Origin of the sequence: Streptomyces sp. NRRL B-3229 (genome assembly GCF_000719505.1) — a bacterium.
GTDB lineage: Bacteria > Actinomycetota > Actinomycetes > Streptomycetales > Streptomycetaceae > Streptomyces > Streptomyces griseorubiginosus.
This window is the reverse complement of sequence record NZ_JOGP01000020.1, coordinates 1-229,327: the sequence shown is the minus strand read 5'-3', so window position 1 is coordinate 229,327 and position 229,327 is coordinate 1. Positions and strand designations below refer to the sequence as shown.

Below are 229,327 nucleotides of genomic sequence, written 5' to 3'. Positions count from 1 at the left end.
CAGCGGCTCCGTCCGCTGCCGCTGCCGCTTCCCCGCTCCGCTACCTGGATCATGCCCTCCTCCCGAGCAGTAGCGGAGGTAGCCGAAGCAGCAGACCTGACAGGCAGGAAGGGGGCCACTGCCCCCGGAACCCGCCCACGACAAAGTCAGGGGGTTGGACGCCTGGGATCGATCGGATCGTCGGGGACCACGGTGTCGGGATCCCGGACACCGAGCTGGCGACGTGCTGCCACGAACAATCGGTGCATTGCGTCTCTCAGCCTCTCCTCCGCCGAACGGCCACCGTAGTGGTCGCTGAGTTCGTCCGGACGGCCCTCGTGCACGGCGCGCACCCACCAGGCGTGGTGCTCCACCTCCCGGGCAGCCTGCTGGAGCTCAGCCGTGCCCAGGATGCGCAGCTGCTGCACCACGGAGCGGAGCCGAGCGTGCTCACTGTCGATCCTGTTGCGCTGGTCCTCCGGGTCCGGGACTCGGTCAAGGCGGCGGACCAGATGAACGAACTGCCGCGCCGAGGCGGCACACTCCTTGCACAGGTCGTAGAGCGGCGCGTCCCAACGGACCGCCAGAGCGTGCCGTTCCTTTCTCCTCTCCATCAGATATGTGGGGATGAGACCTGCGCCGGCACCGACTATCACCAGCAATACGCTCGTTGCTGTCGCGGAAGCATTCATGCCGGTCATCCAACTGGGTGCGAGGCCTACAGCCACCAACACGGCGTATCTGTCCAGGCACAGCCTTAGTGGATCCTGGGCCTGCTCGGGTCTTGATCGACAACCATTGGCCCCGTGCTTGGCCCCCTGGGCACGACAGAGGCCCATGTGCGATCACGCACATGGGCCTTTGACCTGTGTCGGGGTGGCGGGATTTGAACCCACGACCTCTTCGTCCCGAATGAGGGTCGGGTGTGATCGACACCGGCTGGTTTGCTGTTTTGCCTGGTCAGGGTATTGGGGTGGGGTGGTCTCGGGCGGTCTGGAAGGGGCTTGGGGAGCGGGTTGGCTCCCAGATGGCTCCCAGCGGGTAACCGTCAGCGCGTCTATGCGCCGTCTCGCGCGCGGTTCGGCGGCGACGGCTGTCGGTGCGGCCCGGGAGCACACGGCGGCATCGCCGACGTCGCCACTTATTGTTCGTGCGTCTCGGCCCGGAGGCCGAGTTGACCGAGGCCCTCCTCGACGACCAAGTCAATGACATGCGGGGGAATCGGCTTCGAGGATCGAACGGAAACGTTCAGTTCCACGCGTACCTCGGCGCCCTGCGCGGCGAAAGGCAGAACCGCCACTTTTACGACATCGCGAACTTTGTCGGCCGGGACATCCGCAATGTGCAGTCGCAGACCAGTGGGGCCTGCCGAGGGCGGCCTTGGCGCTGGTACCTCTGAGGTCGTCGGCTCTCTGGTCCCGTGGGCGACAGACGTCCCTGTCCGCGGGCTACTCGTGTCAGAAGGATGCGCAGGAGGTGCCTCAGGGCCGCGCAGGGCCTGGGCGCGTGCGGCCCGTACCAGCCACGTGCCGGGCTGGAAGTCGATCTCATCTGGAGAGATCTCCTCCCCGATGCGGATCACTGCGTCGGCTGCCTGCCAGGTGGCTCCCGAAACGAGGCCGAAGACTCCACGCCTGACCCCCTCCGCGAGACAGTCGCGCAGCACCTCGACAGAGGCGAGCTTCGGCAACCGGGGGAAGCGCCGGAACGCCTTGAGTAGGTCCTCTATCTCGACCGCTTCCACGTCTGCCGGAAGCAGGTCGAAGCGGTCCGACAACAATGCGGCCGGAGCGAGCCTATCCAGCAGTCCGTCACCTGACCGCAGGCGTTCCGTGACCCGGGAGGTGACGGTCTCGCTGGCGCGGGGGAGCCCGAGGTCGAGGTGCTGTGTGGTGGGCGGGGATCCGCCCGTGCCGTTGGCCAGCAAGAACACATGTCGGTAGGCCGTGGTGAGCAGTCCGGGGAGTCGGTCCTCGGCGCGTACGACCCTTTCACGAAGGTCGGCCTGCTGTTCCTGATTGAACCGCTTCAGCCGGTGTACGTCGTCTCGCAGTTCCCGCATCGCTGCCAAGGTTCGTGCCAGTGCGCGGGCACGGCCGAGGGCGCCGGTGTCGGGAGCGACCAGGACCAGCGTGTTCTTGTTGGTACGGCCGGACTGGTCGTATTCGCTCAGGATGCGGTGGGCTGCGTCCCTGACGGCGCCTGGGTCAGAAGGCTCGACCCGGTGCTCGGGATCGAGCAGAGCGAGTGTCAGGCGAGGTTCGTCGCGGACGTCCGCAGAGCTTAGGACGTCTGTCTGGGTGCGCCAGGGGGACGCGGCCGGAACCACACTCTTGGTGGCCTTTTCCAGTAGCTCGGCGATCGCGTCCTCGGGTACGGCGCTCTCGCGTTCGACGATGACCTTGTTCAGGTTGGGTTCGGTGGTGAAACGGTAGCGGCCACCCTCGTAGCGCATGTACCAGGCGACATTCTTGACGGTGTCCCGGACATCTTCGAGAGCGCCGCGAGACAGCCCTGGTCGGCCCACACCGACGGTCATCTGGGCGTCGGATGCCCCCGGGACCTTATCGGAGCCGAAGGAGTTGACGAAGGCTGTCGTGGCGAGCTTGGTCGCCAGCCTCAGCTTCTCGACCTCGCCGCCACGGCGCTGGTCCTCGATGCGGGCTCGCGAGTCCTCGCGAATGATGTCGGCGTTCAGAGCCGCCAGGTAGGAACCACCGGTGATCTTCAATATCTCAGCCCGCACGCCGGGGTCATGGAGAGGGATGTCCCCCGGGTGGATAAGGGGGGAGATGCGCCCTTCCGCATGGAGAGCCTTGATGCTGTGCGCGAGGGTGCGCAGGGCACCGCGTGTGCGCTGGAAGCCGGACAGCGAGCCCCAGCGATGGGTGAGCAGGTCGATCAGCTCGGGATGGAAGGGGTAAGCGGCCTCGATGCGATCGCGGTAGACCGGATCACGGTATACAGCTGGCAAAGCGTCGCCGAACTGCTCGGCGTAGTAGTCGCCGTAAGCGTCCGCGACGGTACGGCGCTGGGCTGGAGTACCGGTGCTCTGGAACAGCCGGGTATGCAGGACAGGAAAGATGTCATCGCCTTCGACGGGCGTGATGACGTTCTCGGTCCGGCCGAATATCTTTGCCAAGCGCTCCAGCAGATCCTCGTGGTTGATACCCGTGAAATCTTCGAGGTGGGAAGCGGTGAGGGTCGCGACCAGACAGGCGCCGGGGGTGTTGGCGACCGCCGTGGTCAACTCCTTGATGAAGACGAGAGTGTTGGTGGTGAGAGCGCCTTGGTCGCCATCGGCGGTGATGGTCTTCGCCAGGTATTCGAGGGTCTCATCCATCAGGATGAGGCAAGGCGTGTAGCGCTTGAGCAGGGCCACCAGATGAGCGGTGGAGGTCGCTTGGCGGGCCTCGTCCTCCGCGCGAACACCCTCGTACGCTTCTTGCCCGCCAAGTTGAAAGGCGAGATGACCGAGCAGGGTGCGTGCCGGGGAGCGGTTCTCCTTGGTGCGATCCGGGGTCAGAGCGGAGCCGTCGAGGACTACGACGGTGGCTTGCGGAAGGCGGCCATCCTTGATGGAGGATGAGAGCTGGCGGGCAAGTCGGGTGCGTGACAGTGCACGGGCGTTGCCAAAGAGATGGTACGCGGACAGCAGGGTGTGGGTCTTTCCGCCACCGAATTCCGTCTGCATTCTGTGTACTGCTTTGGCGGCGGGATTGCCGGCCAGTCGATTCCCGATCTCTACAAGAGCGGTGCGCAGATTTGCTGTCAAATATGTCTTCTCAACAAAGAGTTGGGCATCGAGGTAGTCCTGTGGGCCCTCTCCTTTGCTGACCAAGCCCAGGTCTGCGGCGAACAGCGCCTCATCGAACGAGCCGTTGACGATGTCGAGGTGCGGAGGGGCTATCTCGTTCCAACTCTTGAGGCCGGCCACGGGACGGACGTTCCTTTCGCTATGTGGGTGGTACTGGAGCGGTATCAGGGCTGCGTGCCGAACAGAGTGAGCTCCTCGAAGTCCGGGGAGTACTTGGCAGCCCGTTCCGCCAGGTCGTCGCGGTTGCCGCCGAGACCGAGCAGGAGCGTGCGTTCCCGAGAGCCTTCGGGCAGGAGCTGCGTGACTGCGGTGACCAGCGCCCAAAAAGCAGGTTCGGTTCCCGCACCACTTGCGCCGAGCAGCGCGTCAAGTTCCTGGCGGCGGCCTTCGTCATAGAGCAGGCAGGCGGAGTGCATCACGTCCACCCAGGAGGGACGCTGGCCGAGCGTGATAGTGCGGCGCTCATGTGGTCCGAGCAGCTTGTAGTCGGAGCCGGACTTGCGTATCAGTCCTCCCCGTACGGTCAGGGAGTCCAGATGAAGATCGAACGCGCGGCACAGCATGTATGCCTCGTCTGCGGGAATCGCCAGACCGTCGTATGCCCAGCGCCAGGTGAGATAGAAGAGGGCACGACTGTCCAGGCGCTCCAGGGATTCGCCTCCAGTGAGCGACCTGGTGGCGTGTCGGGCCACAGCTTGACGAGCCAGCACCATCAGCTCGTCAACCCCCACCTCGTCTCCCGACAGGCGCAGGACACGGGAGTAGCGGGCGAAGACCTCGAAAGCAGGGCCGATGGCTGAGACGAAGTAGTCGGCGCCGGACAGTTTCATGTCATCGAAGACAGCGAGGCGTTCGGCGATGCGGGCATCCAAGTCGCGGACTACGTCGTCGTAGAAGCCGTCGGTGGCATCGCCCACCTTGCGGCAGACCAGTACCACTGAGGAGGCCAGCACTGAGCCGACGTTGTCGGTGGTGCGTCCTGTCCTTTCTGACTGCATCGGCCAAGACGTCGTGACCTTCAGGCCGGCCCGACGCAGGGCACGCAGTAGGTGTTCCCAGGCGGCGTTGTCGGTGTGGGCGAAGACCAACGAAACGATGCCGTCGTCTGCGACGACCCGGGTAACCTCGTCCAGAGCGCGCTGTAGGCGTGCCTCGAATTCGTCGCGGGATATGTACTCGGCGGAGTCGCGCCGGGCCCGATTCTGGATTACCTCGGCACGCTTGGGAGTCAGTGCGGTGGCGAAGAGCTCGGGGTACAGGTGTCCGATGGACCTCTTGAGCCAGACGTAGAAGAAGTCCGAGAGGTCGCCATACTGAAAGGCGTCGTAGTAGGGCGGGTCGATGATGACCGCATCGAATTCACCGTCTGCAAAGGGGAGATGCTGAGCGTTGGCGCGCTGGACTCGGGACGGATTGCCTTCGGTGGCGACAGCACAGTGGCGCAGGGACTGAGTGATCCAACTGAGGGCGCTTGACCAGCCGCTCGGGCCATCGCCGAACGGGTCGATCTCTGTGAAATCCCAGGCCATGCGGATGGCTTGCTGAGGGAAGGTGCTTCGCGGCGCTTCGACGGTGGGCCGCCAAGTGACGAAGGATGAGTTGTAGTCGACCACCCGGTCGACTGCGAGTCCCAGATAGGTCGCCAGTGCCTGGGCTCGTTCCGGCTCCATGCCGCTCTCCAGCATTGCCGCGTGGGCGGACCGTACGCTCTGGGCCAGTATGGCGAGGACCAACCGCTGGCGGGGGGTGAACATGCCCGCCCAGGTGTCGATGCCGTACGTGAGATTCGGGTAGCGCCGGTACTGGGAACGCGTCACCAGCTCGTCCGGGATGGCGCTGGTCCCATCCGGATAGTCCTCCAGGCTCTCCGCCATGATTTCGGCCCGCTCAACCGCGGCATGGTCGGCAGCCGTGGGCTCTCGGTAAGTGCGTATCCCGTCGGGATCGATGTCGAGGACCGCATAGAGGTAGTGACCAAAGCCGTGCTCACGTGCGTAGCCGCGTAGTTCCCGGTCTGGACGGGCGGTTCCGCAGACCGGGCAAGTAACGGTCACCTGGGAGCCACGGCTCGTCTTGGTGCCGAGTTTCCAGTCGCTGCCGTCGGTAGGCGGGCCTTCTGCGAGGCGCAGTTCGATCCGGTCCCGTCGTATGTCGTAGTCGAGACGTATCCGGTGCCGGGTGGAATCGGCGAGCTTGCGCGAAGAGATCAGCGGAACCGTCCGGCCACAGTGAGGATCCGCACACGGCATGGTGCGGGCCCAGAAGTACACCGCGGGCCTGGTGCCGTCCTCACAGCGTGGAAGGACCTCGGCAAGCCGGGCGTCCGCAGTCTCACGCACACGCTGACCCCATTGGGCCAACTCGTCGATGAAAGGCCGCCCGCCATCCTCGCCGACACCGCCGAAGCGAGCGGGGTACTCCAGGACGCAGCGCTGGATGAGATGGGCGACGGGGTTGATGTCGACAGCGGTGGTGTCGCACCCGAGGCGCGCGGCTTCCAGAGGGATCGCACCCCCTCCTGCGAAGCAGTCAAGGACCTTGGGACGACGCTCGGGCCAAGCGGCGGCGAGAGCGGTGCGCAGCGGGGCCAGATAGGCGGGCCGGGATGAAGCCTCGAAAGGGGCGGCCTGGCTAATGTCGGTGAGCAGTCTTTCGCGGGCGGGTGGGCTGTTCGTTCCTGGGTCGGGGACCAGGCTGGCGAGCACCACGCTTCGGGCCATAGCGAGGGGTCTGCGAGCCCACCACAGGTGCATGGTGGAGATGTGGCCGTGTCGCAGATGCTTCTCCCGCGCGGAAGCGGCATTGACGGGGGCCAGCGGGAGCTTCTCCTCGATGAGCGCACGTCTCACTGTGTGTCTCCTCCTACGGCCTGCGCTGCTTCGATGACGGGTCCGGGGGCGACGCTGTAGCGCACCTCATGCGTGGGCCGGAATTTCCCGGCAAGGGCGACGGCCGGGTCCTGGATGCGGTAGAGCCGAGGGTGATCGGTAGCGCAGTCGAGCACCACGTAGAGCCAGTAGGCAGGACCGAACTTGCCGGCAGCGATGTACTCGGACCAGGTGAGCTCGACGGACCCCACCCCGGCGCGTCCCTTCACTTCGATGTAGCGAGTGGTCTCAGCCCGTTGGGAGACAAGGTCGAAGCCCAGGTTGTCGGCTTCGACGGACCTGAGGTCTTCGGAGCCATGTGCGTATTCGTGGTCCATGCTGATTTGGACGGCTATCCGTTCGATCTCTGGATCGCTGAGTCCGCGCCCGTTCGCTGCGTGCTCGGCCCAGACATCGACAGGACTGGACGATGCGGGCGGAGGAAGGAGCACTGCCTGCGCGAGAACGGTGACAGGACCGCGGTCCACTTGCCGTGTGCGAGCCGTGTCCGCGATCCGCCTGTCACGGCGTTCGAGCACTGTGCGCCGAATGAGTTCCGTCTTGCGATGACGGCCCTCGGCGCCGGCTCTTCCTTCCTCCAACTCTTCGTCAAGATCGAGCAGTTCGGCGTCGTAGCGAGCCAGCAGAGTACGGAACGAGGTGGTCAGGAACTCCTCTTGAATGTCGGCCGTGCGTGCACGGCGCTCTCGGACCTCGCGCAGTCGAGCCTCGTAGACATTGGCTCGTGCCCACGTGATGAGCTGGGATTCCGGACGGGCGGGCGCCAACCCTTCTCCAGTCGGCTGTGCGGGTCGCCCAGGCAGCAGGTCGTACAGTGCGCCGCTCGTGGGGAGGAACTCGCCGGCGGCCTCGATGACGGAAGCCATGCTGCGGTGGACTGTCGAGCGATGTCCGTCGGTGACTTCGCCTTCCAGGATGTGCAGCAGTGCGGGAGCGCTGAGTCCGGGATCATGAAAGACGGCGCCGCGCTGCAGTGAGCTCGCTGTCTGCTCGATGACCAGGTCCAGGATCGCCTCGAACAAAGGGTGCCCGGGACCGCAGAGTTCCGCTCTGGGCGCCCCTGACTCCGCGTCCTGCGCCAGCCGTTGCACGGCGACACTCTTGTCGAAGGTGACTCGCTCGTAGGTGGGTTGCAGCTGGCGGAGCGTACCCAGATCACGGTCCCGTGCGATCAGGATGTCCGGAGTCCGGGTGACCCTGATACTCGCGTGGTCCAGCCGCTCGCGCGCCTGGCCGTGCAGATGGTCGACGGCGTCGAGGAAGAAGCGTTTGAGGTGTTCCGGCGGCAGCCGACGTTCCTCCGCCCGGGTCGTCTCCTGGCGCTGTATCCGCCAGTCGATGTGGCCCGTGACCAGAGCCTTCTCCGAGAGTTCACGCATGCGCGCGATGAGCTGCTCGTCGAACTCCCCGTCGTCTGCGCCGAATTGGGCTGCTGCGTCCTCAGATGTCCGCTCACCTGATACGACGGCTTCGAGTAGTTCGGGGAGACGATAGCCGGACAGTATTTCGCCGATGACGTCGAAGACCTGGTCCCCCAGAGCTTCGTTCTGGCGCATGGTCTCGATCTTTCCGAGCACCGTGGCCAGTACGTGCCCCTCCTTGGTGTTGGCCGCGACAAGATTGAAAATGTGAACGTTCTCGGTCTGACCGATGCGGTGTACTCGTCCCATGCGCTGTTCAAGGCGGTTGGGGTTCCATGGGATGTCGTAGTTGACCATGAGGTGGCAGAACTGAAGGTTGATTCCTTCGCCCGCCGCCTCGGTGGCGATCATGATCTGCGCATGTTCCCGGAAGTCACGCTCGGCCTGTACCCGTTCCGCGGGACGCAGGCCACCGTGGATGACAGCCACGTCGAAGTGCGGGGACAGCTCGCGGACCAGGAAGTCCAGGGTGTCCTTGTGCTCGGTGAAAACCAGGAGCTTCTTCGAGGCGTCGTCGCCGACCCCGTACTGATCCAGGATCTTCCATAACTCCTGCAGCTTGATCTCCCCGCCCAGAAGCGCCGTCTCCTCAGCTTGCGCCAGCAGCGGGCGGAGAAGACCAAGTTCGGCCTCGATCTCCTCCGGGTCTCTGAAGAGGGAGAGCTGATCGAGAGCCTGCTCCTCGAGCGCCCAGCGCTCGTCCTCGGGACGGTCACCGTTGGTGTTCTTGTCCAGCAGGGTCGAGCCGACGTCCGTGGCTGTCGCTGTCGGCTGCTCCAGTTCCCGCTCCAGGCGCTCCACGCGGCGCTGCAAGGTCCGGCAGATGGCCCGTACGGAAGAAGCCAGCCGACGCTGCATGGTCGTCAGGGCGAAACCGGACACGGATGCACGGCCGCCGTCGGTGCGCTCGCGACGGATCTCGGCGAGACCCTGGGTGATGAACTGGGACACCCGGTTGTACAGGTCGAGCTCGGCACCATCGAGGGTGTATGCGACCGTGTGCGCGACGCGTGGCCGGAAGAGGGGACGGCCGCGCAGGTCCACCATCTGTTCCTTGGTGGTCCTGGAGTAGTGGTGCGGCATGATCTCTACGCGGTCGGGGCACCGGTCGCCGTATGCGTCGCGATCCAGCAGCCGCATCAGCCCCCACAGGGACTCCTCGCGGCCGGAGTGCGGAGTGGCCGTGAGGAGCAGCAGTCGTTCAGCGTGGCGTGCCACGCGCTCGGCGGCCTTGTACCGGCCGGTGCGGTTGTCGATCGCCCCGCGCTTGTTGACCTTCAGGGTGTAGCCGTGGGCCTCGTCGAGGACCGCCAAGTCCCAAGGGCGTTGTGCGGCGGCGAAGGACGCGAGGACTGTCTCCGTCTTCAGCAGATCGCGGGAGACGATGAAGACGCCGTCGGACTCCCAGGGGTTGGCCATGGGGTCCGCGTCCAGGGTGTCCCTGGTGATGCGGCGGGCCGCGATCCGGAAGCGCTCGTCGAGTTCACGCTGCCACTGGAAGCCGAGGTTGGCAGGGGCGACGATCAGCACTCGGTCGGCCGCACCGCGGAGTTGGAGCTCCTTGATGTAGAGCCCGGTCATGATCGTCTTGCCGGCCCCTGGGTCATCAGCCAGCAGGAAACGCAGCCGAGGTTCCTCCAGGAACCTGCCGTACACCGCTTCGAGTTGGTGCGGCAGCGGCTCGATGCTGGAGACAGAAAGAGCCCCCATGTCGTTCTGGAAGCGTGTGCGTATCCTGCGCGCTTCCACACCGAGCCGGAAGACTCGCGCGTCCGAGTCGTACCGCCGCTCGCCACCGACGTCGACCACCTCGATGCCGGGCAGCTCATCCTCGGGCAGACTGACACTCCGGTAGTCCCCGGCGTCGCCTTTGACGAGGAACTCCCAGTAGGCGCCTGGTTGGACCTGGATCACGGTGACAGGCTCAGTGTGTCCCGGCAGCCGTAATCGTGCGCCCGCGATCAGCCTCTGCGGATCGAAAAGTGACATCTACGTCCCTCCCCCGACAAGCCGCTGCGCCTGAGCTGCGCCTCGACCGTTCGTAGATTCGGAGAGCGTACACACCGTCGACAGGGCGTCACCCTGCAGGGTACGTCGCAACGGGCGGCACATCGCAGAGTTGAGGTTCCTGTTGCGCCTTTCGGGCGTAACCTGCGCAGGTGACGGTGAGGATCCCCAGACTTGCTCAGTTGCTCGGCGCGGACTTCGACGGCCTGGATCGAAGCCATCTGGTCGAGCTTTGCGACCAGCGTGCAGCCGAAGACGTGGACTTGGACTTCAAACAGGACAACGCGTACACCAAGGACGCCGATGGACTGGACGAATTCGCCAAGGACGTGTCAGCCATGGCCAACGCGCGAGGTGGCCTGATCGTCGTCGGCGTCGCCGAGAACGACCAGGGCAACGCGGAGCGTCTGAACCCCATCACGATCAGCGACAAACTGCACAACCAGCTTGTCCAGGGCCTACGCAGTCGTGTCTTCCCCTTCCTGCCCCCGGACTTCCGCATACGCATGATCGCTGACAGTCCCACCACTCCGGAGTGCGGCTACATCCTGATCGGGGTTCCGCGTAGTCCGGTCGCCCCGCACGCCGTTCGCCCCACCGGAGGTAAGGGGCAGCAGCGGTACGGGTACGCGCGTCGGCTGGGCCGGACCACTGCCTGGCTGGACGAATCAGAGATAGCGGCCCTCTATCGCGACCGCTTCAAGCTGGCAGAAGACCACTCCCATCGGGTCACCGCGCAGTTTGAGGACGACTGCGCGTGGTTGGCGTCTCCCGCTGATGGCAGCATCAGACTGGACATTTCTCTGGTTCCTACGGGACGAGCAGAGCGCCGCATCGACCGCACTTTCCTCCAGGATGTGCGAGGGTTCCTCGGTGCACTAGCGCGTCCCGGGGGCGCACCGTCGGCCGCTTTGTCCCGCGACCTGCTGGGCCACGCTCCGGTGATCCGCCGGGGCCGCATGCGGATCTCCGGACCTGGCGTCCACGCCGTCTGGCACTCCGACGGCAGCGCTCACCTGCAGGTCGATCTGGCTTCGGAACCTGCGCCCACGGCAGAGGATGCAGCCGACCCCGTGCTGAACCTCACCCGTCTGGAAGCCAGCGTGCTCTACGGTCTTCATCTCGCGTGCGCCTATGCGGAGTGGGCCGGAGCCTATGGAGATGCCGATGTGCTCGCTGGCACTTCGTCTCCTGCACAGGTGCTCCTGGACCGCACGCCGCTCAATGGAACCGCCCGCTTCGTGCCGGGGGTGCCGGTGTCGAGTGATACGGGAAGCCCGTGCCATCGCATCGGGTATCTGGAAGCCCTGTGCAATGGAAGCATGCAGCTGTGCACGATGGCCCATGCCATTTCGTCCGATCTGCTCGCCGACTACGGTGTCTACGAACCGACTCTGCTGAGGCCAGACGCCACCGTGCGGTCGCAGCGCCTCGCACAGCGTGAGCGGGCTGAGATGGAAGCGTGGCTCGTGTCCACGTCGGACTCGAACTGAAACGATCCCGGATCGTTCGTTTCAGCGGGCATGGTCGGCCTTGTCGGTGAACCGCCCGATCCAGTCCACCAACCCGCTGGAACGACTCAACCGCGAGATCAAGCGCCGCACCGACGTCGTCCAGATCTTCCCCAACCCTGACGCCCTCGAACGACTCACCACCGCCGTGCTCGTCGAAATGCACGACGAATGGATCGCATTCCCCCGCCGCTACCTCCCCAAAGGCAGCATGGACAAGATCTACCCGCAGAACACAGACCAACTCGGCCCGGCTACACCACCGCAGGGGACATGACCGGTTCGTCTGGGGGGCGAGGTGGGACAGGGCCGTTCCGGCTTGCGACGGAGCGGGTGCTGGAGGGGCGCGGGTCGAGTCACACCTTCTTGACGACGATGGTGTTCGGGACCAGCTTCTCCAGGTCGTCGACGTCCGAGGTGAAGACGGTGACCTGTCCCTTTTGCTGTCGCGCAATGACGGCGAGCACGGCGTCGATCGCGTACTTGTGGCCGTGCAACTTGGCGTCCGCCAGGAGTCGGCGTGCCTGGCGGGCCTCGTCCTTGCCGATGTCGGCGACCTGGAGTCGGGACAGTACCCAGTCCCAGCGTTGTTCGGTGGTTCTGCCGTCGTACGCCTCGACCAGGGTCATCGGCGACGTCACCACTTCGGCCTCCCCGCGTGCCGCGAGGTCGAGCCAGGCGATCATCTTCCGATCGCCGCGTACCGCGAGGGACAGGGCTTCACAGTCCAATACAAAGACACGGAGCGGCCGTGGTCGGTGCTCACCGGCGCGCTTCTTCACGCAGCCTCTCCGGCGTTGTGCTTTCCGGAGGCGCGGCGCCGCTCGTGTTCGGCGTCGAGTTCCTCCAGCTCGTCGAGCGCAACCGCATTCTCGTCGTCAGTAACGGGTCCGTGTTCTTCCTGCAGCCAGTCGGCCAGTTCCCGGAGTCGGTCCCGGTCGCGCTTGAAGCGCAGTGCCTCGGCGACGTATGCCGACAGGCCCCGCTCTGCTGCGTCCGCGCGGATCTCGTCCAGGAGATCCTCGGGGATCGTCACGGTTACCTTCTTCGTCGCCATACAAGAGACCATACTCTCGGTGTCGTACTTCTTACCAGTGGGGCGGTGATCGACGCTCAGAGATCAGGCGGCTGGGGCGGGGCGTGGACTGCCGTGGAAGACCTGGCTGGTGTGCCAAGAACGGTGGATCGTCGCGACGGGGTGGGCGCCCGGTTGAGGTCCCGTGAGCGGGCGGCCCGCCAGTGCTATGACGTGCTCGCGAGCGGCGTGGCTGTGGCCGACGAAGCGCTGCGAGACCAGGATGCGGTGGCCCTCGCCGACACCGAGGACACCCATGTCGAAGAGCTTGTGGTGCAGCGAGCACAGGCACAGTCCGTTGTCGACGTCGTCCGGTCCGTCGAACGCCCACCAGCGCACGTGCGCGGCCTCCAGCCCGACCGGCACCGCGCCGATCCTGCCGTCGTAGCCGCAGAACGCGCACTGATACTCGTAGGCCGTCAGGACCTGTTCCCGCATCCGCGGATCCCGCCGCCTCCGCACGGCGGCCGAGAACTGTCCAGCCTCCGCCGGCTTCAGCTTCAGGCCGACGGCTTCGCACAGGTCGCCGTGGAGCGAAGGCGGGAAGTGCAGGTCGAGCAGGACTCGTGCCATCCGGCCGAGCAGCGACGGCTCGCGCCGCAGAGCTGCCCGCAGTTCCGGCGCCAGCCGCCCCGCGGCCCCCGCGGCCCGTAACTCCCGCACCCCGCTGCCGGGGCTGCCCGGTCCGCGATCGGTGCGCACCTCCCACACGCCGTCGCTCACCAGGTGGTGGAACGGGTAGGCCGGAGTCGTCCTGTTCGGCGGACCGTACTCGGTCAGCAGCCGCTGCAGATCGTCCTCCACCGCGCTGTACCGCAGTTCGCCAGCGGCATCCTGCTGGAACCGACCAAGGGCGTACAGCAACAGCAACGGCTTGTGTGGGGCGCGGGTCCCGCTTCTGGTCCACTGCCTCAGTTTCGCGGTGCGCTCCAGCCAGTCCATTACCAGAGATGGTAATAGTCCACGGTCAACAGCACCCTTTGGCCTTTTACGTATTTGCCCAGTTGGTCGCGGCCGGCGGCGGGTGGGGTCAGCCCGTACTGTCGCTGCGCCCGGTCGTGAGCCCGAGTGTTGCGAACGGCTGGGTCTCCTCAGCCTGCCAGTGGTCATGATCCACACAGTTCACCTTGCTGCACAGCTGGGACGAAGAACGCCCATGAATGATCCGCGAAGTCGATCACCGGCCCTCGGGGAAGCTTCGAGTCGCGAATCGGGGCTGTGTGCGGCGGGGCGGGGGCGAGCGAGATCCTCCGGACACCCTGGCCCCCGGGCTGAGGCCAAAGGCCACCGGTCCATGGGCTGGCTGAAAGCAATGGTGGATCCCAGCGCTGACCGTCGCAGATTAAGGTGCGGGATGTGCAGCGCCTCTTCGTTCTCTTCGACCTCGACAACACCCTCGTGGACCGGCGGGGAACGCTCGCGGACTGGGCCGCCGAGTTCACCGCCCGGCACCGTCTGGCGGACGAGGAGCAGACGTACGTCCTGAGCATGGTGGCAGAGCGGGCCTATCCGCGCACGTTTGACGCGATTCGCATTCGGTACCGGCTGCCCACGTCGACTGCGGAGCTGTGGCGCGCGTACTGCACCGACATCGCGGCCTTGGTCTCGTGCCCGACCGAGGTCCTCGACGGCTTGGACGAGCTGCGTGCGGCCGGCTGGCGAGTGGGGGTGGCGACCAACGGCGCGGTGGACATCCAGCGCGCCAAGCTGCGGGCTGCCGGTATCGCCGAGCGTGTGGACGGTGTCTTCGTCTCCGGGGAGGCCGATGCGCGCAAGCCGCAGACCCGGCACTTCGCCCTGGCTGCGGCCCGCTGCGGCACCGAGCTGGGCGACGGTGGCTGGATGGTCGGCGACAACCCCGTCAACGACATCGGCGGCGGACGCACCGCGGGGCTGAGCACTATCTGGATCGGCCACGACCGCTCCTGGCCGCCGAACGATCCCGGGCCGGATCACACGGTGCCGCATGCGCGCGCCGCCATCGACCTGCTGCTTCTGCACTCCGCCGGCCACACGAGGACCACGACATGACGTACACCATCGGGCTGCTGCACCCCGGCAGCATGGGCTCCGCCTTCGGCACCCAGCTGCGCGCCCGCGGCCACATCGTGCTGTGGTGCCCCGACGGACGCAGCGACACAACTCGCCGCCGGGCCGAGCACGCGGGCCTCGAAGCCGAGGCACTGCCTGAGCTCGTTTCCCGCTCCGACGTGCTGCTCTCCCTGTGCCCTCCCGCCGCAGCGGAGGAGACCGCCGCCCAGGTTGCCGAGCTGTGTATGGCCGGCGCGGGCACGATCTACGTTGAAGCGAACGCCGTCTCGCCATCGCGCGTGCAGCGCATCGCCGACCGCCTGGCCCCGTTGGCATTCGTCGACGCCGCCGTGGTCGGATCGCCTCCGGTGGGCGGCAAGTACCCGACGCTCTATCTGTCCGGCCCAGGCAAGCAAGCCGACCGGATCGCCGAACTCTTCGCCGGCTCCGATGTGCGGCCTCACGTCCTGGGCGACAGCATTGGGAAAGCCTCCGCACTCAAGCTCGCATACTCCAGCTACCAGAAGGTCTCCCGTGTGCTGGCCGCCGTCGCGTACGGGGCGGCGGACTCGTACGGTGTCGCGGACGAGCTACTGGAGATCGCGGCCAAGCGCACCCGCAGCTACCTTGTGGAGACCGACTACATCTCCAAGACCGCTGCCCGAGCGTGGCGTTGGGGTCCGGAGCTTGAGGATGCGGCGGCACTGCTCGCTGATGTTGGGTTGCCCGACGAACTCATACGTGCCGCTGCCGTGACCCTCGCCCGGTGGGACGGCAACAGAGACGAGCGGTTGGATATCGCCGAGGCTTTGGAAGCCCTGCGCGTCGAGAGGGACCTGGACAACCCGAGTTGAGCGGGTGGCATCCGGCTGGGTCGCTGACGTCTTGGCCGTCAGGGGCGAGGTGACGTGGTGCGGACTATGGCGTCGATCCCCTCTGCGGCTTCACCTGGTGCCATCGCATCCGTGTCCACGCGCAGTTCCCACTGAGCCCGCGGGTGATCCGCAAGGTCGGCCCGAGTGGCATCCCAAGCGGCCAGCCGCGCCGCCGTGTCCGAGTCCCCCCGCTGCGGTGAGCGTCGGGCGGTGGTCCCCTTGGAGCACCACAACAGAACGCGCACCCAATGCGCCGGGAAAAGGGCGGTCACCTGCTCCATCCCCGCCATCTGGCCGAGGTGAACGACGGGAGTCCTGCCGCCCTCCATGGCCTTGTCGAGACCGGGGCGGTCGACGACGTAGACGTTGCCGTACCGGTCGTTGCGGTAGATGACGTCGCCGCGTGCTTCCAGGTCGGCCAGCTGCTCCGGTGTACCCATTCGGTAGCCCTGGGTCTTCCCGGTCCCGATCTTCAGACGAGTGAACGGCACGTACCGCTCGTCGAGTTCGGCGAGTGCCTCCGTGATCGTGTCCTTGCCTGCCGCCGGCGGCCCGTACAGCAGGATGCCCTGCCTCACTGGAACACCGTGCCGAAGACCTGGCGCACCTGGTCCGTGAGCGATATCGCGGCGCCGAGCCGGTTGTCGACGACCAAGTGCGGTACGACGGGTCGCAGTTCGGGGTCGACTCCGGCGGCGTACGCGTCCCAGTTCTGGAGTTTCCAGCTGTCCCGGGCGGCGGACCGGAAGGTGATGTACTCGTGCATCGTGTCCAGGTCGCACTGAATCCAGACGACGGCCACGGTGACGCCGCGCGCCTCGCAGCGATTGATCAGGCGGCCCATCCACCGAGGGTCGGTGCTCTCGGTGATGAACGGCGCACTCAGGACCGTGCTGATTGCGCAGTCGACGTTCGCGTACGCGGTCTCCAGCAGGCACTGATACTCCAGCGGGCGAACCTTCTCCCGGTAGAGGTCGGTGTGCCGGTCGTTGGGGTCACTGCCCATCTCTATGAGAAGGCGCTCGACGAGTGGACGCGTGATCGGATCCTTGTCGAGGACAGGCCACCCAGTGAGCTGGGATATGAAGCGGGCGAACTCTGATTTCCCGCTGCCTGCGTAGCCGCCGACCATCAGCAGTGTCGGCTTGTTCGGGTCGCCGCCGGTGTGACGGCGTTTCCAGGCGTCGAGGATTCGCTGTTGTACGCCCCGCCCGTCGGCTTCCTCCGTACCCGGCGAGAGCTGGAGCAACGCGCGCTCCACGGCCAGCACGTGGGCCCCGTTGTGCGGCTCGTTCGGCGCGGTGAACTTTAGCTTTCTGACCTCGTCGGGCAGCGCATTGCGGAAGCCGAGTTCGGGCTCGGTCGCGCGATACAACAGGCAGTACGCGCGACGGTAGTGCGGCCCGGGATAGATCTCACCCTGCTCGTGCTGCCACAGCGTCTGGAAGTTGGCGGCTGGCACCGCGAGACCGGCGGCCCGCGCCACCTCACGCAGCTGCTCGCCCGCGCCCTCCAACGTCAGGCCGTGGGCTTCGCGTTGCTGCCTCAATCTGTCCGGGCGCCAGCCCGGCCGACTCTTCCCCACCGCGCCTACCGCCTGCCCATCTCTGGTCATGATCCGGAGCCTAGGTCAGCCTCTCATGAGCGCGTGTGTAAGCGGACGTTGAAAAGTCAGACCAACAAACCATGAGCCGATGATGAGCAGCTCCGGCAACGGCTCGTGATACTCCGAGCGCGTCCGGACCGCTGTCATGGTCACACCGACGCGGTCGTCGAATACCCGCCTCGGTCTCCAGTATCCGTACGAGATCGAAGAGGGCTCCGCGATGGCTGTCGAAGTTGCTGTCCTGCTAATCCTCGGCATCGTGATCGTCTTCTCATGCCGTGGCGGTGGGCTCAAAGCGGGTCACGCCGTGGTGTGTACGGTCTTCGGCCTCTACCTCGCCGGCACCCACAGCGTCGGACCGTTCGTGCAGGACGTCACGGCGTCCCTCGCGAAGTTCCTGTCGGGGCTGAGGCTGTGAGCACGCTGCCTGTGTCCATGAGGGCAGTGGCACAGGACGGGATCATCGGAATCGTGGCGGCCAAGCCGCCCTACCTCGTCGATCCGGACATGAAGTCGTCGCAGCCTCGCGAGTCGGTGTAGCCACAGGAACCCCAAGTCGTCATCCCCTGAGGAACAGCTCCGGAGGAGCCGGGGCGGCAGGCAGAGAATTCCCAGCCGTTGAGCTCGGGCCAGTTACGCATCACGCAATTCAGCCCCTACTGGTGTGCGCCCAAAAGCGGCCACAGCATCCATCTAATTCGACCAGCAGGAAGGTGTTTCCGTGATACCCATGCATCATCTCATCGTGGTCGGTTTCGATGAGATCGTCGCCAACAAGTACCTGCCGTGCATTCGCGATGCCATCAAGTCCGGCCACATCGACTCCTATTCCATCATCGACTTGGAGTCGCAGCGGACGGAAATCGACAGGCGCATACAGGCGGCGAGTGTGAAGCCGCGCGGAGTCGTTTACCTGCCGGATTCCGGCGACCGTGTACGGGAGACACCGCAAGAGCTCATTGCGGCCGCCGTCCAACGCCTGCGAGTACCCGGCGTGCCGACGAAGGTGTACATCGCCACGGAGGTACGGGCTCACGAGGCATACCTCCGGTTCTGCGTGGAGAACCACATCAGTTCGCTGGTCGAGAAGCCCGTACTGGCTCCGGTTGTCGACGGCCGGTTCAAGCCGTCGTACATCACGAAGACCATGGAGGAGCTCATCGGTGTTGCTGCCGACTCCCCCGCGGAGCACTCGGTGATGACGCTGAGCCGGTACCACCAGATCTACAACGAGAAGGTCGTTGCGTCGCTCAGGGAGCGGATGGAGCGGTGGGAAGCGCCCCTGACTTCCTTCCATCTCCGGGCCGCCGGCGGTGTGTGGAACCTCCAGCGGGAGTTCGAGAGCCGCGATGATCACCCGTACAAGTACGGCTACGGGATGATGATGCACGGCGCGTACCACTACGTGGATCTCGCGACCCAGATCCTGTCGCTCAACGCGGAAGTGTTCCCCGAACGCCAACTCAAGCTGGAAGTCAGCTCCTTCGGCGCCTTTCCGATCGACCAATACCAGCGCATCTCGCAGCCGATCGCCAGCGGGTTCCAGGACGGCGGTGCGCGGTGGTCTTCGGACTCGGATGAGGGCTTCCGTTTCGGCGAGACCGATGTGACCTCCGCGTTCCGCCTCGTGGATGCGGCGACGGGGAGGACCATCTCGCTCGGGACCTTGTCCTTCGAGCAGACCACCCCCTCCATCCGGAGCTGGGGCGAACTCCCGGACGGCCTCTACAACGTCAACGGCCGCACGTCGAGCGTCGATCTGGAGGCCCAGCTGTCGACGCTGTTCTCCACTCACGTCCACTGCTACGACATCCCGCGCGGCGTCAGCGCGGACGGGATCGACGCCTTCGCCCGCGTCACCACACGCGCCAACGCCGCGCTTCTCCCCGAGGAGCAGTACGTGTCGGAAGAGTCGTTCGACGGGCTGTTCCACAGTGACAGCAACCGCCAGCTGATGGAGCACTGGCTGCGCGGCTCCGAGCAGCGCAGTTCCCTCGCGAGCCATCTGCGGCCCATGCAGGTCACCGAGGCCCTCGCCTCGTCGGTGCTCACCCCGGGGCGCCTGGTCGCGGTGCCCTTCTAGGCACCGGCTGCTCCAAACCAACCAGGTCACAGAGGAGTTACCCATGAATCAGCCAGTTTCGAGGGCATCCGTGCATGCCTTCTACGCGGACGCGATCCTGCGCGGCCGGAACACCGCGGAGAACCTCCAGGCCGCCACCTCGGAGCGGTTCAACACGCTCCTGGAATCCATCGGAGACGGGACCCCACGTACCGCGCTGGATCTGGGGTACGGGGCTGGCACCTACACCATCGCCTTAGCGCGCGCAGGATTCCGAGTCGTAGCCGTCGATCAGATCCCCAGCAACCCGCTTCTTCAGCGGATCGACTACGGAAGTGATTGGGCCCACCGGATCGAAGCACGGGAATGCCTCGCCGAACACTTCGCCTTCGATGAGGACTTCGGAGTCGTCGTCGCCAAGGACGTCCTGCATTACCTCGCGAGACGCGACGTCGAGTCCCTCCTCGCCAGCGCGATCGCTCACGCGCGCGGGGCGAACTACCACTACCTCGAAGTCTTCACGGGGATCACCCGCAGGTCCGCGGACGGCCGACTGCTGCGTATCGAAGGGGAGGCCGACTACTCACCGGACGCCTTCCGACAGGTCATCGAGCGGATCTACGACGGCTGGGATCTCACGGTGCTGTGGTCCGAGCACGCCGAACAGGACAGCCGGACCGGACGCAACTGCTTCGAGGCGACCCGGGCCACCGTCATCGCCGCCAACCGGACAGCCTGATCGTGGACAGGGAGAATGCCGTGAAGTCGTGCATGCCCGAGGGGATCAGCTTCGTCATCCCCTGCTTCAACTCCGGGGGCTACCTCCTGGAGGCCGTCGAGTCTTTGATCCAGCAGCCCCACACGTTCCCGTACGAAGTCGTGATCGTTGATGACGGCTCCGACGACCAGCCCACGCTTCGTGCCGTCGCGCAGTGCGCTGAGCGCGCCGGGGTCCGTATCGTCCGCCAGGAGCACAGCGGGCACCATGCCGCCAGGAACGCCGGCATCAACGCCGCGTCCTTCGCGTACGTGATGCAGCTCGACGCCGACGACCGGCTCGCCACTGAACCCGAGCTGCTGAAGGCCGGCAGCTACCCGGACCGAGCCGTCAAGCTCCTCAAGACGCACCAGCACGTCGCCTTCGTCCACACCATGTCGCGGATGATCGGCGACTTCGACGGGCTCACCATCTCCTCCTACCCGTGCCGCGAAGAACTGGTCCTGCGCAAGCACCACGTGCCCACGTCGATCGTCTACCGCCGCGATGACGCCGTTCACGGCGGTCTCTACGACCCGGACGTACGGAAGTGGGGGGACTGGGCGTTCGCCGTGAACCTCCTGGCCGGGCGGTTCCGCAGAGGAGAGGCCAACCACATCGTGTGCATCGCCGGCCCGCTGCACGAATACCGGGTCCACTCGCGCACACGACGGGTCTCCAACGCCGAGATCTCCGAGTTCGACATGACCCTGCTGGTGGTGGAGAAGAACCTCGACCTGTTCCGGCACCACTTCAACCGCGATGACACGGCTGAGGACATCACGCGCCTCGTCCTCGCGTCGAAGCCTTCCCGGCTCGTCGACCTGATCCGGATGGCCGAGTTCGACCTCGAACAGGCCCTGAAGGTCGCCTGCCAGCGGCAGTTCTCGCTGTCGAGCCCCTTCGAGGGCTTGGGAATTCCGTAGCAGTGCCCAACGTATGAAGGAAGCCCCGGACGATCGTCCGGGGCTTCCTTCACTGCTCTGGCTACTACGCCGGCGGCAGGTTGCTGATCTGGTTCTGCAGCCGGACGATGTCGCCTTCGGCCTTCGCGAGACGGGTACGGATCTTCTCGACCACGTTGTCCGGCGCCTTCGCCAAGAACGCCTCGTTGCCGAGCTTGGCCTCTGCCTGGGCCTTCTCCTTCTCGGCCGCGGCAAGATCCTTGGCCAGCCGCTTACGCTCGGCCGCGACGTCGATCGTGCCGGAAAGGTCGAGCGCGACTGTGGCGCCGGCGACCGGGAGGGTCGCCGTGGCACTGAAGCCGTCACCCTCCGGCTGGAGCCGGAGCAGCTGACGGATGGCGGCCTCGTGGGCGGCGAGCTGCGTACCCGACAGGTCCAGACGCGCTGGAACCTTCTGACCGGGCTGCAGCCCCTGGTCGGAGCGGAAGCGCCGAACCTCGGTGATCACCTGCTGGAGGCTCTCGATCTCCGCCTCGGCCGCGGCATCGCGGAACCCGCTGTCCGTCGGCCAGTCGGCGATCACGACGGACTCACGGCCGGTGAGCGTGGTCCACAGCGTCTCCGTCACGAACGGGACGATCGGGTGCAGCAAGCGCAGCGTCACGTCCAGGACCTCGCCCAGGACGCGTGCCGAGACCTTGGCCGCGTCGCCGCCGGCCATGAACGTCGTCTTGGACAGCTCGACGTACCAGTCGAAGACCTCGTCCCACGCGAAGTGGTACAGGGCATCAGCGAGCTTCGCGAACTGGTAGTCGTCGTAGTACGCGTCCGCCTCGGCCACGACGGTGTTCAGCCGGGACAGGATCCAGCGGTCCGTCGCCGAGAGCTGCTCGGCCGGAGGCAGCTCGCCCTCGACCGTGGCGCCGTTCATCAGCGCGAACCGGGTCGCGTTCCAGATCTTGTTGGCGAAGTTCCGGGACGCCTGGACCCAGTCCTCGCCGATCGGCACGTCGGTACCGGGGTTGGCGCCCCGCGCGAGCGTGAACCGCAGGGCGTCGGAGCCGTACTTGTCCATCCAGTCCAGCGGATTGACCGTGTTGCCGAACGACTTCGACATCTTCTTGCCGTGCTCGTCACGGACCATGCCGTGGAAGGCGATGGTGTGGAAGGGAATCTCGCCGTCCATCGCGTACAGGCCGAACATCATCATCCGGGCGACCCAGAAGAACATCAGGTCGTAGCCGGTGACCATGGCCGAGTTCGGATAGAACTTGGCCAGGTCCGCGGTCTTCTCGGGCCAGCCCAGCGTGGAGAAGGGCCACAGACCGGACGAGAACCAGGTGTCGAGGACGTCGGTGTCCTGCTCCCAGCCCTCGCCGCTCGGCGGCTGCTCGTCGGGGCCGACACACACCGTCTCGCCGTTCGGGCCGTGCCAGACCGGGATCCGGTGGCCCCACCACAACTGCCGTGAGATGCACCAGTCGTTGAGGTTGTCGACCCAGTCGAAGTACCGCTGCGACAGGTCGGCGGGGTGGATGTCCACCCGGCCGTCGCGGACCGCGTCACCGGCGGCCTTGGCGAGCGTCTCGACCTTCACCCACCACTGCAGAGACAGTCGCGGCTCAAGCGTTGTCTTGCAGCGCGAGCAGTGGCCCACCGAGTGGACGTACGGCCGCTTCTCGGCGACGATCCGGCCGTCGGCGCGCAGCGCGGCGACGATCGCGGAACGTGCCTCGAAGCGGTCAAGTCCCTCGAAGGGGCCGTGGACGGTGATGACGCCGCGCTCGTCCATGACGGTCAACGACTCCAGGCCGTGCCTCTGGCCGATGGCGAAGTCGTTGGGGTCATGGGCGGGCGTGACCTTGACGGCACCGGTACCGAACTCCGGGTCGACGTGCGTGTCGGCGACGACGGGGATGGTGCGGCCCGTCAGCGGCAGCGCGATGCGCCTACCGCCGAGGTGCTTGTAGCGCTCGTCGTCGGGGTGAACGGCGACGGCGGTGTCACCGAGCATGGTCTCCGCACGCGTGGTGGCGACGACGACCGTGTCGTCCCCCTCGCCGTACTTGATGGAGACAAGCTCGCCGTCGTCGTCCTGGTAGTCGACCTCGATGTCCGAGATCGCCGTCAGGCAACGCGGGCACCAGTTGATGATGCGCTCGGCGCGGTAGATCAGGCCGTCGTCGAACATCCTCTTGAAGACGGTCTGGACGGCACGGGACAGGCCCTCGTCCATGGTGAAGCGGTCACGGCTCCACGCGACGCCGTTACCCAGGCGCCGCATCTGCCCGGCGATCTGCCCGCCGGACTCCGCCTTCCACTGCCAGACCCGCTCGACGAACGCCTCACGTCCCAGGTCGTGGCGGGACTTGCCTTCCTTGGCGAGCTCCCGCTCGACGACGTTCTGCGTCGCGATTCCGGCGTGGTCCATGCCGGGCTGCCACAGCGTCTCGTAGCCCTGCATGCGCTTGCGGCGGGTGAGGGCGTCGATCAGCGTGTGCTCGAAGGCGTGGCCGAGGTGGAGGGAACCGGTGACGTTCGGCGGCGGGATGACGATCGTGTAGGCGGGCTTGTCGCTCTTCGCGTCAGCCTCGAAGTAACCGCGCTCTACCCAGCGCTCGTACAGCGTCCCCTCTACCTCGGCCGGCGTGTACTGGGTCGGCAGTTCGGGGGCGCTGTTCGGCCCGCTGTTGGGGCGCTGAGTGTTGTCGGTCACGACGGCCATTCTATGGGCCCGGCGTCCCTACGCTTGCCTGGCTTTTCGCCTCAAGATCGACAGGGGGCAGGGCATGCAAAAGGCCGCACGGATGCGATTCAAGTGTGACCAAGAACACTCCCGTACGGCCACTCTCAGCTTACCGCCTTCGGAGCCAGCCTTCTGCAGGTGGTGGCGAATTGCCTAGTTGGAGGGGCTCGTCGCTGGCTCGGCTGCGGCTGCGTACTGCGATCCGGAGCACTGCCGGGGATGGTCGTATAGGTCGCGGCCGTCGGGCGCCCCGCCGATACGGCTTGCCGGACTAACTCGGTGCCCAGGAACCCGGACCCACCCATGATTCAGCGGCGTCATGAGGCGACACCCCGGACCGGTCAGGGCCCGGTGATGGCGAGAAAGTGGGCGGAGGCGTCGGTGAGGGCCGCGTGCGGTTCCGCGATGCGCGCCGCGGCGAGGGCCGCTTCGTATATGTCCGTGCCCATGAGGTTGGCGCTGGTGTACTTCTCGATGGCCTTGACCGCCACCCAGCCGGGTCCTTCGATTCCGTAGAGGATGGGATCGGTAAGACCGGCCTCCGCGACCTCCGCGCGCAGCTCGGAGGAGGTCTGGAAGTAGGCGACAGTGAAGCCACGCTGTCCGGCGTAGCGGCCCTCGGCCAGGGTGGCACGGACCCCGTCCTGGATCGCGGACTCGGTGATACCGGTGGTCGCGATGTAGTCGAGGAGGGGTGAATAGCGGGAGATCGCCGCTGCGGCGATGAGTCCGCCAGGCCGGGCCACGCGGGCCGCCTCCGTCAGCGCGGAGATCCGGTCGGTCTTGTCGTGGAGGTGGTAGAGCGGGCCGAGAAGCAGAACGACGTCGTACGTCCGGTCCGCGGCGGTGAGGCGGCGGGCGTCGCCCACCTCGGCCGTCACGCCGTCGATGGAGGCTGCCTGGGTGACGTGCTTGGGGACGGGGTCCACGACATGCACCGTGTAGCCGTCGCCGGCCAACCACCGGGCGTGCGTTCCGGGACCACCGCCGACATCGAGCACGCGGGCCGGTGCCGGCGGGAGGTGACGGCGCAGTAATTCGCGGGTGCGCACGAACTCCAGGGTGCCTGCGGCGGTGGTCTGCAGTCGTGCGGCTTCGTCGGACCGGGTGTAGAAGTCGATGATCTCAGGGCGCACGGTGGGGTTGCTCGTCATCGGGGCGTCCTCGTAAGCAGGGGCTGTCGGTGTCCGGCAGAGTAGGGGGGACAAGGAAGTGATCACTTTGATTTTCGGAGCCCTGCGACGGTCTGGCCCCACCGCCGCTGCCGCAGTGCCCGGCCCAGCCTGACCAGGGCAGGGCCACGCATTCAGTCCTGGACCAGTTGTCCGTTGCCAGCGAAGTTAGTCGCTGTGTCAGTTAACGCAGTCGCCTCACCCGTCCGGGCCGCCAGCTCACGCGTCATGAAGGGGTTCGGGCCGAATGAAGTCCTCCGGATCTTGACTAACTCGCATCTCGCTTGTCCGTCTGGGGGGCAACTCCACCCCGACCAGAGGCGTGTCGTCCGGATGGTGGAAGACCGCGGATCGCGCGCCGAACGCGAATCGCTGATTGAAGTCCTGGGCTAGTGCCGCAGTCGGCGACCCCGTGCGATCCGAAGCTCCGGGAGCCGACATCAGCAGCACCACCTGCCTGTCGAGGGGAATCGCGACACCAGCGGCTGTTGCCAGGCCCACGCCCATCCAGCGCGGTGTCCGAGGGTCACGTATGAGAGTCACGGGGTGGTCGGATGTGATCAACTTTTTGCGCTTGAAGCGGTACAGCACCCAACCGCGCTGCATAAGGACTTCAGCTGCCGCCGGGATGCCCCTGGCCATGCTCGCCAGGTGGTGCACGACCGGGGGCTTCACGGCGTAGCTGGAGAAGTCGGTCTTCTCAGCCCACTTCCGTTCGACCTCTTCGTCAGAGACCGGTCCGTCAGACTCCGCTTCGAGCCGTTCGCGTAGCCCCTTCTTTCCCTCGATCGCCAACGTGGTCTTCGTCAGGTGGTCGAACACCTCGTTGGCGGCCTGCCTCCTGGCCGGGACCCGCAAGAACTGTGCAGCGACCCAGATCGTCATCGTCTTTCGTTCGGCTGCGGGCAGCGGCCAGCAGTGGTCATCGACCACCATTCGGAGCACGTGGGCGGCTTCCCCCTCCATCTTGGAGAGTGCGACCTCGACAGAGTCATCCAGCTGTCCGGAGTCGTCGGGGAACGAGTAGAAGTCGTTGCGTACGGCAACGTCCTTGATGCCGCATGGGCGGGGAGTTTGCTCGATGTCGATGGGGACACGCATGATCCGCTCATCCACGTCGGCGAACCGCTTCAAATAGAACCGGGGCACAGTGTGTTGCCGTCGGCTCGACGGTCGCTGCCTGTCTGGCTCTCCCATAGTCCGACGGTACGTCTCTCCTGCTAGGCATGCATCACATGCCTAGCAGGCTTGCACGGCCGCCCTCAGCAAGATCACTTGACAAGCCTGGACAGCGATCGCAGGTGCGGCTGACGTCCCGCTGAACTACGACTGGGTTGACTGACACAACGACTAACTTCGCTGATGTAGGTTCTCACTTTCGATGTCAGGCGCCGACGCTATGACCTGGACGTTCCCCTCCAGTCTCACGACGTGTCGGCAGGCGGCTGTCTCAGATCGATGTCATTTCCTCAGACTGCCCAGTCGGCTGCGCCGGACCTCATGAGCCTGCATCGGCGGCCGTCCGTTCCATCCACTTCCGCACCTTCACTGCTTGCTCGATGCGGTTGACGATGTCCTTCTTGGATGCCGTGTCCAAGGTCTCCGGAATCTTGTCGAAGGTGTCGGGAAGTACGTCGAGGAGACCCCAGATCTGCTCGCCGGTGCTGACGGTCAGCAGTTGCTGGCACCTCCACTGCAGCGGCACCTCGGGACGGTGCGTGAGCCGCTGCACGAGTGTCGGGAACAGGTAGTGCGTCGCTTCTGCGGCGAGGTGCTCTCGTAGCCAAGTGACCGGGAGCCGCTGGCTGAAGCCATGCATGGCGGCCTCCTGGGCCAGGTCCAGGAGCTCAGCGGTGTCGACGGCTCGGACGGTGCGGGGAAGGGTCGGGGTCATGTCGCGATGATGCCAAGAAGCCAGTGCGGCGCCGAGAGGTCAGCTGGGCCGGGATGCGATCTGCTGACGAGCAGGGCCCCAGACGTCCTCGAACTCCTCGAAGGTGAGTTGTTCGGAGTCGTGGCCTTTCCATTCCGAGACGGGCAACTCGGCGGTGATCCCCAATCTGCTGTCGTAATCACCGAGGCGGCCTGCGTCGCGGGCCCGCTGCCACTCGGCGAGGGAAGCAGCTGCGATCGGGATCAGCTCTGGCCCTTCGAGTTCGACCTGCCGGATCACCCAGCCCTCGGCGTCGACCTCGAAGTAAAACCAGGTGTCTTCCTCGTCCCAGTAGCAGCGCATCCATGTGGTCACCAGGCCATGATGCCGGGCCAGATGCGCCGCCCTACTCCGCTCTGTCTCATGACTGGGCGATGAATCCTGCGGATCGGTCGAGCTGGAAAGGAGAACCGACCCGGGTTGGATCCCAGCCTTGATCCCGTGCCTCTCGAATGCTGGCAGCAACGTGAGCCGGACGAATGGGCTCCGTCTCGACGCCCAGCCAGTTGCTGGGATGGGCCTGACCGCTGGTGACGATCAAGGTCGTGCCCGGCTGGCTGCCGCTGGCCGCTTCAACCGCATAGGTCAGCGGTGTCCAGCAGAGGTGCATGTAGGAGGGCTTCCTGCGGATCCGCCAGCGGTACTCGATCCCGTCAACGGTTATGCGCCGGGAACCCTTCTTGTTCAGCGCCATCTTCGCCTCCTCCGCTGTGGGACTCTGCTGTGTCGCCGCGGTCGCGAAAAGCAGGTTGCACGCGAACGTACCGAACGTTGTCGCCGACAAGCGCCTTCGGGACTACGGATGGGTTGATCAGCCCATAATTGGAGTCAGTGCCGAGCGACCCGGCGCATCGCACCCGCCTCGGGTGCGCTCACCGCGATCGGAGAGCATCGTGAAGAACAGCCCGTTGTGGCGAGTGGTTGACAACGAGAGTGGTAGCCAGTCCATCGTCAGCACGCCTTCCGAGGCGGTCGCGTTCGTCAACAGCCGGTTCGACACCGATGACGACGACGAGCCGTTCAGCATCACCGAGGTCGGTCCTCTCCTTCCGAAGCCGCTCGGGGTCATCACCGTATGGGCCGCCGAGAAGGACGGTGAGCGAACCGACGGGCGTACTGCCCCGATCACCATCAGGCCGGTTGTGACGGACAACGCCGGCGAGTGCGATGACGTGGTGCTCTGGCGCGACGTGTACGTCTCCTGGGACCACGACATGTACACCGTCGAGGAGCCGGACAGCTCCGAGTACAGCGAGGCTTACAGCGCTGCCGAGTTGAGCGCGATCCTCGACGAGTACGCCGACGACTACGAGTACGCGCCTGAAGGGCCCGACAGCCACAGGTGGCCGAAACCGGAAGAGTTGATCACCTACGGCGCCCAGGAGTGCGCCAAGCGGTTCGGGCACCTCGACGACGACGCCCTGCTGTGGTTCGCTGCTACCCGCATCACGCTCGCGGTGTGGCGCAACACACCCGTCGAGAACTGGCATGCCGGGAAGAGTCCGCTCCACGACGGCACAATGATGCGGATCAACACGGCAACCACCCGACTCGTGCGCTCGATGCTGTCGTTCGACCATGTCGACTGGATCGGTCTCGGTCTCGCGATCGTCAACCCGTCCCGGATTCTACCGACCGGGCAGTCTGTTCTCGAGCTCGGGCTGGCCTGCCACAACCCTGACGACCCAGCGCACGAGGCTGATCCGCGCGAAGAACTCGCGGAGATGGCACAGGACGCGATCGCTTGGGGGCGAGCGTACTGCCTTCGCGAGAAGAAGTTCGGCCTGCGAACCCTGATCGAATTCTTCTGCGCGTCCGACAACGGCTGGTTCGGAACACCGAGTTGGGGGCGCATCGTCGATCGGTTCACTACGGCTGTCGACGACCGGGAGAATGCGCACTGGCACGTGCACCGAGACAAGCCTTGGTTCGACGAGTGGTTCACCAACCGCCCGGCCGACATTGCGGACACCACGGAACTTCGTCGGCTGCTCCATGCCGGGCCCGACCTGCTGTCCGAGGAGGCCGCCGAATGGTGCGTGGATGGTGCCATCGGCTACGTCTGCCGGGACGACCACGCGAACGGCTGCCTGCAGTGCGACATCCCGCTGGCAACGGGGTCCCCCAACGAGTGAACGTGGGCACCAGCGTAGAAAAGCAGCAACCCACTGACCGCGCTCTCTCTTGCCTACTGCGACCTGCGAATCTCAGCATGGTGTCGGATCCGACTTCCATCCGACACCGACCGTGAGATTCCGACACGGAATTTGAGATCCCACAGCTGACAACGGACCCCAGTTCGCCGGGGGCAGACAGGAAAGATCCCGAAAGGACTGGTGCGGCACGGCACGGCATGTCAACGTACAACGCCTGCCGGAAGAACTGACGTCCGAGCCTACGGAGGCGCCCCTGCACCCGCACCACCCCAGTGACCCTTCTCGTTCCGATATGCCAGACCCGATGTACTGGGTCACTCCGTGCCACCTTGCCGGTGACGACGGAGCGCTTGCCGAGCGGATCGGCGACACCCTGACCGGCCTCGGCTGGCGTATGTGGCCCACCTCCCGTCACACGCTGCTGTGTGTGAACCCGGACGGGCTGAGCGGCGCCGAGTGGATTCTCGCGGCCTACCCGTTCGAGCTGGGCGGACTGCCCGTTGCTTGGCAGCTGAGCGCCCGCCCGCATGCTGCCTCCGCGATGACGGAGTGGAACGCGTACTTCACCTCCGGCGTCCCGTACGAGGCGCTCGCCGATCTCATTGTCGCGCTCGACGCCCGTGAGGTGCCGGACGCTGGCTTCGAAGGGCCCGAGACGGTCCTCAACGCACTCGGTGCCCAAGGCTGGATCCGTGACGTGGACTGTCCCCTCACCACCGCCATGGACCCCGGGTTCTCCGCCACCGTCTCCCTGGGACTGCAGCCGCCGCTTGTCCAGGACGTGGATCCGCACCCTGACTTGATGGGGTGGCAGGCGTGGGCGGAACCCGTTCTCGGCGCCCCATATCTGTGGTGTGCCAGCTTCAGCGCGAGTGTCCCGCATGACCTGGTCGCGGCATTCGCCTCCTCGCTCGCCTCACCGGTCCCGGTGCCCCGCCGCACCGTGCCCAAGAGCGCGGAGGGCCTGCTCAACGTCGTCCGCCGCAGCTGAAGATCTGTGCCCTGCAGTGCTTGTTGTGCTGTTCGGCGCCAATTCCCCTGAGTGCACGTTCCCCTGTGTCCGTCAGATGACAGAGATGGAGACCGTATGTTCCGACGACGTGCTCGCGCAGACCGCGAGTTCCGTGAGGCTCAACGTGAGGCGTTCGCGCTGCTGCGGATGCATGCACACGAGCTTCTGCCATTCGACATCGTCCGTGCTGAGGCGCCGATGTCGCCCGGATCGGCCTCGGCGACCACGATGCCGGATTTCCCACCAGCCGATCTGCGGGCGCCGTCCCGACAGGACGTCGAGGGAGCGATGATGCGGTGGATGCCGCCGCTCGTCATCGGCGGCGAGATCCGCGCGTGCCCGACGTGCGGCGCCTACCGGGACTGGATCGTCTTCTGCCTTCGCGACGACTCGGTGTGGCTGCGCTGCCGGGCCGGCCACATGGTGCTGGAGCCTCGTCTGGACGCGGCCTGGTACAACCGCAACTCCGGTCCGGTCGATCACTGGCACCCCACCTTTGAGGACGGGTTGCGCCACCTCGGCCACTGACCCCCGAAACCCCATTCCCTGCCCCTGCATTTCGCCGGTGCCGGAGACCCGGCTGGTCAGACCGTTCGTTCCGTAGCAATTTTGGGGTTCCGCATGCGCCTTCACACCACGACTGTTCGCAGCCTGAGCGCCCTCGCCGTTCTGGCCCTGGCGGGCTGCACCACAGGCAGCACGCCCGCCGACGATCCCGTCTCCTCCGACTCCGCGCCGATGCAGCAGGAGGGCAAGCACTCCCCGGGGCCCGAGCTGTTGTCCTCGGCGGCGCTGAGCAAGCGCCTCTTGGATGAGAGCGATCTTGGCGAGGGTTACACCCGCAAGCCGCAGCAGCCCAGGCCGCAGGACGATGTCGTCGTTTCCGGTTGCCCGGCGTTGGAGAAGCTCGGCGGTGACGCGGCTGTCGGCGACAGCCTCGACTTCCCTCGCAGGGCGAAGGCGTCCTTCACCTATACGGGCGGCAGTGACTCGGAGGTGACTGAGGAGCTGTACAGCGACTCCGCCGCGAAGCTCTCCAGGGGCGTGAGCCGGATCTTCGACGCGATGATCTCCTGCCCCACGTACCAGGTTGAGCAGTGGAGCCAGCTGCTCACCTATTCCGTCGGCCGGCAGCGCAGCGTTGTCCAGCAGACGGCGATCCGTATCGCCAACATGCTGGTGGTCGTTTCCGGCTCGCCGGGCGTTGTCGACGCGCACTTGGCGAAGGCCGTTGACAAAGTACAGCGCACACGGTGACTGCAGGGGACGCGAAGGGGGCCGGTGACCGGGATGTTTTCCCGGTCACCGGCCCCTTCCTCATCTGGGGTGCGGTCGGTGCCGTCGTCTGTCAGAAGGTGTACGGGGTGAACGGACGGACGGGTTCAGTCGCCGCGTTGACCAGCCGCTGGAGCTTCAGCCGCTCGTTCTTGTTCATGATGCCGATGGCGTTGCCGAAGGACTTCTCGCAGAGCTGGTCCAGGAAGGAGGCGAGGAAGCGGTCCAGTTCCTCGGGAGCTTCGAGCCAGGTCTGCAGGTACTGGTGGTACCGATCTATTTGCTTCTTCGCCTCTTTCACCTCGTCGATGGTGGGTGCGAGAGCGGCGGCCTGTTCCGCCTTGGTGAAGGGGCCTCCATCGTGGTGGAACCAGGTCTTGGTGCCGGCGTGGTGCTTGAAGTACGCGCCGCTCAGCTGGGCGACGACGTGTCGGCGGGGTTCGGTGAGGGGAATGCGGGTGCTCCTTGTTGACGGGTGGGGCGGTCGGGCAAGACATAGGGTCCGGAGAATCCCCGGTTTCGATAACCGGGGATGTACAGCTACGATCCGTCGGCTTCGCACCGGTCCGTGGCTGCGCGTGGTGTCGTTCCTCGTGGCCCGCGCCAGGGGCTCCGGCTCAGCGGTACCGTCCGGCGTGGGATGTAGACGGCGTGTACGCGCCCGGGAGCCCGGGATCGGTCTGCGGGCCGGTCTGAGCGGGAAGGCGGCGGGCCTGCGCGGTTCGTGCGCCGGGGCCGGGTGCATGCCGGTCGCCGAGGCGCTGGATGCGCCAGACGAGGACCTCGGATGCTGACTTCGCGTCGTCCAAGGGGCGGTGCTGGGCTGCCTGCTGGAGGACGGTGGCCGGGTTGTGGCCAGCAGCTTCGGCGGCGGCGAGGGTGGTGGTGAGGGCGGGCCAGGCGTTTTCGGTGAGGATCTGTTCGGCCTGGCGGGGGAGGACCTCGTGCAGGGCGCGGACGTACCGATTCACCGTGTTGTCGGAGGGATGGTGCCTGGCGAGTGCGGCGAGGCTGGCGGGGGCTATCTGGGCGTAGGCGGTTTGCAGGTGGGTGAGAGTCTGGTGGGCGGCGGCCACCTGCTGGTCGTGGTGGTGCAGTGCGCTGTGGCGCTGGACTGCGAGGACGACGAGGATGGCGGCGTCCAAGAGCATGGCCAGCCCGGTGTGGTCCGCGGGCTGGTAGCGCATGGCCTTCAGCGCGCCCCGCAGTGCGCGGGCGTGTTGGTGGTCGGCGCGGGCGCGGGTGTGGGCGGCGTGTTCGAAGGCGGCAGCCGCGCGGTGGAGTTCGGCCTGGAGTCGGACAGGAGCATGGGCGGGTAGCGCGTATAGGACTTCGCCGAAGACGGTGAGGTGGGCCTGGACGGCGCCGTCTTCGGTGTGATCTAGGTGGTGGGGGATGCGTTCGGCGGCAGCGGTGGCCACGTGCCACGGGCTGGGGCGGTGCTGGCGAGCTGATGAGGCTGCGGTGGGCTGTGCCTCGGTGGCAGCCAGGCGCTGTCGGATCTGAGGGAGGGACAGGTCGGTGGCGAGGCTGGAGCCGGAGAACCAGATGGACGTGCCGTCGTCGGACAGGGCGACCTTGTAGCCGCCGAGGTCGCCGGATGGCAGTGTGCGGGTCTCGACCTGCAGGCCGGCATCGGTGAGCAGGTTGAAGAACTCCTCCAGATCCTTCGCGTGGGACAGCGCGGTACGTACGACGTGCCGCAGCCGCTCACGCGCGGTCTTGTCGTGGCCTCGTCGCTTGGCCTTCTCCTCCTCGGCCCGGGTGGACCGTTTCACCGCCGAGGTGCTGGCAGCAGCTTCGGGACCACGTGCAACCCGGGTGAGGCCGAAGTCCTCCTCGACGGCTTTGAGTTCGTTCATGGCGCGGCGGTAGTCGTTCCAGTTCCGCGGCCGGCGCAGATCACCGCGCACCTTGGTGGCGACGATGTGGATGTGGTCCTCCGCGTGGCGCACGGCAACCCAGCGGCAGCCGTCCGGATCGCCGTCAGGTGCGATGCCGGTCGCGTGCACCATGCGCCGGGCGATGGTGGCCCACTCGGCGTCGGTGAGGATGCGGTCCTCGGGTGCGGCGCGCACCGAGCAGTGCCACACGTGACCCTCAGGTGCCTTGTCGCCGGCTTGCTTGACCCGCAGATCCAGGGCCTGAGTGAGCTGGCCGAGCCGTTGCTTGTGGCCAGGGCTGTCCCAGGGGCCGGGGTCGGGGATGAAGTTGTCCCAGGAGGCGACGATGTGCTGGTCGGTGTGTTCGTTGGCGCGGCCTTTGTCGAAGAGGTAGGCCAGCACGCCGTAGGTTTTGTTGCCCGGCTTGACGATGTTCGCGATCACCTCAGACTGCCCACTTCTGCTCGGCTGCCCGGATGGCGGCGTCGTCGATCGCCCGGACCGTGTCGTGGGCGTCGGCGAGCAGGCGGTCCGCCCGGTGAAGGATCGCGGCGTCCACAGGTTGTGGATCGCCGTCCGCGTTGAGGCGGTGGGCGATCTGGTTGACGTTGTTGCCGATCCGGGCGATTTGAGCCCTCATCGCGGCGAGCTCGTCGATCGCATCGTCGTAGACCGTGCGCTCGGCCGCGACGGTGATCTCACCGCGGACGCGGGCCATGGTGGCGTCGGCGATGTAGCGGGCCATGGTCACGTGAGCGGTCTTCGCCGACGACTGGATGTCGTGCTTCTCGTGCGGTGCGAAGCGCGCGGTGACGTGCTCGGAGCGCTGCGCATCGAGGTTCGCACGGCGGTACGGCGCACGCTGCGTGGCCCCGACGGAGGGATCGGCCGGCTGCTCGCCCGCGCCCACCCGCTCCTGCTCCGGCACGCCCTCGTGCCGGAGCTGCTCCTCCGCCACCCCCGGGGCGGAGGAGTCCGCGATGGACCGGCCTATGGACGGTCCATCGCCATTGCTTGCTGCGCTGTCGAGGTCGGCGATCATCTCCTCCTGGGAGGTGGGGAGTTCGTGGTGCGATTCGTACATCGAGTGGTTTTCCTTGGGCGTTGGGGGTGGTCTCAGTGCGGGTGGCCGACGGGCGCCGTAGGCAGCTCAGCCTTGACGGTGCGGACCACCTCGCCGGCGGTGTCGCTGGCCACGCTGTAGCCGTCCCTGCGTACGGCCTCCTCCAACAGGTCGCGGGAGTGACGTCCGTGCTCGCGGAAGAGGTCACGGGCGTATTTGTTGAGGAGGTCCCGTGTCGCGCGCGGTTTGGAGCTCGGGCGCTTCGACTCCGCCCGCGAGGCGGGTCGCGGGTCGTTGCCCGGCGGTTCCTCGCCCGGATTTGGTTCCGGGCCGACGGTGGTGCGGACGGGCTGTTGCGGGCGGGTTTCGGGCAGGGGGCGGGCTGCCCGGTCGGCGGCGTCATCGCCCGCGACCTTGGAGGGCGAGGCGCCCGAAAATTCTGCCCGCTCTCTTGCCGTAGCCCGCGGGCGGGCCGTCGCGGAGCCACCCCTCGTGCGTGCAGCGGTGTCGGGCCAGCGGGCGGGCAGCGGGACGGTGGCCAGGGCGAGGGCCTGTTGGCGGGTGGCGAGCTTGCGCAGCAACAGCTCGTCCTGGCGCTCGTCGCGGTCGACGTCAGCCTGCTCCAGGGCCTGGTGCAGGCGGCGGGTGAGGCGCCGGCCTCGCCACTTGGTGCGTTTCTCGGATGCCATGCACTCTGCCCGGAGGATCAGCGTGACGGCCCGGTCAAGGGCGCGGTCGCGGATGATCCGGGCGGCATCCGCGTCCCGGTCGGCAATCCCCAGACGAGCCAGCAGCCGTTCGCGTGCCTGTCGGGTGAGGAGGGCGGTCAGGCTGCGGGAGTCGGCGTGCGGGCTGCGGTGGCGCAGTTCGATGCCCATGGCCAGGTGCCAGAGCACTGCCGCCAGGACCGGGCCGACGAAGGCCCGCACAGTTCCGCCGACCAGCCCGGACTCGGCGTAGGCGGGCACGATCTGCACGCAGGTGATCACCCAGGTGAGAGTGCCGGGCACCCCAGGCGCCTGCTTGGGGCCGTTGAGGTTCGCCCGCGCCATCAGCGCGGTGGCGAACAGCGCCAGTTCGGCGGCGGCGAACATCGCGGCGCGCTCGACGGCGCTGCCCATGTCGAGGTAGTCGGCGGCGAATCGCCAGCTGGTGTCCGCACTGTAGGCGGTACAGCCGATCGCGGCGACGGCGGCGACCGGGATCGCGGCGGTGCTACGGCGCCGTCCAGCGCTCGGCTTCCGTCGGTACTTCCGCAGGGACCATGCGGCGGACAGTACGACGACGAGCAGAGCCGCGATGGCAGCAGGCGCAGGGAACCAGTGCGGCAAGGCGGGCATGCCGATGGCGTTGGCGCTGATGAGCGTGGTGGGGCCAGGGGTCATGCAGAGGCTCTCCAAGGGCCCCGGGCGTTCGAGGGCAGGCGGAAGCCCGGGGGTGAGGTGGTGGGACGGGAGGGACCGCGGGCCGTTCAGATAGTGGGCGCGGTGCGGCGTCGGTCGGAGCCGGGGAGGATGACCCGCTCGGTCATCTCGGCGAGGCGGGAGGCGACGCGGTCGCCGAGCGCGGTGCGCAGCTCGGCGGTGGGGAGGTTGGTGGTGATGAGGGTCGGGAGCATGTGCTCGTACCGGTGGTTGATGAGCCGGTAGGTGAGCTCCTCGGTCCACTCGCTGGTCTTGGCCGCGCCGAGGTCGTCCAGGAGCAGCAGTGGGCAGCGGGCCAGCGTCTGCAGTTCCCGTTCGCCGTCGTGGCCGGCGCGGGGGCGGAGCCGCGCGTGGAGGTCGGCGCTGGTGGTGGCCTCCCAGCGCAGGCGGACGCCCCGGGTGAGCAGGGCGCGGACGGCACCGTATGCCTGGTGGGTCTTGCCGGTGCCGGTGGGGCCGGCGATCAGCAGCGACGGGCCCTCGGAGATGCCGGGGCCGCCCGGTCCGGGGCGTCCGGCGTCGGCGATCTGGTCGGCCCAAGCGGTGATCTGGGGGTGGTCGGCCAGGGCGCGGCGGTAGCGGGCGGGGATGCGAGCGTCGGCGAGCTCCAGTGCCGTGATGGGCTCGGCGGACGGCTCCGCGGCGACGGTGCGGGGGTCGATGCCGCGGCCGGCCAGGATGCCGTTGAGCCGGTCGGCTATCACACCGACCTGGCGGGGCTCGCGGGTGAGGGTGGCGGTCAGAGGTCACCTCCGTAGGCGGCTGCGGTGTTCGCAGGGTTCGTCCACGCCCTGTGGGCGGTGTGCGCAGGGGTCGCGTTCATGACCTCGTGGACGAGGCTCGGCAGGAGGCTCGGGGACAGGCCCTTGGCCCGGTGGCGATCGAGCCCGGCCCGGATGTGGGCGGGGGCGATGCCCTCGCCGAGGAGCTTGTGCATCTCCCGGCCGAGATGGCCCAGGACGCCCTTGGGCGGGCGGTGAGCGCAGGCAGCGATGTACTCGGCCATCAGCTGCTGAGCCGAGACGGTGTCAGGCGCGGGGGCGCTCGCGCCCCCCCGAAGGGGAACTTCCTAGATCCATGGTCCTAGGTCCTAGATCCGTACCGTGAGATGTCACTGCTGCCTCACTGACCGCTTCGTGATCCTTCACGGAGGACCCCGTGAAGCGATCCTGACCTGCGACTTCGCTCTCAAGCCCCGGATTCAGTGCGGACTCCCGGACCTCGCCGGAGCCCTCAGTGAGGACTGCGTGAGGCGGCAGCGAGTACTCCGTGACACCGGCGCCCACGGCAGGAGCCGACGCGACCGAAGCGTCGTGAACCGGGCAGCTCGGGAGGCGGCTCTTGCTCGCCCGGTTGATCTTCTGATGCTGGTGCCAGGTCACGACGTGCAGGTACCGCTTGTGATCCGGCCCCTTGTAGCGGCAGATCAGTCCCGCGTCGGCGAGCTGGGCGAGGTCCGTCTCGACATCGGACGGGGTGTGCTCCGGGCGCAGCACCCACAACTGCCCGGCGATGATCGCGGCGTGGTCGCGGTGGCGGCCCTGGTCGTCGGCCTGGGTGAGCAGGCCGACGAAGGTGCGCTCGGCGGTCAGGGAGACGACGGCCAGGGACTCGGAGACGAAGGCTTCGGGCTTGATGGTGCGGATTCGTGCCAAGTGCGGGGCGGTCCTCACTCGGTGGCCTGTGCGTGGACATCACGGCTCACCGTCGGTCGGGGCGGGATTCGAGGGGGTGTTGGCGCGGACGCGCGCCGGGATGCGATTGCGTTTCCGGGGTGTCGTCAACATAGCCACACCCCAGTCGCGCAAGTCCAGCCCTATCCGGCGCAATCTCTCACGGCAGAAAGGCTGCGAGAATTGGGGCTCGGTGGCGGGCGGGGGGAAAACCGTAAGGCACGATCGGCCGTTGACCAAATAGTTGCCCGGACCGCCGAGCCAGAAGCATCACATTGGCAAGCCGTTGACGAGCCGCAGACGGGGAAGCTACAACACAAAACCGCACGTCATAATCGTGATCGGCGCGCTTTTCCGTGCATCTTCCCGACTCCACGAACCGCATCCCAGCGAACGACGCGAGCGCAACATAGACCACGATCGCCGGTTACCCAAACCGGCGAATGCACCTTTTAATTGGAGCCATGCCCCCACGCCCACTGGAAGTCGGACCCGCAGGAATGCAGGCGGCCCGCACCATCGAAATGCTCCGAACCGAACGCGGCCTGTCGCAACGCCAGTTGGCCGACCGCGTGACCGCTTTCGGCCACCCGATGTCCAACACCAGGCTGTCCCGCATCGAACGCGCCCAACGCCGATGCGATGCCGACGACCTCGTCGCGATCGCCGAAGCCCTCCTGGTCTCGCCTCTCATGCTGTTGCAGGGGCCGACCGCCACGTGACGAGGACCGCTCGGCACCGCTGACCGAGCACGCCCCCACCCAGTAAGGACCCGCCCTTCTTGCACCACTCCGACATACCCCCTGCCCTCGTAGGACGCCTTCCCGGCACCGAGGGCGGAGCCCCCTTGCCTCGTCTCTACCGCCCCGAAGAAATCGCCGAAGCGCTCGGCTGCTCCGCCTGGTGGGTCAAGGACCGGGCCCGACGCGGACTTATCCCGCACACTCGCGTCGGCCGCGCCTACCGCTTCACCGCCGTGCACCTCGCCGAGATCGTCCGCCTCCACGAAGAGCGCCCGAAGCGATCCGTCAGCAGCGCGCCGGCGAGTCGGCCAGCGACAAGTCCTCCTGCGGTACGAACTCGTGCCGCGCCGTCTCCTGAGGCGACTACGGCCCGGACGCCAGGGCGTCTGCGGGCTCGACCGCCGCGCCGCACCCAGTACGAGACCGTCGCGTAGCGCGCCCGCACCCAGTCACAAGCCGAGAGCAGGGGAGGAAGACGGAAGTTGGGTTTCGCGGAGAAGCGCGGAAACTACTGGCGTGGCCGGTACAAGACCGCGCCCGGCAAGCACCTCACGGTGGTTGACGACAACGGCAAGGCGATCCGGTTCGCCACCAAGGGCGAGGCACAGCGCGCCGCGAGCGAGGCCGAGAACAAGTACCGGCGCGGCGACTGGCGCGACCCGGCACTCGGCCAGGAGACCTTCGGCGAGTACGCGAACCGCTGGTACGAGGCCCAGGACCTGGCCGCCTCGACCATGCAGAACTACAAGCGCCACATCGAGGAGCACCCGACTTCGAGGACAAGGCGCTCGCCGGCGTCCTGCGCACGGACGTCGACCTGTGGGAGAAGAAGGAGAAGGCCGTCTACGCGGCTTCCAGCGTCAAGACCTGGCGCTCGACGCTCCACCTGATCTTCGAGGACGCGATCGACGAGGGCCTGATCACCTCGAACCCGGCCGCCAGACGGCGAGGACGTGGCAAGCGCGCCGGCCGTTCCCGTGACCGTGGCCCGGAGAAGGTCGTCACCGATCCGCTCGGCATCCTGCTGACCGCGGAGCGCGCCGCCCTGCTCTCCGGCCGTGACGACGAGTTCGTCGCCGTCGTCCTCAAGGGCTACACCGGCATGCGCTGGGGCGAAATCGTCGGCTTGGAGACGGAGTTCGCCCGCCCGGGTGCCGTTCGCGTCGAATGGCAGCTGTACGAACTCGACACCGGTGAGCTGGTTCGCTGCCCACCCAAGGACGACAGCTACCGCACCATCGACGTGATGGACTGGCTGTCGGCCCTGGTCGCCAACCACGTCGCCCGCACGAAGCCGAAACCCTGTTTGTGCCACGGCAAGACCTACGTTTTCCGGGGCCAGGGCACGGCCCGCACCGGCGGCCACCACGGCGCAAAGCTCGTCGACGTCGCACGCCGAGCCGAAGTCTCCACCGGCACGGTGTCCAACGTCCTCAACCACCCCGACCGCGTCACCGAAGCCAAGAGGGCCAGGGTGGAACAGGCCATCGCAGACCTGGGATTCGTGCGCGGCGGCGCGGTACCGCAGCACGCAGCCCACTGGCGCCGAAACGGCTTCGCCACCTGGCTGTTCACCCCGGCGGTCTCCGGCTGGTACCCGAAGAAGGCACCGCAGGAAGCCCGACCCGTACCGCTCCTCGGCGGACCGTGGCCCGGCGTCCCAGCCCGAGGGCGTGGCGCCAGCGACCGGGCCGACGCCTGCTGGCTCCCGATCGCCAAGGGCCTCACACCCCACGGCCTCCGTCACACCCACCGCACTGTGATGGAGGACCTGGGCACCGAGAAGGTCCTCATGGACGACCGCATGGGCCATATCGACGGCTCGGTCTCGGCGCGCTACGCCCACGTCACACCCGGAATGCGCAAGCGCCTCATGCTCGGACTGACCGAGCAGTGGGAGGCGGCACTGGACACCCGCCTGGCGATGAGCCCCACGTCACCAGTGCGCGTACTCAGTGAACTCCTGCGCGCACGCAGGGAGGCCCGCAGCCTGGCGACGCCTGGATGAAGGGCGCGATACCTGTGCCTCGCGATCACCGTGCGGGGCAAAGGTGCTTCCTCCGTGCGACAGCCATTTCGACCGCCGGGGATCAGACGGCGAAGGCTTGACCGCAAACGAGGCAGTGATACGGGCCCGACCCTTCTTCAGGGACCTTTATCGGCTCGTACGAGTGGCAGGGGGACGTCACGATGACCATGTCATCAGGCTCGGTGAGTGGAGCCGGTACGTCCGGTGCGTCGATGCCGCCTTTGAAGTCGAACTTCACGTGCTTGCTGCTGGCGCCCTTGAACGCGTCCCGTAGCCCCTGCTCGAACTCTTGCGTGGCTGCGGGAAGAGCCATGCCTCGGGCGTATTCGAGTTGCTCCCGTGTCCACCAGGAGTCCATTCCAGCGGGCTGCCCGCACAGGGGGCAGTGGTAGGCCGCAGGGGTGGATTGCTCCTCGGCCTCCTCGTTCGCTGGACCGTGATGCCACTTGAACTGCCGTACGCAGTGAGGGCATTCACGTCGGAGGAAACCGTCGTGATCCAGAGGAAAGGTCAACTGGATGTTCATGTCCCGCTCCGCTCACGAACTCGTCGATCTCGATTGGTGTGCCATCGACGGTCTTGGCAGTGATGGTGATGGTGAAGTACGAGTTCGAGCGTGACGCGAGAGAGTCCGACGACATGCGCCCCACGCGCACGGACTTGCCTTCGGGCAGCTTCGGGACAGGGAATTCCTCGGCGTTTCGCGTGATGAGCCCAACCTTGGCATCAGCGTCGACGTCTAGCTCGTAGACATCGCCGGGACCGTGGTTGGTGATCTCGACAGCGTCGATCTTGTTGCGCCCATTGTCGATGTACCGGGCCTTCAGCCGGGGCGTGCCCGCCGCCTGAGAAGACGGCAGTTTCCGGCCCAGCGGAAGCCCACCGCCCGGAGGAACGGGTGGAGTCAGGTCGCCGGCCTCGTGCCAGTCCGTCCCTGTCAGCCGGACAGCACATCCTGCGGTTTGCAGGCGGGTCGCGAGGTCCTGCCGCTTCTTGACGCTGTTGTCGAGGCGGACGACATGTCGGCCGTGGATGTCGCTGAAGACCTTCACCTGTCCGAGTTCCACGATCACAGTGCGGTCCGCGTCGCGGCCCATGGCCATGCCTGCTTCGAAGAGCACGTTCGGGCGGGGCTGCATCTGCGGGTCGCACTCTGGATCGCCTGGGTGAGTCAGGCTCTCGTGCAGGTAGGTGACGTCGTCCGGGGTCTGCAGGACGACGACGGCCTGGGCGCTACCGAATGCCGCATCGAGAATCTCGCCGATGTACGGGGACCCCTTGCCCGTCATGCGGCCTGCTTCCGACCACTCGATCGGGTCGAGGCCGATGGCCCGCAGGAACTCGAACAGTCCCCGGCGTGCCCGATCGTTGCGCCCGTGGATCACGAACACTCTTCGGAGATCTACCCCACGCCCGTCGTCTGTTGTGGTTGGCATGCCTTGCTCCCTGCTGATGTACGAGAGACCTGTGCCACTCGACGTTAGCGGCAGGGTCTGACAACGGACTCAGCTGACGAGCTCTCCACGGCCACAGTGCTCAAGGTCCTCTTACCCGTCCGCCGCTGGCGCCCGGCTGACGATGTCGGACAGAGACCTGCGGTAGGTGGTGCCGAGCTTGCTCACCACGCCCAGGGTGGGGCCGGGCCCGTTCTTCATGCGGCTCACGTAGTTTTCGGGCAGCAGTACTCGGTCGCCGACCTCAAGTGGTGTGCTCCCGCGCCAGCGGTAGGCGTATCCGCCGACGTCCACGACCTGGTGGCCGCCGATCTCGTAAACGCGCTTCGCGTCGTCCAACTGCTCCTCGAGCTCTTTGACGCGTTGCTCCAAGCGCTCGATCCGGGATCTGGAGTAGCTTGCACTGCTCTCACTGCCGGACTTGTAGCCTTCGCTCCACCCGCGTTGGTGAGCCTCGGCCACGGCTTTGTCCTGCTCCGTCGCATGCGTGCTGCACGCCACGTCCGAGCCCGATATCCGGACCTTACATGGGTTCCCGGAGCGGGTCGGGCGCCCGCAGGTGCGGTTGTGCTGATCTGTCATGTGAGATCCCCCTGGGAGAAGCTGACCGTGATCCTCTCTCAGGTTTGCTGCCGAGGGGACGGCAGGAATCAGACATACCTCGGATCTGTTGATTGGTGCGTGGCAGTGCCGTCGACCTGGCTCAATGGACGCATGGAGACCGGGGAACGCTGGGCGTATCGGGCCACGCCGAAGGAACTGGGTGGCGCGGTGCGCCAGGTCGAGATTGTCCGGGTCCGCGGTTCTGGAAGATCAGGGAACATCCATGTGCGGTTCCTGGATGGTGAAGAAGCTGGCCTGCAGGAGTGGGTGAGCCCCAGCTGCCTGATGGCCTCGTGGAATGACGTTGACTCCTTCAGAGCGGATGACACAGCGGAGCTGGCACTGGCCGAGGCGTCGAGGGAGGTCCGGGGCAGCACGGATTTCGAGGCCGCCCGCATGATCCTCGGCTTCGTCCGTCCGAAGAACAGGCTCCGCCTGCGCCGAACGGTGGCCGACGCCGGGGTCCTGGAGCTGAGCCGCCTTGACGAGACGGCACCGCTCATCGATATGGATGCAGCTGAACTCCGCGGCGACGCCATGGTCTACGAGAACCGCCACGGCATGTGCCTGGCCGCCTGGCCGGTCACCGAGCGCGTCGCCCGCCAGGTCGCCGGCCGCCTTGCCGACGAGATCCTTCCGGAGGTGGATCGCAAGCAGCAGGGCATCGAGCAGGAGCGTGCCCAGTCCTCCTGGTACTCCTACAGCCGACGGGACGACCGGAAGCTGGACGCAGAGGCAGCTGTCTTGCGAACCGTCCGGGCCTGGTGCGGCGAAGACAAGGCCGACCGCTACGACGAGTTGGTCGCCCTGCGCGCCGAGGTCATCCGGCTCGGAGAACTCGTCGACAAGGCGGTCAAGGCCCTACGCGACCGAGGTCACGGCGTCATCGCCTCCACCATTGAGCGCGACCTTGGCGTCCATATCGCCACCCTTGATCCTGATGTGCGTCGATGACGCCGCGCCACGAGTCCGGCTCCGGCTTGGGAGGCGTTGGCTGAGCCGGAGGCTCCTTCTCCGGTCGGTCCGGCCGCCAGCCGTCGAGGAACGGTCGCAGCTGCTTCTTCGTCGGCTCCACGTTGAAGTCGCGGGCGGCCAGACCCTTGCCATTCGTCGTGGGGTCGAGGTCGAGCTGATCGGCCTCTGTGTTCCCCCAAGCTGACCACTCGCGCAGCCTCTCAGCTTTGAGGGCGTCCTCCGATGCGGCGGCGACGTCATCCAGCGCGGCACAGAAGGCCCGGATCTCACCGGCGGCACGCCACTGCTCCAGGGCCGTGCCGAAGTGCTCGGCCCGTACCGCGTGAACCGCCTGCACTGAAGCCGCACTTACCGCGGCCTCCCACTCCCGCCGCTCGCGCTCCTCCCGCTCCGCCGCCAGTCGTCGGCGCTCGGCCTCCTGGCGCTCCCGCTCCTCGCGGAGACGCCGTTGCTCCGCCTCTCGTTCTAGCCGGGCCCGTTCCTGCTCCTCCGCGCGTGCCTTCAACGCCCGGAAGATTGAGGCGATCTGCTCCTCCAACGGCTTCTTGGCCGTGTCGGCCCATTCCTTCTTCCAGCCGTAGTTGTAGCTGTAGCCCGAGTTCTCGCTGACCAGCAGCTCCAGTTCGCCGGACGGCTCGAACTTGTGGGCCGGCGTGACCCGCTGCCAGTCGTACGTGCGTCGACCCGGTTGCTTGGGGACGTACCGGACCTGCTTCTGCCGCTCACGGAAGCTGACCTCGTACGTCCTGCCGTGGACCGTCAGCAGCGGCCTCGGCTGCTTACGCTTCTTGGAGACCGCGATCTCGCCGTACCGCGCAAGCGCCTGCTCGGCGAGCAGCCGGATCAGGGCGAGCACCCTCGGCAGGACCTCCTCGGAGATCTCGAAGGCACTGTGGTCCTTGGTGACCGCGGCGAGCACGTCCTCGACGTCGGTGATCACACGGCTGCGCGCCAGACGGATCCGGTTCCACTCGGTGTCGTCCTCGCCGGACACCCTCAGCAGACCGAGGAAGAAGTCCCCCTTCGCCCGCCCGCTGTACTTCAGGTGGTACCCATCCGGAGCGCACTGCCGAGCTGCATCGAACGCCCTGCGATACCTAGCCCGTTCCTCTGCGCTGGGGTCAGGGATCCGAAGAAATCGTCCGGCCTCCTGCACCTGCGAGATGAGCGCTGGCCCGACAGTCGCTGGCGACGGGCGCGGAGGTTTCACAGCCCGTTTCGGAGCGGGCTTCGTCTCGGTCGGGGGATCGGCATCCTGCGACGGACCAGAGGCCACCGGCACCCCGGATTCAGACGCCGCCGCGCGAGGCTTGCGCGGAGCCAACTCCGGACGGTCTGGATGATGCCCGTGCTCCAGGTAGAAGCGCCCGGCGTCAGTGATCTCCGCCTGCCACTTCCCATGCTGCTTGGGCATGATGATCAGGCGCCGCTCTTTCAGTGCGCGGGCGGTAAGAGCGAGCTGGGGGCTGTCCGACGTGACGGGGTCGGTTCCGTCCCCGATGCGGGTGAGGAGCGCCAGCTGCCGGTCATTCAACGGAGACCATCGATGCATGTCGATCGTCGTATCGTCCGCGGCCTCCTCGGCACAAGCCATGGGGATGACTGTGTACTGGATCTGGACGTGTTCCAGTCCCTCGCCGGCGGCCCCTGCAGGGAGCGCGGCGAAGCGCTTAATGTGTCAGCGCCCGTCACGCTGCTTATTGCGCAGCGGGGAGAGGGGCACGACTGAGAAACTAGGGCGTATGGGGCACCACTCATGCATCGAGGTTCACGGGCACCAGTTCCTACTTGTCAGGGATGGCTATCTGCCCGAGTTCGCCGCCTTGTTCACCGAGGACGACCGGCGTGTGACATACGACAGCGGGCCAGACGGCGAAGGAGGGACACGATTCGTCTACCTCACGACCGTCGCATCTCTCCGGGAGCGACTGCAGGTGCAGGGTTTCACGGCAGCCCAGTCTCGCAGTGACCTGGCGTTGGCGCTGAGGCTTTGGAGCAGCAGGAAGCAAGGGATCGAGAACCCTGATGCGGGGTCGGTAGAACTGGCTGAGGGTGAAGAAGACCTGCCCGGGGCTTGCCGCCAGTGGGCTTGGCGGTCGTCTCCCCTGGACTGGTCGAGTCCCGTACCGAGCGCGCATGAGGTCGAGAGGGAGATGTGCAATCGGCTGTCTCGCAGCTTCGACGACTTGACCATGGAGGAGTTGCTCGCCTACGAAAACGACCCTCTGGACGTGCTGTCGTGGTACATGAATCCGCGCAGCTTCCTCCGCCTGCTGCTTGAGCATGCCGCCGATCCGGCGGCAGAGGCGTCCTTGGATCTGAGTCCGCTCACAGGTTGCTGTACGGAGATGCCCACTGTCTTGCCGGTCGCAGCCGAAGCGCGTGCCGACCAGTTGGCCGAGTTGGCCCTCAATGCACCGCTGCTTGTTCTCACAGAAGGACCCACTGATGCCCGGCTCCTAGCCCAAGGCATGGAAGTTACCCACCCGCACCTGAAGGGCTTCGTCAACTTCTTCGACTACGCCAGCGCCAGCCCCGAGGGCGGAGTTTCCGCCCTTGCGCGAACCGTCTCGGCGTTCGTTGCAGCTGGAGTCGCAAATCGGTTCATTGCGATAGCGGACAACGACACTGAGGGGCATGCCGGGCTGCACAAGATCAAGGGGCGAAGTCTCCCCGACCGTTGTCGAGTGCTCCACTACCCGTCGTTGCCTCTCCTTGAGTCGTATCCCACGATTGGTCCTACCTCGGAGCTGCCTGTCCTTGCCAACGTCAACGAACGGGCCGGATCGCTGGAGATGTACCTGGGGCGCGATGTCCTTGAGGCAGATGGCGGCGGACTGATGCCCGTGCAGTGGAGGTCTCACAACGAGAAGTTGCGCCGATACCACGGCAGCCTCTCGGACGACGACAAGAGGCTGGTGCAAGAGCGGTTCGTCGAGAAGGCGCGAGCCTGTAAGGCCGGTCACGGAACCGGAAATGAAGACTGGAGCGGTGTCCGAGCCATCATCGAAACCATCATCGGAGCCTTTGACTGAGCCTGGTCCTGCGCGGCGATGTCTTCCTGCGTGGAGATCTCAACACCAGCGTCGCCCCATCTGAACCGACCTGTAGCCGTCTCACCACAGCGGCCCGCCAGCCCCACGACTGACGCCGCACCACTAGATACCTGAACGCTTGGAAGCCCTGATCAGGGCTTCTGACCATGATGCCGGTACGCGATCGCGGGGAGTCACCCGCGTTCGAGGCGGAGCAGCACACGACCCGCGCTAGTACCCGAGGGTGGTTGCTGGCAGACGTCAGCCGATGTCTGAAGGAGCCGTATGGGGACCAGATTTCCAAGTCGGCTCCCAAACGGCTCCCAAAATGGCCTCAGAAACCACTCAGGGGCCCGACCCGCTAAGCGGATCAGGCCCCTGACCTGGTACTTCACTGTCGGGGTGGCGGGATTTGAACCCACGACCTCTTCGTCCCGAACTCTCGGCTGGGAGGCCATCGGGGTCAGGTGGGCTGGTCGGACAGCCGTTGACAGTCGTTGGTGGTCGCCTGAGGTCAACGTGGTTGCTGTACTCCGCTGCTGTACCGCAGACCTCAGCGCCGTCTTGCTTCAGTGGCCCGCGTCAGTTGCCAAGGAGGCGGCTGTGTGCGGGCAGCTGGGCCACCTTGCCTGAGTGGACGCCGAGTAGGTCCGGGGCGAACCGGGGGTACCGGATGGTTGAGTGACGCCGGATACACCGCCTCACTAACGTAGTCAAAAGGGGTCACCCATGTCAGCCGTTCGATAATTTGCGGCCCTTATGGGGGATGCGCCCCTGACTCCCGCAACGGGAACTTGCATAGGCTCGTTGGGCCTGCTGCGACCCGGGTACACCCAACGAGTGAACCCGGGGCCGTACGGGTAATCGGGGTGGCCGCGTATGGCGCGGGCCCCCCGACCGGGATGCTTGCAGGAGTGGAGGTTAGTGCCTGATGCGTTGTCGCCACCGAGTCGCCGCTCTCTGCGCGATGCGAACCGTGCACCGTGCCAGCAACACGGCTTCCGGTGCCAGGTCGTATGCGAGGAAGGCGAAGTCGATGGGATCGACGTCGTCCGTCACCAATTTCACGATCCACTCCGACGCCGTCAGGCTCAGCGTGAATGCACGCTCCTTGACGACATAGGCTCGGCCGCCCCTACGGGGCGGTACGGGATCGACCGGAGGCTCCGGTCGGTGATTGGGCATGGGGGTATCCCTGTGTCCAGATGGGCGGCACCCCTGAGGCCAAGGCCGGCAAGTCAAGATCTCAGGGGTGCCGTCGTCCGCGATGCGGTCGCATCGGAATTAACGAGAAAGGTGGCAGGTTGGGTACCTCCCACTGGCGCAGCGCCTCCGATGGTGTGAAGGCTGAAGGTTTCTCTCCCATTTCTCTCTGAACTCTCGTATGCTCTATGGCCATTCGTCCTCTTGGCGTGCACTGAACAAAGCGCTTCGTGGTCGGCCGGTGTAACGACAACAGGCAGCAGTTACGCCTACTTGGTGGATGGTGAGCGGAGGCCCAACCGCATCATCGTTACCTTCGGGAGGGTGCGGAGAGCGCACGTTCTCAACGTTCGTAACCACAGGGTCAGGGCTAGGGGGCGGCGGCGATGTTTCCGGCACCCTCCTACACTCGAACGCATGAGCGAGTTGCCTCCGGACCCCCCGCGCCTCCGCGCGATCCTGGCGCACCTCGACAAGCAGGTCACCGACCACGAAGTCGTCGGGATCTATCTCCGGCTCCAGCGCGACGCGGTACGCAATGCGCTCGCGCGGGCCGAGGGGCCACCCCCCGCTCGGCGCCGCGGTGGTCACCTGGCGAAGGGTGCCGCGCCCCTGCGGACGATGGGCATCACGCATGCACCGACCCGGCCGCAGTTCGTCGTCCAGCAGAAGCGCACGCCCCGTGGCCCAGAGCCCGCGATCGTCCACGTCGCTGACTGCTCGATGATCGAGGGCGCCCCGCACCCGATCACCGAGCATGACGCCCGGGTGGCCCTGACAAACCCGACGATCGAGCCGTGCACCTTCTGCCGGCCGGACACCGAGCTAGGGATCCTCGACTAGGAGCTGTCTTGCTGATCATGCGACTACTCGTGCTGTGTGGCAGAACTGAGACACAAACCCGGCATAGCGGTGCCTAAAGATCGGGCAGGATATCGCCCAACTGACCAACAGGGGGGCAAGATGAGCACTGCTGGGGATGGAGGCGGGCGCCGACCGCGACCGCGTTGGCTGGAAGCGACGCTCGTGGGAATCCCCGCCGCCGTAATCGGGGCGGTATCGGGCGCGTTTGTCACGCACGCCATAGCTGACGACTCGGGGGACACAAAGGCTGCCGAGGCCCTGCCATCCGGGAGCATTCAGCAGGTCGCCCATGTGTCAGGCGGAAAGGTGGTGGTGTCCGGCACGATCAAGGACGTGCCCGTTTCGGCCACGCTCTGGTCGTTCGTGCAGGACACCAACGGGAACTACTTCCCAAACTTCAAGCCGTGTGAGATCCACAAAGACGGCACGTGGGACTGTCCAGAGCTGCGCCTAGCAGGCGTCGGAGACAAGCCCTCGGACAATTTCACGGTCCACGTGGCGCTGATCAATGGCGAAGGGGGCATGGAGATCGAGAAGCACGTGGAGAAGAAGCGTACCGACCCCAAGGCCTCCATGGATGGCCTACCGGAAGGCTCCACCCCAATTGCCGATCAGCAGGGCATCCGTTAGGCGCTGCGCGGTCGGCGCCCAGCCGTCTTCTTCTTCGCGGCCGTCTTCTTTGCCGGCTGCGTCTTCGTCGGCTTCTTGGCGGTGGTCTTCTTCGGGAGCCCGTGTACTTCGGCGTCCTCGCCGCGGGAGGCCTTGGCCTTCTGCACGGACTCCTGCAATGCGGCCATCAGGTCCAACACTCGTCCCGTCGTCGCTTCCTGCTCGGGTTCCTCGGGCAGCGGCTTGTCCTCCCGCTTCGCCTCGATCACCTTGGCCAGGGCCTCCGTGTAGGTGTCGCGGAGGTCGTCGCCGTCCAGGTCGTCGCGGGTCATTGAGTCCATGAGCGCCAAGGCGCCCTCAATCTCGTCCTCGTTCAGGTCGACGGCCGGCGGGAAGAGCTCGGCTGGTGAGCGGACCTCGTCCGGCCAGCGCATTGCGTGCAGTACAAGGACGTCGCCGCGCACCCGCATCAGCCCGAGCCGCTCGCGCCCTGACCACGCGTACTTGGCCACGGCCACCTTCGAGGATCGGCCGAGCGCCTCGACGAGGAGTTTGTAGGGCTTGGCGGCGACCGCGCCGTCGGGGGCCAGGTAGTAGCCGTCTCCGATGCGGAGCGCGTCGATCGACTCCAGGGGCACGAACGCGGCGACCTCGATCGCCTTTGCGGTGGGCAGCGGCAGGTTGCTCAAATCCTCGTCCGTGATCGCGACGACCTGGTCGCGGGCGTATTCGTAGCCCTTGCCGATCTCCGCGTTGGCGAGCTCGCGGTCCTCGATCTCGCAGATCTTCTTCACCCGCACCCGACTCATGTCTTCGAGGTGGTACTGGTGGAACTGGATCGAGTGGTTCTCGGTAGCGCTCACCACGTGGATAGGTACCGTGACCAGGCCAAACGAGATGGCGCCGCTCCACACGGTTCGGGGCATGGCTGACCTCCGCGACAGCCCCGAGCAGCATCAGCCTACGAGTGCCACACCTGTCCCGCATGCGCGCAGAAGTCCCAAGGCGCACGCTGATGCCATGGCCACTCCTCAGCCACTGGTGATCTACCCGCCCGGTTCGGACGGCGGCCGCCGCGTACGCGTGGATTACCACTTCGTGGGGCTGGCGTACGGGGGGTGCTCTCGTCGAGTTCCTGCGTCATGCGGGCCTGGAGGACGTCGACGAGGCGTGGGTGGAGCAGTCCGCGCTGATCGAATGGCGGGGTGGCGGGTCTGACCGATGGGCCCCAGAGTCGAACGGCTGAGCTATCCAGAGGTGTCAGGGTGGCCGCTGACCCGGCATCAATGGGACACCCTGTGGACCGCGAGAGGGCGTTATCCACAGGTCCGAACGCGAGCGGGCAGGCGCCGTGCGGTACTGCCCCTGTCGATCATGGAAGTGCGCCGGTGTCGACGATGACTGTCGGGGTCGGTGGCTCCTTCCGTGCCTCGCAGACCTAACCGAACAGGTCCGTGCCTGCCGAAATCAAGGTCCCCACAGAGCCCGCTACAGCAACAAGCAATCCGACGACAGCGATTCTCTCAGGCATGGCGAGACGACTCCAGACTCCACCCGTGGGCAGGGATCTAGTTGGCGCCAAGACCCCTCGGCTAACCCACACATTGGCGGCCCCATGAACCGCCGCAAGGAATCCAAGAAGTCCGTAACCAATAACGATAAATGGGCCCGACGCCTCCAGGGCCTTGTTGACGGAATCTCCTGCTGGTCCCCCATCGACTTCAAAGGAGAGGGCTAGTGCAAGGATGAAGATGAGGGCTATGCCAGCCACGAGGACCCAGTTCAAGGGTCCTGAGGGAGGAGCCTTCGGAGACGTGCGACCCCCGATTGCATCATCCACCAGAAATAGCCTGATCTGTGCATCTGTCCCATATACGAGGGTGGCGTCGTTACCGCTGACGGTTGTCACCACCTTCTTCGGGGAAAGCGACATTGTGACCGTGCGCCTACCTGCCGGATCTGTTGCTGTGAAGCTGAGATTGTCCCAATGGTTCGGGTCACCAGGTAGAGGCGCCGCCTGTACATCTGCTATGAGATCAGCCAGGGTTGGCGCGCTAAACGTGCGGCTATGGCGGAAATGACGAAAGACGATCTCGTTGGGCTGGTACCCCTGTCCAGCAACCGTGAACAGCGCGTCGAGTTCTCGACGACCAAGTCTGCAACGGTGCAGGATGGTTGACAGGCTGATGTTGGGCGGGGTCGTCATGTCGGAGATCCTGGCACTTTCAATACTTGCGCCAACGCGGTTCGATGAAATCGCGTCAGGTCTGTGACCTTGGCGTTGTGCCCCGCAACTGATGAACCCCGGTCCGCGTGAGGCCAGGGCCGCCGCACCGTTCGGCCCACCCCCCTCGTCATGCCGGCCCTCGGAGTGCAACTGGTCATGAACATTGCTGGCAGGTGGGTCGCAAACGCGTTATCCACAGGCCCCCACGTGGTCTACGCGTTCACCGTACGGTGCTCTCTGTTGATCACAAGTGCGGGGGTATGCGGTGACGTACAGGGTGGAGCTCTCGCTCCAGGCGGAGGATGCACTGGCCGAGCTGCCAGAGGAGGGGCGCCGCGAGGTGATGAAGCTGATCGCGACGGCCCTGCTCGCGAAGGAGACCTGGCCGGCACCCGGCGGTTGGGAAACCGCCGAGCGCTTCGGGCCTCGGTCGTGGATCACGTTCGCGGCGTACGCGGACGGCATGGACGTCCTGCGTGTCGGCTGGGTGGGCTGACGCCCGTCCACAGCCCTCCAACAGGGCTGCTCACTCCTTCGATCCGCGCGCTTCATGACAACGCAGTAAATGATCACGTTTTACTGCAATGTTCTAGGAGGTGGTGAAGTGGCCCTCCATACGCTGGAGCCCAACGGCTGGCACCAGCACTCACTACGTTCCTGAGAGGCATTGCGAGCGGCTGTGGCCAATCACGGCGGAGTGCAGCTGACCAGCATGCGACAACTGCGGGTGCAGGCATAACCCTTCCAGTGTGGCAGATCAACGGCGGGGGCCCAGGCCTGAGCGGGGTGGGGGTGGTCACCTGTGGGTGCCGACTGTCGGCGTTGGTCGGCTTCGGACGGCCCAGGGACGGCCCAGGGCCCGATCAATCAGAGGCCACCGACGGTCACTCCAGCTGCACGGGAGCGACGGGGAGCTGTTCCCTGTAGGGCCACGTGAAGGTGCGGTCCGGTTCGAGGTGGGCGTCTCCCCAGTGGATGGCATGGATGCCGTTTTCGACATCGGCCGTGAAGAACACACAGACCAGCCTGGTGGAAGCTCCCAGCTCCTCGAACGCCTCGTGCAGCCCCAGGTACTCCTCGGTCGCCAGGTCCTCATCGACGTCGAACAGGCCTTCTGGAGGCTGCGGCCCGTGCGCCCGGAACAGCCGGTGCCGCGTGGGCGACGCGTTGGCCGGCAGGCGAGCTCGATCCAGGGGCCTCGGCCTGTCCGCGTACCGGAACGGGAAGAGAGCGTGATCGTTGATCACCGCATACTCGTAGCCGCGCACGTCGCGCACGGCTTCCCCCAGCTGCCGCGCCGTCTCCGCCAGGTTCTCGCGCACCACCCCTGCAAGCGCGAGACCGTACGGACTCCGCTTCTTCAGACCCGCAGCGAGGTGCGCGGCATGAGCCTTCCCGTGCGCCTTGGCCAGTTGCACCGGGACCGCAGCGGCCAGCGCGCCAGCATGCCGCCCAAACCGCTCGACGGCCCATGCCGACGGATAGCCACCCAACAACGACATGCAGTGCTCCCCTCCCCCAGGCCCAGCCTCCGAACTGTTTGACACGTACACGAAGGGCGCACAAGGGAGCGATCTGGCCACGCGCGTTCACGCACGCTCGTCCGGAACGACCACAAGCGATCACCGGCGGCTGTTGCCTGCGGCTGCCTAATCAATCAATGCCCTGACCTGCTGCTGAGCTGTCTGCAGCTGTCGAATCCCCATGGGTCCGACGCTTCACGCCCAATAGGTAGATCTACTGATGTGCTGCCACACCATATAGGCGCAGGATTGCGACCGGTAGCAGTATCCTCTTCCAACAGCGCGGTTCACCGATCTACACCCCAGAGGGCGTGCCCATGACCGACTCCTCCAGTACTCACATTCTCAAAGAGCTGGTATTCCCTGCTCGATACGAATTCCTGATTGAGCATGTGGGTTCTGAAGTCGCTCGGCTAGTCGTGGCCCCCCCTTCGGACACGCTTTATTCAATCGAGCTCGCCGCGCAAAGCATTCGCGCCCGAGGTGAGGGCTTGTTTGTCCCGATGTACGCTCTCTCGGGAACCGGAAAGACTACACTGGCCAGCAATCTGCGAACTTTTCTTCCATCACAGTTCTCGGCCACTGTGCAACATAACGGTGCGGTCAGCTTTGAAGAGCTTAAGGCCGCAGTCGTGGACGCTGCCCGTAGCAGGGCGAGCAACGATGATCGAATCATCCCCCTCCTTGTGGACCACAGGGAGAGCGCTCCCGCTGACACTGCTGAGCTGGCCGCCATCAAGCGCTTCTTGCGGGACTCTGTAGGGCGCAAGGTTCTCCTCTGCTGGCCTGAGACATCCGAAGAGACGGCAAAGAGCATGTCCGCCGATTTTGAAAGGATCGCCGGACGTCCGCCAATCGACTTGCCCTTGCACGTACAGGGCCCACATCGTGACGCCTGGGTGCCAATCGCAACAAATACCCTGCAGCTTTCGAATAATGTCGAGTCGCTCGAGTTGCTCGGGGTTGATCCACGCGACTACAATCCGAGCGAATTCGACACTCTGGGTGACTACCTACGCACGATTTCTGACGACTTCACTAGAAATCGCCTCAGTATCCTCCAGAGGACGCGCCTGCCCATTCGCATGGCGGTAGTGGTCGTCTCCGCGAGCACAGACCCTGGCGTCCTGATGCACCTGACCAACAGCAGCAGGTTCGGCTTCGTGGATGGGAACGCCCTCCTGGCAGCAACGCCTGCCAGCGTTATCGGCAAGTGGTGGACGAGTCGGCGCGGCCTTCTAACGCAGATGATTGTCCAATTGGATGCCAGAGTTTTTGGACTCCCACCTGCCGTTACCGTGCCCATCCTTCGCCGCTTTGGCCCTGATGAGGTCAGGGAAAACCTCGCGAGCCTTGACGTCACAGACAAGGGCGTTTCTGCTATCGCTCGCAATATAAAACGGAGCGACTTCGGCAAATACCTCCTGGGCACAGCAACGTCCACCTACGAAACCAGGGGGACTCCATCGAAAGTCTCGTCACCTGCGTTCGATTTACTAGCCGAGCGCGGCTTCACGCACGGTAGAGACAAAGAACTCAACAAAGCCGTCCTGGAAGCCATAAAGGGCTTCCTCGAAGCCAACGGGATAGAGGGGAGCAATTTCAAAGCGGAAGCAAAAATGGAATTCACACCCCTTATTCCAGACACCTCATTCGTCCTGAATAGTGAGGCCGTGTGCATCGAGTACACGTGGAGGTCGGGGGACTATCTAACGAATAAGAATCGCGCCGCCATCGCTGCTTACATTCTGGAAAAGCTCCAGAATTACGCCCGCGAGTTGGGGTATGTCGAGTAACCTTTGACGGAGGTCGGCGGAGCGGCTTTGGGCTGGAGCTGCTTTGGGGCGAGTGATCATGGCCCCGTAAGCTTCCGGCGAGTCGGGCAGTCTGTGGACCTGCCCGTTAAAGCACGACGTTGGGGCCATGATCTTAGAGGCTCGCCCCAAAGTGGCTGCCTAAAGCCGTGGAGCCGACCGCCCCAGCCACAGAGGGTGTCCCCTACCTTCTGCCCGCAGCCGCCGAGCGCGCCGCCGGGCGCGGCCAGCCGGGGCGCAGACAGGAGGCAGGCCGCGCCGCAGAGGCGGCGCGCGCCCGCGCCGTGCGCGGGCCTTGAACCAGTAGAGAAAGTTTGAATCATGGTCGCGACGGCGTTGATCATCTAGGGTCTCGCGCCCGCTGTCGTCCGCCTTGTGGTGTAGAACCCTGGATATGGGGAGTGAGCGGCGGGAGCGGATGAAGGCGCTTGGTGCGCGTCTTCGTGGGCTGCGTGCGGATGCTGGTCTGACCGGTGCAGTGCTGGCGCAGCGGGCCGGTGTAGGACAGCCGACCGTGTCCAAGGTCGAGAACGGCCGAATGGTCCCCAGTGTCGACGTGTTGGGCCGCTTGTCTCGTGCCCTCGGCCTCGACGATGTGTCCTTCCGTGAGGTGCATGACCTCTTGGTCGCCGTCGAAGCTGCTCCGGACGTCGAGCCGGACACAGACGAGACATCCGGCGATCTGGCCTCCGTCGGCGTGGTCCTCGACGACGTCGTTCGGTCGACTCGGCTGATCCGTTCGTTCCAGTGCGTCGTCCTGCCGGCCATGCTCCAGAGCGCGGAGTACGCGCGACACGTCTTCGACAGTGCGCCGAACGCATCTCCTGAGGCTGTCGGCCGCGCCGTCGCTGCCCGTGTCGAGAGGCAGAGCCTCTTGTACGAACCGGGTCGCGAGTCGGTGTTCGTGCTCACCGAGGGTGTGTTGCGGACCTGGCCGGGGAGTCCTGCGCTGATGCTCGCCCAGCTTGATCGGCTGCTGGCTGTCGAGAGTCTGAGCACCGTACGGCTCGGCGTCATTCCGTGGCGTCGGCCAGTGCCTGTCATGCCGCGTCATGGCTTCACCTTGTGCGACCGCGAGACGGCCGTCGTGGAGAGCTTCCGGGGTGAGCGGGTCGTGGACGACGTCCCCCAAGTCGCCGCCTACGAGGACCTGTTCAGCCGCTTCGAGGAAGCCGCGGTCTTCGGGTCTGAGGTGCGGGAACTGCTCCTCCAGGTGATGACGGACTTCAGGGACCTGGACACCCCCGCCACTCGATAGAGGAATAATTCCTCAAGATGCCTGGCTCATCGGCCACGCGCGGGAATACTCTGCTCACTGCAACGTCTAGCCCCCTAGACAATGAGGGAGTCTTCCCATGCCCAAAGACTGGGCCCGCATGTTCCCTGGCCAGGCCTGGCAGGTGGCCGAAGCTCGTCACTTCGCTGCCGCTCTGCTGGAGGGCGAAGATCCGCGCCTTGTGGACGACGCCGTCCTGGTGGTCGGCGAGCTGGCGGCCAATGCCGTACGGCACACCCGGAGTGGCTGGTACCTCGGGTGGTTCCAGGTGGTCGTCGGCTTCACCGACGATTTTGTTCGCATCCAGGTCATCGACCAGGGTGGCGAAAGCGAGCCTCAGGTGCGGAGCATGAACGGTGCTGAGGACCAGAGCGGCCGTGGGCTCCTGATGGTCTCGGCCTGCGCCAAGGACTGGGGTGTGAAAGATCGACCTGCGGGCGGGCGCTGCGTGTGGGCGGAACTCGCTCGGGTGAGCGGGTGATGGTCCGTGGCGGAGACGCGCCCTGCGTCTGTCCCGCAAGCGGTGGGTGGTGAGCCCCAAGGGGGTGCCCCGGCGAAGGTCCGCGTTCTACGTGATCGGGGTTCATTCGGGACGGCGTCTCGCGCCCGTTCTGTCTAGGGCCCTAGACTCCTGGCTAGTTCTAGGAGGTGTGGTCATGTCGGACGAGTTGCAGCGGATCATGGCGATTGATGATCCGTACCTGCTGTTGCGTGAGGTCACGTCCCGGCTGGCCGACGCCCAGCAGGAGGTGACCGAGCTCGCCCGGCTGCGCCGCCGCGTGGTTCAGGACCTGCATGCGCAAGGGCTGTCGTACGCCCAGATCGCTGAAAAGGCCGGTCTGAGCCGCGGGCGCATTCATCAGATCCGGCACACCGGGCCGGCGCCTGAGGGGGCCTTCCTCGGGGCTGGTGCTGTAACTATCGTGACCCCGCTGCGGTGGGACGGTGCCAAGAAGCGTCCGGTCGTCGCCATGACCGACATGAACTCCGGGAAACGGCTCGAAGAGCTGGCCAAGTCGTACGGCCTCGACGTCAGTTCCGGGCACGTACAGGTGAGTGGTGAAGTCGACCTCAACCGTGACGGCCTGGTCGTCGTCTGCGGACCTTCCATGTCTCAGGCCATGAGCGACCTGTACGCCCAAGATCCGGTACTCGGCTGGGAGCACCCGGACGGTGAGCCCTGGGCCCTGGCGGACCGCCGTACGGGCACTTCTTACCGCGCGGGCGCGGACACGGAGCCGTACCGCTCCCATGACGTCGGATACCTCGGGCGGCTTCCTCGCCCGGACGGCAACGGCTCGGTGCTCGCTATCGCTGGCATCCACACGGCGGGCTCCCTCGGTGTCGTCCAGTTGCTCTCCTCCGACCTGAACACTCTGTGGGGGCAGGTGGGTGAGCGTCACTTCTCGACGCTGGTGAGTGTCGAGTACGACCCCGAGACTGAGGAACCCCAATCCGTCGAACTGATCACCCCGCTGTACCTGCACGACGAGGAGACGACGGCGTGAACGTCGTCCTCGACTCGCAGCCCGCCGAACCGGGCCGGGAGAATGAGGACTTCGCCGCTGCCGCGCCCGGTGCGGCCGTCCTCCTCGACGGCGCCGGCGTGGCTGGGGCGGAGACCGGGTGCACTCACGGCATCGCGTGGTTCTCCTCGACGCTGGGTGGGCTGCTGCTGGGCAGCATCACGGCGCAACTCACCCGGCCGCTCACCACCTGCCTCGCCGACTCAATCCGGGCTGTCCGCTCTCTGCACGAGGACACGTGCGACCTGACCTATAGGGCCAGTCCCACCAGTACGGTCCTTGCAGTGCGCGCCACTGCGGGGGCCCTGGAGTACCTCGTCCTCGGCGACTCAACACTGTTGCTCGCCGACGCTGACGGCAAGACGAACGCAATCACAGATCAGCGCCTGGACGAGGTCGGCAGGCAGCTGCGTGGGCCGGTCGACGCGCTCCCGACTGGCTCACCCCAACACGCTGCCGCTCTGGCCGAGTATCGCGACGCTCTTACGGGGCACCGCAATCGTCCTGGGGGCTTCTGGATCGCTGGGCCGGATCCGCAGGCGGCCGAACATGCTCTCGCCGGGGCCGTGCCGCTGGAGTCGCTGACGTCCGTGTCCCTGCTGAGCGACGGTGCGACGAGACTGGTCGACTCCTTCGAACTCTGGACCTGGCCCCAGACATTGGCCGTCCTTCGTGCGTCCGGGCCCGCCGAGTTGATCCGTCGCGTTCGGGAAGCTGAGGCCGGCGACTCCGAGGGCCGCCGCTGGCCGCGAGGCAAGACGCACGACGACGCCACCGCCTTGCACTGGGCCCTGCCGTAGCGACTCCCGTCTTCCGGGGCGGATTCGTATACCCCCCTAGACAGTTGGGCTGGTGGCGGTTTACTGTTTCCGTCAACCCCCCTAGACAGTTAGGGCGGACACCTCCCTTGTTGTCTAGGGGGGTATACGGAACGGTTCGGCGCTCTCAGAGCGCCGCCAACAGAAGAGGTTCAAGAAATGCGAGTCATTCCCGTGAACGCCTCGGACGCGACCCTGCTCGTCACGAAGCTGCCCGAGGTGAAGGTCAGGGACCGTCAGACCGGTGAGATCGCCGTGGACCCGGTGACCAACCAGCGGCTCATGGTGCTGGAGGTCGTCTTCATCGCGCAGGGCGGTTCGGACATGATCAAGGTCACCGTTCCGGAGCAGGGCATCGGTGAGGGCCTGGTGATGGGAGCTCCGGTCATCCTGTCCGGGCTGATCGCCCGGCCGTGGGAGAGCGAGTTCGGCGGCCGGATGCGGCACGGCATCGCCTACCGGGCGGACGCCGTCATGGTCGACGCTCCGGCGTCGGTGCAGGGCTGATCGCCATGACCAACACCGTCTGGGCGCTCATCTTGGGTTTGTTGGGCCTGGTCGCGCTGCTGGTGCTGCGTCGTCGGGTGCCCGTCGTGTTCTGGTGGCTCGTCGGCTATCCGCTCGTCGCGGTGAGGGTGCTGACGTCGTACCGCACGACCATGGACGCCTGTGGTCTGACCGTTCCGGCTTCGGCCATGCGCCGGGCCACTGCCCGGATGATCGGGCGGGAAGCCGGGCCGGTACCGCCTCGCAGGTCGTTTCCCATGCCGACCAGCGCCGGTCTCGTGATGCGGCTGCGTATGGCGACCGGCCAGGCACCAGAAGACTTCCTCGCTTCCGCCGACCGGTTGCGGCACGCCTGGGCCGCGCACGCCGTGCACATCCGTCCGACCAAGCCGGGGTGGCTCGAACTGCGGCTGATCGGCTGGGATGTACTCGCGGACGTACGACCCGCTCGGCGCCGTCGTCACAACGGCGGTCTGCTCTCCCTTCCGATGGCGCTACGGGATGACGGGCGTTGGCACGTAAGGGACTTCCGTGCCGTGCCGCATGAACTCATCCTCGGCGCAACGCAGTCCGGCAAGTCCGTGTACATGCGCAATCTGCTGTGCGGGCTTGCCCGGCAACCGGTCGTGCTCGTCGGGATCGACTGCAAGTGGGGTGTGGAACTGGCGCCGTTCGCGCCCCGCCTGTCGGCCCTCGCGGACACCCCGGACCGGGCGAACGAACTCCTTGATGTCCTGCTGGACGAGATGGAGGCCAGGTTCCGGCTGATCGGGCTCCGGTCCGGGGCGGGCCCTGATGACGTCCTCACCTCGGACGTGTGGGGTCTGCCCGAGAAGGTGCGGCCGGTGCCGGTCGTGGTCGTCGTCGACGAGGTGGCGGAACTCTTCCTCGCCGCGAGCCGGGAAGACGAGAAGCGCCGCGACGCCATGGTCACCAAGCTCATCCGCATCGCCCAGCTCGGCCGTGCGGCCGGCATCTACCTCGAAGTCTGCGGACAGCGCTTCGGCTCCGAACTCGGCAAGGGCGCCACCATGCTCCGCGCCCAGCTCACCGGCCGCATCTGCCACCGCGTCAACGACGAGTCGTCCGCCAACATGGCGCTCGCCGACATCTCTCCGGAAGCGGCCCTCGCCGCAACTACCATCCCCGCCGAACGCCCCGGCGTCGCCATCGTCGGCGACTCTTCCGGCGGCTGGTCCCGCGCACGCTCCCCGCACCTCACCCTCGACGAAGCGGCGGCCGTCTGCCGCGCTACGTCCGCTCTCGTGCCGGAGCTGCCCCGCCTCGACGCCTTCCGGCCCGCCGTCACCGCCGAACCGGCCGCGGTCGCCTCGCCCGCCACTGCCGTTCCGGCCGCGCGCCCGGTGACGGAGTAACCGCGCTGCTCTCCCCACGGTCGGCGCGACCGCCTCGCGCCACGTCCCTACCCCTCCCATGCCTCGAACCGGAAGGAGAACGACTCGATGCGTGCCCACCTCGCCCGCGTGGACGCCGTGATCGTCCAAGCCGTCATCGCGGGCGCCCTGTCCTTCTCCCACCTCCACGACCTCGCAGAAGCGTCCGGGCAAGGCGGCTGGAAGGCATGGGCCTACCCGGTCAGCGTCGATCTGCTGCTGGTCGCCGCCTGGCGCCGGATGCGCGAACAGCAGCGCGCCAGACAGCCCGCCGGGGGAGCGCGCCTGTGGTTCCTGATCGCCCTGGCCGCCTCCCTCGGAGCCAACATCGCAACCGCCGGTCTCCTCGATCTGGACCACGTACCCGCGTCACTGCGCGTCGTGGTGGCCGGCTGGCCTGCCGTCGCTTTCTTCGGCGGAACGCTTCTGGCCCACGCGCCACGCATCCCGGAAGAACCTGCTGCCCAGGTGGTTCCTGAGCCCGAACCCGCCGCTGTCCCGGTGGCCGTCGACACGCCCCGCCGTGACGAACTCCCCGCTACGACCGCGGATGCGACCCCCGAGGAATCTGCCCCGAGCTCCGTCCTCGCCGCACCGACGCGCGTTCCCGCCGTACCCCTGCCGCCCGCGCTCATCGACCGCGCGCAGGCCCTCGCCGAAGAACTCCGCACCACCACCGGCCAACCGGCCGACCCCGACGCCGTACGCACCCGGCTCGGCCTGCCGCCGACCATGACCCCGTCCGTCGCCGCCCACCTCTGAGAAAGGACCGCTCAAGTGACCCCGCGCTTCCGCAACGTCCGCCGCATCGGGCCCGTCCAGGTCGCCTCGTACCTGGCCCGTGGACGCAACCGCCACCTCGCCGCCTGCACGGCACCCCGCTGCGACTTCTCCGCCGAGTACGACAGCCGCGCAGCCGCCGAACTCGCCGCCCGTACCCACCGCTGCTCCGCCTGACAGGAGATCACCGATGGACGTCCCGCTCTGGTTCGCCGTCCTCGTCGTCGCCGCCCTCGGCATCCAACTCGCCCGCCCGCCCTGGTGGCTCGTCGCCCTGCTCCTCCTCGGCGGCTACCTCGTCGCCAACAGCGTCCTCGCCCCCGCCGTCGCCGCCCTCCTCGACTGACTCCAGAAAGGACCAGCCATGTTCACCCCCAAGTACCCGCCGCAGGACACCACCCCGGTACCGACAACCCCGGCGTCCTACGTCTCCACCGCCGCCCCTATTCCGTACGCTCCCGCCTCCAATCGGCCCGCGGTGCAGCTCACTCCGGGCGGCATGCTCACCCTCGCCGCCGGCGGTGGCGCCCTAGTCCTCGTCGTCGGCGCTGTCCTGGTCTCCATGCTCCTGGCCGTGGCGATCACCGCCGCCTCGGTGGCCGTCTGCGCCGTCACCGTCCGCTCGATCCTCAAGAACGACCGCCGCTGACCTCATCTGCTCAGCAGCCTGGCTTGCCCACACTGTCTAGCCCCCTGGACAAGCCGGGCTGCTGCCCCGCTCCCGTCTCCAAGGAGGAACCCGCACATGCGCCCCGAGGCTCCGACCGGAGCCATCCGCCAACTGGCGGCCCTCGCCCTGCACGGCGAACTGAGCACCTACGCACACCAGATCCAGCGGCTCGGCGGCTGCGAGCGGCCCGTACGGATGGAGGGCCACCGCCTCGACGTCCACGCCTCGACGGGTGAGATCGTCCGCGAGATCGTCGACCGCGACCTTCCCGCCGGACAGCTCCTCATCCGCTGCAACAACCGCCGCGCTACACGGTGCGCCGCGTGTGCCGAGGTCTACCGCAAAGACACGTACCACCTCGTCACGGCCGGCCTGAGCGGCGGCAAGGGAATCGGCCCTGCCGTCGCCGAACATCCCCGCGTCTTCGCCACCTTCACCGCTCCCTCCTTCGGCCCTGTCCACAACCGGCCCGGCGGCGGACGCTGCCGCTGCGGACGCCTCCACCCAGACGGTGACCCTGTCCTCGGAACGCCCCTGAACGCCGACCGCTACGACTACCGCGCCGCCGTCCTCTGGAACGCGCACGCCGGTGCCCTCTGGGCCCGCTTCACCACCTACCTCCGCCAACAAATCGCCTCCCGCGCAGGCATCGGCCGCTCGGCGCTGCGCGACTGCCTCAAGGTCTCCTACGCCAAGGTCGCCGAATACCAGCGGCGAGGCGCCGTCCACTTCCATGCGGTGATCCGGCTCGACGGCCCGGACGGAGCGGAGGACACCCCACCCGCCTGGGCCACTACCGAACTCCTCTCGGACTCGATCCGCTCGGCCGTCCGCCTCGCCGAGACACCCGGCCCGGTCCTCGACGGCCGTGCCCACACCTTCCGCTTCGGCGAACAGCTCGACATCCGCCCTATCCGCTCGGCCGACTTCACGGGCGCTACCGATCTCACCAGCCGCGCCGTCGCCGCCTACATCGCCAAGTACGCCACCAAAGGCGCCGAAAGCGCGACGGGCACCGTGGACCGCCCTATTCGCAACCCCATCACCGACCTGATAGGCGCTGAAGTCACCGACCACGCACGCCAGTTGATCCTGACCTGCTGGCACCTTGGCGCCCTGCCCGAACTCGAAGACCTGCGCCTACGCAAGTGGGCTCACATGCTCGGCTTCCGCGGTCACTTCTCCACCAAGTCCCGCGCGTACTCCGTCACCCTCGGCGCCCTCCGCCAAGAGCGCGCCGACCACAACGAAGCACTCACCCGCGAACGCGCCACCGCAGCCGGACACCCGCTGCCCCACCCGGACACCGTCCTCGTCCTCTCGCACTGGCGCTTCGCCGGCACCGGGCTGACCGCCGCTGAAGGCCTATTCGCCGCTTCGCGCACACCCGCCGCCCAAGGAGAAGGAGAACTGACCCCATGACCACAGCCACCCTCGACCGGAAGTGGCACACGACGGCCGAGGTCGCCGAGATGCTCGGCTTCAGCCTTTCCAAGACCAAAATGCTCGTCCTTACCGGCGAGATCCGTTCAGTCAAGATCGGCCGCAACCGCCGCATCCTCCCGGCCTGGGTCGACGACTACGTGAACCACTGCGCCGACGAATCCGCGAGGTGGTCCGCGTGAGCGGCAAGCGAGGCAATGGCGAAGGATCGATCTACGTCTACCGGAACGGCTACGCGGCCTACGCGTGGGTCACCACCCCGGAGGGCAACCGCAAGCGGAAGTACGTCTACGGTCCGACCCGCAAAGACGTCCATGAGAAGTGGCTCAAGCTCCACAACGAAGCCAAGAAGGGGCCGGTCGCCACCAACACGCCGAGCCTCGCTCAGTACCTCGCGTACTGGCTCAAGGAAGTCGTGGAGCCCAACCTCCGGCCGCTGACCGCCGCCACGTACGAGACGACCGTGCGCCTGTACATCGTGCCGCTCCTCGGCTCAAAGCGGCTGGACCGATTGACCGTTCAGGACATGCGGAGCTGGCTCAACAAGCTCTCGGACACCTGCCAGTGCTGCGCCCAGGACAAGGACGCCAAGCGGCCCGAGGAGCGGCGCCGGTGCTGCGCCAAGGGGGAGTGCTGCCGACAGACCCTCTCGAAGCGCTCGGTCAACGATGCCCGCACGATTCTCCGCAGCGCACTCACCAACGCCATGGTCGAGGAACGCATCTCGAAGAACGTCGCCCAACTCGTCAAGGTCCAGCGGGCCCGGCGCAAGCGGCCTGAACCCTGGTCGGTCGAGGAGGCGTGCAGCTTCCTGGAAAACGCTCAGCTGTGGCGTGACTACCTGTACTGCGCCTACTCGCTCATCCTCGTCCTGGGCCTGCGCAAGGGAGAGGTGCTCGGCCTCACCTGGTCGGACGTGAACTTGGAAACGGGGGAGCTGCACATCCGTCATCAGCTGCAGCGGGTCCGCCGGCGTCTCCTCCACACCGACACGGCCAAGACGGAGGCCTCGGAGGCTGTGCTCCCGCTGCCGGACATCTGCCTGACCGCTCTCCGCCTTCGACAGAAGGAACAGCAGGCGGCGAAGGAGCGGGCCAAGGAACTGTGGACCGAGTCAGACATGGTCTTCACCACCCGATACGGCACCCCGGTCGAGCCGAGGAACTTCACCCGTGAGTTCGACCGCCGCTGTGAGCGCGCCGGCGTCCGGCGCATCCGCGTGCACGACACCCGCCACACCTGCGCCTCGCTCCTGGCCGCCCTCGACGTCCACCCGCGGATCGCGATGCAGATCCTCAGGCACTCAGAGATCGCGGTGACGATGGAGGTCTACACGCACGTACCTTCCGCCGACACCCGCCGGGCCCTGCGCAAGCTCGGAAAAGCGCTCGGCGGCAGCAAGCAGAAGAAGGAAGGGAAGGAAAAGAAGAGCAAGCGCAAGCAGCAGAAGAGGGCGGAAGAGCAGGTGGCCAAGGAGGGCCAGGAAGAGTCATAGCGGTTGCTGTACTCCGCTGCTGTACGCACGACAGAGGCCCATTCACGATCACGTGAATGGGCCTCTGACCTGTGTCGGGGTGGCGGGATTTGAACCCACGACCTCTTCGTCCCGAACGAAGCGCGCTGCCAAGCTGCGCTACACCCCGATTGTCGCTGCTTGTCGCGGCGACGTCGTTTACTTTAGCCCACCGGTGGCTGGAGACGAAATCCGGTTTTGGCGCGGTGGCGGATGGGGTTCGGGCGGGCGTGGTCGAGGGCGACCAGGAGGATCGCGAGGGCGTAGAAGGAGAGGCCGAGGAGGAGGGCGTTACCCAGGACGCTCTTGTAGCCGTGCAGGTCGACATCCAGGAACGGGTAGAGGTAGCGGCCCGGCGTGCCCGGGGGGATCAGTTCGCCCCGGGTGAAGGTGAGGAGCAGGTAGGCCAGGGGGTAGAGGAGCCAGGTCGCCGCCTGGCGCAGGTGCAGGCGGCCCGGTGCCGTCAGGAAGAGCCAGTCCGCTGCCGCCGCCGCCGGGATCGCCGTGTGCAGCAGGTGCGTGGTCACCGCGTGCCAGCCTGTCGGGTTCGCCGCCGCGCCCGTCAAGGCGAACGGGCTCGACGTGTTCGCCAGGAGCAGGTGGTACACGCCCGCCGTGATCGCGGCGTAGAGGAGTGTCGCGCCTGTCAGGGCCGAGGGGAGGGGACGGCGGGCCTTCCATGCTCTGCGGGCCGAGAGGAGAGATACGCCGGCCAGCAGGACCGCGTTCTGCACCGCGAAGTAGCTCAGGGCGCGGACCGGGCTGCTCAGCCGTATCTCCAGGGCCACGGTCGCCAGGGCGGTCAGAGCCACCAGTACGCGGTACACGGCGGCCACGGGATGGCGTACGGGAGTCACCACCGCCGTCGCGGGGACGGGGGACGGCAGGAAAGCGGGCACACCCTGGATGGCGGGGAGGTCCGGGATGTCCCTGGGTATCGGCGCGGTCATGCCCTCACACTAGACAGAGAGGGCAAAAGGGGCGATACGGGCGGGCCGTGCGGGTTAATCCGTCGGGCTGTGCGGGTTAATCCGTCGGCCGATCCCACCCCGGGTACCCCTGCGAGATCCGCCTCCCCCTCAGCGCCCCACCAACGTCAGCAACGTCACCTCCGGCGGGCACGCGAACCGTACCGGTGTGTAGCGGCTCGCCCCGCAGCCCGCCGAGACGTGCAGGTACGACGTCCTGCCCTCCGCCGTGTGCCGGGACAGGCCCTTCACCCGGTCGGTGTCCAGGTCGCAGTTGGTCACGAACGCGCCGTAGAAGGGGAGGCAGACCTGGCCGCCGTGGGTGTGGCCGGCCAGGATCAGGGGGTAGGCGTCGGCCGCGAACGCGTCCAGGACGCGCAGGTACGGGGCGTGTACGACGCCCAGGGAGAAGTCCGCCGCGCTCGACGGGCCGCCGGCCACCTCCGCGTAGCGGTCACGCTTGATGTGCGGGTCGTCCAGGCCGGTCAGCTCCACCGACACGCCCTCGATCTTCAGCATGCCCCGCGTGTTGGTGAGGTTCTGCCAGCCCGCCGCGTCGAAGCCGTCCCGCAGGTCCTCCCACGGGTTGTGGACGACGCCCACGGCGGGCGGGTTGCCGTTGAGGCCGTGGCGGCCCTGGGCCTTCTCGAACAGGTAGCGGACGGGGTTGCGGAACTTGGGGCCGTAGTAGTCGTTCGAGCCGAAGACGTACGCCCCGGGGAACTCCATCAGCGGGCCCAGCGCGTCCAGGACCTCCGGGACGCCCTCCGGGTCCGACAGGTTGTCACCCGTGTTGATCACGAAGTCCGGGCGCAGACCCGCCAGCGAGCGCAGCCAGCGCTGCTTCTTGCGCTGGCCGCCGACCATGTGGATGTCGGAGACCTGAAGCACCCGGAGCGGGCGCATGCCGGACGGCAGGACGGGGACCGTCACCCGTCGCAGACGGAAGGAGCGGGCTTCGAAACCCGCGGAGTAGGCCAGTCCGGCGGCGCCAACCGCCGCGATTCCCAAGGGGACTCCGTATCGCGCGCGCATGCCTCCATCGTGTCAGATCACGGAGGCGTCCTTGACCGGCCGCCGCGCGCACGGTAAGCACCCGGCCGCCCGCACGGTAAATACGCGGGCGCCCGTCGCCGCACACCTGCGACAATCGACCCCATGACCACGCTCAAGTCGAAGCTCCAGGAAGACCTCAACGCCGCGATCAAGGGGCGTGACGAGCTGCGCTCCTCGACGCTCCGGATGACGCTCGCCGCGATCACCAACGAGGAGGTCGCGGGCAAGGAGAAGCGCGAGCTCTCCGACGACGAGGTCCTCAAGGTGATCACCAAGGAGGCGAAGAAGCGCCGCGAGGCCGCGGACGCCTTCGCCAAGGGTGGCCGCGCCGAGTCCGCCGAGCGGGAGAAGGCGGAGGGCGCGGTGCTCGCCGAGTACCTGCCCAAGCAGCTCGGCGACGACGAGCTGAACGCCATCGTCGCCCAGGCCGTCGAGGAGGCTAAGGCCGCCGGCGCCGAGGGGCCGCGGGCGATGGGCGCCGTCATGAAGATCGTGAACCCGAAGGTCGCGGGCCTCGCCGAGGGCGGCCGCGTCGCCGCCGCGGTCAAGAAGCTCCTCGCGGGCTGACCGCTCCGGCGCCTGCCCGAGCGATGACGCCGGGCTCCGGGCAGCTGGAACGCCGGGTGCGTGAGCGCGGGTACCGGGTGGCGGAAGGGCCCCTTCGCCGTCGTAGAACATCTTCTTCTACGGCGGCGAAGGGGCCCTTGTCATGGGGGCGGCCCGGTGGGGTCAGCCGTGGCCGCCTCCGTTGCCGTTTCCGTTGCTCTGGCCCTGGCCCTGGATGAAGCCCTCCGGGATCGAGAAGCTCGGGGTCGGGAAGGTGGTGTTGCCGTCGCCGCCGTTGTTGCCGCCGTTGTCGTTGCCGCCGTTGTCGTTCCCGCGGCTGTCGCCGTTGCCCCCGTCGTCGCCCTTGTGGGGGTCTTCCTTCTTCGGCATGTCCGGGATGTAGACGGTCTTGAACTGCGGGGCGTCCATGCCGTCCAGCGCGCCGGTCATCATGTCGCGCCAGATCGGGCCGGGGACCTCGCCGCCGAAGACCTTCTCGTGCTTGTAGCCGCCGATGCGGATGTTCTGCATCTTGCGCTTGTGCGCGGGGTCGCCGACCCAGACCGCGCCGGCCATGTTCGGCGTGTAGCCCACGAACCAGGCCGCGTAGCGCTCGTCGGTCGTACCCGTCTTGCCCGCGCTGTCACGGCTGGGGCCGAGGCCCGCCTGCGAGCCGGTGCCGTCCTCGACCACGCCCTTGAGCAGCGTGTTGATGGTGTCCGCGGTGTTCTCCGACATCGCCCGCGAGCAGGTCGACTTCGGGACCTGGAGGGACTTCGACTTCTCGCCGACCCGCTGGGTGATCGACTCGATGGCGACCGGGGTGCAGTACATCCCGCGCGAGGCGAAGGTCGCGTACGCGTTCGCCATGGTCAGCGGGGACACCTCCTGGGTGCCCAGGGCGATCGACGGCCGCTGCTGGATCTTGCCGCCGTCGGCGCGCTCGATACCCATCTTCGCGGCCATCTCCGTCACCGGGCAGATGCCGATGTCGCTGATCAACGACACGTAGTAGGTGTTGACCGACTTCGCGGTCGCCGTCTTCATGTCGTACGGGCCGACCTCGGACTCGTTCTCGTTGGTGACCGGGACGCCCTTCTCGTTCCAGACGCTGCCGTTGCACGCCTGGACCGGGGCCGGGTAGTCCATCTTGTACGGCGAGGGGTAGATCTGCGTCGCCGGCTTGCCGCCCTCTATGGCGGCCGCCGCCACGATCGGCTTGAACGTCGAACCGGGCTGGTAGCCGGCGCCGCCGCCCATGTCCTGGTTGACCGAGAGGTCGAGCGTCGTCTCGTTCTTCTTGGTGTCGATGCCGTACGGCCGCGACTGGCCCATCGCCAGGATCCTGCCGGTGCCGGGCTGCACGATGGTCGCGGCGGTGGCCACCTGGTCGCTCTGGTAGACGTGCTCCTTGATCGACCTCTGGACCGACTTCTGGGCCTGCGGGTCCATCGTGGTGCGGATCGTCAGACCGCCCTGGTTCCAGACCTTGGCCCGGTCCTCCTTGGACTTGCCGAAGACCGGGTCGGTCAGGAAGACCTCACGGACGTAGTCGCAGAAGAATCCGGCGCCCTTGACCGCGGTGATGCAGCCGTTCTTCGGCTTGCTGACCTTGAGGCCCAGCGGCTGCTTCGCGGCCTTGTCGGCCTCCGCCTGCGAGACGTCGCCGACCTCGGCCATGCGCTGGAGGACGGTGTTGCGCCGCTTGGTCGCCTCGGCCTCGTCGTTGACGGGGTCGTAGCGGCTGGGGGACTGGACGATGCCCGCGAGCAGCGCCGACTGCTCCAGGTCGAGGTCCTTGGCGTGCCGGGAGAAGTAGCGCTGCGACGCCGCCTCGATGCCGTACGCCTGCTGGCCGAAGAACGTGATGTTCAGGTAGTTCTCGAGGATCTTCTTCTTGCCGAGTTCCTCTTCGAGCTGGATCGCGTACTTCAGCTCGCGGATCTTGCGGCCGATGGTCTGCTGGGTGGCCTGCGCGACCTTCGTCGGGTCGTCACCGGCCTCCTCGATCGCCACGTTCTTCACCAGCTGCTGGGTGAGCGTGGAGGCGCCCTGGGCGACCCCGCCGCTCTGGGCGTTCTTGTTGAGGGCGCGCAGGACGCCCTTCAGGTCGACCGCGCCGTGCTGGTAGAAGCGCGAGTCCTCGATCGCGACGATCGCCTTCTGCATGTACGGCGAGATGTCCTTGAGCTCGACCACCGTGCGGTCACGTGAGTAGACCGTGGCGATGGTGCCGCCCTTGGCGTCGAGGATCGTGGTGCGCTGGCTCAGCGGCGGGGTCCTCAGGTTGGCGGGGAGCTCGTCGAAACTCTCCACCGACCCCTTGGCCGCGAGCCCCAGCGCACCGGCCGCAGGCAGCGCGATGCCGGCCATCACCGCCCCCGCGAGGACACTGACACCGAGGAACTTGGCGGCCTGCTGCGTGGACGACAGACCGCCGCCCGAGCGCTTCTTCGACATAGGGGGCAGCCTAATCCGTACTCATGAGCGTTCAGAGGGAGCCCATGTCACGGCATGGCGACGGAAGAGGGCACGACCGCGTCGGAGCGGGCATGGCGACGGCAGCGCCGCCCTACCTTCTCAATCGCCGGACACGCGCACAGGCCTTGGCCTAAGCTGCTCTCAACTGTCACAGCAGTAGGGCCACGTATCAATACGTCCGGCGACCCCGAATCGTTCCGGTCGTTCCCCGACTTTTTTGATGGGGACGTGTCCGAATCCGCCTCGTGTGTCATCAGGTGCCCGTTGTGACGCAAGACAAGTGTCCCGTTTCGCCGGGATAGTCATGTATGTCGCAGCCTCACTCCCCCGGGTGATCTGCCGCTTACGCATAGTCCGTTCGGGCCATTCAAGATTGGGCCCGAAGGGGGTGTTGCGCTGTGCCTGCCTTCCGTAACGTCCTCAACTGGCGGCGGTGAATATGCCGCTGCCGCCGTGGGGGAGCCTCGATTCGGGAGAGGACGGCGCCGGTATGGGCTGGGTAGTCGACTGGAGTGCGCAGGCGGCCTGCCGCACTACCGATCCGGACGAACTGTTCGTTCAGGGAGCAGCGCAGAACAGGGCGAAGGCAGTGTGCACCGGATGTCCGGTACGCACGGAGTGCCTCGCCGACGCGCTGGACAACCGCGTCGAGTTCGGCGTGTGGGGAGGCATGACAGAGCGCGAGCGCCGCGCCCTGCTGCGCCGGCGGCCGACGGTCACGTCGTGGCGCAGGCTGCTGGAGACGGCGCGCGTCGAGTACGAGCGGGGGGTCGGCATCCTGCCCCTCGAGGACGACGAGATCTACGAGAACTATGCGGCGGTCAGCTGAGGGTTGCTGGGCGCGGAGCGTTCAGGGCTGAGGGCTGAGGGCTGAGGGCTGTTGGGCGCGGAAGGTTCGCGGCTCAGGCCAGAGGGCTGTGGTCTGAGGGCACAGGTCTGAGGGCAGGGCTGTGGTCTGAGGGCTCGCTTCTCGGTTCGCTGTGCTCTCGGTTCGACCGTGCGCGGGGGTCGGTTCAGCCCGCGTCGGTGCCGGGTTCGGGCAGCTCCGGCTGTCCGGCCGCGAGTCGGTTTCCGATGTCCCGCAGCCCCGCGAGGTCATGCACATCGCCGGGCAGTGCGGCCACTTCGGCCACCGCCACCTCGGGGTGGCGTGCGGTGAAGCGGTCCCGTGTGCGCTGTTCGCGGGAGAGCAGGTGCATACGATCGGCGTGCAGCCTCAACAGGCCTGCGGTGAGCAGGTCGGCGGTGCGCTCCGGGTCGACGGGGGAGTCCGGCTCGGAGGCGGGTGACGTATCGGGTGAATCTGAACTGCCGTACGTGTCGGGAGAGTTACGAAGTCCAGCTTTCCCGCCCTCCTGATCGACAATGCGGGGCTCTTCAAGATTTTCCAGGGTCTCCGCGGCGGCGAGTGCCCGTTCCGCCGAGAGGCGGTCGGCGTCGCTGCCGTGGACCCGGTTGAGCACCAGGCCCGCGAGCGGCATGCGCTCCGCGGCCAGCCGCTCCACGAAGTACGCGGCCTCGCGCAGCGCGTCCCGCTCCGGGGCCGCCACCACCAGGAAGGCCGTCCCGGGCGCCTGGAGCAGCTTGTACGTCGCGTCCGCGCGCGTGCGGAAGCCGCCGAAGGTGGTGTCCATCGCGGCCACGAACGTCTGGACGTCCTTGAGGAGCTGGCCGCCCAGCAGCTTGCCGAGGGTGCCGGTCATCATCGACATCCCGACGTTCAGGAACTTCATCCCCGCCCGTCCGCCGAGCTTGGCCGGAGCGGTCAGCAGCCGGATGAGCCGGCCGTCGAGGAACGACCCCAGCCGCTTCGGGGCGTCCAGGAAGTCGAGCGCCGAACGCGACGGGGGCGTGTCGACGACGATCAGGTCCCACTCGTCCCGGGCCCGCAGCTGCCCGAGCTTCTCCATCGCCATGTACTCCTGCGTGCCCGCGAAGCCCGCCGAGAGGGACTGGTAGAAGGGGTTGCTCAGGATGGCGGCCGCCCGTTCGGCGTCCGCGTGCGCCTCGACGATCTCGTCGAAGGTGCGCTTCATGTCCAGCATCATCGCGTGCAGTTCGCCCTCGCCCTCGACGTCCTTCACCCGGCGCGGGGTGTTGTCGAGGGAGTCGATGCCCATGGACTGGGCGAGGCGGCGGGCCGGGTCGATGGTGAGGACCACGACCTTGCGGCCCCGCTCCGCGGCACGCAGACCGAGCGCGGCGGCGGTCGTGGTCTTGCCGACACCGCCCGAACCGCAGCACACCACGATGCGGGTCTTCGGGTCGTCGATCAACGGGTCCAGGTCGAGCCTGAGGACGGGGGAGAGACGGTGGGCCGGGGAGGGGCGGTGGTGCCGGTCCTGGTCCGGACTCATGAGATCTCCTGCTTCCGCAGCTCGGTGGCCAGTTCGTACAGACCCGCCAGGTCCATGCCCTCGGTCAGCAGAGGCAGTTCGTGCAGAGGGAGACCCAAGTCGCCCAGGACCGAGCGTTGTTCGTGCTCCAGCTCGTACCGCACGGCGTATTCCTCGGCCTGCCGGACCAACGGGTCGACCAGCTTCTCGGCATTGCCCCCGCGACGGGCGCCACCGAGTCCGGCCGAGGACAGCGCCTTCGCCACGGCCGAACGAGGCGTGCTCCGTACGAGTTCCAGGTCCTCCCCGTCCAACACCTCCGGGCGCACCATGTTCACGATGATCCGGCCCACGGGCAGGCGGGCGGCCCTGAGTTCGGCGATGCCGTCCGCGGTCTCCTGGACCGGCATCTCCTCCAGCAGGGTCACCAGATGGACGGCCGTCTCCTTGGACTTCAGCACCCGCATCACGGCCTGCGCCTGATTGTGTATGGGGCCGATCTTGGCGAGTCCGGCGACCTCGTCGTTGACGTTCAGGAAGCGGGTGACACGGCCGGTGGGGGGTGCGTCCATCACGACGTAGTCGTAGGCGAAACGGCCCGACTTGTCCTTGCGGCGGACCGCCTCGCAGGCCTTGCCCGTCAGCAGGACGTCCCTGAGACCGGGCGCGATGGTGGTGGCGAAGTCGATCGCGCCGAGCTTCTTGAGGGCTCTGCCGGCGCCGCCGAGTTTGTAGAACATCTGGAGGTAGTCCAGAAGGGCCAGTTCGGGGTCGATGGCCAGTGCGTACACCTCCCCGCCCCCGGGAGCGACGGCGATCTTCCGCTCCTCATAAGGCAGCGCCTCCGTTTCGAAGAGCTGCGCGATTCCCTGGCGGCCCTCGACCTCGACGAGAAGCGTCCGCTTCCCCTCGGTGGCGAGGGCCAGCGCGAGGGCTGCGGCGACCGTGGTCTTTCCGGTCCCGCCCTTGCCGCTGACGACCTGGAGCCTGCTCACGTATTCGAGCGTAACCAGTCGGCGGCGAACCTAAGCAGGAGGCTGTGGATAACGCGGGTGGGGGCTGTGGGGGGCGAGGGCTGAAAGCAGGGGGTGAGCAGGGGTTAGAGTCGGCCGCATGACCAAGTGGGAATACGCAACTGTGCCGCTGCTCGTCCACGCCACGAAGCAGATCCTGGACACCTGGGGCGAGGACGGGTGGGAGCTCGTCCAGGTCGTGCCCGGGCCGAACAACCCCGAGCAGCTGGTGGCGTACCTGAAGCGGGAGAAGTCCGCGTGAGCGGGGGCGGGGCCGTTGACGCGCGGCTCGCGGAGCTGGGGCTGACGCTGCCGGAGGTCGTGCCGCCGCTGGCCGCGTATCAGCCGGCCGTGCGGTCGGGTGTGTACGTGTACACCGCGGGCCAGCTGCCGATGGTCGACGGGAAGCTTCCGGTCACCGGGAAGGTGGGCGCGGAGGTCACGGCCGAGGAGGCGAAGGCGCTGGCGCAGACGTGTGCGCTGAACGCGTTGGCGGCGGTGAAGTCGGTGACGGGTGACCTTGATCTCATTGCGCGGGTGGTGAAGGTCGTGGGGTTCGTGGCATCGGCGTCTGACTTCACGGGGCAGCCCGGGGTGATCAACGGGGCGAGTGAGTTGCTGGGTGAGGTGCTCGGCGAGAAGGGGGTGCATGCGCGGAGTGCGGTGGGGGTTGCTGTGCTGCCGTTGGATGCGCCGGTTGAGGTTGAGGTGCAGGTGGAGTTGGTTTCGGGGGCGTGATGGTTTTGGCCGTGGGTTTGGGTGCGGCTTCGGTGGGGGCGGGCGTTTTGCGCAGTTCCCCGCGCCCCTGAAATGCCTGCGGCGGCCCGCGCGGCTTCGGTGGGGGCTTGTGTAGCGCATGCGGTCGGTTTGGGGTCGGTGCCGGGGTGGGGGGTGTCCGTCCTCGGTCCGGCGGCTCGGGCCCTTGAAAGGGGCCCTGTAACGGACGCCGGCCGCTGCGGGCGGACACCCCCCACCCCGTCCCCTTCACGCCGTACGCGTCTGCACGAGCGTCTACCTGGCGGACCTAGGGGCGCGGGGAACTGCGCGACAAGCCACAACGGACCTCAAGCCGCCCGACACCGAACCCGGCACTCCCATCGGCGCCCCCTCGAACATCTGCCCGTCAAGAGTTAGCCTCCGGCCATGGCAAACGGGCAGTGGTACCCAGCGGATTGGCCGGACCGTATCCGCGCGCTCGCGGACGGCGACCTCGTGCCGGTCGAGCCGCGGCGGGCCGCGACCGTGATGCTGTTGAAGGACACGGCGACCGGGACCGCCGTGCACATGTTGCGCAGACGGGCCTCGATGGCCTTCGCGGGCGGGGCGTACGCCTATCCCGGCGGTTGCGTCGACCCCCGCGACGACGAGCACCAGATCCGCTGGGCGGGGCCCACGCGCGCGTGGTGGGCGGCTCGGCTCGGGGTCGATGAGACGGCGGCCCAGGCGATCGTCTGCGCGGCCGTGCGGGAGACGTACGAGGAGGCGGGGGTGCTGCTGGCCGGGCCGACGCCCGAGTCGGTGGTGGGGGACACCACGGGCGCCGACTGGGAGGCCGACCGGGCCGCCCTGGTCGCCCGGGAGCTGTCCTTCGCCGGGTTCCTGGAGCGGCGGGGGCTCGTGCTGCGGTCGGATCTGCTCGGCGTCTGGACGCGCTGGATCACTCCCGAGTTCGAATCGCGCCGCTATGACACCTGGTTCTTCGTGGCCGCCCTCCCGGAGGGGCAGCGCACGCGCAACGCCTCCACGGAGGCCGACCGCACCGTGTGGATCCGGCCCCAGGACGCGGCCGAGGGCTACGACAAGGGCGAGCTGCTGATGATGCCGCCCACCATCGCCACGCTGCGGCAGATCGCCGGATACGGCAGCGCCGCCGACGCCCTCGCCGCCGCACCCGGGCGTGACCTGACCCCCGTGCTGGCGCAGGCCCGGCTCGTGGACGGGCAGATCGTGCTCTCCTGGCCGGGACACGACGAGTTCACCAAGCACATCCCGACCGGTGGAGCCTCCCGATGACCGACGCCGCAGCACTTCCCGGCCGGCCGCGGAACGGGGTCCTCTCGGGCCCCGCCACCGCACGGGCCGTGAACGTCCTGGCGCCCAACGCCTCCGCGATGACCCTGGACGGGACCAACACCTGGATCCTGTCGGAACCGGACTCGGACCTGGCGGTCGTGGTCGACCCCGGTCCGCTCGACGAAGGGCACCTGAAGGCCGTCGTCGACACCGCCGGTGCTGCCGGGAAGCGTGTCGCCCTCACCCTGCTCACGCACGGCCACCCGGACCACGCGGAGGGCGCCGTCCGCTTCGCCGAGCTGACCGGCACCAAGGTGCGCGCCCTCGACCCGACGCTGCGGCTTGGGGACGAGGGTCTCGGCGCCGGGGACGTGGTGCGGGTGGGAGGCCTCGAACTCGTGGTCGTGCCGACTCCGGGGCACACCGCGGACTCGCTGTGCTTCCACCTCCCGGCCGATCGGGCGGTCCTGACCGGCGACACGGTCCTGGGACGCGGTACGACCGTCGTGGCCCACCCCGACGGCCGCCTGGGCGACTATCTGGACTCCCTGCGCCGGCTGAGGTCCCTGACGGTCGACGACGGGGTCCACACCGTCCTGCCGGGGCACGGACCGGTCCTGGAGGACGCCCAGGGCGCCGTCGAGTTCTATCTCGCCCACCGGGCCCACCGGCTCGCCCAGGTGGAGACGGCCGTGGAGAACGGACACCGGGCGCCCGGTGCCGTCGTAGAACACGTGTACGCGGATGTCGACCGGTCGCTGTGGCCCGCCGCCGAGCTGTCGGTGCGGGCACAGCTCGAGTACCTGGAGGAGCACGGGCTCATCTAGGAGCCGGGCGGCGGAGACGGGCTCATCTGGGAGCCGGGCGGCGGAGCACGGGCTCAGTCAGGGTTCGTCCGGCGGATCAGGGTCTCGGGGTCTTCGTGCCGTGCACGCGCGTGTACTCGTCCGCCAGCCACGGGCCCAGATCGTCGGCATACGTCCGCAGTACGGCCGTGTCGGTGCTCGGCGACCGGCCCAGGACGGCGGCCGTACGGACCAGGTCGGCGCGCTCCGGGTAGTACGCCGCGAAGACCTCGGCCATCTCTGCCAGGTCGCTCGTCCAGCCGTTCCAGCGGGGCATGACCAGGGTGAACGCGGTGCGGACCAGGTGGCGGGACGTGAAGCGGACCAGGCGGCGCCGGGTCTCGTCGGAGTCCGCCGCATCGATCCGCTCGCGCCAGCGCGGGAGCAGGAGGGCGAGGTCGCCGTTCGTCTCGCGGGCCAGGAGGGAGTCGGGGCGGTAGCGCGGGAGGTACTCCGCCAGGTCGTCGCCGAGCAGCGGGGTGCACAGACAGGCCACGAACCAGCCCATGTCGTGCCGCTCAAGCTCGCTCAGCAGCAGCGTCCGGCTGTACAGGAGCGTCCCTGCGCCGTCGATCTGCGGGAACTCCCCGTCAAGCGCCTCCCCGAGCATCCGTACGTCCTCCCGGTCCGCTTCGGTCGGCTCCTCGTTCAGGGCGAGCAGCAGGTCGAGGTCGCTGCGGCCCACGCGCGCGGTGCCGCGCGGGATCGAGCCGTAGAGGTAAGCGCTGTGCAGCCTCGACCCGAACAGGTCGAGCACGCGGTCGCGCGCGGCCGCGACGACCGGGCGGAACGGGTGCGGGACAAGTCCCAGGGATCCCTCGCGCTCGATGCAGCCCTCGGCGTCGAGTCCCTTGGCGGCGACAGCGGGAACGGTTTCGGCGGCCATGGGGCCACTGTGCCCGGGTGTGGGCCCTGGGGCAGCTGATTTACGGCCCTGGGCGGGCCGTGTGGGGCCGAACGGGCCCGGGGGGAGGGATGTTGTCCGCGACAGCGCGAAGGGCCCCGCCGTGCGGCGGGGCCCTTCGACGTCGTACGGCTGTCCGCGCTCAGCGCGAGCGCTTGGCGAGCCTCTCGACGTCCAGGAGGATCACCGCGCGGGCCTCCAGGCGCAGCCAACCGCGCTGGGCGAAGTCCGCGAGGGCCTTGTTGACCGTCTCGCGGGAGGCGCCGACCAGCTGGGCCAGTTCCTCCTGGGTGAGGTCGTGGACGACGTGGATGCCCTCCTCGGACTGCACGCCGAAGCGGCGGGAGAGGTCGAGCAGGGCGCGCGCGACACGGCCGGGGACGTCCGAGAAGACCAGGTCGGACATCGCGTCGTTGGTGCGGCGCAGGCGGCGGGCGACGGCGCGCAGCAGTGCGGTGGCCACCTCGGGGCGGGCGTTCAGCCAGGGCTGGAGGTCGCCGTGGCCGAGGCCCAGCAGCTTGACCTCGGTCAGCGCGGTGGCGGTCGCCGTGCGCGGGCCCGGGTCGAACAGGGACAGTTCGCCGATGAGCTCGCCGGGGCCGACCACGGCGAGCATGTTCTCGCGGCCGTCCGGGGAGGTGCGGTGGAGCTTGACCTTGCCCTCGGTGACGACGTAGAGCCGGTCGCCCGGGTCGCCCTCGTGGAACAGCGAGTCGCCGCGCGCGAGGGTCACCTCACTCATGGAGGCGCGGAGCTCCGCGGACTGCTCGTCGTCGAGTGCCGCGAAGAGCGGGTTGCGCCGGAGGACGTCGTCCACGAGTTCTCTCCTTGTCGACCTGCTCAGGGAATCTTGTTCCCCCTTGGTACCAGGGGAACCCGGTGCCCATTTTGCCGGACGGTCCAAACAGTGTGATCTGTCACAAGGATGCCGCACACATGTCCTGGGGTAAGCGGCAGGGGTCCAATTGGGGGCCGGTCCCCGGGCTCCGGGGCGGATGTCAGTGCCGGGCCCTAGGCTGGCCGGGTGTCCAAAACGCCGGTGAGAGCACAGGCCGAGGGGGCTGGGCAGGTGGGTGCACGTCGGGATTCCGCTGTGGGCGAACAGGGCGCCGGGGGTGGAAAGAAAACGGCAAAAGCGGCAGGGAAGGCTCCGGTGAACCCGGTGAAGAAGAGCACTTCGGCGAAGAAGGCGGCTCCGGTCGAGAAGGCTGCTGCGAGCAAGAGGGCTGCTGCGAGCAAGAAGGCCGCTCCGGTCAAGAAGGCCGCTCCGGTCAAGGAGGCGGCCGTGGCTCCCAAGAAGGCGGCTGCCGCGGTGAAGAAGGCGTCGGCTGCCAAGACGGTCGCGCCGAAGCCGCCGCGGAAGGAGTCGCACACCGCCCTCGTGCGCCGCGCCCGGCGTATCAACCGCGAGCTCGCCGAGGTTTTCCCCTACGCCCACCCCGAGTTGGACTTCGAGAACCCCTTCCAGCTGATCGTGGCCACCGTGCTGTCCGCGCAGACCACCGACCTGAGGGTCAATCAGACGACTCCCTCGCTCTTCGCGAAGTACCCCACCCCCGAGGACCTGGCCGCGGCGAACCCCGAGGAGGTCGAGGAGATCCTGCGGCCGACCGGGTTCTTCCGGGCCAAGACCAAGTCGGTGATAGGGCTGTCGAAGGCCCTCGTGGAGAACCACGCGGGGGAGGTGCCGGGGCGGCTCGAAGACCTCGTCAAACTGCCCGGCGTGGGCCGCAAGACCGCCTTCGTGGTGCTGGGCAACGCGTTCGGTCGGCCCGGCATCACCGTGGACACGCACTTCCAGCGGCTGGTCAGGCGGTGGCAGTGGACCGAGGAGAGCGAGCCCGACAAGATCGAGGCCGCCGTGGCCGCGCTCTTCCCGAAGAGCGACTGGACCGACCTCTCCCACCACGTCATCTGGCACGGCCGCCGGATCTGCCACGCCCGTAAGCCCGCCTGCGGCGCCTGCCCCATCGCGCCCCTCTGCCCGGCCTACGGAGAGGGCGAGACGGACCCGGACAAGGCGGCCAAGCTCCTCAAGTACGAGAAGGGCGGCTTCCCGGGCCAGCGCCTGAACCCGCCGCAGGCCTACCTGGACGCCGGCGGCAAGGCCGCGCCGCCGTTGGGGGCCGCCGGGTGAGGGTGGGGACAGGGGCGTCGGTGGAGCGGGGGACAAGGGCGTGGTGCGTGCGGTGGCCGGTGCGGCCCGGTCGGCGGGGCGGGGTTCGCGAGGCGCACTCACCGGCCTCTGAGCGCTCGCCGAGGCGGACGGCTGAGCCGGGAGCGGTGGTCGGGAGCCGGCGGTTGCCGCGGCCTCTGCCGGCGCCGGGGGCTGCTTCTGTTCTGCGGTCCGCGTCGGCGCCGGGCGCTGCTTTCGTTCTGATGCCCGCGTCGGCCCCGGCCGAACCGACCGCCACCGGCACCCGCTCCTCTTCACGCCCCCGGCCCCAGGCACCGCAAACACACGCAGCCCGGGCGGAACGATCTAGGGCCCTTCGGGCGTTGAGTGGTGCAGGACGACGGGGGTGGCGATGACACGGGCGAGCCATACGGAGGGCGTGACGCTCAGCAAGGAGGGTCTGCCGGGCTGGCTGGACCCGGTGGTGCGTGCCGTGGAGACGGTCGAGCCGCTCCAGCTGAGCCGCTTCCTGCCGCCGAAGAACGGCGCCGGCCGGCAGTCGGCTGTGCTGGTGCTGTTCGGCGAGGACGAGCGCGGTCCCGAGCTGCTGCTCATGGAGCGGGCGAGTTCCCTCAGGTCGCATGCCGGGCAGCCCTCGTTCCCCGGCGGTGCCCTCGACCCTGAGGACGGCGACCCGAAGGGTGACGGTCCGCTCAGGGCCGCCCTGCGGGAGGCCGAGGAGGAGACCGGTCTCGATCCGCGGGGTGTCCAGCTGTTCGGAGTCCTGCCCAAGCTGTACATCCCCGTCAGCGGCTTCGTGGTGACCCCGGTGCTGGGGTGGTGGCGCGAGCCGAGCCCGGTCGGTGTCGTGGACCCGAACGAGACCGCCCGCGTCTTCACCGTCCCCGTGGCGGATCTCACGGACCCCGACAACCGTGCGACGACCGTGCACCCGAGCGGCTACCGAGGTCCGGCATTCCTGGTCGAATCGGCCCTTGTCTGGGGCTTCACCGCCGGGATCATCGACCGGCTCCTGCACTTCGCGGGGTGGGAGCGCCCCTGGGACCGCGAGAAGCAGGTCCCGCTCGACTGGCGCGCATGACAGGGTGGCGTTCGTGAACGTGCTGGACATCCTGTTGCTGGTCGCCGCCGTGTGGTTCGCGATCGTCGGCTACCGCCAGGGCTTCGTCGTCGGCATCCTGTCGGTGATCGGGTTCCTGGGCGGCGGCCTCGTGGCCGTCTACACGCTGCCCGTCGTCTGGGACGCGGTGACCGACCACGCGGTGGTCGGCACGGTCGCCGCCGTGGTCGGCGTGGTGGTCGTCATCGTCTGCGCCTCCGTCGGCCAGGCCCTGACCACCCATCTGGGCAACAAGCTGCGCCGGTACATCACCTGGTCCCCGGCCCGCGCCCTGGACGCGACCGGCGGCGCCCTGGTCAACGTCCTTGCGATGCTCCTGGTCGCCTGGCTGATCGGGGCCACTCTCGCGCAGACCACCATGCCGACGGTCGGCAAGGAGGTCCGCGGCTCCAAGGTGCTCCTCGGCGTGCAGGAGGCCCTGCCCTCGGACGCGGACACCTGGTTCAAGGACTTCACCTCGGTCCTCGCGCAGAACGGCTTCCCGCAGGTCTTCAGCCCGTTCTCCGACGAGCCGATCAAGGAGGTCCAGCCGCCCGACCCGAAGCTCGCGAACAGCGCGGTCGCCACCCGGGCCCAGCGCTCCATCGTCAAGGTCATGGGCACCGCGCAGAGCTGCGGCAAAGTCCTGGAGGGCACCGGCTTCGTCTTCGGCGACCGCCGCGTCATGACCAACGCGCATGTCGTCGGCGGGGTCGACGAGCCCACCGTCCAGATAGGCGGCGAGGGCAGGAAGTACGACGCCACGGTCGTCCTCTACGACTGGCAGCGCGACATCGCCGTACTGGACGTGCCCGATCTCGACGCGCCCGCCCTCAAGTTCACGTCCGAGGACGCGGCCAGCGGGAACAGCGCGATCGTCGCCGGCTTCCCGGAGAACGGCTCGTACGACGTCCGCCCCGCGCGAGTGCGCGGGCGCATCGACGCCCACGGACCGGACATCTACCACCGTGGCACCGTCAGCCGCGATGTCTACTCCCTCTACGCGACCGTCCGCCAGGGCAACTCCGGCGGTCCGCTGCTCACCCCGGAGGGCAAGGTGTACGGCGTGGTCTTCGCGAAGTCGCTCGACGACCCCGACACCGGGTACGCGCTCACCGCCGACGAGATCCAGCCGGACATCGCCAAGGGGCGCACCGCGAACCAGCAGGTGGACAGCGACAGCTGCGCGCTCTGAGGGGTTTCAGAAGCGGCTGTGCGCTCTGAGCTTCTTCAGAAGCGGCTGTGCGCGCTGAGGGGTGTCAGAAGAGGGCCGCGTCAGCCTCGGGGGTGACGCAGGCGTACCGAGACCCAGCGGGCCCGGCGGCGCAGGATGCGCGGGATCCCCACCCTCAGGTCCGTTCCGCCCGCGAGTTGCGGGGAACCCCCTTGGTGGTGGGAGCTCAGGGCAGCGCCCGAGCGTCGATTGCGTGCTGCGTCACCGTAGTCGTGCGTCCAGCCCATACCCCGACGTGTGCCCCTGCCCCAAGGTCGATAACCTCCCCCACGCCCCCCAATTGGCCTATGCGCCGGGCAAGTGGCCGTTCGTAGGACAGGTGTTCAGGTCCGGATACCGGGCGCGACGGATCGGTCACCGATCGGGTTCGGGATCCTTCAGCCAATTGATCAGTTCGGTCGAGAAAGCGACCGGATCCTCTTCGTGAGGGAAGTGCCCGAGACCGTCGAACAGCCGCCAGCGGTACGGCGCTTCGACGTACTCCCCGGAGCCCGCCGCGCTCCTGGTGCGCATCACCGGGTCGAGCGAGCCGTGCAGGTGCAGAGTCGGCACCCGGACGGGCCGCTTCATCCGCCGGTTGAACTGGATGCCGTCGGGCCGCGCCATCGACCGCACCATCCACCGGTACGGCTCGATGGAGCAGTGCGCCGTGGAGGGGATGCAGATCGCCTTCCGGTACGTGTCCACCGCCTCGTCGTCCGGCAGGCGCGGACCGGACCAGTCCCGCATCAGCTCGGCGACCAGCGCGCCGTCGTCCGCGGTGAGCTGCCGCTCCGGGATCCACGGCCGCTGGAACCCCCAGATGTAGGAGCCGGCGCGGGTCTGGCGGACGTCGGAGAGCATCGCCGAGCGCCAGCGCCGGGGATGCGGCATCGAGGAGACCGCGAGCCGCCGCACGAGCTTGGGGCGCATCGCGGCCGCCGTCCACGCCAGATAGCCGCCCAGGTCATGGCCGACCAGGGCGGCGTCCGGCTCGCCGAGGGAGCGGATCACGCCGGTGACGTCCAGCGCCAGGTTGGCGGGGTCGTAGCCGCGCGGGGTGCGGTCGCTGCCGCCGACCCCGCGCAGGTCCATGGCCACGGCCCGGAACCCGGCGTCGGCGAGGGCCTCCAGCTGGTGCCGCCAGGTCCACCAGAACTGGGGGAAGCCGTGCAGGAACATCACCAGCGGTCCGTCGCCCATCTCGGCGATGTGGAAGCGCGCGCCGTTGGCGGCCACGTCCCGGTGCGTCCAGGGACCGTCGGGCCGTACGAGGGACGCGGGCTGCTGCGCCGGAGAGGCGGCGGGATCCGTCATGACGACGAGCGTGCCACAGCCTCGATGGCCTTGGTCTCCCGGACTCGCTCCTCCAGGACCTTGTTGTCGTTGCCGGGCCGCGGGTGCGGCTTGGCGTTCTGGAGGACGCCGGCCGTCTCCTTCATCGACGCCGCGACCTTCTGCGGGCCCTTGCCATTCTGCGCCTTCTTCGCGAAGACCACGCCGATCAGCGCGAGGACGAGTGCGACGAGGACGTTGGCCGCGAAGGACAGCAGGAAGCAGACCGCGAGGTTCCAGTCGCTCCAGGTCCGGATGCCGTACGCCAGCGCGAAGCTCAGCATCGGCAGGGAGAACACCAGCACCGCGCCGGCCACGCTGAACATGCCGCCGCTCACGGCGCCGCGCTTGACGTCCTGCTTCAACTGCGCCTTGGCCAGCGCGATCTCGTCGTGCACCAGCGCGGACATCTCGGTCGTCGCCGAGGCGAACAGTTGGCCGATGCTGCGTTCGGCGCCGACCGGGCTGCCGTCGGGTGCGCTCATCGCGGTCTCCCTCTCCATGGGACTGCTGGGTGTGCCGTGTCTTTTGTACCGTCCCGTCAGATCATGCCCGACGGTCGTCGTCCTCGCCTGCCCCGCCCGTCACTTCGGCAAGCCGCTCGGCCGTCTTGAGCTCTGCGATCCGGCGGTGTTCGGCGGCCTTGCGCTCGTAAATGGCCGCCATGCGCAGGTGGTAGGCCGGGTCGTCCTGCTCGTAGACGTCCGGGATGCCGTCCAGATCCTCGTCGCGCTCCTCCGTCTCGTACAGCGCCCGGTACTTGGCGTTGCGCAGCTTCAGCAGCACGGTCGCGAGGCCGGCCGCGATCAGCGACGCGACGAGTACGGCGGCCTTGACCTCGTCCGTCGTGGACGCGTCGCCGTCGAAGGCGAGCTCCCCGATGAGCAGCGACACCGTGAACCCGATGCCGGCCAGGGTCGCCACCGCGAACACGTCCGCCCACGCCAGGTCGTCGCTGAGCGAGGCCCGGGTGAAGCGGGCCGTCAGCCAGGTCCCGCCGAAGATGCCGATCGCCTTGCCGAGGACCAGTCCGAGGAGCACGCCCAGCGTCTCCGGCCGGGTGAACACATCGCCGAGCGCGCCGCCGGAGACGGAGACGCCCGCGCTGAAGAGGGCGAACAGGGGCACGGCCAGGCCGGCCGAGAGCGGTCGTACGAGATGCTCGATCTGCTCGCCTGGGGACTGCTCTTCGTCGTCCCGGCGGGTGCACCGCAGCATCAGGCCCATCGCGACGCCCGCGACGGTGGCGTGCACCCCGCTGTTGTACATCAGGGTCCAGATCACCAGCGCGAGCGGGACATAGACGTACCAACCGCGTACGCCCTTGCGCAGCAGCAGCCAGAAGACCGCGAGGCCCACGGCCGCGCCGCCGAGCGCGGCGAGGTCGATGTCGGCGGTGAAGAAGATCGCGATGATCAGGATCGCGAAGAGGTCGTCGACGACGGCGAGGGTGAGCAGGAAGGCGCGCAGGGCGCTCGGCAGCCAGGTGCCGATGACGGCGAGCACGGCGAGCGCGAAGGCGATGTCGGTGGCGGTGGGCACGGCCCAGCCGGCGAGCGAGCCGCCGCCGGTGAGGTTGGTGAGCGTGTAGACGAGGGCCGGTACGGCCATCCCGCACAGGGCGGCGACCACGGGCAGCGCGGCCGCTCTGGGGTCCTTGAGGTCACCGGCGACGAGTTCGCGCTTGAGCTCGATGCCGGCGACGAAGAAGAAGACGGCGAGCAGGCCGTCTGCGGCCCAGTGTTCGATCGACAGGTGGAGGCCGAGTGCCTCGGGGCCGAGGTGGAAGTGGCTGACGCTCTCGTAGCTGTCGTGCAGTGCGGGGACGTTCGCCCAGATCAGCGCGGTCACCGCGGCGGCGAGCAGCAGGACTCCGCCGACCGTCTCGGTGCGCAGCGCGTTCGCGACGAAGGTCCGCTCGGGGAGGGAGAGCCGGCCGAGGACCTTACGGGTGGGCGTGGGCATCGGGGGGACCTCCGGTCGGTGGGCACGGCAGAGCTGCTCGCCGACCAGACTTCCCGGCACACCTTGAGGGTCACGCTGCTTTGTTTAGTTTACCTAAAAGGGGCGCCCGGCGCTTTCCCGTGCCGGGCGCCCCCTTAGCCGTAGGGGTGCTCAGTCCTCGCTGGGCGCGGCCGGCAGCTTGGCCTGGATGAGGTCCATGACCGTGGAGTCCGTCAGCGTGGTGACGTCACCGAGCTGGCGGTTTTCGGCCACGTCCCGCAGCAGCCGGCGCATGATCTTGCCGGAGCGGGTCTTGGGCAGCTCGGCGACCGGCAGGACCCGCTGGGGCTTGGCGATCGGGCCGAGGGTGGCGCCGACGTGGTTGCGCAGGTCGGCGATGAGGTTCTCGTCCTCGGCGTTCGCGGTGCCGCGCAGGATCACGAAGGCGACGATGGCCTGTCCGGTCGTCTCGTCGGCGGCACCGACGACCGCCGCCTCGGCGACGGACGGATGGGAGACCAGTGCCGACTCCACCTCGGTGGTCGAGATGTTGTGGCCGGACACCAGCATGACGTCGTCCACCCGGCCCAGCAGCCAGATGTCACCGTCGTCGTCCTTCTTCGCGCCGTCGCCGGCGAAGTACTTGCCCTCGAAGCGCGACCAGTAGGTGTCGAGGAAGCGCTGGTCGTCGCCCCAGATGGTGCGCAGCATGGACGGCCACGGCTCGGTGAGGACGAGGTAGCCGCCCCCGCCGTTCGGGACCTCGTTGGCCTCGTCGTCCACGACGGTCGCGGAGATGCCGGGCAGCGGGGTCTGCGCGGAGCCCGGCTTGGTCGCGGTCACGCCGGGCAGCGGGGAGATCATCATCGCGCCGGTCTCGGTCTGCCACCAGGTGTCCACGATCGGGGTGAGGTCGGCGCCGATGTGCTTGCGGTACCAGATCCACGCCTCGGGGTTGATCGGCTCACCCACCGAGCCCAGCACCCGCAGGCTGGACAGGTCGAACTTCGCGGGGATGTCGTCCCCCCACTTCATGAACGTCCGGATGGCGGTCGGGGCGGTGTAGAGGATGGTCACCCCGTACTTCTGGACGATCTCCCAGAAACGGCCCTGGTGCGGGGTGTCGGGGGTGCCCTCGTACATGACCTGGGTGGCGCCGTTGGCGAGCGGGCCGTAGACGATGTACGAGTGCCCGGTGACCCAGCCGACGTCGGCGGTGCACCAGTACACGTCGGTCTCCGGCTTCAGGTCGAAGACGGCGTGGTGGGTGTACGCGGCCTGGGTGAGGTAGCCGCCGGAGGTGTGCAGGATGCCCTTCGGCTTACCCGTCGTACCGGACGTGTACAGGATGAACAACGGCTGCTCGGCGCCGAACGCCTCCGGGGTGTGCTCGGCGGACTGCCGGTCGACGATCTCGTGCCACCACACGTCCTTGCTGTCGTCCCAGGCGACCTCCTGGCCGGTACGGCGTACGACGAGGACGTGCTCGACGTTGCCGGCCTTGCCGACCGCCTCGTCGACGGCGGGCTTGAGCGCGGAGGGCTTGCCGCGGCGGTAGCCGCCGTCGCTGGTGATGACCACGCGCGCGTCGGCGTCCTGGATGCGGGTCGCGAGGGCGTCCGCGGAGAAGCCGCCGAAGACCACGGAGTGCGCGGCGCCGATCCGGGCGCACGCGAGCATCGCGACCGCGGTCTCGGGGATCATCGGCATGTAGACGGCGACCCGGTCGCCCTTCCGGACCCCCAGCTCCAGCAGCGCGTTGGCCGCCTTGGAGACCTCGTCCTTGAGCTCGGCGTAGGTGAGCGCGCGGCTGTCGCCCGGCTCGCCCTCGAAGTGGATGGCGACCCGGTCGCCATGGCCCGCCTCGACATGCCGGTCGACGCAGTTGTACGCCACGTTGAGCTCGCCGTCCTGGAACCACTTGGCGAACGGCGGGTTCGACCAGTCGAGCGTCTCGGTCGGCTCCTTGGCCCAGCTCAGTCGGCGGGCCTGCTCGGCCCAGAACCCGAGCCGGTCAGCCTTGGCCTGCTCATACGCCTCCGCCGTGACGTTGGCGTGTGCTGCCAGGTCGGCGGGGGGTGCGAACCTGCGCTCTTCCTTGAGCAGGTTGGCCAGGCTTTCGTTGCTCACGGCATCTGCCTTTCCCAGGGTGTCCGTTGTGTCCCAGGCCACAGCTCATCAGACCGGGGGGGGCGATGACAAGGGCCGACCTGCAATTGGTTTAGACCTGTGGACCCGTCGAGTCCGGCGGCCGGCTCATCCGTACCCACGGACGCCGACCGGGCGGAGTTCAGCATGCGTCCGGCGGACTTCGGCACGTGTAACGCCTTTCACCCTCCCGCCCAAGTACGGGTGCAGCGCCATCGACGCCTTACGTGAAGGGAGCCCGAGTGGACGGGATACGGGGTGGGCCGTGGGCCGCGGCGCGCGACCCACAGCTCTTCGAGGAGTTCTACCGACGCCATGTGGACGCGATGACGTCCTTCCTGGCGCGGCGTGTCGCGGACCCGCACACGGTGGCCGACCTGACCGCCGAGATCTTCCTCGCGGTCCTGGACTCGGCCCACACCTACCGCGCGGCCCGGGGCAGCGAGCGGGCCTGGCTGTACGGCATCGCCCGCAACGTCGTCTCCTCCGAGCGCCGCCGGGTCGCCCGCGAGACCGACCGCGACCGGCGCATCTCGGGGCGGCGGCTGCTGGAGCCGGACGACATCGCCCGCCTGGAGGACAAGCTCGACGCGGAGAGCCCGGGCCGCCGCGCCCTGGCCGCCCTGGAACGGCTCCCCGCGGGGGAGAGAGCCGTCCTGGAACTCGTCGCGGTCGACGAACTGACGGTCGGCGAGGCCGCGACGGCGCTGGGCATCAGCCAGGTCGCGGCGCGGGTACGGCTGCACAGGGCGCGCAAGTCGCTGCGCGAGCAGGCCGGTTCAGCGGGCGAGGAGCCCTACGGCACCAGCCGTCCGTACATCACCGAGGGATCCGGGGGAGCGGCATGACGACGAGGACGACGTTCGAGGACCGGCTGCTGGTGGAGTTGCGGGGGGAGATCGAACGGCGGGCGGGCGTGCCGGCGACCGCGCCCCGGCGACGTCTGCTCACCGGGCGCCGGCTGGCTCTCGCCGTGGCGGCCTGCGGGCTGGCCGGAGCGGCGGTGGTGCTGCCGCCGGGGACACCGGCGGGATCTTCGGCGTACGCGCTGGAGCGCCATGGGGACGGGAGTGTCACGCTCACCGTCAAGGACCAGGACATCGACGTGGAGGCCCAGCGGGCGCTGGCGAGGCGGCTGCAACCGAACGGCATCGAGGTGGACGTGCAGATCCTCCGCCCGGGCTATGTCTGCAAGGGCGACCTGGTGCTCTGGGCGGTCGGCGAGAAGGGCGAGAAGGTGCCCCTCTCCACCCTCCAGTGGAACAAGCCGACCACTCTGCGACCGGGCAATGTGCTGGTCTTCGTGAACACCAACGGCGGAAGGCTCCCGCACCGGGTCCACGTCTACCCGACCCAGGCCGACGTCGAGCCCTGTGTGCCCGTGAAGCCGAGCCCTGTGTCGCCGTGACGCCGACGCCGAACCTGCCCTGAGCGCCGCCGGCCACGGGTGTGCGGCTCCTGCCGGAGGGGCCGCACACCCGCGCGGGATCACACGGAGACGTCGGCTGTCGCCTCCACCTGGTCGAACAGTTCGTCCCCGTCCACTTCGGTGAGCAGGTACGCCTGTGCCTCGCCCACGTGGAAGTACATCCCGTGCAGCTCCAACTCCCCGTCCCGCAGGGCCCTGGCGACCGAGTCGTGCGACCGGAGGTGCTCCAGCTGCTGGACCACGTTGGTCAGGCACAGCTGCTCGACCGCGTCGGCGGACGCCCGCCCGGCCAGCTTCGCCCAGGCGCGGCTGTCGTCGGCCATCCGCTCCAGGCTCGGCAGCCCGTGCCGCAGCCACCGCTTCAGCGGGGTCCGGGCGCCGCCCGGCTCGGAGTCGAGCAGCGCCTGCATGGCCCCGCAGCCGGAGTGCCCGCACACCGTGATGGACCGCACCTTCAGCACGTCCACGGCGTACTCGATCGCGGCCGCCACCGAGTCGTCCCCGCTCTCCTCGCCGGGCAGCGGGACGAGGTTGCCCACGTTGCGCACCACGAACAGGTCGCCCGGACCACTGGAGGTGATCATCGAGGTGACCACGCGTGAGTCGGCGCAGGTCAGGAAGAGCTGGGCCGGCTGCTGGCCCTCGCGCGCCAACCGGGCCAGCTCGCCCCGCACGATCGGCGCGGTGTTGCGCTGGAACGCGCTGATGCCACGGGCCAGTTCATGCCCGCCGGTCCCCGTGGGGGCGAGGGGGCCGCTTGAGCCGGCCGGTCCACGTGACGTGCCTGGTCGACCCGGTCTGCCTGAGCCGGCCGGACCACTTGAGTCGCCCGGTCCAACGGATCCGCCGGGTCGGACGGGTCGGCCTGCTTCATCCGGACCGCCTTCCTGGCCTGACGCGCCCGATGAAACCACCACTCCCGCCGGGCCCGGCACCCCGGTGTCCGAGACAGCCGCCGGCGTCGGTCCCGAAGCCGCCGCAGGATGAGGAAGCTCGCACTGGTGGTTGCGCCAGGCCGTCCACGGGCGGCAGCGGCAGTCCGCGGCACCGGAGGGCTCGGCGATGCTCGTGCCTGGACTGCGACCCGTCAGTTCGACCGACCCGCCCTGCGCGCTGTGCGTTTTCTGCCAGTCCTGGAGCGACTCGTACGCGGCGTGGTCCATGAACGACCCGTCCAACTCCACCACCGCGTTCGCACCTTGGGGCACCAGATGCAGGGCCCGGCTGAGCCGTGGAACCGCGAGGAAGGTCAACTGGCCCCGTACGTGGACGTGATGGACGCCCTCTCGCTCGTAGTGCGTGATGCGGGTGCGGGTGAGGCGGTGCAGCGAGACACCGACGGCGACGGCGATCCCGAGGGCGACGCCTTCCAGGACGCCGAAGACGACCACGCCGAGGGTGGTGACGGCGTAGACCAGCACTTCGCGGTGGCGGGTCACCGTACGGATGTGGTGCAGGGACACCATCTGGATGCCGACGGCCATCACCAGGGCGGCGAGCGAGGCGAGCGGGATGAACTCCAGGACGGGGACCATCAGCAGTGCGGCGATCACTACGAGAACGCCGTGCAGCATCGTGGAGTTCCGGCTGACGGCACCGGCCTGGACGTTCGCCGAACTGCGCACCGCCACACCCGCGACCGGCAGTCCACCGAGGGCGCCGGAGACGATGTTGGCGGCGCCCTGTCCGAGGAGTTCACGGTCCAGGTCGGAGCGGCCGACCCGGGTCCCCCGGCCGGAGGCGGGGCCGCCGGCGAGCAGGTCGGGGCGTCCGGCCGCCAGTTTGTCCACGGCGACCGCGCCGAGCAGCGACTGCACGCTGCACACGAGCGTGGTCGTGAGCACGGCGGCCACGATGCCGAGCGCGGGGCCCTCGGGCAGCCCGGCCAGCGCGTGACTGCTCCAGGACGGCAGGTCGACCTTGGGCAGGATGAGCCCGGTGAGGGAGGCGGTGGTGGTGGCCCCGGCGACGGCGACGAGCGCGGCCGGGATCCGGCGCAGCAGCAGGCCGGCCCGGCCGGGGATGCGCGGCCACAGGAAGAGCAGCGCCAGGGTCAGCGCGCTCACCGACACGGCGGCGGGCTGGACCCGCGCCAACTGGGCCGGCAGGGCGCGGAGGTTGTCGAGCACGGAACTCTGCGGGGTGCCGCCGAGGACGATGTGCAGCTGGGCGACGGCGATGGTGATGCCGATGCCGGCGAGCATGCCGTGCACGATCGCGGGGCTGACGGCGAGTGCGGTGCGGGCCACGCGCAGGCAACCGAGGCCGAGTTGGACGACTCCGGCCAGCACGGTGATGGCGCAGGTCGTCCGCCAGCCGTAGCGGTGGATCAGGTCGGCGGTGACCACGGTGAGTCCGGCGGCGGGCCCGCTGACCTGGAGCGGGCAGCCGCCGAGCCGGCCGGCGACGATCCCGCCGACGGCGGCGGCCACGAGGCCGGCCTGGAGGGGTGCGCCGGTCGCGAGGGCGATGCCGAGGGACAGCGGCAGGGCGATCAGGAAGACCGCGATCGAGGCCGACACGTCGGCGCTCGCGATGCGGAAGCGGCGCGGCGGCGTCGGTGGCGGGCTGTGGGGTGGGTGGAGGTGACTCGCGCGGTGCGAGTCGCTCGGGTCGGTGGCTCGGGTGGGTACACAGGCTGACATTTTTTCCCGTCTCCTCCGGGGCAGCGCGGTCGCGGAACAGGTGGTCCCCCGTCGATGGCGGGGGCGGGTCGCGGCCGTGGGTCACGGCGTGCAGCGGCGGGATGAATCAACGCTCGGTAAATGGATCGTAATGCAGAGTAAAGGCCAGGCATAGACTTTCCGGGCAAATGGGTTATCAGCTCACCTAAATGGGTGAAGTGGCAATTTCATCGGCTTGTCGTACTAATTCCTTCTCGGTCCCATGCGAGCTTGGCGGCGCTGTCGTTGGCCCCGAGAGAAGGAAGAAGGTGGGCGGAAGATGGCCGCCACCCAGAGGATTGCCGCGGGAGCCGTGGTCGCCGCGGTCTGCGCCGCCTCACTCGCCGGTTGCGCGACCGGCAACGACGACTCCGAGGGAGGAGCCGCCGGCCCGCAGAAGGCGAAGGCCGCCGCCCAGGCGCCGCCCAAGCGGGTGTTCCGCCTGATCGGCGACGGTTCCACCGCCTACACCGGAGCCCAGCCCCACCTGCCCCGAGCCGAACGCCTCAAGCCCGGTGAGAAGCCCCCGCAGTTCGTGGTGTTCTCCTGGGACGGCGCCGGCGAGGACAGCCAGAAACTGTTCTCCCACTTCCGCGAGGTCGCCAAGGAGAACCACGCGACCATGACGTACTTCCTCAGCGGCGTGTACATGCTGCCGGAGGACAAGCGCGCCGAGTACCGGCCGCCGCAGCACTCCCCGGGCCGCTCCGACATCGGCTTCAACGACGAGCAGGGCATCGCCGACACCGTGAAGCAGCTGCGCCTGGCGTGGCTGGAGGGCAACGAGATCGGCACCCACTTCAACGGCCACTTCTGCGGAAAGGGCGGCGGCGTCGGCGAGTGGTCCGTGGCGGAGTGGAAGGACGAGATCGCCCAGGCGAAGAAGTTCGTGAAGTCCTGGAAGACCAACACCGGGATGACCAAGGCCTCACCCCTGCCCTTCGACTACGACGAGGAGCTCATCGGCGCCCGCACACCCTGCCTCGAAGGCCAGCGGAACTTCATGAGGGCCGCGAGCGAGCTCGGCTTCCGCTACGACACCAGCGGGGTCAACGAGCAGCTGTGGCCCAGGAAGAAGCAGGGCCTGTGGGACCTGTCGATGCAGCTCGTGCCCTTCCCCGGGCACTCGTACGAGCAGCTCACCATGGACTACAACTTCATGGTCAACCAGTCCGGCACCAGGACCCAGGGCGACCCGGCCAAGTACCGGTTCTGGGGCGACCAGATGCGCGAGGGCCTCCTCAAGGGCTTCTACCGGGCCTACGACGGCAACCGCGCGCCCCTGATCATCGGCAACCACTTCGAGTCCTGGAACGGCGGCACCTACATGCGCGCCGTCAAGGAGACCATCGAGCAGGTGTGCAACAAGTCCGACGTGCGCTGTGTCTCCTTCCGGCAGCTGGCCGACTGGCTGGACGCCCAGGACCCGGGCACCCTGGACAAGCTCCGCACCCTGAACGTCGGCGAGGCCCCGAAGCAGGGCTGGCAGGACTTCCTGAACGGCCACCCGGCCCCGGCGCCCAAGGGCGTACCGGGGGCGCCGGCGGCCAAGCGGTAGGAGCCCGGCGGAGGGCCAATGAGCGGTGGGCATCCGGCTGTTGTCCTCACACCGCCGCCACCGCGCTCTCGCCGAGCACGAACGAGGGGTCGACCTGGGCCGCCAGGTCGGCCCCCGTGCGCTCGTTGCCCCAGGACTGGGCGTTCTTCAGATGGAAGTGCACCATCTGCCGGGTGTAGCGCTCCGGGTCCCGCAGCTCGTACGTCGCGTCGGCGGCCGTCCGCATCCGGTGCAGAGCGCGGCGGTTGACGTCCTCCAGGAGCGCGAACCGGGGCGGCCTGCCCTTCTCCATGGCCCGCACCCAGTCCGAGTGGCCGACCGTCACCAGCAGGTCGTCCCCGAGTTCGGCGCGCAGGAAGTCGAGGTCGTCCTGGCCCTGCACCTTGTTGCCGACGACTTTCAGCGTGACGCCGAAGTCGCGGGCGTACTCCTTGTACTGGCGATAGACGGAGACCCCCTTCCGCGTCGGCTCGGCGACCAGGAACGTGATGTCGAAGCGGGTGAACATGCCGGAGGCGAAGGAGTCGGAGCCCGCCGTCATGTCCACCACGACGTACTCGCCCCGCCCGTCCACCAGGTGGTTCAGGCACAGCTCCACCGCTCCGGTCTTGGAGTGGTAGCAGGCGACCCCCAGGTCGGCGTCGGTGAAGGGGCCGGTGACCATCAGACGGACGACATCGCCGTCGAGTTCCACGGGCCGGGCGCAGGCGTCGTAGACCGGGTTGTCCTCGCGGACCCGCAGCAGCCGGGACCCCTCTCCGGGCGGGGTGGTCTTGATCATCTGGTCGGCGGAGGCGATCCGCGGGTTGGAGCCGCGCAAGTACTCCTTGATCAACGGAAGCCGCTCGCCCAGGGCGGGCAGCGCGACCGCCTCCGCCTCGTCCAGGCCGAGGGCCGGGCCGAGGTGCTGGTTGATGTCGGCGTCGACGGCGACCACCGGCGCACCGGTGGTCGCGAGATGGCGGATGAGCAGGGAGGACAGGGTGGTCTTGCCGCTGCCGCCCTTCCCGACGAAAGCAATTTTCATGTTCACGAAGAGTAGTCGTTTGATAGCTGTAAGTGGCAGACGGGCGTGAAGAAGACCACTCCATCGTGGGGTGCGGGGCCGGGGTGCGTAGGGTCGTACTCATGAGTACGACAGGCGCGACCGCCGACCCGCTCGCCGCCCTGGGCTCGCTGCCCGGCGTGGCCGATTCCGTGGAGTCCGTGCGCAAGTCCGTGGACCGGGTCTACGGGCACCGCGTCATGCGGCGCCGCAGCAACGAGATCACCTCTGAAGCGGCCTTGCGCGGCGCTCGCGGCTCGGCCGCGCTGTCCGGCGCGGACTGGGCCCTCGAGGAGGTGCGCAGGCGCTCCGACTTCGGCGTCGACGACGAGGCGCGAGTCGTGGGCGCCGCCCTGCGGCTGACCGCCGAGGCCGGCCAACTGCTGTCCATCTGGCGGCAGTCGCCCCTCAGGGTGCTGGCCCGGCTGCACCTGGTGGCCGCGGCGAGCGACGGCGACGAGGTCGGGCGCCCGCGCCAGGCCGGCGAGGACGTCCATGAGCCGCTGGTCGAACTGCCGCTGCCCGGCGCCGCCGAGGTCTCGGGCCGGCTGGAAGGGCTGTCCGAGCTGATCATCGCGGGCAGCTCCGCGCCCGCCCTGGTCACGGCGGCCGTCGTGCAGGGCGAACTCCTCGCGCTGCGGCCCTTCGTCTCGCACAACGGCCTGGTCGCGCGCGCGGCCGCGCGGATCGTCCTGGTGGGCAGCGGCCTCGACCCCAAGTCGGTCTGCCCGGCGGAGGTCGGTCACGCCGAACTGGGGCGTGCCGCCTATCTGGCGGCTCTCGACGGCTACGTCTCCGGTACCCCCGAGGGCATGGCCGCCTGGATCGCCCACTGCGGCAACGCGATCGAACTGGGCGCGCGCGAGTCGACGGCCGTGTGCGAGGCGCTCCAGCGCGGGGCGGCCTGAGCGCGGTACGCGAAGCGGCTTGAGCGCGGTACGAGAAGCGGCTTGAGCACGGTCGCAGAAAAGGCCCTCCCGCAGGAGGGCCCTGAACAGGGTTGCGGCGGTACGAGGATTCGTACCGCCGCTGGCATGTTCACCGGGTTACCAAGCGTCCTCGATATGTTGCCCATCAGGTCGGGAACTTTGCCCGTCACCTGGTGCGGCTGGCCCGTAATCGACGGGTCGACGTCGCGTGGGTGCTCGATGTCCATGCTCGGTCCGTGGGGCCAAATGCGTTGTTAAAGGTGATCCTCTCGGATGTCCTTGGTCTCGCGGGCCGTTAAACCCTTTGTACTCCTGGCCCCGGGCAAGCGGAACCCCCGTCGGCAGTTCTTTACTTTTATCCTCAAATAGGCGCCAAGCGTGCTGAATCGCCTCAAGCCACCGTCGACCGACGCCGGTTCGCGTACCAGACGAGGCCCGCCGTGGCCGCCGCGGCTCCTATCGCGGCGACCGCCACGAGCGCCGGGCGGGGCGGTACGGCGAACCCGGGCAGCCGCTGCTTGAGCCGGACCGGGCGGCTGAAGTCGAGAATCGGCCACCCGCGCGCGAGAGCCTCGCGGCGCAGGGTCCGGTCCGGGTTCACCGCGTGCGGATGTCCGACGGCCTCGAGCATGGGCAGGTCGGTCGCCGAGTCGCTGTAGGCGTAGCAGCGCTCCAGGTCGTACCCCTCGGACTCGGCCAGCTCCTTGATCGCCTCGGCCTTCGTCGGGCCGTACGCGTAGTACTCCACCTCACCGGTGAAGCAGCCGTCCTCGCCGACGACCATGCGAGTGGCCACCACCCGGTCCGCGCCCAGGAGTTCGCCGATCGGCTCGACTACCTCGGCGCCCGACGTGGACACGATGACGACGTCACGCCCGGCGGTGTGGTGCTCCTCGATCAGGGACGCGGCCTCGTCGTAGATGATCGGGTCGATCAGGTCATGGAGGGTTTCGGCCACGATCTCCTTGACGTGCTGGACGTTCCAGCCGCGCACGAGCGAGGAGAGGTACTCGCGGGTGCGCTCCATCTGGGCATGGTCCATACCGCCGACGAGGAAGACGAACTGGGCATAGGCCGTCCGCAAGGCGGCCCTGCGGTTGATCAGGCCGCCTTGGTAGAACGACTTGCTGAACGTGAGCGTGCTCGACTTCGCAATGACCGTCTTGTCCAGGTCAAAGAAGGCGGCTGTGCGGGGCAAGGAGTGGTTATCCACGACCCCGAGCATAGGCGCAGCCCATTCGGCGTAAGGTGGGGCGCGTGGGTTTGCCTGAGAGGGCTCTCGGGTACACCATGGAAGTCACGGATCGTTCGCGACCGTGCTAACCCGGCCCGGCTCCTCCCCCCCCGAGTCGGCCGTGGAGACGACCCCCACTCTCCCCCCCGGTGGGGGTCGTCGCATGTCCGGGTGGGTTTTTCCTCTTTCTGCCGCGGTCCTGCGGCCCCTGTGAGGCGGTTTCGGCCGTCTCGTTCGCATGTCCATGGTTCGTCACCGTGCGTAGTCGTTTTGCTGCTCTGCGGAGCTCGCACACGGGTACCACCGGGCTCACCGGTATGGGTGACGGCGATATTCACAACCGCTGAGTTGTCCACAGTTATCGACCAAGATCCACACGATTTCCGGGATCGCTGCACCGTGATTCCCACGCATCCCGCTCGGGCCGACTTCATGGCCGGTTCCGGTTAGTCGGGTGTTTTTGGCCGGTTCGTATCGGCCGCTCATATGGAGGCCGCTTGCCGGTTCTTCACATGTCTGGGAATCGCGGGGCCGGAGGGGCCGCGTGAGAAAGACGACGCACGGGCCGCCTGAGGCCTCCGGGCGTCGCAGCGAAGGGGGATGAGGACGTGGCCGCAGCCGTCACACACGATCCGCAGCCCGCCGCCGGAGGGCGGCAGGGGCAGCCGTTGATCGTCACGGAGGACGAGGACCTGCTGGACGACCTGCTGCGCCTGTGCGCGGCGGCCGGGGCGAAACCCGAGGTGCACCACGGGCTGCCGGAGCGCAGAGGCAGCTGGGAAACCGCCCCGCTCGTCCTGGTCGGCGACGACGCCGCCCGGCGCGTACGCGGCGCCGCACGTCGGCGCGGAGTGGTGCTCGTGGGCCGGGACCAGGACGACTCCGGAGTGTGGAAACGGGCCGTCCAGATCGGCGCCGACCACGTCCTGATGCTGCCCGACGGCGAACAGTGGCTGGTCGACCGCATCGCCGACGTCGCCGAGGGCGTCGGCCGGCCCGCCCTCACCGTCGGCGTCATCGGCGGCCGGGGCGGGGCCGGAGCCTCCACTCTCGCGTGCGCCCTGGCCGTCACCTCCGCGCGGGAGGGACTGCGCACACTCCTCGTGGACGCGGATCCGCTGGGCGGCGGACTCGACGTACTCCTCGGCGGCGAGAGCACCGAAGGGCTGCGCTGGCCCGCCTTCGCGGCCTCCCGCGGGCGGGTCGGGGGCGGCGCCCTGGAGGAGTCGCTGCCGAGCCTGCACTCGCTGCGGGTGCTCAGCTGGGACCGCGGGGACCGCATCGCGGTCCCGCCCCCGGCCGTCCGCGCGGTGCTCGCCGCCGCCCGGCGCCGCGGCGGCACCGTCGTCGTCGACCTGCCCCGCCGCCTCGACGACGGCGTCGCCGAGGCCCTCGCCCAGATCGACCTCGGCATTCTCGTCGTCCCCGCCGAACTGCGCGCCGTCGCCGCGGCCGGCCGCATGGCCTCCGCCGTCGGCATGGTCCTGCGCGACCTGAGGGTGGCGGTACGCGGCCCGTACGCCCCCGGCCTCGACGACCGCGAGGTGGCCCGGCTGCTGGGTCTGCCCCTGGTGGGCGAGGTGCCGGTGGAGTCGTCGCTGCAACGCCCGCACGGGGGCGGGCCACCTCCTGGAGCGGCCGCGCGGGGGCCGCTCGCGCGGTTCTGCAAGGAGTTCTGGGAGCGGGCGCTGTCGGCGGCGGGCGGCGCATGAGCGGCGACTTCGAGGGCGCGTGGGCGGACGGGATCGAGGCGGCGCGTTCTGGTCCGGGGCTCCGGTCTCGGACGCGGACGCGGACTCGGGCTCGGTCGCCTGAGGCTGTCGGTGGGGCGGTCGGGGTCGGCGAGGCCATCGGGACCATCGGGGCTATCGGGACGGTCGTGGACGGGGAGGTCATCGGGGCCGTCGGGCTGTTGGACGGGGTGCGGCAGTGGCTGGCCGAGAGCGGTGCCGAGCCGACGCCCGCGCGGGTGGCGCAGGCACTGCGGGAGCAGGGGCGGGTCCTGGGCGATGCCGAAGTGCTGGGCGCGGCCGCGCGATTGCGGTCCGAGCTGGTCGGCAGCGGCCCCCTGGAGCCGTTGCTCGCGGACCCGTCCGTGACGGACGTCCTGGTGTCGGCCCCGGACCGGGTCTGGGTGGACCGGGGCGGCGGACTCGAACTGACAGCGGTCACCTTCCCGGACGCGGCCGCCGTACGACGACTCGCGCAGCGGCTCGCCGCGGTGGCCGGGCGGCGCCTCGACGACGCCCGGCCCTGGGTGGACGCCCGGCTGCCCGACGGGACCCGGCTGCACGCGGTGCTGCCCCCGGTCGCCGTCGGCTGTGCCTGTCTGTCGCTGCGGGTGGTCCGGCCGCGCGCGTTCACGCTGGACGAGCTGGTCGCGGCCGGCACGGTGCCGCCGGGCGGGGACCGGGTGCTGCGGGCACTGCTGGAGGCGCGGCTGTCCTTCCTGATCAGCGGCGGGACCGGTACGGGCAAGACGACGCTGCTCAGCGCGCTGCTGGGGCTCGTCGGGCCGGGCGAGCGGATCGTGCTCGCGGAGGACTCGGCGGAGCTCCGGCCGGACCATCCGCACGTCGTACGGCTGGAGAGCAGACCCGCCAACCAGGAGGGCGCGGGTCTCGTCACCCTCGAGGACCTGGTGCGGCAGGCGCTGCGGATGCGGCCCGACCGGCTGGTGGTGGGTGAGGTGCGTGGGCGCGAAGTGGTGGACCTGCTGGCCGCGTTGAACACGGGCCACGAGGGCGGCTGCGGGACCGTGCACGCGAACGCGGCGGCCGATGTCCCTGCCCGCCTGGAGGCGCTTGGTACGGCGGCGGGGCTCGACCGGGCGGCGCTGCACAGCCAGTTGGCGGCGGCGTTGTCGGTCGTCCTGCATCTCGTGCGCGACCGGACCGGGCGACGGCGGATCGCCGAGGTGCGGGTGCTGGAGCGGGACGCCTCGGGGTGGGTGCGGACGGTGCCGGCGCTGCGGTGGGGTGCGGAGGCGTTCGTGCGTGAGCCGGGGTGGGAGCGGTTGCGGGGGCTGCTCGGGAGTGCGCTGAGGGAGGCGGCGGGGGAGTGCGGGTGACGGTGAGAGGTGCTGTGTGGGTCTGGTGGGTCGTGGGTGGCGGGCCGATGTGGGCGCGCGGGGCGGGCGAGGAGAGGGCGCGGTGAGAGGGATGGCTGAGATGTCGGTGGAGGAGATGTCGGTGGGTGCGGCTGTGGGGGGGTCTTGGACTGGCCGTGTGGTTGTGGGGGCGGAGGCGGTCCGCGTTGCGGCGGGCGCAGGCGTTGTTCGCGGGCGGTGGGGTGGTGGGGGTCGGGCCGCCGGTCTGGGGACACGTGGTCGGGGAACTGCGGCGGGTTCGCGAGCGGCTCGGGATCGAGTGGTCGTCGGCGGTCGTGGGGCTGGTGCTGGCCGTGCTGGGCGCTTCGGTGCTGCTGTTGATCGCCGGGACGGTCGGGGTGCCGTTGCTGCGGCGGGTGCGGCTGGCCCGGGAGGCGCGTCGGATGCGGGAGCGGCGGGCGGACGCGGTGATCGCGCTGTGTGCGGCGGTCGCGGGGGAGGTACGGGCGGGACGGCAGCCGGGGGAGGCGCTGGTGCTGGCGGTGCGGGACTTGGAAGGGGCTGGGGGTGAGCGGACTCGGGTTGGGGCGGCCTGGGGCGGGGCGACCGGCTCGGGTGGGCTTGGAGCCCGGGGAGCCCGGGGAGCCGGGGGAGCCGGGGGAGCCGGGGGAGATGGGGGAGCCGGGCCTGGAGGGCCGGGAGCCGGTGGGCTCGGGTTCGGGGGAGTGGGGCCCGGAGTGTCCGGAGGCGGTGGGCTCGGGGAGGCGCAGGCTGTGGTGCTGGCGGCGGCTCGGTTCGGTGGGGATGTGCCGGGGGCGCTGGCCGCGGCGGCTCGGCGGCCGGGGGCCGAAGGGCTGCTGGGGCTCGCCGCCTGCTGGCGGGTGGCCGTGGACCAGGGGGCGGGGCTGGCCGCCGGGCTCGATCGGCTGGAGGGGGCGCTGCGGGCCGAGCGGGATCAACGGGCCGATCTGCGGGCCCAGTTGGCGGGGGCGCGGTCCACCGCGTGGATGCTCGCCGCGCTGCCGGTGCTGGGCCTTGGCCTCGGGGCCGCCCTCGGCGCCGATCCCCTGCGGGTGCTGCTGCACTCGGGGGCCGGGCTGGGCTGTCTGGTGGTCGGCGGGGTGCTGGAGGGGGTCGGGATGTGGTGGGCGATGCGGATCGTGCGGGGAGCTGAGGCGGCGTGAGCGCGGAAGGTGTCCACGGGCTGGGGATGGTCGTGGGAGCGGAAGGTGTCCACGGGCTGGGGATGGTCGTGGGAGCGGAAGTTGTCCACAGGCTGGGGGTGGTCCTGGGCGTGGCGGCGGTCGTCGCCTGGCTCGTCAGATGGGGTACCGCGGCCCGGCAGGAGCGGAGACTGCGGCGGCGGTTGGGCGAGTTGCTGGCCGCCGCAGAGGCCACAGCGGACCGTTCCCGGTTCGAGGGGCGGGAGTTCGGGCGGCGGTGGCTGCCGGTGGCCGGCGCCGGGTGCGTCGGGTGGGTGCTGGTCGGCGGGGTCCCCGGTGTGGCCGTCGGGCTGGTCGTCGCGGTGGGGCTGTGGCGGTGGCGGCTCCGGGAGGCGTCCGGTGCCGGTATCGGGGAGGCGGACGCACGCGAGGCGGCGCGGCAACTCCCGCTCGCCGCCGATCTGCTGGCCGCCTGTATCGCGGCAGGCGCCGGTCCGGTGATCGCGGCGCAGGCCGTCGGTGAGGCTCTGGGCGGGCCGGTCGGGGAGGGCCTGGCGCGCGGGGCGGCGGAGGTGCGGCTCGGCGGTACGCCGGGCGAGGCGTGGCGGAGGCTCGCCTCGACTCCGGGGGCCGGACCGCTGGCGCGGCTGCTGGAACGCGCCGATGTGACCGGGTTGCCCGCCGCCGCTCCGGTCGCCGGCCTCGCGGCGGACGCCCGCGCCGACTGGGGGCGCGCCGCGACGGCACGGGCACGAAGAGCCGCCGTGCTGGTCACCGCGCCGGTGGGGCTGTGCTTCCTGCCCGCGTTCATCGCCGTCGGCGTCCTGCCGATCGTGATCGGGCTGGCGGGTGGAGTGCTGGGAGGAGGTGGGCGATGACGGACGGCGGCCGGTGATCCGGCGGAGTGGCAAGCAGACGGACAGACGAACACGACTGAACCTCACGGGGGTCGATATGTACAAGGCGGTACGGGCACGGATGAGTGCTCTGGTGTGCGGTGTGGTGTGCCGGGCGCGATCGATGGGATCGGCGCGCCGGGACGCGGGGATGGTCACGTCCGAGTACGCGATGGGGATCGTCGCCGCGGTGGCCTTCGCGGTGGTGCTCTACAAGGTGGTGACGAGCGGAGCCGTCAGCGCGGAGCTCCAGGCCATCGTGAAGCAGGCGCTCGATGGGAAGGCGTGAACGGGCGGCGGACCAGGGGTTCGTGACGGCCGAGTCGGCCATGGTGCTGCCCGTCCTGGTGATGTTCGCGATGGCGCTGGTGTGGGGGCTGCTCGTGGTGGCCGCACAGATCCAGTGCGTGGACGCGGCCAGGAGCGGTGCCAGGGCGGCGGCTCGCCAGGATCCCGCTGAGGCGGTCGTCCGGGTGGCCCGGGACACCGCACCGCGCGACGCGGAGGTCAAGATCACCCGGGAGGGGGGCCGGGTCCGCGTGGTGGTCGTGGCGAAGCCGCCGGCACTCAGCGGTCTGCCGTTCGAGGTGCGGGAGGAGGCCGTGGCCCTGGCGGAGGAGACGGTCGGGGAAGGGGATCGGGGATGAGGAGGGGATCGGCGCCGACTCGGTCGGCGCCGGCCGCCTCCTGTGTCCAGCGGGTGGTCCCCTGCGCCCAGCGAGTCGCCTCCTGCGCCCAGCGAGTCGCCTCCTGCGCCCAGCGAGTCGCCTCCTGCGCCCAGTGGGTCGCATCCCTCGCCCAGAGGGTCGCCTCCTGCGCCCAGAGGGTCGCTCCCCTCGCCCAGCGGGTCGCTCGTGTCCGTCGCGGTGTCGCCCGGCTCCTGGGGGCCCACCTCGTCGGCGCTCGGTCGGACCGTGGTTCGGCGACCGTCTGGAGTGTCGGGGCCGTCGCGGTGCTGTGCGTGGTGTTCGGGGGCGTACTGGCCTTCGGGCAGGCCGTCGTCGTACGGCATCGGGCGGCCGGAGCCGCGGATCTCGCGGCGCTCGCGGCGGCGGACCACTGGGCCGACGGGCCCGGGGTGGCGTGTGGCAGGGCGGAGGAGGTGGCGCGGGCCCAGGGGACGCGGCTGGTGCGGTGCAGGATGGTCGGCGAGATCTCGGACGTGACGGCGGCGTCGGGGCGGGGCCCGTTCACGGCGGAGATCAGGGCACGGGCGGGGCCTGCGGCGCCGGTGCCGGTTCCTTCGGGTTTCGGGGGAGCTCCAGGGCTGGATCAGGGGCCCCGGCCTCCGGTGCCCCCCGCAGCAGCACCGTGAGCAGCCGCACCGCCCCCCTCTTGTGCAGCGGATCGTTGCCGTTGCCGCACTTGGGGGACTGGATGCAGGACGGGCAGCCGGCGTCGCATTCGCAGGAGGCGATGGCCTCGCGGGTGGCCGTGAGCCAGGCGCGGGCCGTGTGGAAGGCGCGCTCCGCGAAACCCGCGCCGCCCGGGTGGCCGTCGTAGACGAAGACCGTGGGGAGCAGCGTGTCGGGGTGGAGGGGGATCGACACGCCGCCGATGTCCCAGCGGTCGCAGGTCGCGAAGAGGGGGAGGAGGCCGATGGAGGCGTGTTCGGCGGCGTGCAGGGCGCCGCCGAGGATCTCCGGGTCGATGCGGGCCTCGTCGAGCTGGTCCTCGGTGACGGTCCACCACACCGCCCGCGTGCGGAGCGTACGCGGAGGGAGGTCGAGTTTGGTCTCGCCGAGCACCTCACCGGTGATGAGGCGTCTGCGCAGGAAGGAGACGACTTGGTTGGTGACCTCGACGGAGCCGTAGCAGAGGCGGCCGTCGCCCCAGGGGATCTCGACGTCGGTCTCCAGGACGGAGATGGCCGTCGTGTCGCGGGCCACGGTCGAGTAAGGCGGGTTCGCCTCCGTGACCAGGGCGACCGAGTCCTCCAGGTCCAGGGAGCGGACCAGGTACGTGCGGCCCTGGTGGAGGTGGACCGCGCCCTCGTGGACGGTGGTGTGGGCGGCGCCCGCGTCGACCGTGCCCAGCAGGCGGCCCGTGCCGGACTCGACGATCTGGATCGGGCTGCCGCCCTGGCCGCGGATGTCGGCGAGGTCGGCGGCCGACTCCCGGCGGGTCCAGTGCCAGGCCCTGGTGCGGCGGCGCAGCAGCTTCGCGGACTCCAGCTGCGGCAGGAGGTCGGTGCAGGCAGGGCCGAACAGCTCCATGTCCTCGTCGGTCAAAGGCAGTTCGGCCGCGGCGGCGCACAGGTGCGGGGCAAGGACGTACGGGTTGTCGGGGTCGAGGACCGTCGACTCCACCGGCTGGTCGAAGAGGGCCTCGGGGTGGTGGACGAGGAAGGTGTCCAGAGGGTCGTCGCGGGCGACCAGGACGGCCAGGGCGCCCTGTCCTGCCCGGCCGGCGCGGCCGGCCTGCTGCCACAGGGAGGCGCGCGTGCCGGGGTAGCCGGAGATCAGTACGGCGTCCAGGCCGGAGACGTCGATGCCGAGTTCGAGGGCGGTGGTGGCGGCCAGGCCCAGCAACTCTCCCGAGTGCAGGGCCTGTTCCAGGGCGCGGCGCTCCTCGGGGAGGTAGCCGCCGCGGTAGGCCGCCACCCGGCGCGCCAGGGAGCGGTCCACCTCGGCGAGTCGTTCCTGGGCGATCACCGAGATCAGCTCGGCGCCGCGCCGGGAGCGCACGAAGGCGACCGAGCGGACGCCCTGCACGGCGAGGTCGGTGAGGAGGTCGGCCGTCTCGGCGGTGGCCGTACGGCGGACCGGGGCGCCCTTCTCGCCCTGCATCTCGGTGAGGGGAGGCTCCCAGAGGGCAAACACCAGTTCGCCGCGAGGTGAGGCGTCGTCGGCGACCTCGACCACCGGGAGGCCGGTCAGGCGGCCGGCGGCGACGGACGGGTCGGCGGCGGTCGCGGAGGCGAGGAGGAAGACGGGCGAGGCGCCGTAGCGGGCGCACAGGCGGCGCAGACGCCGCAGGACCTGGGCCACGTGGGAGCCGAAGACGCCCCGGTAGGTGTGGCACTCGTCGATGACGACGTACTTGAGGGCCTTCAGGAAGGAGGACCAGCGGGGGTGGGAGGGGAGTATCCCGCGGTGCAGCATGTCCGGGTTGGTCAGGACGTAGTTGGCGTACTGGCGGATCCACTCGCGTTCCTCGAACGGCGTGTCGCCGTCGTAGACCGCGGCGCGCACGGAATTGCCGAGCGGTTGTGAAAGTTCCTTCACCGAGCGGCACTGGTCCGCCGCCAGGGCCTTCGTGGGGGCCAGGTAGAGCGTGGTGGCACCGCGGCCGTTCGGGGCCTCGGAGCCGTCCAGGAGTGTCGAGAGGACCGGCACGAGGTACGCCAGGGACTTGCCGGAGGCCGTCCCGGTCGCGACGACCACCGAATCGCCGTCCAGGGCGTGCTCGGCGGCCTGTGCCTGGTGGGCCCAGGGATGTTCGATGCCGCACGCCTGGACCGCCGCCACGACCTCCGAACGAATCCGGTCAGGCCAGACGGCATGGCGGCCCGCTCGCGGGGGCAAGTGCTCCGTATGAGTGATGCGCGCAGCCCGGCTCGGGCCGGCGGCGAGCCGGTCCAGGACCGTGCTCGGCGCGGGGCGGGAGCCGGAGTCCGTCTGGGGCCGATCGGATCGGAGATTCTTGGCCATCGGCACCGAGTGTGTCACTGGCGTGACGGACAATGGGACCAAGGCGTCGTGCACGCCTGCCGGTAAGTGATTGAATGCCATCGCGGCTGGCGAACCGTCCCGGGGGCTCTGCCGAGGTGTCCCGAGGGGCGACCGCTCGATAGCAAGGTGCTGGAGGATCCGTGGACCTGTCCCTGTCGACCGAGACCGTCGGCGATCGCACGATCGTCAGGGTCGGTGGCGAAATCGACGTATATACCGCGCCCAAGCTGCGCGAGCAGCTGGTCGAGCTGGTGAACGACGGCAGTTTCCACCTTGTCGTCGACATGGAGGGCGTGGACTTCCTCGACTCCACCGGGCTCGGCGTGCTGGTCGGCGGCCTGAAGCGTGTGCGTGCCCATGAGGGCTCGCTGCGCCTGGTCTGCAACCAGGAGCGCATTCTCAAGATCTTCCGTATCACCGGCCTCACCAAGGTGTTCCCGATCCACACCTCGGTCGAGGAAGCGGTGGCGGCGACCGACTGACCCGTTCCCGGGCCCGTGCCCGGGGCGGCGAAGGACGCCGACAGAAGCAAGAAAGAAGGGGGGCTGGGCTTTCGGCGGCCCGGTCCCCCCGACAGCACGCCCGTAGTTCCGAGGGGGACGCATGGCCACCGTTGAACTCCGCTTCAGCGCGCTGCCCGAGCACGTCAGGACCGCCCGACTGGTGGCGGCAGCGGTGGCGCGCAGGGCCGGAGTGGACGAGGCCGTCCTCGACGAGGTCAGACTCGCCGTCGGCGAGGCCTGCACCCGTGCCGTCGGACTGCACCAGAGCGGCGGGATCACCTCGCCGGTCCAGGTGCTGCTGATCGAGGAGGAGAAGCAGTTCTCCATCGAGGTCGGCGACGAGGCGCCGCGTTCGGCCCCGGGTGACCGGGCTCCGGGCGCTCAGGGTGACGACCACGACGTGGAGACCGAGGAGGACGAGATGGGCCTCGCGGTCATCAGCGGCCTCGTCGACGACGTCGAGGTCACCGCAGGGGAGCACGGCGGACAGATCCGTATGACCTGGCCGACCACGCCGCCGGCCGCAGTGCTTCCCTGATTGATCCATCTGTTCGACATGCGGAAGGGCCCCACCCCGGTGGGGCCCTTCCGCATGTCGTCATGGGCTTTCTGTGCCTACAGTGGTCTGGTGCGATGCGTTTCGTGAATTACTTCACGATCTAGATATCGTCCATGAATGCCTTCGGGGCATTACTGCTTTCAGGTTCCGTAAAGGCGAATTCCGTTTACCGCGCCCTGTTTTGATCAGGACGGGGTACCTACAATCCGTCCACATCTTGAGCTCAGCCCAAGCGTCAAGGAGGACGAATGGCGGGGCTTTCTACCCCTGATCAGTTGGACCAGCCCACGACCCATCTCGCGGCCGCGGTGCTCACCGACGACAACCGGGTGCTGATCGCGGTCATCGCGGTCGTCGCCCTGGCGGCGCTCGTCGTGGCGGGCGTCCTGGTGCGCCAGGTGCTCGCGGCCGGCGAGGGCACCGACAGCATGAAAAAGATCGCGGCGGCGGTCCAGGAAGGCGCGAACGCCTATCTGGCACGTCAGCTGCGCACACTCGGCGTATTCGCCGTGGTCGTGTTCTTCCTGCTCATGCTGCTGCCCGCGGACGACTGGAATCAGCGCGCAGGCCGATCCGTGTTCTTCTTGATCGGTGCCGCCTTCTCGGCGGCCACCGGCTATATCGGGATGTGGCTCGCCGTGCGCAGCAATGTGCGGGTGGCCGCGGCGGCACGAGAAGCCACTCCGGCGGAAGGCGAGCCGGAAAAGGATCTCACCGCCGTCTCCCACAAAGCCATGAAGATCGCATTCCGCACGGGCGGCGTCGTCGGCATGTTCACGGTGGGGCTCGGTCTGCTGGGCGCCTCCTGTGTGGTGCTCGTGTACGCGGCCGACGCGCCGAAGGTCCTGGAGGGCTTCGGTCTCGGCGCGGCGCTCATCGCGATGTTCATGCGAGTCGGCGGCGGCATCTTCACCAAGGCCGCCGACGTCGGCGCCGACCTGGTCGGCAAGGTCGAGCAGGGCATTCCGGAGGACGATCCGCGCAATGCCGCGACCATCGCCGACAACGTGGGCGACAACGTCGGCGACTGCGCGGGCATGGCGGCCGACCTCTTCGAGTCGTACGCCGTGACCCTCGTGGCCGCGCTGATCCTCGGCAAGGCGGCCTTCGGCGACTCCGGACTCGCCTTCCCGCTGCTCGTCCCGGCGATCGGCGTGATCACCGCGATGATCGGCATCTTCGCGGTCGCCCCGCGCAGGTCCGACCGCAGCGGCATGAGCGCCATCAACCGCGGGTTCTTCATCTCCGCGGTGATCTCGCTCGTGCTGGTGGCGGTCGCCGTCTTCGTCTACCTGCCGGGGAAGTACTCCGACCTCGACGGCGTAACGGACACGGCGATCAGCGGAAGGGACGGCGACCCTCGGATCCTCGCGTTCGTCGCGGTGGCGATCGGCATTCTGCTGGCGGCCGTCATCCAGCAGCTGACCGGCTATTTCACCGAGACCAACCGCCGTCCCGTCCAGGACATCGGCAAGAGCTCGCTCACGGGGCCCGCCACCGTCGTCCTCGCCGGTATCTCGATCGGTCTCGAGTCGGCCGTCTACACCGCCCTGCTGATCGGCCTCGGCGTCTACGGCGCCTTCCTGCTCGGCGGTACGTCGATCATGCTGGCGCTGTTCGCGGTGGCGCTGGCCGGTACCGGTCTGCTCACCACGGTCGGCGTGATCGTCGCCATGGACACCTTCGGGCCGGTCTCCGACAACGCGCAGGGCATCGCCGAGATGTCCGGTGACGTCGAGGGCGCGGGCGCGCAGGTGCTCACCAACCTGGACGCCGTCGGCAACACCACCAAGGCCATCACCAAGGGCATCGCCATCGCCACCGCGGTCCTCGCGGCGTCGGCGCTCTTCGGGTCGTACCGGGACGCGATCACGACCGGCGCGCAGGACGTCGGCGAGAAGCTCAGCGGGGCCGGTGCGCCGATGAGCCTGATGATGGACATCTCGCAGCCCAACAACCTCGTCGGCCTGATCGCGGGCGCGGCGGTCGTCTTCCTCTTCTCGGGGCTGGCGATCAACGCGGTGTCGCGGTCGGCGGGCTCGGTGGTCTACGAGGTGCGGCGGCAGTTCCGCGAGCACCCCGGGATCATGGATTACAGCGAGGAGCCGGAGTACGGCAAGGTCGTCGACATCTGCACCCGGGACGCCCTGCGCGAGCTCGCCACGCCCGGACTGCTCGCCGTGACGGCGCCGATCTTCATCGGGTTCACCCTCGGGGTCGGTGCCCTCGGCGCGTTCCTCGCGGGCGCGATCGGGGCGGGCACACTCATGGCGGTCTTCCTGGCGAACTCCGGCGGTGCCTGGGACAACGCCAAGAAGCTCGTCGAGGACGGTCATCACGGCGGCAAGGGCAGCGAGGCCCACGCCGCGACCGTGATCGGTGACACCGTCGGCGACCCCTTCAAGGACACCGCGGGCCCCGCGATCAACCCCCTGCTGAAGGTCATGAACCTGGTGGCCCTGCTGATCGCGCCCGCGGTGATCAAGTTCAGTTACGGCGACGACAAGAACATCGGCGTACGGATCCTCATCGCCGTGCTCGCGTTCCTCGTGATCGCCGGCGGGCGGGCGGCGCGCGTTCATGCGCCGCCCGCCCGCCCCGTCGCGTGTGGGCTCCTCGGCCGTGAGGCTTCTCTCGCATGGGGCAAACAGCCGTAAAGGGTCACATTTGAGGCATTCGGCGTGTGGATCCGGTGCCCGTGGCGTGTAACGTCCGGTGGCCGAGAGGCCATGGAAGGGACCGATCCGGTGAACAAGAAGCTCGCGGCCGCACTGTCCGGCGGTGCGGTACTGGTACTGGCGCTGTCGGGATGCGGCGGCGGCGAAAAGGACAACAAGGAACTCGACGCCTGGGCCAAGAAGGTCTGCGACCTGGTGCCGGCCCAGAACAAGAAGATCACGGCGGCCTACGACGCGATCACCAAGGCGGCCGAGGACACCGAGAGCACCCCGGCGGAGCTCCAGAAGGCCGACTCCCAGGCGTTCCAGGACCTGTCCGACGGCTACAAGGCGCGGGCCACGGTCATCCAGAGCGCCGGCGCGCCTCCCGGTGCCGAGGACGGCGCCAAGAAGCTTCAGAACGCGGTCAATCAGCTCTCGGCCCTCTCCGCGGCCTACGGCGACATGAAGTCGCAGGTGGACAAGCTCGACACCAAGGACCAGGCGAAGTTCGCCACGGGTCTCAAGGACGTCTCGGCGGAGATGCAGAAGGTGGAGACGCAGCGTCAGACCGCGCTCAACGCGCTGAAGGAGCTGGAGTCCGGCGACACCAAGCAGGCGCTGGCCGAGCAGCCGGGCTGCAAGCAGTCCTCGGGGTCGCCGGTGGCTTCCGCATCGGCCACGGACAGCTGAGCGCTCCTGGCGGACTTCGGGGCGGGTGAGGTCACCGCACTTGCGGCGGCGCCGGGTGCCGGGGCGCAAGGCGGACCAGGGTGCCGGGGCGCAAGGCGGACCAGGGTGCCGGGGTGCGGCGGGGGCCAGGGGTGCCGAGGCGTGGCGTGGGCCAGGGGTGCCGAGGCGTGGCGTCGGCCAGGGTGCGCCCGGGCGCGAGGTGGGCCTGTGCGGTCGGTGCGTGCGGGCCACAATGGGGGCGTGAGTACCTCCAGCCTGCCCACGCTGCCCGCCGCTCCCACCGCCGCCTCCGCCTCCGGAGGCGCCGACGTCGCCGCCCGGCTGCGGGACGCCCTGCTCGGGGCGTCCTTCACCGCCGACGGGCTGCTCGAACTGCTCGGTGCGCCCGCGTACGCGGCGCTCGCCCGCAGCGAGACCGTGCCCGCGCTCCGGGCGACCCGCGGGGACACCCCGCTGGAAGTGCTCGTACGCCTGTTCCTCCTTCAGCAACCGGTGCCCCACGCGCGCGTGGCGGGCGTTCTGCCCGTCGACGCGTGCCTGGAGAGCGGCTGGCTGGTGCGCGCCGGCGGCGACGAGGTGGCCGCCACGGTGGACGTACGGCCGTACGGCGGACCCGACGGCGAGGACTGGTTCATCGTGTCGGACCTGGGCTGTGCCGTCGGCGGCGCCGGTGGCATCGGCAGCCGGGACGAGGGTGTCGTCCTCGGGGTCGGCGGCGCCTCCACCACGCTCGCCGGCATCACCGTCCGCACGCCCGTCGGCTCCGCCCTCGACATCGGCACCGGCTCCGGGATCCAGGCCCTGCACGCCGCCCAGCACGCCACGCGCGTGACGGCGACCGACCTCAACCCGCGTGCGCTGCACATCACGGCGCTCACGCTGGCGCTCTCCGGCGCCCCGGCGGCCGATCTGCGGGAGGGCTCGCTGTTCGAGCCGCTCCGCCAGGGGGAGACGTACGACCTCATCGTCTCGAACCCGCCCTTCGTGATCTCGCCGGGCGCCCGGCTGACGTACCGGGACGGCGGGATGGGCGGGGACGATCTGTGCCGCTCGGTCGTTCAGGGTGCGGGGGAGCTGCTGAACGAGGGCGGGTTCGCGCAGTTTCTCGCCAACTGGCAGCACGTGGCGGGGGAGGAGTGGCAGGACCGGCTCAGGTCGTGGGTGCCGCGAGGGTGCGACGCGTGGATCGTGCAGCGCGAGGTGCAGGACGTCACGCAGTACGCCGAGCTGTGGCTCAGGGACGCCGGTGACCACCGCGGCGACCCGGCCGCGTACCAGGCGCTGTACGACGCCTGGCTGGACGAGTTCGAGGCGCGCAAGGTGCGGGCCGTGGGCTTCGGCTGGATCACCCTGCGCAGGACCGGATCGGCGGAGCCCTCGATCACCGTCGAGGAGTGGCCGCACCCGGTCGAGCAGCCGCTCGGCGACACCGTCCGCGCGCACTTCGAACGCCTCGACTACCTGCGTGCCCACGACGACGCGGCGCTGCTGGAGGCGCACTTCAAGCTCGTGCCCGAGATCGTCCAGGAGCAGGTCGGGCTGCCCGGCGCGGAGGACCCCGAGCACGTGGTGCTGCGCCAGCACCGCGGGATGCGCCGGGCCACCAAGGTGGACACCGTCGGCGCGGGTTTCGCCGGCGTGTGCGACGGCTCGCTGAGCGCGGGCCGCATCCTCGACGCGATCGCCCAGCTCATGGGTGAGGACCCGGTCGTCCTGCGCGACCGTACGCCCGCGCAGATCCGGGTGCTGGTGGAGCAGGGGTTCCTGGAGCCGGCGTGAATGCGGCTGGGCCGAGGTGAATCCGGAGGGGCCGAGGTGAATCCGGCGAGCCCGACGTGAAGCCGGCGGCGTCGGCGTGAATCCGGCGGGGGCTCCGCGCCGCGCGGTCGGAATCCGGTCGGTTTTCGGCTCGGCGAGGACCGGATCCTGATCGTCCCCGGCCACGGACCCCTGCGTATCCGGTCACACCCGGCGGCGACCAGGGTGAGAACCGGGCGAGAACCTGACCGGATCCGTCGGCGACCGGAGCAGGGGCCGTGCGCTCGGCCGGGACCCGTCAGCGGGGTCCCGAGGCCCCTCTCGGCGCCGGCGTTCACCCGGGGTTCGCCTGCCCGCCGTCCGCCCGTGCCAGTCTCCGTCGGAACCGCACGCGCGGACGGGAGAAGAGGGGGCACGAGCAGCCATGGAGAGCGAAACGGCGATCTTCGCGGGAGTGGTGTTCGCCCTGTTCGGAGGCGCGCTGCTGGTGTGGACCGCCGCCCGGGTACGCCATCGCCGACCTGTCGCCCTCGGTGTGAGTCCCGTCGCATCGGCGACCGTCGCGACCCTCGCCGCGCTGCTCGCGCTGGCCGTCGGCGCATGGTGCCTCACCCGCGTCTGAGGGCGTCCCGGGGAGCCGTCCGATCGGCAATGGGGAGATCGCCCTCCGGTTGAGCCGGAAAAGGCCGGTGAGGACTCCGGGCGGCAGGAATGGCGGTAGTCGGGTTACCGTTCGAGTGGCCGTTGCGGGCTTTTCCCGTTTGACACGGGGGCGGGATGTACCGTCACACTCCGCAGCGTCAGCACGACCCGACCCCGGGAACCAAGGCCTGGGGATACCCCAGCGTCGACCGGAGAGAAGAGCGAAGTTGTCCCCGACCAGCGAGACCGCACCGGGCGGCCGCCGACTCGTCATCGTCGAGTCGCCTGCCAAGGCGAAGACGATCAAGGGCTATCTCGGCCCCGGATACGTCGTCGAGGCGAGCGTCGGGCACATCCGCGACCTCCCCAACGGCGCCGCCGAGGTGCCCGAGAAGTACACCGGCGAGGTGCGTCGCCTCGGCGTGGACGTCGAGCACGACTTCGCGCCGATCTATGTCGTCAACGCCGACAAGCGGGCCCAGGTCAAGAAGCTCAAGGACCTGCTCAAGGACTCCGACGAGCTCTTCCTCGCCACCGATGAGGACCGCGAGGGCGAGGCCATCGCATGGCACCTCCAGGAGGTCCTCAAGCCCAAGGTCCCGGTCAAGCGGATGGTCTTCCACGAGATCACCAAGGCCGCGATCCAGGCCGCCGTCGCCAACCCGCGCGAGCTGAACAAGAAGCTGGTCGACGCCCAGGAGACCCGCCGCATCCTCGACCGCCTCTACGGCTACGAGGTCTCGCCGGTCCTGTGGAAGAAGGTCATGCCGCGCCTGTCGGCCGGCCGTGTCCAGTCCGTCGCGACCCGGCTCGTCGTCGAGCGGGAGCGCGAGCGCATCGCGTTCCGTTCCGCCGAGTACTGGGACCTGACCGGCACCTTCGCGACCGGCCGCGCGGGAGACCCCTCGGACCCGTCGTCCCTGGTCGCGCGCCTCCAGACCGTCGACGGCCGACGCGTCGCGCAGGGCCGTGACTTCGACTCCCTGGGGCAGCTCAAGAGCGCGAACACGCTCCACCTCGACGAGGCGAACGCCCGCGCGCTGGCCGCCGCCCTGGAGCAGACGCAGTTCGCCGTCCGCTCGGTCGAGTCCAAGCCGTACCGCCGCTCCCCGTACGCCCCGTTCCGTACGACGACCCTCCAGCAGGAGGCCTCGCGCAAGCTCGGCTTCGGCGCGAAGGCGACCATGCAGGTGGCGCAGAAGCTGTACGAGAACGGCTTCATCACCTATATGCGTACGGACTCCACGACCCTCAGCGATACGGCCGTCTCCGCCGCCCGCGCCCAGGTCACCCAGCTCTACGGTGCCGACTACCTGCCGTCGAGCCCGCGGACCTACGCCGCGAAGGTCAAGAACGCCCAGGAGGCGCACGAGGCGATCCGCCCGTCGGGTGATCGTTTCCGCACCCCGGCCGAGACCGGTCTGACCGGTGACCAGTTCAAGCTCTACGAGCTGATCTGGAAGCGGACCGTGGCCTCGCAGATGAAGGACGCGACCGGCAACAGCGTCACCGTGAAGATCGGCGGCACCGCCGCCGACGGCCGGGACGTCGAGTTCAGCGCCTCCGGCAAGACGATCACCTTCCACGGCTTCCTGAAGGCCTACGTCGAGGGCGCCGACGACCCGAACGCCGAGCTGGACGACCGCGAGCGCCGGCTGCCCCAGGTCAGCGAGGGCGACCGGCTGTCCGCCGAGGAGATCACGGTCGACGGGCACGCCACCAAGCCCCCGGCCCGCTACACCGAGGCCAGCCTGGTCAAGGAGCTCGAAGAGCGCGAGATCGGCCGCCCGTCGACGTACGCGTCGATCATCGGCACCATCCTCGACCGCGGCTACGTCTTCAAGAAGGGCACGGCACTCGTCCCCTCCTTCCTGTCCTTCGCCGTGGTCAACCTCCTGGAGAAGCACTTCGGGCGGCTCGTCGACTACGACTTCACCGCCCGCATGGAGGACGACCTCGACCGCATCGCGGCCGGCCAGGCGCAGTCCGTGCCGTGGCTCAAGCGCTTCTACTTCGGCGAGGGCGGCGGCGAGGGCGGCGCGGCCGACGCCGGCAACGGCGACGGGGACCACCTCGGCGGCCTCAAGGAACTGGTGACCGACCTGGGCGCGATCGACGCGCGCGAGGTGTCGTCGTTCCCGGTGGGCAACGACATCGTGCTCAGGGTCGGCCGCTACGGCCCGTACATCGAGCGCGGCGAGAAGGACTCCGAGAACCACCAGCGGGCCGACGTGCCCGAGGACCTGGCCCCCGACGAGCTCTCCGTCGAGCTCGCCGAGGAGCTGCTCGCCAAGCCGAGCGGCGACTTCGAGCTGGGCGCCGACCCGGTGACGGGCCATCAGATCATCGCCCGCGACGGCCGCTACGGCCCGTACGTCACCGAGGTGCTCCCCGAGGGCACCCCGAAGACCGGCAAGAACGCCGTGAAGCCGCGGACTGCCTCGCTGTTCAAGTCGATGTCCCTGGACACCGTGACCCTCGAGGACGCGCTCAGGCTGATGTCGCTGCCGCGCGTCGTCGGCGCCGACGCGGAGGGCCAGGAGATCACCGCGCAGAACGGCCGCTACGGGCCGTACCTGAAGAAGGGCACCGACTCGCGGTCGCTCCAGGCCGAGGAGCAGCTCTTCACGATCACCCTCGAAGAGGCCCTCCAGATCTACTCCCAGCCCAAGCAGCGCGGCCGGGCCGCCGCCAAGCCGCCGCTGAAGGAACTGGGCACCGACCCGGTCAGCGAGAAGCCGGTCGTGGTCAAGGACGGCCGCTTCGGGCCGTACGTCACCGACGGGGAGACCAACGCGACCCTGCGCTCCGGCGACAGCGTCGAGGAGATCACCCCGGAGCGCGGCTTCGAACTGCTCGCCGAGAAGCGGGCGAAGGGCCCCGCCAAGAAGACGGCGAAGAAGGCGCCCGCGAAGAAGGCCCCGGCCAAGAAGGCGACGGCCGCCAAGAAGACCGCGGCGAAGAAGACGACCACGGCGGCGAAGAAGACGACGGCGAAGAAGACCACCGCGAAGGCGACGGCTTCCAAGACGTCCACCGAGGACTGAGTCCGGCCTTCTCGCGGTTCCGGCCTTCTCGCGGTTCCGGCCTTCTCACGGTCCCGAATCCTCCACCGAGGCTTCGCAAAGCGAACGTCCCGGCATCACTTTGGTGTCGGGACGTGCGCACGTCAGGACGGGCACTCCAGGCTGTCGGTGGCTCCCGATAGGCTGAATGCATGACCCGTGCCGAGCAGCCCACGGCCCCTCACCCGGCCCCCGACGACGCCCTGGTCGCGGACTCCCGCGAGCGCGCCGTCCGCGCCCTGCTGCGCAGGCCCCAGCTCAAACGCCTGTGGAGCGCCCAACTCGTCGGCGGTATCGGCGACACCCTCGCGCTCCTGGTGCTGGTCCTGCTGGCCCTTCAGGCGGCGATCGGCCAGGGCGCGTTCGGCGGCGGCTACCGGGGCGTGGCGTTCGCAGTGGCGACCGTCTTCGGTACGCGCATCCTCGCGACGCTGCTCTTCGGTGCCGTCCTGCTCGGCCCGTTGACCTCGCTCACCTCGCAGGAAGGCCCGCTCGACCGCCGCTGGACGATGGTCGGCGCGGACGGCGTCAGGGTCGCGCTGCTGATCGTCGCGCCCCTGTGGATCGACTGGACGCCGGAGAACGCCCTCGCGTTGCTGCTGGTGACCGCCTTCGTGACCGGTGTCGCCGAGCGTTTCTGGACCGTGTGCCGCGAGAGCGCGGCCCCTGCCCTGCTGCCGGCTCCGCCGCCGGAGGGGGCGACGGTACGACCGCTGCCGGACCATCTGGACGCGCTGCGCCGCCTGTCGCTGCGCACCACCTTCGTGGTGATCCCGCTCGCCGCCGTCGTCCTCGTCGTCGCGGGCCTGCTCAACAACCTGCTGGGCTCCGGCATCGCCTGGTTCGGCCAGCACCAGGCGGCCCTCGCCTCGTACGTCGCGGCCGGCCTGTTCGCCGCCTCGCTGTCGGTGCTGACCTTCCTGGAACTGCCCGACATCCGCACCCCGCGCGCGCGTTCGCCGCTGGAGGGCCTGCGCCGGCCCAAGGCGGGCGCCGGTGTCGACAAGGGCCGTACCGGCGCGATCCCGCTGCTGGTGCCGGCCTGCGCGGCCGTCGCCGGGGCGATCGCGGCGGCCGTGGCCGTCGCGGTGCTGCACGCGAAGGACCTGGGCGGCGGCCCGGTGACGTACGGCCTGATGGTGGCGGCACTGACCGGCGGAGTCGTCGTCGGTGTCCGTACGGCGCCCAAGGTGCTGGTCACGCTGTCGCGGCGCCGGCTGCTCGCGCTGGCGATCGCCTTCACCGGCATCGCCCTGCTGGCCGCCGGGCTCGTCCCGGACCTCACCACCGTGCTGCTGATCGAGGTACTCGCCGGAATCGGCGCCGGGGTGGCCGCCAACACCGGGCACACCCTGCTCGACCAGGAGACCGAGGAGTCCCGGCGGGCCCGCACCACCGAGCATCTGCACGCGGTCGTCCGCGTGAGCGTGGCGCTCGGCGCGCTGCTCGCGCCCGTGGTGGCCGCGGCGATCGGACCGCACCGGCTGGAGAACGGCAAGTTCGTCTTCGCGCACGGCGGTGCCGCGTTCACGCTGATGCTGGTCGGCGCGCTGCTGCTGCCGGTGGCCGCGCTGGTTCTCGCCAAGGTCGACGACCGCTCCGGCGTCCCCCTCAGGCACGACCTGCGGGACGCGCTGCTCGGCGGCGACGACCCGGAGACGGTGCCCGCCGCCACGGGCTTCTTCATCGCGCTGGAAGGCGGCGACGGGGCCGGGAAGTCCACCCAGGCCGAGGCCCTCGCCGAGTGGATCAGGGCCAAGGGCCACGAGGTCGTGGTCACGCGCGAGCCGGGGGCGACCCCGGTGGGCAAGAGGCTGCGGTCGATCCTGCTGGACGTGTCGAGCGCCGGGCTCTCGCACCGCGCAGAGGCGCTGCTGTACGCGGCGGACCGCGCGGAGCACGTCGACACCGTGGTCCGGCCCGCGCTGGAGCGCGGCGCGGTCGTGATCTCCGACCGGTACATCGACTCCTCGGTGGCGTACCAGGGTGCCGGGCGCGACCTGTCCCCGACGGAGATCGCCCGCATCAACCGCTGGGCGACCAACGGCCTGGTTCCGCACCTGACCGTCCTCCTGGACGTCTCTCCCGAGATCGCCCGCGAGCGGTTCACCGAGGCGCCGGACCGTCTCGAGTCGGAGCCGGCGGAGTTCCACGCGCGCGTGCGGTCCGGATTCCTCACCCTCGCCGCGGCCGACCCGGGGCGGTACCTGGTCGTCGACGCCGGTCAGGAGCCCGAGGCCGTCACCACCGTCGTACGGCACCGCCTCGACCAGCTGCTGCCGCTCTCCGAGCAGGAGATCCGCGAGCAGGAGGAGGCCCGCCGCAAGGCCGAGGAGGAGGCGCGGCGCAAGGCCGAGGAAGAGGCCGCGCGCAAGGCCGAGGAGGAGCGCCTGGAGCGGGAGCGCCAGGAGCAGCTCGCCCGGCTGAAGGCCGAGGAGGAGGAGCGCAAGCGGCGCGAGCTGGAGGAGGCGCAGCGGCGCGAGGCCGAGCGGCAGGCGGAGGAGGCCCGGCTGCGGGCCGAGGAAGCGCGTCGGCGGGCCGAGGAGGAGCGGGTCCGGCTGCTCGCCGAGGAGAAGGCCCGCGCCGAGGAGGAGGCCCGGCGCAAGGCCCGCGAGGAAGCCGCCCGCAAGCAGGCCGAGGAGGAGGCACGCGTGCGTGCCGCGGCCGAGGAGCAGCGCCTGGAGAAGCAGCGCAAGGCCGAGGAGGCGCTGCTGCGGGCCGAGGAGGCGCGGCGGCTCGCCGAGTCCGCGACCGCCGCGGCGGAGGCGGGACCGAAGAAGGCTGCGAGTCCTTCGGCCGGGCTGGACGCGGCGACCGTGCCGACGCCCGTGGTGACGCCGACGAACGCGTCGGGCGGTCCGGTGGACGAGACGGCGGTGCTGCCCCGGGTGTCCATGAAGAAGGACGACGAGGACGGCGGGGATTCGGGCGGAGACTCCGGCGAGGTCTCCGACTCGGAGGTGACGGCGCAGCTTCCGCAGCCGCCGGTGCCGCCGGGTGCGGCGGACGATACGGCGGTGCTGCCGCCGGTTGCGTCGGGTGCGGCTGATGAGACGGCTGTGCTGCCTCCGGTGCCTCCGGGTGCGGCTGATGAGACGGCTGTGCTGCCTCCGGTGCCTCCGGGTGCGGCCGATGAGACGGCTGTGCTTCCTCCGGTGTCGAAGGACGGGCCCGGGGACCGGGTGCCGCCCGGGTACTTCCGGGACGAGGAGCGCACGCGGGAGCTGCCGCAGGTCGACGAGCAGGGGGCACCTCGACGCAGGCCCCGCTCGGACTGGGCCGAGGAGACGCCGCTGGACGATCTGCCGTCGCTGGCGGACGAGTTGCTCGGGCCGCATGACGACGAGTACGGGGACGATCGGGGACGGCGGCACAGGGGGCGGTAGCGGTCGGGTTCGGGGTGCGGGTGCGTCGGGGCTGGTCGCGCAGTTCCCCGCGCCCCTAGGTGGGTTCGGCTGGGCATGCCTTGCCTGCACCCGGTCAGGGGCGCGGGGAACTGCGCGACCAGCCCCCACCGGCCCGCAGCCGGCAACCCTCCGTAGGTCCGTTGTCAGTGCTCGCCCGCACAATGGACCTACGCACGAAGCGTGACGAAAGAGCATGACGAAAGGGCGGCGCAACCCATGACCGTATGGGACGACCTGGTCGGCCAGGAGAGGGTGAGCGAGCAGCTCGGCGCTGCCGCTCGGGACGCCGACGCCCTGGTCACCGCCGTCGCCACCGACGCTCCGCCCCCCGAGGCGTCGAAGATGACCCACGCCTGGCTGTTCACCGGTCCGCCCGGCGCGGGCCGTAACCAGGCGGCGAGAGCCTTCGCGGCCGCGTTGCAGTGCGTCAGCCCCGACCGGGCGCTCGGCGGAGTACCCGGCTGCGGCTTCTGCGACGGCTGTCATACGGCACTCATCGGCACCCACGCCGACGTCACCTCGGTGGCCGCCGTCGGCACCCAGATCCTCGCGGACGACATGCGGGACACCGTGCGCAAGTCGTTCACCTCGCCGGCGAACGGCCGCTGGCAGATCATCCTCGTCGAGGACGCCGAGCGGCTGAACGAGAAGTCGGCCAACGCGGTCCTCAAGGCCGTGGAGGAACCCGCCCCGCGCACGGTGTGGCTGCTGTGCGCCCCCTCCATCGAGGACGTCCTGCCGACGATCCGTTCCCGTTGCCGGCACCTGAACCTGTCCACCCCCTCGGTCGACGCCGTCGCCGACATGCTGGTCCGCAGGGAGGGCATCGAGCCCGCCGCCGCCATGGCCGCCGCCCGCGCCACCCAGGGCCATGTCGACCGGGCCCGCCGCCTCGCCACCGACCCGGCCGCCCGCGAGCGCCGCGCCGCCGTACTGAAGCTCCCCCTGCGCATCGACGACATCGGCGGCTGCCTCCGGGCGGCCCAGGAGCTCGTCGACGCGGCGGCCGACGACGCGAAGCAGCTGGCCGAGGAGATGGACGGCAAGGAGACCGAGGAGCTGAAGGCGGCGATGGGGGCCGTGCAGGGCGGCCGGATGCCGCGCGGCACGGCCGGGGTGATGAAGGATTTGGAGGACAAGCAGAAGCGCCGCAGGACCCGCACCCAGCGCGACAGCCTCGACCTCGCGCTGACCGACCTCACCGCCTTCTACCGGGACGTCCTCGCCCTCCAGCTCGGGTCCAGGGTGGCGATCGCCAACGTGGACGCCGAGGACGCCCTCGAGCGGCTCGCCCGCGGCAGCTCACCGGAGAGCACACTCCGCCGCATCGAGGCGATCGGCGCGTGCCGCGAGGCCCTCGACCGCAATGTGGCCCCGCTGCTCGCGGTGGAGGCGATGGCGATGGCACTGAGAGCGGGTTGACGCGGCCGCCAGGACCCCCTGGGCCCGTCGCGGCCGCCTCAGGGGCTGGTTGACCGCGTCACTCGTACGAGGCTTCGTCCACACGGATCGCGATCAGAAAACTGCACAGAGTTACGCTCGCCTGATGCACACCAGGCGCAGCTCCCGCTCCCTCCGCACCGGCGGCATCCTTCTGACCGCGGCACTCCTCGTCTCGGCCTGCTCCGCCAGCGCCTCGACGGGTACGTCGACCTCGGCCACCGCGGCCGCCGAGGTGACGCTGGCCGCACTGCCGGAGGCGACACCGGCCGGGCTCGCGCCGTACTACGGACAGAAGGCGCGCTGGCGCAGCTGCGGGGTCCCCGGCTTCCAGTGCGCCACGCTGAAGGCACCGCTCGACTACACCAAGCCGGGGGCGGGGGACGTGCGGCTCGCGGTCTCCCGCAAGAAGGCCACCGGGCCGGGCAAGCGCCTCGGGTCGCTGTTCGTGAACCCGGGCGGGCCGGGCGGCTCGGCGGTCGGCTACCTCCAGGCGTACGCCGGGATCGGCTACCCCGCGGCGGTCCGGGCCCGGTACGACATGGTCGCCGTCGACCCGCGCGGCGTCGCCCGCAGCGAGCCCGTCGAATGTCTCGACGGGCGGAAGATGGACGCGTACACCCAGACGGACACCACCCCCGACAACGCGCGCGAGACATCCGAACTCGTCGACTCCTACAAGGAGTTCGCGGAGGCGTGCGGCGCGCACTCGCCGGGGCTGCTGCGGCATGTGTCGACGGTGGAGACGGCCCGGGACATGGACATCGTGCGGGCGGTGCTGGGCGACCGGAAGCTGAACTACGTGGGGGCGTCGTACGGGACGTTCCTCGGGGCGACGTACGCGGGCCTGTTCCCGGGGCGTGCGGGGCGGCTCGTCCTGGACGGTGCGATGGACCCCTCGCTGCCCGCGCGCCGGATGAACCTGGACCAGACGGCGGGCTTCGAGACGGCGTTCCAGTCGTTCGCGAAGGACTGTGTGCAGCAGCCGGACTGCCCGCTCGGTGGGAAGGGCACACCGACCGCGGTGGTCGGCCGCAACCTCAAGGCCTTCTTCCAGAAGCTGGACGCGCACCCGATCCCGACCGGCGACGCGGACGGCCGCAGGCTCGGCGAGGCTCTCGCCACGACCGGGGTGATCGCGGCGATGTACGACGAGAGCTCGTGGGCGCAGCTGCGGGAGGCGCTGACGTCGGCGATCAAGGACAAGGACGGCGCCGGCCTGCTGATGCTGTCCGACAGCTACTACGAGCGGGACGCCGGGGGCCGCTACAGCAACCTGATGTCCGCCAACGCGGCCGTGAACTGCCTCGACCTGCCGCCCGCCTACGGGAGTCCCGAGGAGGTCGAGCGGGCGCTGCCGTCCTTCGAGAAGGCGTCGCCTGTGTTCGGGGAGGGCCTTGCCTGGGCGTCCCTGAGTTGTGCGTACTGGCCGGTCAGGGCCACGGGTGAGCCCCATCGCATCGAGGCGCGGGGTGCGGCCCCGATCGTCGTGGTCGGCACCACCCGCGACCCGGCCACCCCTTACCGCTGGGCCCGCGCCCTGGCCGCCCAGCTCGCCTCGGCCCGCCTGCTCACCTACGAGGGCGACGGCCACACCGCGTACGGCCGCGGCAGCGCCTGCATCGACTCCGCGATCGGCACGTACCTGCTCCGCGGCACCCCGCCGGTGGAGGGAAAGCGCTGCTCGTAGCCGCCTTGGCGGACGGTCCGGGGGTGCCCCGAGGGCTGGTGCGGAGCACCCCCGGAAACTGTGTAGACTTACCGACGTTGCTGATCGCACCATGGTGCGGACGGCGCGCCGCCTTAGCTCAGATGGCCAGAGCAACGCACTCGTAATGCGTAGGTCTCGGGTTCGAATCCCGAAGGCGGCTCTTTTTGAACCCCGGGTCAGGTTTCTGACCTGGGGTTTTCTGTTGTCTGTGCTGTGCCGTCGGGGGCTGGACTCGGGCGATTGGCCTGCGCAGGCGCAACGCGTAGGTGGGAGGGCGGTGCCGCGCTGAGCGTCCTCCAGGACTCGACATGATCATCCACGAAGCGGATGTCTCGAACGCCCACGAGGGCCGCCAGGTGCTGCTCGCCATCGAGCGGCAGCGAGCCGCAGGGCGAGGTTGCCGCTGACCCGGCGTGGAGTTCATCGAGCCCGAGACCACCGGTGTGCTCGTGCCGACGAATGGCGGGACTTCGGCCGTCGCCACCTGCCCGAAGCCGCCATGGCCGAACAGGCGAACTGTCGGCCCCCTGCCCCACCGCCGACGCAGTGGCAGTTCAAGAACTCCATTTCCGGGAGGACTTCGGAGGGGTCTCCTTGGGCTGTGACTTCGGTCTCATCGTTGCGGAGCGTGTGCACGGGTGGGGCTTGGTAAGAGACGGGCAAGGGGCTCTCACGAGCCGCACATGACTTCCACGCACAACCCTCATGGGCGGGATGGATACGGAATGTAACTGCCCCGACCGCAAAGCGGTGTTGCGGAAAGGGCGGGTGTGTCTATGGTGACGTCCGCTCCCGGAGGGACCTGACCAGTCCGCTCACCCGGAAGCGTCCGGCGTGTCCACGGGGGGAGCGCCTACCACTACGTGCCCGATGTCCGGGTCTTACGTGTCCCTCCCAGGAGTGCGCCCGCAACAGCCACCCCCTAAAGAGAGGGATACGCGTGTCGCGTAGACCTGTACGCAAACAACGCATCCGTCCGAGATGGCTGGCCGGTCTGGCGACTCCGGTCGTCTCGGTCGCCTCCCTGGCTCTCCTCGCCACCGGAGCGGTGCAGCCGGCTGCGGCCACCGGTCAGGAACCGCGTACCAGCGCGGTCGCCGACTCCTACGACGGGTTCGACGCCAAGGCCGCGGAGCAACTGCGCTTCGATCAATGCCTGATGGCCGACGGCCTGCGCAAGGGCGGGCCCAATCAGTACGACCTGGCCCGCGCCTCCTTGTCGCTGCCGGCGGATCAGCTGCATCTGAAGGCTGACCGCACCTACGCCACCGGAGCGTTCGCCCAGGCGTGGGAGAAGGACAGCGACGACTCCGACGTCTGGGTGAAGAAGACGCAGGATGCCCGGCGGTCGTGGACCAACGCAGTCAGCGGTCTGGACGGCTATCACGGCGCTCCCGCGAATGATGACCTTTTCGACAAGACGGGGCTGCTTCCCTGGCTCTACCAGTCGTACTTCAAGTCGGTCGACCTGCTGTCGCCGTTCTACGACCCGTCACCGCAGGCGGACGCCACGACGAAGCAGGCTGCCGTCGCGATCGGTGATGCGCTGTACACCAGCGGCGGGACGACAGAGGAGCAGGAGGCCTGGAAGCTCTGGAAGAAGAACTCCGGGGACATCGTTCCGAACGAGATATTCGTTCCACGGGTGTTCGCCGACGACGCCCGTATCTTCCTTGCCTCCGGTGGCTTTCCCAGGACCGCACCGGCGCCGGACACCCCCGAGTTCCGCATCGCGGTGGAGGACCTGAAGACCCGGTTCGCCTCGTGTGCGTGGCACGATCCGATCGATCCGGACCGGGTGCTCGGCAAGGAGGTCTCGCAGGCGTCCGCCGAGTGGCAGCAGGAGATCGCCTCCCAGGCCGCGCAGCGCAACCAGATCCTTGCCGCCAGCAACAGCGCCAACAAAGCACTGCGGGACGGTGCGTTCGCCCTGGGCAAGTTGCTGGGGCAGTCGTGGGTCGCGGACTACGCCACCCGCTGGCAGGACTACTACACCGAGGGCGGCTTCAACTGGATCGGCGACGGCCAGTTGGAGATCCAGGTGCCGGGCGCTGCCGGCAAGTGTCTCGATGTCGCGGGCGGTGGCAAGACCAACGGCACCCCGGTGCAGGTCTACACCTGTAATGGCGGGGCCGCCCAGAAGTGGCAGCGGTGGGCCACGTACGACGGTGGCTACACCCTTCAGAACCCCAACTCGGGCAAGTGCCTTGAGGTGCTGAACGGCAGCACCGCCGACGGCACGAAGATCCAGATCCGTGACTGCGGCAGCGCCAGGGCACAGCAGTGGACGTTCGACGTGCGCAGCGCCGGTCCGCTGGTGAACGCGGCGTCCGGCAAGTGTCTGCACCTGCCGACGTTCGACAACAGCAAGGACGCTGTGTCGTCGACGTGCAACGGTTCCGCGGCGCAGAAGTTCCGGGTCGTTGCCAAGACCCACACCGGCAGTGCGCCCGCGAAGGCCGATGTCGACAAGGCCAAGGCGGCCGTCGCTGCCGCGCAGGTGGAAGCGAAGAAGCAACTCGCCGCCCTCAAGACGCAGTCGGAGACGGCGCAGAAGGCCGTGACCACCTCGGACACCGCGCTCCAGGCGGCCTACGGTGTCGCCGACACCAACGGCGCTCCACGGGGTCGTGGCCTGCTGGTGGGTTTGCAGAAGGACCAGGTGACCAAGGGTGCGGCCGCCTCGCTGAAGGCCCTGGAGAAGGCCGGTGAGACGGCGGAGGCTGCCACACGTGCGTCGGCCGGGGACAGCGCGACCATCACACAGCGCGCGTTGGCACAGGCGGCACAATCGCAGGCGGAGTTCCGCAAGAAGGCCGCAGAGGCCGCGGAGGCGCAGGCCAAGGCCGCGGCAGACGCAGCCAGGATGCACCGGGACAACGCCAAGAAGGACAAGGAGACGGCGGAGGCCAAGCTCGCGGTCGCGGTGCGGGCGGAGGGTGACGCCAGGGCGGCCGCCGCCGACGCGCACGCGAAGCGGCTCGCAGCGGAGGCCGAGGAGAAGACGGCCAAGGCGGAGAAGGAGGCCGCCGCCGCCAAGCAGGCCGAGGCGGCGCAGCACAAGCAGAACGCTCAGGCCGAGGCGGCGAGGGCGAAGGACGCCAAGGACCAGGCCGAGGCCGCCGAGAGGACGGCGGAGAGCAGGCGCGACGACGCGGTAGCGGCCAAGGACCACGCCAAGGAGATGCGCGACGACGCGTGGGACGCCGAAGAGAAGGCGGACGCGGCCCGGGCGAAGGCCGACGCGAAGCGGGCCTACGCCGACAGGCTGGAGGCAGGCACGGCCGCCGACGCCGCTCGCGCCGCGGCGACTCAGGCGGACACGGCAGCGGACAACGCGGAGGCCGCGGCGGGCAGGGCCCGTTCGGAGGCGAACGCCGCCACGCAGGCCGCGGCCGACGCGGACGCCGCAGCTACGCGCGCCGAGGCGGCCGCAAAGCGCGCTCGTTCCGACGCCGATGCCGCGCAGGCGGCCAAGCTGAGGGCGGATGCGGCCGTGCGGACGGCCACCAGTGCCGCCGCGGACGCGATCGCGGCTTCACAGCATGCCGCGTCAGAGGCCATGACGGCGGTGGCGCTGGCCGACGAGGCCAAGCAGCATGCCAAGGACGCCAGGGCGCAGGCCGACGGCGCCGGCGTGGAAGCCGGCAAAGCGGTCGCCGCCGCTGCGAAGGCCGCGGGGTTCGCGCACGTCACCGCGCAGGCCGCCGTGGACGCCGGCAAGGCGGCCCAGCAGGTCGTCGCGCCCGCCAATGACGCGATCGAGCTCGGCTCCGCGTACGTGGACACCGACTCAGCAGCCGGTCTGGTGGTGCTGACGGGGCAGTCGTCGAAGACGATCGCGGAACAGCAGCAGGCCGTCGCCGAGGCGCACGCCAGGAACGCGGCCGCCGAGGCCGATGCGGCGAAGAACCTCGCCGACCAGGCCAAGGGTGATGCGAAGGAGGCGTACACCCACGCGGCGAATGCCGCCAAGTACGCAGCCGACGCCCGCACTTACTCCAAGGAGGCCCTTGACTACGCGGCCGGCGCCGCGAAGGCCGCGGCGGCGGCGCAGGCGTCACTGGCCCGCACCATCGAGTTCGACCGGCAGGCTGCCGACGACGCGGCAGCCGCCGACAGGGCAGCCGGCAACGCCGAGGGTTACGCCAGAGCCGCCCGCGACTCCGCCGACGCGGCGGCACTCGACGCCGCAGCCGCTCGCTCCGCGGCCGCCCAGGCCGAACAGGACGCCCAGGACGCGCGTGCCGCCGCCGACCGCGCCGACGCCGCCGCGACCGAAGCCGAACAAGCCGCCAAGGACGCCGACAAGTACGCCAAGGAGGCCCAGGACGCGGCCGAGAGGGCGGGAAAGGCGGAGGCCGAAAAGGAACGCTCCGCGGGGTCGGGTACGGGTATCCCCGGTGTGTTCGCGGTCCCGGACGAGTCCACCGTCGAGATCGTCAGTTCACAGCAGATCGGTACGTGCCCCGGGTTGCCGGACGCGGCCTTCCAGGGCTGCAACGCGAAGTACAACCTCGTCGTCACCTACGAGGCCGACATCTACCTGTGCACCGATGACCAGGCCCAGGCCACGGCCGACGGATGCCCGAAGTCGGCATGGCAGTTCCTCAAGCGGGCGAAGCTGAAGAACATCAAGATCGATGGCTGGACGCACCACTTCTCCGGCAAGGACATCGTCCGCGCCGGATGGCAGAACCTCTTCGGTGACGTGGCCGGATCGATCCTGTTCTCCTTCTTCGCCGAAGACCTGATGGACTGCTGGCACGGCGACAAGACCGCCTGTGCCTGGAGCCTCGCCACGTACATCCCGCTCGAGGGTGTCATCGCCCCGATCGCGCGCGCCGTCACGGCCCTTGACGCCGCGGCAAAGACCGGGGTCGGTTACGTGGAGGCATGGAAGGCACTACGTGCCCTGGACGGGCTGTCCAACGAGGTTCTCGCCGGCATCGCAGCCAAGATCGGCAGAATTCTCGGCAAGTCGTGCGAGCGCAACAGCTTCCCCGGCACGACGCCCGTACTGATGGCCGACGGAACGACCAAGCGGATCCAGGACGTCAGGGTCGGCAACGCGGTCCTGGCCACCGATCCCGAAAGCGGCCGTACGGAAAGCCGTACCGTCACCGACACCATCTACACACCGGACGACACCGATTTCGCCGACATCACGATCGGCGCCGGCGACGCACGGATCACCGCCACCCAGCACCATCCCTTCTGGTCGCCCAGCGCGCGTCACTGGATCGACGCCGGTGACCTCAAGCCCGGCCAGACCCTGCGCACGGACGACGGCCGGAGCGTCGCCGTGGCCGCGGTCCACCGCTACCACCGGCTCCACTCCGCCTACAACCTCACCGTCGGCGACCTCCACACCTACTACGTCCTGGCAGGCAGTACGCCGGTCCTCGTCCACAATTCGGCATCGGTGTGCGAACACATCGCGCTCGGCCTTCAGACGGTGGATGGCGACGGGTCGGCGCTCGACCTGTTCGCCATGGAACGCGAGGCCCTGACCTACCACGACTGGCCTGGAAACGGCGCGTGGTACAAGAAGTTCGAGGCGTATCTCTCTTCAGGATCCACGACGAAGATCTCGTTCAACCTGGACGGCATCACTGATCCCCTCGCCGCCGCCCGTGCGGGAAAGACGGTCGACCCGTCCGGCTTCGAAGGCCTGACGAACTGGGAGCTTTATAAGATCAGTCAGTCTCCGCAGGCGTGGGAGAGGATCACCTGGTACAAGGGAGGTCGGGTAGATGCCAACCCCTTCAAGTGACGGTGAAAGTCCGGCCGTCATGTTCACTTCCGATCGGACCTTCAGGGTCTGGCGGTATGGCGTCGGACATTCCCAGCTGCTCCTTCGAGCAGTTCCCGACAGTACGGACACCGCCTGCCTGGACCTCCTTTTCGAAGGTGTGAGCGCCATGCAATTGGTCCAGCAGTACAAGTCCATCGAGTTGTGCTCCGCAAGCGAGGTCGAAGCCGAAGAGATTCTTGGTTTCTCAGGGGCCAAGCCTCCCGTCAGAGAGCTGCTGCTGCCCGTAGTCCTCCGGTCCACCAGCGGCTCAGGATTCGTGCTCTGCCGTAGCGTCACCGCTCTGCGCGGCGGAGAGGACCCCGTCGGAAGCGACTCCGACAGCGAGGATCGCAGCGTCGTCTGGAGCAGTCGCCCGCAGACGTAGAGACGGCGAGACAGCCTCATCGATCAGCGCCCCGTCACAGCACGATGTCGGGGCGCTGTTCGTCGACATGAGGCCCTCGTCCTTCATCGGTCGCCCGTCGCCATGACCACCCGACTCCCAGGAGCACCGTTGTCCCGCACGTTGTCGTCCGCCGGCCCCCGCGTCCTCCTGATCGCGGCTCTTCTGCTGCCGACCGCCCTTCTGGGTGCGTGCTCCGCTCTCGGTGGGAGTGACGGCTGCCGCGGCACGGCCCCTGAACTGAGGCGACTGGCCGAGCAGCCGATGCTCGGCGCTGCGCCCGCCAGTGCCTCGGCCCCCGCCAACTACCGCGGGGTGGGCGTGACCACGGCATGCGACGACGACAGCGGCGGAGCGCCCTGGCTGCACGCGGACCGCCTGTACGCGTTCCCGGGCAGGCCCGAGGACGTCATCAGCTACTACACCGGGACAGCCGCCTCGGCCGGCTGGAAGCTCGAGGAGGACTCCGCCACCGTGGACGGCGTCTGCTGGACCAAGGTCGAGCAGGGGCGGCATCTGCTGCTCGACGTCGAGCTTCGGCCCCTGGGCTTCTCGCCCGAGCCCGAGGTGGGGACGGGCATCGCCTACTCGGTGTCGGTCGGTAGCGAGCGGGACGGTGGGGCGGAAGGGTGTGGGGGCTGATCCGGAGGGTGACGCGGTCGGCGGGAGACAGGTTCCTGAATCGCGCTGTGTTCAGGCCAGGCGGACCCGACTGCCGGTTTTCGCCGAGGACTTGATCGCGTCCAGCAGGCGGTGCGTGCGGGCCGCTGTCGAGAAGTCCGGGGCGAAGTCGCCGCCCGTGCGGATCGCCTGGCCCAGGTCCATGTACACCTGGGCCACGTTGCTGACGGGGGACGGCGTTCCCAGCAGGGGGCCGTAGGCGTCGGGCACGGGCAGTTCCTCCGCGGGCGTGCCGTTCGCCGTCTCGTGGGTCAGGGTGAACTGCGGGCCCACCAGCGAGTCGTCGGACGACACCAGGACCAGGCGGCCCTTCCGGCCGTGCACCTCGATGCGGAAGCCGTCGCCACGCGGACCGCCCGTCATGAAGTGGGCCGAGGCCGCCGCGCCGGATTCCAGGAGGCCGCCGAGCACGATCTGGTCGGGCGAGGTCACCTCGATCGGCCGCCCGGTCTCCTCCATCGTGATGCGGTCGATCCGCGTCGTGAGGGTCGCCGAGACCTCCGTGAAGTCCCCGACGGCGTACTGGAACATGTCCAGCGAGTGCCCGCCGACCACGGCGAGATGGTTGACGCCCTTCGTCTCGTCGAACAGGGCCGCGTACCGCTGCGACCACACCTCGGGCGTGGAGAGGGAGAACAGCAGGCACGCCGACAGCACCTCGCCGATCAGGCCCTGGCCGAGCAGGTCCCGCAGCAGCCGTACGGCCGGGTGGTGGCGGCTCTGGAGACCCACCGCGTGCCGTACGCCCGCCGCCCGCGCCGCCGACTCGAAGCGCTCGGCGGTCGACGCGTCCAGGGCCAGCGGCCACTCGCTGTACACGTGCTTGCCCGCGGCGATCGCCGACTCCACCAGGCCGTCCCGGGAGGGGAGTTGCACCACGACGGTGACCAGGTCCACGTCCGGGTCGGCCATCAGGGCTGCCGCGTCGTCGTACGCCTTTCCCGCGCCCCAGACCTCGGCGGCCGCCCGCGCCGACTCCGGGCTGCGCGTGGCCACCGCCGTGACCTCGAAGTCGTCCAGCGCCTTCAGCGCCGGCAGATGGATGTGCCGGCCCCACCCCCGCTCGGCGTGTGCGCCGACGACTCCCACTCGGATCCTGTCCGCCACGTGATCGCCTTTCCTGTACGTGAGTTGCTCCGACGTGATTGCCGGTCTGTCAGACATGGCCGACCGTCGGGGCCGCCTCGGGCGACTCCTCGGCGACCTTCGACTCGGCCTGTCCTGGCGTTGGCTCGGCCTGCTCCGCCTTCGGCTGCTCGGCGTCCCGCAGCACGAAGAACGTCACCAGCCAGGCCACGAACACGAACCCGGCCGCGCACACGAAGGCCAGGCTGTAGCCGTCGCGCAGGGCCTGGACCTCCTGACGGCCCTCACCCAGCAGCGAGTTGCTGTGCGAGGTGGCGACCGTGGCGAGCACCGCCAGGCCCACCGCGGCGCCCGCCTGCTGCGCCGTGTTGTTGAGACCGGAGGCCAGGCCCCCGTCCTCCGCCCTTGCACCCGACATGGCGCGCATGATGACCGACGGCACCGTCAGACCCATGCCGAGGCCCTGGACGACCAGCGTCGGCGCCACGTCCACCCAGTAGTTGCCGTCGACCGGGGCCAGGCTGAGCCACAGCAGACCGACACCGAGGAACAGCAGTCCGGTCAGCAGCACCGGGCGGGTGCCGTGGCGGGCGACCAGCTTGGCCGTGAAGAACAGCGACATCGTGCCGATGACGAGGGGCGCCGGCAGGAACGCCAGACCGGTCTGCATCGAGTCGAAGCCCAACACCCGCTGAAGATAGAGGGCGTTGAGGAACTGGAAGCCGAAACCGGCGGAGAACACCAGCACCACCGCGATGTTGGCGCCGACGGTCTCCTTGCTGCGGAAGATCCGCAACGCCAGCAGCGGACGCTTCGCCGTGGCCTGCCGCCACACGAACGCCCCGAGGAGGGCCACCGAGATCGCGCCGTACAGCGACAGCTCACCGGCGCTGAACCTGTCCTCGGACACCTGCGAGATGGTGAACACACCCAGCGACAGACCGGCCGTCACCAGGACCGCACCGACCGCGTCCGCGCCCGCCTTGAGGCCCAGGCCGGGCTGCTCGCCGAGCAGCTTGAGGGCGGACACCAGGGTGAGCGCGCCGATCGGCAGGTTGATCAGGAACACCCAGTGCCAGCCGAACGTGTCGGTGATGACACCGCCCGCGATCAGACCGAGGGCGCCGCCGCCCGCGGACACGAAGCTGTAGATGCCCATGGCCTTGGCCTGCTCGTTCGGCCCCGGGAACAGGCCGACGATCATGCCGAGCACCACCGCGGACGCCAGCGCGGCGCCGACGCCCTGGAGGAAGCGGCCGCCGATCAGCATCTCGGGGCTGTTCGCCACCCCGCACACCAGCGAGGCGACGGTGAAGGTGACCAGACCGCTGAGGAACACCTTCTTGGTGCCGATCAGGTCGCCGAGCCGACCGGACAGCAGGAGCAGTCCGGCGAAGGCGATGAGGTAGGAGTTCACCACCCAGGACAGGCCGCTCTGGGAGAAGCCGAGCCCGTTCTGGATGGTCGGAAGAGCGACCGTGACGATCGTCCCGTCAAGGATGATCATCAACTGCATCGCGCAGAGGATGGTGAGCGCGAGGCCACGTGGGGTGCGTGGCGGTGCTGCGGGGCGGGTCATCACTCACTTCTTTCGTCGGCACGTGGGCATGTCGGAAATCGGGTCTTGGGCTGGGAGTTGAGCAGCCGAGTGGGGCTGGTCAAAGGGCGGCGCAGACGCCAGGGCTCTGCGCGACCGTGCCAGGCGTCGGCCGGCGACCTGGTGAACACGCTGTGTGTCGCTGTCCGAGCGATTCCGAGAACGCCGAACCGCTGATGTCCAGACCCTGTTGACGGAATCCCGCGGGTTCCGCGTGCCGATTGGGCAGGGCTTCTTCGGCGCACAGAAGTAGAAATCCGGCGATAAAGAGGAGGGTTTTTAACGGGCCGAGCAGATTGGATCGCATGCGGCTTCCCCCTCGGTCGACGTCGAAGCGGGGGCCCGCTCCCACGAGGCACCTCCACAGTAAAAAACCAATCGACCTGTTTGTCAAACGGCTCGTCCTTGATCGTCGGAGGGTTTGGTCGGGGGAGTGAAGGTGCAGGTCAGAGTGCATTATTTCAGGCGCCGGCGTCTCGGTGCTCTCTTGAGCCCTGGCCTGATCTGCTCGCGGAATTAACCATTCCGCTGCCGTCAGCCCCTCATCCCGCTCCAGCGGGCGGACAGTCGTGGCCCTCAGGAATCCGACACTGGTCGAACGCGTCGAGCGCGAAGCGCCGGTGAAGTGAATCCTCGCGGCATGCGCATCCGGGATGAGGTCGTGGCCGGTATTCGGAATGCCCCGGTGGCTGCACTGACCTCGGTCGCTCGGTCCGGTCGAGAAAATCTCACCCGCAGCTATCGGAAAACCGGCATACGTACGGTGAAGCTGTCCACCTGGAGGGCTCAGGCGGTAGCGGCGCCAGGAAAAGTACCAGTTAGTTGGTTTTTTGTGGGGTGAGAGGCAGACTGGAGCGGAAGTCAGTGAAGGGGTTGGACGCATGACCAGGCAGGAACGCGCGGAGGTCACCCGGGCGGCCATTCTCGACGGGGCGGCGCGTGCCTTCGACGCCGAGGGGTATCACGGGACCTCCCTCGGCGACATCGTGAAGGAAGCGGGCGTGACGAAGGGAGCGCTCTACTTCCACTTCTCGTCCAAGGAAGAGTTGGCGCAGGCCCTGATCGACGAGCAGTTCTCGGTCCCCGGCCCCGCGGCGACCGCGGCGAGAGCGGGTGTGCAGGCCGTCATCGACATCCTGCACATGATGGCTCGTCAGCTGGTGGAGGACGTACGGGTGCGGGCCGGCATCCGGCTGGTGATCGACCAGAGCTCCAAGACGGGGATCGTCAGTGAGCCGTACACCCGGTGGATCGAGCTGTTTGAGGGCCACCTGGCTCGGGGGCAGGAGCGGGGGGACGTCAAGCCGGACGTCGATCCGGCCCGGGTGGCGCGGCTGATCGTGGGTTCCTGGACCGGGCTTCAGCTGAGTTCCCAAGTACTGTCCGGGCGGCAGGACTTGAGTGCCGAGACGACGTTGATGTGGGAGATGCTGCTGCCCAGCATCGTGCCGCCGCGGAGGCTGGGACGGTTTCGGCCGGAGGGTAGTGCCGAGGGTGCGGCGACGGACCTCGTTGCCGCGGGGTGACTTCAGCAGGCGACGGACGCCAACTGCGTCGTAGGCACCAAGCTCTCCGGTCTGCGGGTCTGCGGGTCTGCGGGTCTGCGGGTCTGCGGGTCTGCGGGTCTGCGGGTCTGCGGGTCCGCCGGTCAGCCGTCATCCGGTCGTCTGTGAGCGGGAGTTGATGTACCGGTGTGCGAGGCAAGGGAAGTCCTTCGGTGCCTCCGCCTTAAGCGTTACCGCCAATAACCGGCTCCCCGATTTGGCGGTCCGCTGCCCTGTGGCCGCCGTTCCCGCGTGGCTAGCGTCGGTGCATGAGGCGACGCAAGCGCATCGGAACGAGCCGCGGCACGTCCTTACGGCGCGTGCGGGACAGAGCAATTCAGCGGCGGGAGGAAGTCAGGTCCGGGGCCTGGCGCCGCCGGTTCGGCCGACGTGCGGAGCAGGCCCGGCCCTGGCTCCAGTTCATGGCGGACCTGGTCACGCTTCTTGCGCGGTTGGTGCGGTAGGGAGTGGCGCGCGGCCGCTGCCGGTGCCCGTGCGGAGGGGCGGCGCGGCCGCGGTGTCCGTGTGACTCCCGTGTCCGGAGAGACATCTGTCCCGAAGACCGTCAGGCTGGAGGGCGAGGGCCGGAGCGGTGCGGACGAGCCGGCGCGTGGAGGTGAGGTGTCACATGGCGGGACCGGAGTCGGGAGCGGGGTCTGGGCCGGCCGGGTCTGCGGCGGCGGGAGGTTACTCCGCAACGCCCCTCGCCAGGAAGCTCGGCATCAAGGCGGGGCACCGGGTCCGGCTCCATGGTGCGCCCGACGGGTGGGACATTCCCGGGCTGCCCGACGACTGCGACCTCGCCGCCGGTGGTCCGCGCGGAGCGGATGTCGTGGTCGCCTTCCACCGCGAGTACGCGAGGCTCGCGGGCGAGGCGGCCGGCCTGGTCGAGGACCTGGCGGATCACGCCGCGCTGTGGATCGCCTGGCCACGAAGAGCAGCCGGCCACGTCAGCGACATCACCGAGAACGGCCTGCGGGAGGCCTTCCTGCCCCTCGGCGTAGTGGACGTGAAGGTCGCGGCGCTGGGGGAGGACTGGTCGGGCCTGAAGTTCGTACGCCGGAAGGAGAACCGGAAGGAGAACCGGCGGGGGTGAGGACGGGATGAGACGAGGAGGGCATGGGGCAGGAGCGACGCGCATCCCATCCTCTCCCCAACCCCGAGAAGTCCTTACCGTGAACGACTAGCATCGCCGCGGTTGATGGCGGTCGCTTTGAGGGGACGTGGGACATGGACGCGCCGAGGGTCGCCGTCGCCGTGGTGACGATGGGCAACCGGCCCGACGAGGTCGACGCCCTGCTCCGCTCCGTGGCCAAGCAGGACCTCGCCCCCACCCGGATCGTGATCGTGGGCAACGGCTGCCGGCTGCCCGAGTTCGCCGAGCGGCTCTCCCTGCCCGGCGAGGTCACCACCCTCGACGTGGAGGAGAACCTCGGCTGCCCCGGAGGGCGCAACGTGGCGCTCGCCCGTCTGCGGGACTTCGGCGACGTCGACGTGGTCGTCGAGCTCGACGACGACGGCCTCCTGGTGGACGCCGATGTACTGCGCCGTGTACAGGAGTTGTTCGCGGCCGACGACCGCCTCGGCATCGTCGGCTTCCGCATCGCCGACGAGCACGGCGAGACCCAGCAGCGGCACGTCCCCCGCGTCGGCGCCTCCGACCCGCTGCGCGGCGGATACGTCACCGGCTTCCTCGGCGGCGGCCACGCCTTCCGCATGGCCATGCTCGCCGAGACGGGCGACTGGCCCGCCGAGTTCTTCTTCGCGCACGAGGAGACCGATCTGGCCTGGCGGGCCGCCGACCGCGGCTGGCGCATCCTGTACGCGCCCGAGCTCCTGCTCCAGCATCCCAAGACCTCACCGGCCCGGCACGCCATCTACTACCGGGTCAACGCCCGCAACCGCGTCTGGCTGGTCCGCCGCCGGCTGCCCCTGCCGCTCATCCCGGTCCACCTGGCCGTCTGGACGGCACTCACCCTGCTGCGGACGAGGTCGTCGAGCGGACTGCACGCCTGGCTCGGCGGGTTCGTCGAGGGCGTACGGCAACCCGCAGGCGAACGGCGTCCGATGCGCTGGCGAACGGTCTGGCAGCTGACCCGCCTGGGCCGCCCGCCCATCGTCTGAGACGCGAATACCGGAAAACGGGACGAGGACCCCGGTCGTTCACCTCCGCCGACCGGGGCCCTCTCGCGTCCCACGGATCCGGCCACGACGGCGACACTCCCCCGAGCTGCGCGTCCTACGCGCGCACCCTCGGGCCAGATCCGATGAAGTGATCACATCAGGTTGCGCCAACAAATCGCTAACATTGGCCAACGCATCTACGTTTCAGCGTTTCGCCGCTTGGCGTGAAGTCGACGGCACCTGTGGGGAACCGATGGTGTGGAAGCGCGGGACGGGAGCGGATTCCGGCACTGGACGGTGTCGGGTGGCTGGCGGGAAACCGTCGTGACGAGGGCGGAATTCCGCCAGAAGTGGGCGGCGTGATGGGGCGCGGATCGCAGTCAGGGCTGCGGTTCGGACTGCTCGGGCCGCCGATTCTGTACGACGGTCACGACGCCCACGGCGGCCACGGCGGCGCCGGTGTGCGAGTGGTCGGCAGCCGCAAGCAGCGGATCCTGCTGGCCGCGCTGCTCCTCGAAGCCGGCCGGGTCGTCTCCACCAAGTCCCTCAAGGAGGCGCTGTGGGGGAGCACCCCGCCCGCCTCCGCCAAGGCGTCCCTGCACAACCACGTCTCCCGACTGCGCCGGCTGCTCGACGACCCCGAGCGGCTCCAGGCGGTGGCCCCCGGTTACCTGCTGCGCGTGGCACCCGGCGAACTCGACGTCCAGGTCTTCGAGAGCCACGCCGCCCGGGCCCGCGGTGCCCACGCCCGCGGAGACTGGACCGAGACCCTTCACGCCTGCGCGGCGGCCCTCGCGCTGTGGCGGGGCGCACCGCTCAGCGGAGTCCCCTCCGAAGTCGCCGGATACGCCCTGGTGCAGCGCCTGGAGGAGGCCCGGCTCCTCCTCCTGGAGTGGCGTTACGACGCCGAGCTCGCCCTCGCGCCCACCCGGCCCGACGCCCTCGTCCCGGAACTCTCCGCGCTCGCCGCCGAACATCCGCTCCGTGAGTCCTACCACCGCCAGCTGATGCTCGCCCTCCACCGCACCGGTCGCCAGGCCGAGGCCCTCGCCGTCCACCGCGACCTGCGCAGCCGCCTCATCGAGGAACTCGGCGTGGAGCCGGGCCCTGCCGTCCGCGCGGCCCATGTGGAGGTACTGCGCGGGGGAGCGGCGGCGCGAAGCACCGAGCCGAACGACCTGACCGCCCCACCAGCCGGCAGCACCGACCGGGTCCACGGCACCGACCGGGTCCACGGCACCGACCCGGTCCACGGCACCGACCCGGTCCACGGCACCGACCTGGCCGACGCCGCCCTCGACACGCGTGACGCGAACGCATCACACGACACGGACGCATCACACGACACGAGCCCGGCCGCCGCCCCCACCCCCGCGGTGCCGGACACCGACGCCGTCGATCCGGAACCCCGGCGCGCCCACCCGACCACCTCCGGTGATCTTCCGCCGAACGCTACGCGCGGAGACACCCCGCCCACCCCCCTGACCCCGTCCCGCCCCGCCCAACTCCCGCCACCCCCAGGCCACTTCACCGGCCGCCTCGCCACCCGTCGTGACCTGCACCGCGCCCTGACCTCCGGCACCGGGCCCTCGCTGGGCGTCATCAGCGGCATGGCCGGCGTCGGCAAGAGCGCGCTCGCACTGCACGTGGCCCACGGTCTCCGGGACCGCTTCCCCGACGGCCAGCTCTACGTCAATCTCCAGGGCGCGACTCCGGGCATGACCCCCCTCACTCCGGCCCAGGCCCTCACCGCCCTGCTCCGCGATCTCGGTGCCGACCCGCGCAGCATCCCCGAACACCCGGACGCGGCGACCGCGTTGCTGCGGTCGTTGCTCGCACCGACCCGCACGCTCATGGTCCTGGACGACGCGGCGAGTGCCGCGCAGGTACGCCCCCTGCTCCCGGCCGGCCACGGCTGCGCGGTCCTCGTCACCAGCCGTTCGCCCCTGACCGCCCTCGACGACGCCCACCGCTTCCCCCTCACCCCCCTCTCGGCCGAGGAGAGCGCCGAACTGCTGCGCGCGGTATCGGGCAGGGACGGCCGCGACACGACCACCAGTCCCAGGACCACCACCACTGACGGCACCCCCTCACCCCCCATCGACGCCACCCACCCCCTCATAGAACTCACCGGCCGCCTTCCCCTGGCCCTCCGCGTCGTCGCCGCCCGTCTCGCCGCCCGGCACGCTCTCACCCCCGACGTCCTCGCCGACCAACTCGCCGCCACCGAGGACCGGTTGCGGCACCTGGAGTACGACGACCTCTCCGTGCGCCGCTCCCTGGCCGTCGCCCACGACGCCCTCGCCGCCTCCGGACGGCGGTCGGACCGCGACGCCGCTCTCGCGCTGTGCCGCATCGGCGCCCTCGACCTGCCCACCTACGGCGTCCCCCTGGTCGCCCGGCTCCTCGGCACCGACGGCACCGACGAGTCCCGCGCCGAGGACGCGCTCGACCGCCTCGTCGACGTGGCCCTCCTGGAGGAGACGGCGTACGGCCGCTACGCCCCGCACGGCCTGGTCCGCGACTTCGCGAAAGAACTCGCGGGCACCGGACACGCCCCCGACATCGCCCGCACCACCCTGCGCTGGTACGCGGCCGTCGCCGAGCGTGTCCTCACCGCCCTCGTCGAACCCGGGCTCGACCTCGACGACCGCCGCCGCCCGACCGCCGCGCAGCCGCCCGAGCACGCGGCGCACGTGCTGGCCATCGCCCCGTTCCCGTCGTCCGAGAAGGCCTTCGCCTGGGCCGAGTCGGAGCTGGAGAACATCGTCGCCCTGGTCGAACGGCACCAGGACACCCCCGACGAACGCGCCGCCGGCCATGTCTCCGCCCTGCTGCGCCTGCTCTCCCCCTTCCTCCAGCGCAGCGGCCGGGTCGCCGAGACGGAGTTCCTCGGCCGGGCCGCGCTCACGGTGGCACGGCGGCTCGGGGACGAGGCGGCCGAGGCGTGCGCCCTGGGCGATCTGGCCGGCCTGCACTTCCTCACCGGCCGGCACGGCGACGCGCTGGACCTCAACGACCGGGCCCTCGCGATCTGGGGGCGGCTCGGCGCGGACTCCTGGATCCGCCGCTGCCTCAACAACCGGGGCCTGCTCCTCGAAAGCCTCGGCCGGTACGCCGAGTCGGGCGAGACGCTGCGCCGGAGCCTCGCCTACTCAAGGCGGTTGAACGATCCCTTCGGGGAGGCGGTGACCCACAGCAACCTCGGCAACCTCTACGAGCACACCGACCCGCGCGCCGCCATCGAGCAGCACCGCCGCTCGCTCGCCATCGGCGAGGAGACCGGCAGCGTGGTCGTACGGCACTCGGCGCACTGCAACATCGGCTACGCCCATCTCACCCTCGGTGAACCGACCGCCGCCCTGGCCCACTTCGAGGAGAGTCTGCGCATCCTCGGCAGCCCCGGCGACTGGCACGGCGAGTCGCAGAGCCGCCTCGGCCTGGTCCGGGCGCTGCGCCTGATCGGCGACGGCGAGCGCGCCGCCGCCGAGTGCGCGGAGCTGCTGCGCCGAGCCGACGCCCGCGCCGACCGCTACACCGGCGCCCTCGCCCGCCACCAGTACGGACTCCTGCTGCGGGAGCGGGGGAGCGTCGAGGAGGCGCACGCGCAGTGGCGGGCCGCGCTCGGCGCGCTGGACGGCACGGACGAGAAGACGGTGCTCAAGGAACTCATCGCCCTCCTCGACGACTCGGGCCTGAGCTGACGCTCCGGCGGTACGCCGGTGACCCCGGCTCACGCGGACCGCTCCGGCTCACGCCGCTCACTTCGCGTCCGCATAGCACTCCACCACAGCCGTCGTGAACGGGAACCGCACCGGCGTCTCGCCGAACGTCAGCCGCCCGGCCAGCGCCGACGCCTCGCGGATCGCTGCCACGACCGCCTCGGCCTCCTCCTCGGGACAGTGCACGATCACCTCGTCGTGCTGGAAGAAGACCAGTTCGGCCGCCATCTCCGCGCAGGAGCGCCGCAGCGCGGCGAGCAGCAGCAGGGCCCAGTCCGCGGCGCTGCCCTGCACCACGAAGTTCCGCGCGAACCGGCCCCGGGCGCGGGTGTTGCCGGACGCGTACCCGGGCACCCAGCCGTCCTCGGCGGAAGCGGGTTGGCCCGCCTGGTCGTCCTGGGGGATGCCCGCCTCCTCCGCGTCCCCCGCCCCGGCCGCCGGCGGGCAGGTCCGGCCCAGCCAGGTCCGCACCAGTCGGCCCTCCTCGCCCGCGCGGGCCGCGTCGTCGACGTAGGCCACCGCCTTGGGGAAGCGGCGTCTGAGCGCGGCGAGGTTCTTCAGGCCGTCGCCGGAGGTCTGGCCGTAGACCGCGCCGAGCACGGCGAGTTTGGCCTGGGCGCGGTCGCCGGAGAAGGCCCGGTCGGAGACGGACTGGTACAGGTCGCTGTCCCGGCCCGCCACCTCCATCAGCCCGGGGTCACGCGAGATGGCCGCCAGCACCCGTGGCTCCATCTGGTCGGCGTCGGCCACGACCAGCCGCCAGCCGGGGTCGGCGACCACGGCCCGCCGGATCACCTTGGGGATCTGAAGGGCACCTCCGCCGTTGGTGACCCAGCGGCCGGTGACGGTCCCGCCGGCCAGGAACTCGGGCCGGAAGCGCCCGTCCCGCACCCAGTCCTGGAGCCAGGACCAGCCGTGGGCGACCCAGATGCGGTACAGCTTCTTGTACTCCACCAGCGGCTTCACGGCCGGATGGTCCAGGGACTCGATCTCCCAGCGTCGGGTGGACTTGATCTTGATGCCCGCCTGGGCGAACGCCTTGATGACGTCGGCGGGCAGATCGGGCCGTACCCGGCGCCCGAAGGCCTCGGACACCTCGTCGGCGAGTTCGGCGAGGCGCCGGGGTTCGCCGCCGCCCGCGTACCGGTCGCCGAGCAGTTCGTGCAGCACCCGGCGATGCGTCTCGGCGCTCCACGGCAGCCCCGCGCGGTTCATCTCCGCGGCCACCAGCATCCCCGCCGACTCGGCGGCGGTCAGCAGCCGCATGCGGTCGGGGTGCGCGGTGGCGTCATGGCGGCGCTGCTGGTCGGCGTGGACCTCGGCCAGGTCGGTGAGCGGCAGCCGGGCGCCCTGTGGTTCGAACAGGGGGGACTGCGCCCCCGGTTCGGCGGAGCGCTGGGGCGGGTCGGGAGGTACCGGGCCGCCGCGCAGCCGGGCCAGGGCGGCGGCCGCCGAGCGGGGCTCCCCGGACCGCCCGGCGTGGCCGAGCAGGAGGGTCTCGGCGTCCTCGATGTCGTAGCACCGCTCCACCCGCACCCCCGCGGCGAGCAGGCGCGGGTAGATCTCGGGGGTGGACCGCCACACCCAGCGCGCCACCTCCGGCCGCCGTCGCACGGCCTCGGCCGCGTCCGCCTCCCGCAGGACCGGCCCGGCGAGCAGCCCGTCCGGGCCGAGGGGGGCGAGCTCCACGCCACCGTCCTCGGCCGGGGCGAGAACCCAGCGGTCGGTCATGATGGCGAGTGTGACACCAGGGTCTGACAACGGCCCCGACCGCAGCGTGGCGACGGCCGACCGCAGCGTGGTGACGGCCGACCGCAGCGTGGTGACGGCCGACCGCAGCGTGGTGACGGGCCGCCGCACAACGACGGCGGCCCCGCGACCCCGGAATCAGCGGAGCGGCGGCTCAGGCGTCCGCGTCCGTGCCGTCCGCCTGCTGTTCCGTGATCTTGGCGAGCGCGGCGGCGATGTTCTGTTCCGTCGCCGGCTTGGTGATGCCGAGTTCCGACAGGACTCCCTCGCCGTTCTCGAACTCCAGGAGGGCGAGCAGGAGGTGCTCGGTGCCGACGTAGTTGTGGCCGAGTCGCAGGGCCTCGCGGAAGGTGAGTTCCAGGACCTTCTTGGCGTCCGAGCCGTAGGGAACGAGCTGCGGGGGCTCCTCGACCCGGGCCGGCAGCGCGGCGGCGGCGGCCTGCCGGACGCTGTCGAGGAGGACGCCCTGCGCCCTGATCGCCAGGGCGGCCAGGCCCTGGGGCTCGGCCAGGAGGCCCAGGACCAGGTGCTCGGGGCGGCCTTCGGCGTTGCCCGCGGCGAGGGCCTCGTTGTGGGCGGCCATGACCACGTTGCGGGCCCGCGGGGTGTAGCGGCCGAAGCCCTGGTCGGCGCTGAGGTCGGCGGACTCCTTCGGCACGAACCGCTTCTGCGCGGCCTGCCGGGTGACCCCCATGCTCCGGCCGATGTCCGTCCAGGAAGCCCCGGAACGCCTGGCCTGGTCCACGAAGTGCCCGATCAGATGGTCGGCCACCTCCCCGAGGTGATCCGCGGCGATCACCGCGTCCTGAAGTTGGTCGAGGGGCTCGACATGGACCTTCTTGATCGCCGAGATCAGGTCGTCGAGACGTACGGATGACGTGATGGCGGGGTTCGATGTCATGCTGTCAACCGTAGGTTGACAGTAGTCGAGTGTCAACCAAAGGTTGCCTCTACTTCGGGGCCGGGTGAGACGATCGCCCTGTGACCGTCGACCGTGCCTTTCGGACCGCCCTCTACTCCGACGACGACACCGCCCTGGACACCGGCGCCTCCCTCCTCGCCGCCGACCCCGCGGCGGACGCCGAACTGGCCCGTCGGGGAGTCGAGTTCGTGACGCAGGCCTGGCGGCGCGGCTGGCAGCCCGCCGACGTCGTACGCCTGGTGCGGCGCGAGCTGGACGACACGCACGTACGCCTCGTCACGGCTCTGATCCGCGCGCAGGCCCCCGACGACCGTCCGCGCGGTCACCGCTGGGCCGCCCAGCTCGCCGAGCTCCGGGAGCCGGACCCGAACGCCCCCCGCCTCGACCGCTTCCCGCACGCCACCGCCGTACTGGAGCTGTACCGCCTGCTGCTGCGGCTGCCCGCTCTGGAGCCCCTGGAGGAGCCCCGGCAGGGGCACAAGGGGGACGGCCGCATGCTCGGCCGTATCCGCGCGCTGCTCGCCAAGGCGGAGGCCACCGGCTATCCGGAGGAGGCGGAGGCGCTCACCGCCAAGGCGCAGGAGCTGATGGCCCGGCACAGTGTCGACGAGGCGCTGCTGGACGCGCGGGCGCCCGCCAAGGACACACCCGGCGCCTGCCGGATCGGGGTCGAGTCGCCGTACGAGCAGGCCAAGGCGGTGCTGCTGGACGCGGTGGCGACCGCCAACCACTGCCGGGCCGTGTGGAACGAGGCGCTCGCCTTCTCCACGGTCGTGGGCTTCGAGGCCGACCTGGAGGCGGTGGAGCTCCTCCACACCTCACTGCTCGTGCAGGCGCAGTCCGCGATGGCCAAGGCGGAGGCGGCTCAGCGGGCGGGCGGCCGCAAGCGCACCAAGACGTTCCGGCAGTCCTTCCTCGCGGCCTACGCCCACCGCGTCGGCGACCGGCTGAGGGCCGCCGCCGAGACCCCGGTGACCGAGGACCTGCTGCCGGTGCTGGCCTCCCGCGAGGTCGCCGTCACCGACCGCATGGACCGCCTGTTCCCCGAGACCACCACGACCCGCCTGCGCGGAGTCACCGACGAGGCGGGCTGGACCGAGGGCGCGCAGGCAGCCGACCGGGCCCGGGTCGACCACCACCCCCGGCTCGGCCACCGACGCGGGCCCGGGACCTGACCGGCCCGCACCGAAGCCCGACCCGCCCGCACTGAGGCCCGGACCCGCCCGCACCGAAGCCCGACCCGCCCGCACCGAAGCCCGACCCGCCCGCGCTGAAGCCCGGACCCGTCCGCGCTGAAGCCCGGACCCCCGCCCCGGCTCCGTCAGCCTCCCGGCTCCGTCAGCCTCCCCGGCTCCGTGAGCCCCCCGCCTCCGTCAGTCCCCCGCCTGCCCGAACGCGCTGACCGACGCGTTCAGGGCGTCCGTCTTGCCGCTCTTGCCCTGGACGGGGCCGTACGACCACTTGTAGCTGTGCGGCGTCCCCTCACCCGGCAGGGCGATGTCCAGCGTCCGGACGTCCAGGCTGTCCGCGGCGCCCGTCTTGCCGCGCACGTACGTGATCGTGAAGCTCGCGGTGTCCCCCTTGGCCAGGGTCAGCTTCTGGGACTGCGCGGCCGTGTCCTTGGCGAGGCTGATCGCGCTGCCCGACGCCTTCAGGCCGACGGCCGGGAAGCCCTCCAGCGTGCACGGCGCGCTCTGGTTGGTCAGCGTGACGGGGATGTTGCCGGTGTCGCCGGCGGCGGGGGCCGCGTTGGCGGGGCCGACCTCCAGGTCCACCGGGCCGACCTCGCAGGCCGAGCCGCCCTTGGGTTTCGCTGTGGCCTTGTCGTCGGAGCTGTCACCACCGCCGCAGGCGGTCAGCAGCAGGGCCGCGGCGAGAGCGGTGACGGCGAGTGGGGCGGCGCGCATGTGAAGTCCTCTGATGTGAGCGGTCCGGTGCATGGATCATCACGCATCACGGAGCACTCCGCGCGGCCGCCCCCACCGACATCCGCCGGCACACACAGGATCGGCTACGACCCGAGACCCGCCGTCGGGAAGTCGCTCGGCAGCTTCCCGCCCTCGGCCTTCATGAAGCTCTCGGTGCCGAGGGAGCCCTGCCACCTCACCTTGAGCGAGGTCTTGCCGACCGACTCCACCGTGCCCACGGTGCGCTCCTTGCTGCCGTCCGTGCACTTGAGGCGGATCGTCTCCGCGCTCGCCGTGCCGCTGCACACCGATCCGCCCGTGGCGAAGAGCGCCGCCTGATCGCCGTTGACCACCAGCACCACGGCTTTGCCGTCGCCGGTGGTGAGCCAGCTGCCCGCGACCTTGCCGGACGCGGAGGACGACGTACCGCCGGAGCCGCCGGTCTTCCCGGAGGCGGACGCCGAGGGCGGGGCGGACGCGCTGGGCGAGGACCCGTCGTCCGAGCCCCCGCCCCCGCTGCACGCGGTCAGGACGAGCACGCCCGTCAGTCCCGCCGCCGCGAGCCCCGCCCGTCGGCGCGACACGGGGCGCGAGAAGTTCGCCGTAGTCACTGGAGGCTCCCAAGCTGTAGCGGCCGCATGGATCGCAGCAAGCTACCAGCCTCACCTGAAAGAGTTACCAGGAAGACTTGCGGACCCCCGGCAGATGCCCCGCGTGCGCCTGCTCCCGCAGCCCGACCCGGGACAGTCCGAAGGTCCGGAAGTAGCCGCGCGGGCGGCCGTCCACCTGATCGCGGTTCCGCACGCGCGTGGCGCTCGCGTCCCGCGGCTGGCGCCGCAACTCCTGCTGCGCGGCGAGCCGTTCGGCGTCGCTGGAGGAGGGCCTGCGGATGATCTCCTTCAGCTCGGCCCGCCGCTCGGCGTGCCGCGCGACGATCTCCTGGCGCTTCTCGTTCTTAGCGATCTTGCTCTTCTTCGCCATCAGACCTTGACTCCCCGGGCCCGGATGCGGGCGACGGCCGCCTCGACGCCGATCGTGTCGACGGTCCTGATCCCCTTCACACTCAGCCGCAGCCGCACGTACCGGCCCTCACTGGGCAGCCAGTACCGCTTGGACTGGATGTTGGGGTCGAAGCGGCGCGAGGTGCGCCGGTGGGAGAACGAGATGTGGTTGCCGAAACCGGGCCGGGCACCGGTCAGCATGCAGTGGGCGGACAAGGGTGACGCACCTCTCTCGGGGGCCGTGTCATTAATGGAATTCATTTTCAGTAAGATAGCAGCATGGCACGCACCGAACTCCGCCCGGTCATCAAACTGCGGTCCACCGCCGGGACCGGCTTCACCTATGTGACCCGCAAGAACCGCCGCAACGACCCGGACCGTATGACCCTGCGCAAGTACGACCCGGTCGCCGGTCGCCACGTCGACTTCCGAGAGGAGCGCTGACCCTCGTGCGCAACGGAATCCACCCCGCCTACGGTCCCGTCGTCTTCCGTGACCGTGCCGCGAACCACGCCTTTTTGACCCGCTCGACGATGACGAGCGAGAGGACGATCGAGTGGGAGGACGGCCACACCTACCCGGTCGTGGACGTCGAGATCTCGAACGTCAGCCACCCCTTCTACACCGGCACCGCGCGCGTGCTGGACACCGCAGGGCGCGTGGAGCGCTTCGAGCGCCGGTACGGAAAGCAGGGCTGATGCTCTCCGTCGTGATCGTCGGCGGGCTGCACGCCGACGCCCGCAAGGCCACCGTGGAACGGCTCCTCGCCGAGGTGCCGGGCAGTGTCGTCCTCCACCACGACCTGGCGACGGCCGCGGCCGGCACCGTCGTACGGACGATCCGCGACGCCGGCGGAGTCCTCTCCGCCGGCGAGACGCCCCTGGTCAACGACTGCGCCTGCTGCGCGCTGAGGGAGGACCTGGTCCCGGAGCTGCGCCGCCTCGACGCGGCCGGGACGCTCCGCCTCGCCGTCGTCGAACTGTGGGACTCCGTCGAGCCCAAGGCGATGGCCGAGGTGGTCGCGGCCGGCGGCCTCACCGTCACCGGCGTGATCACCGCGGTCGACCCGGCACTCGTGCTGCCGTACCTCGGCAACGGCGACGACCTCGCCGACCGCGGCCTCGCCGCCGCTGCCACCGACCAGCGCACGGTCGCCGACACCTTCGCCCGCCAGCTGGAGTACGCCCCCGTCCTCGCCGTCCTCGACTCCCCGGAGGCAGACGAGGAGGACCGGGAACTCCTCGCCCAACTCCACCCGACAGCCCACCAGATCCCGGTCAGCTCCAGCCGCCCCACGGCCACCGACCACTCGACGCGGCTCACGGATCCGACGGTCCCGGACCACTCGGCTCGGCTCACGGATCCGACGGTCCCGGACCACTCGGCTCGGCTCACGGATCCGGCGGTCCCGGACCACTCGGCGTGGCACAAGGATCCGGCGGTTGCTGACCACCCAGCACGACCGACGGATCCGGCCCCCACCGGCCGCCCCGCACGACCGACGGATCCGGCCCCCACCGACCACCCCGTTCGACCCACCGACGCGTCCGGCACCCTCTATCCCGTACGACCGTCCCCGCGTTCGGCGCTCGTCCGAGCCGCCCTCGCCGGCTTCGACGTGGAGGCCGCCGCCGCGGCCCAGCACCCCGCGTGTGCCCGGCTGCCCGCCGAGGCCGATGCGCACGGGGTGTCCACGCTGGTGTGGCACCGGTGCCGGCCCTTCCACCCCGAGCGGCTCTACGAGGCACTGGAGGACATCACCTGCGCGGCCGCCCGCAGCCGGGGCCGGTTCTGGCTCGCCGACAGGCCGGACGTGCTGCTGCACTGGGACGCGGCCGGAGGCGCCCTGTGCGTGGAGAGCGCCGGTCCCTGGCTCGCCTCGCTGCCGGACGCGGCGTGGGACATGGTCCCGCCGGTGCGCCGGGCGGCCGCCGCCCTCGACTGGCACCCCGAGCACGGCGACTGCTGCCAGCACCTCGTCTTCACCTCGCCCGGACTCGACCGCGACGGACTCGAACGGCTCCTGGAGTCCTGCCTGTTGACCGACGCCGAGTACGCCGCGGGCCGCGACGCCTGGAAACGGCTCCCGCCCGCCTTCGACACCCTCCTGGAGATCTGAACCCCCATGCCGCCCCGCAAGCCCGACCGCAAGCCCGCCAAGCACCGCCCCAACCCGCTGGACGTGGCCGGTATCACCTACATCGACTACAAGGACACCGACCTGCTGCGGAAGTTCATCTCCGACCGCGGCAAGATCCGCAGCCGCCGGGTCACCCGGGTGACGGCCCAGCAGCAGCGACTGCTCGCCCGCGCGATCAAGAACGCCCGGGAGATGGCGTTGCTGCCGTACGGTTCCGGCCCTCGCTGACCCCGTCACCCTCCTGCGTCCCGCCCGCCCGTCTGCGGGTGCAGTGGCAGATGCAAGCCGACCGGTCCGTGACCCGGAACGTGGAACACCGGTGGCCCCGAATGCGTCTCATCCTGTGCACGAGGCATGCGAGCAGGGTCTCGGGGCACCCGCGGGAACATATCGAGGGCCCCACACGTCACATCTGTAACCGCAGGAACACCCCTCGTGCACGTGCATCTGCTCATGCATCTGCACGTGAACAGAGCTATGATCCGGACCAGTTGACCACTGCATCACTGGCCACATGGCCACCGCACCACCGGGGAGCGACCTGTGGACCTCGACGTGTACAACGGCATGGCGGCCACGCATCTCCGTGATGTGGCCTGGCAGAAGAGTCGGCACAGCAACTCGCAGGGTTCCTGCGTGGAGTTCGCGCGCCTGCCCGACGGCGGTGTCGCGGTCCGCAACTCCCGCTTCCCCGACGGCCCCGCGCTCGTCTACACGCGCGCGGAGATCGAGGCGATGCTCCTGGGCATCAAGGACGGCGAGTTCGACCACCTGATAGCAGGCTGATCCCCGGCCGTCCGCGGGCGACCGGGGATGGCCGGGAGTGATCGTTCGAACGCTTTGTGTGACGCGCGTAGAACCGCGGCGTCGCAAAACGCCGCGGGGGCTCAGTCGTTCGCGCCCTGGGGGCCGGTCGCCGGCTGGAGCCGGAACAGGGCCCAGACCACCTTGCCGCTCAGCGTCCCGGACATCGGGTGCCAGCCCCAGCTGTCGCTGAAGGAGTCGACCAGGAACAGCCCGCGTCCCGACTCCGCCGAGAAGTCCTCGGAGTCGCGCGCGACGGGACTCTCCTGGCTCGGATCGCGCACCGCGCACACCAGACGTCCGGTCCAGCGCATCAGATGCAGCCGCACCGGCGGATTGTGCTCGCCCGCGCTCACACTGCCGGCCGGCATCGCGTGCCGCAGCGCGTTGGTGACGAGTTCGGACACCACCAGGCAGACGTCGTCGAAGCGGTCGCCCAGCTCCCACTGGTCCAGCGTTCTGCGGGTGAACCTCCGCGCGTCACCGACCGCTTCGTAGCGGGCGGGAAGAGAACAGGAGGCGGCGTCGGACACGGCCGCGGGATCCAGCGGCGGAAGGCCCTGCCGTAACGGCTCGAGCATGGTCGATCCATTCGTCCCCATGCGAGGCACTCCCGGGAATTCGCGGTCGTTGCGATGCAGCGGTTGCGCGGGACCATGGTTTCGGAAGAGCGGTGCAGATGCAAGGTGCAGATGCACGTGCAGCTGACCGAATTGGACCCTCCCGTACCGCTTGTTGGCCATTTTTTCCGCCATCTTCTCTCCCGTTCCTTGCCTCTTCCTCCTCGCTTCCTGTCCCAGGCCTATGCAGAATCTTTGACTTCTTGCCATATCTGTAATCGGACGAGTACTGCTCGGAGTGTTTTAGTGGCAGACTCTGGCCCCTGAAGACGTTGGGGAGGCTGGCGAACGTGAGCGCGGGAGAGCCCGGATCGGTGGTGCGGCGGATGCTGCTCGGCTCGCAACTCAGGCGGCTGCGTGAGGCACGGAACATCACACGTGAAGCGGCGGGTTACTCGATCCGCGCGTCCGAGTCGAAGATCAGCCGCATGGAGTTGGGCCGGGTGAGCTTCAAAACACGTGACGTGGAAGACCTGTTGACGCTCTACGGCATCACGGACGAGCAGGAGCGCGCCTCGCTGCTGTCGCTCGCCCGCGAGGCCAATGTCGCGGGCTGGTGGCACAGTTACTCCGACGTCCTGCCGAGCTGGTTCCCCACCTATGTGGGCCTGGAGGGCGCGGCCTCCCTCATCCGTGCCTACGAGGTCCAGTTCATCCACGGTCTGTTGCAGACCGAGGCGTATGCACGTGCAGTCGTCCGGCGCGGTATGAAGGGCGCCAGCGAGGCGGACGTGGAGAAGCGCGTGGCGCTGCGTCTGGAGCGGCAGAAGCATCTCGCCGACCCGAACGGTCCCGAGTTCCACGTGGTGCTCGACGAGGCGTCCCTGCGCCGGCCCTACGGTGACCGCGCGGTGATGCGGGAGCAGCTCCAGCACCTCATCGACCTCTCCGAACGCCCCAACGTGCGGTTGCAGGTCATGCCGTTCGGTTTCGGCGGCCACTCCGGTGAGAGCGGTGCGTTCACCATCCTCAGCTTCACCGAGTCCGACCTGACCGACGTGGTCTACCTGGAGCAGCTCACCAGCGCGCTCTACCTCGACAAGCGCGAGGACGTGACGCAGTACGAGAAGGCGCTCAAGGAGCTCCAGCAGGACAGCCCCGGTCCGGACGAGAGCCGGGATCTGCTGCGAGGCCTCCTCCAGCTTTCCTAGGGTTATCCCCAGAAGGTTGCTCAGCGTGTCCAACTGACCTGTCCCGCACGTACGATGACGTGTGATCAGACCGTCACGTTGATCGTGTGTCTGCTAGTGATTTGGGGATCACATGTCGTCGTACTTCTCCGAACTGGCCCAGCAGTACATCGACGGGGAGTGGCGCCCGGGCACCGGTTCCTGGGACATCATCGACTTCAACCCGTACGACAACGAGAAGCTGGCGTCGATCACCATAGCCACGGTTGAAGAGGTCGACGACGCGTACCGGGCCGCCGCCCGCGCGCAGAAGAAGTGGGCCGGGACCAACCCCTACGCCCGCCGCGCGGTGTTCGAGAAGGCGCTCCGGCTGATCGAGGAGCGCGAGGGCGAGATCGCCGAGGCGATCATCGCGGAGCTCGGCGGCACCCGTCTGAAGGCCGGCTTCGAACTCCACCTGGCCAAGGAGTTCCTGCGCGAGGCGGTCAACCTGGCGCTGCGCCCCGAGGGCCGGATCATCCCCTCGCCGGTGGACGGCAAGGAGAACCGCGTCTACCGCGTCCCGGTCGGTGTCGTGGGCGTGATCAGCCCCTTCAACTTCCCCTTCCTGCTGTCGATCAAGTCGGTCGCCCCGGCGCTCGCGCTCGGCAACGCCGTCGTGCTCAAGCCGCACCAGGACACCCCGATCGTCGGCGGCTCCCTGGTCGCCAAGATCTTCGAGGACGCGGGCCTGCCCGCCGGTCTGCTCAACGTCGTCATCACCGACATCGCGGAGATCGGCGACGCCTTCCTGGAGCACCCCGTCCCGAAGGTCATCTCCTTCACCGGCTCCGACAAGGTCGGCCGACACGTGGCCACCGTCTGCGCCTCGCACTTCAAGCGCTCGGTCCTCGAACTCGGCGGCAACAGCGCCCTGGTGGTGCTCGACGACGCCGACATCGACTACGCGGTCGACGCCGCCGTCTTCAGCCGTTACGTCCACCAGGGCCAGGTCTGCATGGCCGCCAACCGCGTCCTGGTCGACCGCTCGGTCGCCGAGGAGTTCACCGAGAAGTTCGTCGCCAAGGTGAGGAGCCTGAAGACCGGCGACCCGCGCGACCCCGAGACGGTCATCGGCCCGGTCATCAACTCCCGGCAGGCGGACGCCGTCTCGACCGCCGTCGAGCAGGCGGTCGCCGACGGCGCGACGGCCCTGGTGCACGGCACCACCACGGACAACCTGGTCGAGCCCTCGGTCCTGACCGATCTCCCTGCCAACTCGCCCCTCCTCAAGCAGGAGCTGTTCGGCCCGGTCGCCCTCCTCGTCCCCTTCGACGGCGAGGAGGAGGCCGTCCGCCTGGTCAACGACACCCCCTACGGCCTCAGCGGCGCGGTCCACACGGCGGACATCGAGCGCGGAGTCGCCTTCGCCAAGCGGATCGACACCGGCATGTTCCACGTCAACGACGGCACCGTCCACGACGAGCCGATCGTCCCCTTCGGCGGCGAGAAGCACTCCGGCATCGGCCGTCTCAACGGCGACACCATGCTGGACTCCTTCACCACCACCAAGTGGATCTCGGTCCAGCACGGCCGCAGCACCTTCCCGTTCTGACATTCGAGTGGAGGACTGCATCCGCCCGGCCCTCTAGGACCGAACCTGTCCTAGAGGGCCCGTAGCGTCATCGGTGTCAGGGGGAAGCCCCCGGCTTCACGAAGGCGAAAGGCAGCGGTCATGGTCACTCACGTTCCCGCGGAAGAGTCCGGCGACGAGCGCGGAGCGCTCCTGGCGTTCCTGGAGGAGCAGCGCGGCGGGATCCGGCGCGCGGTGCTCGGTCTGACCGACGAGCAGGCGTCGAGCAGGCCCAGCGCGAGCGAGCTCAGTCTCGCCGGGCTGGTCAAGCATGCCGCCGAGGTCGAGCAGAGCTGGATCGCCCGGGCCAGGGGCGAGGAGCCGGCCGTGCAGCGGGATCCGTCGAACTGGCACGAGTGCTTCGCCCTGGTCGGTGACGAGACGGTGGCCTCGCAGCTGGCGTACTGGGAGAAGGTGGCCGCCGCGACGGAGGAGTTCGCCCGCTCGGTGCCGAGCCTCGACGACACCTTCGCGCTGCCGGACCAGCCCTGGTTCCCGCCGGAGGGCCGGGTCTCCGTGCGCTGGGTGCTCCTGCACCTGATCCGCGAGACGGCCCGGCACGCGGGCCACGCCGACATCATCCGGGAGTCCCTCGACGGGAAGACCGCGTTCGAGCTGGTGGCGCTCGCCCAGGAGTAGCTCGGGCCCGCGCCCAGGAGCAGCCGACGGCGGTCGGCCCGGAGTGAGGCCATAACCTGGACCGCATGTCAGCGATCCGTCTTCTCGTGCTCGGCGCCGTGCGCCAGCACGGGCGGGCCCATGGCTACCAGGTGCGCAACGACCTGGAGTACTGGGGCGCGCACGAGTGGTCCAACGCCAAGCCCGGCTCGATCTACCACGCCCTGAAGCAGATGGCGAAGCAGGGACTGCTGCACGCGCACGAGATCGCACCCTCCACGGCCGGCGGCCCGCCGCGCACCGAGTACGAGATCACGGGCCCGGGCACCGAGGAGTTCCTGCGGCTGGTGCGCGAGGCGCTGACCTCCTACGACCAGAAGATGGACATCAAGTCGGCGGCGATCGGCTTCATGGTCGACCTGCCGCGCGCGGAGGCGGTGTCGCTGCTCAAGGAGCGCGTGCGGCGGATCGACGAGTGGCGTGCCGCGGTCACCGAGCACTACGTGCCCGAGGCCGGCCCCGAGCAGCTCGGTCACATCGGCGAGATCATGAACCTCTGGATCCACACCGCCGACGCCGAATCGGAGTGGACCCAGGGGCTCATCGCCCGGATCGAGGGCGGGGCGTACACCTTCGCCGGTGAGGGCGAACCGTTCGTGGGCGTCCTCTCCGAGGGTGAGGAGAACCCGTACGCGACGGGGGAACGGCATCCCGAGGACGCTCATTAATCAAGTTTGACCAGAGCGGGAGCGGGCGTTACTTTGAGCCTGTAGTCAAGTTTGACTACAGGCTGATTCCGGAGGGAGCCCGATGACCGACGCGATCGTCACGGAAGGCCTGCGCAAGCGCTACGGCGACAAGGCCGCCCTGGACGGGCTCGACCTGAGGGTCGCCCGCGGCAGCGTCCACGGCGTGCTCGGCCCGAACGGCGCCGGCAAGACCACCCTGGTCCGCGTCCTGTCCACCCTGCTGCGCCCGGACGGCGGCCGCGCCGAGGTGGCGGGCCGTGACGTGGAGCGCGAGGCCTACGAAGTACGGCTGCGCATCGGCCTGCTCGGCCAGCACGCGGCCCTGGACGAGGAGCTCGACGGACGCCAGAACCTGGAGATGTTCGGCCGCCTCCACCACCTCGGCGCCCGCCCCGCGCGCGTGCGTGCCGAGGAGCTCCTGGAGCGCTTCGGCCTCGACGGCACCGCCCGCAAGCCGGTCCGTGCCTACAGCGGTGGCATGCGGCGCCGACTGGACCTCGCCGCCTCCCTGATCCGCGACCCGGAGGTGCTGTTCCTGGACGAACCCACGACCGGCCTCGACCCGCGCGGCCGCGCCGAGGTGTGGGAAGCGGTCCGCACCCTGGCAGGCTCCGGTACGGCGGTCCTGCTGACCACCCAGTACCTGGAGGAGGCGGACCAGCTCGCCGACCGCATCTGCCTCGTCGACGGCGGCCGGGTGGTCGCCGACGGCACGGCGGACGAACTGAAGGCGCGCACCGGCGGCGACCGCATCGACGTCGTCCTGCGCGACGCCGGTCAACTCGGGGCGGCCGTGGCCCTGTTGCCGCTCGACGCGGCCACGGTGTCCGTCGACACCGACCGCCGGCGGCTCAGCGCCCCGGTCACCGACCGGATGGCGGCGCTCTCCGGTGTCGTACGGGCTCTGGAGGCGGCCGGGATCGAGGCGGAGGACGTGGTCCTGCGCCGGCCCACGCTGGACGAGGTGTTCCTGCACCTCACCGGCGACGAGCACCGAGTGAAGGAGACCGTGTGAGCACGTACGCGCTGACCGATTCCTGGACCATGACCCGGCGTGAACTCGCCCACTGGACACGGCAGCCGGTGCGGGTCGTGGTCGGGCTGGTCTTCCCGGTGATGCTGCTGGTGATGTTCGGCTACCTGGTCGGCGGGGGCCGGGGTGTGCAGGGGGAGTACGTCGACTACCTGGTTCCCGGGATGCTGGCGCTGACCATGGCGTTCGGGCTGGAGGCGACCATGATCGCCGTCACCCGGGACCTCGACAAAGGGGTGATCGACCGTTTCCGGTCCATGCCGATGGCCAACGGGGCTGTCCTGGTGGGGCGTTCGGCCGCCGACATGCTCCAGTCCGCGCTGAGCCTGGCCGTGATGGTCGGCGTCGGACACGCGATCGGCTGGCGGACCCACGGCGGCGTGACCGGACTCCTCGCGGCGGTGGGCCTGTTGCTGCTCTTCCGGTTCGCGATGCTGTGGATCGGCATCCACCTGGCCATGGTCGCCGGGAAGCCGGAGATGGTGCAGGCCGTGCAGATCCTCGTCTGGCCGGTCGGCTTCCTGTCCAACGCCTTCGCCACCCCCGACGCCATGCCCGGCTGGCTGGGCACGGCGGTCGAGTGGAACCCGCTGTCCCACACGGCGACAGCCGTACGGGACCTGCTCGCCGCCCCCGGCGGCGAACCGGGCCACGTGTGGCCGGCCATCGCCTGGCCCCTGGCCCTCCTGACGGCCTTCTTCCCCCTGGCCGTCAGAAGGTTCACCCGCCTGAGCCGCTAGCCCGACACGGCGGACCGACCAACTGGAGAGCGGGGTCCCTGCTCGGGGTGCGGCTCCTCAGCGGAACCCCGCTCACCTCTCCCGATCCGCCACCCAGGGCCTCAGTGGGGCCTCAGTGGTGGAAGCCGGTCGCCGCCCCCTTGTCCTGGGTGTACGGGTGCGGCTGGCGGCGCAGTTCGGGGAGGAGTTGGGTCAGGTCGTCCACGAACATGTCGGCGAGGTCGGTCGAGAAGCCGTTGCGGCAGACGACTCTCAGGACGGACAGGTCCTCGCGGTTCGGGGGGAAGGTGTACGCCGGAACCAGCCAGCCCCGCTCGCGCAGCCGCCGGGACACGTCGAAGACGTCGTACGCCTCGACGTCCGGTGCCGTGGTGAAGGCGAACACCGGCAGCTCGTCGCCCCGGGTCAGCAGCCGGAAGTCGCCGAGCGACTCCACCCCGTCGGCGACGCGCCGGGCCACGTCCCGCGTGGACTGCTGCACGGCCCGGTACCCCTCGCGACCCAGCCGTAGGAACGTGTAGTACTGCGCGACCACCTGCGCCCCGGGCCGGGAGAAGTTCAGCGCGAACGTCGGCATGTTGCCGCCCAGGTAGTTCACGCGGAAGACGAGCTCCTCGGGCAGGGCCTCGCCGTCCCGCCACAGCGCCCAGCCGACACCGGGGTAGACCAGCCCGTACTTGTGGCCGGAGGTGTTGATCGAGGCGACCCTCGGCAGCCGGAAGTCCCACACCAGGTCCTCGTCGAGGAAGGGCGCGACCATGGCGCCGGACGCCCCGTCGACGTGGACCGGGACGTCCAGGCCGGTGCGCTCCTGGAGAGCGTCCAGGGCGGAACACAGGTCCGCGATCGGCTCGTAGGAGCCGTCGAAGGTCGAGCCGAGGATGCCCACGACCCCGATGGTGTTCTCGTCGCACAGCTCGGCGGCGGCCTGCGGGTCGAGATGGAAGCGCTCGCCCTCCATGGGTACCAGCCGGGCCTCCACCTCCCAGAAGTTGCAGAACTTCTCCCAGCACACCTGGACGTTGACCCCCATGACCAGGTTGGGCCGGGCAGCCCCGGGGTACCGGTCGGCGTTGCGCCGGGCCCAGCGCCGCTTCAGCGCCATCCCGGCGAGCATGCACGCCTCGCTGGACCCGGTCGTCGAACAGCCCACCGCGGACGACGGATCCGGCGCGTGCCACAGATCCGCGAGCATCGCCACACAGCGCCGCTCCAGTTCGGCGGTGCGCGGGTACTCGTCCTTGTCGATCATGTTCTTGTCGCGGCACTCCGCCATCAGGACCCCGGCCTGCGGTTCCATCCAGGTGGTCACGAAGGTGGCCAGGTTCAGGCGGGAGTTGCCGTCCAGCATCAGCTCGTCGCGGACCAGCTGGTGCGCCGTGGCCGGCGGCATCGGCGCGGTGGGCAGCCGGTGCTTGGGCGGGGCCTCGGTCATCCCGCCGACCGGATCGGCCGCGCCGTAGAAGGGGTTGACGGACATCGGACGCTCGTCGGGCTTCTCGGGCCCTTGGTGCAGTGGCATGGGTGTGCCTCCTAGAAGGGATCAACGTCGGTCAGCGGACGGGGGTTCCGTCCGGGCGCAACTGCATCTGCGGCCTTCCGGTCACCAGCAGCCAGGCGGTGAGGGAGCCGATGCACAGCAGGGCGAGGATCGCGGGCGAGGCCACCAGCACGGCGGCGGTGAACAGGCTCACCCAGGCCTGCCGGGTGACGGCGAGCAGCACACCGAGCACGCCCGCCGCCACCCCGAGGGCCGGGTGGACGGCGTCCACGAGCGCGTGGGCGCCGAGGCCGAAGGCGACGCCCACGAACACGGCGGGGAAGATCCGCCCGCCGCGGAAGCCGCAGGAAGCCGCCACGAGCAGTGCGGCCAGCTTGACCACCGCCATCGTGGCGAACTCCCCAGCCGACCAGCGCTGTGGGTCCGCCGCCAGCTCACTGATCTCGTCCAGCCCCTTGAAGAGCGTCAGATGGCCGCCCACGGCCGCCAGCAGCCCCAGGACGAGCCCGCCGGCGGGCAGCGCCAGCATCGGATGGCGCAGCCGTGCGAACGCGGCGTGGACGTACGGGAAGGCCAGCACGGCCGCCATGCCGAGCAGCGCCGCCGCTGAGGCGACCACCAGTACCGCCAGCAGGTCGTCCCAGCCGGGCTGCCCGAACGCGGGCAGATGCAGATCGAAACTCGGTTCGGCCACCAGGGTGGTGGTCAGTGCGCCGGCCGTGGCCGCCACCAGGGGCCCGAACACGTTGTCCCACAGGGCGCCCCCGACCTGCCGCCCGGCCAGCGCCTCGGAGATCACCAGCGCCGCGGCCACCGGCGTCCCGAACAGGGCGCCGATCGTGCCCGCCTCCGCCAGCGCCGGCCACAGCCCGCGCGGCATCCGCGGGACCAGCAGGCGCCCCGCCCAGAAGGCGAGCGCCACGTTCACCGCGATCAGCGGGTTCTCCGGGCCCAGGCTCGGGCCGCCCGCGAGCATCAGCGCGGTCGCCAGAAGCAGCCCCGGCAGCACCGCGGGCGGCAGCACGGGAGCGTCCAGCCCCATGGTGGCCGGGTCCGGCCCGGCGTGCCCCGGCACCTTCCACACCACCAGCCCCACGGCCACCCCCGTCGCCGTGAGCATCACCAGCATCCACAGCACCGAGTACCGGCCCACTCCCAGCGCGTCCGGCAGACTCCGCCACAGCACGTGCTGGAGCTGCTCGGCCGCCGCGCTCACCCCGATCAGCAGCAGGCTCGCGCCCACGCCGACCGCGAGGGCGGGCAGGATCAACGGCAGCAGGGCGTGCGCCGGGGTCGCCGGGGCGGCGGATGCCTGTCGCGCGGTGTCCTGGGCCACGGGCTCACGATAAGCGGACAAAACGGGCCTGACATCCGGAGGCGTTCCTGCCGGGCTTGCACCTCACGTGGCGTGAGAAGCCACCGTGGAGGGCGTACCGGGAAGGGAGCGGACGAGGTGGGCTACTCGGTGGGACAGGTCGCGGGCTTCGCCGGCGTGACGGTGCGCACGCTGCACCACTACGACGACATCGGCCTGCTCGTGCCCCGCGAGCGCAGCCACGCGGGCCACCGGCGCTACGGCGACGAGGACCTCGACCGGCTTCAGCAGATCCTCTTCTACCGCGAGCTCGGCTTCCCGCTCGACGAGGTCGCCGCCCTGCTCGACGATCAGGCCACCGGAAAAGCAGACCCCCGCGCGCACCTGCGCCGGCAGCACGAACTGCTGACCGCCCGGATCGAGAAGCTCCAGAAGATGGCGGCGGCCGTGGAACACGCCATGGAGGCACGCACGATGGGCATCGACCTGACACCGGAGGAGAGGTTCGAGGTGTTCGGCGACAAGGACCCCGAGCAGTACGCCGAGGAGGCCGAACAGCGCTGGGGCGGCACCGAGGCCTACGCCGAGTCCCAGCGCCGCGCCGCGCGCTACACCAAGGCCGACTGGAAACGCATGCAGGACGAGGTCAGGGACTGGGGCGAGCGCTACGACGCCCTGATGGCCGCCGGTGACCCGCCGACCTCGCGGGCGGCCATGGACCTGGCCGAGGAACACCGGCAGCACATCTGCGGCTGGTTCTACGACTGCCCGTACGAGATGCACCTCGGCCTGGCCGAGATGTACGTCGCCGACGAACGCTTCAAGGCGTTCTACGACTCCATGCGTCCCGGCCTCGCCGAGCACCTGAGGGACGCCATCACGGCCAACGCGGCCCGGCACACCTCCTAGGGGCCCTGGCCCGGGGCTACTCCCGGGCCAGGATCACCGCCGTGCCGTAGGCGCACACCTCCGTCCCCACGTCCGCCGCCTCCGTGACGTCGAACCGGAAGGCGAGCACCGCGTTCGCGCCACGCGCGCGTGCCTGCTCCACGAGCCGTTCCATCGCCTGGTTGCGGGTCTGCACCAGCGTCTTCGTCAGCCCCCTGAGCTCACCGCCGATCATCGACTTGAGCCCCGCGCCGATCTGACTGCCCAGGTGCCGGGACCGCACGGTCAGTCCGAACACCTCGCCCAGCACCTCCTGGACCCGGTGGCCGGGCACGTCGTTGGTGGTCACCACGAGCACATCCGGCTGGGGCCCCTGGCCGCCGCCGTATTCGTCAATTCCCATGGCTCACAGCTTTGTCCCCGGCGGCGCACAGTGCATCCTGGGGTGCCCCATGGAACCTGGGTCACCACGGCTGCGTTGTACGTTTGGGCAGCCAGCCCCGCCCGCCCCACCAGCAGGAGCCCCAATCCCGTGACCACGCTCGCGCTCGGCCCCGAGTGGATCAGTCCCGACTATCTGATCCAGACCTTCAGCCTGCCCGGCATCCTGCTGATCGTCTTCGCCGAGTCGGGCCTGTTCGCGTTCCTGCCGGGTGACTCCCTGCTGTTCACGGCGGGTCTGTTCGTGGCACAGGGGCAGTACATCAGCCAGCCCCTGTGGCTCGTGTGCGCGCTCATCGTGGGTGCCGCCGTCCTCGGCGACCAGGTCGGCTACATGATCGGCAAGTTCTTCGGGCCCAAGCTCTTCAGCCGCCCCAACTCCAAGCTCTTCAAACAGGAGAACCTGGAGAAGGCCCACGAGTTCATGGAGAAGTTCGGCCCCAAGGCGATCGTCCTGGCCCGCTTCGTCCCCATCGTGCGCACCTTCGCCCCCATCGTGGCGGGCGCGGGCCGGATGAAGTACCGCACCTTCCTGACGTACAACGTCATCGGCGGCGTGGCCTGGGGCACGGGTGTCACCCTCGCCGGCTACTGGCTCGGCCAGATCGACGTCATCAAGAAGAACGTCGAGGCGATCCTCGTCCTGATCGTCCTGGTCTCGGTGGTCCCGATCCTGATCGAGTACCTGCGCGAGCGCGGGAAGAAGAAGCGGGCGGCGGCCCAGAACCCGGCGACCCCCGCCCAGCAGCCGTACCAGCCCCAGATGGACGACGCCACGACCCAGCTCCGCCGCATCCCCTCCAACGACCAGCAGCAGCCGCCCCAGCCCCCGCAGCAGCACAACGGCTACGACCAGTACTACGGCCAGCAGCAACAGCCGTACGGCGACCAGCAGCCGCAGCAGCAGCCGTACGCCCAGCAGTACCCGCAGAACTACGGCAACCAGCAGCAGTACGGCGGACAGAACCAGCAGGACCCCTACAACCAGGGGTACTGAGGGCAGGGTCAGAACCCGCGCGTCCTCTTGGCAGCCCGGCGCTTGCCCGCCGACCCCACTCGGAGAAACAGCCGGGAGACCTCCGACCCCAGGTTGACCCCGATCGCGATCGCCATCGCGAGTGCCGCCGCCTTGGACAGCGACACCAGGCCTTCGTCGACATGGTTCTGCGCGATCGACAGCAGCCCGAAGTACGTCGCCGAACCCGGCAGCAGCGGCCCGATCGCCGCGGTCGTGTACGGCAGCGCGGAGGCGAAGCGGAACCGGGACAGCAACTGCCCGAACAGGCCCACGAGCCCCGCGGCGACGGCCGTGGAGGCGACCGGGGAGAAATCGGCGGTGTAGTGCATCGCGCCGTACACACACCAGGCGACGCCACCGTTCAGCGTCACCGCAAGGACAGTGGAACGTTCCTGCTGGAGCAGCACGGCGAAGGTCAGGGACAGCAGCATCGACGCGCCCGTCTGCCACAGGGGCCGCGGATCCGTGGACAGCGCCTCGTCCGGGTTGAGATGCGCCCCCAGCTGCACGCCGACGTAGAGCATCACCAGGACGCCCACGACGATGCCCACGAAGAAGTACATGACCTCCAGGAGCCGCGCCGACGCCGTGATGTAGAAGCCGGTCAGGCCGTCCTGGACGCCCGCGACCAGGGCCCGTCCGGGCAGCAGCGCGAACAGCCCACCGGTGATGACCGCGGACGCCTTCACGTCGACGTCGGCCAGGGTGAGCGCGATCCCGATCGCGGCCGGCGGCATCGCGGCCACCGTGAACTGGTAGAACTCCGGCAGCCCGCGCCCCGCGCACAGCCACGCCAGCCGGTCGCCGAGCATCGCGCCCAGCATGGCCGCGACGAACACCACCAGGTCACCGCCGACGAGCACCGAGGCGGCACCCGCAAGGAGCCCGCTCGCCGAGGTGAGCACCCAGGTCGGATACGGGTGCCGGTTGCGCCGGATCTCGGCGAGCCGCCGGTAGGCCTCCTCCAGCGTCATGGCCGCCTCGGGGTCGCTGAGGTCGTCCACGAGCCGGAAGACGGCCGCGAGGCGGGTGTAGTCGGTGCCGCGCCGCCGCACGGTCCTGGACGCCGTCACGGGGTCGTCCACGAGCGAGGGCTGGTACGAGATCGACAGCAGCGTGAAGGTGACGTTCGGCTCGCAGCGGTCCAGGCCGAAGGACCGGCACACGGCGAACATCGCCGCCTCCACGTCCTCGGCGCCCTCACCGCCCGCGAGCAGCAGCTCGCCGATCCTGAGGGTCAGGTCGAGCACGCGCGGCACGGCGGGACCGGACTCGTCCTCCGACTTGGCGGCCGGCTCCGGCGCGGGCCGTTCGGCGACCGGCATCCGCAGCATCGTGCGCATCCGGTCCTGCCAGGGCACGTCCTTGGTGAGGCTGACCACCGGTATGCCGGTCGGCGGGGTGAACGCGGGCGGCGCGTCCTTCGCGCTGTAGGTCCGGGGCGTGCTGAACGCCGACCCCTCCGGCTCCGCGGCCGGCGCCTGCGGGACGTCGAGCCCCTTGGGCAGCGCGAACTCGGAGGTCGTCTCCGGCTCGCCGCCGGCGGTTCTCGGCATCGCGAGCCCGTCGGGAAGGGCGAACTCGGACGTGATCTCGGAGTCGTAGAGACTCCTGGCCTCGTCCGACTGCGGCTTGCGGTACTCCGCCTCCGTCACTCCGTAACGCTCCCTGAACGACACATTCCGTAGGCCTCAGTATGCGCGGGCACGCGAACGGGCCGCACGCGTGCGCGTGCGGCCCGTCCGTGGCACAGGGCTCAGTGGCCGCCCTGGTCCTTGAAGCGCTTGTAGGACCGCTCGATCTCGGCCTCGGCGTCGACCCGGCCGACCCAGTCGGCGCCCTCGACGGACTTGCCGGGCTCCAGGTCCTTGTAGACCTCGAAGAAGTGCTGGATCTCCAGGCGGTCGAACTCGGAGACGTGGTGGATGTCGCGCAGGTGCTCGACGCGCGGGTCCGTCGCCGGGACGCACAGCAGCTTGTCGTCGCCGCCGGCCTCGTCCGTCATCCGGAACATGCCGATCGCACGGCACTTGATGAGGCAGCCCGGGAACGTCGGCTCGTCAAGAATGACCAGCGCGTCCAACGGGTCGCCGTCCTCGCCGAGGGTGTTCTCGACGAAGCCGTAGTCGGTCGGGTAGGCGGTCGAGGTGAAGAGTCGACGGTCCAGGCGGATCCGACCGGTCTCGTGGTCCACCTCGTACTTGTTCCGCGAACCCTTCGGGATCTCGATCGTGACGTCGAACTCCACCGGTGGCTCCTCCATGATCAACACATAGTTCTGGTGGTTAAGTGTCCCTCACGCAGGTGTGTGATCGCGAAAGGGGCTGTTGGTCGTGCCTGAACTGAGGCCTTGGCGGACCGCGAGACCGCGTGTGGCGCGGGTCGCGAACGCCGTACGACCGCGTCTGGCACGCGCCGCGGGCGCCGTACGCCCAGGACTGACCCGGGCCGCGGACGCCGTACGGCCGTCTCTCGCACGCACCGCCGCCGTCGTGAAACCGCAGGTCACACGGCTGGCCGGGATCTCCCGGCCGAAGACCGTCAAGACCTGGCAGTACACCGCGGGTGCCGCCGGCGCCGGTCTGGCGCTGGCCGCCACCGTGGTGACCGCAGCCGGTCCCTGGGACTCCTCGGGTCAGCGTACGGCCGAGCGGGACCGGGCGGTCGCACTGGAGCAACCGGGTGGCACAGATCACGAAGGCGACTCCGGTACGGCCGCCGCCGGGCCGCGTCCCGCCCCGAGCGCCCCGTCCGTCCTCGTCGGCCTGGGCGCCCAGGGAGTGACCGTGAAGTCCGCGCCGACCGGAAAGGCACTCGCCGGCGTCCTCGGGCCGCTCCTCGGCAACCCGGCCCTCGGCGCCCGCCACACCGCCGTCGTCGTGGACGTGGCCAGCGGCAGACGGCTCTACGGCGCGGGCGCCGGGACCGCGCTGACACCCGCCTCCACCACGAAGATCGCCACCGCCGTCGCCGCCCTGTCGGCCCTCGGCGCCGATCACCGCCTCACCACCCGCGCGGCTCTCGAACCCGACACCAAGGAACTCGTCCTCGTCGGCGGCGGCGACCCCACGCTCACCGCCCGCCCGGACACCGGGGGAGGCTGGGCGAGCCTGCGCGAGCTGGCCGACGAGACCGCCGCCGCCCTCAAGAAGCGGCACATCGGCAAGGTCACGCTCTCCTACGACAAGACCCTCTACGCCGGTTCCGAGATCCACCCGATCGGGGTCAACGACAACCTCGCCCCCGTCAGCGCCCTGATGGCTGACGAGGCCCGCACCGACTCCACGACCAGCGGGCCGGCCCCACGCGTGACGGACCCGGCGACGGACGCGACCCGTGCGTTCGCCGCGTTCCTCGCGGACCGCGGCGTCAAGACCACGGCCCCCGGCCCCTCCAAGGCCACCGGCCGCGCCGAGACCCTGGCCGAGGTCTCCTCGCCGCCCCTGTCCGCCCTGGTCGAACGCATGCTGACCAACAGCGACAACGACATCGCCGAAGCCCTCGCCCGCCAGACCGCCGTGGCCGCCAAGCAGCGCGCCGACTTCGACGGCGGCGGCGAGGCGATCCACGACCGGCTGAAGAAGCTCGGACTCCCGCTCGCCGGTGCCCGGTTCCACGACGGCAGCGGACTCGACCGCGCCGACCGGCTCACCGCGAACCTGCTGACCGCCCTGCTGGTGAAGGCCGGCGACCCCGCTCACCCGGAGCTGCGCCCGGTCCTCACCGGCCTCCCCGTGGCCGGCTTCACCGGCACTCTGACCAGCCGTTACACCGACGGCGCGGCAGGCGTCGTACGGGCCAAGACGGGGACCCTGACCGGGGTCAACACGCTGGCCGGGACGGTCGTCGACCAGGACGGACGGCTGTTCGCCTTCGCGTTCCTGACCTCCGGCACCACCGACCCGGCGACCGCGCAGAGCGCCCTGGACCGCACGGCCTCCGCCCTGGCCGCCTGCGGCTGCGGCTGACCGGGCGCCCGGGGCCGGCGCTCGACTCGCGGTCCGACTCGTTGCCGGACCAGGCGTCCGACCCGCGCCCCGACTCGTCGCGGGACCGGGCGTCCGACTCGTGTCCGGCCCGGTGCCTGACCCGCGGCCCAACTCGCCGCCCAACTCGCCGCCCGGCCCGCGCCCAACTTGCCGCCCGGCCCGCGCCCAACTCGCCGCCCGGCCCGCGCCCGGCCCGCGCCGACTCATCGCCCGACCGGTCGCCCTGCCCCCTCCCGACCACGCGCCCGGCCCGGCGCCCGTCCTGTCCGCTCGCGCGGCCTGCCCCAAGCGGGAGCGCTCACGTACGGTTGACGCATGACGAGCATCGGTGGTGCCGAGTTGGTCGACTGGAATCTCGCGGTGGCGACCGCGACCCGGCTCGTGCGGCCGGGCCCCGACGTGAGCCGCGACGAGGCCCGGGCCGTCGTCGCGGAACTGCGCCGGCACGCCAAGGCCTCGGAGGAACACGTCCGCGGCTTCACCCGGATGGCGACCGAGGACGTCCACGACACTCCCGTACTCGTCGTCGACCGTCCCGGCTGGGTCCGGGCGAACGTCGCCGGGTTCCGGGAGATCCTCAAGCCGCTCCTGGAGAAGATGCAGGAACGCCGCGGCAACACCCCTGGCGGCGCGGTCCTCGGCGCTGTCGGCGGCAAGGTGACCGGCGTCGAACTCGGCATGCTGCTGTCGTTCCTGTCGTCCCGTGTCCTCGGCCAGTACGAGACCTTCGCCCCGGCCACCCGCGAACTCCCGGCGGGGGAGAACGGCGGCGGCCGACTCCTCCTCGTCGCCCCGAACATCGTGCACGTCGAACGCGAACTCGACGTCCAGCCCCACGACTTCCGCCTCTGGGTCTGCCTCCACGAGGAGACCCACCGCACCCAGTTCACCGCCGTGCCCTGGCTGCGCGACCACCTGGAGGGCGAGATCCAGTCGTTCCTGGGGGAGACCGAGGTCGACCCCATGACCGTGCTGGAACGCATCCGGGAAGCCGCCCAGACCCTCGCCGGCGGACGCCCGGACGGCGAGGAGGACGAGGACGGCGGCCGCTCCCTCGTGGAGCTCGTGCAGACCCCCGCCCAGCGGGAGATCCTCGGCCGGCTCACCGCCGTGATGTCCCTCCTGGAGGGCCACGCCGACTTCGTCATGGACGGCGTCGGCCCCGCCGTGGTGCCGAGCGTCGCCGAGATCCGCGAGAAGTTCCAGCAACGGCGGGCCAAGGGCGCCTCCCGCCTGGACATGGCCCTGCGCAAACTCCTGGGCCTCGACGCCAAGCTCCGCCAGTACCGCGACGGCGAACGCTTCGTCAGCGCCGTCGTCGACCAGGTCGGCATGGACGGCTTCAACCGCGTGTGGACCTCCCCCAACACCCTCCCCACCAAGGCGGAGATCGCCAAACCGGCGGACTGGGTCGCGCGGGTGCACCGCAAAGCCGAGTCGTGAGCCGGGTGTTCACGACATGAGAGGAATCCGGCCGACGGCAGGCGAACGCCCCTTCAATCACCCGTCCGAGGGACCGTGAGCCATGGGTAGGCGTGCAATGCTCGGGGAACGGCCCGGTTCTGTCACCATCTACACACTCTGAGTGACCGAACCTCGGGCTCACCCCCGAAAACTTCATGAAGGGAACCGGACATGGGTCCCCATCCTGCGGTCGCGGCGATACGCCTGGCGGTCCGCCGCGTCCTCCACGACCTCCTCAACGAACACCAGACCTCCGCCGAGCCCTCGGCGCGGCCCCCGCACCAGCCCTCGCCGCTCGTGCTCGTGGCCTGCTCCGGCGGGGCCGACTCCATGGCCCTCGCCTCCGCCCTCGCCTTCGAGGCCCCCAAACTCGGCATCCGCGCCGGCGGCGTCACCGTCGACCACGGCCTCCAGGCAGGCTCCGACCTGCGCGCCGAGGAAGTCGTCCTGCGCCTGCGCGAACTCGGCCTGGACCCCGTCGAGTCCACCGCCGTCAGCGTCGGCCGCGAAGGCGGGCCCGAAGCCGCCGCCCGCGACGCCCGCTACGCCGCCCTCGACGCCGCCGCCGAACGCCACGGCGCCACCGCCGTCCTGCTCGGCCACACCCGCGACGACCAGGCCGAAACCGTCCTGCTCGGCCTCGCCCGCGGCTCCGGCATCCGCTCCCTGTCCGGCATGGCCGCCGTCACCGGAGGCCCGGGGGCCACCCGCCGCTACCGGCGCCCCTTCCTGGAACTCGACCGGCAGACCGCCCGAAAGGCCTGCATGGTCCAGTCCCTGCCCGTCTGGGACGACCCGCACAACGCCGACCCCGCCTACACCCGCTCCCGCCTGCGCCACGAAGGCCTGCCCGCGCTGGAGAAGGCGCTCGGCAAAGGAGTCGTCGAGGCGCTCGCCCGCACCGCCCAGCTCTCCCGCGACGACGCCGACGCCCTCGACACCTGGGCCCGCCGGGCCGAGGCCTCCGTACGCGACGCCGCCGGCCTCCTGGAGTGCGCCAAGCTCTACGCCCTGCCGCCCGCCGTACGCCGCCGCATCCTGCGCCAGGCGGCCATCGAGGCGGGCGCCCCGGCGGGCTCGCTGTTCGCCCGCCACATCGAGGAGATCGACCGGCTGATCACCGGCTGGCGCGGCCAGGGAGCCATCAATCTCCCCGGCAAGGTCGTCGCCCAGCGACAGGGTGGCAGACTGGTGATTCGGCAAGGCTGAATCCATGGCTCCCCTCCGGGGGAGGGTGGGCGGCCGGTAGGACGACCGAAAGTGATGCGGGTGGACGCGAAAGACATGGGTGCCGACCTCAAAGAGGTACTCATCACCAAGGAAGAGATCGACGCGAAGCTCGTGGAGCTCGCCGCGAAGATCGACGCTGAGTACGCGGGCAAGGACCTGCTCATCGTCGGCGTCCTCAAGGGCGCGGTGATGGTCATGGCGGACCTCGCCCGGGCGCTGTCCACCCCCGTCACCATGGACTGGATGGCCGTGTCCTCCTACGGCGCGGGCACCCAGTCCTCCGGCGTGGTGCGGATCCTCAAGGACCTCGACACCGACATCAAGGGCCGCCACGTCCTGATCGTCGAGGACATCATCGACTCCGGCCTGACGCTGTCCTGGCTGCTGTCCAACCTCGGCTCCCGCGAGCCGGAGTCGCTCAAGGTGTGCACCCTGCTGCGCAAGCCGGACGCCGCCAAGGTCGCCATCGACGTCGAGTGGGTCGGCTTCGACATCCCCAACGAGTTCGTCGTCGGCTACGGTCTCGACTACGCCGAGAAGTACCGCAACCTCCCGTTCGTCGGTACGCTCGCGCCCCACGTCTACGGCGGCTGAGCCAGATGGCCCCAGCTCGCTGAGACGATCGGGAACGATCGGGAACCCCAGCCGGTCCCGCGCCGTTGGAGCATGCAGACGGCTCGTGAAGCCCACCAGTGCGGCTTCGGCCCACAATGCTGGGGTACCGTCAGAAGAACTGTCTTATCAAACTCACTATGGCAGGAGGGACGGGGCGGCACCGCTCCGTATGGATGGACGTGAAGCGATACTTCCGTGGGCCGGTCATGTGGATCGTGCTGGCCGTCCTTGCCGTGGTCGTGTTGATGCAGGTCGTCGGCTCGTCCGGCGGCTACAAGACGGTGGACACCGGCCAGGTCGTCCAGGCGATCAATGACAACAAGGTCCAGCAGGCCAAACTGACCACCGGCGACGAGCAGACCGTCAAGGTCGAGCTCAAGGACGGCGAAAAGGTCGAGGGCAGCTCGAAGATCCAGGCGAGCTACATCGGCGACCAGGGCCGTGACCTCGCCAATGTGCTACAGAACAAGTACCAGGACAAGCAGATCCCCGACGGCTACACCGTCTCGCCGACGAAGCAGAACGCCTTCGTCGGGATCCTGCTCTCCCTGCTCCCCTTCGTCCTCATCGTGGTCGTCTTCCTGTTCCTGATGAACCAGATGCAGGGCGGCGGCTCCCGGGTGATGAACTTCGGGAAGTCCAAGGCGAAGCTCATCACCAAGGACACCCCGAAGACGACGTTCTCGGACGTCGCCGGCTCGGACGAGGCCGTCGAGGAGCTCCAGGAGATCAAGGAGTTCCTCCAGGAACCCGCGAAGTTCCAGGCGGTCGGGGCCAAGATCCCCAAGGGCGTACTGCTGTACGGCCCCCCCGGCACCGGCAAGACCCTGCTCGCGCGCGCCGTCGCGGGCGAGGCCGGTGTCCCCTTCTACTCGATCTCCGGTTCCGACTTCGTCGAGATGTTCGTCGGTGTCGGTGCCTCCCGGGTCCGTGACCTGTTCGAGCAGGCCAAGGCGAACGCCCCGGCGATCGTCTTCGTCGACGAGATCGACGCGGTCGGCCGCCACCGCGGCGCCGGCCTCGGCGGCGGTCACGACGAGCGCGAGCAGACGCTGAACCAGCTGCTCGTCGAGATGGACGGCTTCGACGTCAAGGGCGGCGTGATCCTCATCGCCGCCACGAACCGGCCCGACATCCTCGACCCGGCCCTTCTGCGGCCCGGCCGCTTCGACCGCCAGATCGCGGTCGACCGCCCGGACATGCAGGGCCGTCTGGAGATCCTCAAGGTCCACCAGAAGGGCAAGCCGGTCGCCCCGGACGTCGACCTCGCGGCCGTCGCCCGCCGTACGCCGGGCTTCACGGGTGCCGATCTGTCCAACGTGCTGAACGAGGCGGCCCTGCTGACCGCCCGCTCGGACCGCAAGCTGATCGACAACCACATGCTCGACGAGGCCATCGACCGCGTCGTGGCGGGCCCGCAGAAGCGGACCCGGATCATGTCGGACAAGGAGAAGAAGATCACCGCGTACCACGAGGGCGGACACGCCCTGGTCGCGGCGGCCTCCCCCAACTCCGACCCGGTCCACAAGATCACGATCCTCTCGCGGGGCCGTGCTCTGGGCTACACGATGGTCCTGCCGGACGAGGACAAGTACTCGACCACGCGCAACGAGATGCTCGACCAGCTCGCCTACATGCTGGGCGGGCGCGCCGCCGAGGAACTGGTCTTCCACGACCCGACCACCGGCGCCGCGAACGACATCGAGAAGGCCACCGCCACGGCCCGCGCGATGGTCACCCAGTACGGCATGACCGAGCGCCTCGGCGCCATCAAGTTCGGCGGCGACAACACCGAGCCGTTCCTCGGACGTGAGATGGCTCACCAGCGCGACTACTCGGAAGAGGTCGCCGCGCTGGTGGACGAAGAGGTCAAGAAGCTCATCGAGAACGCGCACAACGAGGCCTGGGAGATCCTGGTCGAGAACCGCGACGTCCTCGACAACCTGGTGCTTCAGCTCCTCGAGAAGGAGACGCTGGGCAAGGAGGAGATCGCCGAGATCTTCTCCGCCATCGTCAAGCGCCCGGCGCGCCCGGCCTGGACCGGTTCCTCCCGGCGCACCCCCTCCACCCGTCCGCCTGTGCTCTCCCCCAAGGAGCTCGCACTGACGAACGGCGCCAACGGCGCGACCCCGGCGATCAGCACCGCCAAGTCGACCGCGTCGGAGCCGGCCACGGAGGCCGTACCCGAGGACCGCCCGGAGAGCTGACGCTCGCCCGGCGGCCCCACGGGCCCGGAATGGATGCCGTGCCCCCCAGGTTTTAGCCTGGGGGGCACGGCTTTTTTCGGCCGTGAGGGACTTCTAGGAACGAGGCACCAGATGACCGACCCCGTGACGCTGGACGGCGAGGGCCCCATCGGCGAGTTCGACGAGAAGCGCGCCGAGAACGCCGTCCGCGAACTCCTGATCGCGGTCGGCGAGAACCCGGACCGCGAGGGCCTGAGGGAGACACCGGGGCGGGTGGCTCGGGCGTACAAGGAGATCTTCGCGGGACTGTGGCAGCAGCCCGAGGACGTGCTGACCACGACGTTCGACCTGGGGCACGACGAGATGGTGCTCGTGAAGGACATCGAGGTGTACTCGACCTGCGAGCATCATCTGGTCCCGTTCCGTGGGGTGGCCCACGTCGGGTACATCCCGTCCACCTCGGGAAAGATCACCGGGCTGTCGAAGCTGGCCCGTCTGGTGGACGTCTACGCCCGCCGGCCGCAGGTGCAGGAACGACTCACCACGCAGATAGCCGACTCCCTGATGGAGATCCTGGAGCCGCGCGGGGTCATCGTCGTCGTGGAGTGCGAGCACATGTGCATGTCCATGCGGGGCATCCGCAAGCCCGGCGCCAAGACGCTCACCTCGGCCGTACGGGGCCAGCTGCGGGACGCGGCGACGCGCAACGAGGCGATGAGTCTCATCATGGCCCGCTGACCCGCTGGCCCGCTGGCCCGCTGACCCGCTGGCCCGCTGGCCCGCTGGCCCGCTGGCCCGCTGGCCCGCTGACTCGTTTGATCCCGCTGCCCGTGTTCGGTGGTGAGCCTCACGCCGCCGACGGAGCCCCCGTGTTGCGGTCGTCGTCCTCGGGGAGTTTGCAGACGCGTTCCAGGAAGAGGGCGGCCGCTATGACCGCGATGCCGGCGAGGACCGAGAAGCCGGCGTAGATGGCCTGGTCGCGGCGGGCGGGGATGTCGAGGGACTCCAGGAGGAAGACGCCGGTGCCGCCGTACATGCCGGAGACGAGGGCGGCCACCAGAGCGCTGGCCTGGCCGAAGACCACCGCACGGGCCGCCATCAGGGGGTCGACGCCCTTCGCCTCCGGGGCCCGCTCGCGCTGGGCCTTCAGGCGGGCCCGGATGGACAGGGCCGTGGCCGTGAGGACCACGGCGATCAGGGCCAGCACGACGGGCGCGGCCAGCGGGACGCTGGGCAGGGTCCCGACCGAGTTCCACAGGCGGGCGCCCGCCCAGGACAGGACCCCGGCCACGACGAAGACGCCGACCAGCAGCCTGATGCGCAGCTCTTTCACGGTGTTCCTTCAGCTCCCCCGTCGTCCCACGAAGTGTGGCCGTCTTGACCTTAACGGCTATTCGGGCAGCCGGAGTTCCAGGTCCTTGCGGGCTTCCACGCCGTCCCGGGTGACGGTGTCGAGCAGGGCCGCGACCGGGCCGCGGCCGGGCAGCTGCGCCTCGGGCTCCACGTCGTGCCAGGGGGCGAGGACGAAGGCGCGCTCGTGGGCGCGGGGGTGCGGCAGGGTGAGGACCGGGTCGTCGGAGACGACTTCCGCGTAGGCGACGATGTCGACGTCGAGGGTGCGCGGGCCCCAGCGCTCGTCGCGGACCCGGTTGAAGGCCTCCTCGACGGCGTGGGCCCGCTCCAGCAGGGAGGCCGGGGGGAGGGTGGTCTTGAGGACGACGACCGCGTTGAAGTACGACGGCTGGCTGTCGGCGGCCACACCCCAGGGCTCGGTCTCGTAGACGGGGGAGACCGACTTCACGCGCACGCCGGGGGTGTCCTCGAGGGCGTCGACGGCGCCCTGGAGGGTCTCCAGGCGGTTGCCGAGGTTGGAGCCGAGGGAGATCACGGCGCGCTTGGGGTTGTGCAGGGTGGTGTCGGCGGCGTCCACCTGCTGCACGACCGCTGCGGGCACCGGCTGTACGGTCGGGTCGCTCGGACCCGCGGCGAAGGACGCGGTCATACTCGGCTCCGGATGATGGTGACGGTCACGTCGTCGAAGGGGACGGTGATCGGTGCGTCGGGTTTGTGGACCCTGACCTCGACCTCCTCTACCCCCTGGTGCTTCAGACAGGCCTGGGCGATGCGCTCGGCGAGGGTCTCGATGAGGTTGACGGGCTCGCCCTCGACGACGGCCACCACCTCCTCCGCCACGATGCCGTAGTGCACGGTCTTCGTCAGGTCGTCGTCGGCGGCGGCCGGGCGGGTGTCCAGTCCGAGGACGAGGTCCACGATGAAGGTCTGGCCCTCCTCGCGCTCCTTGGGGAACACACCGTGGTGCCCGCGGGCCTTGAGGCCGCGCAGCGCGACACGATCCACGCGAATCACTCCTGCAAGTCGTCGGTACGGCCGGTCCGTGCCGGGTGCGGGCGGCACACCGGCCTCGGACGAATCTACCCGCGGGCACTGACAGCGCCGGGCCGTGCGGGCTCGGGCCGGTACCGGGTTCCAGGGGGTTTCACCGGGTGTTTTCCCCGGGGAACCCGGCGGCTCACGGGTTGGTAGCCGCCCCTACCCAGGGGTTCGTGATTCCAACCACTTCTTGGTCCTGACGGGCTACGGGGGAGTCTCGTCCTCGTCGTCCTCGTCGTTCTCGGCCAGCACCGGGGAGGCGTGGTGGGACCACATCTTCCAGCCGTCGGGAGTGCGGCGGAACACGTTGGTGGCGACGACCAGCTGACCGACGAGCGGTCCGAGTTCCTCGCCGCCCTCGGGTGCGGGGCCGCCGCTGAGGATGTTCTCGGTGCAGGTCACCAGGGCGGTGTCGCCGGTGACGGAGACATGCACGTCGGTGAGGAAGAACTGGATGTAGTCGGTGTTCGCCATGATCAGCGCGTACGACCTGAGGACCTCGCCGCGGCCGGTCAGCACGGGCCAGCCGGGGTGCACGCAGGAGACCACGCCGGTGTCGGCCGGGTCGTGGTACTCCTCGTCGACGCCGAGGTCGGCGGGGGTGAGCCAGAGCGAGGAGACCACTTCGAAGTCGCCGCGTTCCAGTGCCTCGTAGAAGGCCGTGTTGGCGGCCTCCACCTGTTCCACGTCGGTGTGGGGGGCGCTCACCGGGCTCCTTCCGCGCTGTTGTCCGCGGTGCGCGCGTTCTCGGTGCGCGCTCCTTCCACGGCGCGGGCGACCCGTACCGCGTCCGCCGTCGCGCGGACCTCGTGCACGCGCACGGCCCACGCGCCGGCGTGCGCGGCGAGGGCGGAGACCGCCGCCGTGGCGGCGTCGCGTTCGCGGGCGGGCGGCGGGGCGCCCTCGGGGCCGGCGAGGACGCGGCCCAGGAACCGCTTGCGGGAGGCGGCGACGAGCAGGGGATGGCCGAGGCCGAGGAGGCGGTCGAGGTGGGAGAGCAGGACCAGGTCGTGCTCGGCGTCCTTGGAGAAGCCGAGGCCCGGGTCGACGACGACGCGGTCGGGGGAGATCCCGCCGCTGAGGACCGCGTCCACGCGCGCGTGGAGTTCGTCGACGACCTCGGCGACCACGTGGGCGTAGACGCCCTTGACGTTGCCGCCCTCCAGGAAGCCGCGCCAGTGCATGACGACGAAGGGGGCGCCCGCGTCGGCGACGACCGGGATCATCGCGGGGTCGGCTAGGCCGCCGCTGACGTCGTTGACGAGGAGCGCGCCCGCACCGAGAGCTTCCTCGGCGACCCGGGCGCGCATGGTGTCCACGGACACGGTGACGCCCTCGGCGGCGAGGCCGCGGACGACGGGGACGACCCGCCGGAGCTCCTCGGCCTCGTCGACGCGGGTGGCGCCGGGGCGGGTGGACTCGCCGCCGACGTCCACGAGGTCGGCGCCCTCCGCGACGAGGGTGAGGCCGTGCTTGACGGCGGCCGTCGTGTCGAACCAGCGGCCGCCGTCGGAGAAGGAGTCGGGGGTGACGTTCACGACCCCCATGACCGCGCAGCGGTCCCATTCCGGAAGGCCGGCGACGCGCCCGCGTCCGCTCTGCTTGCTCATACGTTCAGCCTAGGCCCCGCGTGCAGGCGCGGGGCCGCCGCACGGCCCGAACGGAAGCCCCCGGGCTGGAGGACGGGGTGGGGCTTCCGTTCGGGCCTGTCCCGGACCCGTTGCGGGTCAGGCCGCTCGTACGTCCTGACCCGAGGCGGGTCAAGCCGCTCGTACGTCCCGCTCCGCGACCGCGTGCGCACACACGCGTGCGGCGCTGGAGCGGCGGCGCAGGAAGCGCGGCAGCGGCAGGGCCAGGTTGACGAAGCCCTCCGCCTGCATGGCGGCGAAGCCGATGCGCGGAAGGTCGCCGGAGGCCCGGTAGACGACGAAGCGGGGCTCCCAGCGGGGCTGGAACTTCGCGTTGAACTTGTAGAGGGACTCGATCTGGAACCAGCGGGACAGGAAGACCAGCAGGCCGCGCCAGGCGCGCAGGACCGGGCCCGCGCCGATCTTCTCGCCGCGGGCGAGGGCCGAGCGGAACATGGCGAAGTTCAGCGACACGCGCGTGATGCCGAACTTCGGGGCCGCCTGGAGGGCGGCGACGATGAGCAGTTCGTTCATGCCGGGGTCGGCCGAGCGGTCCCGTCGCATGAGGTCCAGGGAGGCGCCGTCGGTGCCCCAGGGCACGAAATGGAGGATCGCCTTGAGGTCGCCGTAGGGGCCGGGCTGGTCGTCGGCCTTGTGGGCGGTGGCGATGAGGCAGTCGCCGTCGGCGAGGTCGCCGATGCGGCCGAGCGCCATCGAGAAGCCGCGCTCGGTGTCGGTGCCGCGCCAGTCGTCGGCGGCCTGCCGGATCCGCTGGAGCTCGGTCTCCCCGAGGTCACGGACGCGCCGGACCCGGGTCTCGTAACCGGCGCGCTCGATGCGCTTGACCATCTGGCGCACGTTGCGCATCGCGCGGCCGGCGAGCGAGAAATCCGCGACGTCCACCACCGCCTCGTCGCCCAGTTCGAGGGCGTCCAGACCGGTCTCCCGGGTCCACACCTCACCGCCGGTCTCCGAGCAGCCCATGACGGCGGGCGTCCAGGAGTGGGCCTGCGCCTCGTCCATGAAGCGTTCGATGGCGCCCGGCCAGGCCTCTACGTCGCCGATCGGGTCGCCGCTGGCGAGCATGACGCCGGAGACGACGCGGTAGGTGACGGCCGCCTTGCCGCTGGGGGAGAAGACGACGGCCTTGTCGCGGCGCAGCGCGAAGTGCCCGAGGGAGTCACGGCCGCCGTGCTTGGCCAGCAGGGCCCGCAGGCGGGACTCGTCCTCCTCGGTGAGGCGGGCGGCGGGGTGTTCGGGGCGGAAGGCGAGGTAGATCGTCGTGATGGCCGTCAGCAGGCCGAGCGCGCCCAGCGAGACGCCGACCGTCCAGGAGGTGTCGCCCTGGTAGTCGACCGGGCCCTCGAAGCCGAACAGGCCGTACAGGACGTGGGTGAGACGGTCGGCGAGGCTCGGGTCGCCCACCATGCGGTTCGGGTGGACGCTGACGATGATCAGGCCCAGGACCAGTGAACCGGCGCCCATGAGGACGAAGTTGGCGAGCGCACGCCACCTGCTGCGCGGGTCCGGCAGCGCCTTGAACTGGTCGCGGTGGCGCAGCAGCGGTGCGAGCAGGGCGAGCGAGATGACCGTGCCCAGCAGCGAGTGGCGGTAGGTGAACTGCGCCAGCGCGCCCGCCGGCAGCAGTGCCACCGCCGCCCGCCAGGCCCGGCGCTTGCGGCGCCTGAGGCCGTGGGCGAGCAGCAGCAACAGCACGCCGGTGCTGAGCGAGAGCGCGGCCGCGAACGGGCCGAGCGCGCCGGGCAGCACCTCGGCCAGGGTGTGCATACGGCTGTGCCGGAAGCGTGGGAAGACGCCGGCGGCGATGTCCAGAAGTCCTACGAGAGCGCAGGCTCTGGCGACGAGGACGGGGACGGCCTCGGGGCGCGGTCCGTGCAGTGCACGCCGCAGCCGTGTTGATCGGATCGGAACCCCGCCCGACATTTCCTCATCTGTCCTGACAGACATCGCATCCCGTGGTTCTGCGAGTGACTTTGGATCCGGAGCCCGATTCGGGCATCCGGCGACATTGCGCCCTCTAGGACGGTGTCTCGAGAGGAGAGGTTCACTCATCTCCTCAAAGCCGTTTCAAAGGCCGAGGAAAGCGAAAGCAAGCAATGGGTCTCACGAGCAACAACACGCTGGTGGTGGCGGCCCTGGCCGCCATGGTGCTGTTCGCCGGCACGGTGTGGCTCTGGCCACGGCTTGCCCGCCGGGGCTGGCGTTCCGTCAGCGGCCGCATCGGGCTGCTGCTGGCGGTGCAGCTCTCGCTCTTCGCGTCGGTGGGGCTCCTCGCCAACCACAGTTTCGGGTTCTACGCCTCCTGGGCCGACCTGTTCGGCCGGGAGACCGACCAGGGGGTGGTGGTCGACCACACCTCGGGCGACCGGTCGGGTGCTCCCCTGCGGGTGACCGAGATCGGTTCGGTGCCCGGGAGGGTCGGCTTTCGGCCGTCGTCGGTCGGGCAGGTCCAGCAGGTCGACATAGTGGGCCGCGGCACGCACATCGCCTCGCCGGCGTACGTCTATCTGCCGCCCGAGTATTTCCAGGAGCGCTATCGCGGGCGCAGCTTCCCCGCGGCCGTGGTCCTCACCGGTTATCCGGGCACCGCGCGGGCTCTGGTGGACAAACTCCACTATCCGCGCACGGCTCAGGAACTCGTCGAGGAAGGGCGTATGCGGCCGATGATCCTGGTGATGCTGCGACCGACGGTGGCGCCGCCGCGCGACACCGAGTGCGTGGACATCCCCGGCGGTCCGCAGACCGAGTCCTTCTTCGCCGAGGACCTGCCGCGAGCGGTGGCGGAGCACTACCGGGTGGCCAAGGGGCCACGGAGCTGGGGGATCATCGGGGACTCCACGGGCGGCTACTGCGCGCTGAAGCTCGCCATGCACCACCCCGGGGTCTACGCGGCGGGCGCGGGCCTGTCCCCGTACTACAAGGCGCCGACCGACCCCACCACGGGCGACCTCTTCCAGGGCGTCAAGGCGCTGCGCGACCGCGCGAACCTGTGGTGGTGCCTCAAGCACCTGCCCGCTCCCGCCACCTCACTGCTCGTCACCAGCAGCCAAGAGGGCGAGTCGAACTACAAGGACACGTTGAAGTTCATAGCGCGGGTGAAGGCGAAGGGAACGACACAGATCTCGTCGATCATCCTCGAAAGCGGCGGGCACAACTTCAACACCTGGCGGCGGGAGATCCCGGCGACCTTGGAGTGGATCAGTGGCCGACTCAGTGACCGATGAGCCGAATTCGCGACTGTTCTGATTCCTGATGTCGTGCGAAGGCCGCGGGATGGCTGTGTTTTTACGGGGCGGGGCACCATGCTTCGCCTACTCGCGGTAAGTTTCTGGCCATGCCACGTGGACGTCACCGCCATTCCCCGCCTCTGCACAGGCTGCTGCCTCCGTCGGCAATCGCAGGCGTCTCCCTTCTCTGCGCCTTCGGCCCCTGGTTGTTCTCGCAGCAGGCCGTGCTCCGCGTGATAGCCGCGTTCGCCGCGGCGGTCGCGGTCGTGGGGGCGGCCGTGATGCGCCGTTGGGACGCGCAGGCGGGCAAGCAGGTCGCCGACCTCACGCGCGCGCGTGCGAGCGAGGAGTGGCGGCACGAGGAGCGGGTCGCCGAACTCGAGACCGACCTCGAGGAGTCGCGCGAGCTGCGCACCAAGCTGGAGCAGCGACTGCGGGCCAAGCGCGCGGAACTGGCCGGACTGCGCAACGAACACGCGGCACTGCTGCGGCGGTACGCCACGGCGGAGACCGAGCGGGCGAGCGCCCTGGAGGGCCGCCGGCTGCTGGAGATAGAGGCCGCGCCGGAGCGCGAGCCGGCGTCGGCGGACGGGGTGGACGCCGAAGCCGGCAACGAGACCGGGACTGGCGGCGTCGAGGTGACGGCGGAGGCCGCGGACGCGAAGGTCTCCGGGGCCGTGGACGCGAAGGACAAGCAGGAGGAAAAGCCGGAGCGGCCCGCGGTCTTCTCGCCCGAGGGTTCGCGGCTGTGGCTGCGGGCGGACGCGGCGCTCAAGCGGCTCCATGAAGGCGGCGACGGAGACGGGGAGCCTGGGGCGGAGGCGGACGCGGACGCCGAGCCGGGGACAGCGACCGAGGCGGACGCCGAGGCCGAACCGGCGACCGGGACCAGGTCGGAGACCACGGTCGGCACGGCGACCGGGACCGACGGCAAGGGCGGCTCCACGGCCGACGCGAAGTCCGAGGCGAAGCCCGACGCGAAGAACCCCGACGCGAAGAAGGCCGACGCCAAGAACGCCCCGGCGCCCGAGCCGAAGAGCTCCCCGGCCGAGCCCGAGCCCGTGAAGGCCACCGCGCGCCCGGCGGAGACCGCCGGTACCGAGGCGGAGGCCGCGCAGGAGGACGAGGCGCGGGGGAAGCCCGAGGCGGTCGACGGGCATGAGCGCGCGGCCGCCACCACCCCTGCCGGAGCGGCCCAGCCGCCGCGGCGGCCCGCCGGGCACTTCATCGCGCCGACCGCGGTGGCCGTCGTGCCCACGGCTCCCGAGCGACGCCCGCGGGTCGAGGGCGGGTTCGACTTCTTCGGCACGAAGGGTGCCTCCAGCGAGGCCCTGGAGGCCGTGCAGAACGAGGACCTCGCCGACGTCGTCGGCCAGGAGGCGCTCGCGCTGCACAAGGCCGAGTCGGAGGCGGAGTTCAAGCCTGCCGACGAGGAGTCCCGGGGCGTCGGCCAGGTCATCGACCTGACCGCCCACGACGAGACGGAACAGATCAACCTCAAGGGACTGCGCAGCGCGGTCTCCTGACGGTCGCACAGATGTGCCCGAGGGGCACGGTCAGACCATCCACCGGTCGGGCCGTGCCCCTCTCCGTCCCGTCCGTGACCGCTCCGCCTGCGCCCGGAGCAGCTCCGCGGCCTCCTGGGCGTCCCTCAGCCGGGCCGTGACGGTCTTGTTGGCCCCCGTGTCCACGTGCACCTCGGCGACCCGCCACAGCCGCTCCCAGGGCCCCTGGGCGAGCCGTACGCTCTGCACCTTCGCGTGCGGGACGAGCGCCAGGCTGCGACGCAGCAGCCCCTGCCGTGACGCGAACACGGCGTCCGTGACGGCGAGTCCGTGACCGCGCCACCAGACGGGCACGCAGCGTCCGGCCCGCCGCGGGGGCCGCACGAGCGCCGACGGCGGCGGCACCACGACGCCGGGCAGCACGCGCGCGACGACCGCCTCGGCGACCTCGCGCGGAGCGACCGGCACCAGCACCGAGTTGGACGACCCGGCCACGTCCAGCTCCACCCGCACCCAGCCGCGCCGCCGCCACAGCAGCGGTTCCACGATCCGCACGGTCTGCACCCGCCCCGGCGGCACCGTCTCGTGCGAGCGGTCCAGGAGCCCGTGGTCGATGCGCAGCCCGTCCGGGGACTCGCCGACCGTCCAGTCGTACTCGGTGACGAACCGCCCCACGCTGCTCGCGCCCGCCGCGCCGAGCAGCGGTACGGCGGTCGCCAGGACCGTCCACAGGCTCTCGGTCGCCCACCACAGCAGAGGCGGTACGACGAGGGCGGCGAGCAGGCTCATCCAGGTGGCGCCGGTCAGCACGACGGACAGCGCCAGATCGCGCGGGGGCGTGCGCATCAGCTCGCGCGCCGGTGCCTCGCCGACCTCGTGCGCGGTCTCGGGAGCGAACCCGGCGGCGCGCGCCAGCAGTTCGGCGCGCAGCGCCCGCGCCTCCCGCTCCCCGAGGAAGGCCAGTTCGTCCTTCTTGTCGGTGCCGACGACATCGAGCCGCAGCTTCGCGACCCCCGCCACGCGCGCGAGGAGCGGCTGGGTCACGTCGATCGCCTGGATGCGCTCGAGGCGGATGTGCGCGGTGCGCCGGAACAACAGCCCGGTCCGGATGCGCAGTTCGGTGTCGGTGACCGCGAAGTGGGTGAACCACCAGGTGAGGAAGCCGTACAGAGCGGCGGCCGCGACGACGACGGCGAGCGCGATCAGCAGGGTCGTGGTCGTCAGCCGGGTCAGCTGGCGCTGCGCCTGGTCCGGGTCGTGCACCGCCCACCCGATGACGACGGCCACCGGCGCCCACGCCCGCCTGAGCGGCGTTATGGGATGCAGCCGCCGCTCGGTGACGGCCTCCCTCTCGTGTACGGCGTCGTCGACGCCCGGCGTCGTCACAGGCCCGCCGATCGGGCCTCGCCGAGTTCGGTGAGCCGGTCGCGCAATCGTTCCGCCTCGGCCGGGTCCAGGCCCGGGATGGTGGCGTCGGTCGCCGCGGCCGCCGTGTGCAGCTGCACGCTGGCCAGCCCGAAGTGCCGCTCCACGGGCCCGGAGGTGACCTCCACCAGCTGCATGCGGCCGTACGGCACCACGGTCTCCTCGCGCCACAGCACGCCCCGGCTGATCAGCAGGTCGTCCGCGCGCTCGGCGTAGCGCCAGGAGCGCCAGTTGCGGCCGATCAGCACCCAGCCCCAGACGATGAGGGCGACCGGCAGCAGCGCGAACGCCGCCCACACCGGCCCGCACAGCAGTCCGAGCAGCACCCCGAGGCCCACGGCGATCAGGCCCAGCCACACCACCAGCAACATCCGGCGCATCCGCAGCAGCCCCGGCGGCAGCCCGGTCCACACCGGCTCGGCCCCCGCGACCTCTGTGTCCTGCCCGCTCCCCGTCTCCATGAGGTCAGCGTACGTAGGTCAGACTGTGTTCATGACTCCTACGACGGAGACCACGGTCGGCATCGGCGGCGCCGCGGAGAGCACCGACATGGTGCTCAACATCGGACCGCAGCACCCGTCCACCCACGGCGTGCTGCGCCTGCGGCTGGTCCTGGACGGCGAGCGCATCGTGAGCGCCGAGCCGGTGATCGGCTACATGCACCGGGGCGCGGAGAAGCTGTTCGAGGCGCGCGACTACCGCCAGATCATCATGCTCGCCAACCGCCACGACTGGCTGTCGGCGTTCTCCAACGAACTGGGCGTGGTCCTCGGCGTGGAGCGCATGCTCGGCATGGAGGTGCCCACGCGCGCGGTGTGGACCCGCACGCTGCTCGCCGAGCTGAACCGGGTGCTCAACCACCTGATGTTCCTGGGCTCGTACCCGCTGGAGCTCGGCGGGATCACCCCGGTCTTCTACGCGTTCCGGGAGCGGGAGGTCCTCCAGAACGTCATGGAGGAGGTCTCCGGCGGCCGCATGCACTACATGTTCAACCGGGTCGGCGGCCTCAAGGAGGACCTGCCGGCCGGCTGGGCCACGCGTGCGCGTGCCGCCGTCGCCGCCGTGCGCTCGCGCATGGACCGCTTCGACGACCTGGTGCTCGGCAACGAGATCTTCCGGGGGCGCACCCGGGACGTCGGCGTCCTCGCGCCGGAGACCGTGCACGCGTACGGCGTCAGCGGGCCCATCGCGCGTGCCTCGGGCGTCGACTTCGACCTGCGCCGCGACGAGCCCTACCTGGCCTACGGCGAACTCCAGGACACCCTGAAGGTGGTGACCCGCCAGGAGGGCGACTGCCTCGCCCGCTTCGAGGTCCTGCTGGAGCAGACCCACAACGCCCTCGACCTCGCCGACGCCTGCCTGGACCGGCTCGCGGACCTGCCGCCCGGCCCGATCAACCAGCGGCTCCCGAAGGTCCTGAAGGCGCCCGAGGGGCACACGTACGCGTGGACCGAGAACCCGCTCGGCATCAACGGCTACTACCTCGTCAGCAAGGGCGAGAAGACCCCGTACCGGCTGAAGCTGCGCTCCGCCTCGTACAACAACATCCAGGCGCTGGTCGAGCTGCTGCCGGGGACGCTGGTGGCGGACATGGTGGCGATCCTCGGGTCACTGTTCTTCGTGGTCGGGGACATCGACAAGTAGGGCCCTTCGCCCGACGGGTGAGTCCGGAACGCCCACCGGCTGGAGCAGCCAGCCGAAGTCGCCGAGCCCGCCCGTCGCGGTGAGTTCGGCGGCCTCTCCGGCGCGTGCGAGGGCGCGGACGTACGCGGCGGGGTCGGTGGAGGCGAGGGCGAGCGCGGGGCGTGCGCCCGTGATGCCGAGGGCGTGCAGGGCGTCGCGCTGGCGCAGGACGCGTCCGCCGGGCCGGGTGCACGCGTCCAGCGCCACATGCGCCGTGAGATCGCACGACCCGTCCGGCACCGGTGCCGTCTCGCGACCCTCGCGGAAGCCGGTGAGCGTCCCGAAAGGGGGCCGGGTGCCGGACGTGTGCGCGTAGTCGACGGCGACCGCGAGTCCCCGCTCGACGGTCGCGACCGCCGACGCCCACGCCTCGTCCCGGGGCAGGCCGATCTCGGCCCGCAGCCCCTCCTCGGGCGGCAGCGGCCACCACCTCTCCAGCCACCGGGCCTCCGCCCCGGCGACCGGCTCCCCGAGCCGCTCGCGACCGTCCCGTCGCACGAGAACCCGGCGCGGTACGCCCGAGGAGTCCGTCTCGGCGATCTCCAGTGGCACGTTGTCCAGCCATTCGTTGGCGAACAGCAGCCCATGGACGTTGCCCGGGGGCTCGGGCAGCCACTCGATGCGGTGAGCGAGGCCCGCGGGACGGTCGGCCACCTCGACGGCACACACGCGCGTGCGGACGGCGACCTCGGCGGGCAGGGCGGCGAGGACGCCGACGGCCAATTCCCCCCGGCCCGCGGCCATGTCGACGAAGTCGAGCCGGGCGGGCCGGCCCAGCGCCTCGTCCACGCGGCACAGCAGCCGGGCCACGGCCACCGCGAACAACGGCGAGGCGTGCACGGACGTACGGAAGTGCCCGGCCGGACCTTCCGGTCCGCGGTAGAAGCCGTCCGGGCCGTACAGGGCGGCCTTGCTGGCGGCCCGCCAGCCGGTCCAGCCGTCGGCGGGTTCTTCCCTCGTCGGATCGGTCATGACTTCGCTCACGCCGCCAGGCTAGGCGCCACCTGGGGGAACGCGGCCTCCACCTTGGGGAGTACGCGCGCTCGGTACGGATCGGTCCTCCGGTTGACCCCCGCACACTGCACGCTTCCCTACGCTGGGTTACGTGCAGCGCCTCTATGACTTCCTCCGCAGGCATCCGACGGGTGTCGACGTCCTCTGGGCCGTCGTCCTGTTCGGCATCGCGCTCGCGAGCGAAACCGCCCGTGGGGAATCCCAGGGGAACGGGTCGCCGCTCGCGATCATTCCGATCGTCCTGCTGTTGTGCGTGGTGATCGCGTTGCGCCGGCGGATGCCGGAGAAGATGCTGCTGCTGGCCATCGGGCTCGGGGTGGCGCAGCTGGTGCTGGACGTGGAGACCACGGCCGCCGACTTCGCCTTCCTGGTGATCGTCTACACGGTGGCCGCCACGGCCTCCCGCTGGGCCTCCCGGCTGGCCCTGACGACGGGCCTGTGCGCGGCCCCCGTGGCGCAGCTGCGCTGGCCCGAGGAGCACTCCAGCACCCTCGGCAATGTCGCGATCATGATCTTCCAGACCGTGCCGTTCGCCCTGGCCTGGGTGCTCGGGGACTCGATCCGCACCCGCCGCGCGTACTTCGCGCAGCTGGAGGAGCGCAACGCCCGCCTGGAGAAGGAGCGCGAGGCGCAGGCCAAGGTCGCCGTCGCCGCCGAGCGCGCCCGGATCGCCCGTGAACTCCATGACGTCGTCGCGCACAACGTGTCGGTGATGGTCGTGCAGGCCGACGGCGCCGCCTATGTGCTCGACGCGGCACCGGACCAGGCCAAGAAGGCCCTGGAGACCATCTCCTCCACCGGCCGCCAGGCGCTTGCCGAGATGCGCCGCCTGCTGGGCGTGCTGCGCACCGGCGAGCACCAGGAGGGCGGCGAGTACGTACCGCAGCCCGACGTCGAGCAGATCGAGGACCTCGTCGAGCAGTGCCGCGGCTCCGGGCTCCCCGTGGACTTCAAGATCGAGGGCACCCCGCGCCCGCTGCCCAGCGGCGTCGAGCTCACCGCGTACCGGATCGTCCAGGAGGCGCTCACCAACACGCGCAAGCACGGCGGTCCCCACGCGGGTGCGAGCGTGCGGCTGGTCTACTTCGACGACGGGCTCGGTCTGCTCGTCGAGGACGACGGCAAGGGCGCCCCGCATGAGCTGTACGAGGAGGGCGGTGCCGACGGCGCGGGCCACGGCCTGATCGGCATGCGCGAGCGGGTCGGCATGGTCGGGGGCACCCTGGACGCGGGCCCCCGGCCCGGCGGAGGATTCCGCATCAGTGCGCTGCTGCCGCTCAAACCGGCGCATTGACGCCGACGCACGCCCCCTGTTGACACCTGTCACGCCCCCGCGCTCTTGCTCACCACCCCGCGACATGACTCAAGACCCCGCGACTTGACTCAAGACCCCAGGCCAGGACTCAAGACCCCAGGCCAGGAGTCACGACCCCCGCCATGACTCACGACCCCGAGAAGACGGAAGAGGACCGATGACGATCCGCGTGATGCTCGTCGACGATCAGGTGCTGCTGCGCACCGGGTTCCGGATGGTGCTCGCCGCCCAGCCGGACATGGATGTCGTCGCGGAGGCGGGGGACGGGGTGGAGGCCCTCCAGGTGCTGCGTTCGACCGCCGTCGACGTGGTCCTCATGGACGTCCGCATGCCGAAGCTCGACGGCGTGGAGACCACCCGCCGCATCTGCTCGGAGCCCGACCCGCCGAAGGTGCTGATCCTGACCACCTTCGACCTCGACGAGTACGCCTTCTCCGGTCTCAAGGCGGGCGCCTCCGGCTTCATGCTCAAGGACGTCCCGCCCGGCGAACTGCTCACCGCGATCCGCTCGGTGCACAGCGGCGACGCCGTGGTCGCACCCTCGACCACCCGGCGCCTGCTCGACCGGTTCGCGCCGATGCTGCCGACCAGCGGCAAGGAGCCGCAGTACAAGGAGCTGGAGCGGCTCACCGACCGGGAGCGCGAGGTGCGCCCCGGGGTCGGGGGGGGGGGGGACGGCCCGCGGCTAGCGCAGGATCCCTTCCAGGAAGTCGCTGCCCAGTCTCGCCACCACGGTGACGTCCAGCTGGTGCAGGACGTACCGGCCGCGGCGGCGGGTGGTGATCAGGCCCGCCTTCTTCAGGACGCTCAGGTGCCGGGATATCTCCGGGGCGGTCATGCCGTGCACCTGGGCCAGCTCGCTGGTGGTGTAGGCGCTGCGGGCCAGATGACGGCACAGGCGCATGCGGACCGGGTGGGAGAGCGCGGTCATCCGCAGGGCCAGCTCCTCGACCGAGGGCGGGGAGGCGAGCTCGGCGGAGCCGACCGGGTAGTGCAGGACCGGCTGCCAGCCGTACCGGTGCAGGACGCTCAGGTGCGGCCAGCCCAGGCTCGTGGGCACCAGCAGCAGGCCGCCCTCCGCGGTCGCGCTGTGGCCCGAGCCCAGCTTGTCGACCGTGATGCGGTTCTCGGCCTCGTCGAGCGTGACCGCCGGCGACACTGCGGTCAGTGCCTCCGCGAGGCCTTTGCGGCGCAGTAGGTCCGTCTTGTGGCGGGCGTCGGCCGCGAGCTGGTGGCGCAGCCGGGACCAGGTGTCCGCGAAGAACGCCTCCTCGCAGTCCTCCACGAACTGCCGGAGCCAGGCCCTGGTGCGGGGCGGATCGGTCAGCAGCCGCTCGGCGAACCGCACCTGCCGCGGCCCGCGCGAGGCGGCCAGCTCGAGGGCACGGCGGTGCAGCGCGGCGTCGGAGAGGGCACTGGGGCCGTGCGAGCAGTACGGCATCGCACAGGTGAACTCCAGGGCCGCGTCCACGAACTGCTCGTCCGTCAGTTTGTCGAGCAGGTCCAGGTCCTCGGCGATGGTCGCCCCCGGAAGCGTGGTCCGGCCCGGGACACCGGCGAACGGCAGGAACAGGTCCGAGAACGTCGTCCGCCACAGGAAGTCCGCCTCGCACATCCGGTCGGCCAGATGCGGGTCTAGGCGGGCCGTCACACCGGTCACCCAGCCCTGGAGCCCCGGGTGGTGCCCCGGTTCGGCCAGCGCGTGCAGCGCCATGCCGAGCTCGGCCAGGGGAGAGGCCACGACGGCGACCCTCTCCGGCCGCAACCCCGTGATGTCGATGCGCACGCTCATGGCCACATGGTGCACCCCGCCACTGACAACGCCCGCCCCGATTGACGGCGACCGTCAATCGGGGCGGGCGCCGGCTTCGCCGACGGTCGCGCTCCATGCGCTGGGTCCCGGAAACCGGGCTCTCTGGGTCCCGGAAACCGGGCTCTCCGAGCTCCGGAAACCACGCTCTCCGAGCTCCGGAAACCAGGCTCTAGCCGCCGATCCCCGGCAGCCGGGTCGCGAAGTCCGCGGCTGCTGCCCGCACGTCCTCCGCCGTCCACTCCAGGGCTGCGGCACGGACGTAGACCTCGGTCATGGACAGGCCCGGGCCCTTCTCGTCCCAGGGGTTGACGAACAGGGCCCTCCCCGTCTCCTCGGACTGCCGGATCGCCGCCTCGGAGACCTCGTCGACGCCGTACGGCAGCCAGACCTGGAAGTCGAAGGTGTGCGGCACCTCGGGGAACACCCGCGCCCACGCCACCCCGGCCTGCGCGAAGCCCTCGCGCAGTGCGGCGGCCACCACGCGCGCGTGGGTGACGTACTCGGGCAGCCGGGGCAGTTCCCGCTCCAGACCGGCCAGGGCGGACAGGACGGTCGGGAACTGCTGGAAGACCGCGCCGCCGTACCGGTGCCGCCAGGTCTTCGCCTCCTCGACCAGGGTCCTCGGGCCGGCGAGCGCGGCCCCGCCGAAGGCCTGGAGCGACTTGTAGAACGACACGTAGACGCTGTCCGCGAGGTCCGCTATCTCGTCCAGGCGGCGCCCGAAGTGGACGGTGGTGTCCCACAGGCGGGCGCCGTCGAAGTGCACCACGGCGTCCCGCTCGCGCGCCGCCGCCACCAGCTCGGTGAGCTCCTCCCAGGAGGGCAGCAGGTATCCGGCGTCCCTGAGGGGCAGTTCCAGCATCAGCGCCCCGAAGGGCTCCGGGAAGCCACGGACCTCGTCGGCACTCGGCATCCGGGGCTCGCTCGTCAGCTGGACCGGGCGCAGGCCGGAGACCTCCCGGAAGGCGTCGCGCTCGTACACCTCGGGGTGGGCCAGGGCGTGCAGGGCGACGGTGGGGTTGCCGGTGCGGCCCGCCCAGCACCGCAGCGCCACCTGCTGGGCCATCGTGCCGGTCGGGAAGAACGCGGCGGCCTCCTTGCCGAGGAGAGCCGCGACCTTCTCCTCCAGGGCCTCGACGACGCCGTTCCCGTAGAGGTCGCCCGGCTCGTCCAGGTCGTAGAACTCCTCGACCCCGTCGAGCAGGGCGAGGCGCTCGCGCAGGGGGGCGAGCATCTCGAGGCGCGCCAGTGTGCGCTCGGCCTTCCTGTACGCGTCGATGCGCCGGGTGCGGCGGCGCAGCAGCCGTTCCTCCTCGGTGAGCTGTTCCGGCTGTTCCCCGTCCGCCGGCTGCCCGGCGCTGTGCTGCGCTGTGTCATGCATGACCGGATCATCTCCTGCGGTCCTGGCGGAAGACACCGGATTTCCCGCCCCTGGAAGGCACTGGCCTCGCTACTCCACCGCCCCGCGGCAACCCACAGCCTGTGGACAACCGGACGCCCCCGGAACCGATCGCGTTAACATGACGAGAAATCGTCCGGTACCCAGATGCGGACTGGAACGGGAAGGCCGCCGTCGAGTGAGTACAGCCCAACAGCCAGACAGCAAGGACCGCCCGGCGCGGCTCACCGTGGGCGTCGTCGGCGCCGGCCGGGTGGGTCCCGCGCTCGCCGCGTCCCTCCAGCTCGCCGGGCACCGCCCGGTGGCCGTCTCCGGGGTCTCGGACGCCTCCCGGCGGCGGGCCGAGCTGATGCTCCCGGACGTTCCGCTCGTCTCCCCCGCGGACGTCCTCCAGCGTGCCGACCTGGTCCTGCTGACCGTCCCCGACGACACCCTGCCCGGCCTGGTGGAGGGCCTGGCCGAGACCGGGGCGGTGCGGCCGGGACAGCTGCTCGTGCACACCTCGGGGCGGTACGGCGCCAGGGTCCTCGACCCCGCCCTGCGCGCGGGCGCGCTGCCGCTGGCCCTGCACCCGGCGATGACCTTCACCGGCACCCCGGTGGACGTCCAGCGCCTCGCCGGCTGCTCCTTCGGCGTCACCGCCCCCGAGGAGCTGCGGCTGGCCGCCGAGGCCCTCGTCATCGAGATGGGCGGCGAGCCCGAGTGGATCGAGGAGTCGAAGCGGCCGCTCTACCACGCGGCCCTCGCCCTCGGCGCCAACCACCTGGTCACCCTGGTCGCCCAGTCCATGGAGCTGCTGCGCTCGGCCGGTGTCGAGGCCCCGGACCGGATGCTCGGCCCGCTGCTCGGCGCCGCCCTCGACAACGCCCTGCGCTCCGGCGACGCGGCCCTCACCGGCCCCGTCGCGCGCGGGGACGCGGGCACCGTCGCCGCCCATGTCACCGAGTTGCGCAAGCACGCCCCGCAGACCGTCTCCGGCTATCTGGCGATGGCCCGCGCGACCGCCGACCGCGCGCTCGCCCACGGACTGCTGAAGCCGGAGCTCGCCGAGGACCTGCTCGGGGTACTCGCCGGCCAGACCGACGGCGCCGACGGGGCCCGCGGGTCGGAGGGAGAGGCCCGATGAGCATCGCCGTGCTGCGCACCGCCGACGAACTGCACGCCCGCGCGCGTGCGGGCCGCCGGGCCGTCGTGATGACCATGGGCGCCCTGCACGAGGGCCACGCCACCCTGATCCGCACCGCGCGCGAGATCGCGGGGCCTGAGGGCGAGGTCGTCGTCACCGTCTTCGTGAACCCCCTCCAGTTCGGCGCCGGTGAGGACCTCGACCGCTATCCGCGCACCCTGGACGCCGACGTCAAGATCGCCGAGGCCGCCGGTGCCGACGCCGTCTTCGCGCCCTCCGTCGACGAGGTCTACCCGGGCGGCGAGCCCCAGGTGCGCATCAGCGCGGGCCCCATGGGGGAGCGCCTGGAGGGATCCTCGCGCCCCGGCCACTTCGACGGCATGCTCACCGTCGTCGCCAAGCTGCTGCACCTCACCCGCCCCGACATCGCCCTGTACGGCCAGAAGGACGCCCAGCAGCTCGCCCTGATCCGCAGGATGGTGCGCGACCTGAACTTCGGCGTCGACATCGTCGGCGTGCCCACCGTGCGCGAGGACGACGGCCTGGCCATGTCCAGCCGCAACCGCTACCTCACCCCGCAGCAGCGCCGCACGGCGCTCGCGCTGTCCCGGGCCCTGTTCGCGGGCCGCGACCGGCACGCGGCCCAGGAGGCGCTGCGCGCGCGGGCCCGCGAGGTGCCCGCCACGCACGCGCGTGCCGAGGCCCTGAGCGCCCTCGGCGAGTCCCGTGCGGCCGCCGACGCGCACGCTGTCGCCAAGGCCCTCCCGGGCGCCCCCTCGGCCGTCCGCGCGGCGGCCCGGCTGGTCCTCGACGACGCCGCCCGCCAGGACCCGCCGCTCGCCCTGGACTACCTCGCGCTCGTCGACCCGTCCGACTTCGGCGAGATCGACGACGACTTCACCGGCGAGGCCGTCCTCGCCGTCGCCGCCCGGGTAGGGACCACCCGGTTGATCGACAACATCCCCCTGACCTTCGGAGCCGCCTCGTGACCAGCACAGGCATACGACTGCACGCGCCCGCCCCCGGGTGGTCCATCGACGCGGACGTCGTGGTCGTCGGCTCCGGCGTCGCCGGCCTCACCGCGGCCCTGCGCTGCGAGGCCGCGGGGCTGAGGACCGTCGTCGTCACCAAGGCCCGCCTCGACGACGGCTCCACCCGCTGGGCGCAGGGCGGCATCGCCGCGGCCCTCGGCGAGGGCGACACCCCCGAACAGCACCTGGACGACACCCTGGTCGCGGGCGCGGGCCTGTGCGACGAGGAGGCCGTGCGGATCCTCGTCACCGAGGGCCCCGACGCCGTACGACGGCTCATCGCGACCGGTGCCCACTTCGACGAGTCCGAGGCCGGCGATCTGGAGCTCACCCGCGAGGGCGGCCACCACCGGCGCCGGATCGCGCACGCCGGCGGTGACGCCACCGGCGCGGAGATCTCCCGGGCGCTCGTCGAGGCGGTACGCGCGCGTGGCCTGCGCACCATCGAGAACGCGCTCGTGCTCGACCTGCTGACCGACGCCGAGGGCCGCACGGCGGGCGTCACCCTGCACGTCATGGGCGAGGGCCAGCACGACGGCGTGGGCGCCGTGCACGCCCCCGCGGTGGTCCTCGCGACCGGCGGCATGGGCCAGGTGTTCTCCGCCACCACCAACCCGTCCGTGTCCACCGGCGACGGCGTGGCGCTCGCCCTGCGCGCGGGCGCCGAGGTCAGCGATCTGGAGTTCGTGCAGTTCCACCCCACCGTGCTGTTCCTCGGCACGGACGCGGAGGGCCAGCAGCCGCTCGTCTCCGAGGCCGTGCGCGGCGAGGGCGCCCACCTGGTCGACGCCGACGGGGTGCGCTTCATGGTCGGGCAGCACGAACTGGCCGAGCTCGCGCCCCGGGACATCGTCGCCAAGGGCATCACCCGCCGCATGCAGGAGCGGGACGCCGAGCACATGTTCCTCGACGCCCGGCACTTCGGCGCCGACATGTGGGAGCACCGCTTCCCGACGATCCTCGCCGCCTGCCGCGCCCACGGCATCGACCCGGTCGCCGAGCCCATCCCGATCGCCCCGGCCGCCCACTACGCCTCCGGCGGCGTGCGCACCGACTCCCGGGGCCGTACGACCGTCCCGGGCCTGTACGCGTGCGGCGAGGTCGCCTGCACCGGCGTGCACGGCGCGAACCGGCTCGCCTCCAACTCCCTCCTGGAGGGACTGGTCTACGCCGAGCGCATCGTGACCGACATCCTGGCGGCCCGCGACGGCGACGGCCTCCACGCGCGTGTGCCCGCCCCCGTCGAGCAGCCCGAGCGGCCCGCGCACCCGCTGCTCGCGCCCGAGGCCCGGTTCGCGATCCAGCGGATCATGACCCAGGGCGCGGGCGTGCTGCGTTCCGCGGAGTCCCTCTCCCTGGCCGCCGACCGGTTGCAGCAGCTGCACACCGACGCCCGCGACGCCCTCGCCGAGAACGGCAAGACGGCCGAGCCCGGCGTCGACACCTGGGAGGCCACCAACCTCCTGTGCGTGGCGCGCGTCCTGGTCGCCGCCGCCCTCCAGCGGGACGAGACCCGGGGCTGCCACTGGCGCGAGGACCGGCCCGACCGCGACGACACGGCATGGCGCCGCCACATCGTCGTACGGCTGAATCCCGACCGGACCCTCGCCCTGCGCACCACCGATACCGCAGACTTCCCCCCGACCCGGCAGCACCTTCAGGAGCAGTGACACCAGTGAGCACCGACGACCTTCCCCTCGCGACCACCGGCGGCTGCGGCGACGGCTGCGCCTGCGGCGCGGACGGCGACGCGGAGTACCTGGAGTGCGGGCTCGACCCCGCGCTCGCGCAGCTCCTGGCCGACGCCGGGCTCGACCCCGTCGAGGTCGAGGACATCGCCAACGTCGCCATCCAGGAGGACCTCGCCCACGGCGTGGACGTGACGACCGTCGCGACCATCTCCGAGGAGGCCGTCGCCACCGCCGACTTCGTCGCGCGCGAGGCGGGCGTCGTGGCCGGCCTGCGGGTCGCCGAAGCGGTCTTCTCGGTGGTGTGCGAGGCCGAGTTCGAGGTGGAGCGGCACGTCGAGGACGGCGAGCGGGTCGAGGCCGGGCAGAAGCTGCTGTCGGTCACCACGCGCACGCGTGACCTGCTCACCGCCGAGCGCAGCGCGCTGAACCTGCTGTGCCGGCTGTCCGGCATCGCGACCGCCACCCGCGCGTGGGCGGACGCCCTGGAGGGCACCAAGGCGCGCGTGCGGGACACCCGCAAGACGACCCCCGGGCTCAGGTCGCTGGAGAAGTTCGCGGTCCGTTGCGGGGGCGGGGTCAACCACCGCATGTCGCTCTCCGACGCGGCCCTCGTCAAGGACAACCACGTGGTCGCCGCCGGTGGCGTCGCGCAGGCCTTCAAGGCCGTACGGGAGGCCTTCCCGGACGTGCCGATCGAGGTCGAGGTCGACACCCTGCACCAGCTGCGCGAGGTCGTGGACGCGGGTGCCGACCTTATCCTGCTGGACAACTTCACGCCCGGGGAGTGCGAGGAGGCGGTCGCGCTCGTGGACGGGCGGGCCGCGCTGGAGGCCTCCGGCCGGCTGACGCTGGCCAACGCGCGCGCGTACGCCGACACCGGCGTCGACTACCTCGCCGTGGGGGCGCTCACGCACTCCTCGCCGATCCTGGACATCGGTCTCGACCTGCGTGAGGCGGAGTAGTCGCCATGCTCCTCACCATCGACGTCGGCAACACGCACACCGTCCTCGGCCTGTTCGACGGCGAGGACATCGTCGAGCACTGGCGGATCTCCACGGACGCGCGCCGGACCGCGGACGAGCTGGCGGTGCTGCTCCAGGGCCTCATGGGCATGCACCCGCTGCTCGGGGACGAGCTGGGCGACGGCATCGACGGCATCGCGATCTGCGCGACCGTGCCGTCGGTGCTGCACGAGCTGCGTGAGGTGACGCGCCGGTACTACGGCGACGTGCCGGCCGTCCTGGTCGAGCCCGGGGTGAAGACGGGGGTGCCGATCCTCACCGACCACCCCAAGGAGGTCGGCGCCGACCGGATCATCAACGCGGTGGCGGCGGTGGAGCTGTACGGCGGCCCCGCGATCGTCGTGGACTTCGGCACGGCCACCACCTTCGACGCGGTGTCCGCGCGCGGGGAGTACGTCGGCGGGGTCATCGCGCCCGGCATCGAGATCTCCGTCGAGGCCCTCGGCGTCCGCGGCGCGCAGCTGCGGAAGATCGAGGTGGCCCGGCCGCGCAGCGTCATCGGCAAGAACACCGTCGAGGCGATGCAGTCCGGCATCATCTACGGCTTCGCGGGACAGGTCGACGGCGTGGTGAGCCGGATGGCCCGGGAGCTCGCGGACGACCCGGACGACGTGACGGTGATCGCCACGGGCGGACTGGCACCGATGGTGCTGGGCGAGTCCTCGGTGATCGACGAACACGAGCCGTGGCTGACCCTGGTGGGACTCCGACTGGTGTACGAACGGAACGTCTCGCGGATGTGAGCGGCGGGGCGGTGCCCCCCCCGAAGCGCCTCGCGCCCCGACCAGGACGCGCGGACCGGCATTGGGGTGGCCCGGCCGCGCCACACCCGTCCCCTATGTCGAATTTGTCTGATTAGCGCGTACTGTCGCCGCATGCCCACGCCATACGGATCCCGCGGCGGCATGGCGTTCGGCGCGGAGGAGCTGCGTGTGCTCCGCCGCGCTCTCGCCCTCGCCCTTCACCCCGCCCCCGCCTCGGCCGAGGACATCAAGGACTGCCACCGCCTCGCCGAGTCCCTCGACGAGGCCGTGCGCGAGGGTGTCCGGCTGCGCGCCTTCCTGGTCGCCGACCTCGGCCGCTACCGCGAAGCGCTGCCCGGCACCGCGGCCGGCTATCTCGCGCTCCTGGAGGAGGCGCTGGGCGCCGGCTACCGGCCAGGGCCCGACGATCTCGCCGCCCTCCGGGCGCTGCGCGGCAGCCCGGTCGCGGCGGCACTGCTGAGCCGCTGCCAGGTGCTGGCCGAACGGGACGTACGGGCCCGCCTCGCGGGCGCCACCGCCGCCCGGCGCGCCCAGGCGGCCCCCGTGGTCCCCGCCTCCCGCACCCGCCTTCTCGCGCTCCCCGGCGGCCTTTCCGGGGGCGGCTCCGCAGGGCTTCCCGGCGCTCCCGCCGGAGCTGTCCGGCCCGGCCTCGGAGGGCTTCCCAGTGCTCCCGCCGGAGCTGTCCGGCCCGGCCTCGGAGGGCTGCCCGGCGCTCCCGCCGGCGTCGTCCGGGCCGGTCTCGCCGAGCAAGACGCCAAGGAGCCGCGTCGGGAACCGGGCAAGGACCCCGCCAAGCCGCCGGTGAAACCGGCGGAGAAACCCGCCCCCGCTGCCCCGAAGCCCTCCCGCCCCATCCCCACCCCGGGCGAGGTCTTCCCGCGCCGCAAGCCGACCCCGCCCTCGGCGAACCCGCCGCAGCAGCTGGCCGCCGGCTGAGCCTCCGGCCGGGGTCCGCCGCGCAGATGTTCCGGGCGGACCCCGACCGAGTTGCCCGACTGCCCGTGGCTACTCTGGACGCATGGACTACGTCGCCGCGCTCGTGCCCCCGGTCGTCATGGCCGCGTTCTTCATCGGCCTGATCCGAGTGATCGTGAAGACCCAGGGCGGGGCCAACAAGGCCAAGGAGGACGCGGCCGTCGACGCCGCCCTCGCGCGCGCGGAGGCGGCCAGGCAGGCCGACTGACCGGCCCCGCCCGCATCGGCGTACGACTCCCCGAAGCACCGTGCTTTCGGCGTCGTACGCCCTTTTTGTTGCCGTTTGACGTCTAAGAGCACGTCCGTCACGCCGATAGCCGGATCTCCCACTATTGTGCTGAGCTGTGCCTCGCCCATTGGGAGAACTCGAAGACGCGGTCATGACGCGGGTGTGGAAGTGGAACCGCCCGGTCACCGTTCGGGAAGTCCTGGAAGACCTTCAGCAGGAACGGTCCATCGCGTACACCACCGTGATGACCGTTTTGGACAATCTCCATCAGAAGGGCTGGGTGCGTCGTGAGGCGGAAGGCCGGGCCTATCGATATGAGGCGGTCTCCACACGGGCCGCCTACGCCGCCGCACTGATGAACGACGCCTGGTCCCAGAGTGACAACCCCGCCGCCGCTCTCGTCGCCTTCTTCGGCATGATGAGCGAGGAACAGCGACAGGCACTCCAGGACGCCGTACGGATCGTCGGGGGACCGACCGTGGAGAACCCCGACTCGGCATCGCGGGACGGCGGGCGATAGCGTCCGCTCATGTCCGCGAAGACCCCCTCCGCCGAGAACCCCGAAGTCACCGCAAAAGCCATCACCGTCCGCCGGGCCCGCACCAGCGATGTCGCCGGCATCCGTCGGCTCCTCGACTCCTACGTCCGCGACCGCATCCTGCTCGACAAAGCGACGGTCACGCTTTACGAGGACATCCAGGAGTTCTGGGTCGCCGAGCGCGACGACAACGCCGAGCTGGTCGGCTTCGGTGCCCTGCACGTCATGTGGGAAGACCTCGCGGAAGTGCGCACTCTCGCGGTGAAGCCCGGCCTGAAGGGCGCCGGTGTCGGGCATCAGTTGCTGGAGAAGTTGTTGCAGACGGCCCGCTGGCTCGGCGTTCGTCGCGTTTTCTGTCTCACCTTCGAAGTGGACTTCTTCGGCAAGCACGGCTTCGTCGAGATCGGTGAGACACCCGTCGACACCGATGTCTACGCGGAGCTGCTGCGTTCCTATGACGAAGGCGTGGCGGAGTTCCTCGGTCTCGAACGAGTGAAACCGAACACCTTGGGCAACAGTCGGATGCTTCTGCATCTGTGATCGCCAAGGATTCCGGCGATCCACCCTGCCCGGGTTCCCTATGTCCGAAACGCGCATGTTTCCGGGCGAGGGGCCCCTGTTGGTCTCTCCCAGGGGTTTGTGTTTTCCAGGCAAAAGCGGTTTGCTTTCCGACGTAGTGCAGTACTGCATATAACAGGGGACGGCGAAACGGCGGACGCCGCAGACCCCCGGCCCTCAAGTATTGGATGAAAGGAAATCCGGTGGCACAGAAGGTTCAGGTCCTTCTTGTCGACGACATCGACGGCGGCGAGGCGGACGAGACTGTCACGTTCGCGTTGGACGGCAAGACGTACGAGATCGATCTCACGACCGCCAATGCGGACAAGCTCCGTGGCCTTCTCGACCCGTACGTGAAGGGTGGTCGTCGTACCGGGGGCCGTGCTTCGGGTGGGCGCGGAAAGGCGCGAGCCGCTTCCGGTGGCAGCCAGGACACCGCGCAGATCCGTGCATGGGCAAAGGAGAACGGCATGGAGGTCAATGACCGCGGCCGTGTTCCGGCAAGCATTCGTGAGGCTTACGAGAAGGCCAACGCCTGATCGCAAGGTCTACGCGGGCCAAGGCCTGCGAAGGCTTATGGCCGCGCGCGCAGCCGCAGCCGGTGGCACTGCGTTGCCACGGTGTTCACGACGCGCACGAGATCCGGGGGGCCGCCGACGCCCCCCAGCGCCGACATCGTCGGCAGCGAGGCCTCGACCTCGCACCCCGGCTCGGGGGGCCGCAGCCACACGGCGGCCCCCTGCTGCCGCAGGGCGCCCGGGCGGCCCAGGACGAGAGGCCGCACCCCGGCGCCGGAGCCCGCGCCGGAGAACTCCGCCGCCCTGAGCCGGTCCGGCCCGAAGGCCGCCGACCGCTCGCCGGCCCCGTCCGGCCCCGGCATCGCGTTCCGTACGGCATCCACGACCGCGGTCGCTTCTCCTCCGCAGGCTGCTCCCAGTGGCGCCGGTGCCTCCATCGAGTCGCCCGGGCCCAGCGCGCGCAGGTCGAGCGGGAGGGTGCTCCACTCCAGCCACTCGAGGATGCCCGGCAGTTCCTCCGCGCTGCCTGCCGCGACCAGCAGGAGAAGCCGGTCGCCCCGGACGGCCACGGGCGAGCCGGCGGTCAGATGACGCAGGGCCGCGTGCCCGGCGGCGGCCGGGATGTCCAGCACATCGAAACGCAGGCCCACTCTGATCCGTACACAAGAGCCCGGGGACTTCTCGGGCACCGTCGGCCAGCCGAGTTCGTTCTCGTACCAGCGGCGTACCGGATCGTCGCCGGAGACGGTCGCGTCGGGCGGCCGACGGGGAGACGGGACCGTGGTGAGGTCCGCGGGGAACGGGAGGTGGCCGACCATGCCAAGTGCAACCGTCTCGACGGCCCGCGAGTTACGCTGGGTACACCAGTGTGTGCGCAGAGTGTTCGCCATGGGGGCGTGCGGGGGTGCGGTACGGCGCGAGGTTGTTCGCCCATAGCGGAGGGACGGGGGGCGCGTGGCATGGAGTGTCAGTGCGAGCGGGTAAGACATCCCTAGTGGGAGGGGGCGACACGCAGTACGGGCTGTCTCACGTTCGCCAACGGCGTACTGGCGACTGGGGTAACTGCCTGGCCTGCGGGAACATCGTCTCGCACCATCGGGTTGGAGCAGATGTCGGCGTTAGCGGGGTCAGGAGGCCATCGACGGTGTCGGCAGTTGGAATGAGCGGTCCCCGCTTGCGGGACTAAGCTGCGGAAGGACAGGGAGGGGAAGTTCCCCCCACTGCCTGACCGCTCTGAGGAGCGATTAACGATGTTCGAGAGGTTCACCGACCGCGCGCGGCGGGTTGTCGTCCTGGCTCAGGAAGAAGCCCGGATGCTCAACCACAACTACATCGGCACCGAGCACATCCTCCTGGGCCTGATCCACGAGGGTGAGGGTGTCGCCGCCAAGGCCCTTGAGAGCCTCGGGATTTCGCTCGAGGCGGTCCGCCAGCAGGTGGAGGAGATCATCGGCCAGGGCCAGCAGGCCCCGTCCGGGCACATCCCCTTCACCCCCCGTGCCAAGAAGGTCCTGGAGCTGTCGCTCCGCGAGGCCCTCCAGCTCGGGCACAACTACATCGGCACGGAGCACATCCTGCTCGGCCTGATCCGCGAGGGCGAGGGCGTCGCCGCCCAGGTCCTGGTCAAGCTGGGCGCCGATCTCAACCGGGTGCGGCAGCAGGTCATCCAGCTGCTCTCCGGCTACCAGGGCAAGGAGACCGCCACCGCCGGCGGCCCTGCCGAGGGCACCCCCTCGACGTCCCTGGTCCTCGACCAGTTCGGCCGGAACCTCACCCAGGCCGCTCGTGAGTCCAAGCTCGACCCGGTCATCGGGCGCGAGAAGGAGATCGAGCGGGTCATGCAGGTGCTGTCCCGCCGTACCAAGAACAACCCGGTCCTGATCGGTGAGCCCGGCGTCGGCAAGACCGCCGTCGTCGAGGGCCTCGCCCAGGCCATCGTCAAGGGCGAGGTGCCCGAGACCCTCAAGGACAAGCACCTCTACACCCTGGACCTCGGCGCGCTGGTCGCCGGCTCCCGCTACCGCGGTGACTTCGAGGAGCGCCTGAAGAAGGTCCTCAAGGAGATCCGCACCCGCGGCGACATCATCCTGTTCATCGACGAGCTGCACACGCTGGTCGGTGCGGGTGCCGCCGAGGGCGCCATCGACGCCGCTTCGATCCTGAAGCCGATGCTGGCCCGCGGTGAGCTCCAGACCATCGGTGCCACCACGCTGGACGAGTACCGCAAGCACCTGGAGAAGGACGCGGCCCTCGAGCGCCGCTTCCAGCCCATCCAGGTCGCCGAGCCCTCGCTCCCGCACACCATCGAGATCCTCAAGGGTCTGCGCGACCGGTACGAGGCCCACCACCGGGTCTCCATCACCGACGAGGCCCTCGTCCAGGCCGCGACCCTGGCCGACCGGTACATCTCGGACCGCTTCCTGCCGGACAAGGCGATCGACCTGATCGACGAGGCCGGTTCCCGGATGCGCATCCGCCGGATGACCGCGCCGCCGGACCTCCGCGAGTTCGACGAGAAGATCGCCGGTGTCCGCCGGGACAAGGAGTCCGCGATCGACTCGCAGGACTTCGAGAAGGCCGCCTCCCTCCGCGACAAGGAGAAGCAGCTCCTGGCCGCCAAGGCCAAGCGGGAGAAGGAGTGGAAGGCCGGCGACATGGACGTCGTCGCCGAGGTCGACGGCGAGCTGATCGCCGAGGTCCTCGCGACCGCCACCGGCATCCCGGTCTTCAAGCTGACCGAGGAGGAGTCCTCGCGTCTGCTGCGCATGGAGGACGAGCTCCACAAGCGGGTCATCGGCCAGGTCGACGCCGTCAAGGCGCTGTCGAAGGCGATCCGTCGTACGCGTGCGGGCCTCAAGGACCCGAAGCGTCCCGGTGGTTCGTTCATCTTCGCCGGCCCGTCCGGTGTCGGTAAGACCGAGCTGTCCAAGGCGCTCGCCGAGTTCCTCTTCGGTGACGAGGACGCGCTGATCTCCCTCGACATGTCGGAGTTCAGCGAGAAGCACACGGTCTCGCGGCTCTTCGGTTCGCCCCCCGGCTACGTGGGCTACGAAGAGGGCGGCCAGCTGACCGAGAAGGTGCGGCGCAAGCCGTTCTCCGTGGTCCTCTTCGACGAGGTCGAGAAGGCCCACCCGGACATCTTCAATTCGCTGCTCCAGATCCTGGAGGACGGTCGCCTGACCGACTCCCAGGGCCGGGTCGTGGACTTCAAGAACACGGTCATCATCATGACGACCAACCTCGGCACCCGGGACATCTCCAAGGGCTTCAACCTGGGCTTCGCGGCCTCGGGCGACAAGAAGACCAACTACGAGCGCATGAAGAACAAGGTCTCGGACGAGCTCAAGCAGCACTTCCGGCCCGAGTTCCTCAACCGTGTCGACGACGTGGTCGTCTTCCCGCAGCTCACGCAGGAGGACATCCTCGCGATCGTCGACCTGATGATCGCCAAGGTGGACGAGCGCCTCAGGGACCGGGACATGGGCATCGAGCTCTCCCAGTCCGCCAAGGAGCTGCTGTCGACCAAGGGCTACGACCAGGTGCTGGGCGCGCGTCCGCTGCGTCGCACGATCCAGCGCGAGATCGAGGACACGCTGTCGGAGAAGATCCTCTTCGGCGAGCTGCGTCCCGGTCACATCGTGGTCGTGGACACCGAGGGCGAGGGTGAGACCAAGACCTTCACCTTCCGCGGCGAGGAGAAGTCGGCCCTGCCGGACGTCCCGCCGATCGAGCAGGCGGCCGGCGGTGCCGGACCGAACCTGAGCAAGGAGGCGTAGCCCTTCGGGGAGACGTCCAGTGAGGGGCCGGTGCCTTCGGGTACCGGCCCCTTTCGCATGCCCACGGCCGTAGTGCCGGACCCTTGCGCATGCCCACAGCCGTAGGGGCTATCGCTCCAGCAGCCTGACGTCCACTCCGGGAGGGAACACCCCGGAGTAGCGGGACAGCGGGAAGGTGTGCCCCGGCATGTTCTGGAGTGCCACGGAGTGCAGCTTCGGGAAGCGGGATGCCAGGACAGTGAGGTCCTCGGTGCCGAGCAGTCCCGTCAGGCGGAGCACCTTGACGGTCGGCAGCTCGGGCAGGTGGTCGATGGAGCGCGGCAGTTCGCGCAGCAGACGGGCGTGCAGATGGAGTTGCCTGAGCTGCGGCAGCGCGGCCACCGACTGCCAGTCGGCCCGCGTCAGCTCTGTCGTCAGCGGTCCGATGCTGAGGTCGACGAGCTCGCTCCAGTGCTCCAGGCCGCGCAGGCCGGTGTGGTTCGTGGTGTGCCGGCCGAGGAAGAGATAGGTCAGGCGCGCGTCCACGGGCAGGACCTCGGTGAGGCTGTGGCCCGGGAGTTCCTGTTCCAGGGTGAGCCGGCGCAGTGACCGCAGGGACGCGAGGCCGGTGAGGTCGGCGATCTGGCCGCAGATGAGCTCGGTGAGCGGCAGGTCCGCGAGGCGGTCCAGGCCGCGCGCCTGCGTGCAGCGGGCCAGGAGCAGGTTGCTCAGGGACCCGAAGGGCAGCAGCGCGCCCAGGTCCGTGACCAGGGGGTTGTCGCGCAGGTCGAGGAGGGTGACGTCCGACGGCTGCGGTACGGCGGCGAGGATCGCCTGCGGTGCGTGCTCGCCGATGAAGGCGAGGCCGGCCCAGGGCCGCATGCCTGCCAGCGCGGCCCGCTGTCCGGGGGACTCGCAGCCGAGGTAGAGGCCGGGGCGGGGCAGTTGGTCCAGCACCTCCGAGGCGTACTCGACGGTGTCGAAGCGGCTCCAGGTCCCCGCGAGCTGTCGGCGGACCCCGAGGTCCGGGTGCTCGCGGAACCGCCGCAGGACCGCGAGGGCGCCCGCGGGCTCCTCGGCGGCGAGCAGCGAGGCGGTGATCGTGACGTTCCGGGCCTGCTCGGCCGACAGACCCTGCGGCCCCGGAAGCAGCTCCAGCACCAGTGGACCGGCCTCCGCCAGAGCCCTCGCGTCCTCTTTCGAGGCCGGCGGGATCAGGGCCGCCGCCCGCTGCTCCACCTCCGCCCGCACCGCCGCGTCCAGCGCCGGGGCGTGCTCCAGACAGGCCAGTGCGAGCAACGTCAGCCGGGGGACGTCCCTGGCGAGCAGTTGCCGTATGAGAGAGGCCCGTTCGCGGGGGCGGGCGTGGGCCACCGCCATGCGGATGACGTCCTCCCACTGGGTGTCGTCCGCGCGGCCGGCGAGGACGTCGAGGTGGCCCTCCTCCACGGCGTAGCGGGCGCCCAGGTAGTCCTGGAAGGTGCGGTGGACGAAGTCCACGACGCCGTCGGCGGGTTGGCGGAGCAGGCCGCTGCGCAGGAGCAGGTCGTGCAGGACCGCGCCGGCGGGGCCCCGCAGGCCGACGGCGGGCAGGCAGCGGTCCACGATCGACTCGGCGGTCTCCACCTCCATCTCGGTGCGCCCGCTCAGCACCAGCGCGTACGCGAGGCGTTGGATCAGCTCCAGCTGGGTCTCCTCGCCCAGTTCCTGCTCCAGGCCCCGCTCCCGGTCGCGGCGCGCGAGCAGCATGGTGAGGGCGGCGTCGTACAACTCCTTGCGGCCCGTGGGGAGATAGCCCCGCCGTTCGCGGTGCAGGGCGCAGATCAGGCCGCACATCAGGGGGTTGGTGGCCAGGCGGGCCAGGTCCCGTTTGGTGCGCAGGGAGTCCAGGAGCGGGGTCTCGTACTCGGGGGCCCCGGCCGCGGTGTGCCAGCGGTGGACGAAGGTCGCCACGTCCGGGCGGCGCATGGGGGCCAGGGTGAGCTCGCCGAAGCCCTCGGCGGCGAGCCAGTCGGGGCGGACGGCGGTCGGGCGGGACGTCAGGAGCCAGCGGTTGCCGGGGTAGGCGCGGATGAGGGACAGGAGCCAGTCGCGGGTGCGGTGGCGGTCGGCGGCGGGGATCTCGTCCAGGCCGTCGACGAGGACCAGGCCGCGGCCCGCCGTCAGGACGCGTTCCGTCCAGCCCTCCGGCGGGGTCAGGGGGCAGCTCACGGCGGCCAGGAAGTCGGCGGGGGAGGGGAGGGACCCCGCGCGGATCAGGGTGCGCAGGGGCAGGACGTACGGCACTCCGCTGCCGTCCTGGGCCGCGGTGACCGCCAGCCACTGCACGAGGGTGGTCTTGCCGGAGCCCGCGTCGCCGCGCAGCAGTACCCGGTTCTGGGCGAGCAGGGCTTCCTCGGCGGGGACTCGCAGCGTCAGCGGGCCTCCGGGGTGTTCCTCGGTGAGGGGGCTCTCCTCCGTCGTGGTCGCCTCCAGGCTGAGGTACGCCACTTCGAGGGGCCAGCGGTCGGGGGAGTCGCGCAGGTCGATGCCGTAGATGGTGATGTGGCGGTGGCGGTCGGCCACGTGCGGGAGATAGCGGCGTTCGAAGTCGCGGTCCACGGCACCGGGGCGGGGGGTGCGGGCGAGCAACTCGTCTGTTTTCGCGATGAGTTCGGCCTGGGACCGGGTCTGCTCGACGAGGGTGCGGGCCACGAAGGTGGACCTGCGGGTGAAGAACTCCAGGATCTGGAGGCAGGCCCACTCGGTCGCCGAGTCGAGGAAGTACCCGGCGTCCGTGGACAGGCCGGCGGGAGAGGGGGCCGCGCGGGCGAGGACGCGCGCCAGTTCCCGGTGGCCGAGGCCGACCGCCTGTACGTCGTCCATCTCCAGGTCGCCCAGGGCCAGCAGTCGGGCTGTCAGAGCGTCGGCGACGGCCGCTTCCTCGTCGGCCGGGAAGGGAGGTTCGCCGGGGGAGTCCGTGGCCGCGCGGACCATGCCGTCGGCGAGGGCGCGGACCTCCTTCTCGCCCAGGGTGCGCTTCTCGCCGCGGAAGGAGACCAGCGCCGAGAGCCGGACCGGTCTGTCGACCAGGCCGGCGCCCGGGCCGTCGGGCCGGAAGAGCTTCCGTACCAGTTGACCGACCAGAGCGGACGCCAGCTTGCTGCCGAGTACCGCGGGCTCCATCCGCCACCCCCGTGTGTGCCAGTGCGCGGACGGAGCCTAACCGGGCAGCCGTGGATCAGGACAACTGGCCGTCGTAGTCCGGGAGTTTGAAGGTCTTCTCGGCGTGACCGCCCGACAGGTCGGTGGCGCTGTTCCCGATGTTCGCGATGATCGTGTAGCCCTTGTTCTCGACGTCGACGCGCTTGGCCGTCTTGTAGGTGGCGACGTCCTTGAAGAGGTCGATGAAGTTGCGGACGTAGAGGCCGCTCACCTGGTAGCCGACCTGCTTGAGGTTGTAGTCGGTCACCGAGCCGATGATGTCGGGGCGGGCGGTCACGAAGAACAGGGAGACGCCGTGCTCCTGGGCGTACTTCGCGACGTTCAGGACGGGCTTGTTGGCAGGCGAGGGGTAACTGAAGCCGAAGTCGCTCTCCAGGGCGGTGTTGTCGATGTCGAGCACGATCGCCTGCTTCTCGCCGGGCTTCGTCGCGGCGATACGGTCCTTCAGGTACGGCAGGGCCTGGTCCATCACGGCCTGGCAGTCGGCCTGCCAGGTGGCGTAGTCGACCTTGGCGGCGGCAGCCGTGGCGGTCGTGGAGGTGCTCTGGCTCGTGGTCGACGTCGTGGCGGCCTCGGCGGGTACGGCCAGGGCGACCAGGGCAGCCGCGGCGACGGCGCCGACAGCGGTGTGGCGAGCCCAGGGGCGTCTGCTGCTCATATCGGTGGGGGTCCTCTCACGTCCGTAAGCCGTTGTCCGGTGCATGGTGCGGGGCGAGGGTGACGCGAGGGGAACCGTAGGGTTACCAGCGGTAAGTAGCCAGAGATGGGCGTCACATCGGCAGGGGTTTGAAATGGCGTCTCCGGTGACATGACGCACAGGCGATTTGTCCGTTACTAGGGGGATTAGTGGTAAGAGGTGCAGGAGCGAGGCGTATAAGTCGCCAATGTCTGGACTTATTACTACGAACCGTCGTAGATGGCTGGTTTTGGGGTGTGCGGGCCTCGGGGTTACCAATGCCTTTCCGTTTTCCCCGATCCCCCGAGGTTCCTGATGTTCCAGCGCGTCTCCCCCCGCTCCTCCCGTACGACCCTGCTCCGTGCCCGGGTGGCCGTCCTGGCCGCGTCCGTGGGTGCGTCGGCCGTGCTCGGAGCCGGAGTCGCCTCGGCCGCGGCCAAGCCCTCCTGGGTCGACCCGGTCAAGAAGTACAAGCTCAGCGCGACCTTCGCGCAGGCCGGCGGCATGTGGCAGTCCACCCACAGCGGGCAGGACTTCGCGGTGCCGAGCGGGACGAAAGTCGTCGCCGCGCACGGCGGGACCGTCGTGAAGGCGGGCCCCGGCGGCGCCGGTGACGGGTCCGCCTACGGCAACGCCATCGTGATCAAGCACGGCAACCGGACGTACTCGCAGTACGCCCACCTCTCGCGGATCAGCGTCAAGGTCGGCCAGGTCGTCAAGACCGGCCAGCGGATCGCCCTCTCCGGCAACACCGGCAACTCCAGCGGCCCGCACCTGCACTTCGAGATCCGTACGACGGCGAACTACGGCTCGGCGATAGACCCGGTGGCCTTCCTCCGGGCCAAGGGTGTGAAGGTCTGAGGCGTCGTCCCGGCCGCCCCGCGTACGGCGGCTTCCCGGCCGCCGCGCGTACGGCAGCGTCCTGGCCGCCCCGCGTCCAGCAGCGTTCCGGCTGCCCCGGGGCTACTCGTCGGCGCCGCCCCCGTGGGCCTGGGTGATCAGGTCCGTGGCCACCTCCAGGACCGCCTTGCGCTTGGACTCCTGGTCGCCGTCCAGGTCCTGGAGGAGGAACATCCCCGCGTGCAGGGTGAAGAGCGCGCTGACGGAACGGACCTGGGCGACCAGGTCGGCGTCCGGGTCGACGACGATCTCGCGCAGCCCCTTCATGCGCTCCTTGAAGGTCTCGCCGATGCGCAGTTCCCGGACCGTCGCCTGGTTCTCCTGCATGAACCGGAACAGCGGAGTCGCCCCGGCCAGGGTGTCGCTGTAGCGCCGGATGATCTCCTGCTTGGTCTCCAGCGTGTGGGGCTGCTGCCTGCCCCACTCGATCAGGTCGAGGATCGGCTGCGTCAGGTCGTCGTAGACGCTGACGAGGATCTCTTCCTTGGTCTTGAAGTGGTAGTACAGCGCGGCCTTGGTGACGTCCAGGTGCTCGGCGATCTCCCGCAGGGACGTCTTCTCGTACCCCTGCTCGGCGAAGAGTTCGAGGGCCACGTCCTGGATGCGCTGGCGCGTGTTGCCGCGGCGCTGCTGCTTCGTGCGGTCCATCGTGCCGCCCATCCTCATGCCTCTCGGCTTTCCATGAAACTTACTTGACGCCCGGCTAGTAAGACGTCTACCTTCCCCAGTGTAGACAACTAGCCGGGCGGCAAGTAAGTGCCCCGGCGGGGGAAGTACGCGGAAGCTTCAGGGGAGTGGAAACGATGGCGGACACACAGACGGTCGAGACGGAACCGGACAAGGAGCCGGCCAAGCAGCGCAGCGTACGGGTCGTCCTGCTCGCGCTGATGATCACCATGATGCTCGCGATGCTCGACAACATGATCGTGGGCACCGCGATGCCGACGATCGTCGGTGAGCTCGGCGGCCTCGAGCACCTGTCCTGGGTGGTGACGGCGTACACGCTGGCGACGGCCGCCGCGACCCCGATCTGGGGCAAGCTCGGTGACATGTACGGCCGCAAGGCCACCTTCATGACCTCGATCGTGATCTTCCTGATCGGCTCCGCGCTCAGCGGCATGGCCCAGGACATGGGCCAGCTCATCGGGTTCCGGGCCGTGCAGGGCCTCGGCGCCGGTGGTCTGATGGTCGGTGTCATGGCGATCATCGGTGACCTGATCCCGCCCCGGGAGCGGGGCAAGTACCAGGGCATGATGGCCGGCGTCATGGCGCTCGCGATGATCGGCGGCCCGCTGGTCGGCGGCACGATCACCGACAACTGGGGCTGGCGCTGGTCCTTCTACATCAACCTGCCGCTCGGCGTGGTCGCCCTCGGCCTCATCAGCGTCGTGCTGCACCTGCCGAAGAAGCGGTCCAAGGCGGGCATCGACTACCTCGGCGTGGTCCTGCTGACCGTAGGCATCACCTCCATCGTGCTCGTCACCACCTGGGGCGGTACCGAGTACGCCTGGACCTCCGCGCGGATCATGGAGCTGATCGGCATCGGCGTCGCCGCGCTCATCGGGTTCGTGTTCTGGCAGACCAAGGCGGCCGAGCCGATCGTGCCGCTGCACATCTTCCGCAGCCGCAACTTCACGCTGATGTCGCTCATCGGCTTCATCACCGGCTTCGTGATGTTCGGCGCGACCCTGTTCCTGCCGCTGTACCAGCAGTCGGTGCAGGGGGCCTCCGCGACCAACTCCGGGCTGCTGCTTCTGCCGATGCTCGGCGCGATGCTGGTGACCTCGATGGTCGCGGGCCGGGTCACCACCAGCACCGGGCGCTACTACGTCTTCCCGGTGGTCGGCAGCGTCCTGATGGTCGTCGGGCTGTACCTGCTGTCCACGATGGACACCGGGACCTCGCGGTTCACCTCCGGTGTGTTCATGGCCGTGGTCGGGTTCGGCATGGGCTGCCTGATGCAGATCACCATGCTGGTCGCGCAGAACAGCGTGGAGATGAAGGACATGGGCGTCGCGTCCTCCTCCACCACCCTGTTCCGTACGCTCGGCTCGTCCTTCGGTGTCGCCATCATGGGCGCGCTGTTCAACAACCGGGTCCAGGACGTCATGTCCGAGCGGGCCGGTGCGCTGGGCTCCAAGGTGACCGAGCAGTCCGCGCAGCTCGACGCGGCGAGCCTGGCGAAGCTGCCGGCGGCGGCGCGGGAGGCGTACCAGTACGCCGTCTCGGCCGGCACCCACTCGGCGTTCCTGCTCGGCTCGATCGTGGCCGTGCTCGCGCTGGTGGCGGCGGTGTTCGTCAAGGAGGTCCCGCTGAAGGGCGCGGGCCCGCAGAAGCCGACGGAGGACGCGGCACCGGCTCCGCTGGTCGAGGTCTGACCCGTACGGCCCCACGCTGACCTGACCCGCACAGCCCGACCCTGTTGAACCGAAGGCCCCCGGATGGTGTCCGCCCCGGGGGCCTTCACCATGCCCGGCCCCGCACCGGGACCAGCTGACCGGGCCGACGGCCCCGCACCGGGACCAGCTGACCGGGCCGACGGCCCCGCACCGGGACCAGCTGACCGAGCCCACGGCCCCGCAGGTCAGGGCAGCAGCGGATGGCTCCCCGTCGCCGTGGGCGCGTGCTCCGGGAGCCACAGGACCGCCACCGCGCCCTCCGAGGGGATCTCGTCCGGCGCCCCGGCGGGGCGGACGTTGCGGAAGGTCAGACGGGCGCCGAGGACCCGGGCCTGGCCCGCCGCGATGGTCAGACCCAGCCCGTGGCCGTGGCCCGCCCGGTCCGCGCTGCCCGTGCGGAAGCGGCTCGGGCCGTCGGCGAGGAGGTCCTCGGGGAAGCCCGGGCCGTGGTCGCGGACGCGGATCACGCGGCCCTCGACGGTGACCTGGATCGGCGGCTTGCCGTGCCGTGCGGCGTTGGCGAGGAGGTTGAACAGGACGCGTTCCAGGCGGCGCGGGTCGGTGGTGACCTCCGACTCGTGCACCACCCGTACCTCGATCTCCGGGTCCTTTGCCGCCACCCGCCGGGCGACGAACTCGCCGAGCAGGATGTCCTGGAGCTCGGCGCGCTCGGAGGCGCCGTCGAGGCGGGCCACCTCCAGGACGTCCTCCACCAGGGTGCGCATGGCCTTCGCCCGGTCCAGGACCAGCTCGGTGGGCCGGCCGGGCGGCAGCAGTTCCGCCGCCGTCAGCAGGCCCGTCACCGGCGTCCGCAGCTCGTGCGCGATGTCCGCCGTGACCCGGCGCTCCGCCTCCAGCCGCTGCTGGAGCGCGTCCGCCATGGCGTCCACCGCGCTCGCGAGGTCGTCGGTCTCGTCCTGGACGACCCCGCCGATCGCGTCCCGGACCCGTACGTCGGTCTCGCCCTTGGCCATCTGGTTCGCGGCGGCCGCCGCCTTCCGCAGCCGCCGGGACAGCTGCCCGCCGATGAGCACGCCGAGCGCGCTGCCGCCGAGGACCACCGCGATGGAGCCGATCACCAGCGCCTGGTCGAGGTCCTTCAGGATGTCGGTGCTGCGGTCGGTGAACCCGGTGTGCAGGGACAGCACATGCCCGCCCTTGACCGGGACGGCCGCCCAGATGTCGGGCCCCCGGTCGGGCCGGTCGGAGACGAAGGTCGCCCGGCGGCCCGCCTCGACCTTCCTGCGCAGCGGCGGCGGCAGATGCCGGTCGTCGACCGCGATGCTGGGGAAGTTCGGCTTGCCGGTCAGCTCGTAGTTGCGCTGCGCGATCCGGATCCGTTCGTCGGCCAGGTCGCGCGCGTTGTCCAGCATGGAGACCCGCGCCGCGTTGTGCACGACCAGGCTGAGCGCGACCGCCACCAGCGCGCCGACCAGCGCGATGGCCGCACTGAGCTTCCATCTCAGCCCTGTCCGCATCACCACGCGCTCCGTCACCGGGCTCCGAAGGATCCCCCGCATGCCCAGGCCCCCCGCTCAGGCCTTCAACTTGTAGCCGAAGCCGCGGACCGTCTCGATCCGGTCCTGGCCGATCTTCGTCCGCAGCCGCTGCACGTGGACGTCGACGACCCGGGTGTCGCCGCCCCAGCCGTAGTCCCACACGCGCTCCAGGAGCTTGTCGCGGGAGAGCACGGTGCCGGGCGCGGAGGAGAACTCCAGGAGCAGCCGCATCTCGGTCGGCGTGAGGCCCACCGGCTGTCCGCCCCGGCGCACCTCCATGCCCTCGGTGTCGATCTCCAGCTCGCCGAAGGTCAGCACGCCCCCGGCGTCGGGGGCCGCGCTCTCCTCGCCCCGGTCGGCGCCGCCGGCGTGCCCGAAGCGGCGCAGCACCGCGCGGATCCTGGCGACCAGGACGGCGCCGTCGAACGGCTTGGTCACGTAGTCGTCGGCGCCCGCCTCCAGGCCCAGCACCACGTCGATGGAGTCGGCCCGCGCCGACAGCATGATCACCGGCACGGTGGACTCGTCGCGGATACGACGGCACAGGCTGACCCCGTCCAGGCCCGGGACCATGACGTCCAGCAGGGCGATGTCGGGGCGGTCGGCCCGGAACGCCTCCAGGCCGGACAGTCCGTCGGGCATGGCGGTGACCGCGAAGCCGTCCCGCTCCAGGGCGAGCTGGGTGGCCTCGCGGATGACGTCGTCGTCCTCGACGAACAGCACGTGGGTCTGGTCTGCCATCCGGGTGCTCTCACTCTTCGGGGTCGTGACGGTCACTAAGTAATCGTTCCGGGAGGTCCGATCGGTTCACCTGTGCGGGACTCAGTTGTCCGGCGTCGGCGTCCCGCCCGTGCCGACCACGCTGCTGTAGTCGCTGTGCGTCCTGTACACCGTGGCGAACTTCCCGGCGACCCAGCGGTAGGTGATCACGTTCTCGCCGGACGGGGCCGACACGGGGTCGCCCTTCTCGTACACCTGCTTGGTCACCACCAGGTCGCCGCGGTCGATCTCGGCGTAGACCGGGGGTTCCTCGGCCTGGAAGACATTCTGGTACGAACCGTTTTCCTCCCGGTACACGTACGAACCGACACCCACCAGATCGGCACAGGTCACGACGTTGACGACGACGTCGTCGGCCGAGCCGCCGGTCAGGTCGCCGTAGGAGAGGTCGACCGGGTACTCGTCGGCGACACACGGCTTCAGGTCGCGCTTGACCGCCTCGGAGACCTTCGGGTCCGACTTGAGGAGGGCGACCGCGGAGGTGCGGTCCAGGCGCGGCGAGGACACGAGGGACGGCACGGCCGAGGACCGCTCGCGGTTCCCCGCGACCGCTTGCGCCGGGCCCTCGTCGCGGGTGCCGGTGCCGCCGGTGGCGCAGGCGGAGACGAACAGGGCAAGGGCGGCGAGCACGGCCACTGCCGTGCTCGCCGCCTGGAGAATCCCCCGGACCGGAGCGGGGTCCGGTCCGGGGGGCCCGGGTTCGGTCAGGCCGCCGTGCAACGCTCCCGCTCCTCACGCTCCAGCGCGCGTGCGTCCAGGTCGCGGGCCTCCAGCTCCTCGCGGAGCCGGGCGAGCGCCCGGTGCAGCGTGCTCTTGACCGTTCCCACCGACATGCCGAGGGCGGCGGCCGTCTCCTCCGTGGACATCTGCTCCCAGTGTCGCAGCACGACGACACTGCGCTGCTTGGGGGCGAGCACCTTCATGACGTCCATCAGCAGGGCGCGGTCCGCGTGCTGCTCGGTGGAGTCGTCGACCGAGGCGTCCGGGAGCTGCTCGGTGGGCACCTCGTCCAGCTTGCGCGCCCGCCACCACTCCGTGCGGGTGTTGATCATCACCCGGCGCAGGTAGGCGTCCGCGAGCCGCTTGTCCTCGATGGTCTCCCAGCGGCCGTACGTCCGTACGAGCGCCGTCTGGAGCAGGTCCTGCGCGTCGACCGGGTCCGGGACCAGCCGGCGTGCGCTGCGCAGCAGCGCGTCCTGCCGGGTGCGGACGTACTCCTCGAACTCGAGCACCTCGCCCTGCGCCATGTCGACCGCCTCCTGCTTTCCCCGTGTGTCCCTCGTGGTCTGCGGCCCGGTCTCGCCGGGCCACGCAGATGAAGCTACGGAGCGGTTGTCACGGGGCTGTGCGAAGCAGCGCGCGGCTGGCAATCGGCTGTCCGTCGGTTGTGTAACGGAAGCCGAAAAGGGGTAAACCGGCGCGGTTGATTGCGCCGGTTCACACCGCTATGTCGGTTCTTCCGTCGTCGTCTATGTCAACGGCAGCCGATACAAACCACCCGCGAGGGGCTCAACGAGCCCATCGGCGACCAGTCCGTCCAGCGCCCGTGCCCGCTGCACCGGCTCGTGCCAGACCCGGTCGAGGACCGCCTGCGGGACAGGCGCGTGGGCCTCCCGCAGCACGGCGAGCAGCTTGCCACGCACCTGGCGGTCGGTACCGGCGTACGTCTGCCCGCGCCGTGCCGGCCCGTCGTGCGCGGGCTTGCCCCCGAGCCGCCAGGCGCACTGCGCGGCGATGGGGCAGCGCCCACAGGTCTCGTTCTTGGCCGTGCACACGAGCGCGCCCAGCTCCATGGATGCGGCGGCCCAGCGGGCGGCCGTGGCCTCGTCCTGCGGCAGCAGCGCGCGGGCGAGCTTGCGCTCGGCGGCGGTGGTCGCGTTCGGCGGGTACTGCACGCCGGTCACCGCCCGGGCGAACACCCGCCGCACATTGGTGTCCAGCACCGCGTGCCGCTGCCCGTACGCGAAGGAGGCGACGGCGGCGGCCGTGTACTCGCCGATCCCGGGCAGTGCCAGCAGCTGCGCGTGGTCCGTCGGCACGTCCCCGCCGTGCCGCTCCGTTATGGCGACCGCGGCACCGTGCAGCCGCAGCGCCCGGCGCGGATAGCCGAGCCGCCCCCAGGCGCGCACGGCCTCGCCGGGTGCCTCCTGGGCCAGGTCGGCGGGGCGTGGCCAGCGGGCCAGCCACTGCTCGTAGACGGGCAGCACCCGGCTCACCGGCGTCTGCTGGAGCATGAACTCGCTGACCATCACACCCCAGGGGCCGGCCTCCGGGCGCCGCCAGGGCAGATCCCGGGCGTGCTCGTCGAACCAGTCGATGACGGGGGCGTGCAGGTCCTCTCCGCGAGGAGTGCCTGCGGTGTCGGCGAGAGGGGTTCCGGCGGTGTCGGCGGGAGGGGTGGCGGTCTCGTCGGCGGGAGCAGGGCCGGTGTTGTCGGCGGCGGGGCGGCTGGGCGAGGGCTTCGTGGGCGCAGTCATGGCCTTCCGATCCTGCCATGCCGGAGCGGGCGGACGGGTGTTCTGCGGGGCCGGGTCGGACGGATCCGGTACAGGGGAGCAGCCGTGGCCAGAGGTGCAAGGAACACGATCGCGAACACGCCGTCCGTCCACGTCCCGACCCCGGGTCGTCACCCGCCCGGGGGGACCTGTGCGGTCACGCACCGTAGGCAGGAGGCCCGTTCGGTCACACTCCGCCGTCGAAACGTGTCACGCCTGGCGAAAGCCGCCCCTGGAACGGGAGTTGCCGGAATGATGATCCGGAAAAGTTGTGGCGTGGGGCGGCGGGTGAGAGCGGCGAACCCACTGATCTCTCGTACAGTTTGCGCCGTGGGATCTCTGCGCAATCCGGTCGGGCCGCTTCCCTCCTCCATCTACTGGCGACGGAGGGCCGTCATGCTGTCCGTCCTCGCCGTGCTGGCGCTGCTGATCGCGTGGATCGTCAGCTTCGGCGGCGGTGGGGGTGACAAGAACGGCGCCGACGGGTCCAACGGCAAGAATCCCACCCCCTCGACGATCAGCCCCGGACCGTCCGGCTCCGGGCCCGCGATCAGTCAAGCCCCGGGCGGCCGCGACGAGTCGACGACCGGCGGAGACACTTCCGGCGGTGCGGGAAGCGGCGGCGGCGCTGGTGACGGCTCCGACGTGGGCAACGGGGGCTCCGGCGGCGCGGGTGGCTCCGACGCCGGCGGTTCCGGTGGTACGGACGGCGCGGGAGCCTCCGGGGGCGGTGCCGTGGGCTCCGGCGTGGGCCAGGGCGACACCCTCCCGGCCGGGTCGGGACTCCCCAACTGCACCACTGGATCGCTGAAGTTGAGCGTCCGCAGCCAGCGCAACGCCTACGAGCCCGGTCAGACGCCCACGCTGCTGCTCACCGCGACCAACTCCTCCGGCGGCGACTGCAAGGTCGATCTGGGCCCGAAGAACGCGGTGCTGACGATCACTCAGGCCGACTCGGACGACACGTACTGGTCGTCCGCCGACTGCCCGAAGACCGCGGGCAACCTCGTCTTCCGGGCGCCCGCGGGCAGCAGCATCACCTACACCGTGAAGTGGGACCGCAAGCCGAGCGCCCCGCAGTGCGCGACCCCTCCGGCCGGTTCCGCGGGCGCCGGGACGTACCTGGTCGAGGTGAAGAAGCCCGGATATCCCACCGTTCAGGCCTCGTTCGTGCTGGAGAACGACTGAGACCCCCCGGAATCCCGCGGGGAGTCTCCTGCACGGCGTACGGCGTGAGGCGTGCCGCGTGTGGCGCGCGGCACGCCTGGTCGGCGAAGAGCGTGCCTAGACGTACCGCTCCAGGATCGAGCTCTCCGCGAGCCGCGACAGGCCCTCGCGGACGCTCCGCGCCCTGGCCTCGCCCACTCCGTCGACCGTCTGAAGGTCGTCCACGCTGGCCGCGAGGAGCTTCTGGAGGCCGCCGAAGTGCTCCACCAGGCGGTCGATGATCGCGCCGGGCAGGCGGGGGACCTTGGCCAGCAGACGGAAGCCGCGGGGGGAGACCGCCGAGTCCAGGGACTCGGGGGAGCCGGTGTAGCCGAGGGCGCGGGCCACGGTGGTGAGTTCGAGGAGCTCCGCGTGGGACAGCACGTTCAGTTCGTACAGGGCCTCGTCGACCGTGCGGGAGCGCTTCGCGGTGGGCTCGGGGACGTAGTCCCGCACGACCAGTTCGCGTTCCGGCTCCACGCCCGCGATCAGCTCGTCGAGCTGGAGGGCCAGGAGGCGGCCGTCGGTGCCGAGTTCGACGACGTACTCGGCGATCTCGGTGGCGATACGGCGGACCATCTCCAGGCGCTGGGCCACCGCCGAGACGTCCCGGACCGTCACCAGGTCCTCGATCTCCAGCGCGGAGAGGGTGCCGGCGACCTCGTCCAGGCGCAGCTTGTAGCGCTCCAGGGTCGCCAGCGCCTGGTTCGCGCGGGACAGGATCGCCGCCGAGTCCTCCAGGACCCGGCGCTGGCCGTCCACGTACAGGGCGATCAGGCGCATCGACTGGGAGACGGAGACCACCGGGAAGCCGACCTGCTTGCTCACCCGGTCCGCGGTGCGGTGCCGGGTGCCGGTCTCCTCCGTCGGGATCGTGGCGTCCGGCACGAACTGCACACCGGCCCGCAGGATCTTCGACAGGTCCGACGAGAGCACGATCCCGCCGTCCAGCTTGCACAGCTCACGCAGGCGCGTGGCGGCGAACTCGACGTCCAGGACGAAACCGCCCGTGCACATCGTCTCGACCGTCTTGTCGAAGCCGAGCACGATGAGGCCGCCGGTGTTGCCGCGCAGCACCCGCTCGAGGCCGTCGCGCAGGGCGGTGCCGGGGGCCACGGCGCTCAGGGAGGCGCGCATCAGGCCATCGGAACCGGCACTCCCACCGGACTTTCCGGGAGCTGCTGCCCGGTCGTTGGCTGCCACTGCTCTCCTCCGGTCGCGGGTCTGGGGCGCTCCCGTGTCGCACATTCGGTTCGTACGGACGGGCGAGACCAGGGCAAAGTCTACCGGCGGTCCTCCGCGTCCTGTGGGGCCTCTCGCCGACGCGAGCGCGGAAGGACCCTCAGGGCGTCCCCTATGTCCGCGACTTCCAGGACCTTCATGCCGGGCGGGACCTTGCCCGGATCGACCGGTACGAGTGCGTGCGTGAAGCCCAGACGGTGTGCCTCGGAGAGCCTGCGCTGGACGCCGGTGACCCGTCTGACCTCGCCCGCGAGGCCCACTTCGCCGATCGCGACGAGGTTCTTGGGCAGCGGGGTGTCGCTGGCCGCGGAGGCCAGGGCGAGAGCGACCGCCAGGTCGGCGGCGGGTTCCGAAAGCTTTACCCCGCCGACCGTGGCCGAGTAGATGTCCCGCTTGCCGAGCGCGCTGATCCGGCCGCGCTGCTCCAGGACGGCGAGCATCATCGAGACCCGGGAGGTCTCCAGCCCGGAGGTGGTGCGCCGGGGGGAGGGGATCTGCGAGTCGACGGTGAGCGCCTGCACTTCGGCCACCAGGGGGCGGCGGCCCTCCAGGGTGACGGTGAGACAGGTGCCGGGGACCGGTTCGTCACGACGTGTCAGGAAAAGTCCGCTTGGGTCGGTGAGGCCCGTGATGCCCTCGTCGTGCAGCTCGAAGCAGCCGACCTCGTCGGTGGCGCCGTAGCGGTTCTTGACGCCCCGTACGAGCCGGAGGCGCGCGTGCCGGTCGCCCTCGAAGCTCAGGACCACGTCCACGAGGTGTTCGAGGAGCCGCGGTCCGGCGATCGCGCCGTCCTTGGTGACATGGCCCACCAGGAGGGTGGACATCCCGCGCTCCTTGGAGGCCCGGATCAGCGCCCCGGCCACCTCACGCACCTGGGCCATGCCACCGGGGGCGCCGTCGATCTCCGGCGAGGCCACGGTCTGCACCGAGTCGAGGATCAGCAGCGACGGCTTCACCGCGTCCAGATGCCCGAGGACCGCGGACAGGTCGGTCTCGGCGGCGAGATACAGGTGGTCGTCGATCGCGCCGATGCGGTCGGCGCGCAGCCGGACCTGGCTCGCGGACTCCTCGCCGGTCACATAGAGCGTGCGGTGCTCGTCGCTCGCCGACTTGGCCGCCACGTCCAGCAGCAGCGTGGACTTGCCGACGCCGGGCTCGCCCGCGAGCAGCACCACGGCGCCGGGCACCAGGCCGCCGCCGAGCACCCGGTCCAGCTCGGGCACACCGGTGGAGCGGGCGGTGGCCTGACGGCCGTCCACCTGGCCGATGGGCACGGCGGAGGTGGTGACCCGGCCGGGTGTCGTCGTACGGACCGCGGGCGCGCCGTACTCCTCGATCGTGCCCCAGGCCTGGCACTCGGGGCAGCGGCCGAGCCATTTGGCCGTCTGCCAGCCGCACTCGGTGCAGCGATAGGACGGACGCTCCTTGGCGGACTTCGTACGGGTGGCCATGCACGAACCGTAACCGCCGCCACTGACAACGTGGTCCGCCGCCACTGACAACACGGTCCGCGCCACCGGCGGCACGAGCACTCCGCGCCGCCCGACCGGCCTCCCGGTACGGGAACCGGCCATGTCACGCCGGGAACGAGCCATGGAATCCGAGGTTCCTGTCCCCTATTGAGGGATCGTTTCACCCGTACGGAGTAAAACTCCTCAAGGTGCAGGAAGGGGCCATCTTTCGCGCCCTACGGTCCACGGATGATGAGCAGCACTCCGGAGACCTCGACCCGCACCACCGGCGCACACCGGGCGCAACGGGAGGAGCGCGACCGCGGTGCCGCGCGCACGCTGGCGCAGCGGCCGCCCGGGCGCTACGAGCCGTACCTGGACGGCCTGTTCACCTACTGCCTGTCGGTGCTGTGCGAACACGACGCGGCGACCGCCGCCCTCGGCGACGTCCTCGCGCTCGCCGAGAAGCGCGGCGGCCCCGACGCGGCCGGCGACCGCCGGGCCTGGCTGTACGCGCTGGCCCGCTGGGCCTGTCTGCGCAAGCTGGCCGAGGCCAAGCAGAAACGTCAGGCCACCCACGCGGCCGGGCGCCACGGAGCCTCCACGAAGGCCGCCGAAACCCCGGTCGCCGAGGACGTCCTGGCGGAGCGGCGCCGCGAACTCGCCCAGCTGGCCTGGCCGGAGGCGGCCGGCACCACCCCCGAGCAGCGCGAGGCGCTCGAACTCGCCGTGCGGCACCACCTCGCCGCCCACGAGGTCGCCGCCGTCCTCGGCATGGACCTTGCCGGCGCCCGCGAACTGCTGGCCTCCGCCGCCTGCGAGGTCGAGCGCACCCGCGCGGCCCTCGCCGTCGTCGAGACCGGCGACTGCCCGAGCGTGGCCCGGCTCACCGGCGACAACCAGTTCGTGCTCAGCTCCGCCCTGCGCCGTGAACTCGTCCGCCATGTCGACGACTGCCCACGCTGCCGCCGCAGCGCCGAACGCGCGATCCCCGGCCGCTGGCCCGGCGCCATGACCACGCCCGCCGAACTGCCCGTCCTCGAGGCCCCGCGCGCGGCCCTGCACATGGCGCTCGCGCACCCTGCACGCGCGCGTGGTGCCGGCGTGCCCCGTTTCGACCGGCGCGGCTTTCCGATGGACCCCAAGGACCGCGCCGCCCGCCGCGACCGCCTGCGCGCGCGTGCCGTCACCACGACCGTCGTCGCGACCGTGGTCGCCGCGCCCGTGCTCGCCCTGTGGGCCGCGTACCGGGGAGGCCCCGGCGAGGGCGCCGACGGTCACTCCGCCAGCGCCAGCGAGGCGCACGGCCCCGGCAGCCTGGACGGCGAGAGCGCGAGCGGCGGCTACCAGAACGCGGGCAACGCGTCCGTGAAACCCGGCCCCCGCTTCACCAAGGACGGCCGCCCCGACGTCTCCGTGGAGGTCGTGAGCGTCACCGGCGCCGGCAGGAAGGGCGCCGGACAGCTGGAGGTGGCCGCCGACAACGACGGCGACACCACCCTGGTCACCCTCACCGCGAACGGCGCCGCCCCGGTCCGCTGGTCGGCCACCACCGGCGCCTCCTGGCTCTACCTCAGCCACTCCTCGGGAACCCTGAAACCCGGCCAGTCGTTGACGATCAAGGTGCACGTCGACCATCTGCGCGAGCCGTCCGGCCCCTGGAGCGCGCGCGTGGCGATCTCACCGGCCGGCGCCGTCGTCACCATCCACGGCTACGGCACCGCGCCCACCCCGACCGGCCCCGGACCGCGCCCCACGCCGCCGAGCGATCCCCCGGGCTCGTCCGACCCGGACCCGAGCCCCACCGACCCCACGTCCCCGCCGACCGGCAGCGAGCCCCCGCCGTCACCGGACCCGACGCCCACCGCGTCCACCGACCCGTCCCAGCCGTCCCCGCCGGACTCGACCCCACCGCCCAGCGAGGACGGCGACCCGAGCCCTTCGACGTCGTAGGGCGGCGGGGTGGGCATATCGGCCGTCGTGCGGCGGCCGCATGGGGGCAGCGACGTGGGCATGTTCCTCGTCGTGCGGCGGCTGGGTGGGAACGGCGACGTGGGCACATCCGTCGTCACTGGGCGGCCGGGTGGGCATGTCCGGCGCGGAGCGGTCGCCGAGCCGCCCGCGGTGCCCGGCGCCGGACCGGCAGGCCCGGCCGGGCGGAGGCCGCCCCTCGGCCCGCCGGACCCGCGGGACTCACCGGCCCCCTGGTCCTTCAGACCGCCGGACCCGCGGGACTCACCGGCCCCCTGGCCCTTCAGACCGCCGGACCCGCGGGACTCACCGGCTCCCCGGCCCTTCAGACCGCCGGACTCGTCGGACCCGCGGGATCCGCCGGATGCGGTGCCAGCAGCGGCAGCTGCGACGCCAGGCGCTCCTCGCACAGCTCGACGAGACGGTCGTAGCCCGCCTTGCCCATCAGCTCGATCAGCTCGGGCCGGTAGGACACGTAGACCGGGTCGCCCGCGCCGTGGGCCGAGGTCGCCGAGGTGCACCACCAGTGCAGGTCATGGCCGCCCGGGCCCCAGCCGCGCCGGTCGTACTCGCCGATCGACACCTGGAGCACCCGGGTGTCGTCGGGCCGGTCGATCCAGTCGTACGTCCGCCGCACCGGCAGCTGCCAGCAGACGTCCGGCTTGGTCTCCAGCGGCTCCCGGCCCTCCCGCAGCGCCAGGATGTGCAGCGAGCAGCCCTGGCCGCCCGCGAAGCCCGGCCGGTTCTGGAAGATGCAGGAGCCCTGGAAGGGGCGGGTCTGGCGGTCGCCGTCCTCGTCCTCCGAGACCCAGCCGTTCGCCGTGCCCTCGTCGTGGTGCTGCCAGATGTCCGGAGTGAGTCGCGCCACATGCTCGGCGACCCGCTTCTCGTCGTCCTCGTCGGAGAAGTGGGCACCCAGCGTGCAGCACCCGTCGTCCGCGCGCCCCGCCTGGATGCCCTGGCAGCCGCTGCCGAAGATGCAGTTCCAACGAGAGGTCAGCCATGTCAGATCGCAGCGGAAGACCTGCTCGTCGTCCGCCGGATCCGGGAACTCCACCCACGCGCGCGCGAAGTCGAGTCCCTTCTCGTCGGCCGCCAGAGCCTGCCTGGCCTTCTTCGACAGCTTCGCCGGCTTCGACCGCCCCGCCGGCGCTACCGGCTTCACCGGCGAAGAACCGTCGGCAGTTGTGGCCGCTTTGTCGTCCTTCACCTTTTTCGTCTTTGGCACGCGTCCAGGGTAAGTCGCCGGAAGCCCCTCCGGAGACAGTCGAACGCCCAGCTGGCAGTAGCGTTCCCTACATGAGACTCGGTGTCCTCGACGTGGGATCGAACACGGTGCACCTGCTGGTGGTGGATGCACACCCCGGTGCGCGCCCCCTGCCCGCGCACTCGCACAAGGCGGAGCTGCGCCTTGCCCAACTCCTCGACGAGGCCGGTGCGATCGGCCCCGAGGGCGTCGAGAAACTCGTCTCGGTCGTGAAGGAGGCGCTCCAGGCCGCCGAGGACAAGGGCGTCGAGGACCTGCTCCCGTTCGCCACCTCCGCGGTCCGCGAGGCGAGCAACGCCGACGACGTCCTCGCGCGCGTGCGGGCCGAGACCGGCGTCGAACTCCAGGTGCTCTCCGGCGCCGAGGAGGCCCGCCTCACCTTCCTCGCCGCCCGCCGCTGGTTCGGCTGGTCGGCGGGCAAGCTCCTGGTCCTCGACATCGGCGGCGGCTCCCTGGAGATCGCCTACGGCATCGACGAGGAACCGGACGCCGCCGTCTCCCTGCCGCTCGGCGCTGGCCGCCTCACCGCGGGCTGGCTCCCCGGCGACCCCCCGGACCCGGACGCCATCCGGACCCTGCGACGGCACGTGCGCGCCCAGATCGCCCGTACGGTCGGCGAGTTCGCCCGCTTCGGCGCCCCCGACCACGTCGTCGCCACGTCCAAGACCTTCAAGCAGCTGGCCCGCCTGGCCGGCGCGGCCCGCTCGGCCGAGGGCCTCTACGTCCAGCGCGAGCTGAAGCGGGAGTCCCTGGAGGCCTGGGTCCCGAGGCTGGCCGGCATGACGACGGACCAGCGGGCGGAGCTGCCGGGCGTCTCGGAGGGCAGGGCGAACCAGCTCCTGGCGGGGGCGCTGGTGGCCGAGGGGGCGATGGACCTGTTCGGTGTGGAAACGGTGGACATATGCCCCTGGGCGCTCAGGGAAGGCGTCATTCTGCGCCGACTTGACCACATGGGGTCGGCCCAGGGCCTTTAGGGGGCGCGGGTCCGGCGCGAGCGACCACGAGGGCGCCGTGCACGCCTCCGTGGCAAACACCACAACGGCGAATAGGCGTCCCGTCCCACCCCGGCGGACGCCGTAGGCTGACCGACGTGGCAGAACCAGTCGTACGGATCCCGGATGCGAAGGTCGCCCTCTCGACGGCCTCCGTCTACCCGGAGTCGACGGCGACGGCCTTCGAGATCGCCGCACGCCTCGGCTACGACGGCGTAGAGGTCATGGTGTGGACCGACCCGGTCAGCCAGGACATCGAGGCCCTGCGCCGCCTTTCCGACTACCACGGCATACCGATCCTCGCCGTGCACGCGCCCTGTCTGCTCATCACGCAGCGGGTGTGGTCGACGGACCCCTGGGTCAAGCTCCAGCGCGCCCGGGCCGCCGCGGAGAAGCTCGGCGCGAGCACCGTCGTCGTGCATCCGCCGTTCCGTTGGCAGCGCCAGTACGCCCGGGACTTCGTCGACGGCATCTGGCGCATGGCGAACGAGACGGACGTACGGTTCGCCGTCGAGAACATGTACCCCTGGCGCTACCGCGACCGCGAGATGCTCGCCTACGCCCCCGACTGGGACGTCACCAAGGACGACTACCGGCACTTCACGATCGACCTCAGCCACGCGGCGACCTCCCGGACCGACGCGATGCAGATGGTCGACCGGATGGGGGACCGGCTCGGCCACGTCCACCTCGCCGACGGCAAGGGCTCCGCGAAGGACGAGCACCTGGTCCCGGGCCGCGGCAGCCAGCCCTGCGCCGAGCTGCTGGAACGCCTCGCGCTGAGCGGCTTCGACGGCCATGTCGTCATCGAGGTCAACACCCGCCGCGCGATGTCCGGCGCCGAACGTGAGGCCGACCTCGCCGAGGCCCTCGCCTTCACCCGCCTCCACCTCGCCTCGCCGGTGAAGGTGCCGCGGCGATGAGCGGCCCGGAGGGCGCCCCGGCCGTGAGCGACGGCACGGCCCGGAAGCGCGGCCGACCCCGTCGTACGGACTCGGACGCGGCCGGCACCCGCGACCGGATCCTGGCCGCGGCCCGCGAGGAGTTCTCCGAACGGGGCTACGAGAAGACCTCGGTGCGCGGGATCGCCAAGGCCGCCGGGGTCGACTCGGCGCTGGTCCACCACTACTTCGGTACCAAGGAGCAGGTGTTCGCGGCCTCGATCGAGGTCGCCTTCGCGCCCGCCCTCAACGCGTCGGACACGGTCGCGGAAGGGCCGCTGGACGATGTCGGCGAGCGGCTGACCCGCTTCATCTTCGGCGTCTGGGAGAACCCGACCACCCGCACCCCGCTGCTGGCGATCGTCCGCTCCGCCGTCAACAACGAGACCGCGGCCGCCGTCTTCCGCCGACTGGTCGCCTCCCAGCTGCTGCGCCGCATCGCGGCCCAGGTCGACGCGCCGGACGCGGAGCTCCGCGCCGAACTCGCCGCCGCGCAGCTCATCGGGACGGCGATGCTCCGGTACGTGATCAAGGTGGAGCCGCTGGCCTCGGCGGACCCGGAGCAGATCATCGCGCGGGTGGCGCCGGTGGTGCAGGGGCATCTGACGGGAGCGTGATTCCCGAGACTCCCGTCCCGCATTCCGGACACCCTGTCCCGACCCCTGGATGACCGGCGTACGCTCGGTAGCAGTCAGAAATCTCTTGAGACCGTCTCTGACGACTCTGACGAACGTCTCTGAAGGAGCGAGCGACGATGCCCGAGCTGAGGTCCCGCACAGTCACCCACGGCCGCAACATGGCGGGCGCCCGCGCCCTTATGCGCGCCTCCGGTGTACCCGGTGCGGACATCGGCCGCAAGCCGATCATCGCGGTCGCCAACTCCTTCACGGAGTTCGTGCCGGGCCACACCCACCTCCAGCCGGTCGGCCGGATCGTCTCCGAGGCGATCGTCGAGGCCGGCGGCATCCCGCGCGAGTTCAACACCATCGCGGTCGACGACGGCATCGCGATGGGCCACGGCGGCATGCTCTACAGCCTCCCCTCCCGCGACCTGATCGCGGACTCGGTGGAGTACATGGTCGAGGCCCACTGCGCCGATGCCCTGATCTGCATCTCCAACTGCGACAAGATCACCCCGGGCATGCTCAACGCGGCCCTGCGACTGAACATCCCCACCGTCTTCGTCTCCGGCGGCCCGATGGAGTCCGGCCGCGCGACCCTCGTCGACGGCACGGTCCGCACGCTCGACCTGGTCGACGCGATCTCCGACGCCGTCAACGACAAGATCTCCGACGAGGACATCCTCCGTATCGAGGAGAACGCCTGTCCGACCTGCGGCAGCTGTTCCGGCATGTTCACCGCCAACTCGATGAACTGCCTGACCGAGGCCATCGGCCTCTCCCTGCCCGGCAACGGCTCGGTCCTCGCCACGCACACGGCCCGCAAGCAGCTGTACGTCGACGCGGCCAACACCGTCATGGACATCACCCGGCGCTACTACGAGCAGGACGACGAGACGGTCCTGCCGCGCAACGTCGCCACCTTCGCGGCGTTCGAGAACGCCATGGCGCTCGACATCGCGATGGGCGGCTCCACCAACACGATCCTGCACCTGCTGGCCGCGGCCCAGGAGGCGGGAGTGCCCTTCGGCCTGGAGGAGATCAACGAGGTCTCGCGCCGGGTCCCCTGCCTCGCGAAGGTCGCCCCGAACGTGGCGAAGAACCGCACGTACTACATGGAGGACGTGCACCGCGCCGGCGGCATCCCGGCCCTCCTCGGCGAACTGCACCGCGCGGGCCTGCTCAACGAGGACGTGCACTCCGTCCACAGCCCCTCCCTCGCGGACTGGCTGAAGACCTGGGACGTCCGCGGCGGCTCCCCGTCCCCGAAGGCCGTCGAGCTGTGGCACGCGGCCCCGGGCTGTGTCCGTTCCGCGGAGGCCTTCTCGCAGTCCGAGCGCTGGGAGGCGCTGGACGAGGACGCGGCCGAGGGCTGCATCCGCTCGGCCGAGCACGCCTACTCCAAGGACGGCGGCCTCGCGGTCCTCAAGGGCAACCTCGCGGTCGACGGCTGTGTCGTGAAGACGGCCGGCGTGGACGAGTCGATCTGGCGCTTCGAGGGCCCCGCGGTCGTCTGCGAGTCGCAGGAGGAGGCCGTCCAGAAGATCCTGCTGAAGGAGATCAAGGAGGGCGACGTCGTCGTCATCCGCTACGAGGGCCCCAAGGGCGGCCCCGGCATGCAGGAGATGCTCTACCCGACCTCGTACCTGAAGGGCCGCGGCCTCGGCAAGGCCTGCGCCCTGGTCACCGACGGCCGCTTCTCCGGCGGCACGTCCGGCCTCTCCATCGGCCACGCCTCCCCGGAGGCCGCGGCCGGCGGCACCATCGCCCTCGTCGAGGACGGCGACCGCATCCGCATCGACATCCCGGCCCGCACGATCGAGCTCCTGGTCGACGACGAGGAGCTGGCCCGCCGCGACGCGGCTCTCGGCGGCGTCTACGCCCCGAAGAACCGCGAGCGCAAGGTCTCGGCGGCCCTGCGCGCCTACGCGGCGATGGCCACGAGCGCGGACAAGGGCGCGGTGCGGGACGTGTCGAAGCTGGGCTGACACGCTGTGTCGAAGCTCGGCTGACACCCTTCGCGCACAGGGTCGTCCCTCCGGGGGCGGCCCTTTCGCACGGCCTGGCGCGTCACCAGGCCGACGGGTCCCCAGCGTCCACGGCGAACACGGTGCCGTCGGGGGCGGTGGCGTAGAGGTGGTGGTCGGCGAGGACGGGGCGGGGGAGCGCGGCGGCCACCGTGCCGGAGTTGGAGCCGAGGCGCGCGGGGGTCTGGCCGACGAGCCGGCCGTTGTCGGTCTCGACGGCGAACAGCCGTCCGTCGGCCGTGGTGAAGTACACGTGGCGGCCGTCGGCAACCGGTACGGAACCGCGGCTCACGGAGGTCTCGAGGTTCCAGAGCCGCTTGCCGGTCTCCGTGTCGACGGCGTCCAGTGCGCCGCTCGTCGCCAGCACGTAGACCGTGTTCCCGTGCACGGTGGCCTGGGCGTCGGGCCGTGCCACCGGGAGCTTCACCCGGCGCGTGGACTTGGTCGCCGGGTTGTAGCGCACGACGGCGTCCGTGTCGCCGTACACCTCGTTCGTGGAGAGGAAGAAGACGGACCCGTCGTGCACGCCCACCGGTGTCACGTTTCCGCTGAGCCGCGCCTCCCAGCGCACGGCTCCTGTGGCCGGGTCCACCGCGGTGACCTGTGTGGTCGAGGCATCGGCTGACAGGTTCGTGGCGTACGCCAGCGGGTCCCCGGCGAACGAGGCGAAGGTCGGCATGGGCTGCTCCGGTACCCGCCGGCTCCACCTGGTGTCGCCCGTCGCGGCGTCCACACCGGTGACCGTGCCGTCGAGGAGCGTCAGCAGGAGCGTTCCTCCCGCGAGCTGCATGGCATGGTGCGCGGGCAGGGTGCGCCGCCAGCGGGCTTTGCCCGAGGCGGGGTCGAGCGCTTCGAGGCGCCGCCCCTCGTCGACCATGGGCTGCACCAGACCGCCTACGACGGCCGGCGGTTTGCCCGGCTTCGACTCGGCGACGGAGTGCCGCCACAGCAGGGCGCCATCGGCCGGATCCAGGGCGAAGACCACACCCTGCCGCGCACAGAGCACCTGCGTGGCACCGTACGAGCACTGCGCCGTACCCGCGGCCTTCGGTACCGGATTCCTCGCCCAGCCGGCGAACGTGGAGGCGGTGGCCGTGGGCTTGTCACCGCTCTTGGCCACGGCGCCGGCACTGTCGCCGAGCCACTTGACGGAGGCCGCGACACCCGCCAGGACGAGCACGACCGCGGTGGCGACAAGGGCCGCCTTTCCCGAAGGGCGGCGTTTCCTGGGCCGTACCGTCTGCTTGTTCGGACGGGGTTCGGACAACCCCTCCGCGCGCTGCGCCGGTATGAAGGCCTGCGTGTCGTACGAGGCCGCCACCGACCGCAGCTCCCGCATCAACTCGTCCGGAGTCGGCCGGTCCTCGGGCTCCTTGGCGAGACACCGCACGATGAGCGGCGCGAGATTCGCCGGTACGCCGGTCAGATCAGGCTCGTCGTGCACGACCTGGTAGGCGACGACGTACGGACTGTCGGAGTCGAACGGCCCCCGCCCGGTCGCCGCGTGCACCATGACCGAACCCAGCGCGAAGATGTCCGCGGCGGGCCCGACCTCCCTCGGCCGCCGGAACTGCTCGGGCGCCATGAACGGCGGGGTCCCGATCAACTTGCCCGTCTCGGTCCGCAGTTCGCTGTCCTTTGGCCGGGAAATGCCGAAGTCGATGACCTTCGGCCCGTCCTCGGCGAGCAGCACGTTGCTGGGCTTGAGATCCCGGTGGACCACTCCGACCCGGTGGATGTCCCGCAGCGCCTCGGCCAGCCCCGCCATCAGCCGCCGCAACTGGGCGGGCTCCATGGGGCCGTTCCGCTTCACCTCGTCGGAGAGCGTCGGACCGGGGATGAACAGGGTGGCCATCCAGGGCCGTTCGGCATCGGGGTCGGCGTCGACGACGGACGCGGTGAACGCCCCGCTCACCTTCCGGGCCGCGGCCACCTCCTGCCGGAAGCGCCCCCTGAACTCGTCGTCCTTGGCGAACTCGGCATGGACGATCTTCACCGCGAGCTTCATTCCCGAGGTGCTCTGCGCGACATGCACGACACCCATCCCGCCGGACCCGAGGCGTGACTCCAGCCGGTAGTGACCGGCGTACTCGGGAAGTTCCGCTTCCGCGCCCGCTCCGGTGCTGCCCTGTGGCGCCATGGAACCACCCCCGTGCTGATCGTCCGCGCGCGCGACGCACGGAGCCTAGTCGATGTCTCGTACGGGACAGAGGCGGCTTGCTAGTGTCCGCGTGCGAGTTGCGCACATGTGTTTCATGGCGCGATTCAGGGGAATCAACGGGACCCCATGGCAGTCATGGGGACCAACGGGGGAGGAATCGCATGTCTGTTGAGCACGTCGAAGAGGCCGGTGGAGTGGAGACGGCCGAGGCCCGGACGGCGACGGCGGCCGTTCGCTACTACTCGGTCGCACCCGGAGTCCGGCTCAACGTCCGCAGCGGTCCCGGCACGGGCTACAGCGTCGTGCGGGTGCTGCCCGAAGGCTCCAAGGTGCCGATCTACTGCCAGACCCCGGGCACCTCGGTGACGGGCCCCTACGGCACGAGCAACATCTGGGACAACGTCAGCAACGGCCAGTACGTCTCCGACGCCTACGTACTCACCGGCAGCGACGGCTACGTAGCCGACCGCTGCTCCTGAGCCTCACCGGGGGAATGCCCATGACATCCCTGAAACGCAGATCCGTCGCGCTGGCGGGCCCAGTACGGCATCGTCCAGGTGCTTCCGAGGGCGCGAAGGTGGCGATCTGCTGCCAGACCCCGGGCGAGACGGTGACCGGCTACTACGGCACGTCGAACATCTGGGACAACATCGCCAACGGCGAGTTCGTCTCCGGCACTAACGTCAACACCGGCAGCGACGGCTACATCGCCTCCCGCTGCGGCTGACCCCGAAGGGAGCCCGCCCCCGTCCCGGACACCGCCCGGAGCCATAATCGTCCCGTGAGCGACGAATCCGGCACCCAGGACATCCCCGCGGGCTCCCCCGAGGGCGGCCCCCGCCCCGAGCCGATCCGTTTCTTCGGCACGACCTGGGTGGATCACGACAACGGCTACGCCCTCCGCCGCGCCGGCGTGGCCGCGGGTTCGCTCGCCGCCGCCGTCGCCTCCTGCCTGATCCTCCGCTTCGCCTACGAGGGCCTCCAGATCGCGGACACCGGCAGCTTCGTGACCGTCCTCGTCATCGCGATGTTCGCCATTTGCAGCGCGCTCGCCTTCCGCAACACCTGGGACGGCTTCGGCCGCCGCCCCGACCCCGACCGCCAGGCCTCCCTCCGCGGGCTCCTCGCCATCGGGTTCGTGGGATCCCTCCTGGCCTACTTCCTCCGCTCCCTCACCGAGGCGCCGGGCGAGAAACTGCACCGCCAGGAGTACGAGTCGGCCCGCCGCCAACACGAGAAGCGCAGCACCCGCCGCACCGGAAACCCCTCAAAGAAGAAGCGCCCCCGCTGACCCGCTGAGCAGACAGCGACTGAGCTGTACTGGCGTTGGGGCCTTTGAGCTTGTCCGCCGGGGGAGTCGCAACAGCGTGGGGGTCCTTGAGCTTGTCCGCCGGGGGAGTCGCAACGCCGTGCGGGTCCTTGAGCTTGCCGTCCGGGGGAGTCGTACCGGCGTCCCAACTCCCGCCCCGCCCCGCCGCGCAGGGAGCCGTACCGTCCTCGGAAACCCCGGCGCCGCGGGCGAGCTCCACCCAGCCGCCCTCGCCCTCCCATGTCTCACCGAAAACTCACCCTCTCCCGACCCGCACCCCGGTCACCATGGCCTCATGACCGCCTCCTCCCACACCAGCCGGGCCCACTCCTTCAACGCCGCCGCGGCCCAGTACGCCGCCCACCGCCCCTCCTACCCGCCCGCCCTCTTCGACGCGATCGAGGAGCTCTCCGGCCGGACCCTCGCCGGGGCCCGGGTTGCGGATGTCGGTGCCGGCACCGGCATAGCGACCGCGCTGCTCCACGACCGCGGCGCCGAGGTCCTCGCGGTCGAACCCGGGGACGGCATGGCCGAGCAGTTCCGCCGCGTCCACCCCGACCTGCCGATCGTCCGGGGCGACGGCAACGACCTCCCCCTCCTCACGGACTCCGTCGACTTCCTGACCTACGCCCAGTCCTGGCACTGGACCGACACCGCCCGCGCGGTGCCGGAAGCCCTGCGGGTGCTGCGCCCCGGCGGGTCCCTGGTGCTGTGGTGGAACACCCACGCCCTCGACATCCCGTGGATCGCCGGCCAGGCCGACCGGATCACCGAGCACTTCAAGGACCACGGCGCCAAGCCGGCCGCAGAGATGAAGGACACCCGACCCCGCTCCCTCCTGGCCGACCCCACCGGCCGACTCGACTTCGCCCACCGCGTGGTCCGCTGGAGCCGCCGCCTGCCCCTGGACGCCCACCTCGCCAACATCGCCAGCCACTCGATCTTCCTGGTGGCCGGTGAGCAACACACCGGCGTCTTCCTCACCGAGGAGCGGCGGATCCTCCAGGAGGTCTTCCCGGACGGCACCGTGGAGGAGACCTACGACGTCGAACTGCTGGTCGCCACAGCCGCCTGACTCTGCGCGGCGGCTCCCCCTCCAGAGCCGCCGCGCACACGTGGTCCACAGGCCGGAGCGCACCCAGCTCCAACAGCACCTCCGGGTCCCGCGGCAACACCTCCGGCGCGTCCCGCAGCTTCGGCAACCACAGGAACGTGGCCTGCCCCGGCACCCGTACGACGATTCCCCCTCCCCTCGGTCCTCGGTCTCCACATGCGCATGGCGATGTCCCACGCGGCCTTTGCAGTGGCCCGCGCCTGCGCCGCCCCACGCACGCCGCTTGACGGGCCCGAGTCCGCGAGAGCATTATTCATCGTATGATGAATAAAGCGTCCGGTCCTTCCGCCGGTCACCTGGACCACCCGGACCACCCACCGCAGACACCCGCCGTCCACGCCGACGGCCTCACCGTCGTCCGAGGACCCCGAACCGTCCTGAACGACCTCGCCTTCGATGTCCCCCGCGGCCAGATCACCGGCCTTCTCGGCCCCTCCGGCTGCGGCAAATCCACCCTGATGCGCTCCATCGTCGGCACCCAGGCCAAGGTCAGCGGCACCCTCGACGTTCTAGGCAGGCCCGCGGGCCACCCCACCCTCCGCACCCGCATCGGCTACGTCACCCAAGCCCCCTCCGTCTACGACGACCTCACCGTCCGCCAGAACCTCGACTACTTCGCCGCGATCCTCGCCCCCGGCCGCGCCGCCGCCGACCGCCGACACTCCGACGTCACCCAGGCCATCACCGACGTCGACCTCACCACCCACGCCGACTCCCTCGCCGGCAACCTCTCCGGCGGCCAGCGCAGCCGCGTCTCCCTGGCCGTCGCCCTCCTCGGCACCCCCGAACTCCTCGTCCTCGACGAACCCACCGTCGGCCTCGACCCCGTCCTGCGCCGCGACCTCTGGGAGCTCTTCCACGACATCACCGCCCGCCGCGGCACCACCCTCCTCATCTCCTCCCACGTCATGGACGAGGCCGAGCGCTGCCACCGCCTCCTCCTCATGCGCCAGGGCGAGATCCTCGCCGACGACACCCCCGAGGCACTGCGCACCCGAACGAACTCCGACACCGTCGAGGCCGCCTTCCTCCACCTGGTCGACCAGGCCGTCGAGGCAAGCCGCACCAAGGAGCACACGCGATGACCACGACCACCACACCCAGGGCCGACCTCGCGCCCGCACCCACCAGCGCCCTCAGCCTCCCCCGCACCGCCGCCACCGCCGCCCGGGTCCTGCGCCAACTCCGCCACGACCCACGCACCATCGCGATGCTGATCCTGATCCCCTGCGTGATGCTGCTCCTGCTGCGCTACGTCTTCGACGGCAGCCCCCGCACCTTCGACAGCATCGGCGCCTCCCTCCTCGGGATCTTCCCGCTGATCACGATGTTCCTGGTCACCTCCATCGCCACCCTGCGTGAACGCACCTCCGGCACCCTCGAACGCCTCCTCGCCATGCCCCTGGGCAAAGGCGACCTCATCGCCGGCTACGCGCTCGCCTTCGGCGCCCTCGCGATCATCCAGTCCGCCCTCGCCACCGGCCTCGCCCTCTGGTTCCTCGGCCTCGACGTCATCGGCAGCCCCTGGCTCCTGCTGCTCGTCGCGCTCCTCGACGCCCTGCTCGGCACCGCCCTCGGCCTGTTCGTCTCGGCCTTCGCGGCCTCCGAGTTCCAGGCCGTCCAGTTCATGCCGGCCGTGATCTTCCCCCAGCTCCTCCTCTGCGGCCTCTTCACTCCCCGTGACGCCATGCACCCCGTCCTGGAGGCCATCTCCGACGTCCTGCCGATGTCCTACGCCGTCGACGGCATGAACGAGGTCCTCAGGCACACCGACATGACGGCGACCTTCGTACGAGACGCGCTGATCGTGACCGGCTGCGCCCTCCTGGTCCTGTGCCTGGGAGCGGCGACCCTCAGGCGCAGGACCGCCTAGCGCCGACCGGAGTGGCACCCGCCTGTCCACAACCTGCCCGCCACGTCCCGCCCACCGGACAGCCGGCCCTGTCCCCCTCGACCCGGTGCCAGACTGAACCGCATGAGCCAGAAAGTCGCAGTCCTCGGCACCGGCAAGATCGGCGAAGCCCTGCTCAGCGGAATGATCCGCGCCGGCTGGGCCCCGGCCGACCTCCTGGTCACCGCCCGCCGCCAGGAGCGGGCCGAAGAACTCCACGCGCGCTACGGAGTCACCCCGGTCACCAACCCGGAAGCCGCCAAGACCGCCGACACCCTGATCCTCACGGTCAAACCGCAGGACATGGGCACCCTCCTCGACGAACTCGCCCCGCATGTCCCCGCCGACCGCCTGATCATCAGCGGCGCCGCCGGTATCCCCACCTCCTTCTTCGAGGAGCGCCTCGCCACCGGCACCCCGGTCGTCCGCGTCATGACCAACACGCCCGCCCTGGTCGACGAGGCCATGTCCGTCATCTCCGCCGGCACCCACGCCACCGCCGACCACCTCGCCCACACCGAGGAGATCTTCGGCGCCGTCGGCAAGACGCTCCGCGTCCCCGAGTCCCAGCAGGACGCCTGCACCGCCCTCTCCGGCTCCGGCCCGGCCTACTTCTTCTACCTGGTCGAAGCCATGACGGACGCCGGCATCCTGCTCGGCCTGCCCCGCGACAAGGCCCACGACCTGATCGTCCAGTCCGCCATCGGCGCCGCGACGATGCTCCGCGACAGCGGCGAGCACCCGGTGAAGCTCCGCGAGAACGTCACCTCCCCCGCGGGCACCACCATCAACGCCATCCGCGAACTCGAGAACCACGGCGTACGAGCCGCCCTCATCGCCGCCCTCGAAGCCGCCCGCGACCGCAGCCGCCAGCTGGCCTCCGGCAACAACAGCTGACCGACCGCCTCACCGCCGCCCCCTCACGGCCGCCCCCTCACACGCGGGGGCGGCACACAGGCACCGCCGACCGCACGGCTACCCGGCCGCCGCACTCACCGCGATATCACTCGCCGCCGGCAGCAGCCCGATCGCGCGATAAGCGGCATCCACGGTCGGCCGCGCCATCGCCCGAGCCCTCTCCGCGCCATCCCGCAGCACCCCCTCCACATAGCCAGGATCCGCGCACAACTCCTTGTGCCTCTCCTGTACGGGCCTCAAGACCTCCACCACGGCCTCGGCGGTGTCCTTCTTCAAGGCGCCGTACGACTCATATACACCGCTCAGCTCGGATGGGTTCCCACCCGTGCAGGACGCCAGGATCTCCAGCAGATTCGCCAGACCCGGCCGGGCCTCCCGGTCGTACACGACGTCCCGCCCACTGTCGGTCACGGCCCGCATGACCTTCTTCCGCACGACCTCCGGCTCGTCGAGCAGATAGACGATCCCCGGCCCCGAGTCGTCGGACTTCCCCATCTTCGACGTCGGCTCCTGAAGGTTCATGACCCGCGCACCCACCTTCGGCGAGGTCGCCCGAGGCACCACGAACGTGTAGCCGTAACGCTGGTTGAACCGCACCGCCAGATCCCGCGTCAGCTCCACATGCTGAGCCTGGTCGTCCCCGACCGGCACCTCGTCGGCCCCGTACGCCAGGATGTCCGCCGCCATCAGCACGGGATACGTCAGCAGCGACAGCCGCACACTCCCACCCCGCGCCCGCTCCCGGGCGGCCTTCTCCTTGTACTGGATCATCCGCCGCATCTCGCCGTCCGTGGCGACGCACTCCAGCACGTACGACAACCGCGCGTGCTCGTCCACATGACTCTGTACGAACACGGTGCACAGCTCGGGATCCAGCCCCGCCGCGAGCAACAACGTCGCCGCCTGTCGACTCAGCCGACGCACTCGCGCCGGATCATGGTCGACGGTGAGCGCGTGCAGGTCGACGATGCAGAACAGCGACTCCGCCTGGTGCTGATCGACCGTGGCCCACTGCCGCATCGCTCCCAGGTAGTTCCCCAGCGTCAGATGCCCCGTCGGCTTGACCCCGCTGAAGACCCGCGTCATCTCTCCACCTCCTGGTCGAGACCGCCGTCCCCGGCCGGCCGACCCTCAGGAGCCCTGGAGGGAGATACGCGAACGGCCGCCGAGGAGGCGGCCGTTGAGTGCATACGTGCTTACGGCCGCCGTCAGGCGGCCCACCACTGCTGGGTGCACGTACGCGTTGTCATGTCTGCCAGCGTACGCCTGCGAGCCCGGCTCCGTACCTGAGTTGACACTGCCCAGCCCCGTACGTAGTGTTCTCCGAGTTGTCCGACGTGAGCGCCGACCCCGGTCGGTCCCCGGACAGCCATTCCGCAAGTACCAGCCAACATAACGACGACAGTCGCTCTGTCTGCCGTCGCCGTATTGGCGTGCGTATTCGCGAAATGAGGAATCCGCGTTCGAAAGGGCGCTGGCCCCCGATTAGCTCGGGAGCCGGGAATCCGCTAAAGTCTCACTCGTCGGAACGGCCCAACAGCCGGGAAGACAAGCCCCGCTGACCGGGGATCAGGCCCGAAAGGATCTGATAGAGTCGGAACCGCCGGAAAGGGAAACGCG

The 229,327-nt window shown here is 69.9% G+C and carries 201 protein-coding genes, 2 tRNA genes and 5 pseudogenes; 122 read left to right on the top strand and 86 right to left on the bottom strand.

Features of this window, described 5'->3' with window-relative positions:
- Window positions 1-146: 146 nt before the first annotated feature.
- From IF54_RS0129585 to IF54_RS0129570, 4 genes are all read right to left on the bottom strand, one after another.
- Window positions 147-671, bottom strand: coding sequence for a hypothetical protein (locus tag IF54_RS0129585; protein ID WP_234439091.1), 525 nt, complete (start codon window positions 669-671; stop codon window positions 147-149).
- A 449-nt stretch (window positions 672-1,120) separates the two neighbouring features.
- Complete coding sequence (locus IF54_RS0129580; RefSeq protein WP_030324200.1) at window positions 1,121-3,916, bottom strand: ATP-binding protein; 2,796 nt, start codon at window positions 3,914-3,916, stop codon at window positions 1,121-1,123.
- Window positions 3,917-3,960: 44 nt separating this feature from the next.
- Window positions 3,961-6,645: a DUF1156 domain-containing protein gene (locus tag IF54_RS0129575; protein ID WP_030324197.1), complete on the bottom strand. Its 2,685-nt coding sequence runs from the start codon at window positions 6,643-6,645 to the stop codon at window positions 3,961-3,963.
- Entirely contained in the window at window positions 6,642-10,094 is a 3,453-nt protein-coding gene (locus IF54_RS0129570) for a helicase-related protein (protein ID WP_078852153.1), read from the bottom strand. The genes IF54_RS0129575 and IF54_RS0129570 overlap by 4 nt, the downstream gene beginning before the upstream one ends.
- A gap of 170 nt (window positions 10,095-10,264) precedes the next feature.
- Here IF54_RS0129570 and IF54_RS0129565 point away from each other — a divergent pair, with 170 nt between their 5' ends.
- Both IF54_RS0129565 and IF54_RS0129560 read left to right on the top strand, forming a co-directional pair.
- Window positions 10,265-11,605, top strand: a complete 1,341-nt coding sequence (locus IF54_RS0129565; RefSeq protein ID WP_078852152.1) for a helix-turn-helix domain-containing protein — start codon at window positions 10,265-10,267, stop codon at window positions 11,603-11,605.
- 58 nt (window positions 11,606-11,663) lie between these two features.
- Window positions 11,664-11,900: pseudogene (locus tag IF54_RS0129560) on the top strand (transposase); the annotation flags it as partial.
- Window positions 11,901-11,979: 79 nt separating this feature from the next.
- Here the strand turns inward: IF54_RS0129560 and IF54_RS0129555 are convergent.
- The 4 genes from IF54_RS0129555 to IF54_RS42375 all read right to left on the bottom strand — a co-directional run bounded on the left by IF54_RS0129555 (window position 11,980) and on the right by IF54_RS42375 (window position 14,092).
- Window positions 11,980-12,405, bottom strand: a complete 426-nt coding sequence (locus IF54_RS0129555; protein WP_030324186.1) for a PIN domain-containing protein — start codon at window positions 12,403-12,405, stop codon at window positions 11,980-11,982.
- Window positions 12,402-12,680 carry a CopG family transcriptional regulator gene (locus tag IF54_RS0129550; protein WP_030324184.1) on the bottom strand — a complete coding sequence of 93 codons (279 nt, stop codon included), beginning with the start codon at window positions 12,678-12,680 and terminating at the stop codon, window positions 12,402-12,404. Before IF54_RS0129550 ends, IF54_RS0129555 begins: the two co-directional genes overlap by 4 nt.
- Before the next feature lie 63 nt (window positions 12,681-12,743).
- Window positions 12,744-13,640: a phosphorothioated DNA-binding restriction endonuclease gene (locus tag IF54_RS0129545; protein ID WP_030324183.1), complete on the bottom strand. Its 897-nt coding sequence runs from the start codon at window positions 13,638-13,640 to the stop codon at window positions 12,744-12,746.
- Between the two features lie 164 nt (window positions 13,641-13,804).
- Window positions 13,805-14,092 (bottom strand): DUF397 domain-containing protein, encoded by a 288-nt coding sequence (locus IF54_RS42375; RefSeq protein ID WP_234439089.1) that lies wholly within the window; start codon window positions 14,090-14,092, stop codon window positions 13,805-13,807.
- Between IF54_RS42375 and IF54_RS0129540 the strand changes: the two genes are divergently transcribed.
- Window positions 14,055-14,729 (top strand): HAD family hydrolase, encoded by a 675-nt coding sequence (locus tag IF54_RS0129540; protein WP_030324182.1) that lies wholly within the window; start codon window positions 14,055-14,057, stop codon window positions 14,727-14,729. The genes IF54_RS42375 and IF54_RS0129540 overlap by 38 nt on opposite strands.
- The gene (locus IF54_RS0129535) at window positions 14,726-15,583 is read left to right on the top strand and encodes an NAD(P)-dependent oxidoreductase (protein WP_030324181.1); all 858 of its coding nucleotides are present in this window, start codon (window positions 14,726-14,728) and stop codon (window positions 15,581-15,583) included. Before IF54_RS0129540 ends, IF54_RS0129535 begins: the two co-directional genes overlap by 4 nt.
- Before the next feature lie 38 nt (window positions 15,584-15,621).
- Here IF54_RS0129535 and IF54_RS0129530 read toward each other — a convergent pair whose 3' ends face one another.
- Both IF54_RS0129530 and IF54_RS0129525 read right to left on the bottom strand, forming a co-directional pair.
- Window positions 15,622-16,182, bottom strand: coding sequence for a hypothetical protein (locus IF54_RS0129530; RefSeq protein ID WP_030324179.1), 561 nt, complete (start codon window positions 16,180-16,182; stop codon window positions 15,622-15,624).
- Window positions 16,179-17,219, bottom strand: a complete 1,041-nt coding sequence (locus IF54_RS0129525) for an AAA family ATPase (protein ID WP_030324177.1) — start codon at window positions 17,217-17,219, stop codon at window positions 16,179-16,181. The genes IF54_RS0129530 and IF54_RS0129525 overlap by 4 nt, the downstream gene beginning before the upstream one ends.
- Window positions 17,220-17,355: 136 nt before the next feature.
- On the opposite strand from IF54_RS0129525, the gene IF54_RS0129520 reads away from it, so the two are divergent.
- From IF54_RS0129520 to IF54_RS40590, 4 genes are all read left to right on the top strand, one after another.
- Window positions 17,356-17,628, top strand: coding sequence for a hypothetical protein (locus IF54_RS0129520; protein WP_051735578.1), 273 nt, complete (start codon window positions 17,356-17,358; stop codon window positions 17,626-17,628).
- Window positions 17,629-17,940: 312 nt separating this feature from the next.
- Window positions 17,941-19,293 carry a hypothetical protein gene (locus IF54_RS0129510; protein ID WP_030324172.1) on the top strand — a complete coding sequence of 451 codons (1,353 nt, stop codon included), beginning with the start codon at window positions 17,941-17,943 and terminating at the stop codon, window positions 19,291-19,293.
- A 43-nt stretch (window positions 19,294-19,336) separates the two neighbouring features.
- A complete protein-coding gene (locus IF54_RS0129505) occupies window positions 19,337-20,011 on the top strand; it encodes a class I SAM-dependent methyltransferase (protein ID WP_078852150.1) in 675 nt (224 codons plus the stop codon).
- Window positions 20,012-20,031: 20 nt separating this feature from the next.
- Window positions 20,032-20,955 carry a glycosyltransferase family 2 protein gene (locus tag IF54_RS40590; RefSeq protein WP_051735577.1) on the top strand — a complete coding sequence of 308 codons (924 nt, stop codon included), beginning with the start codon at window positions 20,032-20,034 and terminating at the stop codon, window positions 20,953-20,955.
- 64 nt (window positions 20,956-21,019) lie between these two features.
- Here the strand turns inward: IF54_RS40590 and IF54_RS0129495 are convergent, their stop codons facing one another.
- The 7 genes and pseudogenes from IF54_RS0129495 to IF54_RS41550 all read right to left on the bottom strand — a co-directional run bounded on the left by IF54_RS0129495 (window position 21,020) and on the right by IF54_RS41550 (window position 27,479).
- Entirely contained in the window at window positions 21,020-23,650 is a 2,631-nt protein-coding gene (locus IF54_RS0129495; RefSeq protein ID WP_030324162.1) for a valine--tRNA ligase, read from the bottom strand.
- 233 nt (window positions 23,651-23,883) lie between these two features.
- Window positions 23,884-23,985: pseudogene (locus IF54_RS43635) on the bottom strand (dTDP-4-dehydrorhamnose reductase); the annotation flags it as partial.
- Window positions 23,986-24,021: 36 nt separating this feature from the next.
- Window positions 24,022-24,834 (bottom strand): class I SAM-dependent methyltransferase, encoded by an 813-nt coding sequence (locus tag IF54_RS0129490; protein ID WP_030324160.1) that lies wholly within the window; start codon window positions 24,832-24,834, stop codon window positions 24,022-24,024.
- Between the two features lie 237 nt (window positions 24,835-25,071).
- Complete coding sequence (locus IF54_RS0129485; RefSeq protein ID WP_078852148.1) at window positions 25,072-26,049, bottom strand: DUF4238 domain-containing protein; 978 nt, start codon at window positions 26,047-26,049, stop codon at window positions 25,072-25,074.
- A gap of 301 nt (window positions 26,050-26,350) precedes the next feature.
- Window positions 26,351-26,746, bottom strand: coding sequence for a hypothetical protein (locus tag IF54_RS0129480; protein ID WP_030324157.1), 396 nt, complete (start codon window positions 26,744-26,746; stop codon window positions 26,351-26,353).
- A gap of 39 nt (window positions 26,747-26,785) precedes the next feature.
- On the bottom strand, window positions 26,786-27,088 hold the full coding sequence (locus IF54_RS0129475; protein ID WP_037820770.1) for a hypothetical protein: 303 nt from the start codon (window positions 27,086-27,088) through the stop codon (window positions 26,786-26,788).
- 58 nt (window positions 27,089-27,146) lie between these two features.
- The gene (locus IF54_RS41550) at window positions 27,147-27,479 is read right to left on the bottom strand and encodes a hypothetical protein (RefSeq protein ID WP_078852147.1); all 333 of its coding nucleotides are present in this window, start codon (window positions 27,477-27,479) and stop codon (window positions 27,147-27,149) included.
- Window positions 27,480-27,678: 199 nt separating this feature from the next.
- Here IF54_RS41550 and IF54_RS0129470 point away from each other — a divergent pair, with 199 nt between their 5' ends.
- The 4 genes from IF54_RS0129470 (at window position 27,679) to IF54_RS0129455 (ending at window position 31,210) form a co-directional block, all read left to right on the top strand.
- On the top strand, window positions 27,679-28,920 hold the full coding sequence (locus IF54_RS0129470; protein WP_030324155.1) for a hypothetical protein: 1,242 nt from the start codon (window positions 27,679-27,681) through the stop codon (window positions 28,918-28,920).
- Between the two features lie 325 nt (window positions 28,921-29,245).
- On the top strand, window positions 29,246-29,932 hold the full coding sequence (locus IF54_RS0129465; RefSeq protein ID WP_078852146.1) for a DUF317 domain-containing protein: 687 nt from the start codon (window positions 29,246-29,248) through the stop codon (window positions 29,930-29,932).
- Window positions 29,933-30,028: 96 nt separating this feature from the next.
- Window positions 30,029-30,481 carry a hypothetical protein gene (locus IF54_RS0129460; RefSeq protein WP_030324151.1) on the top strand — a complete coding sequence of 151 codons (453 nt, stop codon included), beginning with the start codon at window positions 30,029-30,031 and terminating at the stop codon, window positions 30,479-30,481.
- A 93-nt stretch (window positions 30,482-30,574) separates the two neighbouring features.
- Window positions 30,575-31,210: a hypothetical protein gene (locus IF54_RS0129455; protein WP_030324149.1), complete on the top strand. Its 636-nt coding sequence runs from the start codon at window positions 30,575-30,577 to the stop codon at window positions 31,208-31,210.
- 91 nt (window positions 31,211-31,301) lie between these two features.
- Here the strand turns inward: IF54_RS0129455 and IF54_RS41545 are convergent, their stop codons facing one another.
- From IF54_RS41545 to IF54_RS39855, 6 genes and pseudogenes are all read right to left on the bottom strand, one after another.
- Window positions 31,302-31,529 (bottom strand): hypothetical protein, encoded by a 228-nt coding sequence (locus tag IF54_RS41545; RefSeq protein WP_051735575.1) that lies wholly within the window; start codon window positions 31,527-31,529, stop codon window positions 31,302-31,304.
- Between the two features lie 316 nt (window positions 31,530-31,845).
- Window positions 31,846-33,555: a relaxase/mobilization nuclease domain-containing protein gene (locus IF54_RS0129445; protein ID WP_030324147.1), complete on the bottom strand. Its 1,710-nt coding sequence runs from the start codon at window positions 33,553-33,555 to the stop codon at window positions 31,846-31,848.
- 1 nt (window position 33,556) lies between these two features.
- Complete coding sequence (locus IF54_RS0129440) at window positions 33,557-34,195, bottom strand: plasmid mobilization protein (protein ID WP_030324146.1); 639 nt, start codon at window positions 34,193-34,195, stop codon at window positions 33,557-33,559.
- 32 nt (window positions 34,196-34,227) lie between these two features.
- A complete protein-coding gene (locus tag IF54_RS0129435) occupies window positions 34,228-35,559 on the bottom strand; it encodes a hypothetical protein (protein ID WP_030324145.1) in 1,332 nt (443 codons plus the stop codon).
- An 86-nt stretch (window positions 35,560-35,645) separates the two neighbouring features.
- Window positions 35,646-36,341: an ATP-binding protein gene (locus IF54_RS0129430; protein ID WP_030324144.1), complete on the bottom strand. Its 696-nt coding sequence runs from the start codon at window positions 36,339-36,341 to the stop codon at window positions 35,646-35,648.
- Window positions 36,338-37,253, bottom strand: a pseudogene (locus IF54_RS39855) (hypothetical protein). The gene IF54_RS0129430 and the pseudogene IF54_RS39855 overlap by 4 nt, the downstream one beginning before the upstream one ends.
- A gap of 482 nt (window positions 37,254-37,735) precedes the next feature.
- On the opposite strand from IF54_RS39855, the gene IF54_RS0129420 reads away from it, so the two are divergent.
- From IF54_RS0129420 to IF54_RS39850, 3 genes and pseudogenes are all read left to right on the top strand, one after another.
- Window positions 37,736-37,993, top strand: coding sequence for a helix-turn-helix domain-containing protein (locus IF54_RS0129420; protein ID WP_030324142.1), 258 nt, complete (start codon window positions 37,736-37,738; stop codon window positions 37,991-37,993).
- Between the two features lie 74 nt (window positions 37,994-38,067).
- Window positions 38,068-38,448: a helix-turn-helix domain-containing protein gene (locus tag IF54_RS43630; RefSeq protein WP_078852158.1), complete on the top strand. Its 381-nt coding sequence runs from the start codon at window positions 38,068-38,070 to the stop codon at window positions 38,446-38,448.
- Between the two features lie 48 nt (window positions 38,449-38,496).
- Window positions 38,497-40,022 (top strand): annotated as a pseudogene (locus IF54_RS39850) (LacI family DNA-binding transcriptional regulator).
- Between the two features lie 82 nt (window positions 40,023-40,104).
- Here the strand turns inward: IF54_RS39850 and IF54_RS43625 are convergent.
- From IF54_RS43625 to IF54_RS0129395, 3 genes are all read right to left on the bottom strand, one after another.
- Window positions 40,105-40,356, bottom strand: a complete 252-nt coding sequence (locus tag IF54_RS43625) for a hypothetical protein (protein ID WP_234439088.1) — start codon at window positions 40,354-40,356, stop codon at window positions 40,105-40,107.
- A gap of 160 nt (window positions 40,357-40,516) precedes the next feature.
- Window positions 40,517-41,428 (bottom strand): TIR domain-containing protein, encoded by a 912-nt coding sequence (locus IF54_RS40580; RefSeq protein WP_234439087.1) that lies wholly within the window; start codon window positions 41,426-41,428, stop codon window positions 40,517-40,519.
- Window positions 41,429-41,590: 162 nt separating this feature from the next.
- The gene (locus IF54_RS0129395; protein ID WP_234439086.1) at window positions 41,591-41,869 is read right to left on the bottom strand and encodes a hypothetical protein; all 279 of its coding nucleotides are present in this window, start codon (window positions 41,867-41,869) and stop codon (window positions 41,591-41,593) included.
- 342 nt (window positions 41,870-42,211) lie between these two features.
- Here IF54_RS0129395 and IF54_RS0129390 point away from each other — a divergent pair, with 342 nt between their 5' ends.
- Complete coding sequence (locus IF54_RS0129390) at window positions 42,212-43,054, top strand: hypothetical protein (protein WP_030324134.1); 843 nt, start codon at window positions 42,212-42,214, stop codon at window positions 43,052-43,054.
- Here IF54_RS0129390 and IF54_RS0129385 read toward each other — a convergent pair.
- Window positions 42,984-44,669, bottom strand: coding sequence for a PE-PGRS family protein (locus tag IF54_RS0129385; RefSeq protein ID WP_234439085.1), 1,686 nt, complete (start codon window positions 44,667-44,669; stop codon window positions 42,984-42,986). The genes IF54_RS0129390 and IF54_RS0129385 overlap by 71 nt on opposite strands.
- A gap of 148 nt (window positions 44,670-44,817) precedes the next feature.
- Between IF54_RS0129385 and IF54_RS0129380 the strand changes: the two genes are divergently transcribed.
- The 3 genes from IF54_RS0129380 (at window position 44,818) to IF54_RS0129365 (ending at window position 48,807) form a co-directional block, all read left to right on the top strand.
- Window positions 44,818-46,110: a HEPN/Toprim-associated domain-containing protein gene (locus IF54_RS0129380; protein WP_030324130.1), complete on the top strand. Its 1,293-nt coding sequence runs from the start codon at window positions 44,818-44,820 to the stop codon at window positions 46,108-46,110.
- A gap of 1,620 nt (window positions 46,111-47,730) precedes the next feature.
- On the top strand, window positions 47,731-48,156 hold the full coding sequence (locus tag IF54_RS0129370) for a DUF6233 domain-containing protein (protein ID WP_030324126.1): 426 nt from the start codon (window positions 47,731-47,733) through the stop codon (window positions 48,154-48,156).
- A 183-nt stretch (window positions 48,157-48,339) separates the two neighbouring features.
- Window positions 48,340-48,807, top strand: coding sequence for a hypothetical protein (locus IF54_RS0129365; protein WP_030324124.1), 468 nt, complete (start codon window positions 48,340-48,342; stop codon window positions 48,805-48,807).
- Here IF54_RS0129365 and IF54_RS0129360 read toward each other — a convergent pair.
- Entirely contained in the window at window positions 48,804-49,712 is a 909-nt protein-coding gene (locus tag IF54_RS0129360) for a Ku protein (RefSeq protein WP_030324122.1), read from the bottom strand. The two genes, IF54_RS0129365 and IF54_RS0129360, sit on opposite strands and share 4 nt — an antisense overlap.
- 512 nt (window positions 49,713-50,224) lie before the next feature.
- Window positions 50,225-50,992 (bottom strand): hypothetical protein, encoded by a 768-nt coding sequence (locus IF54_RS42795; RefSeq protein WP_159002227.1) that lies wholly within the window; start codon window positions 50,990-50,992, stop codon window positions 50,225-50,227.
- Between the two features lie 286 nt (window positions 50,993-51,278).
- Between IF54_RS42795 and IF54_RS0129355 the strand changes: the two genes are divergently transcribed.
- Entirely contained in the window at window positions 51,279-51,509 is a 231-nt protein-coding gene (locus tag IF54_RS0129355) for a hypothetical protein (protein WP_030324119.1), read from the top strand.
- A gap of 388 nt (window positions 51,510-51,897) precedes the next feature.
- Here IF54_RS0129355 and IF54_RS0129350 read toward each other — a convergent pair whose 3' ends face one another.
- On the bottom strand, window positions 51,898-52,515 hold the full coding sequence (locus IF54_RS0129350) for a hypothetical protein (RefSeq protein ID WP_030324112.1): 618 nt from the start codon (window positions 52,513-52,515) through the stop codon (window positions 51,898-51,900).
- Window positions 52,516-52,853: 338 nt separating this feature from the next.
- Here IF54_RS0129350 and IF54_RS42790 point away from each other — a divergent pair, with 338 nt between their 5' ends.
- From IF54_RS42790 to IF54_RS0129280, 14 genes are all read left to right on the top strand, one after another.
- Window positions 52,854-54,332, top strand: coding sequence for a hypothetical protein (locus IF54_RS42790; protein WP_159002225.1), 1,479 nt, complete (start codon window positions 52,854-52,856; stop codon window positions 54,330-54,332).
- 412 nt (window positions 54,333-54,744) lie between these two features.
- Window positions 54,745-55,608, top strand: coding sequence for a helix-turn-helix domain-containing protein (locus tag IF54_RS0129340; protein WP_078852145.1), 864 nt, complete (start codon window positions 54,745-54,747; stop codon window positions 55,606-55,608).
- Between the two features lie 97 nt (window positions 55,609-55,705).
- Window positions 55,706-56,107, top strand: a complete 402-nt coding sequence (locus IF54_RS0129335; RefSeq protein WP_030324107.1) for an ATP-binding protein — start codon at window positions 55,706-55,708, stop codon at window positions 56,105-56,107.
- Window positions 56,108-56,282: 175 nt separating this feature from the next.
- Window positions 56,283-57,134: a sigma factor-like helix-turn-helix DNA-binding protein gene (locus tag IF54_RS0129330; RefSeq protein ID WP_030324105.1), complete on the top strand. Its 852-nt coding sequence runs from the start codon at window positions 56,283-56,285 to the stop codon at window positions 57,132-57,134.
- A complete protein-coding gene (locus IF54_RS0129325) occupies window positions 57,131-57,952 on the top strand; it encodes a protein phosphatase 2C domain-containing protein (protein ID WP_030324104.1) in 822 nt (273 codons plus the stop codon). Before IF54_RS0129330 ends, IF54_RS0129325 begins: the two co-directional genes overlap by 4 nt.
- Window positions 57,953-58,129: 177 nt before the next feature.
- A complete protein-coding gene (locus IF54_RS0129320) occupies window positions 58,130-58,477 on the top strand; it encodes a hypothetical protein (protein ID WP_020122798.1) in 348 nt (115 codons plus the stop codon).
- Window positions 58,478-58,482: 5 nt separating this feature from the next.
- Window positions 58,483-59,853, top strand: a complete 1,371-nt coding sequence (locus IF54_RS0129315; RefSeq protein WP_030324101.1) for an FtsK/SpoIIIE domain-containing protein — start codon at window positions 58,483-58,485, stop codon at window positions 59,851-59,853.
- A gap of 87 nt (window positions 59,854-59,940) precedes the next feature.
- On the top strand, window positions 59,941-60,633 hold the full coding sequence (locus tag IF54_RS0129310) for a DUF2637 domain-containing protein (protein WP_030324099.1): 693 nt from the start codon (window positions 59,941-59,943) through the stop codon (window positions 60,631-60,633).
- Between the two features lie 15 nt (window positions 60,634-60,648).
- Window positions 60,649-60,828, top strand: coding sequence for a mobile element transfer protein (locus IF54_RS0129305; protein ID WP_030324097.1), 180 nt, complete (start codon window positions 60,649-60,651; stop codon window positions 60,826-60,828).
- A gap of 13 nt (window positions 60,829-60,841) precedes the next feature.
- A complete protein-coding gene (locus tag IF54_RS43105; RefSeq protein WP_199821259.1) occupies window positions 60,842-60,997 on the top strand; it encodes a hypothetical protein in 156 nt (51 codons plus the stop codon).
- A gap of 18 nt (window positions 60,998-61,015) precedes the next feature.
- A complete protein-coding gene (locus IF54_RS0129295) occupies window positions 61,016-61,300 on the top strand; it encodes a hypothetical protein (RefSeq protein WP_030324095.1) in 285 nt (94 codons plus the stop codon).
- A 96-nt stretch (window positions 61,301-61,396) separates the two neighbouring features.
- On the top strand, window positions 61,397-62,743 hold the full coding sequence (locus IF54_RS0129290) for a replication initiator (RefSeq protein ID WP_030324094.1): 1,347 nt from the start codon (window positions 61,397-61,399) through the stop codon (window positions 62,741-62,743).
- The gene (locus IF54_RS0129285) at window positions 62,740-62,946 is read left to right on the top strand and encodes an excisionase family DNA-binding protein (RefSeq protein WP_030324093.1); all 207 of its coding nucleotides are present in this window, start codon (window positions 62,740-62,742) and stop codon (window positions 62,944-62,946) included. The genes IF54_RS0129290 and IF54_RS0129285 overlap by 4 nt, the downstream gene beginning before the upstream one ends.
- The gene (locus tag IF54_RS0129280) at window positions 62,934-64,259 is read left to right on the top strand and encodes a site-specific integrase (protein ID WP_199821258.1); all 1,326 of its coding nucleotides are present in this window, start codon (window positions 62,934-62,936) and stop codon (window positions 64,257-64,259) included. Before IF54_RS0129285 ends, IF54_RS0129280 begins: the two co-directional genes overlap by 13 nt.
- A 74-nt stretch (window positions 64,260-64,333) precedes the next feature.
- On the opposite strand, the gene IF54_RS0129275 is transcribed toward IF54_RS0129280, so the two are convergent.
- From IF54_RS0129275 to IF54_RS0129265, 3 genes are all read right to left on the bottom strand, one after another.
- A tRNA-Pro gene (locus IF54_RS0129275) sits at window positions 64,334-64,407 on the bottom strand.
- Window positions 64,408-64,441: 34 nt separating this feature from the next.
- A complete protein-coding gene (locus tag IF54_RS0129270; RefSeq protein WP_030324091.1) occupies window positions 64,442-65,227 on the bottom strand; it encodes a Pr6Pr family membrane protein in 786 nt (261 codons plus the stop codon).
- Between the two features lie 129 nt (window positions 65,228-65,356).
- Complete coding sequence (locus IF54_RS0129265; RefSeq protein WP_030324089.1) at window positions 65,357-66,280, bottom strand: metallophosphoesterase; 924 nt, start codon at window positions 66,278-66,280, stop codon at window positions 65,357-65,359.
- 123 nt (window positions 66,281-66,403) lie between these two features.
- Between IF54_RS0129265 and IF54_RS0129260 the strand changes: the two genes are divergently transcribed.
- Window positions 66,404-66,868 (top strand): GatB/YqeY domain-containing protein, encoded by a 465-nt coding sequence (locus IF54_RS0129260; protein ID WP_030324087.1) that lies wholly within the window; start codon window positions 66,404-66,406, stop codon window positions 66,866-66,868.
- A gap of 162 nt (window positions 66,869-67,030) precedes the next feature.
- Here the strand turns inward: IF54_RS0129260 and IF54_RS0129255 are convergent, their stop codons facing one another.
- Window positions 67,031-69,307, bottom strand: coding sequence for a transglycosylase domain-containing protein (locus IF54_RS0129255; RefSeq protein WP_030324085.1), 2,277 nt, complete (start codon window positions 69,305-69,307; stop codon window positions 67,031-67,033).
- A gap of 511 nt (window positions 69,308-69,818) precedes the next feature.
- Between IF54_RS0129255 and wblA the strand changes: the two genes are divergently transcribed.
- Window positions 69,819-70,157, top strand: a complete 339-nt coding sequence (wblA, locus tag IF54_RS0129250) for a transcriptional regulator WblA (protein ID WP_030324083.1) — start codon at window positions 69,819-69,821, stop codon at window positions 70,155-70,157.
- 184 nt (window positions 70,158-70,341) lie between these two features.
- Here the strand turns inward: wblA and IF54_RS0129245 are convergent, their stop codons facing one another.
- Together IF54_RS0129245 and IF54_RS0129240 are read right to left on the bottom strand one after the other, a co-directional pair.
- A complete protein-coding gene (locus IF54_RS0129245; protein ID WP_030324080.1) occupies window positions 70,342-71,685 on the bottom strand; it encodes an ArsA family ATPase in 1,344 nt (447 codons plus the stop codon).
- Window positions 71,682-72,659 carry an ArsA-related P-loop ATPase gene (locus tag IF54_RS0129240; protein WP_030324078.1) on the bottom strand — a complete coding sequence of 326 codons (978 nt, stop codon included), beginning with the start codon at window positions 72,657-72,659 and terminating at the stop codon, window positions 71,682-71,684. The genes IF54_RS0129245 and IF54_RS0129240 overlap by 4 nt, the downstream gene beginning before the upstream one ends.
- A gap of 118 nt (window positions 72,660-72,777) precedes the next feature.
- Between IF54_RS0129240 and IF54_RS42365 the strand changes: the two genes are divergently transcribed.
- From IF54_RS42365 to IF54_RS0129220, 4 genes are all read left to right on the top strand, one after another.
- Complete coding sequence (locus IF54_RS42365) at window positions 72,778-72,939, top strand: DUF4177 domain-containing protein (protein ID WP_075033571.1); 162 nt, start codon at window positions 72,778-72,780, stop codon at window positions 72,937-72,939.
- Window positions 72,936-73,415 (top strand): RidA family protein, encoded by a 480-nt coding sequence (locus tag IF54_RS0129230; protein ID WP_030324076.1) that lies wholly within the window; start codon window positions 72,936-72,938, stop codon window positions 73,413-73,415. The genes IF54_RS42365 and IF54_RS0129230 overlap by 4 nt, the downstream gene beginning before the upstream one ends.
- A 405-nt stretch (window positions 73,416-73,820) precedes the next feature.
- Window positions 73,821-74,690, top strand: a complete 870-nt coding sequence (locus IF54_RS0129225; RefSeq protein WP_030324074.1) for an NUDIX hydrolase — start codon at window positions 73,821-73,823, stop codon at window positions 74,688-74,690.
- The gene (locus IF54_RS0129220) at window positions 74,687-75,517 is read left to right on the top strand and encodes an MBL fold metallo-hydrolase (RefSeq protein ID WP_030324072.1); all 831 of its coding nucleotides are present in this window, start codon (window positions 74,687-74,689) and stop codon (window positions 75,515-75,517) included. Before IF54_RS0129225 ends, IF54_RS0129220 begins: the two co-directional genes overlap by 4 nt.
- 76 nt (window positions 75,518-75,593) lie before the next feature.
- Here IF54_RS0129220 and IF54_RS0129215 read toward each other — a convergent pair whose 3' ends face one another.
- Both IF54_RS0129215 and IF54_RS0129210 read right to left on the bottom strand, forming a co-directional pair.
- Window positions 75,594-76,421 (bottom strand): nucleotidyltransferase domain-containing protein, encoded by an 828-nt coding sequence (locus IF54_RS0129215; RefSeq protein ID WP_030324070.1) that lies wholly within the window; start codon window positions 76,419-76,421, stop codon window positions 75,594-75,596.
- 160 nt (window positions 76,422-76,581) lie between these two features.
- Window positions 76,582-77,256 carry a Crp/Fnr family transcriptional regulator gene (locus IF54_RS0129210; RefSeq protein WP_015658871.1) on the bottom strand — a complete coding sequence of 225 codons (675 nt, stop codon included), beginning with the start codon at window positions 77,254-77,256 and terminating at the stop codon, window positions 76,582-76,584.
- Window positions 77,257-77,592: 336 nt separating this feature from the next.
- Between IF54_RS0129210 and nth the strand changes: the two genes are divergently transcribed.
- The 3 genes from nth to IF54_RS0129195 all read left to right on the top strand — a co-directional run bounded on the left by nth (window position 77,593) and on the right by IF54_RS0129195 (window position 80,870).
- On the top strand, window positions 77,593-78,576 hold the full coding sequence (nth, locus tag IF54_RS0129205) for an endonuclease III (protein ID WP_030324067.1): 984 nt from the start codon (window positions 77,593-77,595) through the stop codon (window positions 78,574-78,576).
- Window positions 78,577-78,967: 391 nt separating this feature from the next.
- On the top strand, window positions 78,968-79,657 hold the full coding sequence (locus tag IF54_RS0129200; protein ID WP_030324065.1) for an NUDIX hydrolase: 690 nt from the start codon (window positions 78,968-78,970) through the stop codon (window positions 79,655-79,657).
- 13 nt (window positions 79,658-79,670) lie between these two features.
- Window positions 79,671-80,870: a MarP family serine protease gene (locus IF54_RS0129195; RefSeq protein WP_030324064.1), complete on the top strand. Its 1,200-nt coding sequence runs from the start codon at window positions 79,671-79,673 to the stop codon at window positions 80,868-80,870.
- 80 nt (window positions 80,871-80,950) lie between these two features.
- Here IF54_RS0129195 and IF54_RS43615 read toward each other — a convergent pair whose 3' ends face one another.
- The 5 genes from IF54_RS43615 to acs all read right to left on the bottom strand — a co-directional run bounded on the left by IF54_RS43615 (window position 80,951) and on the right by acs (window position 86,297).
- A complete protein-coding gene (locus IF54_RS43615; RefSeq protein ID WP_078852143.1) occupies window positions 80,951-81,136 on the bottom strand; it encodes a hypothetical protein in 186 nt (61 codons plus the stop codon).
- Window positions 81,137-81,263: 127 nt separating this feature from the next.
- A complete protein-coding gene (locus tag IF54_RS0129190; RefSeq protein ID WP_030324062.1) occupies window positions 81,264-82,205 on the bottom strand; it encodes an alpha/beta fold hydrolase in 942 nt (313 codons plus the stop codon).
- Window positions 82,202-82,708 carry a phage holin family protein gene (locus tag IF54_RS0129185; protein ID WP_030324060.1) on the bottom strand — a complete coding sequence of 169 codons (507 nt, stop codon included), beginning with the start codon at window positions 82,706-82,708 and terminating at the stop codon, window positions 82,202-82,204. The genes IF54_RS0129190 and IF54_RS0129185 overlap by 4 nt, the downstream gene beginning before the upstream one ends.
- Before the next feature lie 61 nt (window positions 82,709-82,769).
- Window positions 82,770-84,188 (bottom strand): Na+/H+ antiporter NhaA, encoded by a 1,419-nt coding sequence (nhaA, locus tag IF54_RS0129180; protein ID WP_030324055.1) that lies wholly within the window; start codon window positions 84,186-84,188, stop codon window positions 82,770-82,772.
- A gap of 150 nt (window positions 84,189-84,338) precedes the next feature.
- Window positions 84,339-86,297 (bottom strand): acetate--CoA ligase, encoded by a 1,959-nt coding sequence (acs, locus tag IF54_RS0129175; protein ID WP_030324053.1) that lies wholly within the window; start codon window positions 86,295-86,297, stop codon window positions 84,339-84,341.
- Between the two features lie 260 nt (window positions 86,298-86,557).
- Here acs and IF54_RS0129170 point away from each other — a divergent pair, with 260 nt between their 5' ends.
- The gene (locus tag IF54_RS0129170) at window positions 86,558-87,163 is read left to right on the top strand and encodes an RNA polymerase sigma factor (RefSeq protein ID WP_037820763.1); all 606 of its coding nucleotides are present in this window, start codon (window positions 86,558-86,560) and stop codon (window positions 87,161-87,163) included.
- Window positions 87,160-87,723: a hypothetical protein gene (locus IF54_RS42360; RefSeq protein WP_030324050.1), complete on the top strand. Its 564-nt coding sequence runs from the start codon at window positions 87,160-87,162 to the stop codon at window positions 87,721-87,723. The genes IF54_RS0129170 and IF54_RS42360 overlap by 4 nt, the downstream gene beginning before the upstream one ends.
- An 80-nt stretch (window positions 87,724-87,803) precedes the next feature.
- On the opposite strand, the gene IF54_RS0129160 is transcribed toward IF54_RS42360, so the two are convergent.
- A complete protein-coding gene (locus tag IF54_RS0129160) occupies window positions 87,804-90,389 on the bottom strand; it encodes a bifunctional SulP family inorganic anion transporter/carbonic anhydrase (RefSeq protein WP_030324044.1) in 2,586 nt (861 codons plus the stop codon).
- 298 nt (window positions 90,390-90,687) lie between these two features.
- Here IF54_RS0129160 and IF54_RS0129155 point away from each other — a divergent pair, with 298 nt between their 5' ends.
- Entirely contained in the window at window positions 90,688-91,965 is a 1,278-nt protein-coding gene (locus IF54_RS0129155) for a hypothetical protein (protein ID WP_030324042.1), read from the top strand.
- Between the two features lie 46 nt (window positions 91,966-92,011).
- On the opposite strand, the gene IF54_RS0129150 is transcribed toward IF54_RS0129155, so the two are convergent.
- Window positions 92,012-92,992 carry an ATP-binding protein gene (locus IF54_RS0129150; protein WP_030324040.1) on the bottom strand — a complete coding sequence of 327 codons (981 nt, stop codon included), beginning with the start codon at window positions 92,990-92,992 and terminating at the stop codon, window positions 92,012-92,014.
- A gap of 101 nt (window positions 92,993-93,093) precedes the next feature.
- Here IF54_RS0129150 and IF54_RS0129145 point away from each other — a divergent pair, with 101 nt between their 5' ends.
- Window positions 93,094-93,918 carry a Fic family protein gene (locus IF54_RS0129145; protein WP_030324037.1) on the top strand — a complete coding sequence of 275 codons (825 nt, stop codon included), beginning with the start codon at window positions 93,094-93,096 and terminating at the stop codon, window positions 93,916-93,918.
- A gap of 412 nt (window positions 93,919-94,330) precedes the next feature.
- On the opposite strand, the gene IF54_RS0129140 is transcribed toward IF54_RS0129145, so the two are convergent.
- Window positions 94,331-95,164: an HAD family hydrolase gene (locus IF54_RS0129140; protein WP_030324035.1), complete on the bottom strand. Its 834-nt coding sequence runs from the start codon at window positions 95,162-95,164 to the stop codon at window positions 94,331-94,333.
- Between the two features lie 617 nt (window positions 95,165-95,781).
- Between IF54_RS0129140 and ssd the strand changes: the two genes are divergently transcribed.
- The 7 genes from ssd to IF54_RS41515 all read left to right on the top strand — a co-directional run bounded on the left by ssd (window position 95,782) and on the right by IF54_RS41515 (window position 101,596).
- The gene (gene ssd, locus IF54_RS0129135; RefSeq protein WP_030324033.1) at window positions 95,782-96,885 is read left to right on the top strand and encodes a septum site-determining protein Ssd; all 1,104 of its coding nucleotides are present in this window, start codon (window positions 95,782-95,784) and stop codon (window positions 96,883-96,885) included.
- A 146-nt stretch (window positions 96,886-97,031) separates the two neighbouring features.
- Complete coding sequence (locus tag IF54_RS0129130) at window positions 97,032-98,243, top strand: TadA family conjugal transfer-associated ATPase (protein WP_420790660.1); 1,212 nt, start codon at window positions 97,032-97,034, stop codon at window positions 98,241-98,243.
- A 125-nt stretch (window positions 98,244-98,368) separates the two neighbouring features.
- Entirely contained in the window at window positions 98,369-99,406 is a 1,038-nt protein-coding gene (locus IF54_RS0129125) for a type II secretion system F family protein (RefSeq protein ID WP_030324028.1), read from the top strand.
- 68 nt (window positions 99,407-99,474) lie between these two features.
- Entirely contained in the window at window positions 99,475-100,263 is a 789-nt protein-coding gene (locus tag IF54_RS0129120) for a type II secretion system F family protein (protein WP_030324025.1), read from the top strand.
- 76 nt (window positions 100,264-100,339) lie between these two features.
- Entirely contained in the window at window positions 100,340-100,570 is a 231-nt protein-coding gene (locus IF54_RS41520; protein WP_030324023.1) for a DUF4244 domain-containing protein, read from the top strand.
- Entirely contained in the window at window positions 100,557-100,928 is a 372-nt protein-coding gene (locus IF54_RS0129110; protein ID WP_030324022.1) for a TadE family type IV pilus minor pilin, read from the top strand. The genes IF54_RS41520 and IF54_RS0129110 overlap by 14 nt, the downstream gene beginning before the upstream one ends.
- Window positions 100,929-101,161: 233 nt before the next feature.
- Window positions 101,162-101,596, top strand: coding sequence for an Rv3654c family TadE-like protein (locus IF54_RS41515; RefSeq protein WP_078852156.1), 435 nt, complete (start codon window positions 101,162-101,164; stop codon window positions 101,594-101,596).
- On the opposite strand, the gene IF54_RS0129105 is transcribed toward IF54_RS41515, so the two are convergent.
- On the bottom strand, window positions 101,484-104,015 hold the full coding sequence (locus tag IF54_RS0129105; RefSeq protein ID WP_078852142.1) for a DEAD/DEAH box helicase: 2,532 nt from the start codon (window positions 104,013-104,015) through the stop codon (window positions 101,484-101,486). The two genes, IF54_RS41515 and IF54_RS0129105, sit on opposite strands and share 113 nt — an antisense overlap.
- Before the next feature lie 80 nt (window positions 104,016-104,095).
- Here IF54_RS0129105 and bldG point away from each other — a divergent pair, with 80 nt between their 5' ends.
- The 13 genes from bldG to IF54_RS0129035 all read left to right on the top strand — a co-directional run bounded on the left by bldG (window position 104,096) and on the right by IF54_RS0129035 (window position 127,232).
- Window positions 104,096-104,437 (top strand): anti-sigma factor antagonist BldG, encoded by a 342-nt coding sequence (bldG, locus tag IF54_RS0129100; RefSeq protein WP_006132569.1) that lies wholly within the window; start codon window positions 104,096-104,098, stop codon window positions 104,435-104,437.
- Window positions 104,438-104,558: 121 nt separating this feature from the next.
- Window positions 104,559-104,996, top strand: coding sequence for an ATP-binding protein (locus tag IF54_RS0129095; RefSeq protein WP_030324015.1), 438 nt, complete (start codon window positions 104,559-104,561; stop codon window positions 104,994-104,996).
- Between the two features lie 269 nt (window positions 104,997-105,265).
- The gene (locus IF54_RS0129090) at window positions 105,266-107,674 is read left to right on the top strand and encodes a sodium-translocating pyrophosphatase (RefSeq protein ID WP_051735573.1); all 2,409 of its coding nucleotides are present in this window, start codon (window positions 105,266-105,268) and stop codon (window positions 107,672-107,674) included.
- Window positions 107,675-107,746: 72 nt separating this feature from the next.
- Entirely contained in the window at window positions 107,747-108,367 is a 621-nt protein-coding gene (locus IF54_RS0129085) for a hypothetical protein (RefSeq protein WP_030324011.1), read from the top strand.
- Window positions 108,368-108,607: 240 nt separating this feature from the next.
- Window positions 108,608-110,146: a DUF7059 domain-containing protein gene (locus IF54_RS0129080; RefSeq protein WP_030324008.1), complete on the top strand. Its 1,539-nt coding sequence runs from the start codon at window positions 108,608-108,610 to the stop codon at window positions 110,144-110,146.
- A 403-nt stretch (window positions 110,147-110,549) separates the two neighbouring features.
- Complete coding sequence (locus tag IF54_RS0129075) at window positions 110,550-110,747, top strand: hypothetical protein (protein ID WP_020141291.1); 198 nt, start codon at window positions 110,550-110,552, stop codon at window positions 110,745-110,747.
- A gap of 247 nt (window positions 110,748-110,994) precedes the next feature.
- On the top strand, window positions 110,995-113,814 hold the full coding sequence (gene topA / locus IF54_RS0129070) for a type I DNA topoisomerase (protein ID WP_030324007.1): 2,820 nt from the start codon (window positions 110,995-110,997) through the stop codon (window positions 113,812-113,814).
- A gap of 170 nt (window positions 113,815-113,984) precedes the next feature.
- The gene (gene tmk, locus IF54_RS0129065) at window positions 113,985-117,218 is read left to right on the top strand and encodes a dTMP kinase (RefSeq protein ID WP_030324005.1); all 3,234 of its coding nucleotides are present in this window, start codon (window positions 113,985-113,987) and stop codon (window positions 117,216-117,218) included.
- A 237-nt stretch (window positions 117,219-117,455) separates the two neighbouring features.
- The gene (locus IF54_RS0129060) at window positions 117,456-118,661 is read left to right on the top strand and encodes a DNA polymerase III subunit delta' (RefSeq protein ID WP_030324003.1); all 1,206 of its coding nucleotides are present in this window, start codon (window positions 117,456-117,458) and stop codon (window positions 118,659-118,661) included.
- Between the two features lie 124 nt (window positions 118,662-118,785).
- The gene (locus IF54_RS0129055) at window positions 118,786-120,369 is read left to right on the top strand and encodes an alpha/beta hydrolase (RefSeq protein WP_030324002.1); all 1,584 of its coding nucleotides are present in this window, start codon (window positions 118,786-118,788) and stop codon (window positions 120,367-120,369) included.
- Between the two features lie 107 nt (window positions 120,370-120,476).
- Window positions 120,477-120,550 (top strand) — tRNA-Thr (locus IF54_RS0129050).
- A gap of 780 nt (window positions 120,551-121,330) precedes the next feature.
- A complete protein-coding gene (locus IF54_RS0129045) occupies window positions 121,331-126,166 on the top strand; it encodes an RICIN domain-containing protein (RefSeq protein WP_234439084.1) in 4,836 nt (1,611 codons plus the stop codon).
- A gap of 535 nt (window positions 126,167-126,701) precedes the next feature.
- On the top strand, window positions 126,702-127,232 hold the full coding sequence (locus IF54_RS0129035; RefSeq protein WP_037820750.1) for a hypothetical protein: 531 nt from the start codon (window positions 126,702-126,704) through the stop codon (window positions 127,230-127,232).
- A 51-nt stretch (window positions 127,233-127,283) separates the two neighbouring features.
- Here the strand turns inward: IF54_RS0129035 and IF54_RS0129030 are convergent, their stop codons facing one another.
- Window positions 127,284-128,378 carry a Gfo/Idh/MocA family protein gene (locus IF54_RS0129030; protein WP_030323994.1) on the bottom strand — a complete coding sequence of 365 codons (1,095 nt, stop codon included), beginning with the start codon at window positions 128,376-128,378 and terminating at the stop codon, window positions 127,284-127,286.
- A gap of 49 nt (window positions 128,379-128,427) precedes the next feature.
- A complete protein-coding gene (locus IF54_RS0129025) occupies window positions 128,428-129,936 on the bottom strand; it encodes an MFS transporter (protein ID WP_037820748.1) in 1,509 nt (502 codons plus the stop codon).
- Between the two features lie 899 nt (window positions 129,937-130,835).
- On the opposite strand from IF54_RS0129025, the gene IF54_RS0129020 reads away from it, so the two are divergent.
- From IF54_RS0129020 to IF54_RS0129005, 4 genes are all read left to right on the top strand, one after another.
- A complete protein-coding gene (locus IF54_RS0129020) occupies window positions 130,836-131,480 on the top strand; it encodes a ScbR family autoregulator-binding transcription factor (protein WP_030323990.1) in 645 nt (214 codons plus the stop codon).
- 646 nt (window positions 131,481-132,126) lie between these two features.
- Window positions 132,127-132,594, top strand: a complete 468-nt coding sequence (locus IF54_RS0129015) for a DUF3052 family protein (RefSeq protein WP_037820747.1) — start codon at window positions 132,127-132,129, stop codon at window positions 132,592-132,594.
- A gap of 134 nt (window positions 132,595-132,728) precedes the next feature.
- On the top strand, window positions 132,729-133,622 hold the full coding sequence (locus IF54_RS0129010) for a glycosyltransferase family 2 protein (RefSeq protein ID WP_030323987.1): 894 nt from the start codon (window positions 132,729-132,731) through the stop codon (window positions 133,620-133,622).
- A gap of 362 nt (window positions 133,623-133,984) precedes the next feature.
- Complete coding sequence (locus tag IF54_RS0129005) at window positions 133,985-137,326, top strand: AfsR/SARP family transcriptional regulator (protein WP_030323985.1); 3,342 nt, start codon at window positions 133,985-133,987, stop codon at window positions 137,324-137,326.
- A 57-nt stretch (window positions 137,327-137,383) separates the two neighbouring features.
- Here the strand turns inward: IF54_RS0129005 and IF54_RS0129000 are convergent, their stop codons facing one another.
- Window positions 137,384-139,075, bottom strand: coding sequence for a bifunctional 3'-5' exonuclease/DNA polymerase (locus tag IF54_RS0129000; protein WP_030323982.1), 1,692 nt, complete (start codon window positions 139,073-139,075; stop codon window positions 137,384-137,386).
- A 172-nt stretch (window positions 139,076-139,247) separates the two neighbouring features.
- Window positions 139,248-139,994, bottom strand: a complete 747-nt coding sequence (locus tag IF54_RS0128995; protein ID WP_030323979.1) for a Clp protease N-terminal domain-containing protein — start codon at window positions 139,992-139,994, stop codon at window positions 139,248-139,250.
- 80 nt (window positions 139,995-140,074) lie between these two features.
- On the opposite strand from IF54_RS0128995, the gene IF54_RS0128990 reads away from it, so the two are divergent.
- A complete protein-coding gene (locus IF54_RS0128990) occupies window positions 140,075-141,190 on the top strand; it encodes a DUF2786 domain-containing protein (protein WP_030323977.1) in 1,116 nt (371 codons plus the stop codon).
- A gap of 198 nt (window positions 141,191-141,388) precedes the next feature.
- Here IF54_RS0128990 and IF54_RS0128985 read toward each other — a convergent pair whose 3' ends face one another.
- From IF54_RS0128985 to rpmB, 4 genes are all read right to left on the bottom strand, one after another.
- The gene (locus IF54_RS0128985; protein ID WP_030323975.1) at window positions 141,389-141,922 is read right to left on the bottom strand and encodes a DUF4232 domain-containing protein; all 534 of its coding nucleotides are present in this window, start codon (window positions 141,920-141,922) and stop codon (window positions 141,389-141,391) included.
- Window positions 141,923-142,026: 104 nt separating this feature from the next.
- Window positions 142,027-142,533 carry a hypothetical protein gene (locus IF54_RS0128980; RefSeq protein ID WP_051735571.1) on the bottom strand — a complete coding sequence of 169 codons (507 nt, stop codon included), beginning with the start codon at window positions 142,531-142,533 and terminating at the stop codon, window positions 142,027-142,029.
- A gap of 64 nt (window positions 142,534-142,597) precedes the next feature.
- Entirely contained in the window at window positions 142,598-142,903 is a 306-nt protein-coding gene (rpsN, locus tag IF54_RS0128975; RefSeq protein ID WP_030323970.1) for a 30S ribosomal protein S14, read from the bottom strand.
- The gene (gene rpmB / locus IF54_RS0128970) at window positions 142,903-143,139 is read right to left on the bottom strand and encodes a 50S ribosomal protein L28 (protein WP_028810193.1); all 237 of its coding nucleotides are present in this window, start codon (window positions 143,137-143,139) and stop codon (window positions 142,903-142,905) included. Before rpmB ends, rpsN begins: the two co-directional genes overlap by 1 nt.
- Window positions 143,140-143,202: 63 nt before the next feature.
- Between rpmB and rpmG the strand changes: the two genes are divergently transcribed.
- From rpmG to IF54_RS0128945, 5 genes are all read left to right on the top strand, one after another.
- Window positions 143,203-143,367, top strand: coding sequence for a 50S ribosomal protein L33 (gene rpmG, locus IF54_RS0128965; RefSeq protein WP_030323968.1), 165 nt, complete (start codon window positions 143,203-143,205; stop codon window positions 143,365-143,367).
- A gap of 5 nt (window positions 143,368-143,372) precedes the next feature.
- Window positions 143,373-143,621 carry a type B 50S ribosomal protein L31 gene (locus IF54_RS0128960; protein WP_030323965.1) on the top strand — a complete coding sequence of 83 codons (249 nt, stop codon included), beginning with the start codon at window positions 143,373-143,375 and terminating at the stop codon, window positions 143,619-143,621.
- Complete coding sequence (locus IF54_RS0128955; protein WP_030323962.1) at window positions 143,621-145,042, top strand: GTP-binding protein; 1,422 nt, start codon at window positions 143,621-143,623, stop codon at window positions 145,040-145,042. The genes IF54_RS0128960 and IF54_RS0128955 overlap by 1 nt, the downstream gene beginning before the upstream one ends.
- A gap of 6 nt (window positions 145,043-145,048) precedes the next feature.
- On the top strand, window positions 145,049-145,291 hold the full coding sequence (rpsR, locus tag IF54_RS0128950) for a 30S ribosomal protein S18 (RefSeq protein WP_030323959.1): 243 nt from the start codon (window positions 145,049-145,051) through the stop codon (window positions 145,289-145,291).
- A gap of 315 nt (window positions 145,292-145,606) precedes the next feature.
- Window positions 145,607-145,849, top strand: coding sequence for a DUF397 domain-containing protein (locus IF54_RS0128945; protein WP_020141037.1), 243 nt, complete (start codon window positions 145,607-145,609; stop codon window positions 145,847-145,849).
- 101 nt (window positions 145,850-145,950) lie between these two features.
- Here the strand turns inward: IF54_RS0128945 and IF54_RS0128940 are convergent, their stop codons facing one another.
- Window positions 145,951-146,448, bottom strand: coding sequence for an ATP-binding protein (locus IF54_RS0128940; RefSeq protein ID WP_030323955.1), 498 nt, complete (start codon window positions 146,446-146,448; stop codon window positions 145,951-145,953).
- A gap of 365 nt (window positions 146,449-146,813) precedes the next feature.
- On the opposite strand from IF54_RS0128940, the gene IF54_RS0128935 reads away from it, so the two are divergent.
- From IF54_RS0128935 to IF54_RS0128910, 6 genes are all read left to right on the top strand, one after another.
- A complete protein-coding gene (locus tag IF54_RS0128935) occupies window positions 146,814-147,638 on the top strand; it encodes a helix-turn-helix domain-containing protein (protein WP_051735580.1) in 825 nt (274 codons plus the stop codon).
- Window positions 147,639-147,750: 112 nt separating this feature from the next.
- Window positions 147,751-149,211, top strand: a complete 1,461-nt coding sequence (locus IF54_RS0128930; RefSeq protein WP_030323949.1) for an aldehyde dehydrogenase family protein — start codon at window positions 147,751-147,753, stop codon at window positions 149,209-149,211.
- Window positions 149,212-149,331: 120 nt separating this feature from the next.
- Window positions 149,332-149,868, top strand: a complete 537-nt coding sequence (locus tag IF54_RS0128925; RefSeq protein ID WP_030323947.1) for a DinB family protein — start codon at window positions 149,332-149,334, stop codon at window positions 149,866-149,868.
- A 65-nt stretch (window positions 149,869-149,933) separates the two neighbouring features.
- Window positions 149,934-150,575, top strand: coding sequence for a PadR family transcriptional regulator (locus IF54_RS0128920; protein WP_030323944.1), 642 nt, complete (start codon window positions 149,934-149,936; stop codon window positions 150,573-150,575).
- An 82-nt stretch (window positions 150,576-150,657) separates the two neighbouring features.
- Window positions 150,658-151,611, top strand: coding sequence for a daunorubicin resistance protein DrrA family ABC transporter ATP-binding protein (locus IF54_RS0128915; RefSeq protein WP_030323942.1), 954 nt, complete (start codon window positions 150,658-150,660; stop codon window positions 151,609-151,611).
- Window positions 151,608-152,369, top strand: coding sequence for an ABC transporter permease (locus IF54_RS0128910; RefSeq protein ID WP_030323940.1), 762 nt, complete (start codon window positions 151,608-151,610; stop codon window positions 152,367-152,369). Before IF54_RS0128915 ends, IF54_RS0128910 begins: the two co-directional genes overlap by 4 nt.
- 112 nt (window positions 152,370-152,481) lie before the next feature.
- Here IF54_RS0128910 and IF54_RS0128905 read toward each other — a convergent pair whose 3' ends face one another.
- Both IF54_RS0128905 and IF54_RS0128900 read right to left on the bottom strand, forming a co-directional pair.
- Window positions 152,482-153,891 (bottom strand): glutamate decarboxylase, encoded by a 1,410-nt coding sequence (locus IF54_RS0128905; RefSeq protein ID WP_030323938.1) that lies wholly within the window; start codon window positions 153,889-153,891, stop codon window positions 152,482-152,484.
- 31 nt (window positions 153,892-153,922) lie between these two features.
- Window positions 153,923-155,206, bottom strand: a complete 1,284-nt coding sequence (locus IF54_RS0128900) for an ion channel protein (RefSeq protein WP_030323935.1) — start codon at window positions 155,204-155,206, stop codon at window positions 153,923-153,925.
- 117 nt (window positions 155,207-155,323) lie between these two features.
- Between IF54_RS0128900 and IF54_RS0128895 the strand changes: the two genes are divergently transcribed.
- Window positions 155,324-156,094, top strand: a complete 771-nt coding sequence (locus IF54_RS0128895; RefSeq protein WP_030323933.1) for a MerR family transcriptional regulator — start codon at window positions 155,324-155,326, stop codon at window positions 156,092-156,094.
- A 16-nt stretch (window positions 156,095-156,110) separates the two neighbouring features.
- Here IF54_RS0128895 and IF54_RS0128890 read toward each other — a convergent pair whose 3' ends face one another.
- Window positions 156,111-156,476, bottom strand: a complete 366-nt coding sequence (locus IF54_RS0128890; RefSeq protein ID WP_030323931.1) for a YbjQ family protein — start codon at window positions 156,474-156,476, stop codon at window positions 156,111-156,113.
- Between the two features lie 129 nt (window positions 156,477-156,605).
- On the opposite strand from IF54_RS0128890, the gene IF54_RS0128885 reads away from it, so the two are divergent.
- Window positions 156,606-157,511, top strand: coding sequence for a DedA family protein (locus IF54_RS0128885; RefSeq protein ID WP_030323929.1), 906 nt, complete (start codon window positions 156,606-156,608; stop codon window positions 157,509-157,511).
- A gap of 8 nt (window positions 157,512-157,519) precedes the next feature.
- Here IF54_RS0128885 and IF54_RS0128880 read toward each other — a convergent pair whose 3' ends face one another.
- Both IF54_RS0128880 and IF54_RS0128875 read right to left on the bottom strand, forming a co-directional pair.
- Complete coding sequence (locus tag IF54_RS0128880; protein WP_030323928.1) at window positions 157,520-159,187, bottom strand: threonine/serine ThrE exporter family protein; 1,668 nt, start codon at window positions 159,185-159,187, stop codon at window positions 157,520-157,522.
- 101 nt (window positions 159,188-159,288) lie between these two features.
- Window positions 159,289-159,780, bottom strand: coding sequence for an inorganic diphosphatase (locus IF54_RS0128875; RefSeq protein WP_007383738.1), 492 nt, complete (start codon window positions 159,778-159,780; stop codon window positions 159,289-159,291).
- A gap of 79 nt (window positions 159,781-159,859) precedes the next feature.
- On the opposite strand from IF54_RS0128875, the gene dacB reads away from it, so the two are divergent.
- The 6 genes from dacB (at window position 159,860) to folE (ending at window position 167,754) form a co-directional block, all read left to right on the top strand.
- Complete coding sequence (dacB, locus tag IF54_RS0128870) at window positions 159,860-161,500, top strand: D-alanyl-D-alanine carboxypeptidase/D-alanyl-D-alanine-endopeptidase (protein ID WP_234439083.1); 1,641 nt, start codon at window positions 159,860-159,862, stop codon at window positions 161,498-161,500.
- 336 nt (window positions 161,501-161,836) lie between these two features.
- Window positions 161,837-162,964 carry a zinc-dependent metalloprotease gene (locus IF54_RS0128865; protein ID WP_030323925.1) on the top strand — a complete coding sequence of 376 codons (1,128 nt, stop codon included), beginning with the start codon at window positions 161,837-161,839 and terminating at the stop codon, window positions 162,962-162,964.
- A 192-nt stretch (window positions 162,965-163,156) separates the two neighbouring features.
- The gene (gene tilS / locus IF54_RS0128860; protein ID WP_030323922.1) at window positions 163,157-164,194 is read left to right on the top strand and encodes a tRNA lysidine(34) synthetase TilS; all 1,038 of its coding nucleotides are present in this window, start codon (window positions 163,157-163,159) and stop codon (window positions 164,192-164,194) included.
- A gap of 54 nt (window positions 164,195-164,248) precedes the next feature.
- A complete protein-coding gene (gene hpt / locus IF54_RS0128855; RefSeq protein WP_020122574.1) occupies window positions 164,249-164,809 on the top strand; it encodes a hypoxanthine phosphoribosyltransferase in 561 nt (186 codons plus the stop codon).
- A 194-nt stretch (window positions 164,810-165,003) separates the two neighbouring features.
- Window positions 165,004-167,037, top strand: a complete 2,034-nt coding sequence (ftsH, locus tag IF54_RS0128850; protein ID WP_030323919.1) for an ATP-dependent zinc metalloprotease FtsH — start codon at window positions 165,004-165,006, stop codon at window positions 167,035-167,037.
- Window positions 167,038-167,148: 111 nt separating this feature from the next.
- Window positions 167,149-167,754, top strand: coding sequence for a GTP cyclohydrolase I FolE (gene folE / locus IF54_RS0128845; RefSeq protein WP_030323917.1), 606 nt, complete (start codon window positions 167,149-167,151; stop codon window positions 167,752-167,754).
- Between the two features lie 109 nt (window positions 167,755-167,863).
- On the opposite strand, the gene IF54_RS0128840 is transcribed toward folE, so the two are convergent.
- From IF54_RS0128840 to IF54_RS0128815, 6 genes are all read right to left on the bottom strand, one after another.
- Window positions 167,864-168,349, bottom strand: a complete 486-nt coding sequence (locus IF54_RS0128840) for a DUF3180 domain-containing protein (protein WP_030323914.1) — start codon at window positions 168,347-168,349, stop codon at window positions 167,864-167,866.
- 57 nt (window positions 168,350-168,406) lie between these two features.
- Window positions 168,407-169,018 carry a 2-amino-4-hydroxy-6-hydroxymethyldihydropteridine diphosphokinase gene (gene folK, locus IF54_RS0128835; protein ID WP_030323911.1) on the bottom strand — a complete coding sequence of 204 codons (612 nt, stop codon included), beginning with the start codon at window positions 169,016-169,018 and terminating at the stop codon, window positions 168,407-168,409.
- Window positions 169,015-169,374: a dihydroneopterin aldolase gene (gene folB / locus IF54_RS0128830; RefSeq protein WP_030323909.1), complete on the bottom strand. Its 360-nt coding sequence runs from the start codon at window positions 169,372-169,374 to the stop codon at window positions 169,015-169,017. Before folB ends, folK begins: the two co-directional genes overlap by 4 nt.
- 237 nt (window positions 169,375-169,611) lie before the next feature.
- Window positions 169,612-170,115: a nuclear transport factor 2 family protein gene (locus IF54_RS0128825; RefSeq protein WP_030323906.1), complete on the bottom strand. Its 504-nt coding sequence runs from the start codon at window positions 170,113-170,115 to the stop codon at window positions 169,612-169,614.
- Window positions 170,112-171,017, bottom strand: coding sequence for a dihydropteroate synthase (gene folP, locus IF54_RS0128820; protein ID WP_030323902.1), 906 nt, complete (start codon window positions 171,015-171,017; stop codon window positions 170,112-170,114). Before folP ends, IF54_RS0128825 begins: the two co-directional genes overlap by 4 nt.
- A gap of 150 nt (window positions 171,018-171,167) precedes the next feature.
- Window positions 171,168-172,979: a phosphatidylglycerol lysyltransferase domain-containing protein gene (locus IF54_RS0128815; protein WP_030323900.1), complete on the bottom strand. Its 1,812-nt coding sequence runs from the start codon at window positions 172,977-172,979 to the stop codon at window positions 171,168-171,170.
- 173 nt (window positions 172,980-173,152) lie between these two features.
- Between IF54_RS0128815 and IF54_RS0128810 the strand changes: the two genes are divergently transcribed.
- Both IF54_RS0128810 and IF54_RS0128805 read left to right on the top strand, forming a co-directional pair.
- Window positions 173,153-174,280 (top strand): alpha/beta hydrolase, encoded by a 1,128-nt coding sequence (locus IF54_RS0128810; RefSeq protein ID WP_030323897.1) that lies wholly within the window; start codon window positions 173,153-173,155, stop codon window positions 174,278-174,280.
- Between the two features lie 110 nt (window positions 174,281-174,390).
- Window positions 174,391-175,809, top strand: a complete 1,419-nt coding sequence (locus IF54_RS0128805; protein ID WP_078852138.1) for a hypothetical protein — start codon at window positions 174,391-174,393, stop codon at window positions 175,807-175,809.
- Window positions 175,810-175,839: 30 nt separating this feature from the next.
- Here the strand turns inward: IF54_RS0128805 and IF54_RS0128800 are convergent, their stop codons facing one another.
- Both IF54_RS0128800 and IF54_RS0128795 read right to left on the bottom strand, forming a co-directional pair.
- Window positions 175,840-177,174 carry a PH domain-containing protein gene (locus IF54_RS0128800; protein WP_030323893.1) on the bottom strand — a complete coding sequence of 445 codons (1,335 nt, stop codon included), beginning with the start codon at window positions 177,172-177,174 and terminating at the stop codon, window positions 175,840-175,842.
- Window positions 177,171-177,674, bottom strand: a complete 504-nt coding sequence (locus IF54_RS0128795) for a PH domain-containing protein (protein ID WP_030323892.1) — start codon at window positions 177,672-177,674, stop codon at window positions 177,171-177,173. The genes IF54_RS0128800 and IF54_RS0128795 overlap by 4 nt, the downstream gene beginning before the upstream one ends.
- A 31-nt stretch (window positions 177,675-177,705) precedes the next feature.
- On the opposite strand from IF54_RS0128795, the gene IF54_RS0128790 reads away from it, so the two are divergent.
- The gene (locus IF54_RS0128790; protein ID WP_030323891.1) at window positions 177,706-178,857 is read left to right on the top strand and encodes an NADH-quinone oxidoreductase subunit D; all 1,152 of its coding nucleotides are present in this window, start codon (window positions 177,706-177,708) and stop codon (window positions 178,855-178,857) included.
- Here IF54_RS0128790 and IF54_RS0128785 read toward each other — a convergent pair.
- Entirely contained in the window at window positions 178,822-179,868 is a 1,047-nt protein-coding gene (locus tag IF54_RS0128785) for an SAM-dependent methyltransferase (protein WP_030323890.1), read from the bottom strand. The two genes, IF54_RS0128790 and IF54_RS0128785, sit on opposite strands and share 36 nt — an antisense overlap.
- A 133-nt stretch (window positions 179,869-180,001) precedes the next feature.
- Between IF54_RS0128785 and IF54_RS0128780 the strand changes: the two genes are divergently transcribed.
- Window positions 180,002-181,204: a sensor histidine kinase gene (locus IF54_RS0128780; RefSeq protein WP_030323888.1), complete on the top strand. Its 1,203-nt coding sequence runs from the start codon at window positions 180,002-180,004 to the stop codon at window positions 181,202-181,204.
- A 178-nt stretch (window positions 181,205-181,382) separates the two neighbouring features.
- A pseudogene (locus IF54_RS41510) lies at window positions 181,383-181,881 on the top strand (response regulator); the annotation flags it as partial.
- A gap of 29 nt (window positions 181,882-181,910) precedes the next feature.
- On the opposite strand, the gene IF54_RS0128770 reads toward IF54_RS41510, so the two are convergent.
- Window positions 181,911-183,017: a DUF5937 family protein gene (locus tag IF54_RS0128770; RefSeq protein ID WP_030323883.1), complete on the bottom strand. Its 1,107-nt coding sequence runs from the start codon at window positions 183,015-183,017 to the stop codon at window positions 181,911-181,913.
- Between the two features lie 190 nt (window positions 183,018-183,207).
- A complete protein-coding gene (locus tag IF54_RS0128765; protein ID WP_030323881.1) occupies window positions 183,208-184,419 on the bottom strand; it encodes a threonine aldolase family protein in 1,212 nt (403 codons plus the stop codon).
- 196 nt (window positions 184,420-184,615) lie between these two features.
- Here IF54_RS0128765 and IF54_RS0128760 point away from each other — a divergent pair, with 196 nt between their 5' ends.
- The 10 genes from IF54_RS0128760 to IF54_RS0128715 all read left to right on the top strand — a co-directional run bounded on the left by IF54_RS0128760 (window position 184,616) and on the right by IF54_RS0128715 (window position 192,910).
- On the top strand, window positions 184,616-185,563 hold the full coding sequence (locus IF54_RS0128760; protein ID WP_030323878.1) for a Rossmann-like and DUF2520 domain-containing protein: 948 nt from the start codon (window positions 184,616-184,618) through the stop codon (window positions 185,561-185,563).
- Window positions 185,560-186,552 (top strand): pantoate--beta-alanine ligase, encoded by a 993-nt coding sequence (gene panC / locus IF54_RS0128755; protein WP_030323876.1) that lies wholly within the window; start codon window positions 185,560-185,562, stop codon window positions 186,550-186,552. Before IF54_RS0128760 ends, panC begins: the two co-directional genes overlap by 4 nt.
- A complete protein-coding gene (locus tag IF54_RS0128750) occupies window positions 186,549-188,264 on the top strand; it encodes an L-aspartate oxidase (protein WP_030323873.1) in 1,716 nt (571 codons plus the stop codon). The genes panC and IF54_RS0128750 overlap by 4 nt, the downstream gene beginning before the upstream one ends.
- A 5-nt stretch (window positions 188,265-188,269) precedes the next feature.
- On the top strand, window positions 188,270-189,247 hold the full coding sequence (gene nadC / locus IF54_RS0128745; protein ID WP_030323870.1) for a carboxylating nicotinate-nucleotide diphosphorylase: 978 nt from the start codon (window positions 188,270-188,272) through the stop codon (window positions 189,245-189,247).
- Window positions 189,248-189,252: 5 nt separating this feature from the next.
- Complete coding sequence (locus tag IF54_RS0128740; RefSeq protein ID WP_030323867.1) at window positions 189,253-190,050, top strand: type III pantothenate kinase; 798 nt, start codon at window positions 189,253-189,255, stop codon at window positions 190,048-190,050.
- A 162-nt stretch (window positions 190,051-190,212) separates the two neighbouring features.
- Window positions 190,213-191,007: a hypothetical protein gene (locus IF54_RS0128735; protein ID WP_030323864.1), complete on the top strand. Its 795-nt coding sequence runs from the start codon at window positions 190,213-190,215 to the stop codon at window positions 191,005-191,007.
- An 82-nt stretch (window positions 191,008-191,089) separates the two neighbouring features.
- A complete protein-coding gene (locus IF54_RS42350) occupies window positions 191,090-191,254 on the top strand; it encodes a hypothetical protein (RefSeq protein ID WP_030323861.1) in 165 nt (54 codons plus the stop codon).
- Window positions 191,255-191,426: 172 nt separating this feature from the next.
- Entirely contained in the window at window positions 191,427-191,795 is a 369-nt protein-coding gene (locus tag IF54_RS0128725; protein ID WP_030323859.1) for a BlaI/MecI/CopY family transcriptional regulator, read from the top strand.
- 9 nt (window positions 191,796-191,804) lie between these two features.
- Complete coding sequence (locus IF54_RS0128720) at window positions 191,805-192,353, top strand: amino-acid N-acetyltransferase (RefSeq protein WP_030323856.1); 549 nt, start codon at window positions 191,805-191,807, stop codon at window positions 192,351-192,353.
- 221 nt (window positions 192,354-192,574) lie between these two features.
- The gene (locus IF54_RS0128715; protein ID WP_020141081.1) at window positions 192,575-192,910 is read left to right on the top strand and encodes a histone-like nucleoid-structuring protein Lsr2; all 336 of its coding nucleotides are present in this window, start codon (window positions 192,575-192,577) and stop codon (window positions 192,908-192,910) included.
- A gap of 35 nt (window positions 192,911-192,945) precedes the next feature.
- Here the strand turns inward: IF54_RS0128715 and IF54_RS0128710 are convergent, their stop codons facing one another.
- Entirely contained in the window at window positions 192,946-193,707 is a 762-nt protein-coding gene (locus IF54_RS0128710) for an SCO3374 family protein (protein ID WP_030323853.1), read from the bottom strand.
- A 432-nt stretch (window positions 193,708-194,139) separates the two neighbouring features.
- Here IF54_RS0128710 and IF54_RS0128705 point away from each other — a divergent pair, with 432 nt between their 5' ends.
- Window positions 194,140-196,665: an ATP-dependent Clp protease ATP-binding subunit gene (locus IF54_RS0128705; protein WP_020141083.1), complete on the top strand. Its 2,526-nt coding sequence runs from the start codon at window positions 194,140-194,142 to the stop codon at window positions 196,663-196,665.
- 108 nt (window positions 196,666-196,773) lie between these two features.
- Here the strand turns inward: IF54_RS0128705 and IF54_RS0128700 are convergent, their stop codons facing one another.
- Both IF54_RS0128700 and IF54_RS0128695 read right to left on the bottom strand, forming a co-directional pair.
- Window positions 196,774-199,809: an NACHT domain-containing protein gene (locus tag IF54_RS0128700; RefSeq protein ID WP_030323850.1), complete on the bottom strand. Its 3,036-nt coding sequence runs from the start codon at window positions 199,807-199,809 to the stop codon at window positions 196,774-196,776.
- Between the two features lie 55 nt (window positions 199,810-199,864).
- On the bottom strand, window positions 199,865-200,506 hold the full coding sequence (locus tag IF54_RS0128695) for an HAD family acid phosphatase (RefSeq protein ID WP_030323848.1): 642 nt from the start codon (window positions 200,504-200,506) through the stop codon (window positions 199,865-199,867).
- Between the two features lie 333 nt (window positions 200,507-200,839).
- Between IF54_RS0128695 and IF54_RS0128690 the strand changes: the two genes are divergently transcribed.
- Window positions 200,840-201,385 carry a M23 family metallopeptidase gene (locus IF54_RS0128690; protein ID WP_030323846.1) on the top strand — a complete coding sequence of 182 codons (546 nt, stop codon included), beginning with the start codon at window positions 200,840-200,842 and terminating at the stop codon, window positions 201,383-201,385.
- A 102-nt stretch (window positions 201,386-201,487) separates the two neighbouring features.
- On the opposite strand, the gene IF54_RS0128685 is transcribed toward IF54_RS0128690, so the two are convergent.
- Window positions 201,488-202,084 carry a TetR/AcrR family transcriptional regulator gene (locus tag IF54_RS0128685; protein ID WP_030323843.1) on the bottom strand — a complete coding sequence of 199 codons (597 nt, stop codon included), beginning with the start codon at window positions 202,082-202,084 and terminating at the stop codon, window positions 201,488-201,490.
- A 143-nt stretch (window positions 202,085-202,227) separates the two neighbouring features.
- Here IF54_RS0128685 and IF54_RS0128680 point away from each other — a divergent pair, with 143 nt between their 5' ends.
- Window positions 202,228-203,802 (top strand): MDR family MFS transporter, encoded by a 1,575-nt coding sequence (locus IF54_RS0128680; RefSeq protein ID WP_030323841.1) that lies wholly within the window; start codon window positions 202,228-202,230, stop codon window positions 203,800-203,802.
- Between the two features lie 206 nt (window positions 203,803-204,008).
- Here IF54_RS0128680 and cseC read toward each other — a convergent pair whose 3' ends face one another.
- The 5 genes from cseC to IF54_RS0128655 all read right to left on the bottom strand — a co-directional run bounded on the left by cseC (window position 204,009) and on the right by IF54_RS0128655 (window position 208,579).
- Complete coding sequence (gene cseC, locus IF54_RS0128675) at window positions 204,009-205,343, bottom strand: two-component system sensor histidine kinase CseC (protein ID WP_030323839.1); 1,335 nt, start codon at window positions 205,341-205,343, stop codon at window positions 204,009-204,011.
- A 15-nt stretch (window positions 205,344-205,358) separates the two neighbouring features.
- A complete protein-coding gene (gene cseB, locus IF54_RS0128670; RefSeq protein ID WP_030323837.1) occupies window positions 205,359-206,063 on the bottom strand; it encodes a two-component system response regulator CseB in 705 nt (234 codons plus the stop codon).
- An 81-nt stretch (window positions 206,064-206,144) separates the two neighbouring features.
- On the bottom strand, window positions 206,145-206,822 hold the full coding sequence (locus IF54_RS0128665; protein ID WP_030323835.1) for a hypothetical protein: 678 nt from the start codon (window positions 206,820-206,822) through the stop codon (window positions 206,145-206,147).
- A complete protein-coding gene (locus IF54_RS0128660; RefSeq protein WP_030323832.1) occupies window positions 206,807-207,349 on the bottom strand; it encodes a SigE family RNA polymerase sigma factor in 543 nt (180 codons plus the stop codon). Before IF54_RS0128660 ends, IF54_RS0128665 begins: the two co-directional genes overlap by 16 nt.
- A 222-nt stretch (window positions 207,350-207,571) precedes the next feature.
- Window positions 207,572-208,579, bottom strand: coding sequence for an A/G-specific adenine glycosylase (locus IF54_RS0128655; protein ID WP_030323830.1), 1,008 nt, complete (start codon window positions 208,577-208,579; stop codon window positions 207,572-207,574).
- A gap of 348 nt (window positions 208,580-208,927) precedes the next feature.
- Here IF54_RS0128655 and IF54_RS0128650 point away from each other — a divergent pair, with 348 nt between their 5' ends.
- Window positions 208,928-209,785, top strand: a complete 858-nt coding sequence (locus IF54_RS0128650) for a hypothetical protein (RefSeq protein ID WP_078852136.1) — start codon at window positions 208,928-208,930, stop codon at window positions 209,783-209,785.
- Window positions 209,786-209,881: 96 nt separating this feature from the next.
- Here the strand turns inward: IF54_RS0128650 and disA are convergent, their stop codons facing one another.
- Together disA and radA are read right to left on the bottom strand one after the other, a co-directional pair.
- On the bottom strand, window positions 209,882-211,006 hold the full coding sequence (gene disA / locus IF54_RS0128645; protein WP_028810200.1) for a DNA integrity scanning diadenylate cyclase DisA: 1,125 nt from the start codon (window positions 211,004-211,006) through the stop codon (window positions 209,882-209,884).
- An 80-nt stretch (window positions 211,007-211,086) separates the two neighbouring features.
- The gene (gene radA / locus IF54_RS0128640) at window positions 211,087-212,496 is read right to left on the bottom strand and encodes a DNA repair protein RadA (RefSeq protein ID WP_030323825.1); all 1,410 of its coding nucleotides are present in this window, start codon (window positions 212,494-212,496) and stop codon (window positions 211,087-211,089) included.
- 249 nt (window positions 212,497-212,745) lie between these two features.
- Between radA and IF54_RS0128635 the strand changes: the two genes are divergently transcribed.
- Window positions 212,746-214,449, top strand: coding sequence for a BACON domain-containing protein (locus IF54_RS0128635; RefSeq protein WP_030323822.1), 1,704 nt, complete (start codon window positions 212,746-212,748; stop codon window positions 214,447-214,449).
- A gap of 343 nt (window positions 214,450-214,792) precedes the next feature.
- Here the strand turns inward: IF54_RS0128635 and IF54_RS0128630 are convergent, their stop codons facing one another.
- Complete coding sequence (locus IF54_RS0128630; protein WP_420790641.1) at window positions 214,793-215,695, bottom strand: hypothetical protein; 903 nt, start codon at window positions 215,693-215,695, stop codon at window positions 214,793-214,795.
- A 71-nt stretch (window positions 215,696-215,766) separates the two neighbouring features.
- On the opposite strand from IF54_RS0128630, the gene IF54_RS0128625 reads away from it, so the two are divergent.
- The 4 genes from IF54_RS0128625 to ilvD all read left to right on the top strand — a co-directional run bounded on the left by IF54_RS0128625 (window position 215,767) and on the right by ilvD (window position 220,275).
- A complete protein-coding gene (locus tag IF54_RS0128625) occupies window positions 215,767-216,708 on the top strand; it encodes a Ppx/GppA phosphatase family protein (protein WP_030323818.1) in 942 nt (313 codons plus the stop codon).
- 116 nt (window positions 216,709-216,824) lie between these two features.
- Window positions 216,825-217,649 carry a sugar phosphate isomerase/epimerase family protein gene (locus IF54_RS0128620; protein ID WP_030323816.1) on the top strand — a complete coding sequence of 275 codons (825 nt, stop codon included), beginning with the start codon at window positions 216,825-216,827 and terminating at the stop codon, window positions 217,647-217,649.
- Window positions 217,646-218,284 carry a TetR/AcrR family transcriptional regulator gene (locus IF54_RS0128615; RefSeq protein WP_051735570.1) on the top strand — a complete coding sequence of 213 codons (639 nt, stop codon included), beginning with the start codon at window positions 217,646-217,648 and terminating at the stop codon, window positions 218,282-218,284. The genes IF54_RS0128620 and IF54_RS0128615 overlap by 4 nt, the downstream gene beginning before the upstream one ends.
- A 137-nt stretch (window positions 218,285-218,421) precedes the next feature.
- Entirely contained in the window at window positions 218,422-220,275 is a 1,854-nt protein-coding gene (gene ilvD, locus IF54_RS0128610; RefSeq protein WP_030323812.1) for a dihydroxy-acid dehydratase, read from the top strand.
- An 82-nt stretch (window positions 220,276-220,357) separates the two neighbouring features.
- Here ilvD and IF54_RS0128605 read toward each other — a convergent pair whose 3' ends face one another.
- The gene (locus IF54_RS0128605; protein ID WP_030323810.1) at window positions 220,358-222,454 is read right to left on the bottom strand and encodes a serine/threonine-protein kinase; all 2,097 of its coding nucleotides are present in this window, start codon (window positions 222,452-222,454) and stop codon (window positions 220,358-220,360) included.
- Between the two features lie 182 nt (window positions 222,455-222,636).
- On the opposite strand from IF54_RS0128605, the gene IF54_RS0128600 reads away from it, so the two are divergent.
- The 7 genes from IF54_RS0128600 (at window position 222,637) to proC (ending at window position 227,686) form a co-directional block, all read left to right on the top strand.
- Window positions 222,637-222,954 carry an SH3 domain-containing protein gene (locus IF54_RS0128600; RefSeq protein WP_030323808.1) on the top strand — a complete coding sequence of 106 codons (318 nt, stop codon included), beginning with the start codon at window positions 222,637-222,639 and terminating at the stop codon, window positions 222,952-222,954.
- A gap of 20 nt (window positions 222,955-222,974) precedes the next feature.
- On the top strand, window positions 222,975-223,202 hold the full coding sequence (locus IF54_RS39835; RefSeq protein ID WP_078852134.1) for a hypothetical protein: 228 nt from the start codon (window positions 222,975-222,977) through the stop codon (window positions 223,200-223,202).
- Between the two features lie 54 nt (window positions 223,203-223,256).
- On the top strand, window positions 223,257-223,766 hold the full coding sequence (locus IF54_RS0128590) for a membrane protein (RefSeq protein WP_030323804.1): 510 nt from the start codon (window positions 223,257-223,259) through the stop codon (window positions 223,764-223,766).
- Window positions 223,767-224,079: 313 nt separating this feature from the next.
- Complete coding sequence (locus IF54_RS0128585; RefSeq protein ID WP_030323801.1) at window positions 224,080-224,859, top strand: class I SAM-dependent methyltransferase; 780 nt, start codon at window positions 224,080-224,082, stop codon at window positions 224,857-224,859.
- Window positions 224,860-225,158: 299 nt separating this feature from the next.
- Window positions 225,159-225,983 (top strand): ABC transporter ATP-binding protein, encoded by an 825-nt coding sequence (locus IF54_RS0128580; RefSeq protein WP_030323799.1) that lies wholly within the window; start codon window positions 225,159-225,161, stop codon window positions 225,981-225,983.
- On the top strand, window positions 225,980-226,771 hold the full coding sequence (locus tag IF54_RS0128575; protein ID WP_030323798.1) for an ABC transporter permease: 792 nt from the start codon (window positions 225,980-225,982) through the stop codon (window positions 226,769-226,771). The genes IF54_RS0128580 and IF54_RS0128575 overlap by 4 nt, the downstream gene beginning before the upstream one ends.
- 102 nt (window positions 226,772-226,873) lie before the next feature.
- Entirely contained in the window at window positions 226,874-227,686 is an 813-nt protein-coding gene (gene proC / locus IF54_RS0128570) for a pyrroline-5-carboxylate reductase (RefSeq protein WP_020141111.1), read from the top strand.
- Window positions 227,687-227,764: 78 nt separating this feature from the next.
- Here the strand turns inward: proC and trpS are convergent, their stop codons facing one another.
- Window positions 227,765-228,793: a tryptophan--tRNA ligase gene (trpS, locus tag IF54_RS0128565; RefSeq protein WP_030323797.1), complete on the bottom strand. Its 1,029-nt coding sequence runs from the start codon at window positions 228,791-228,793 to the stop codon at window positions 227,765-227,767.
- Between the last annotated feature and the right edge of the window lie 534 nt (window positions 228,794-229,327).

Excerpts from the sequence above, each read along its gene's own strand:
- IF54_RS0129585 (WP_234439091.1), bottom strand. The coding sequence starts at position 671 with ATGAATGCTTCCGCGACAGCAACGAGCGTATTGCTGGTGATAGTCGGT.
- IF54_RS0129570 (WP_078852153.1), bottom strand. The coding sequence starts at position 10,094 with ATGTCACTTTTCGATCCGCAGAGGCTGATCGCGGGCGCACGATTACGG.
- IF54_RS0129550 (WP_030324184.1), bottom strand. The coding sequence starts at position 12,680 with ATGGCGACGAAGAAGGTAACCGTGACGATCCCCGAGGATCTCCTGGAC.
- IF54_RS0129545 (WP_030324183.1), bottom strand. The coding sequence starts at position 13,640 with ATGGACTGGCTGGAGCGCACCGCGAAACTGAGGCAGTGGACCAGAAGC.
- IF54_RS0129535 (WP_030324181.1), top strand. The coding sequence starts at position 14,726 with ATGACGTACACCATCGGGCTGCTGCACCCCGGCAGCATGGGCTCCGCC.
- IF54_RS0129525 (WP_030324177.1), bottom strand. The coding sequence starts at position 17,219 with ATGACCAGAGATGGGCAGGCGGTAGGCGCGGTGGGGAAGAGTCGGCCG.
- IF54_RS0129520 (WP_051735578.1), top strand. The coding sequence starts at position 17,356 with ATGGTCACACCGACGCGGTCGTCGAATACCCGCCTCGGTCTCCAGTAT.
- IF54_RS0129510 (WP_030324172.1), top strand. The coding sequence starts at position 17,941 with ATGCATCATCTCATCGTGGTCGGTTTCGATGAGATCGTCGCCAACAAG.
- IF54_RS0129505 (WP_078852150.1), top strand. The coding sequence starts at position 19,337 with ATGAATCAGCCAGTTTCGAGGGCATCCGTGCATGCCTTCTACGCGGAC.
- IF54_RS0129490 (WP_030324160.1), bottom strand. The coding sequence starts at position 24,834 with ATGACGAGCAACCCCACCGTGCGCCCTGAGATCATCGACTTCTACACC.
- IF54_RS0129485 (WP_078852148.1), bottom strand. The coding sequence starts at position 26,049 with ATGGGAGAGCCAGACAGGCAGCGACCGTCGAGCCGACGGCAACACACT.
- IF54_RS0129480 (WP_030324157.1), bottom strand. The coding sequence starts at position 26,746 with ATGACCCCGACCCTTCCCCGCACCGTCCGAGCCGTCGACACCGCTGAG.
- IF54_RS0129475 (WP_037820770.1), bottom strand. The coding sequence starts at position 27,088 with ATGCGCTGCTACTGGGACGAGGAAGACACCTGGTTTTACTTCGAGGTC.
- IF54_RS41550 (WP_078852147.1), bottom strand. The coding sequence starts at position 27,479 with ATGGCGCTGAACAAGAAGGGTTCCCGGCGCATAACCGTTGACGGGATC.
- IF54_RS0129465 (WP_078852146.1), top strand. The coding sequence starts at position 29,246 with ATGTACTGGGTCACTCCGTGCCACCTTGCCGGTGACGACGGAGCGCTT.
- IF54_RS0129460 (WP_030324151.1), top strand. The coding sequence starts at position 30,029 with ATGTTCCGACGACGTGCTCGCGCAGACCGCGAGTTCCGTGAGGCTCAA.
- IF54_RS0129455 (WP_030324149.1), top strand. The coding sequence starts at position 30,575 with ATGCGCCTTCACACCACGACTGTTCGCAGCCTGAGCGCCCTCGCCGTT.
- IF54_RS0129440 (WP_030324146.1), bottom strand. The coding sequence starts at position 34,195 with ATGTACGAATCGCACCACGAACTCCCCACCTCCCAGGAGGAGATGATC.
- IF54_RS0129435 (WP_030324145.1), bottom strand. The coding sequence starts at position 35,559 with ATGACCCCTGGCCCCACCACGCTCATCAGCGCCAACGCCATCGGCATG.
- IF54_RS0129420 (WP_030324142.1), top strand. The coding sequence starts at position 37,736 with ATGCCCCCACGCCCACTGGAAGTCGGACCCGCAGGAATGCAGGCGGCC.
- IF54_RS43625 (WP_234439088.1), bottom strand. The coding sequence starts at position 40,356 with ATGGCTCTTCCCGCAGCCACGCAAGAGTTCGAGCAGGGGCTACGGGAC.
- IF54_RS0129390 (WP_030324134.1), top strand. The coding sequence starts at position 42,212 with ATGGAGACCGGGGAACGCTGGGCGTATCGGGCCACGCCGAAGGAACTG.
- IF54_RS0129385 (WP_234439085.1), bottom strand. The coding sequence starts at position 44,669 with ATGGCTTGTGCCGAGGAGGCCGCGGACGATACGACGATCGACATGCAT.
- IF54_RS0129380 (WP_030324130.1), top strand. The coding sequence starts at position 44,818 with ATGGGGCACCACTCATGCATCGAGGTTCACGGGCACCAGTTCCTACTT.
- IF54_RS0129370 (WP_030324126.1), top strand. The coding sequence starts at position 47,731 with ATGAGCGAGTTGCCTCCGGACCCCCCGCGCCTCCGCGCGATCCTGGCG.
- IF54_RS0129360 (WP_030324122.1), bottom strand. The coding sequence starts at position 49,712 with ATGCCCCGAACCGTGTGGAGCGGCGCCATCTCGTTTGGCCTGGTCACG.
- IF54_RS42795 (WP_159002227.1), bottom strand. The coding sequence starts at position 50,992 with ATGACGACCCCGCCCAACATCAGCCTGTCAACCATCCTGCACCGTTGC.
- IF54_RS0129350 (WP_030324112.1), bottom strand. The coding sequence starts at position 52,515 with ATGTCGTTGTTGGGTGGCTATCCGTCGGCATGGGCCGTCGAGCGGTTT.
- IF54_RS42790 (WP_159002225.1), top strand. The coding sequence starts at position 52,854 with ATGACCGACTCCTCCAGTACTCACATTCTCAAAGAGCTGGTATTCCCT.
- IF54_RS0129340 (WP_078852145.1), top strand. The coding sequence starts at position 54,745 with ATGGGGAGTGAGCGGCGGGAGCGGATGAAGGCGCTTGGTGCGCGTCTT.
- IF54_RS0129335 (WP_030324107.1), top strand. The coding sequence starts at position 55,706 with ATGCCCAAAGACTGGGCCCGCATGTTCCCTGGCCAGGCCTGGCAGGTG.
- IF54_RS0129330 (WP_030324105.1), top strand. The coding sequence starts at position 56,283 with ATGTCGGACGAGTTGCAGCGGATCATGGCGATTGATGATCCGTACCTG.
- IF54_RS0129320 (WP_020122798.1), top strand. The coding sequence starts at position 58,130 with ATGCGAGTCATTCCCGTGAACGCCTCGGACGCGACCCTGCTCGTCACG.
- IF54_RS0129315 (WP_030324101.1), top strand. The coding sequence starts at position 58,483 with ATGACCAACACCGTCTGGGCGCTCATCTTGGGTTTGTTGGGCCTGGTC.
- IF54_RS0129310 (WP_030324099.1), top strand. The coding sequence starts at position 59,941 with ATGCGTGCCCACCTCGCCCGCGTGGACGCCGTGATCGTCCAAGCCGTC.
- IF54_RS43105 (WP_199821259.1), top strand. The coding sequence starts at position 60,842 with ATGGACGTCCCGCTCTGGTTCGCCGTCCTCGTCGTCGCCGCCCTCGGC.
- IF54_RS0129295 (WP_030324095.1), top strand. The coding sequence starts at position 61,016 with ATGTTCACCCCCAAGTACCCGCCGCAGGACACCACCCCGGTACCGACA.
- IF54_RS0129290 (WP_030324094.1), top strand. The coding sequence starts at position 61,397 with ATGCGCCCCGAGGCTCCGACCGGAGCCATCCGCCAACTGGCGGCCCTC.
- IF54_RS0129285 (WP_030324093.1), top strand. The coding sequence starts at position 62,740 with ATGACCACAGCCACCCTCGACCGGAAGTGGCACACGACGGCCGAGGTC.
- IF54_RS0129270 (WP_030324091.1), bottom strand. The coding sequence starts at position 65,227 with ATGACCGCGCCGATACCCAGGGACATCCCGGACCTCCCCGCCATCCAG.
- IF54_RS0129265 (WP_030324089.1), bottom strand. The coding sequence starts at position 66,280 with ATGCGCGCGCGATACGGAGTCCCCTTGGGAATCGCGGCGGTTGGCGCC.
- IF54_RS0129260 (WP_030324087.1), top strand. The coding sequence starts at position 66,404 with ATGACCACGCTCAAGTCGAAGCTCCAGGAAGACCTCAACGCCGCGATC.
- IF54_RS0129255 (WP_030324085.1), bottom strand. The coding sequence starts at position 69,307 with ATGTCGAAGAAGCGCTCGGGCGGCGGTCTGTCGTCCACGCAGCAGGCC.
- wblA (WP_030324083.1), top strand. The coding sequence starts at position 69,819 with ATGGGCTGGGTAGTCGACTGGAGTGCGCAGGCGGCCTGCCGCACTACC.
- IF54_RS0129245 (WP_030324080.1), bottom strand. The coding sequence starts at position 71,685 with ATGAGTCCGGACCAGGACCGGCACCACCGCCCCTCCCCGGCCCACCGT.
- IF54_RS42365 (WP_075033571.1), top strand. The coding sequence starts at position 72,778 with ATGACCAAGTGGGAATACGCAACTGTGCCGCTGCTCGTCCACGCCACG.
- IF54_RS0129225 (WP_030324074.1), top strand. The coding sequence starts at position 73,821 with ATGGCAAACGGGCAGTGGTACCCAGCGGATTGGCCGGACCGTATCCGC.
- IF54_RS0129220 (WP_030324072.1), top strand. The coding sequence starts at position 74,687 with ATGACCGACGCCGCAGCACTTCCCGGCCGGCCGCGGAACGGGGTCCTC.
- IF54_RS0129215 (WP_030324070.1), bottom strand. The coding sequence starts at position 76,421 with ATGGCCGCCGAAACCGTTCCCGCTGTCGCCGCCAAGGGACTCGACGCC.
- IF54_RS0129200 (WP_030324065.1), top strand. The coding sequence starts at position 78,968 with ATGACACGGGCGAGCCATACGGAGGGCGTGACGCTCAGCAAGGAGGGT.
- IF54_RS43615 (WP_078852143.1), bottom strand. The coding sequence starts at position 81,136 with ATGGGCTGGACGCACGACTACGGTGACGCAGCACGCAATCGACGCTCG.
- IF54_RS0129190 (WP_030324062.1), bottom strand. The coding sequence starts at position 82,205 with ATGACGGATCCCGCCGCCTCTCCGGCGCAGCAGCCCGCGTCCCTCGTA.
- IF54_RS0129185 (WP_030324060.1), bottom strand. The coding sequence starts at position 82,708 with ATGAGCGCACCCGACGGCAGCCCGGTCGGCGCCGAACGCAGCATCGGC.
- nhaA (WP_030324055.1), bottom strand. The coding sequence starts at position 84,188 with ATGCCCACGCCCACCCGTAAGGTCCTCGGCCGGCTCTCCCTCCCCGAG.
- IF54_RS42360 (WP_030324050.1), top strand. The coding sequence starts at position 87,160 with ATGACGACGAGGACGACGTTCGAGGACCGGCTGCTGGTGGAGTTGCGG.
- IF54_RS0129160 (WP_030324044.1), bottom strand. The coding sequence starts at position 90,389 with ATGTCAGCCTGTGTACCCACCCGAGCCACCGACCCGAGCGACTCGCAC.
- IF54_RS0129155 (WP_030324042.1), top strand. The coding sequence starts at position 90,688 with ATGGCCGCCACCCAGAGGATTGCCGCGGGAGCCGTGGTCGCCGCGGTC.
- IF54_RS0129150 (WP_030324040.1), bottom strand. The coding sequence starts at position 92,992 with ATGAAAATTGCTTTCGTCGGGAAGGGCGGCAGCGGCAAGACCACCCTG.
- IF54_RS0129145 (WP_030324037.1), top strand. The coding sequence starts at position 93,094 with ATGAGTACGACAGGCGCGACCGCCGACCCGCTCGCCGCCCTGGGCTCG.
- IF54_RS0129140 (WP_030324035.1), bottom strand. The coding sequence starts at position 95,164 with ATGCTCGGGGTCGTGGATAACCACTCCTTGCCCCGCACAGCCGCCTTC.
- IF54_RS41520 (WP_030324023.1), top strand. The coding sequence starts at position 100,340 with ATGTACAAGGCGGTACGGGCACGGATGAGTGCTCTGGTGTGCGGTGTG.
- IF54_RS0129110 (WP_030324022.1), top strand. The coding sequence starts at position 100,557 with ATGGGAAGGCGTGAACGGGCGGCGGACCAGGGGTTCGTGACGGCCGAG.
- IF54_RS0129105 (WP_078852142.1), bottom strand. The coding sequence starts at position 104,015 with ATGGCATTCAATCACTTACCGGCAGGCGTGCACGACGCCTTGGTCCCA.
- IF54_RS0129095 (WP_030324015.1), top strand. The coding sequence starts at position 104,559 with ATGGCCACCGTTGAACTCCGCTTCAGCGCGCTGCCCGAGCACGTCAGG.
- IF54_RS0129090 (WP_051735573.1), top strand. The coding sequence starts at position 105,266 with ATGGCGGGGCTTTCTACCCCTGATCAGTTGGACCAGCCCACGACCCAT.
- IF54_RS0129085 (WP_030324011.1), top strand. The coding sequence starts at position 107,747 with ATGGAAGGGACCGATCCGGTGAACAAGAAGCTCGCGGCCGCACTGTCC.
- IF54_RS0129075 (WP_020141291.1), top strand. The coding sequence starts at position 110,550 with ATGGAGAGCGAAACGGCGATCTTCGCGGGAGTGGTGTTCGCCCTGTTC.
- tmk (WP_030324005.1), top strand. The coding sequence starts at position 113,985 with ATGACCCGTGCCGAGCAGCCCACGGCCCCTCACCCGGCCCCCGACGAC.
- IF54_RS0129060 (WP_030324003.1), top strand. The coding sequence starts at position 117,456 with ATGACCGTATGGGACGACCTGGTCGGCCAGGAGAGGGTGAGCGAGCAG.
- IF54_RS0129055 (WP_030324002.1), top strand. The coding sequence starts at position 118,786 with ATGCACACCAGGCGCAGCTCCCGCTCCCTCCGCACCGGCGGCATCCTT.
- IF54_RS0129025 (WP_037820748.1), bottom strand. The coding sequence starts at position 129,936 with ATGACCCGCCCCGCAGCACCGCCACGCACCCCACGTGGCCTCGCGCTC.
- IF54_RS0129020 (WP_030323990.1), top strand. The coding sequence starts at position 130,836 with ATGACCAGGCAGGAACGCGCGGAGGTCACCCGGGCGGCCATTCTCGAC.
- IF54_RS0129015 (WP_037820747.1), top strand. The coding sequence starts at position 132,127 with ATGGCGGGACCGGAGTCGGGAGCGGGGTCTGGGCCGGCCGGGTCTGCG.
- IF54_RS0129010 (WP_030323987.1), top strand. The coding sequence starts at position 132,729 with ATGGACGCGCCGAGGGTCGCCGTCGCCGTGGTGACGATGGGCAACCGG.
- IF54_RS0129005 (WP_030323985.1), top strand. The coding sequence starts at position 133,985 with ATGGGGCGCGGATCGCAGTCAGGGCTGCGGTTCGGACTGCTCGGGCCG.
- IF54_RS0129000 (WP_030323982.1), bottom strand. The coding sequence starts at position 139,075 with ATGACCGACCGCTGGGTTCTCGCCCCGGCCGAGGACGGTGGCGTGGAG.
- IF54_RS0128995 (WP_030323979.1), bottom strand. The coding sequence starts at position 139,994 with ATGACATCGAACCCCGCCATCACGTCATCCGTACGTCTCGACGACCTG.
- IF54_RS0128985 (WP_030323975.1), bottom strand. The coding sequence starts at position 141,922 with ATGCGCGCCGCCCCACTCGCCGTCACCGCTCTCGCCGCGGCCCTGCTG.
- rpsN (WP_030323970.1), bottom strand. The coding sequence starts at position 142,903 with ATGGCGAAGAAGAGCAAGATCGCTAAGAACGAGAAGCGCCAGGAGATC.
- rpmG (WP_030323968.1), top strand. The coding sequence starts at position 143,203 with ATGGCACGCACCGAACTCCGCCCGGTCATCAAACTGCGGTCCACCGCC.
- IF54_RS0128955 (WP_030323962.1), top strand. The coding sequence starts at position 143,621 with ATGCTCTCCGTCGTGATCGTCGGCGGGCTGCACGCCGACGCCCGCAAG.
- rpsR (WP_030323959.1), top strand. The coding sequence starts at position 145,049 with ATGCCGCCCCGCAAGCCCGACCGCAAGCCCGCCAAGCACCGCCCCAAC.
- IF54_RS0128940 (WP_030323955.1), bottom strand. The coding sequence starts at position 146,448 with ATGCTCGAGCCGTTACGGCAGGGCCTTCCGCCGCTGGATCCCGCGGCC.
- IF54_RS0128935 (WP_051735580.1), top strand. The coding sequence starts at position 146,814 with ATGCTGCTCGGCTCGCAACTCAGGCGGCTGCGTGAGGCACGGAACATC.
- IF54_RS0128930 (WP_030323949.1), top strand. The coding sequence starts at position 147,751 with ATGTCGTCGTACTTCTCCGAACTGGCCCAGCAGTACATCGACGGGGAG.
- IF54_RS0128925 (WP_030323947.1), top strand. The coding sequence starts at position 149,332 with ATGGTCACTCACGTTCCCGCGGAAGAGTCCGGCGACGAGCGCGGAGCG.
- IF54_RS0128920 (WP_030323944.1), top strand. The coding sequence starts at position 149,934 with ATGTCAGCGATCCGTCTTCTCGTGCTCGGCGCCGTGCGCCAGCACGGG.
- IF54_RS0128915 (WP_030323942.1), top strand. The coding sequence starts at position 150,658 with ATGACCGACGCGATCGTCACGGAAGGCCTGCGCAAGCGCTACGGCGAC.
- IF54_RS0128905 (WP_030323938.1), bottom strand. The coding sequence starts at position 153,891 with ATGCCACTGCACCAAGGGCCCGAGAAGCCCGACGAGCGTCCGATGTCC.
- IF54_RS0128890 (WP_030323931.1), bottom strand. The coding sequence starts at position 156,476 with ATGGGAATTGACGAATACGGCGGCGGCCAGGGGCCCCAGCCGGATGTG.
- IF54_RS0128865 (WP_030323925.1), top strand. The coding sequence starts at position 161,837 with ATGACGAGCATCGGTGGTGCCGAGTTGGTCGACTGGAATCTCGCGGTG.
- tilS (WP_030323922.1), top strand. The coding sequence starts at position 163,157 with ATGGGTCCCCATCCTGCGGTCGCGGCGATACGCCTGGCGGTCCGCCGC.
- hpt (WP_020122574.1), top strand. The coding sequence starts at position 164,249 with ATGCGGGTGGACGCGAAAGACATGGGTGCCGACCTCAAAGAGGTACTC.
- ftsH (WP_030323919.1), top strand. The coding sequence starts at position 165,004 with ATGGACGTGAAGCGATACTTCCGTGGGCCGGTCATGTGGATCGTGCTG.
- folE (WP_030323917.1), top strand. The coding sequence starts at position 167,149 with ATGACCGACCCCGTGACGCTGGACGGCGAGGGCCCCATCGGCGAGTTC.
- folK (WP_030323911.1), bottom strand. The coding sequence starts at position 169,018 with ATGACCGCGTCCTTCGCCGCGGGTCCGAGCGACCCGACCGTACAGCCG.
- folP (WP_030323902.1), bottom strand. The coding sequence starts at position 171,017 with ATGAGCAAGCAGAGCGGACGCGGGCGCGTCGCCGGCCTTCCGGAATGG.
- IF54_RS0128815 (WP_030323900.1), bottom strand. The coding sequence starts at position 172,979 with ATGTCGGGCGGGGTTCCGATCCGATCAACACGGCTGCGGCGTGCACTG.
- IF54_RS0128810 (WP_030323897.1), top strand. The coding sequence starts at position 173,153 with ATGGGTCTCACGAGCAACAACACGCTGGTGGTGGCGGCCCTGGCCGCC.
- IF54_RS0128805 (WP_078852138.1), top strand. The coding sequence starts at position 174,391 with ATGCCACGTGGACGTCACCGCCATTCCCCGCCTCTGCACAGGCTGCTG.
- IF54_RS0128795 (WP_030323892.1), bottom strand. The coding sequence starts at position 177,674 with ATGGAGACGGGGAGCGGGCAGGACACAGAGGTCGCGGGGGCCGAGCCG.
- IF54_RS0128790 (WP_030323891.1), top strand. The coding sequence starts at position 177,706 with ATGACTCCTACGACGGAGACCACGGTCGGCATCGGCGGCGCCGCGGAG.
- IF54_RS0128785 (WP_030323890.1), bottom strand. The coding sequence starts at position 179,868 with ATGACCGATCCGACGAGGGAAGAACCCGCCGACGGCTGGACCGGCTGG.
- IF54_RS0128770 (WP_030323883.1), bottom strand. The coding sequence starts at position 183,017 with ATGAGCGTGCGCATCGACATCACGGGGTTGCGGCCGGAGAGGGTCGCC.
- IF54_RS0128765 (WP_030323881.1), bottom strand. The coding sequence starts at position 184,419 with ATGCATGACACAGCGCAGCACAGCGCCGGGCAGCCGGCGGACGGGGAA.
- panC (WP_030323876.1), top strand. The coding sequence starts at position 185,560 with ATGAGCATCGCCGTGCTGCGCACCGCCGACGAACTGCACGCCCGCGCG.
- IF54_RS0128740 (WP_030323867.1), top strand. The coding sequence starts at position 189,253 with ATGCTCCTCACCATCGACGTCGGCAACACGCACACCGTCCTCGGCCTG.
- IF54_RS0128735 (WP_030323864.1), top strand. The coding sequence starts at position 190,213 with ATGGCGTTCGGCGCGGAGGAGCTGCGTGTGCTCCGCCGCGCTCTCGCC.
- IF54_RS42350 (WP_030323861.1), top strand. The coding sequence starts at position 191,090 with ATGGACTACGTCGCCGCGCTCGTGCCCCCGGTCGTCATGGCCGCGTTC.
- IF54_RS0128725 (WP_030323859.1), top strand. The coding sequence starts at position 191,427 with ATGACGCGGGTGTGGAAGTGGAACCGCCCGGTCACCGTTCGGGAAGTC.
- IF54_RS0128720 (WP_030323856.1), top strand. The coding sequence starts at position 191,805 with ATGTCCGCGAAGACCCCCTCCGCCGAGAACCCCGAAGTCACCGCAAAA.
- IF54_RS0128710 (WP_030323853.1), bottom strand. The coding sequence starts at position 193,707 with ATGGTCGGCCACCTCCCGTTCCCCGCGGACCTCACCACGGTCCCGTCT.
- IF54_RS0128705 (WP_020141083.1), top strand. The coding sequence starts at position 194,140 with ATGTTCGAGAGGTTCACCGACCGCGCGCGGCGGGTTGTCGTCCTGGCT.
- IF54_RS0128700 (WP_030323850.1), bottom strand. The coding sequence starts at position 199,809 with ATGGAGCCCGCGGTACTCGGCAGCAAGCTGGCGTCCGCTCTGGTCGGT.
- IF54_RS0128695 (WP_030323848.1), bottom strand. The coding sequence starts at position 200,506 with ATGAGCAGCAGACGCCCCTGGGCTCGCCACACCGCTGTCGGCGCCGTC.
- IF54_RS0128690 (WP_030323846.1), top strand. The coding sequence starts at position 200,840 with ATGTTCCAGCGCGTCTCCCCCCGCTCCTCCCGTACGACCCTGCTCCGT.
- IF54_RS0128685 (WP_030323843.1), bottom strand. The coding sequence starts at position 202,084 with ATGGGCGGCACGATGGACCGCACGAAGCAGCAGCGCCGCGGCAACACG.
- IF54_RS0128680 (WP_030323841.1), top strand. The coding sequence starts at position 202,228 with ATGGCGGACACACAGACGGTCGAGACGGAACCGGACAAGGAGCCGGCC.
- cseC (WP_030323839.1), bottom strand. The coding sequence starts at position 205,343 with ATGCGGGGGATCCTTCGGAGCCCGGTGACGGAGCGCGTGGTGATGCGG.
- cseB (WP_030323837.1), bottom strand. The coding sequence starts at position 206,063 with ATGGCAGACCAGACCCACGTGCTGTTCGTCGAGGACGACGACGTCATC.
- IF54_RS0128660 (WP_030323832.1), bottom strand. The coding sequence starts at position 207,349 with ATGGCGCAGGGCGAGGTGCTCGAGTTCGAGGAGTACGTCCGCACCCGG.
- IF54_RS0128655 (WP_030323830.1), bottom strand. The coding sequence starts at position 208,579 with ATGACTGCGCCCACGAAGCCCTCGCCCAGCCGCCCCGCCGCCGACAAC.
- radA (WP_030323825.1), bottom strand. The coding sequence starts at position 212,496 with ATGGCCACCCGTACGAAGTCCGCCAAGGAGCGTCCGTCCTATCGCTGC.
- IF54_RS0128635 (WP_030323822.1), top strand. The coding sequence starts at position 212,746 with ATGATGAGCAGCACTCCGGAGACCTCGACCCGCACCACCGGCGCACAC.
- IF54_RS0128625 (WP_030323818.1), top strand. The coding sequence starts at position 215,767 with ATGAGACTCGGTGTCCTCGACGTGGGATCGAACACGGTGCACCTGCTG.
- IF54_RS0128615 (WP_051735570.1), top strand. The coding sequence starts at position 217,646 with ATGAGCGGCCCGGAGGGCGCCCCGGCCGTGAGCGACGGCACGGCCCGG.
- ilvD (WP_030323812.1), top strand. The coding sequence starts at position 218,422 with ATGCCCGAGCTGAGGTCCCGCACAGTCACCCACGGCCGCAACATGGCG.
- IF54_RS0128605 (WP_030323810.1), bottom strand. The coding sequence starts at position 222,454 with ATGGCGCCACAGGGCAGCACCGGAGCGGGCGCGGAAGCGGAACTTCCC.
- IF54_RS0128600 (WP_030323808.1), top strand. The coding sequence starts at position 222,637 with ATGTCTGTTGAGCACGTCGAAGAGGCCGGTGGAGTGGAGACGGCCGAG.
- IF54_RS39835 (WP_078852134.1), top strand. The coding sequence starts at position 222,975 with ATGACATCCCTGAAACGCAGATCCGTCGCGCTGGCGGGCCCAGTACGG.
- IF54_RS0128585 (WP_030323801.1), top strand. The coding sequence starts at position 224,080 with ATGACCGCCTCCTCCCACACCAGCCGGGCCCACTCCTTCAACGCCGCC.
- IF54_RS0128580 (WP_030323799.1), top strand. The coding sequence starts at position 225,159 with ATGATGAATAAAGCGTCCGGTCCTTCCGCCGGTCACCTGGACCACCCG.
- IF54_RS0128575 (WP_030323798.1), top strand. The coding sequence starts at position 225,980 with ATGACCACGACCACCACACCCAGGGCCGACCTCGCGCCCGCACCCACC.
- proC (WP_020141111.1), top strand. The coding sequence starts at position 226,874 with ATGAGCCAGAAAGTCGCAGTCCTCGGCACCGGCAAGATCGGCGAAGCC.
- trpS (WP_030323797.1), bottom strand. The coding sequence starts at position 228,793 with ATGACGCGGGTCTTCAGCGGGGTCAAGCCGACGGGGCATCTGACGCTG.